General features: G+C 71.9%; 197 protein-coding genes, 1 tRNA gene and 1 pseudogene. 64 read left to right on the top strand and 135 right to left on the bottom strand.

From position 1 onward, the window contains the following. The first annotated feature begins 372 nt into the window (after nt 1-372). Nucleotides 373-810, top strand: coding sequence for an SPW repeat protein (locus tag ACIQPT_RS22795; RefSeq protein WP_401157867.1), 438 nt, complete (start codon nt 373-375; stop codon nt 808-810). A 127-nt stretch (nt 811-937) separates the two neighbouring features. On the opposite strand, the gene ACIQPT_RS22790 is transcribed toward ACIQPT_RS22795, so the two are convergent. The 12 genes from ACIQPT_RS22790 to ACIQPT_RS22735 all read right to left on the bottom strand — a co-directional run bounded on the left by ACIQPT_RS22790 (nt 938) and on the right by ACIQPT_RS22735 (nt 13,212). After that, nucleotides 938-3,778: a DEAD/DEAH box helicase gene (locus tag ACIQPT_RS22790; protein ID WP_401157866.1), complete on the bottom strand. Its 2,841-nt coding sequence runs from the start codon at nt 3,776-3,778 to the stop codon at nt 938-940. A 45-nt stretch (nt 3,779-3,823) separates the two neighbouring features. Beyond that, nucleotides 3,824-4,732, bottom strand: coding sequence for a diacylglycerol kinase (locus ACIQPT_RS22785; RefSeq protein ID WP_401157864.1), 909 nt, complete (start codon nt 4,730-4,732; stop codon nt 3,824-3,826). 18 nt (nt 4,733-4,750) lie between these two features. Beyond that, entirely contained in the window at nt 4,751-5,713 is a 963-nt protein-coding gene (tatC, locus tag ACIQPT_RS22780; protein WP_401157862.1) for a twin-arginine translocase subunit TatC, read from the bottom strand. Nucleotides 5,714-5,762: 49 nt separating this feature from the next. Further along, a complete protein-coding gene (gene tatA / locus ACIQPT_RS22775; RefSeq protein ID WP_401157860.1) occupies nt 5,763-6,059 on the bottom strand; it encodes a Sec-independent protein translocase subunit TatA in 297 nt (98 codons plus the stop codon). Nucleotides 6,060-6,277: 218 nt separating this feature from the next. Beyond that, complete coding sequence (locus ACIQPT_RS22770; protein ID WP_137232198.1) at nt 6,278-6,475, bottom strand: hypothetical protein; 198 nt, start codon at nt 6,473-6,475, stop codon at nt 6,278-6,280. Nucleotides 6,476-6,549: 74 nt separating this feature from the next. Then, a complete protein-coding gene (locus ACIQPT_RS22765; protein WP_401157858.1) occupies nt 6,550-6,882 on the bottom strand; it encodes a hypothetical protein in 333 nt (110 codons plus the stop codon). Between the two features lie 22 nt (nt 6,883-6,904). Beyond that, a complete protein-coding gene (locus tag ACIQPT_RS22760; protein WP_030583605.1) occupies nt 6,905-7,861 on the bottom strand; it encodes a YafY family protein in 957 nt (318 codons plus the stop codon). Between the two features lie 13 nt (nt 7,862-7,874). After that, nucleotides 7,875-8,828 (bottom strand): YafY family protein, encoded by a 954-nt coding sequence (locus ACIQPT_RS22755; RefSeq protein WP_103531952.1) that lies wholly within the window; start codon nt 8,826-8,828, stop codon nt 7,875-7,877. A 163-nt stretch (nt 8,829-8,991) separates the two neighbouring features. Continuing rightward, on the bottom strand, nt 8,992-9,363 hold the full coding sequence (locus tag ACIQPT_RS22750; RefSeq protein WP_401157855.1) for an FKBP-type peptidyl-prolyl cis-trans isomerase: 372 nt from the start codon (nt 9,361-9,363) through the stop codon (nt 8,992-8,994). Between the two features lie 64 nt (nt 9,364-9,427). After that, nucleotides 9,428-10,408 (bottom strand): FKBP-type peptidyl-prolyl cis-trans isomerase, encoded by a 981-nt coding sequence (locus ACIQPT_RS22745; protein ID WP_401157853.1) that lies wholly within the window; start codon nt 10,406-10,408, stop codon nt 9,428-9,430. 173 nt (nt 10,409-10,581) lie between these two features. Next, nucleotides 10,582-11,943 carry a Pup--protein ligase gene (gene pafA / locus ACIQPT_RS22740; protein WP_401157851.1) on the bottom strand — a complete coding sequence of 454 codons (1,362 nt, stop codon included), beginning with the start codon at nt 11,941-11,943 and terminating at the stop codon, nt 10,582-10,584. Between the two features lie 9 nt (nt 11,944-11,952). Next, a complete protein-coding gene (locus ACIQPT_RS22735; RefSeq protein ID WP_401157849.1) occupies nt 11,953-13,212 on the bottom strand; it encodes an MFS transporter in 1,260 nt (419 codons plus the stop codon). A 140-nt stretch (nt 13,213-13,352) separates the two neighbouring features. Here ACIQPT_RS22735 and ACIQPT_RS22730 point away from each other — a divergent pair, with 140 nt between their 5' ends. Further along, nucleotides 13,353-14,387: a LacI family DNA-binding transcriptional regulator gene (locus tag ACIQPT_RS22730; RefSeq protein WP_401157847.1), complete on the top strand. Its 1,035-nt coding sequence runs from the start codon at nt 13,353-13,355 to the stop codon at nt 14,385-14,387. 34 nt (nt 14,388-14,421) lie between these two features. Here ACIQPT_RS22730 and prcA read toward each other — a convergent pair whose 3' ends face one another. The 6 genes and pseudogenes from prcA to arc all read right to left on the bottom strand — a co-directional run bounded on the left by prcA (nt 14,422) and on the right by arc (nt 20,252). After that, the gene (gene prcA / locus ACIQPT_RS22725; protein ID WP_401157845.1) at nt 14,422-15,237 is read right to left on the bottom strand and encodes a proteasome subunit alpha; all 816 of its coding nucleotides are present in this window, start codon (nt 15,235-15,237) and stop codon (nt 14,422-14,424) included. A 58-nt stretch (nt 15,238-15,295) separates the two neighbouring features. Next, nucleotides 15,296-16,141: a proteasome subunit beta gene (gene prcB, locus ACIQPT_RS22720; RefSeq protein WP_401157843.1), complete on the bottom strand. Its 846-nt coding sequence runs from the start codon at nt 16,139-16,141 to the stop codon at nt 15,296-15,298. Further along, nucleotides 16,093-16,285: pseudogene (locus tag ACIQPT_RS22715) on the bottom strand (endonuclease domain-containing protein); the annotation flags it as partial. The gene prcB and the pseudogene ACIQPT_RS22715, both read right to left, overlap by 49 nt. A gap of 104 nt (nt 16,286-16,389) precedes the next feature. Next, nucleotides 16,390-16,608 (bottom strand): ubiquitin-like protein Pup, encoded by a 219-nt coding sequence (locus tag ACIQPT_RS22710; protein ID WP_003970166.1) that lies wholly within the window; start codon nt 16,606-16,608, stop codon nt 16,390-16,392. Between the two features lie 129 nt (nt 16,609-16,737). Next, nucleotides 16,738-18,249, bottom strand: a complete 1,512-nt coding sequence (dop, locus tag ACIQPT_RS22705; RefSeq protein ID WP_164614706.1) for a depupylase/deamidase Dop — start codon at nt 18,247-18,249, stop codon at nt 16,738-16,740. A 236-nt stretch (nt 18,250-18,485) separates the two neighbouring features. Next, the gene (gene arc, locus ACIQPT_RS22700) at nt 18,486-20,252 is read right to left on the bottom strand and encodes a proteasome ATPase (protein WP_401157839.1); all 1,767 of its coding nucleotides are present in this window, start codon (nt 20,250-20,252) and stop codon (nt 18,486-18,488) included. 240 nt (nt 20,253-20,492) lie between these two features. Between arc and ACIQPT_RS22695 the strand changes: the two genes are divergently transcribed. Further along, nucleotides 20,493-20,804: a ferredoxin gene (locus ACIQPT_RS22695; protein ID WP_401157837.1), complete on the top strand. Its 312-nt coding sequence runs from the start codon at nt 20,493-20,495 to the stop codon at nt 20,802-20,804. Between the two features lie 51 nt (nt 20,805-20,855). Here ACIQPT_RS22695 and ACIQPT_RS22690 read toward each other — a convergent pair whose 3' ends face one another. The 3 genes from ACIQPT_RS22690 to ACIQPT_RS22680 form a co-directional block, all read right to left on the bottom strand. Beyond that, the gene (locus ACIQPT_RS22690; protein WP_401157835.1) at nt 20,856-21,437 is read right to left on the bottom strand and encodes a hypothetical protein; all 582 of its coding nucleotides are present in this window, start codon (nt 21,435-21,437) and stop codon (nt 20,856-20,858) included. A gap of 200 nt (nt 21,438-21,637) precedes the next feature. Next, the gene (locus tag ACIQPT_RS22685) at nt 21,638-22,555 is read right to left on the bottom strand and encodes a tRNA (adenine-N1)-methyltransferase (RefSeq protein WP_015607518.1); all 918 of its coding nucleotides are present in this window, start codon (nt 22,553-22,555) and stop codon (nt 21,638-21,640) included. A 72-nt stretch (nt 22,556-22,627) separates the two neighbouring features. Then, nucleotides 22,628-23,878, bottom strand: coding sequence for a site-2 protease family protein (locus ACIQPT_RS22680; protein WP_401157834.1), 1,251 nt, complete (start codon nt 23,876-23,878; stop codon nt 22,628-22,630). Between the two features lie 177 nt (nt 23,879-24,055). Between ACIQPT_RS22680 and ACIQPT_RS22675 the strand changes: the two genes are divergently transcribed. Together ACIQPT_RS22675 and ACIQPT_RS22670 are read left to right on the top strand one after the other, a co-directional pair. Continuing rightward, nucleotides 24,056-24,901 carry a RecB family exonuclease gene (locus ACIQPT_RS22675; RefSeq protein WP_401157832.1) on the top strand — a complete coding sequence of 282 codons (846 nt, stop codon included), beginning with the start codon at nt 24,056-24,058 and terminating at the stop codon, nt 24,899-24,901. Nucleotides 24,902-24,910: 9 nt separating this feature from the next. Then, the gene (locus ACIQPT_RS22670) at nt 24,911-25,582 is read left to right on the top strand and encodes a response regulator transcription factor (RefSeq protein ID WP_003970158.1); all 672 of its coding nucleotides are present in this window, start codon (nt 24,911-24,913) and stop codon (nt 25,580-25,582) included. Nucleotides 25,583-25,708: 126 nt separating this feature from the next. On the opposite strand, the gene ACIQPT_RS22665 is transcribed toward ACIQPT_RS22670, so the two are convergent. The 3 genes from ACIQPT_RS22665 to metH form a co-directional block, all read right to left on the bottom strand. Next, nucleotides 25,709-27,307, bottom strand: coding sequence for an ABC transporter substrate-binding protein (locus ACIQPT_RS22665; protein WP_401157830.1), 1,599 nt, complete (start codon nt 27,305-27,307; stop codon nt 25,709-25,711). 322 nt (nt 27,308-27,629) lie between these two features. Beyond that, nucleotides 27,630-28,340: an HAD family hydrolase gene (locus ACIQPT_RS22660; RefSeq protein ID WP_401157828.1), complete on the bottom strand. Its 711-nt coding sequence runs from the start codon at nt 28,338-28,340 to the stop codon at nt 27,630-27,632. A gap of 143 nt (nt 28,341-28,483) precedes the next feature. Next, nucleotides 28,484-32,002 carry a methionine synthase gene (gene metH / locus ACIQPT_RS22655; protein WP_401157826.1) on the bottom strand — a complete coding sequence of 1,173 codons (3,519 nt, stop codon included), beginning with the start codon at nt 32,000-32,002 and terminating at the stop codon, nt 28,484-28,486. A gap of 240 nt (nt 32,003-32,242) precedes the next feature. Here metH and ACIQPT_RS22650 point away from each other — a divergent pair, with 240 nt between their 5' ends. The 6 genes from ACIQPT_RS22650 (at nt 32,243) to ACIQPT_RS22625 (ending at nt 39,702) form a co-directional block, all read left to right on the top strand. After that, nucleotides 32,243-33,007: an IclR family transcriptional regulator gene (locus tag ACIQPT_RS22650; RefSeq protein ID WP_401157824.1), complete on the top strand. Its 765-nt coding sequence runs from the start codon at nt 32,243-32,245 to the stop codon at nt 33,005-33,007. A 334-nt stretch (nt 33,008-33,341) separates the two neighbouring features. Further along, a complete protein-coding gene (locus ACIQPT_RS22645; RefSeq protein ID WP_401157823.1) occupies nt 33,342-34,133 on the top strand; it encodes an MIP/aquaporin family protein in 792 nt (263 codons plus the stop codon). Nucleotides 34,134-34,178: 45 nt separating this feature from the next. After that, complete coding sequence (gene glpK, locus ACIQPT_RS22640; RefSeq protein ID WP_401157822.1) at nt 34,179-35,723, top strand: glycerol kinase GlpK; 1,545 nt, start codon at nt 34,179-34,181, stop codon at nt 35,721-35,723. A 14-nt stretch (nt 35,724-35,737) separates the two neighbouring features. After that, nucleotides 35,738-37,348, top strand: coding sequence for an FAD-dependent oxidoreductase (locus ACIQPT_RS22635; RefSeq protein ID WP_401157820.1), 1,611 nt, complete (start codon nt 35,738-35,740; stop codon nt 37,346-37,348). Nucleotides 37,349-37,481: 133 nt separating this feature from the next. Then, nucleotides 37,482-38,540 (top strand): LLM class flavin-dependent oxidoreductase, encoded by a 1,059-nt coding sequence (locus ACIQPT_RS22630; RefSeq protein WP_401157818.1) that lies wholly within the window; start codon nt 37,482-37,484, stop codon nt 38,538-38,540. A gap of 100 nt (nt 38,541-38,640) precedes the next feature. Then, nucleotides 38,641-39,702 carry a PAC2 family protein gene (locus ACIQPT_RS22625; RefSeq protein WP_401157816.1) on the top strand — a complete coding sequence of 354 codons (1,062 nt, stop codon included), beginning with the start codon at nt 38,641-38,643 and terminating at the stop codon, nt 39,700-39,702. A gap of 102 nt (nt 39,703-39,804) precedes the next feature. Here ACIQPT_RS22625 and ACIQPT_RS22620 read toward each other — a convergent pair whose 3' ends face one another. From ACIQPT_RS22620 to ACIQPT_RS22600, 5 genes are all read right to left on the bottom strand, one after another. Then, complete coding sequence (locus tag ACIQPT_RS22620; protein WP_401157815.1) at nt 39,805-42,870, bottom strand: NPCBM/NEW2 domain-containing protein; 3,066 nt, start codon at nt 42,868-42,870, stop codon at nt 39,805-39,807. 113 nt (nt 42,871-42,983) lie between these two features. Next, nucleotides 42,984-44,213 carry a cysteine--1-D-myo-inosityl 2-amino-2-deoxy-alpha-D-glucopyranoside ligase gene (gene mshC, locus ACIQPT_RS22615; protein WP_401157814.1) on the bottom strand — a complete coding sequence of 410 codons (1,230 nt, stop codon included), beginning with the start codon at nt 44,211-44,213 and terminating at the stop codon, nt 42,984-42,986. A 113-nt stretch (nt 44,214-44,326) separates the two neighbouring features. Further along, nucleotides 44,327-45,166: an SCO1664 family protein gene (locus ACIQPT_RS22610; RefSeq protein WP_401157812.1), complete on the bottom strand. Its 840-nt coding sequence runs from the start codon at nt 45,164-45,166 to the stop codon at nt 44,327-44,329. Continuing rightward, a complete protein-coding gene (locus ACIQPT_RS22605; RefSeq protein ID WP_030085580.1) occupies nt 45,130-45,720 on the bottom strand; it encodes a DUF3090 domain-containing protein in 591 nt (196 codons plus the stop codon). Before ACIQPT_RS22605 ends, ACIQPT_RS22610 begins: the two co-directional genes overlap by 37 nt. 81 nt (nt 45,721-45,801) lie before the next feature. Continuing rightward, nucleotides 45,802-46,524 (bottom strand): histidine phosphatase family protein, encoded by a 723-nt coding sequence (locus ACIQPT_RS22600; protein ID WP_401157810.1) that lies wholly within the window; start codon nt 46,522-46,524, stop codon nt 45,802-45,804. A gap of 47 nt (nt 46,525-46,571) precedes the next feature. Between ACIQPT_RS22600 and corA the strand changes: the two genes are divergently transcribed. Beyond that, complete coding sequence (corA, locus tag ACIQPT_RS22595; RefSeq protein ID WP_401157808.1) at nt 46,572-47,564, top strand: magnesium/cobalt transporter CorA; 993 nt, start codon at nt 46,572-46,574, stop codon at nt 47,562-47,564. Nucleotides 47,565-47,593: 29 nt separating this feature from the next. Here the strand turns inward: corA and ACIQPT_RS22590 are convergent, their stop codons facing one another. After that, nucleotides 47,594-48,382, bottom strand: a complete 789-nt coding sequence (locus ACIQPT_RS22590) for a ferritin-like domain-containing protein (RefSeq protein WP_401157806.1) — start codon at nt 48,380-48,382, stop codon at nt 47,594-47,596. A 225-nt stretch (nt 48,383-48,607) separates the two neighbouring features. Next, nucleotides 48,608-49,657, bottom strand: a complete 1,050-nt coding sequence (locus tag ACIQPT_RS22585) for an LLM class F420-dependent oxidoreductase (RefSeq protein ID WP_097976827.1) — start codon at nt 49,655-49,657, stop codon at nt 48,608-48,610. 138 nt (nt 49,658-49,795) lie between these two features. Here ACIQPT_RS22585 and ACIQPT_RS22580 point away from each other — a divergent pair, with 138 nt between their 5' ends. Together ACIQPT_RS22580 and ACIQPT_RS22575 are read left to right on the top strand one after the other, a co-directional pair. Beyond that, nucleotides 49,796-50,779 (top strand): aldo/keto reductase, encoded by a 984-nt coding sequence (locus tag ACIQPT_RS22580; protein WP_401157805.1) that lies wholly within the window; start codon nt 49,796-49,798, stop codon nt 50,777-50,779. After that, on the top strand, nt 50,776-53,073 hold the full coding sequence (locus ACIQPT_RS22575; protein ID WP_401157804.1) for a helix-hairpin-helix domain-containing protein: 2,298 nt from the start codon (nt 50,776-50,778) through the stop codon (nt 53,071-53,073). The genes ACIQPT_RS22580 and ACIQPT_RS22575 overlap by 4 nt, the downstream gene beginning before the upstream one ends. 91 nt (nt 53,074-53,164) lie before the next feature. Here the strand turns inward: ACIQPT_RS22575 and ACIQPT_RS22570 are convergent, their stop codons facing one another. Continuing rightward, complete coding sequence (locus tag ACIQPT_RS22570) at nt 53,165-53,830, bottom strand: hypothetical protein (protein ID WP_401157803.1); 666 nt, start codon at nt 53,828-53,830, stop codon at nt 53,165-53,167. Between the two features lie 47 nt (nt 53,831-53,877). Here ACIQPT_RS22570 and ACIQPT_RS22565 point away from each other — a divergent pair, with 47 nt between their 5' ends. Continuing rightward, a complete protein-coding gene (locus tag ACIQPT_RS22565; RefSeq protein WP_003970138.1) occupies nt 53,878-54,066 on the top strand; it encodes a DUF5703 family protein in 189 nt (62 codons plus the stop codon). A gap of 71 nt (nt 54,067-54,137) precedes the next feature. Here ACIQPT_RS22565 and ACIQPT_RS22560 read toward each other — a convergent pair whose 3' ends face one another. The 3 genes from ACIQPT_RS22560 to ACIQPT_RS22550 all read right to left on the bottom strand — a co-directional run bounded on the left by ACIQPT_RS22560 (nt 54,138) and on the right by ACIQPT_RS22550 (nt 56,819). Then, nucleotides 54,138-54,959: a chaplin gene (locus tag ACIQPT_RS22560; RefSeq protein ID WP_401157801.1), complete on the bottom strand. Its 822-nt coding sequence runs from the start codon at nt 54,957-54,959 to the stop codon at nt 54,138-54,140. Nucleotides 54,960-55,098: 139 nt separating this feature from the next. Beyond that, complete coding sequence (chpH, locus tag ACIQPT_RS22555; protein WP_006123411.1) at nt 55,099-55,332, bottom strand: chaplin ChpH; 234 nt, start codon at nt 55,330-55,332, stop codon at nt 55,099-55,101. Nucleotides 55,333-55,484: 152 nt separating this feature from the next. Then, the gene (locus tag ACIQPT_RS22550; protein ID WP_401157799.1) at nt 55,485-56,819 is read right to left on the bottom strand and encodes a M20/M25/M40 family metallo-hydrolase; all 1,335 of its coding nucleotides are present in this window, start codon (nt 56,817-56,819) and stop codon (nt 55,485-55,487) included. 184 nt (nt 56,820-57,003) lie between these two features. Here ACIQPT_RS22550 and ACIQPT_RS22545 point away from each other — a divergent pair. Together ACIQPT_RS22545 and ACIQPT_RS22540 are read left to right on the top strand one after the other, a co-directional pair. Then, nucleotides 57,004-57,091 (top strand) — tRNA-Leu (locus ACIQPT_RS22545). A 62-nt stretch (nt 57,092-57,153) separates the two neighbouring features. After that, nucleotides 57,154-58,092 carry an RluA family pseudouridine synthase gene (locus ACIQPT_RS22540; RefSeq protein ID WP_401157798.1) on the top strand — a complete coding sequence of 313 codons (939 nt, stop codon included), beginning with the start codon at nt 57,154-57,156 and terminating at the stop codon, nt 58,090-58,092. A gap of 12 nt (nt 58,093-58,104) precedes the next feature. On the opposite strand, the gene ACIQPT_RS22535 is transcribed toward ACIQPT_RS22540, so the two are convergent. The 3 genes from ACIQPT_RS22535 to ACIQPT_RS22525 form a co-directional block, all read right to left on the bottom strand. Continuing rightward, complete coding sequence (locus tag ACIQPT_RS22535) at nt 58,105-58,734, bottom strand: MBL fold metallo-hydrolase (RefSeq protein ID WP_401157796.1); 630 nt, start codon at nt 58,732-58,734, stop codon at nt 58,105-58,107. Further along, on the bottom strand, nt 58,734-59,819 hold the full coding sequence (locus tag ACIQPT_RS22530) for an S-(hydroxymethyl)mycothiol dehydrogenase (protein ID WP_401157794.1): 1,086 nt from the start codon (nt 59,817-59,819) through the stop codon (nt 58,734-58,736). Before ACIQPT_RS22530 ends, ACIQPT_RS22535 begins: the two co-directional genes overlap by 1 nt. A gap of 70 nt (nt 59,820-59,889) precedes the next feature. Then, nucleotides 59,890-60,591 (bottom strand): FadR/GntR family transcriptional regulator, encoded by a 702-nt coding sequence (locus tag ACIQPT_RS22525; protein ID WP_401157793.1) that lies wholly within the window; start codon nt 60,589-60,591, stop codon nt 59,890-59,892. A gap of 131 nt (nt 60,592-60,722) precedes the next feature. Here ACIQPT_RS22525 and ACIQPT_RS22520 point away from each other — a divergent pair, with 131 nt between their 5' ends. Both ACIQPT_RS22520 and ACIQPT_RS22515 read left to right on the top strand, forming a co-directional pair. Further along, the gene (locus tag ACIQPT_RS22520; protein WP_401157791.1) at nt 60,723-61,232 is read left to right on the top strand and encodes a gluconokinase; all 510 of its coding nucleotides are present in this window, start codon (nt 60,723-60,725) and stop codon (nt 61,230-61,232) included. A gap of 11 nt (nt 61,233-61,243) precedes the next feature. Continuing rightward, on the top strand, nt 61,244-62,641 hold the full coding sequence (locus ACIQPT_RS22515; RefSeq protein ID WP_401157789.1) for a GntP family permease: 1,398 nt from the start codon (nt 61,244-61,246) through the stop codon (nt 62,639-62,641). A gap of 10 nt (nt 62,642-62,651) precedes the next feature. On the opposite strand, the gene ACIQPT_RS22510 is transcribed toward ACIQPT_RS22515, so the two are convergent. The 4 genes from ACIQPT_RS22510 to ACIQPT_RS22495 form a co-directional block, all read right to left on the bottom strand. Next, nucleotides 62,652-63,371: a cytochrome b/b6 domain-containing protein gene (locus tag ACIQPT_RS22510; protein ID WP_401157787.1), complete on the bottom strand. Its 720-nt coding sequence runs from the start codon at nt 63,369-63,371 to the stop codon at nt 62,652-62,654. Next, nucleotides 63,313-64,038, bottom strand: a complete 726-nt coding sequence (locus tag ACIQPT_RS22505; protein WP_401157785.1) for a molybdopterin-dependent oxidoreductase — start codon at nt 64,036-64,038, stop codon at nt 63,313-63,315. Before ACIQPT_RS22505 ends, ACIQPT_RS22510 begins: the two co-directional genes overlap by 59 nt. A gap of 110 nt (nt 64,039-64,148) precedes the next feature. After that, nucleotides 64,149-65,720: an APC family permease gene (locus ACIQPT_RS22500; RefSeq protein WP_401157783.1), complete on the bottom strand. Its 1,572-nt coding sequence runs from the start codon at nt 65,718-65,720 to the stop codon at nt 64,149-64,151. Nucleotides 65,721-65,807: 87 nt separating this feature from the next. Next, the gene (locus ACIQPT_RS22495) at nt 65,808-66,779 is read right to left on the bottom strand and encodes a hypothetical protein (RefSeq protein ID WP_401157781.1); all 972 of its coding nucleotides are present in this window, start codon (nt 66,777-66,779) and stop codon (nt 65,808-65,810) included. Nucleotides 66,780-66,982: 203 nt separating this feature from the next. Between ACIQPT_RS22495 and ACIQPT_RS22490 the strand changes: the two genes are divergently transcribed. Next, nucleotides 66,983-67,408 (top strand): ASCH domain-containing protein, encoded by a 426-nt coding sequence (locus ACIQPT_RS22490; RefSeq protein WP_401157779.1) that lies wholly within the window; start codon nt 66,983-66,985, stop codon nt 67,406-67,408. Between the two features lie 113 nt (nt 67,409-67,521). Here the strand turns inward: ACIQPT_RS22490 and ACIQPT_RS22485 are convergent, their stop codons facing one another. Beyond that, the gene (locus ACIQPT_RS22485) at nt 67,522-69,180 is read right to left on the bottom strand and encodes an FAD-binding dehydrogenase (protein ID WP_401157778.1); all 1,659 of its coding nucleotides are present in this window, start codon (nt 69,178-69,180) and stop codon (nt 67,522-67,524) included. Nucleotides 69,181-69,310: 130 nt separating this feature from the next. Here ACIQPT_RS22485 and ACIQPT_RS22480 point away from each other — a divergent pair, with 130 nt between their 5' ends. The 3 genes from ACIQPT_RS22480 to ACIQPT_RS22470 are packed head-to-tail and all read left to right on the top strand — an operon-like array spanning nt 69,311 to nt 70,545. After that, the gene (locus ACIQPT_RS22480; protein ID WP_401157776.1) at nt 69,311-69,820 is read left to right on the top strand and encodes an NUDIX domain-containing protein; all 510 of its coding nucleotides are present in this window, start codon (nt 69,311-69,313) and stop codon (nt 69,818-69,820) included. Between the two features lie 18 nt (nt 69,821-69,838). Then, a complete protein-coding gene (locus ACIQPT_RS22475) occupies nt 69,839-70,234 on the top strand; it encodes a YidH family protein (RefSeq protein ID WP_006123424.1) in 396 nt (131 codons plus the stop codon). Next, nucleotides 70,231-70,545, top strand: coding sequence for a DUF202 domain-containing protein (locus tag ACIQPT_RS22470; RefSeq protein ID WP_401157774.1), 315 nt, complete (start codon nt 70,231-70,233; stop codon nt 70,543-70,545). The genes ACIQPT_RS22475 and ACIQPT_RS22470 overlap by 4 nt, the downstream gene beginning before the upstream one ends. Nucleotides 70,546-70,603: 58 nt before the next feature. Here the strand turns inward: ACIQPT_RS22470 and ACIQPT_RS22465 are convergent, their stop codons facing one another. Beyond that, nucleotides 70,604-71,539 carry an NADP-dependent oxidoreductase gene (locus ACIQPT_RS22465; protein WP_401157772.1) on the bottom strand — a complete coding sequence of 312 codons (936 nt, stop codon included), beginning with the start codon at nt 71,537-71,539 and terminating at the stop codon, nt 70,604-70,606. 246 nt (nt 71,540-71,785) lie between these two features. Between ACIQPT_RS22465 and ACIQPT_RS22460 the strand changes: the two genes are divergently transcribed. After that, a complete protein-coding gene (locus ACIQPT_RS22460; protein ID WP_401157770.1) occupies nt 71,786-72,139 on the top strand; it encodes a winged helix-turn-helix transcriptional regulator in 354 nt (117 codons plus the stop codon). 25 nt (nt 72,140-72,164) lie between these two features. Here the strand turns inward: ACIQPT_RS22460 and ACIQPT_RS22455 are convergent, their stop codons facing one another. Next, nucleotides 72,165-73,457: a glucarate dehydratase family protein gene (locus tag ACIQPT_RS22455; RefSeq protein WP_401157768.1), complete on the bottom strand. Its 1,293-nt coding sequence runs from the start codon at nt 73,455-73,457 to the stop codon at nt 72,165-72,167. 143 nt (nt 73,458-73,600) lie between these two features. Between ACIQPT_RS22455 and ACIQPT_RS22450 the strand changes: the two genes are divergently transcribed. Together ACIQPT_RS22450 and ACIQPT_RS22445 are read left to right on the top strand one after the other, a co-directional pair. Continuing rightward, nucleotides 73,601-74,623: a phosphotransferase family protein gene (locus ACIQPT_RS22450; RefSeq protein ID WP_401157766.1), complete on the top strand. Its 1,023-nt coding sequence runs from the start codon at nt 73,601-73,603 to the stop codon at nt 74,621-74,623. A gap of 6 nt (nt 74,624-74,629) precedes the next feature. Further along, nucleotides 74,630-75,844 carry an acyl-CoA dehydrogenase family protein gene (locus ACIQPT_RS22445; RefSeq protein ID WP_401157765.1) on the top strand — a complete coding sequence of 405 codons (1,215 nt, stop codon included), beginning with the start codon at nt 74,630-74,632 and terminating at the stop codon, nt 75,842-75,844. Nucleotides 75,845-75,903: 59 nt separating this feature from the next. On the opposite strand, the gene ACIQPT_RS22440 is transcribed toward ACIQPT_RS22445, so the two are convergent. The 4 genes from ACIQPT_RS22440 to ACIQPT_RS22425 all read right to left on the bottom strand — a co-directional run bounded on the left by ACIQPT_RS22440 (nt 75,904) and on the right by ACIQPT_RS22425 (nt 80,716). Then, entirely contained in the window at nt 75,904-77,241 is a 1,338-nt protein-coding gene (locus ACIQPT_RS22440; protein WP_401157763.1) for a M28 family metallopeptidase, read from the bottom strand. Between the two features lie 298 nt (nt 77,242-77,539). Further along, nucleotides 77,540-78,133 (bottom strand): TetR/AcrR family transcriptional regulator, encoded by a 594-nt coding sequence (locus tag ACIQPT_RS22435; protein WP_401157762.1) that lies wholly within the window; start codon nt 78,131-78,133, stop codon nt 77,540-77,542. Between the two features lie 49 nt (nt 78,134-78,182). Next, entirely contained in the window at nt 78,183-79,949 is a 1,767-nt protein-coding gene (locus tag ACIQPT_RS22430) for a class I adenylate-forming enzyme family protein (RefSeq protein WP_401157760.1), read from the bottom strand. Then, nucleotides 79,946-80,716: an SDR family oxidoreductase gene (locus ACIQPT_RS22425; protein WP_401157758.1), complete on the bottom strand. Its 771-nt coding sequence runs from the start codon at nt 80,714-80,716 to the stop codon at nt 79,946-79,948. Before ACIQPT_RS22425 ends, ACIQPT_RS22430 begins: the two co-directional genes overlap by 4 nt. A 221-nt stretch (nt 80,717-80,937) precedes the next feature. Between ACIQPT_RS22425 and ACIQPT_RS22420 the strand changes: the two genes are divergently transcribed. Next, nucleotides 80,938-82,218 (top strand): exo-beta-N-acetylmuramidase NamZ domain-containing protein, encoded by a 1,281-nt coding sequence (locus ACIQPT_RS22420; protein ID WP_401157756.1) that lies wholly within the window; start codon nt 80,938-80,940, stop codon nt 82,216-82,218. A gap of 9 nt (nt 82,219-82,227) precedes the next feature. Here ACIQPT_RS22420 and ACIQPT_RS22415 read toward each other — a convergent pair whose 3' ends face one another. Further along, nucleotides 82,228-82,713, bottom strand: coding sequence for a GNAT family N-acetyltransferase (locus ACIQPT_RS22415; RefSeq protein ID WP_401157754.1), 486 nt, complete (start codon nt 82,711-82,713; stop codon nt 82,228-82,230). Between the two features lie 234 nt (nt 82,714-82,947). Between ACIQPT_RS22415 and ACIQPT_RS22410 the strand changes: the two genes are divergently transcribed. Then, nucleotides 82,948-83,565 (top strand): hypothetical protein, encoded by a 618-nt coding sequence (locus tag ACIQPT_RS22410; RefSeq protein WP_401157752.1) that lies wholly within the window; start codon nt 82,948-82,950, stop codon nt 83,563-83,565. Between the two features lie 23 nt (nt 83,566-83,588). Here the strand turns inward: ACIQPT_RS22410 and soxR are convergent, their stop codons facing one another. Continuing rightward, on the bottom strand, nt 83,589-84,158 hold the full coding sequence (soxR, locus tag ACIQPT_RS22405; protein ID WP_401157751.1) for a redox-sensitive transcriptional activator SoxR: 570 nt from the start codon (nt 84,156-84,158) through the stop codon (nt 83,589-83,591). A 113-nt stretch (nt 84,159-84,271) separates the two neighbouring features. Between soxR and ACIQPT_RS22400 the strand changes: the two genes are divergently transcribed. Beyond that, complete coding sequence (locus tag ACIQPT_RS22400) at nt 84,272-84,733, top strand: MaoC family dehydratase (protein WP_401157749.1); 462 nt, start codon at nt 84,272-84,274, stop codon at nt 84,731-84,733. Nucleotides 84,734-84,796: 63 nt separating this feature from the next. Here the strand turns inward: ACIQPT_RS22400 and urtE are convergent, their stop codons facing one another. Genes urtE through urtA form a run of 5 tightly spaced genes read right to left on the bottom strand, consistent with a single transcriptional unit; the run spans nt 84,797 to nt 89,562 of the window. Next, complete coding sequence (gene urtE, locus ACIQPT_RS22395) at nt 84,797-85,495, bottom strand: urea ABC transporter ATP-binding subunit UrtE (RefSeq protein ID WP_401157747.1); 699 nt, start codon at nt 85,493-85,495, stop codon at nt 84,797-84,799. A gap of 5 nt (nt 85,496-85,500) precedes the next feature. Further along, on the bottom strand, nt 85,501-86,292 hold the full coding sequence (gene urtD / locus ACIQPT_RS22390) for an urea ABC transporter ATP-binding protein UrtD (RefSeq protein WP_401157745.1): 792 nt from the start codon (nt 86,290-86,292) through the stop codon (nt 85,501-85,503). Next, nucleotides 86,289-87,437 carry an urea ABC transporter permease subunit UrtC gene (gene urtC, locus ACIQPT_RS22385; RefSeq protein WP_401157743.1) on the bottom strand — a complete coding sequence of 383 codons (1,149 nt, stop codon included), beginning with the start codon at nt 87,435-87,437 and terminating at the stop codon, nt 86,289-86,291. The genes urtD and urtC overlap by 4 nt, the downstream gene beginning before the upstream one ends. Next, nucleotides 87,434-88,318, bottom strand: coding sequence for an urea ABC transporter permease subunit UrtB (gene urtB / locus ACIQPT_RS22380; RefSeq protein WP_401157741.1), 885 nt, complete (start codon nt 88,316-88,318; stop codon nt 87,434-87,436). Before urtB ends, urtC begins: the two co-directional genes overlap by 4 nt. Then, nucleotides 88,315-89,562: an urea ABC transporter substrate-binding protein gene (gene urtA / locus ACIQPT_RS22375; RefSeq protein ID WP_401157739.1), complete on the bottom strand. Its 1,248-nt coding sequence runs from the start codon at nt 89,560-89,562 to the stop codon at nt 88,315-88,317. The genes urtB and urtA overlap by 4 nt, the downstream gene beginning before the upstream one ends. Nucleotides 89,563-89,962: 400 nt before the next feature. Between urtA and ACIQPT_RS22370 the strand changes: the two genes are divergently transcribed. Then, nucleotides 89,963-90,448, top strand: coding sequence for a MarR family winged helix-turn-helix transcriptional regulator (locus ACIQPT_RS22370; RefSeq protein ID WP_401157737.1), 486 nt, complete (start codon nt 89,963-89,965; stop codon nt 90,446-90,448). Here the strand turns inward: ACIQPT_RS22370 and ACIQPT_RS22365 are convergent. From ACIQPT_RS22365 to ACIQPT_RS22350, 4 genes are all read right to left on the bottom strand, one after another. Further along, nucleotides 90,405-91,523, bottom strand: coding sequence for a substrate-binding domain-containing protein (locus tag ACIQPT_RS22365; protein WP_401157736.1), 1,119 nt, complete (start codon nt 91,521-91,523; stop codon nt 90,405-90,407). The two genes, ACIQPT_RS22370 and ACIQPT_RS22365, sit on opposite strands and share 44 nt — an antisense overlap. Nucleotides 91,524-91,566: 43 nt before the next feature. Further along, entirely contained in the window at nt 91,567-92,196 is a 630-nt protein-coding gene (locus tag ACIQPT_RS22360) for a TetR/AcrR family transcriptional regulator (RefSeq protein WP_401157735.1), read from the bottom strand. Between the two features lie 87 nt (nt 92,197-92,283). Then, a complete protein-coding gene (locus tag ACIQPT_RS22355; protein ID WP_050359534.1) occupies nt 92,284-92,574 on the bottom strand; it encodes a YiaA/YiaB family inner membrane protein in 291 nt (96 codons plus the stop codon). 109 nt (nt 92,575-92,683) lie between these two features. Then, the gene (locus tag ACIQPT_RS22350; protein WP_401157733.1) at nt 92,684-93,835 is read right to left on the bottom strand and encodes an acyl-CoA dehydrogenase family protein; all 1,152 of its coding nucleotides are present in this window, start codon (nt 93,833-93,835) and stop codon (nt 92,684-92,686) included. Nucleotides 93,836-93,927: 92 nt separating this feature from the next. On the opposite strand from ACIQPT_RS22350, the gene ACIQPT_RS22345 reads away from it, so the two are divergent. From ACIQPT_RS22345 to ppk2, 4 genes are all read left to right on the top strand, one after another. Beyond that, nucleotides 93,928-94,617: a TetR/AcrR family transcriptional regulator gene (locus ACIQPT_RS22345; protein ID WP_401157731.1), complete on the top strand. Its 690-nt coding sequence runs from the start codon at nt 93,928-93,930 to the stop codon at nt 94,615-94,617. A gap of 14 nt (nt 94,618-94,631) precedes the next feature. Beyond that, a complete protein-coding gene (locus ACIQPT_RS22340; protein ID WP_401157729.1) occupies nt 94,632-95,378 on the top strand; it encodes an ArsR/SmtB family transcription factor in 747 nt (248 codons plus the stop codon). Between the two features lie 341 nt (nt 95,379-95,719). Continuing rightward, nucleotides 95,720-96,703: a DMT family transporter gene (locus ACIQPT_RS22335; RefSeq protein WP_401157727.1), complete on the top strand. Its 984-nt coding sequence runs from the start codon at nt 95,720-95,722 to the stop codon at nt 96,701-96,703. Then, a complete protein-coding gene (ppk2, locus tag ACIQPT_RS22330; protein ID WP_401157725.1) occupies nt 96,669-97,685 on the top strand; it encodes a polyphosphate kinase 2 in 1,017 nt (338 codons plus the stop codon). Before ACIQPT_RS22335 ends, ppk2 begins: the two co-directional genes overlap by 35 nt. On the opposite strand, the gene ACIQPT_RS22325 is transcribed toward ppk2, so the two are convergent. Both ACIQPT_RS22325 and ACIQPT_RS22320 read right to left on the bottom strand, forming a co-directional pair. Beyond that, nucleotides 97,682-98,761, bottom strand: coding sequence for a Zn-dependent alcohol dehydrogenase (locus ACIQPT_RS22325; RefSeq protein WP_401157723.1), 1,080 nt, complete (start codon nt 98,759-98,761; stop codon nt 97,682-97,684). The genes ppk2 and ACIQPT_RS22325 overlap by 4 nt on opposite strands. 50 nt (nt 98,762-98,811) lie before the next feature. Beyond that, on the bottom strand, nt 98,812-100,206 hold the full coding sequence (locus ACIQPT_RS22320; RefSeq protein WP_401157722.1) for an aldehyde dehydrogenase family protein: 1,395 nt from the start codon (nt 100,204-100,206) through the stop codon (nt 98,812-98,814). A gap of 294 nt (nt 100,207-100,500) precedes the next feature. Here ACIQPT_RS22320 and ACIQPT_RS22315 point away from each other — a divergent pair, with 294 nt between their 5' ends. Next, nucleotides 100,501-101,010: a DinB family protein gene (locus ACIQPT_RS22315; RefSeq protein ID WP_401157721.1), complete on the top strand. Its 510-nt coding sequence runs from the start codon at nt 100,501-100,503 to the stop codon at nt 101,008-101,010. A gap of 23 nt (nt 101,011-101,033) precedes the next feature. Here the strand turns inward: ACIQPT_RS22315 and ACIQPT_RS22310 are convergent, their stop codons facing one another. The 5 genes from ACIQPT_RS22310 to ACIQPT_RS22290 form a co-directional block, all read right to left on the bottom strand. Then, nucleotides 101,034-102,419: an ABC transporter ATP-binding protein gene (locus ACIQPT_RS22310; RefSeq protein ID WP_401157720.1), complete on the bottom strand. Its 1,386-nt coding sequence runs from the start codon at nt 102,417-102,419 to the stop codon at nt 101,034-101,036. A gap of 128 nt (nt 102,420-102,547) precedes the next feature. After that, a complete protein-coding gene (locus tag ACIQPT_RS22305) occupies nt 102,548-103,924 on the bottom strand; it encodes an MFS transporter (RefSeq protein ID WP_401157719.1) in 1,377 nt (458 codons plus the stop codon). After that, a complete protein-coding gene (locus ACIQPT_RS22300; protein ID WP_401157717.1) occupies nt 103,924-105,375 on the bottom strand; it encodes a CitMHS family transporter in 1,452 nt (483 codons plus the stop codon). The genes ACIQPT_RS22305 and ACIQPT_RS22300 overlap by 1 nt, the downstream gene beginning before the upstream one ends. Before the next feature lie 139 nt (nt 105,376-105,514). Next, a complete protein-coding gene (locus tag ACIQPT_RS22295) occupies nt 105,515-107,698 on the bottom strand; it encodes a molybdopterin-dependent oxidoreductase (RefSeq protein WP_401157715.1) in 2,184 nt (727 codons plus the stop codon). A 172-nt stretch (nt 107,699-107,870) separates the two neighbouring features. Next, complete coding sequence (locus tag ACIQPT_RS22290) at nt 107,871-108,497, bottom strand: TetR/AcrR family transcriptional regulator (protein ID WP_401157884.1); 627 nt, start codon at nt 108,495-108,497, stop codon at nt 107,871-107,873. A 252-nt stretch (nt 108,498-108,749) separates the two neighbouring features. On the opposite strand from ACIQPT_RS22290, the gene hmgA reads away from it, so the two are divergent. The 4 genes from hmgA (at nt 108,750) to ACIQPT_RS22270 (ending at nt 113,624) form a co-directional block, all read left to right on the top strand. Further along, nucleotides 108,750-110,069, top strand: coding sequence for a homogentisate 1,2-dioxygenase (gene hmgA, locus ACIQPT_RS22285; RefSeq protein WP_401157714.1), 1,320 nt, complete (start codon nt 108,750-108,752; stop codon nt 110,067-110,069). A gap of 36 nt (nt 110,070-110,105) precedes the next feature. Next, complete coding sequence (locus tag ACIQPT_RS22280) at nt 110,106-110,957, top strand: GntR family transcriptional regulator (RefSeq protein ID WP_401157713.1); 852 nt, start codon at nt 110,106-110,108, stop codon at nt 110,955-110,957. Between the two features lie 71 nt (nt 110,958-111,028). After that, nucleotides 111,029-112,357, top strand: coding sequence for a type ISP restriction/modification enzyme (locus ACIQPT_RS22275; protein WP_401157711.1), 1,329 nt, complete (start codon nt 111,029-111,031; stop codon nt 112,355-112,357). Between the two features lie 70 nt (nt 112,358-112,427). Next, nucleotides 112,428-113,624 carry a CaiB/BaiF CoA transferase family protein gene (locus ACIQPT_RS22270; RefSeq protein WP_401157709.1) on the top strand — a complete coding sequence of 399 codons (1,197 nt, stop codon included), beginning with the start codon at nt 112,428-112,430 and terminating at the stop codon, nt 113,622-113,624. Between the two features lie 51 nt (nt 113,625-113,675). On the opposite strand, the gene ACIQPT_RS22265 is transcribed toward ACIQPT_RS22270, so the two are convergent. Then, entirely contained in the window at nt 113,676-113,939 is a 264-nt protein-coding gene (locus tag ACIQPT_RS22265) for a hypothetical protein (protein WP_003970092.1), read from the bottom strand. Nucleotides 113,940-114,206: 267 nt separating this feature from the next. After that, nucleotides 114,207-115,010 carry an SGNH/GDSL hydrolase family protein gene (locus ACIQPT_RS22260; protein WP_401157707.1) on the bottom strand — a complete coding sequence of 268 codons (804 nt, stop codon included), beginning with the start codon at nt 115,008-115,010 and terminating at the stop codon, nt 114,207-114,209. A 234-nt stretch (nt 115,011-115,244) separates the two neighbouring features. Between ACIQPT_RS22260 and ACIQPT_RS22255 the strand changes: the two genes are divergently transcribed. Then, nucleotides 115,245-116,339, top strand: coding sequence for a DUF5925 domain-containing protein (locus ACIQPT_RS22255; RefSeq protein WP_401157705.1), 1,095 nt, complete (start codon nt 115,245-115,247; stop codon nt 116,337-116,339). Nucleotides 116,340-116,385: 46 nt separating this feature from the next. On the opposite strand, the gene ACIQPT_RS22250 is transcribed toward ACIQPT_RS22255, so the two are convergent. Beyond that, complete coding sequence (locus ACIQPT_RS22250; protein ID WP_401157703.1) at nt 116,386-116,760, bottom strand: GntR family transcriptional regulator; 375 nt, start codon at nt 116,758-116,760, stop codon at nt 116,386-116,388. Nucleotides 116,761-116,830: 70 nt separating this feature from the next. Between ACIQPT_RS22250 and ACIQPT_RS22245 the strand changes: the two genes are divergently transcribed. Then, a complete protein-coding gene (locus ACIQPT_RS22245; protein ID WP_401157701.1) occupies nt 116,831-117,751 on the top strand; it encodes a GNAT family N-acetyltransferase in 921 nt (306 codons plus the stop codon). Next, a complete protein-coding gene (locus tag ACIQPT_RS22240; RefSeq protein WP_401157699.1) occupies nt 117,732-118,274 on the top strand; it encodes a DUF402 domain-containing protein in 543 nt (180 codons plus the stop codon). Before ACIQPT_RS22245 ends, ACIQPT_RS22240 begins: the two co-directional genes overlap by 20 nt. Before the next feature lie 148 nt (nt 118,275-118,422). Here ACIQPT_RS22240 and ACIQPT_RS22235 read toward each other — a convergent pair whose 3' ends face one another. From ACIQPT_RS22235 to ACIQPT_RS22215, 5 genes are all read right to left on the bottom strand, one after another. After that, the gene (locus tag ACIQPT_RS22235) at nt 118,423-118,815 is read right to left on the bottom strand and encodes a hypothetical protein (RefSeq protein WP_401157698.1); all 393 of its coding nucleotides are present in this window, start codon (nt 118,813-118,815) and stop codon (nt 118,423-118,425) included. 89 nt (nt 118,816-118,904) lie between these two features. Beyond that, entirely contained in the window at nt 118,905-120,398 is a 1,494-nt protein-coding gene (locus ACIQPT_RS22230; RefSeq protein WP_401157696.1) for a trifunctional class I SAM-dependent methyltransferase/NUDIX hydrolase/VOC family protein, read from the bottom strand. Between the two features lie 13 nt (nt 120,399-120,411). Further along, a complete protein-coding gene (locus ACIQPT_RS22225) occupies nt 120,412-121,941 on the bottom strand; it encodes a tripartite tricarboxylate transporter permease (RefSeq protein WP_401157695.1) in 1,530 nt (509 codons plus the stop codon). A gap of 3 nt (nt 121,942-121,944) precedes the next feature. Beyond that, on the bottom strand, nt 121,945-122,541 hold the full coding sequence (locus ACIQPT_RS22220) for a tripartite tricarboxylate transporter TctB family protein (RefSeq protein ID WP_401157694.1): 597 nt from the start codon (nt 122,539-122,541) through the stop codon (nt 121,945-121,947). Beyond that, nucleotides 122,538-123,521 carry a Bug family tripartite tricarboxylate transporter substrate binding protein gene (locus ACIQPT_RS22215; RefSeq protein ID WP_401157692.1) on the bottom strand — a complete coding sequence of 328 codons (984 nt, stop codon included), beginning with the start codon at nt 123,519-123,521 and terminating at the stop codon, nt 122,538-122,540. The genes ACIQPT_RS22220 and ACIQPT_RS22215 overlap by 4 nt, the downstream gene beginning before the upstream one ends. Before the next feature lie 148 nt (nt 123,522-123,669). Between ACIQPT_RS22215 and ACIQPT_RS22210 the strand changes: the two genes are divergently transcribed. Next, nucleotides 123,670-124,323, top strand: coding sequence for a response regulator (locus ACIQPT_RS22210; RefSeq protein WP_401157883.1), 654 nt, complete (start codon nt 123,670-123,672; stop codon nt 124,321-124,323). A 49-nt stretch (nt 124,324-124,372) separates the two neighbouring features. Here ACIQPT_RS22210 and ACIQPT_RS22205 read toward each other — a convergent pair whose 3' ends face one another. Next, nucleotides 124,373-124,885, bottom strand: coding sequence for a hypothetical protein (locus ACIQPT_RS22205; protein WP_401157690.1), 513 nt, complete (start codon nt 124,883-124,885; stop codon nt 124,373-124,375). Between the two features lie 165 nt (nt 124,886-125,050). Between ACIQPT_RS22205 and ACIQPT_RS22200 the strand changes: the two genes are divergently transcribed. Beyond that, nucleotides 125,051-127,258: a hypothetical protein gene (locus ACIQPT_RS22200; RefSeq protein WP_401157689.1), complete on the top strand. Its 2,208-nt coding sequence runs from the start codon at nt 125,051-125,053 to the stop codon at nt 127,256-127,258. Between the two features lie 182 nt (nt 127,259-127,440). After that, on the top strand, nt 127,441-128,487 hold the full coding sequence (locus ACIQPT_RS22195; protein ID WP_401157687.1) for a lytic polysaccharide monooxygenase: 1,047 nt from the start codon (nt 127,441-127,443) through the stop codon (nt 128,485-128,487). Nucleotides 128,488-128,612: 125 nt separating this feature from the next. On the opposite strand, the gene ACIQPT_RS22190 is transcribed toward ACIQPT_RS22195, so the two are convergent. Further along, nucleotides 128,613-129,506: an esterase/lipase family protein gene (locus tag ACIQPT_RS22190; RefSeq protein ID WP_401157685.1), complete on the bottom strand. Its 894-nt coding sequence runs from the start codon at nt 129,504-129,506 to the stop codon at nt 128,613-128,615. Between the two features lie 256 nt (nt 129,507-129,762). Here ACIQPT_RS22190 and ACIQPT_RS22185 point away from each other — a divergent pair, with 256 nt between their 5' ends. From ACIQPT_RS22185 to ACIQPT_RS22175, 3 genes are all read left to right on the top strand, one after another. Beyond that, nucleotides 129,763-130,122: a hypothetical protein gene (locus tag ACIQPT_RS22185; protein ID WP_401157683.1), complete on the top strand. Its 360-nt coding sequence runs from the start codon at nt 129,763-129,765 to the stop codon at nt 130,120-130,122. 92 nt (nt 130,123-130,214) lie between these two features. Beyond that, on the top strand, nt 130,215-131,291 hold the full coding sequence (locus ACIQPT_RS22180; RefSeq protein ID WP_401157681.1) for a DUF3533 domain-containing protein: 1,077 nt from the start codon (nt 130,215-130,217) through the stop codon (nt 131,289-131,291). A 227-nt stretch (nt 131,292-131,518) separates the two neighbouring features. After that, nucleotides 131,519-132,016, top strand: a complete 498-nt coding sequence (locus ACIQPT_RS22175; RefSeq protein ID WP_401157679.1) for a phospholipase — start codon at nt 131,519-131,521, stop codon at nt 132,014-132,016. Nucleotides 132,017-132,096: 80 nt separating this feature from the next. Here the strand turns inward: ACIQPT_RS22175 and ACIQPT_RS22170 are convergent, their stop codons facing one another. After that, on the bottom strand, nt 132,097-133,275 hold the full coding sequence (locus ACIQPT_RS22170) for a S1 family peptidase (RefSeq protein WP_401157677.1): 1,179 nt from the start codon (nt 133,273-133,275) through the stop codon (nt 132,097-132,099). Between the two features lie 326 nt (nt 133,276-133,601). On the opposite strand from ACIQPT_RS22170, the gene ACIQPT_RS22165 reads away from it, so the two are divergent. Further along, nucleotides 133,602-134,513, top strand: a complete 912-nt coding sequence (locus ACIQPT_RS22165) for an alpha/beta fold hydrolase (protein WP_401157675.1) — start codon at nt 133,602-133,604, stop codon at nt 134,511-134,513. An 18-nt stretch (nt 134,514-134,531) separates the two neighbouring features. On the opposite strand, the gene fxsT is transcribed toward ACIQPT_RS22165, so the two are convergent. From fxsT to fxsA, 4 genes are all read right to left on the bottom strand, one after another. Continuing rightward, nucleotides 134,532-138,467, bottom strand: coding sequence for an FxSxx-COOH system tetratricopeptide repeat protein (gene fxsT / locus ACIQPT_RS22160; protein ID WP_401157673.1), 3,936 nt, complete (start codon nt 138,465-138,467; stop codon nt 134,532-134,534). After that, entirely contained in the window at nt 138,464-139,804 is a 1,341-nt protein-coding gene (gene fsxC / locus ACIQPT_RS22155; RefSeq protein WP_181009354.1) for an FxsC protein, read from the bottom strand. Before fsxC ends, fxsT begins: the two co-directional genes overlap by 4 nt. Before the next feature lie 74 nt (nt 139,805-139,878). Continuing rightward, on the bottom strand, nt 139,879-142,230 hold the full coding sequence (gene fxsBH, locus ACIQPT_RS22150; RefSeq protein ID WP_401157671.1) for a radical SAM/SPASM protein FxsBH, inactivated beta-hydroxylase extension form: 2,352 nt from the start codon (nt 142,228-142,230) through the stop codon (nt 139,879-139,881). A 31-nt stretch (nt 142,231-142,261) separates the two neighbouring features. Further along, nucleotides 142,262-142,426, bottom strand: coding sequence for an FxSxx-COOH cyclophane-containing RiPP peptide (gene fxsA, locus ACIQPT_RS22145; protein ID WP_401157670.1), 165 nt, complete (start codon nt 142,424-142,426; stop codon nt 142,262-142,264). Nucleotides 142,427-143,074: 648 nt separating this feature from the next. On the opposite strand from fxsA, the gene ACIQPT_RS22140 reads away from it, so the two are divergent. Further along, nucleotides 143,075-144,001, top strand: a complete 927-nt coding sequence (locus ACIQPT_RS22140; protein ID WP_401157668.1) for a DUF4231 domain-containing protein — start codon at nt 143,075-143,077, stop codon at nt 143,999-144,001. 24 nt (nt 144,002-144,025) lie between these two features. On the opposite strand, the gene ACIQPT_RS22135 is transcribed toward ACIQPT_RS22140, so the two are convergent. The 10 genes from ACIQPT_RS22135 to ACIQPT_RS22090 all read right to left on the bottom strand — a co-directional run bounded on the left by ACIQPT_RS22135 (nt 144,026) and on the right by ACIQPT_RS22090 (nt 154,636). Further along, entirely contained in the window at nt 144,026-144,505 is a 480-nt protein-coding gene (locus ACIQPT_RS22135; RefSeq protein WP_401157666.1) for a hypothetical protein, read from the bottom strand. 188 nt (nt 144,506-144,693) lie between these two features. After that, nucleotides 144,694-145,593, bottom strand: a complete 900-nt coding sequence (locus ACIQPT_RS22130) for a S1 family peptidase (protein WP_401157664.1) — start codon at nt 145,591-145,593, stop codon at nt 144,694-144,696. Between the two features lie 232 nt (nt 145,594-145,825). After that, nucleotides 145,826-146,644 (bottom strand): DUF1684 domain-containing protein, encoded by an 819-nt coding sequence (locus ACIQPT_RS22125; protein ID WP_401157662.1) that lies wholly within the window; start codon nt 146,642-146,644, stop codon nt 145,826-145,828. A 4-nt stretch (nt 146,645-146,648) separates the two neighbouring features. After that, nucleotides 146,649-147,929, bottom strand: a complete 1,281-nt coding sequence (locus ACIQPT_RS22120; RefSeq protein WP_401157881.1) for an NtaA/DmoA family FMN-dependent monooxygenase — start codon at nt 147,927-147,929, stop codon at nt 146,649-146,651. A gap of 14 nt (nt 147,930-147,943) precedes the next feature. After that, complete coding sequence (locus ACIQPT_RS22115; protein WP_401157660.1) at nt 147,944-149,020, bottom strand: LLM class flavin-dependent oxidoreductase; 1,077 nt, start codon at nt 149,018-149,020, stop codon at nt 147,944-147,946. 110 nt (nt 149,021-149,130) lie between these two features. Continuing rightward, nucleotides 149,131-150,105: an ABC transporter substrate-binding protein gene (locus ACIQPT_RS22110; protein WP_401157659.1), complete on the bottom strand. Its 975-nt coding sequence runs from the start codon at nt 150,103-150,105 to the stop codon at nt 149,131-149,133. Between the two features lie 39 nt (nt 150,106-150,144). Continuing rightward, nucleotides 150,145-150,897, bottom strand: a complete 753-nt coding sequence (locus ACIQPT_RS22105; protein ID WP_401157880.1) for an amino acid ABC transporter ATP-binding protein — start codon at nt 150,895-150,897, stop codon at nt 150,145-150,147. 17 nt (nt 150,898-150,914) lie between these two features. Next, nucleotides 150,915-151,844 carry an amino acid ABC transporter permease gene (locus ACIQPT_RS22100; RefSeq protein ID WP_401157657.1) on the bottom strand — a complete coding sequence of 310 codons (930 nt, stop codon included), beginning with the start codon at nt 151,842-151,844 and terminating at the stop codon, nt 150,915-150,917. A 57-nt stretch (nt 151,845-151,901) separates the two neighbouring features. Then, nucleotides 151,902-153,743 carry an FAD/NAD(P)-binding protein gene (locus ACIQPT_RS22095; RefSeq protein WP_401157655.1) on the bottom strand — a complete coding sequence of 614 codons (1,842 nt, stop codon included), beginning with the start codon at nt 153,741-153,743 and terminating at the stop codon, nt 151,902-151,904. After that, complete coding sequence (locus tag ACIQPT_RS22090; protein ID WP_401157653.1) at nt 153,740-154,636, bottom strand: amino acid ABC transporter permease; 897 nt, start codon at nt 154,634-154,636, stop codon at nt 153,740-153,742. The genes ACIQPT_RS22095 and ACIQPT_RS22090 overlap by 4 nt, the downstream gene beginning before the upstream one ends. Before the next feature lie 477 nt (nt 154,637-155,113). On the opposite strand from ACIQPT_RS22090, the gene ACIQPT_RS22085 reads away from it, so the two are divergent. Further along, complete coding sequence (locus ACIQPT_RS22085; RefSeq protein WP_401157652.1) at nt 155,114-156,052, top strand: ABC transporter substrate-binding protein; 939 nt, start codon at nt 155,114-155,116, stop codon at nt 156,050-156,052. A gap of 30 nt (nt 156,053-156,082) precedes the next feature. Here ACIQPT_RS22085 and ACIQPT_RS22080 read toward each other — a convergent pair whose 3' ends face one another. Beyond that, entirely contained in the window at nt 156,083-157,327 is a 1,245-nt protein-coding gene (locus ACIQPT_RS22080) for a DUF5685 family protein (RefSeq protein WP_401157650.1), read from the bottom strand. Between the two features lie 310 nt (nt 157,328-157,637). Between ACIQPT_RS22080 and ACIQPT_RS22075 the strand changes: the two genes are divergently transcribed. Next, nucleotides 157,638-158,081 (top strand): cell division protein SepF, encoded by a 444-nt coding sequence (locus tag ACIQPT_RS22075; RefSeq protein WP_401157648.1) that lies wholly within the window; start codon nt 157,638-157,640, stop codon nt 158,079-158,081. A 67-nt stretch (nt 158,082-158,148) separates the two neighbouring features. Here the strand turns inward: ACIQPT_RS22075 and ACIQPT_RS22070 are convergent, their stop codons facing one another. Together ACIQPT_RS22070 and ACIQPT_RS22065 are read right to left on the bottom strand one after the other, a co-directional pair. After that, nucleotides 158,149-159,369: an acyl-CoA dehydrogenase family protein gene (locus ACIQPT_RS22070; protein ID WP_401157647.1), complete on the bottom strand. Its 1,221-nt coding sequence runs from the start codon at nt 159,367-159,369 to the stop codon at nt 158,149-158,151. 102 nt (nt 159,370-159,471) lie between these two features. Beyond that, nucleotides 159,472-161,202 carry an MFS transporter gene (locus ACIQPT_RS22065; protein ID WP_401157645.1) on the bottom strand — a complete coding sequence of 577 codons (1,731 nt, stop codon included), beginning with the start codon at nt 161,200-161,202 and terminating at the stop codon, nt 159,472-159,474. A gap of 485 nt (nt 161,203-161,687) precedes the next feature. On the opposite strand from ACIQPT_RS22065, the gene ACIQPT_RS22060 reads away from it, so the two are divergent. Further along, nucleotides 161,688-162,719 carry a phosphatase PAP2 family protein gene (locus ACIQPT_RS22060; RefSeq protein WP_401157643.1) on the top strand — a complete coding sequence of 344 codons (1,032 nt, stop codon included), beginning with the start codon at nt 161,688-161,690 and terminating at the stop codon, nt 162,717-162,719. Nucleotides 162,720-162,803: 84 nt separating this feature from the next. Here the strand turns inward: ACIQPT_RS22060 and ACIQPT_RS22055 are convergent, their stop codons facing one another. The 3 genes from ACIQPT_RS22055 to ACIQPT_RS22045 form a co-directional block, all read right to left on the bottom strand. Continuing rightward, nucleotides 162,804-163,019: an I78 family peptidase inhibitor gene (locus ACIQPT_RS22055; RefSeq protein WP_401157641.1), complete on the bottom strand. Its 216-nt coding sequence runs from the start codon at nt 163,017-163,019 to the stop codon at nt 162,804-162,806. A 344-nt stretch (nt 163,020-163,363) separates the two neighbouring features. Continuing rightward, a complete protein-coding gene (locus tag ACIQPT_RS22050) occupies nt 163,364-164,329 on the bottom strand; it encodes a helix-turn-helix transcriptional regulator (protein WP_401157639.1) in 966 nt (321 codons plus the stop codon). A gap of 123 nt (nt 164,330-164,452) precedes the next feature. Next, nucleotides 164,453-165,736 carry a glycosyltransferase family 4 protein gene (locus tag ACIQPT_RS22045; protein ID WP_401157638.1) on the bottom strand — a complete coding sequence of 428 codons (1,284 nt, stop codon included), beginning with the start codon at nt 165,734-165,736 and terminating at the stop codon, nt 164,453-164,455. Nucleotides 165,737-166,231: 495 nt separating this feature from the next. Between ACIQPT_RS22045 and ACIQPT_RS22040 the strand changes: the two genes are divergently transcribed. Both ACIQPT_RS22040 and ACIQPT_RS22035 read left to right on the top strand, forming a co-directional pair. Continuing rightward, complete coding sequence (locus ACIQPT_RS22040; RefSeq protein WP_205081621.1) at nt 166,232-167,014, top strand: hypothetical protein; 783 nt, start codon at nt 166,232-166,234, stop codon at nt 167,012-167,014. A 137-nt stretch (nt 167,015-167,151) separates the two neighbouring features. Next, complete coding sequence (locus ACIQPT_RS22035) at nt 167,152-167,547, top strand: hypothetical protein (RefSeq protein WP_401157636.1); 396 nt, start codon at nt 167,152-167,154, stop codon at nt 167,545-167,547. Nucleotides 167,548-167,617: 70 nt separating this feature from the next. Here the strand turns inward: ACIQPT_RS22035 and der are convergent, their stop codons facing one another. The 5 genes from der to aroH all read right to left on the bottom strand — a co-directional run bounded on the left by der (nt 167,618) and on the right by aroH (nt 172,094). Beyond that, nucleotides 167,618-169,087: a ribosome biogenesis GTPase Der gene (gene der / locus ACIQPT_RS22030; protein WP_401157634.1), complete on the bottom strand. Its 1,470-nt coding sequence runs from the start codon at nt 169,085-169,087 to the stop codon at nt 167,618-167,620. Between the two features lie 68 nt (nt 169,088-169,155). Further along, entirely contained in the window at nt 169,156-169,812 is a 657-nt protein-coding gene (locus ACIQPT_RS22025; protein ID WP_401157632.1) for a lysophospholipid acyltransferase family protein, read from the bottom strand. Next, nucleotides 169,809-170,504, bottom strand: a complete 696-nt coding sequence (gene cmk / locus ACIQPT_RS22020; protein ID WP_401157630.1) for a (d)CMP kinase — start codon at nt 170,502-170,504, stop codon at nt 169,809-169,811. Before cmk ends, ACIQPT_RS22025 begins: the two co-directional genes overlap by 4 nt. A gap of 145 nt (nt 170,505-170,649) precedes the next feature. Continuing rightward, nucleotides 170,650-171,735, bottom strand: coding sequence for a prephenate dehydrogenase (locus ACIQPT_RS22015; RefSeq protein WP_401157628.1), 1,086 nt, complete (start codon nt 171,733-171,735; stop codon nt 170,650-170,652). Next, nucleotides 171,732-172,094 (bottom strand): chorismate mutase, encoded by a 363-nt coding sequence (aroH, locus tag ACIQPT_RS22010; protein ID WP_401157627.1) that lies wholly within the window; start codon nt 172,092-172,094, stop codon nt 171,732-171,734. The genes ACIQPT_RS22015 and aroH overlap by 4 nt, the downstream gene beginning before the upstream one ends. A 303-nt stretch (nt 172,095-172,397) precedes the next feature. On the opposite strand from aroH, the gene ACIQPT_RS22005 reads away from it, so the two are divergent. After that, nucleotides 172,398-172,850 carry a Rieske (2Fe-2S) protein gene (locus ACIQPT_RS22005; RefSeq protein ID WP_401157625.1) on the top strand — a complete coding sequence of 151 codons (453 nt, stop codon included), beginning with the start codon at nt 172,398-172,400 and terminating at the stop codon, nt 172,848-172,850. 55 nt (nt 172,851-172,905) lie between these two features. Next, nucleotides 172,906-173,634 carry a DNA polymerase beta superfamily protein gene (locus ACIQPT_RS22000; RefSeq protein WP_401157623.1) on the top strand — a complete coding sequence of 243 codons (729 nt, stop codon included), beginning with the start codon at nt 172,906-172,908 and terminating at the stop codon, nt 173,632-173,634. On the opposite strand, the gene ACIQPT_RS21995 is transcribed toward ACIQPT_RS22000, so the two are convergent. From ACIQPT_RS21995 to ACIQPT_RS21940, 12 genes are all read right to left on the bottom strand, one after another. Beyond that, entirely contained in the window at nt 173,631-174,428 is a 798-nt protein-coding gene (locus ACIQPT_RS21995) for a DNA polymerase beta superfamily protein (RefSeq protein ID WP_401157621.1), read from the bottom strand. The genes ACIQPT_RS22000 and ACIQPT_RS21995 overlap by 4 nt on opposite strands. A gap of 3 nt (nt 174,429-174,431) precedes the next feature. Then, entirely contained in the window at nt 174,432-175,457 is a 1,026-nt protein-coding gene (locus ACIQPT_RS21990; protein WP_401157620.1) for an ADP-ribosylglycohydrolase family protein, read from the bottom strand. Continuing rightward, nucleotides 175,454-176,230 (bottom strand): NUDIX hydrolase, encoded by a 777-nt coding sequence (locus ACIQPT_RS21985; RefSeq protein ID WP_401157878.1) that lies wholly within the window; start codon nt 176,228-176,230, stop codon nt 175,454-175,456. The genes ACIQPT_RS21990 and ACIQPT_RS21985 overlap by 4 nt, the downstream gene beginning before the upstream one ends. 175 nt (nt 176,231-176,405) lie before the next feature. Then, complete coding sequence (locus ACIQPT_RS21980) at nt 176,406-177,848, bottom strand: pseudouridine synthase (RefSeq protein WP_401157618.1); 1,443 nt, start codon at nt 177,846-177,848, stop codon at nt 176,406-176,408. Beyond that, nucleotides 177,848-178,513 (bottom strand): SMC-Scp complex subunit ScpB, encoded by a 666-nt coding sequence (scpB, locus tag ACIQPT_RS21975; RefSeq protein WP_401157616.1) that lies wholly within the window; start codon nt 178,511-178,513, stop codon nt 177,848-177,850. The genes ACIQPT_RS21980 and scpB overlap by 1 nt, the downstream gene beginning before the upstream one ends. Beyond that, nucleotides 178,510-179,511, bottom strand: a complete 1,002-nt coding sequence (locus ACIQPT_RS21970) for a segregation and condensation protein A (protein ID WP_401157614.1) — start codon at nt 179,509-179,511, stop codon at nt 178,510-178,512. Before ACIQPT_RS21970 ends, scpB begins: the two co-directional genes overlap by 4 nt. A 90-nt stretch (nt 179,512-179,601) precedes the next feature. Further along, on the bottom strand, nt 179,602-180,186 hold the full coding sequence (locus ACIQPT_RS21965) for a hypothetical protein (RefSeq protein ID WP_401157876.1): 585 nt from the start codon (nt 180,184-180,186) through the stop codon (nt 179,602-179,604). Continuing rightward, complete coding sequence (locus ACIQPT_RS21960) at nt 180,183-181,301, bottom strand: ParA family protein (RefSeq protein ID WP_003970030.1); 1,119 nt, start codon at nt 181,299-181,301, stop codon at nt 180,183-180,185. Before ACIQPT_RS21960 ends, ACIQPT_RS21965 begins: the two co-directional genes overlap by 4 nt. A gap of 368 nt (nt 181,302-181,669) precedes the next feature. Then, nucleotides 181,670-182,785 (bottom strand): alanine dehydrogenase, encoded by a 1,116-nt coding sequence (gene ald / locus ACIQPT_RS21955; RefSeq protein ID WP_401157874.1) that lies wholly within the window; start codon nt 182,783-182,785, stop codon nt 181,670-181,672. A gap of 144 nt (nt 182,786-182,929) precedes the next feature. After that, nucleotides 182,930-185,062, bottom strand: a complete 2,133-nt coding sequence (locus ACIQPT_RS21950; protein WP_401157613.1) for a tetratricopeptide repeat protein — start codon at nt 185,060-185,062, stop codon at nt 182,930-182,932. Between the two features lie 198 nt (nt 185,063-185,260). Then, on the bottom strand, nt 185,261-185,887 hold the full coding sequence (locus ACIQPT_RS21945) for an NUDIX domain-containing protein (RefSeq protein WP_401157611.1): 627 nt from the start codon (nt 185,885-185,887) through the stop codon (nt 185,261-185,263). Nucleotides 185,888-185,972: 85 nt separating this feature from the next. Continuing rightward, a complete protein-coding gene (locus ACIQPT_RS21940) occupies nt 185,973-187,628 on the bottom strand; it encodes a CTP synthase (protein WP_401157609.1) in 1,656 nt (551 codons plus the stop codon). 442 nt (nt 187,629-188,070) lie between these two features. Here ACIQPT_RS21940 and ACIQPT_RS21935 point away from each other — a divergent pair, with 442 nt between their 5' ends. Both ACIQPT_RS21935 and ACIQPT_RS21930 read left to right on the top strand, forming a co-directional pair. Further along, on the top strand, nt 188,071-189,873 hold the full coding sequence (locus ACIQPT_RS21935; protein ID WP_401157872.1) for a glycoside hydrolase family 15 protein: 1,803 nt from the start codon (nt 188,071-188,073) through the stop codon (nt 189,871-189,873). Nucleotides 189,874-189,963: 90 nt separating this feature from the next. Beyond that, a complete protein-coding gene (locus ACIQPT_RS21930) occupies nt 189,964-190,539 on the top strand; it encodes a GNAT family N-acetyltransferase (RefSeq protein ID WP_401157607.1) in 576 nt (191 codons plus the stop codon). A gap of 11 nt (nt 190,540-190,550) precedes the next feature. On the opposite strand, the gene ACIQPT_RS21925 is transcribed toward ACIQPT_RS21930, so the two are convergent. Next, complete coding sequence (locus ACIQPT_RS21925) at nt 190,551-191,357, bottom strand: aminotransferase class IV family protein (protein ID WP_401157605.1); 807 nt, start codon at nt 191,355-191,357, stop codon at nt 190,551-190,553. Nucleotides 191,358-191,415: 58 nt separating this feature from the next. On the opposite strand from ACIQPT_RS21925, the gene ACIQPT_RS21920 reads away from it, so the two are divergent. Next, the gene (locus ACIQPT_RS21920) at nt 191,416-191,841 is read left to right on the top strand and encodes a MerR family transcriptional regulator (protein ID WP_401157603.1); all 426 of its coding nucleotides are present in this window, start codon (nt 191,416-191,418) and stop codon (nt 191,839-191,841) included. Here ACIQPT_RS21920 and ACIQPT_RS21915 read toward each other — a convergent pair. The 9 genes from ACIQPT_RS21915 to ACIQPT_RS21875 all read right to left on the bottom strand — a co-directional run bounded on the left by ACIQPT_RS21915 (nt 191,760) and on the right by ACIQPT_RS21875 (nt 203,897). Next, entirely contained in the window at nt 191,760-194,078 is a 2,319-nt protein-coding gene (locus ACIQPT_RS21915) for an arylsulfatase (RefSeq protein ID WP_401157601.1), read from the bottom strand. The genes ACIQPT_RS21920 and ACIQPT_RS21915 overlap by 82 nt on opposite strands. Continuing rightward, nucleotides 194,075-195,901: a sulfatase gene (locus ACIQPT_RS21910; RefSeq protein ID WP_401157599.1), complete on the bottom strand. Its 1,827-nt coding sequence runs from the start codon at nt 195,899-195,901 to the stop codon at nt 194,075-194,077. Before ACIQPT_RS21910 ends, ACIQPT_RS21915 begins: the two co-directional genes overlap by 4 nt. Continuing rightward, nucleotides 195,898-196,731: a formylglycine-generating enzyme family protein gene (locus ACIQPT_RS21905; protein WP_401157870.1), complete on the bottom strand. Its 834-nt coding sequence runs from the start codon at nt 196,729-196,731 to the stop codon at nt 195,898-195,900. Before ACIQPT_RS21905 ends, ACIQPT_RS21910 begins: the two co-directional genes overlap by 4 nt. A gap of 104 nt (nt 196,732-196,835) precedes the next feature. Continuing rightward, the gene (locus ACIQPT_RS21900) at nt 196,836-198,710 is read right to left on the bottom strand and encodes a dipeptide ABC transporter ATP-binding protein (RefSeq protein WP_401157597.1); all 1,875 of its coding nucleotides are present in this window, start codon (nt 198,708-198,710) and stop codon (nt 196,836-196,838) included. Next, nucleotides 198,707-199,603: an ABC transporter permease gene (locus tag ACIQPT_RS21895; protein ID WP_401157596.1), complete on the bottom strand. Its 897-nt coding sequence runs from the start codon at nt 199,601-199,603 to the stop codon at nt 198,707-198,709. Before ACIQPT_RS21895 ends, ACIQPT_RS21900 begins: the two co-directional genes overlap by 4 nt. Nucleotides 199,604-199,608: 5 nt before the next feature. After that, on the bottom strand, nt 199,609-200,553 hold the full coding sequence (locus ACIQPT_RS21890; protein WP_401157594.1) for an ABC transporter permease: 945 nt from the start codon (nt 200,551-200,553) through the stop codon (nt 199,609-199,611). 1 nt (nt 200,554) lies between these two features. Then, on the bottom strand, nt 200,555-202,171 hold the full coding sequence (locus tag ACIQPT_RS21885; protein WP_401157592.1) for an ABC transporter substrate-binding protein: 1,617 nt from the start codon (nt 202,169-202,171) through the stop codon (nt 200,555-200,557). Between the two features lie 348 nt (nt 202,172-202,519). Next, nucleotides 202,520-202,591 (bottom strand): putative leader peptide, encoded by a 72-nt coding sequence (locus ACIQPT_RS21880; protein ID WP_350998870.1) that lies wholly within the window; start codon nt 202,589-202,591, stop codon nt 202,520-202,522. Between the two features lie 100 nt (nt 202,592-202,691). After that, the gene (locus ACIQPT_RS21875; protein WP_401157590.1) at nt 202,692-203,897 is read right to left on the bottom strand and encodes an ROK family protein; all 1,206 of its coding nucleotides are present in this window, start codon (nt 203,895-203,897) and stop codon (nt 202,692-202,694) included. Nucleotides 203,898-204,459: 562 nt separating this feature from the next. Here ACIQPT_RS21875 and ACIQPT_RS21870 point away from each other — a divergent pair. Together ACIQPT_RS21870 and ACIQPT_RS21865 are read left to right on the top strand one after the other, a co-directional pair. Next, a complete protein-coding gene (locus ACIQPT_RS21870) occupies nt 204,460-205,413 on the top strand; it encodes a TauD/TfdA dioxygenase family protein (protein WP_401157589.1) in 954 nt (317 codons plus the stop codon). 168 nt (nt 205,414-205,581) lie between these two features. After that, nucleotides 205,582-207,207 (top strand): PucR family transcriptional regulator, encoded by a 1,626-nt coding sequence (locus ACIQPT_RS21865; RefSeq protein ID WP_401157587.1) that lies wholly within the window; start codon nt 205,582-205,584, stop codon nt 207,205-207,207. A gap of 89 nt (nt 207,208-207,296) precedes the next feature. Here the strand turns inward: ACIQPT_RS21865 and ACIQPT_RS21860 are convergent, their stop codons facing one another. From ACIQPT_RS21860 to ACIQPT_RS21835, 6 genes are all read right to left on the bottom strand, one after another. Further along, nucleotides 207,297-208,403, bottom strand: a complete 1,107-nt coding sequence (locus tag ACIQPT_RS21860; protein WP_401157585.1) for a glycosyltransferase family 4 protein — start codon at nt 208,401-208,403, stop codon at nt 207,297-207,299. Between the two features lie 186 nt (nt 208,404-208,589). After that, the gene (locus tag ACIQPT_RS21855) at nt 208,590-209,435 is read right to left on the bottom strand and encodes a hypothetical protein (RefSeq protein WP_401157583.1); all 846 of its coding nucleotides are present in this window, start codon (nt 209,433-209,435) and stop codon (nt 208,590-208,592) included. Nucleotides 209,436-209,439: 4 nt separating this feature from the next. Further along, complete coding sequence (recN, locus tag ACIQPT_RS21850; RefSeq protein WP_401157581.1) at nt 209,440-211,185, bottom strand: DNA repair protein RecN; 1,746 nt, start codon at nt 211,183-211,185, stop codon at nt 209,440-209,442. A 104-nt stretch (nt 211,186-211,289) separates the two neighbouring features. Then, the gene (locus tag ACIQPT_RS21845) at nt 211,290-212,195 is read right to left on the bottom strand and encodes an NAD kinase (RefSeq protein ID WP_401157579.1); all 906 of its coding nucleotides are present in this window, start codon (nt 212,193-212,195) and stop codon (nt 211,290-211,292) included. 20 nt (nt 212,196-212,215) lie between these two features. Further along, nucleotides 212,216-213,031 carry a TlyA family RNA methyltransferase gene (locus ACIQPT_RS21840; RefSeq protein WP_401157578.1) on the bottom strand — a complete coding sequence of 272 codons (816 nt, stop codon included), beginning with the start codon at nt 213,029-213,031 and terminating at the stop codon, nt 212,216-212,218. A 7-nt stretch (nt 213,032-213,038) separates the two neighbouring features. Then, a complete protein-coding gene (locus ACIQPT_RS21835; RefSeq protein WP_401157576.1) occupies nt 213,039-213,392 on the bottom strand; it encodes a hypothetical protein in 354 nt (117 codons plus the stop codon). A gap of 42 nt (nt 213,393-213,434) precedes the next feature. Between ACIQPT_RS21835 and ACIQPT_RS21830 the strand changes: the two genes are divergently transcribed. Continuing rightward, on the top strand, nt 213,435-213,782 hold the full coding sequence (locus ACIQPT_RS21830) for an SCP2 sterol-binding domain-containing protein (RefSeq protein WP_401157574.1): 348 nt from the start codon (nt 213,435-213,437) through the stop codon (nt 213,780-213,782). Nucleotides 213,783-213,920: 138 nt separating this feature from the next. Here ACIQPT_RS21830 and ACIQPT_RS21825 read toward each other — a convergent pair whose 3' ends face one another. Then, nucleotides 213,921-214,727 carry an ABC transporter ATP-binding protein gene (locus ACIQPT_RS21825; protein WP_401157869.1) on the bottom strand — a complete coding sequence of 269 codons (807 nt, stop codon included), beginning with the start codon at nt 214,725-214,727 and terminating at the stop codon, nt 213,921-213,923. A 176-nt stretch (nt 214,728-214,903) separates the two neighbouring features. After that, nucleotides 214,904-215,935 (bottom strand): HAD-IIA family hydrolase, encoded by a 1,032-nt coding sequence (locus ACIQPT_RS21820; protein ID WP_401157571.1) that lies wholly within the window; start codon nt 215,933-215,935, stop codon nt 214,904-214,906. 70 nt (nt 215,936-216,005) lie between these two features. Here ACIQPT_RS21820 and ACIQPT_RS21815 point away from each other — a divergent pair, with 70 nt between their 5' ends. Continuing rightward, nucleotides 216,006-217,286, top strand: a complete 1,281-nt coding sequence (locus tag ACIQPT_RS21815) for a DUF1015 domain-containing protein (RefSeq protein WP_401157570.1) — start codon at nt 216,006-216,008, stop codon at nt 217,284-217,286. Nucleotides 217,287-217,352: 66 nt separating this feature from the next. Here the strand turns inward: ACIQPT_RS21815 and ACIQPT_RS21810 are convergent, their stop codons facing one another. Continuing rightward, on the bottom strand, nt 217,353-218,102 hold the full coding sequence (locus ACIQPT_RS21810; protein WP_401157568.1) for a tetratricopeptide repeat protein: 750 nt from the start codon (nt 218,100-218,102) through the stop codon (nt 217,353-217,355). Next, nucleotides 218,099-218,870, bottom strand: a 772-nt coding sequence (locus ACIQPT_RS21805) for a hypothetical protein (RefSeq protein ID WP_401157566.1), incomplete at its 5' end; no start/stop codon positions are given. The genes ACIQPT_RS21805 and ACIQPT_RS21810, both read right to left, overlap by 4 nt.

Below are 218,870 nucleotides of genomic sequence, written 5' to 3'. Positions count from 1 at the left end.
CGTCCGGCAGACCGCCCGCGGGCGGCCCGGAGTTGATGTACCGGCCCGCCGGGGGGGGGGGGCGGGGGCCCCCCCCCCCCCCCCCCCCCCCCCCCCGGGGGGGGGGGGGGGGCCCCCCCCCCCCCCCCCCCCCCCCGCCCCTCGTCGTGCGTGGGCGCTGCACTTCCAGCCCAACGGGCAGGCCGCGGAGGACCTCTTCGCTCTGGCCGCCCGGCTGGACGCCGAGGCCCCGGGTCTCCTGAGATTCCCCCTCGAAAATATCTCCCGAAATATACACATAAGCGCCAGATAAGAGCACCATAGAGGAAAGGGTGCCTGCCGCATCCATCCGCACGGCGGCGGGGCCCGCAGGAACGAAGGAGACGAAATCTCATGAGCAACGTCTCACACGCGAGGAGCGATATATCGGGCCACCCCGATGCCTCCGAAATGCGTGCGCGGTACGACCGCGTGATGGGCGGCCGTGATGTGGCGCTGGTAGACGCGCCGGTGTTCCTCGTCGGTCTCTACTGCGCCGTTTCCCCGTGGGTGCTCCACTTCACGGCCAGCCAGCCGGCCCTGGTGACGCACAACCTGGTGATGGGTATCGCCATCGCGGTCCTGGCCCTCGGCTTCACCGTGATGCCCGAGCGCATGGCCGGCCTGAGCTGGGCGCTCTGCGCGATCGGTGCGTGGATCATCGTGTCGAGCTGGGTGGTGGGCAGCAGCCCCGACGCAGGGATCGTGATCAACAACATCATCGTCGGCGGACTGGTGGTCCTCCTGGGCATGGTCTGCGCGGGAGCCGCGGCCAAGAGCCGCAGCACCTGACCACGACGACAACCCCCGAAACCCCCGACAAGCCCCGCCCCTCTTCCAGCCCCTCCGGCGGTCGCTTCCCAGCCCCTCCGGCGCTTGAGGAGCGGGGTCCGGGGCGGAGCCCCGAACTACAGCCCGGTCACCCGACCGAGCTGTAGGCCACCACCCCCCGCAACACCGCATCCACCGCCTTACGCGCGTTCTTCGCCACACCGGACGCCCCGGCCCCCGCATCCCGAGGAGCCGCCGCGGCCACCTGCCCCAGCACGTCGATCACCTGCTTGCACCACCGTACGAAGTCCCCCGCCGGCATCTCCGCCTCGCGCAGCACCTCGTCCAGCGTCCGGCCGGAGGCCCACATGTAGACCGCCCAGGCGAAGCCGAGATCGGGCTCGCGCTGCCCGACCCCCTCCGCCTGGTTGATCTTGAAGTCCTCCTCCAGGGCATCCAGCCGCCCCCAGATCCGCACCATCTCGCCCATGGCGACCTTCGCGGGACCGGACGGCAGCTTCGGCGCGACCGCGTCATCGGCCTGCCGTGCCTCGTACACCAGCGCCGAGACGCAAGCCGCCAGTTCAGCGGGGTTGAGCCCTTCCCAGACCCCCTCCCGCAGGCACTCACTGGCGAGCAGGTCCAACTCCCCGTACAACCGGGCCAGCCGCCGCCCGTTCGCGGTGACCTCGTTGCCCCGGAGGTAGTCCAGCTCGGTGAGGAGCGCGACGATCCGGTCGAAGGTCCGGGCGATCGTGTTCGTCCGGCCCTCGATCCGCTTCTCCAGCTGCCGGGTGTCCCGCTGCAGCCGGTGGTAGCGCTCGGCCCACCGCGCGTGGTCCTCCCGCTCGTCGCACCCGTGGCACGGGTGGGCGCGCAGCTCGGTCCGCAGCCGGGCGATCTCGCGGTCGTCGGCGGCCGGCGCCCGCCCCTTGCGGTGCCGGTCGGGCACGATGTGTCCGGCCTTGGACCGCAGCGCGGAGGCCAGATCGCGCCGGGACTGCGGTGAGCGCGGGTTGAACGACTTCGGGACCCGCATCCGGTCCAGCGCCTCCACGGGCACCGGGAAGTCCATCGAGGCCAACCGCTTGACCTGCCGCTCGGCGGTCAGCACCAGCGGACGCGGCCCGTCGTGGTGGTCGAACCCGCGGTGCCCGTTGGCCCGCCCCGCGGGCAGCCCGGGATCCAGCACCAGGGCGAGCCCCGCGAACTTCCCCGTGGGCACATGGATGACATCCCCCGGCTTCAGCTTCTCCAGCGAGGAGGCCGCCGCCGCCCGCCGCTGCGCCGCACCCTGCTTGGCCAGCTCCGTCTCGCGGTCCTTGAGGTCGCGGCGCAGCCGCGCGTACTCCTCGAAGTCGCCGAGGTGGCAGGTCATGCCCTCCTGGTAACCCTCGAGGCCCTCCTCGTTGCGCTGGACCTGCCGGGAGATCCCGACGACGGACTTGTCGGCCTGGAACTGGGCGAACGAGGTCTCCAGCAGTTCCCGGGACCTGTGCCGCCCGAACTGCTGCACCAGATTGACCGCCATGTTGTACGAGGGGCGGAAGCTGGAGCGCAGCGGATACGTACGCGTCCCGGCGAGGCCGGCCAGCGCCGTCGGGTCCATGCCGCGCTGCCACAGGACCACCGCATGGCCCTCGACGTCGATGCCGCGGCGTCCGGCCCGGCCGGTGAGCTGGGTGTACTCGCCGGGGGTGATGTCGGCGTGCTGCTCGCCGTTCCACTTGACGAGCTTCTCCAACACCACCGAGCGCGCGGGCATGTTGATGCCGAGCGCCAGGGTCTCGGTCGCGAAGACGGCCTTCACCAGACCCTTGACGAACAGCTCCTCGACGACCTCCTTGAAGGTCGGGAGCATGCCCGCGTGGTGTGCGGCGATGCCGCGCTCCAGGCCTTCGAGCCACTCGTAGTAGCCCAGGACGTGCAGGTCCTCGCCGGGGATGGACGCGGTCCGCTCCTCGACGATCTCCCGGACCAGCCGGCGCTTGTCCTCGTCGTTGAGGCGGAGTCCGGCGTACAGGCACTGCTGGACGGCGGCCTCGCAGCCGGCCCGGCTGAAGATGAAGGTGATGGCGGGCAGCAGGCCCTCGTTGTCCAGCCGGTCGATGACCTCGGGCCGGCCGGGCGTCCAGATCCGGCCGCGCTGACGCCTCTCGCGCTCGCGGTCGGCCTCGCGCACCATCTTGCCGCGGCGGCGGTCGCGCGGGTTGTAGACGTTCTGGCTCTCCTGCCGGGCGAGGCGGACCAGGTCCGGGTTGACCTCGCGCCGTCCGGCGCCCCGGCCTCCGTGGTCGGTGGCCTCCTCGAAGAGGTCGTACATCTTGCGGCCGGCCATCACGTGCTGCCAGAGCGGCACCGGGCGGTGCTCGGAGACGATCACCTCGGTGTCGCCGCGCACGGTGTCCAGCCAGTCGCCGAACTCCTCCGCGTTGGAGACGGTCGCCGACAGGGAGACCAGCGTCACCGACTCCGGGAGGTGAATGATCACTTCCTCCCACACCGCGCCCCGGAAACGGTCGGAGAGGTAGTGCACCTCGTCCATGACCACATAGCCGAGGCCGGAGAGCGACTGGGAGCCCGCGTACAGCATGTTCCGCAGGACCTCGGTGGTCATCACGACCACCGGCGCCTCGGAGTTGACGCTGTTGTCGCCGGTCAGCAGGCCGACCTTGTCCGCGCCGTACCGCTTGACCAGATCGGCGAACTTCTGGTTGGACAGTGCCTTGATCGGCGTGGTGTAGAAGCACTTGCGGCCCTGCTCCAGGGCCAGATGCACGGCGAACTCGCCGACGATCGTCTTGCCCGACCCGGTGGGGGCCGCGACCAGCACCCCCTTGCCCGCCTCAAGGGCCTGGCAGGCCTCGATCTGGAACGGGTCCAGGCCGAACTCGTACATCTCGCGGAAGGGCCCGAGGGCCGTCGCCATCTCGGCCGCGCGGGCGCGGGATGCCTCGTATCGCTCAGCTGGTGAGAGGTCCTCTGTCATCTTGCGTACGAGCCTACCCGCCACCTCCGACACTCAGCGCGATCTTTAAATGCCCTTGGTCTTTGACCCGGTGAGCACCCGTACGGCGCCCGGTACGCAGGTGGCGGTGAGCGGCAGCGCGCCCAGCGGTTCGCCGTCCGCGTACGCCGTGACCCCGGCCGCCGCCAGCTCGATCGAGGAGACCCGGTGCACGGTGACGGCGGGGTGGCCCAGGTGCGTGCCCCTGTAGACCTTCGGGAAGACCTTGAGGAGCGTGGTGCGGGTGCACTCCCCCACCACAGTCACGTCGAAGAGCCCGTCGTCCATCTCGGCGTCGGCACAGATCCGCATGCCCCCGCCGTACGTGGTCCCGTTGCCCACCGCGATGAGCGTGGCCTCGATCTCGGTGACCTCGCCCCCGTCGAGCCGGATCCGGTACGGGATCGGCCGGAAGGCGGCCAGTTCGGCGAGGATGGCGAGGTCGTACTTGAACCGTCCGCCGACGAAGCGCAGCCGGTTGCCGCGGTCGTTGACCCGGGAGTCGAACCCGGAGGCGAGGACGGAGCCGAACCAGCGGTCCCCGACCCGACCGAGGTCGATGTCGCGGTGGCCGCCCTCCTTGAGCGCCCGCGCGGCCAGCCGTCCGGCGGCGGCCGGGGCGCGGATCGGCAGGCCCAGCGCGCGGGCGACGTCGTTGCCGGTGCCGACGGCGACGACGCCCAGCGGCGTACTCGTCCCCGCGACGGCCTGGAGGGCGAGGGACATCAGCCCGTCCCCGCCCACGGCTATCAGCGCCCCGGTCCCCGCCGCGACGGCCTCGCGGGCCCGGCGCAGGGCGTCGTCGGCGTCCTCGCCCAGCACCGTACGGACGGAGAATCCGGCGTCCCGCAACGCGGAAGCGGCCGGCTGCGCGGCGTGCGCGCCCCGGCCGCGTCCTGCGGTGGGATTGACGAAGAGGGTGATCTCGCTGGTCACCCGCCGGACCTTACAAGGTCAGGTGATGTCGTCGTAACCGTTGAGCCGCTGCGATCCGGGACCGTCCGCCTCGCCGGATGCCTGCCCCGGAAGTGCGGGGCGGGAGGGGGCCGGCTCCACGCTCCCGACGGGCTCGGGCGTCAGATCGAGATCCGAGGCCTCGTCGTCGCTGAGCTCGGCGTCGGGGTTGCCGCGGTTGCGCCGCTTGTCGTTCAGCAGGGAGAAGCCGACGGCGATGAAGTAGAGGACAGCGAGCGGGCCAGCGAGAAGCAGCATGGAAACCGGTTCGCCACCGGGGGTCGCGATGGCCGCGAAGGCGGTGAGGCCCACGATCATTCCGCGCCACCAGCCGAGCATCCTCTTGCCGGAGACGACACCGGTCATATTGAGCGCGATGAGCAGCAGCGGCAGTTCGAAGGCGATACCGAAGACGATCACCATGCGGACCAGCAGATCCAGATAGCTGTCGAGCTCGATCTGGTTCTGCACGTTCTCGGGGCTGAACCCGAGCATGATCTCGGCGGTCTGCGGCAGGATCGCGTACGCGAGGTAGCCACCGGAGATGAAGAGGGGCGCGCCCACGACGGCGAAGGCGTAGGCGTAGCGCTTCTCGCCCTTGTGCAGCCCGGGGGCCACGAAGGCCCACAGCTGGTACAGCCAGACCGGGGTGGCCAGCAGGACACCGGACATCAGGGCGACCTTGAGGGCGTTGGTGAACGGCGCCAGCAGGGTGTTGGTCTTCAGCAGTGCGCAGGGCTTGCCGTTGACGGCGACGACCACGCCGTCCTTGCACCCGACGGATTCGAGAAGGGGGCGCAGAAGGAACTCGTAGATCTCCTTCTGGTAGAACGCCGCCACGATCATCACCACGACGATCGCCAGCACGGCCTTCAGCAGCCGGTTTCGCAGCTCACGCAGGTGATCGAGGAGAGGCATCCGCCCCTCGTCGTCCTTCTCCTGCTTGCGGGCAGACTTGAGCAACCCACTTCCCTCGTCTCGTGCGGCGGCTGTCGGCGGAGCGCGCCGGTTGTCAGCTCTGGGTGGTGGGCTTGGGCTCGCTGACCGGGCGGGAGCTGGTGACGTCTCCCGGAGCGGCCTGGATGGTGCGCGCGGTGGTGGACTGCGGGGGCGCCGGGTCCTCGACGGTCTCCGTCGTGGGCGTCGCGGTCGCCGCGTCGTCCTTCTTCATGGCCTTGGCCTCGCTCTTGAGGATGCGGGCCGACTTGCCGAGCGAGCGCGCCATGTCGGGAAGCTTCTTGGCACCGAAGAGCAGCAGGACGACAGCGATGATCAGAACGATCTCGAGGGGCTTCAGATTGCCGATCATGTGCGACTTCCTTCTCACTGAGGCGGCTGGAGGGTGGGCTCGCTACCCGTTCGACCGGGCCTACGTCCGATCGTTGCGCTTGGCAGCGATCGTAACCCGCGGGAGTAAACGCGAGGCAATGCCCGTGCGTACTCCGGCTTGCGGCCCGCACCTCCCTGCCTGGGCCGACCCATGCAGCGTACCCCCCGGTGCTGTCGAACATCAGGCCCCAGGGACCGTTATCGCAGGCCGTCGCCGGTGGCCGCGAGGCGGGTCGCGGCCCGTTCCAGGTCCTCCGACGCCCGGTTGATGCGCTCGGTGGTGACCGTGACCTGTCGGCCGAGACGCTGGGCCTCGACGAAGACCTTGATGCCGAGCACACCGAGCACGGCGATGCCCAGGAATCCGAGGGCGATGGCGAGCATGGGCCAGAACATTCGGCGGTGCCTCTTCTTCGTACGGGATTCCTGCGGGCTTCCTACGGGCGCTGTGGCCGGGATGGGCCGGGGCGCTACAGGGCGGTGTGCAGGCGCAGGGTCCGTACGCCGCCGCCGGTGAGCAGTTCGATGATGCGCTCCCCGGCCGGCTTGCGGACCGAGGCGCCGCACTCGGGGCAGGTGAAGGTGTAGAAGGTGGTGCGGCTGGTGGCGCCGATCGCCAGGCGCAGCGCGGCGGCGGCCAGCTCGAAGCGCCCGCGGCAGTCGGGGCAGGCGGCCCGGAAGCGTACGGCGGCGGGTACCGGCACGGGGACGGGTCCGGAGGCGGGACCGGTGCCGGTGCCGGGCAGGGGCGCCGGGCGGATCCCGGTGGTGACGGCGGCCGGGAACAGGAACGTCCGGTTCATCGTGTTCTCCCCTCCCCGGGTCTCAGACCGCGTCCTCGTAGGCGGCGAGCGCCTCCCGGGCGGCCGCGCGGGCGCTGTCCGCGAGCTCCGGCGGGGTGACGATGCGGCCGTCACCGCCGAGCCGCAGGGCGAGCCGGCGCAGCGAGGCCGGGTCCGGGGTGCGCAGGGTGATCCGCAGGCCGCCGTCGGGGAGTTCCTCGGCGGAGTCGTGCGGATAGTACTCGGCGACCCAGCGGCCGCCGGTGCCGACTTCGATCACGACTTCCGGGTCCTCGGCGGCGGGCTGGACCAGCCCCGCGGACAGGTCGCGCAGCTCCAGCTCGGGCGGGGCGGCGGGGGCGTCGAGGAGCCGGATCTCGGCGACCCGGTCCAGCCGGAAGGTCCGGCGGGCCTCGGAGAGCCGGCACCAGCCCTCCATATAGGTGTGGCCGACGGCGAAGAGCCGGATCGGGTCGACCTCGCGCTCGGTGAGTTCGTCGCGGGCGGGAGAGTAGTAGCGCAGCCAGAGCCGGCGGCGCTCCGAGATGGCCCGGTCGACGTCGGCGAAGACGCCGCCCTCGGCCTCGAAGGTCACCGAGAGCCGGGAGCTGGCCGCCCCGGACTCACCGGCGGCCGTCTCCAGCTTGGCGGTCGCGCGGACGAGGGCGAGCCGGTCGCTCTCGCGCAGTCCGGGCAGGGTGGCGACGGCGCGGGCGGCGACGAGCAGCGCGGTGGCCTCGTCGGCGGCGAGTCGGAGCGGCTCGGCGACGTCGTCCGGGTTGTGCCACCAGATGCGGTCGCCGTCGGTGTCGATGTCGAGGAGGTCGCCGCCGCGGAAGCTGGTGCCGCACATGGGCAGGACGTCGAGGTCCGAGATCAGCTCGTCCTCGGTGATCCCGAAGGCCCGTGCCACGTCCTGGACGTGGGCGCCGGGGCGCTCGCGCAGATACGTCACGAGGGACAGCATCCGGCGGGTCTGGTCGATCGCGTTCGTGGCCATCGTTTCCCTGCCCCTAGTCCTTGGCCACGGCGCGGAGCCGGTCCACCACATCGGCCCGCAGATCCGCGGGTTCCTCCACGACGACGTCCGGGCCGAACTCGACGAGCCAGGCGTCGAGGCCGTGCCCGTACGGGATCTCCAGCTCGTCCCAGCCGTCGCCGCGTTCCCGTACGGCGGTCGCGCGCGACCGCAGCGGGTAGCCGGCTCCGGCGCGCAGCCGGATCCGGGCGGTACGGGTCGCGGTCTCGCCGGCCCAGCTCTCGACGGTCTCGCGGACGGTGACCACGTCGGGCACCTCGGCGCTGAAGGCTCCGGCACGGGAGCGGACCTTGCCGGTGATGCGGGAGAGCCGGAAGACGCGTTCGGCGCCGCGCTCGCGGTCCCAGCCGGCCAGATACCAGTGGCCGCGCCAGCACTCGAGGGTCCAGGGTTCGACCTGGCGCTGCTCGGGGCGGGCGGAGTTGGCCTTGCGGTAGTCGAAGGTGACGGGGCGTCGGTCGCGACAGGCCAGCATGAGGGGCTCGAAGGCGGCCTCGTGGACGGGGATGCGGGGTTCGAGGGCGCTGTGGACCTCGTAGGCGTCCTCGGCCTCGGGCATGCCGGCGGCCCGCAGCTTCTGCAGGGCGCCGCTGGCGGCTCCGGCGAGGCGGGCCTGCTGCCAGACCTTGGCGGCGAGGCCGAGGGCGGCAGCCTCCTCGGCGTCCAGGGTGATGGGCGGCAGCCGGTTGCTGTCGCGGCGGGCCAGGTATCCGGTGTCGCCGTCGAGGTTCTCGACGGTCTCGATGACGAGGCCGAGCTCGCGCAGATCGTCCTTGTCGCGCTCGAACATCCGGTTGAAGGAGTCGTCGGAGCCTGCTTCGAGGTAGGCCTCGATGGATCCGCGGAGTTCGCGCTTGCTGAGCGGGCGCCGGGTCCCCAGCAGGCACAGCGCGAGGTTCATCAACCGCTCGGCCTTGGCAATCGCCATCGACGCCCTTTCTCTTGTTGCTCTACGACCGTCGACCGTACCGCCCCCGGGGTGTGGGGACCAAAGCCGGGCCGCGGTCCGCCGAGCGGTGGAGGGCGCCGCCGGACAGCGACGAGGGCCCCCGCCGTGCGGCGGGGGCCCTCATACGTACAACCGGAACGGATCAGACCGCGACGAGGTCGCAGACGAAGATCAGCGTCTCGCCCGGGGCGATCTTGCCGCCGGCGCCGCGGTCGCCGTAGGCGAGGTGCGCGGGGATGGTCAGCTGGCGACGGCCGCCGACCTTCATGCCCTGGACGCCCTTGTCCCAGCCGGAGATGACCTGACCGGCGCCGAGCTGGAACTGCAGCGGGGTGCCGCGGTTCCAGGAGGCGTCGAACTCCTCGCCGGTGGAGAAGGACACGCCCACGTAGTGGACGGAGACCTGCTGGCCGGCCTGGGCCACCTCGCCGTCGCCCTCCCAGATGTCCTTGATCTCCAGATCGGCCGGCGGCTCGCCGCCCGGGAAGTCGACCTCGGGCTTCTCGATGCTCACTGAACTGCTCCTAAAAGAATCTTGGGGACAAACCCCACAAGTCTCGCACGGGTCGCCCCGTCGCTCAGACAGTACCGAGGATGTCGACGACGAAGACCAGGTTGTTCTTGGCCAGCTGGTTCGAGGGGTCGGCGCCGTAGGCCTGGTTCGGCGGGATGGTCAGCAGGACCCGGTCGCCGACGTGCTTGCCGACGAGACCCTTGTCCCAGCCCTGGATGACACCGCCGACACCGATCGGGAAGGCGCTGGCGCCACCGTGGTCCCAGGAGGAGTCGAACTTCTCGCCGTCCTCCCACTTCACACCGGTGTACTGGACGACCAGGCCCTCACCGGCCTTGACCGCGGCACCGTCGCCCTTGATCAGCACCTGCTCCTGAAGGTCCTTCGGGGCCTTCTCACCCTTGGGAATGGTGATCGTCGCGGCCTTCTGCGACGCGGCCTTCACTTCGGGCGTCCCGGCCTTGCTCGCGGCCTGGTCCCCCTTGGCCTCGCCCTTCTTGTCGACCTTCTTGGCGTTGACGATGTCGACGACCCAGACCAGCGGGTCGGTGGGCTTGATCCCGGACTGCGGGTTCAGCTGCTCGCCGACGATCGCCTCGGCGGTGCCCTCGACCTGGACCCGGCTGCCGACCTTGCGGCCGGTCAGCGCGTCCGCGACCTTGGTCGGCAGCATCTGTCCCTGCTGGCCGACCTCCTGCACGACCTGGGCGCGGGGGGCCTTCGGGTCGGCGCCCTGCCGCTGGGCCCAGGTGGAGCCGAGGGCCTCGATGTTGCCGGCGAAGTCCAGGCGGACGATGTCGCCCTTCTTCACCTCGGCGCCGTCACCGGTCGAGACGTCGCCCACGACGACGTCGCCGGCCACCTTGGCGTCCTTGGGGATCTCGATCTTGGGCTCGGCACCGAACTTGCCGGACACCTCGGCGACGGGCCCCGACTTCTTCGGTGCGGCGTCGTCGTCGGAATCGGAACCACAGGCGGCGGTGAACAGCAGAGCGGGCACAACCAGTACGGCGGCGGCACGCCGGGCAGTTTTCGTGGGGATCATCAGTCCAACTCGCGTAGGGGGGTTCCGGGCACTCCCGCCACTCTACGACTTCGCCCCAGCGGCATCACGGGTACCGACACGGCTGTACGCCGGGGCTGGTCGGCCCCGGCGTACAATGTGTGCCATTTCCCACGGAACGGCTCCCACGGTCCGGCTCCCGCGGGCCGGCCCGGTCACATGCCCGCGATGAGCTTCTCCACCCTCTCGTCCACGGAACGGAACGGGTCCTTGCACAGCACCGTGCGCTGCGCCTGGTCGTTGAGCTTGAGGTGGACCCAGTCGACGGTGAAGTCCCTCCGCTGTTCCTGGGCCCTGCGGATGAAGTCGCCGCGCAGCCGCGCCCGGGTGGTCTGCGGGGGCACCGACTTGCCCTCGAAGATCTTCAGGTCGTTGCAGATGCGGGCGGTCTGCCCCTTGCGCTCCAGGAGGTAGAAGAGGCCTCGGCGGCGGTGGATGTCGTGGTAGGCGAGGTCTATCTGGGCGACCCGCGGGTTCGACATGGTCATGTTGTGCTTGGCCCGGTACCGCTCGATGAGCTTGTACTTCATGACCCAGTCGATCTCGGTGTCGATCCGGTCGAGGTCCTCGGCCTCGATCGCGTCCAGGGTGCGGCCCCACAGCTCCAGGACCTGCTCGACGGTGCCGGTGCGGATGCCCCGGCGCTCGACGAAGTCCACGGCCTTCTCGTAGTACTCCCGCTGGACCTCGATGGCCGAGGCCTCCCGGCCGCTGGCCAGGCGCACCTTGCGCTGTCCGGTGAGGTCGTGGCTGACCTCGCGGATCGCCCGGATCGGGTTCTCCAGGGTCAGGTCGCGCATCACGGTGCCCGCCTCGATCATGCGGAGCACCAGGTCGGTGGCGCCGACCTTGAGCAGCATGGTCGTCTCGGACATGTTCGAGTCACCGACGATGACGTGGAGGCGGCGGTACCGCTCGGCGTCGGCGTGAGGTTCGTCGCGGGTGTTGATGATCGGCCGGGAGCGGGTGGTCGCGGAGCTGACGCCCTCCCAGATGTGCTCGGCACGCTGGCTGACGCAGTAGACCGCGCCGCGCGGGGTCTGGAGCACCTTGCCCGCACCGCAGATCAGCTGCCTGGTGACGAGGAACGGAATGAGGATGTCCGCGAGCCGGGAGAATTCTCCGTGCCGGGCCACGAGGTAGTTCTCGTGGCAGCCGTAGGAGTTTCCCGCCGAGTCGGTGTTGTTCTTGAAGAGATAGACGTCGCCCGCGATTCCCTCCTCGTGCAGGCGGCGTTCGGCGTCGACGAGCAGGCCTTCGAGAATGCGCTCGCCCGCCTTGTCGTGCGTGACGAGTTCGGTCACGTTGTCGCATTCGGGGGTTGCATATTCCGGATGCGATCCCACGTCGAGGTAGAGGCGGGCGCCGTTCCGCAGAAAGACGTTGCTGCTGCGGCCCCATGACACAACACGGCGGAAGAGGTAGCGCGCCACTTCGTCAGGTGACAGTCGGCGCTGTCCCCTGAACGTGCACGTGACGCCGTACTCGTTCTCCAGCCCGAAAATGCGGCGGTCCATGACTGAACATTACGCCTTATGGCCTGAGCTGAAACCGGGTTCGACGGCACCGTTTCGATCATTTTCCGATCCCGTCACCACGGCGGGCGTACGGACGGGGGCCGCGAGGAGCCTTCCGGTGGCCAGCAGGACCACCAGGGCGGCCACTCCCCCGACCCCCGCGACGGCGAAGCCCCAGGCGGTCGAGCCGAGTTCGACGGCCGGTCCCGCGACGGCCGTACCGACGGCGGCGCCCACGCCGAACGTGGTGACGAGCCAGGAGAACGCCTCCGTCACCGTGCCGCGCGGGGCGTGCCGGTCGACCACGATGAAGGAGCAGGCGATGGCCGGTGCGAGGAACACTCCGGCGAGGGCGGCGAGGGCGGTCATGACGGGCACCGAGGGGGTGAGCGTCAGCGGCAGATAGCCCAGCGCCAGCAGTCCGACGATGACCCGCAGCCGCTTCTCGGGCACACCGGCCCACTGCCGGGCCCCGTAGGCCAGGCCGCCGATCAGCGCGCCGAGGCCGAGTGCGGCCATCAGCCAGCCGTACACCGACTCCCGGCCGTGGTCGTCGGCGTAGGCCACTCCGGCCACCGTGATGGAGCCGAGGGCGAGCCCGACGAAGAAGAACGCGCCGAGCAGGGCGAGGAGTCCGGGCGAGCGCAGCGCGCCGAGCCAGTGCGCCTCGCGGGGTGCGGAGCGCCAGGTGCGCGAGGGTTCGGAGAGGATGACCGAGAGCGCGCCGAGGACGCCGATGGCGTTGATGACGAGCAGGGCGGCGGCCGGGGACCAGAGCGAGACGAGCAGCGTCACCAGGAGCGGTCCGACGGTGAACATGATCTCCTGCGCCACGGCGTCCATGGCGTAGGCCCGGTGCACCTGGTCCTCGCCCTTGAGGACGCTGGGCCACAGGGCCCGCAGGCCGCCCTCCAGCGGCGGTGTGGCGACACCGGCGACGATGACGGCGAGGTAGGCCAGCGGGAGCGATCCGAGTCCGCTGAGGGCCAGCAGGGACATGCCGAGGGCGGAGACCACGGCGGCCGGGAGCTGGACGCGCGGCTGCCCGTACAGGTCCACCGCCCGGCCGAGCAGCGGCTGCCCGACGGCGGTGGCGAGGCCGTAGGCGGCGGCGAGCGCGCCGGCCAGGGTGTAGCTGCCGCCCTCCGCCCGGGTGAACAGCACGATCGCGATGTGCGCGGTGCCGTTGGGCAGCCGCCCCACCAGGGTGCCCGTCAGCAGCCGGGCGGCATGCCGCGCCCGGAGGATGTCCAGATATCCCGCGGCCATTCCCCGCCCCTCTCCGCTCCGGCCGGCCGACTGTGCCGCCGCCGAAGTGTTACGTATAACGTCGAGGTTCATACGTACCATGTGCGCAGTTCGCGGGTCCACCTCGCGGCGTTACGGAAACATCTCGCACGGAGGCACGAGTGACCAGCGCGCAGCAGCCCGTCCCCGCCCGGCCCACCAGCCGCGACGTGGCCCGCGCGGCGGGCGTCTCCCAGGCGACGGTCTCCCTGGTGCTCGGCGAGAAGTGGCCCGGCAGGGTGTCGGAGGCCACCGCCCAGCGGGTCCGGGACACCGCGGCGGAGATCGGCTACCGGCCCAATCTGGCGGCCCGCAGTCTGCGGCTCGGCCGCACCAGGACCGCCTTGCTGGTGGTGCCCGCGCTCACCAACGAGTTCTTCGCCCGGGTGTACGCCGGGGCGGCGGCGCTCGCCGCCGAGCACGACTTCGGCGTGGTGCTCTATCCCTCACCGGACGGCACGGGACCGGCCCGGGACCCGTTCGCCTCGGCCCGCGCGGCGCTCGACGGGGTCATCGCGTCCTCGATGGCCGCCGACGCGCTGGGGGCGTTGCACGGGGCGGATCTGCCGCTGGTGATGCTGGACAGCGATCCCTCGGGCACCGGGCCCGCCGCCCGGGTGAACCTCGACATCGCCGACGGGATGCGGCAGGTGACGGACCATCTGCTGGGGCTCGGCCACCGCCGTTTCCTGCATCTGGCGTCCGCTGTGGACACCTGGACGTTCGCGGTGCGGGCCGAGGCGCTGCACGACGCGTTGGGCGGCGTACCGGACGCGACGGTGCGTACCGTACGGGCCCCGCTGGACGTACGGGCGGGGCGCGAGGCCGCCGAACAGGCGTTGGCGGTCACCGGCGACCGGCCCACCGCGATCGTCTGCGACGACGACATCCTGGCCGCCGGCGCCTGCAAGGCGGCCCGCAGGCTGGGGCTGCGGGTGCCGGACGAACTGTCGGTCACCGGATTCGACGACCTGGCGCTGGCCACCGCGCTGGAGCCGGAGCTGACCACGGTGCGGCTGCCGGCGGAGCAGGTCGGGGAGCGGGGCATGGAGGCGCTGCTCGCGGTGCTGGACGGCCGCCCCGTCGAGCCGGGCGGTCTGCCGGTGGAGCTCGTCGTACGCGGCTCCACGGCGCCGCCGCCCGCGGCCCGGGCATGACGGTGCCCCGGGCCGGGCCCGGGGCACCGCTCGCCTACTTCTCCGTCTCCTCCGTGGAGTCGGGGGTGCTGCTGCCGGAGCTGTCGGAGCTGTCGGTCGAGTCGTTGTCCTCGATGTCGGACGGGGCGTCCGTCGGCGTGCTGCCGGCGGCTTCCGTGTCCAGCAGCCGGGCCAGCTGACGGCCGACGATCCGCTTGAACTTGCGCTGCTGGGGGCGGGTGCGGTCCAGCACCGCGACCTCGAGGCGCTCCGCGGGGATCTCCCGCTCGCCGCCGCCCGGCTCCCGCGAGAGCGCCTGGACGGCCAGTTTGAGCGCCTCGGCGAGCGTCATGCCGTCGCGGTGGCGCTGATCCAGGAAGCTGCTGATCTGTTCGGCGTTGCCGCCGACCGCGACCGAGCCGTGCTCGTCCACGATCGAACCGTCGTGCGGCAGCCGGTAGATCTGGTCGCCCTCGGCCTCACTGCCGACCTCGGCGACCACCAGCTCCACCTCGTACGGCTTCTCGGCCGCACTGGAGAAGATGGTGCCGAGCGTCTGGGCGTAGACGTTGGCCAGCCCACGGGCCGTCACATCGTCCCGGTCGTAGGTGTATCCGCGCAGATCGGCGTAGCGCACGCCGCCGATGCGGAGGTTCTCGTACTCGTTGTACTTGCCGGCGGCCGCGAAGCCGATCCGGTCATAGATCTCGCTGAACTTGTGCAGGGCACGGGACGGGTTCTCGCCGACGAACACAATGCCGTCGGCGTACTGCAGCACAACGAGGCTGCGACCACGGGCGATGCCCTTGCGGGCGTATTCCGCCCGGTCGGCCATGGCCTGCTGGGGTGAGACATAGAACGGCGTCGACACCGGCTATCCGTCCCTTTCTGTCAGTGACGAGTGCGTCTGGGGAGGCTCGGGGTCCGGATCAGAGCAGCGCGGCGCGCGGGCCGTCGGGCTGCTCGAGTCGGCGTTCCAGGATGGAGCGCGCGATCTCGGCGGACTCCTGGTCGGTCAGCCTCCGGAAACCCTCGTCGGTGATGACGGTGACGATCGGGTAGATGCGGCGGGCCACGTCCGGGCCGCCGGTCGCCGAGTCGTCGTCCGCCGCGTCGTACAGCGCCTGCACGACCAGGGTGAGGGCCTGCTCCTCCGTCAGGTCCTCGCGGTAGAGCTTCTTCATGGCGTTACGGGCGAAGATCGACCCGGAGCCGGTGGCGGCGTAGCCGGTCTCCTCGGAGCGGCCGCCGGTGACGTCGTAGGAGAAGATGCGGCCCTTCTCGCGGTCGACGTCGTAACCCGCGAACAGGGGCACCACGGCGAGGCCCTGCATGGCCATCGCGAGGTTGCTGCGGATCATGGTGGAGAGGCGGTTGGCCTTGCCCTCCAGCGAGAGCTGGGCGCCCTCGACCTTCTCGAAGTGCTCCAGCTCCAGCTGGAACAGCTTGACCATCTCCACGGCCAGTCCGGCGGTGCCGGCGATGCCCACCGCGGAGTACTCGTCGGCCGGGAAGACCTTCTCGATGTCGCGCTGCGCGATCATGTTGCCCATGGTGGCGCGCCGGTCCCCGGCCAGGACCACGCCACCGGGGAAGGACGCCGAGACGATGGTCGTCCCGTGCGGCGCCTCGATGGCCCCCTGGAGCGGCGGCAGGCTCCGGTTGCCCGGGAGCATCTCGGGCGACTGGTCGGACAGGAAGTCCATGAACGAGGACGAACCCGGCGTCAGGAAGGCAGCTGGTAGACGCCCGGTGCTACGAGTGTTGGCTTCCACGCGTTTCCCTCCAGGTATGCGATGGCCCTGCGCAAGAAAGTCAGGATCATCCCCCAACTTGCCGATGGCCGAATTGCAGTTGAAGCACGTACGTATGCCACGGACCCTACCCGCCCGGCGGGAGTGATCCACATGTTCGGCGGGGTTATCCGCACCGATCCGGCAGCTCGCCGATCGGGCCCGGTCGGCGAGCGGGGTGACGGCGGACGCCGCCACCCCGCTCCCTACCAAACGTTCACACTGGCGAACTACTGCCCACCCTTTTGAACAAATGACCTCACGAAGTCCTCGGCGTTCTCTTCGAGGACGTCGTCGATCTCGTCCAGAACCGAGTCGACATCGTCGCTCAGCTTCTCCTGGCGTTCCGCGAGGTCCTCGGACGCCTGCGCGTCCTGCGCCTGCTCCTCGACCTCCTCGGTGGAACGCGTCGCCTTCTGCTGTCCGCCGCCGGTGTCCTTGGTCGCCATGTAGCTCACCCCGCTCGGTTCGAAGCAATCGAAGCTCTTGATCAGACCCTACCCACGGGGTCCGACATTTGGCCCGGTAGTTGTTCAACGTCCGGGCCTCGGGTGATTGATTCCCAGCCCGGAGGCCTTTCAGCCGCCCGACAGCGTCCGGACCAGCTCCTCCGCCGTACGGCAGCGGTCCAGGAGGTCCTTCACGTGTTCCTTCGTCCCGCGCAGCGGCTCCAGGGTGGGCACCCGCTGCAGGGAGTCGCGGTCCGGCAGGTCGAAGATCACCGAGTCCCAGGAGGCCGCCGCCACGTCGTCGGCGTACTGCTCCAGGCAGCGGCCCCGGAAGTAGGCCCTGGTGTCCTCCGGAGGCTTCGTACGGGCCCTGGTGACGTCGTCCTCGTCCAGGAGGCGCTTCATCTTCCCGCGGGCCGCCAGACGGTTGTAGAGGCCCTTGTCGGGCCGTACGTCCGCGTACTGGAGGTCCACGAGATGCAGCCGGGGGGCGTCCCAGTCCAGCGCATCGCGGCGGCGGTAGCCCTCCATGAGCTCCCGCTTGGCGATCCAGTCCAGCTCGCCCGACAGACTCATCGGATCCGTCTCCAGCCGGTTGAGGGTGTCCTCCCAGCGGGTCAGGATGTCCTTGGTCTGCTCGTCGGCGTCCGCGCCGTACCGCTCGTCGACGTACTTGCGGGCCAGCTCGAAGTACTCCATCTGCAGCTGGACCGCGGTGAGTGTCCGGCCGCTGCGGAGCGTGATCAGCTGCCGCAGATCCGGGTCGTGGGAGACCTGGTGCAGGGTGCGCACGGGCTGGTCGACCGCGAGGTCGACGTTGATGAAGGCGTCCTCGATCATGGACAGCACCAGGGACGTGGTGCCGAGCTTGAGATAGGTGGAGATCTCCGAGAGGTTGGCATCGCCGATGATCACATGGAGCCGGCGGTACTTCTCGGCGTCGGAGTGGGGCTCGTCCCGGGTGTTGATGATGGGGCGCTTGAGCGTGGTCTCCAGGCCGACCTCGACCTCGAAGTAGTCGGCGCGCTGGCTGATCTGGAAGCCGTGCTCGTGTCCGTCCTGGCCGATGCCGACCCGGCCGGCGCCCGTGACGACCTGGCGCGAGACGAAGAACGGCGTCAGATGACGCACGATGTCCGAGAACGGCGTCTCCCGCTGCATGAGGTAGTTCTCGTGCGTGCCGTAGGAGGCGCCCTTGTTGTCGGTGTTGTTCTTGTAGAGGTGGATCGGCTGGGCGCCGGGGATGGCGGCCGCCCGCTCGGCGGCCTCCGCCATGATCCGCTCGCCTGCCTTGTCCCAGAGCACCGCGTCGAGCGGATTGGTGATCTCCGGGGAGCTGTATTCGGGGTGCGCGTGGTCGACGTAGAGCCGGGCACCGTTGGTGAGGATGACATTGGCCAGGCCGATGTCCTCGTCGGTGAGCTGGCTGGAGTCGGCGGTTTCACGGGCGAGGTCGAAGCCTCGCGCGTCACGCAGCGGGTTCTCCTCCTCGAAGTCCCAGCGGGCGCGTCGCGCCCGGTGCATCGCCGCCGCGTAGGCGTTCACGATCTGGGACGAGGTGAGCATGGCATTGGCGTTGGGGTGGCCGGGGACGGAGATCCCGTACTCCGTCTCGATGCCCATTACTCGCCGTACGGTCATGCGGCCCTCCTTGCCCGGCGTCGGTCCCGTCCGGGAGCGACGCTCAAGTACCGCTGCTGTGTCCGGTGCGTGTGCGGTGCCCGTCACCGCACTGCGCGACTCGGCGGTACCGCAGAGCCTAGAGCGCCTCTGCGCCGGTGGGGAGCTCCATTACGACATTGCTCCGGCATGGCCGGAACAGGGGAATGCAACCGGCTGCGGAGGCCCCTGAGGACTTCCGCAGCCGGGTCCGCGTATTACAGGTACTGGCCGGTATTGGCCACCGTATCGATGGAGCGTCCGGTGTCCGCGCCCTGCTTTCCGGTGACGAGTGTGCGGATGAAGACGATCCGCTCACCCTTCTTGCCGGAAATCCTGGCCCAGTCGTCCGGGTTGGTGGTGTTCGGCAGGTCCTCGTTCTCCTTGAACTCGTCCACGCAGGCCTGCAGGAGATGAGCGACCCGCAGTCCCTTCTGGCCCTGTTCCAGGAATGCCTTGATGGCCATTTTCTTTGCCCGGTCGACGATGTTCTGAATCATCGCGCCGGAGTTGAAGTCCTTGAAGTACAGGACTTCCTTGTCGCCGTTGGCGTACGTGACCTCGAGGAAGCGGTTCTCCTCGGACTCCGTGTACATCCGCTCCACGACGGACTGGATCATGGCGTGGGCGGCAGCCGGCCGGGAGCCGGTGTGCTCGGCCAGATCGTCCGCGTGCAGCGGAAGCCCCGGGGTCAGGTACTTCGCGAAGATGTCCTTCGCCGCCTCGGCGTCCGGACGCTCGATCTTGATCTTCACATCGAGACGGCCGGGGCGCAGGATGGCGGGGTCGATCATGTCTTCGCGGTTGGAGGCGCCGATGACGATGACGTTCTCCAGGCCTTCCACCCCGTCGATCTCGGCGAGCAGCTGCGGGACGATGGTGTTCTCCACGTCCGAGCTGACGCCGCTGCCGCGGGTGCGGAAGAGGGACTCCATCTCGTCGAAGAAGACGATGACGGGGGTACCCTCGCTCGCCTTCTCCCTCGCACGCTGGAAGACCAGGCGGATGTGCCGCTCGGTCTCGCCGACGTACTTGTTGAGGAGCTCGGGGCCCTTGATATTGAGGAAGTAGCTCTTCCCCGTGGGCTGCCCGGTGACCTCGGCGACCTTCTTGGCGAGCGAATTGGCGACGGCCTTGGCGATGAGCGTCTTGCCGCAGCCGGGCGGACCGTAGAGCAGGATGCCCTTCGGCGGCCGCAGCTCGTGCTCCTTGAAGAGGTCGGGGTGCAGATACGGAAGCTCGACCGCGTCGCGGATCAGCTCGATCTGGTCTCCCAGGCCGCCGATCTTGTCGTAGTCGATGTCCGGGACCTCTTCGAGGACGAGCTCCTCGACCTCGCTCTTGGGGACCACCTCGTAGACGTACCCGGACCTGGAGTCCAGGAGCAGGGCGTCGCCGGCGCGGATGGTGATGTCCAGCAGTGGCTCGGCCAGCCGCACCACCCTCTCCTCATCGGTGTGCCCGACCACCAGGGCGCGCTCGCCGTCCTCGAGGATCTCCTTGAGGGTGACGATGTCCCCGGCCCGCTCGTACTCCATGGCCTCGACCACGTTGAGCGCTTCGTTGAGCATGACCTCCTGGCCACGCCGTAGATCCTCGAGCTCGACACTGGGACTGACGTTCACCCGGAGCTTGCGGCCCCCGGTGAAGATGTCGCAGGTGCCGTCCTCGTTGGCCTGCAGGAAGACGCCGAAGCCGGCCGGCGGCTGTGCGAGCCGGTCGACCTCCTCCTTGAGGGCCACGATCTGGTCACGCGCCTCACGGAGCGTGTTGGCGAGCCGCTCGTTCTGTGCGGACACGCCTGCCAGGTTCGTCTGCAACTCGACGATCCGCTCTTCGAGAATCCTCGTATGACGCGGAGAGTCGGCGAGCTTACGTCGCAGGACGGCGATTTCCTGCTCGAGATAGGCAACCTGGCCGGCTGGGTCCTCTGACCCTCGCGCGGGCCGGATGCCGCGGTTGATGTCGTCGTCGTGGGCTGCCACGGTCCTCACCTCCTCCATGGGGAGCTGGACGCTTCCTGACCCTACCTGGGTGGGTGATGATTGAAACCCCTAGATCACAAAGACTGCGGGGTGTGTCCGATCTTCACCCTTGCGCTCTCCCTCACGTCAAGGGAATACCCACCCTGCGGCACCGGAAAGCCGCCGGTTGTATCGTCGAACTGTTCAACACCCGTCAGGGCTGGCTCCAATTGGTTCAGATACGCAGGAACGGCAGGACACATGACCGTGCAGCAGGACTCGCCGGGCGACAGTGACACGCAGGACCTGGAGGTCTGGATCGACCAGGACCTCTGTACGGGCGACGGCATCTGTGTGCAGTACGCCCCCGATGTCTTCGAGCTGGACATCGACGGCCTGGCGTATGTGAAGAGCGGCGACGACGAGCTCCTGCAGAACCCGGGGGCGACCACTCCGGTGCCGCTGCCGCTCCTCCAGGACGTCGTGGATTCGGCCAAGGAGTGCCCCGGGGACTGCATCCACGTGCGCCGCGTCAAGGACAACGTCGAGGTGTACGGGCCGGACGCCGACTAGCCGGCCGGGGCCACCGCCGCCCGGACATCCCCGGGGCTGCGCAGGCGGCGCTCAGACGCTTCGGGCGAGGTCCCCCGAGGTGCGGACGAAGGACTGTCCCTTCCACCGCCAGGAGGCCTGTTCCTCCTGGTCGGGGCAGCAGCGGGGGACGTCGAGCGAGGAGTAGCCGAGCAGGGTCGCCGAGACCACGCCGTCGCGTACGGCGAAGTCCCCGACCGATTTCTTGTCAGCGGGGTCCACCAGGGTCGCCACGACCCGGGGTGCGGCCCCGCTCGCCTGTGTCAGGACGTAGATGCCGCCCGGCGGGGTCCCCGATCCGGCGGCGCAGTGCACCACGGCGACGGTTTCCGGCCGCCCGTCGCCGTCGAGGTCCCCGGGGGCCTGTTTCGCGACGGTCGTCCCGGCGTCGCCGCACTCCAGCGGGAAGTCCACGCCGGCCGGGTCCGGGGCGGGCGCGGGAGCGCCGTGCTGCGTGGTGGTCCGCTGCTCGGGGGCCGTGGCGGTCGCGGTGGCCGTACGGGGCTGGAGCAGCCCGGCCAGCGCGACGACTCCCGCCATCGCCGCGGCCGTGGCGAGCCAGTGCACCGGCCTGGCGGCGGTGTGGGCGAGATCCGGGAGCGCGGGGGTCTGCACGCGGTATGTCTCCTGATGGTTCCTGGAAGCCCGGTGAGGGGGTGGGGAACACCCCTGAGGGGTGGCCAGCATCGTGCCACACCTCACACCGGGGCGGAACGGCGGGGTGTCGACGAAAAGGGGTCTCAACGAAAAGGCGCCGCCGTGCAGTTCCCCGGTCGGTCGGGGAACTGCACGGCGGCGCCGGTTCGTTGGGCGGGTCAGCCGCGGTCGGCGGCGGAGCCTCCGCGGCTCTGGCTGCCCGGTCCGTCGTAGTCCTCGCCGTAGGCGCCCTTGGACGGGCGGCGGCGGCGCAGCGGCGGCTCGACGCCGTCCGCGAGGCGGCGGGCGGTGACCAGGAAGCCGGTGTGGCCGATCATCCGGTGGTCGGGGCGGACGGCGAGGCCCTCCACGTGCCAGTTGCGGATCATCGACTCCCAGGGCTGCGGTTCGGCGAAGCAGCCGATCTCGCGGATGGACTCGACGGTGCGCGAGAGCTGGGTGGTGGTGGCGACGTAGGCGCAGAGGATGCCGCCGGGCACCAGGGCCTTGGAGACGGCCTCCAGGCACTCCCAGGGGGCGAGCATGTCCAGCACGACGCGGTCGACGTCGGTGTCGGAGAGGTTGTCCTGGAGGTCGCCGACGGTCAGCTGCCAGGCGGGGTGCGGCGAGCCGAAGTAGCGCTCGACGTTCTGCTGGGCGATCTCGGCGAAGTCCTCGCGGCGCTCGTAGGAGTGCAGCATGCCCTGCTCACCGATGGCGCGCAGCAGGAAGGTGGAGAGCGAACCGGATCCGACCCCGGCCTCCACGACGCGGGCGCCGGGGAAGATGTCGGCGAAGGCCAGGATCTGCCCCGCGTCCTTGGGGTAGACCACGGCGGCGCCGCGGGGCATGGACAGGACGTAGTCGGGGAGCAGGGGGCGCAGCGCGAGATAGGCGACGTTTCCCGTGGTGCGGACAACACTGCCCTCGGGAGCACCGATCAGCTCGTCGTGCGGGAAAGAACCCTTGTGGGTGTGGAAGTTCTTTCCGGCTTCGAGCGTGAAGGTGTAGTGGCGGCCCTTGGGGTCGGTGAGCTGTACCTGGTCCCCGACCTTGAAGGGCCCACGTCGGCGGGCGGCACCGGTCGGTTCAGACATGTGACCAGCCTACCGGTGATTCCCGGGCCGCCGACCGCCCGGGCCGCGGTGGTCGACGGCCCGGGACGGCCGTCAGGCCTCGGGGCGGGCCATGGCCTTGACGAAGGCGCGCTCCACGTCGGCGGTGGAGAGGACCCCGTAGATCTGGCCGGTCTCCTCGACGACGAGGTATTCGGTGGCGGGGGTGGCCTTGAGCCGGTCCAGGAGGGCTTCGCCGGCCAGTTCCGCGGGGACCTTCATGCCGTCGGTGAGGTCCTGGGCGAGGCCGCTGACGGCGACCCAGGGGCGGCGGTGTTCGGGGACGCCGACGATGGCGGCCTCGCGGACGACGCCCTTGGGGTTGCCCTGTCCGTCGACGACGACCAGGGCGCGGGCGCCCGCCTCGTTGGCCCGGCGCAGCGCTTCGGAGAGCGGGGTGGCGGACTCGACGGGGACGGCGCGGCGGGTCAGGGTGCGGGCCCTCAGGTCGGGCAGGTGCTCGCGGAGGCGGGCCATGCGCAGGCTGTTCCCGGCGCCGGTCCAGATGATGCCGGCGAGGATCGCGGCGAGCAGCGCGTCCATGACGGTCTCGACGCCGCCGATGTCCTGGGCGGAGCCGCCGAGCGCTCCGGTGTGGGTGAGCAGCGGCAGTCCGACGAGGACGACGACGGCGAGGCCGCGACCGACCCAGGCGGCGGCGATGGTGCCGCTCATGGGCTTGCCGGTGATCTTCCAGACGACGGCGCGGAGCATCCGGCCGCCGTCGAGCGGCAGACCGGGCAGCAGGTTGAAGGCGGCCACGATGAGGTTGGAGATCATCAGGCCCGCGAGCAGGACGCCGGGGACCGTGCCGGGCTCGACGAGCTGCATCGCGCCGTAGAAGACGCCGCCGAGGACCAGGGAGAGGAGCGGTCCGACGAAGGCGAGGACGAACTCGCGGCCGGGGGTCTCGCTCTCCTTCTCGATCTCCGAGACGCCGCCGAAGAACTGGAGCTGGATGCGGCGGACCGGGAGCTTGTAGCGCAGGGCGGCGACCGTGTGGGCCAGTTCGTGGACGAGCACGGAGGCGTAGAAGGCGATGGCGAAGAACAACGCGACGAGATAACGGGCGGCGCCGAGCTCGGGCAGCACGCGGTCGAGCTGGCCGCCGAACACCCAGGTGATCAGCGCGGCGACGACGAACCAGCTGGGGGCGACGTAGACGGGCACGCCGAAGGGCCGGCCCATGAGCAGCCCGCCGCCCGGTTCCGCGGGGCGTTTCGGCCGGCCGTTGTCGGGGTCCGTGCCGGGGGCCGTTCCCCCTGCGCCGGGCTGCGGCCGCCCGCTGTCGCCGCTCTCGTCCACGGGGTCCCTTCGGTTCGGTGAGTGGCCTTTGCCACGATCATGCAGTGTGCGAGGGTCTGCCGTCGATGGTATGCCGCTCGCTGTCAGTGGCGGGCCGTAGGGTCTGGAGACATGACTTCCGTGCCGCGGCCGCCTCAGCCGCCTTCGTCCCTGTCGCCGTCGCGGGCGAGCGATTTCATGCAGTGTCCCTTGCTCTACCGCTTCCGGGTCATCGACAAGCTGCCGGAGAAGCCCAGCGAGGCGGCTACCCGCGGCACGCTGGTCCATGCGGTGCTGGAGCGGCTCTTCGACGCCCCGGCGGCCGACCGTACGGCGCCGCGGGCGCGGGCGCTGATTCCCGGCCAGTGGGACCGGCTGCTGGAGTCGAAGCCGGAGCTGACCGAGCTGTTCGCCGGGGATGCCGGGGGCGAGCGCCTGACGCGCTGGCTGGGTGAGGCGGAGCGGCTGGTGGAGCGGTGGTTCTCGCTGGAGGACCCGACGCGTCTGGAGCCGGCGGAGCGCGAGCTGTTCGTCGAGACGGAGCTGGAGTCGGGGCTGCGGCTGCGCGGGGTGATCGACCGGGTGGACGTCGCGCCGAGCGGTGAGGTCCGGATCGTCGACTACAAGACGGGCAAGGCGCCGCGGCCGGAGTATTCCGAGGGGCCGCTGTTCCAGATGACGTTCTACGCGCTGGTGATCTGGCGGCTGAAGGGCGTCGTGCCGCGCCGCCTCCAGCTGGTCTATCTGGGCAGCGGGGACGTGCTGACGTACGACCCGGTGGTGGCGGACCTGGAGCGGGTGGAGCGCAAGCTGCTGGCGCTGTGGGACGCCATCGCGCTGGCGACGGAGTCCGGTGACTGGCGGCCCCGGCCGACGAAGCTGTGCGGCTGGTGCGACCACCAGGCGGTGTGTCCGGAATTCGGCGGGACTCCCCCGGTCTATCCGCTGTCGGTCCGCCCTGCGGGTTCGGGTGAGGATGGCCAAGGCAGAATGGGACCGGTCCAGGCCGAGGCCGGCCGAGCCGTGGCCCTTGAGGGCCCTTAAGGAGTTCCTGTGGCGATCCGCGTCCTTCTGGTCGATGACCAGCCTCTGCTGCGCACCGGTTTCCGGATGATTCTGGAGGCCGAAGGCGATCTGGCGGTGGTCGGTGAGGCCGGTGACGGTCTGCAGGCCATCGATCAGGTGCGGGCGCTGCAGCCCGATGTGGTGCTGATGGACATCCGGATGCCGCGGATGGACGGGGTGGAGGCGACCCGTCAGATCACCGGCCCCGGGAAGGACGGCCCGGCGAAGGTGCTGGTGCTGACCACCTTCGATCTCGACGAGTACGTGGTGGAGGCGCTGCGTGCGGGGGCGAGCGGCTTCCTGCTGAAGGACGCTCCGGCGGCGGAGCTGGTGCAGGCGATCCGGGTGGTGGCGGCGGGCGAGGCGATGCTCGCGCCGAGCATCACGCGCCGGCTGCTCGACAAGTACGCGGACCACCTGCCGTCCGGTGAGGATCCGGTGCCGGACGCCCTGCACACGCTGACGGACCGTGAGGTCGAGGTGCTGAAGCTGGTGGCGCGGGGGCTGTCCAACGCGGAGATCGCGGCGGATCTGTTCGTCAGCGAGACGACGGTCAAGACGCATGTGGGCCATGTGCTCACGAAGTTGGGCCTGCGCGACCGGGTGCAGGCCGCGGTGTACGCGTACGAGAGCGGGCTGGTGCGCCCCGGCGCGCAGTAGCGGCCCTGCCCGCCGCATACGACGAAGCCGTCCGGCCCGTCCCGTCCTGGTGGTTCAGGAGGGGCGGGCCGGACGGCTTTCCGGTCGGATCAGGCCCGATCAGGTCAGGTCCGGTCGGATCAGGTCTCAGACGCTGGGGCGGTTGAGCTCCCAGAGCTGGAGCTCGGAGGTGGAGCTGACGGAGCGCTCCACCCCGGCGATCCCGTCGCGGGAGGCGACGTACTGCTTGCCCTGCCAGATCGGGAGCACCGGCACATCGGTGGCGACGATGTCCTGGAGCTTCTCGTAGGTGGTGGCGGCGGCGGTGCGGTCGGCCTCGCGGCGGGACTGCGGGATGAGGACCTTCTGCGCCTCGCGCGAGCGGTAGGGCGAGTTGAGGAAGTTGTTCTCGTCCAGGAAGGGCGCGGTGTAGTTGTCCGGGTCCGGGAAGTCGGGGAACCAGCCCATGCCGTAGGCCGCGTAATCGCCGCGCTTCTGCTCGGGGCGGTACTTCGACCATTCCGTGCCCTTGACGGAGACGTCGAAGAGGCCGGAGCTGTTCAGCTGCTGCCGGATCGCCTTGAACTCCTCGGCGGTGGCCGCGCCGTAGTGGTCGTCGGTGTAGTGCAGGGTGAACTTCACCGGCGTCTTGATCCCGGCGTCGCGGAGGATGGCCGCGGCCTTGGCGGTGCTGGGCTCGCCGTACTTGTTGAAGAAGGCGTTGGTGTGCCCGGCGATGCTGGACGGGATCAGCGAGTAGAGCGGTTCGGCGGTGGTGCCGTACACCTTGCCCGCGATCTCGCCCCGGTCGATGATCTGCGCCATGGCCTGCCGGACGGACTTGTTGACCACGGGGTCCTTGGTGTTGAACCCGAGGTAGCTGATGGCCAGGCCGGGCATCTCGGTGAGCGCGACGCCCTCCTTCGGCTTCACGAGCATGTCGTGGGCCTGCTCGGGCGACATGGCCCGGGTCATCATGTGGATCTTCTTCTCGTCGAGCGCCTTGCCCATGGCCTCGGCGTCGGGGAAGAGGTCCATCTCGACCTTGTCGTTGAGCACCTTCAGCTCGCCCTTGTACGAGGGGTTCTTGGTGAAGGCGATCTTGACGACCCGGCCGTCCTCGACCTGCGGCTTCATGGTGTACGGGCCGGAGCCGTTCACCTGGAAGCCGGTGCGGGCCGCCTTGGCCGGGTACTCCGCCTTCGGGACGATGCCGGCGGCGGGGGTGGCGAGCTTGTACGGGAAGGTCGCGTCGGGCGTGTTCAGGTGGAAGATCACCTGGTCCTCGCCCTTGGTCTCGATCATGTCGATGTTGGCGAGCAGGCCGACCGGCCCGCTGTCCGAGTCGATGTCGATGACGCGCTGGATGGAGTGCTTCACGTCCTCGGCGGTGACGGGCGTCCCGTCGGCGAAGGTGAGGCCCGCCCGCAGGGTGCAGCGGTAGCTCTCGTTCGCGGTGTCGGTGAAGGCGCAGCTGCGGGCGGCCTCGGGCACCGGCTCGCCGCCGCCGTTGGGCACCGTGGTCAGGGTCTGCACGGTCTGCCGCAGGACGTTCCAGACGCCCGCTTCGTAGCCGATGGCCGGATCGAGCGGCGCGGGGTTCTCCTTGGAGGCCACGAGCTGGTCCGTGGTGCCGACGACGATGGCTCCCTTGCCACCGGCGCCGCTGTCCGTGCTGCCGCAGGCGGCCAGCACGGGGGCGAGCAGGCCGACGACGGCCGGCAGCACCAGGGTCTTGCGGTTCATCTGGACGTTCTCCCTCATCCCGGCAGGTGAGGAATCAAAGTTAGTAGCCGCCGGTGGCCCCTCCGACCGCCCGGAAGGCGGCTCACGCTCCCCCGGCGGCCGGAGGGGGCGACATACGAACACGATTACGGACAGCTCACCCGAACCCGGTGGACCACGGGAGGGTTTCGGGTGAGGAAGGTCACGCGTCCGCCCTCTTCACATATGCGCCTTGTGGCTGATCCTCGTCCATGGAACGTTGCCGGAACGCACACAGGCAGGAGCAGAAAATCCGCTGTTCGTCCACAACCGGACGCCGGGTTCCCTGGATCCTCGGTGGGTGTCAGCCCGTACCGCCCGCTCCGGTGATGAGCTTGCGCAGGAAGGCGAGGTCGACCTCTTCGAGGGAGCCGACGACCACGCGTCCGGCCGCGGGCGCGATGGGGGCGACGGACGGTACGGCGACGACCCGGCATCCGGCGGCCTCGGCGGCGGCCACACCGGTCGCGGTGTCCTCGATGACTGCGCAGCGCCAGGGGTCGGCGCCGAAGCCCGCGGCGGCGGTGAGGTAGGGCTCGGGGTGGGGCTTGGTGCGGGCGACCTCGTCCCCGGCGACCGTGAGCGCGAAGTGGTGGCGGCCCACCGATTCCAGCACCCGGTCGATGATCCGGCGGTGGGAGGCCGAGACGAGGGCGGTGGGCACCTCGTAGGCGGCCAGTTCGGCGAGCAGTCGCTCGGCCCCCGGCATCAGCGGCACGCCGCGCACGATGCGCTTCTCGAATCCGTCGTTGAGCAGCACGGTCAGCTCGTCCAGCCGGATGTCGGCGCCGGTGACGTCGATGAGGTAACCGGCGCTGCGGGTCATCGGACCGCCGACGACCACATCCCGCCAGGACTCGTCCAGCCGGTGCCCGAGGCCGGCGAAGACCTCCTTCTCGACGTCCCACCAGAAGCCCTCGGTATCGACCAGGGTTCCGTCCATGTCGAGAAGGACCGCCTGCAGGGCGGCGCCTTCGGCCGTGCGGGTCAAGGACGCGGGGACCGTACTGGTCATCCGGCACACCTTCCGTAAGGGACGAGAAGGCCGGCCGCCATTCCCGAAAGCGGGAGGGCGACCGGCCTGCACTGGACCGACCAGTGTACGACGTGTCCCGGCACGGCGCGCGAAGGGCGCGTGGCCGCGGGGCGAAGTCCGCCCTACCGGGCGTTGAAGTACTTCGCCTCGGGGTGGTGGATGACGATGGCGTCGGTGGACTGCTCCGGGTGGAGCTGGAACTCCTCGGAGAGGTGCACGCCGATCCGCTCCGGCTGCAGGAGATCGGCGATCTTCGCCCGGTCCTCCAGGTTCGGGCACGCCCCGTAACCGAGCGAGAACCGAGCGCCGCGGTACTTCAGCGCGAACATGTCCTCGACGTCCGCCGGGTCCTCCCCGCCGAAGCCGAGCTCACTGCGGACCCGGGCGTGCCAGTACTCGGCGAGCGCCTCGGCGAGCTGGACGGACAGGCCGTGCAGCTCCAGGTAGTCGCGGTAGGAGTTGGCGGCGAACAGCTCGGCGGTGGCTTCGCCGATCCGGGAGCCGACGGTGACGATCTGGAGGCCGATGACGTCCGTCTCGCCGGACTCCTCGGGACGGAAGAAGTCGGCGAGGCAGAGGCGGCGGCCGCGGCGCTGGCGCGGGAAGGTGAAGCGGGTGCGCTCGGAGCCGTCCTCGTGGAGGAGGACCAGGTCGTCGCCCTTGGAGACGCAGGGGAAGTAGCCGTAGACGACGGCGGCTTCCAGGAGGTTGTTGGACTGGAGGTGGTCGAGCCAGCCGCGCAGGTGCGGGCGTCCCTCGGTCTCCACCAGCTCCTCGTACGTCGGTCCGTCGCCGGTCCTGGCCTGCTTGAGGCCCCACTGGCCCTTGAACAGGGCGCCCTCGTCGAGCCAGGAGGCGTAGTCCTTGAGCGGGATGCCCTTGATGACGCGGGTGCCCCGGAACGGCGGCTCGGGGATGGGGTTGGTGGTGGAGACGTCCGAGCGCACCGAACCCTCGGGCTCCTCGACCTCCAGCACGGCGGTGTCGGTGGTCTTCTTCGGGACCCTGCGCTGCTTGAGCTCGGGCAGGACCGCGCCGGGCACACCGCGCTTGACGCCGATGAGCGCGTCCATGAGGCGCAGCCCCTCGAAGGCGTCGCGGGCGTAGCGGACCTCGCCCTCGTAGATCTCGTGCAGGTCCTGCTCGACGTAGGCCCTGGTCAGCGCGGCGCCGCCGAGGATGACGGGGAAGTCGGCGGCCATCTTGCGCTGGTTGAGCTCCTGGAGGTTCTCCTTCATGATCACGGTGGACTTCACCAGGAGACCCGACATGCCGATGACGTCGGCGCGGTGCTCCTCGGCGGCTTCCAGGATCGCGGAGACGGGCTGCTTGATGCCGAGGTTGACGACGTTGTAGCCGTTGTTGGAGAGGATGATGTCGACGAGGTTCTTGCCGATGTCGTGGACGTCGCCGCGGACGGTGGCGAGCACGATCGTGCCCTTGCCGTCGTCGTCGGTCTTCTCCATGTGCGGCTCCAGGTGGGCCACCGCGCTCTTCATGACCTCGGCGGACTGGAGGACGAACGGCAGCTGCATCTGGCCGGAGCCGAACAGCTCGCCGACCACCTTCATGCCTTCGAGCAGCGTGTTGTTGACGATGTCGAGGGCCGGGGTGCCCTGGAGAGCCTCGTCGAGGTCGGCCTCCAGTCCGTTCTTCTCGCCGTCGATGATGCGGCGCTGGAGGCGCTCGTCCAGCGGGAGGGCCATCAGCTCCTCGGCCTTGCCCGCCTTCATCGACTTCATGTTGACGCCCTCGAAGAGCTCCATGAGCTTCTGGAGGGGGTCGTAGCCTTCGGCGCGGCGGTCGTAGATCAGGTCGAGGGCGACCTTGACCTGCTCCTCCTCCAGCCGGGCGATCGGCAGGATCTTCGAGGCGTGCACGATTGCGGAGTCGAGGCCCGCCTTGACGCACTCGTCGAGGAAGACGGAGTTCAGCACGACGCGGGCGGCCGGGTTCAGGCCGAAGGAGATGTTGGAGAGGCCCAGTGTGGTCTGGACGTCCGGGTGGCGCTTCTTCAGCTCACGGATCGCCCCGATGGTGGCGATGCCGTCGCCGCGGGACTCCTCCTGGCCGGTGCAGATGGTGAAGGTCAGGGTGTCGATGAGGATGTCGGACTCGTGGATGCCCCAGTTGGTGGTGAGGTCCTCGATCAGCCGCTCGGCGATGGCGACCTTGTGCTCGATCGTGCGGGCCTGGCCCTCCTCGTCGATCGTCAGGGCGATCAGCGCGGCGCCGTGCTCGGAGGCCAGGGCGCTGACCTGCGCGAAGCGGGACTCGGGGCCGTCGCCGTCCTCGTAGTTCACCGAGTTCAGCACGGCCCGGCCGCCGAGCTTCTCCAGGCCGGCGCGCAGGACGGGCAGCTCGGTGGAGTCCAGCACGATCGGCAACGTGGACGCCGTCGCGAACCGACCGGCCAGCTCCGCCATGTCGGCGACGCCGTCGCGGCCCACGTAGTCGACGCAGAGGTCGAGCATGTGCGCGCCCTCACGGATCTGGTCGCGGGCCATCTCCACGCAGTCGTCCCAGCGGGCCTCCAGCATGGCCTCGCGGAACTTCTTGGAGCCGTTGGCGTTGGTGCGCTCGCCGATCGCCAGGTAGGCGGTGTCCTGGCGGAAGGGAATGGTCTGGTAGAGGGAGGCCGCGCCGGGCTCGGGACGGGGGTCCCGCTCGGTCGGCGTGAGGCCGCGGGCCCGCTCGACGACGGCCCGCAGGTGCTCGGGGGTCGTGCCGCAGCAGCCGCCGATGAGGGAGAGGCCGTAGTCCCGGACGAAGTTCTCCTGGGAGTCGGCGAGACCGTCGGGGCCGAGCGGGAAGTGCGCGCCGTCCTTGGTGAGGACGGGCAGACCGGCGTTGGGCATGCACATCAGGGGCGTACGGGAGTGGCGGGCGAGATAGCGCAGGTGCTCGCTCATCTCGTCCGGGCCGGTCGAGCAGTTCAGCCCGATCAGGTCGATGCCCAGCGGTTCCAGGGCGGTCAGCGCGGCGCCGATCTCGGAGCCCAGCAGCATGACGCCGGTCGTCTCGAAGGCGAGGGAGCAGATCAGGGGCACGTCGATGCCGAGGGCGTCCATCGCCCGGCGCGCGCCGATGATGCTGGACTTGGTCTGCAGCAGGTCCTGGGTGGTCTCGACGATCAGGGCGTCCGAGCCGCCCGCGAGGAGGCCCTCGGCGTTCTTCTGGTAGCCGTCGCGCAGGACGTCGTACGTGATGTGGCCCAGCGAGGGCAGCTTGGTGCCGGGGCCGATCGAGCCGAGGACCCAGCGCTGCCGGCCGTCCTTGGCGGCGAACTCGTCCGCGACCTCGCGGGCGATCCGGGCGCCCGACTCGGAGAGCTCGACGATCCGGTCGGCGATCTCGTACTCGTTGGCGGCGGAGTGGTTCGCGCCGAAGGTGTTGGTCTCGACGCAGTCGACACCGACCGCGAAATACTCCTCGTGGACCGAGCGCACGATGTCGGGCCGGGTGATGTTCAGGATCTCGTTGCAGCCTTCGAGGTTCTCGAAGTCCTCCAGCGTGGGGTCCTGTGCCTGGAGCATGGTGCCCATCGCCCCGTCGGCCACCACCACACGGGTGGCGAGTGCCTCTCGGAGCGCGTCTGCGCGGGTCCGGCTGTCGGCGGCGGATGTCGGCAACGAGGCCATGGATGATCTCCCAGGGATGCGACGGCTGTCGGCTTTGCGTCCTTCTTGGGGAAGGCGCACGTCGCCAGCGTAACCGGACGTCGACCGGCGCTGTCAGTACGTCCATGGGGCGGACTGCATGCTGTGCGGGGTGCGGGGCGTGCGGCGCGGTGGCGGAGACTTTCCCCCGGAGTCCGGCGAAGGTCGGCATCGACCGATAGTGTTCAGCATTGTCGAACCGAGGTGGAGGAGTACGGCGCGATGGCCAAGAACATCCAGTCGCTGGAGCGGGCGGCCGCGATGCTGCGTCTGCTGGCGGGCGGCGAGCGCCGGCTCGGGCTCTCCGACATCGCCTCCTCGCTGGGCCTGGCCAAGGGCACCGCGCACGGCATTCTGCGCACCCTCCAGCTGGAGGGCTTCGTCGAGCAGGACGCGGCGTCGGGGCGCTACCAGCTGGGCGCGGAGCTGCTGCGCCTGGGCAACAGCTATCTGGACGTCCACGAGCTGCGGGCGCGCGCCCTGGTCTGGACGGACGACCTGGCCCGCTCCAGCGGTGAGAGCGTCCACCTCGGAGTGCTGCACCAGCACGGCGTCCTGATCGTCCACCACGTCTTCCGGCCCGACGACAGCCGCCAGGTGCTGGAGGTCGGGGCCATGCAGCCGCTGCACTCCACGGCGCTGGGCAAGGTGCTCTCCGCGTACGACCCGGTGGCCCACAGCGAGGTCATGGAGGCGGAGCGCCGCTCCTTCACCGGGCGCACCGTCACCGCCGCCGACGAGTTCGAGGCGATGCTCGACCTGATCCGGGCCCAGGGCTGGGCCGCCGACGCCGAGGAGACCTGGGAGGGCGTGGCCGCCGTGGCCGCCCCGATCCACGACCGGCGCAGGATGCCGGTGGGCGCGGTGGCCGTGACGGGTGCGGTGGAGCGGGTGGCCCCGGGCGGCACGCTGCGCCCCGAGCTGATCGCGGCCGTACGGGACTGCGCCCGCGCGGTCTCCCGGGACCTGGGCGCCGGCCGCTTCTGACGGCCGGCGCGGCCCGCACGCCCCGTACCGGCGGCCGGGGCCCGGCAGGTCCGCGCCCGGTACGTCCGGACCGCGCGGTAACGATCGCGTCGCTCACCGAGTCGTGGGCCACAGAACCCTTGACGCTTCCTTCACTCGGGGGAAACACTGCCGTTCAACGGTCGGCATTGTCGAACGCCTAACGGCAATACGCGTTAGGGTGTGACAGTGCCAAGGGCCGGTCAAGCCCTTACAGGTGGGCTGCCCACGCTTCGTGGATACCCATCTGGGGCGCGGAACACCGGAGGGACCCGGTGATTCGCTCTCCCCTGGACGAAGGACAAAGGAGTCGCGGGTGTCCAGCTCCGACATTTTCATCGGCGAGACCATAGGTACCGCCATACTCATCCTGCTCGGCGGCGGTGTCTGTGCCGCCGTCACGCTGAAGAGCTCCAAGGCCCGGAACGCGGGCTGGCTGGCCATCACCTTCGGGTGGGGCTTCGCCGTGCTGACCGGCGCGTATCTCGCCGGCGGCGTATCGGGCGCCCACCTCAACCCCGCGGTCACGGTCGGCCTCGCCATCGAGGGCGGCACCGCGTGGGGCGATGTGCCCCTCTACCTCTTCTCGCAGCTGTGCGGCGCGATCATCGGCGCCCTGCTGGTCTTCGCGGTGTACTACGGGCAGTTCCACGCCCATCTCACCGACCCGGAGATCGTCGGCACCAAGTCCACCGACGAGGGCATGGTCGACCAGACCGCCGCCCCGAAGGCGGGCCCGGTGCTCGGGATCTTCTCCACCGGTCCGGAGATCCGCAACGGCGTGCAGAACGTCATCACCGAGGTCATCGCGACCACTGTGCTGGTCCTGGCGATCCTGACCCAGGGCCTCAACAACGAGGGCAACGGTCTCGGCGTGCTCGGCGCGCTGATCACCGCCCTGGTCGTCGTCAGCATCGGCCTCTCGCTCGGCGGCCCGACCGGCTACGCCATCAACCCGGTCCGCGACCTCGGTCCGCGCATCGTGCACTCCCTGCTGCCGCTGCCGAACAAGGGTGGTTCGGACTGGGGCTACGCGTGGGTACCCATCGTGGGTCCGCTCATCGGCGGCGCACTCGCCGGCGGGCTCTACAACGTCGCCTTCGCCTAGCCCGAGCCGCACCTCCACCACTTCACAGACTTCCGGGAGCACACCGTGACCGACGCACACACCACCGGCACCCACGGCACCGGGCCGTTCATCGCGGCCATCGACCAGGGCACCACCTCCAGCCGCTGCATCGTCTTCGACAAGGACGGCCGGATCGTCTCCGTCGACCAGAAGGAGCACGAGCAGATCTTCCCGAAGCCGGGCTGGGTCGAGCACGACGCGACCGAGATCTGGGAGAACGTCCAGGAGGTCGTCGCCGGGGCCATCGTCAAGGCCGGCATCACCTCCGCCGACGTCAAGGCGATCGGCATCACCAACCAGCGCGAGACCACGCTGATGTGGGACAAGAACACCGGTGAGCCGGTGCACAACGCGCTGGTCTGGCAGGACACCCGCACCGACGCGCTCTGCAAGGAGCTCGGCCGCAACGTGGGCCAGGACCGCTTCCGCCGCGAGACCGGGCTGCCGCTCGCCTCGTACTTCGCCGGGCCCAAGGTCCGCTGGCTGCTCGACAACGTCGAGGGGCTGCGCGAGCGCGCCGAGGCCGGCGACATCCTCTTCGGCACCATGGACTCCTGGGTCATCTGGAACCTCACCGGCGGCACCGACGGCGGTGTCCACGTCACCGACGTCACCAACGCCTCGCGCACCCTGCTGATGAACCTGCACACGATGGCGTGGGACGAGAAGATCCTCGCCTCCATCGGCATCCCGGCCGCGGTCCTCCCCGAGATCCGTTCCTCCGCCGAGGTCTACGGCCACGCCAAGGGCGGCATCCTCGACGGCATCCCGGTCGCCTCCGCGCTCGGCGACCAGCAGGCGGCTCTGTTCGGCCAGACCTGTTTCGCCGAGGGCGAGGCCAAGTCCACGTACGGCACCGGCACCTTCATGCTGATGAACACCGGCTCCACCCCGGTGAACTCGTACAACGGGCTGCTCACCACCGTCGGCTACCAGATCGGCGACAAGCCCCCGGTGTACGCGCTGGAGGGCTCCATCGCGGTCACCGGTTCGCTGGTGCAGTGGATGCGCGACCAGATGGGCCTGATCAAGTCGGCCGCCGAGATCGAGACGCTGGCCTCCTCGGTCGAGGACAACGGCGGCGCGTACTTCGTGCCCGCCTTCTCCGGTCTGTTCGCCCCCTACTGGCGTCCCGACGCCCGCGGTGTGATCACCGGTCTCACCCGTTACGTCACCAAGGCGCACATCGCCCGTGCCGTCCTGGAGGCCACCGCCTGGCAGACCCGCGAGATCAGCGACGCCATGACGAAGGACTCCGGCGTCGAGCTGGCCGCGCTCAAGGTCGACGGCGGCATGACGTCCAACAACCTGCTGATGCAGACGCTCGCCGACTTCCTGGACGCGCCCGTGGTGCGCCCCATGGTCGCCGAGACCACCTGCCTCGGCGCCGCCTACGCCGCCGGCCTGGCCGTCGGCTTCTGGCCGGACACCGACGCGCTGCGCGCCAACTGGCGCCGGGCCGCCGAGTGGACCCCCCGCATGGACGCGGACACCCGTGCCCGCGAGTACAAGAGCTGGCTCAAGGCCGTCGAACGGACCATGGGCTGGGTCGAGGACGAAGAAAGCTGACGAGGAGCATCACCATGACCACCCTGCAGAGCGTTCCCGCCCTCGGAACGCACCCGGCCTCCGGCTCGCTGCCGAGCCGCGCCGAGACCCGGGACCAGCTGTCCCGGGCCACGTACGACCTCCTGGTCATCGGCGGCGGCATCCTGGGCATCTCCACCGCCTGGCATGCCGCGCAGTCCGGGCTGCGGGTGGCACTGGTGGACGCCGGCGACTTCGCCGGCGCCACCTCCTCCGCCTCCTCCAAGCTCCTCCACGGCGGCCTGCGCTACCTCCAGACCGGTGCGGTCAAGCTCGTCGCGGAGAACCACTTCGAGCGCCGCGCGGTCTCCCGCGAGGTGGCCCCGCACCTGGCCAACCCGCTCACCTTCTACCTGCCGGTCTACAAGGGCGGCCCGCACGGCGCGGCCAAGCTCGGCGCGGGCGTCTTCGCCTACTCCGCGCTCTCCGCGTTCGGCGACGGCGTCGGCCATGTCATCTCCCCGGCCAAGGCGTCGCGCGACGTGCCCGAGCTGCGCACCGACAATCTGAAGGCCGTCGCGGTCTACGGCGACGACCAGATGAACGACGCCCGGATGGCGCTGATGACGGTCCGCGCGGCCACCGAGGCGGGCGCGGTCGTCCTGAACCACGCGGCCGTCACCGGGCTGCGCTTCACCCGGGGCCGGGTCACCGGCGCCGATCTGAAGGACAGCACGGACGGCACCGAGTTCGGCGTCACCGCCCGGCTCGTGCTCAACGCCACCGGCCCGTGGGTCGACCACCTGCGGAAGATGGAGGACCCGAACGCGGCCCCCTCCATCCGCCTCTCCAAGGGCGCGCACCTGGTCCTCAAGCGGACCCGGCCGTGGCGGGCGGCGCTGGCCACCCCGATCGACAAGTACCGCATCACGTTCGCCCTGCCGTGGGAGGACATGCTGCTCCTCGGCACGACGGACGAGGAGTACGAGGGTGACCCGGCGGACGTCTCGGTGACCGAGTCCGACACCGCGCAGATCCTCGACGAGGCGGCGTTCTCGATCAAGGACCAGCAGCTGTCGCGCGATCTGATCACGTACTCCTTCGCGGGTCTGCGGGTGCTGCCCGGCGGTCCCGGCGACACCTCCAAGGCCAAGCGCGAGACGGTCGTCACGGAGGGCCGCGGCGGGATGCTGTCGGTCGCCGGCGGCAAGTGGACGACCTTCCGCCACATCGGCCGCACCGTCATGAACAAGCTGGCCGCCCTGCCGGGGCACCCGCTGGCCGAGGACATGGAGCCGATGAACCGGCTGCCGAGGAAGCTGCCGCTGCCCGGTATCGCCAACCCGAACGCGGTCGCGCACCGGCTGCTGATCGACGGCGGCACGCCCGGCCCCCGGATGGCGCCGGACACCGCCCGGCACCTGGCCACGCACTACGGTTCGCTCGCCTTCGACATCGCCCGCCTGGCGAACGAGAGTCCGGAGCTGGCCGAGCGCGTCCACCCGGACGCCCCGGAGATCTGGGCCCAGGTCGCCTATGCCCGCGACCACGAGTGGGCCGAGACGGCGGACGACGTGCTGCGCCGCCGGACCACGCTGACGATCCGGGGCCTGGCGACGGACGACGTCCGCGACGGCGTCGAGAAGATGCTGGCCGACCGGGACTGACCACCCCCCACGGGTAGGGCGGACGGGGGCGGCTTCCTCGCGGGAGCCGCCCCCGTCGGCATGCGCGGGCCCCCGTCATCCGCGCCACACTCCCGCCATACGCGCGCAATGTGCCGCGAGCACAGTGGAGTTCATGAGATTCTCCGTGCTCTCCCTGATCGGCCACGACCCGCACCCGCTGACCGGTGACCTTCCCCCCGCCGCCGACCGGTTCGAGGAAGTGATCGATACCGCCGCGGTGGCGGAGCGGCTCGGCTTCGACGCGTACTCCGTCGGCGAACGGCACGCCGGGGCCTTCCTCTCCTCCAGCCCGAGCGTGGTACTGGGCGCGATCGCGGCCCGTACGCGCACCATCAGGCTGCTCACCGGGGTGACCGTCGTCGCGATCCTCGATCCGGTCCGGGTGGCGGAGGACTTCGCGACGCTCGACCAGATATCCCGGGGCCGTATCGAACTGGTCGTCGGAAAGGGCGCGGAGGCGGGCCACTTCGATCTGTTCGGGCTCGACGAGGAGCGGCAGTGGGACCTCCAGAAGGAGAAGTACGAGCTGCTGCGCCGGCTGTGGAGCGAGGAGGGCGTCGACTGGGAGGGCGAGTTCCGGCCGCCGCTGAAGAACGTGACGACGGTGCCACGCCCGTACGACGGGCCGCCGCGCGTCTGGCACGGTTCGGCGACCAGCCTCAACTCCCCCGAGCTGGCGGCCGAGCACGGCGATCCGCTGTTCACGGCGAACGCCATCCAGCCGCGTGAGGCGTACGCGAAGCTCATCGCGCACTACCGGGAGCGGTTCGAGGCGTACGGGCACGATCCGGCGGACGCCAAGGTGGCGGCGGGTTCGGGCGGGCTGCTCATCGCGGACAGTTCGCAGGCGGCCGTGGAGCGGTACAAGGAGCTGTACGAGGCGAAGGTGCGGCAGACCTTCAAGCCGCATCTCGCGGGCAAGGCCGGTTACAACACCCCGTTCCGCACGATCGAGGACGCGATCGAGGGCGGCCCGCAGCTGATCGGCAGTCCGCAGCAGATCATCGACAAGATCCTCGGCTGGCACGAGGTCTACCGCCACGACCTCCAGTCGATCACCGTGGACGGCTTCGGTCTCGGCCGGCCGGAGCAGTTGGAGACGCTCCAGCGGTTCGCGGAGGAGATCGCCCCGGTGGTGCGGCGTCAGGCGCCGTCCTCGCTCTGGGAGTGATCGAACAGTGTTCACCCGGCCGTGCAAGAGGGCTGCGGCCGGGGGCCCGGGAAGCCGTAAGGTTGCTCCGTACGTATGGAGACATCGGAAGGAGGCCCGGGTGATCGAGCTCGAGTCGGTGCCCGAGCTGATCGACCCGGTCATGGTGGCCGCGTTCGAAGGCTGGAACGACGCCGGGGACGCCGCCTCCACAGCGGTCGGTCATCTGGACCGGGAGTGGAAGGGCGAGGTGTTCGCGGCGCTGGACGCCGAGGACTACTACGACTTCCAGGTCAACCGGCCCACGGTGTGGCTGGACGGCAACACGCGGAAGATCACCTGGCCGACGACGCGGCTCTCCGTGGTGCGGGTGGGCGGGGACAAGCCCCGGGACCTGGTCCTGGTGCGCGGGATCGAACCGTCCATGCGCTGGCGGTCGTTCTGCAACGAGATCCTCGGCTTCGCCCATGAGCTGGGCGTCGAGATGGTCGTCATCCTGGGCGCGTTGCTCGGCGACACCCCGCACACCCGGCCGGTGCCGGTGAGCGGGGTCACCTCCGACGCGGATCTGGCGCGGACGATGGACCTGGAGGAGACGCGGTACGAGGGCCCCACGGGCATCGTCGGGGTCCTCCAGGAGGCGTGCACGCATGCCGGGGTGCCCGCGGTCAGCCTGTGGGCGGCGGTCCCGCATTATGTGTCGCAGCCGCCGAACCCGAAGGCGACGCTGGCCCTGCTGAACCGCCTGGAGGACCTGATCGGGCTGCGCATCCCGCTGGGCGAGCTGCCCGAGGACGCGCGGGCCTGGCAGCTCGGGGTGGACCAGCTGGCCTCGGAGGACAGCGAGGTCGCGGAGTACGTGCAGACGCTGGAGGAGGCGCGGGACACCGCGGAGCTTCCCGAGGCGTCCGGCGAGGCCATCGCCCGGGAGTTCGAGCGCTATCTGCGGCGGCGGGACGGTGGTCCCGGACCGGGGCCGGGCGGGCATGCGACGGAGACCGGCGACGTGTCGTATCTGCGTGACCCCTCCAGCGGGCGCACCCGCCCGCCGAAGCCGCCGCGTCCGGAGCCGGGGCGGGGGCCGGGGAAGACCGCCGACGACAAGGGCCCCAAGGGTCCTGACGAGGCGTCGGGGAACGACAGCCCCGACGAAGGCCCCGGGGAGACTCCCGAGGAGGACTGACCGCACAGCGGTACGGCAGCGGTACGGCAGCGGTATGAACGGCGGGGCGCCGCACGGGAGTTGATCCCGTGCGGCGCCCCTGTCGGTTCGTCGGGGTCCGGCTCAGGCGCAGTGGAACTTCGCCGCCGCCCAGTCGCCGTGGTCCCCGGTCTTGGACCCGTTGGTGTCGGTGACCTTGAGCCGCACCTGGCGTACGCCGTCGAGCTTCACGTCCACCGGCAGGGTCTCCGAGGCTCCGGTCAGTTCCGGTGAGGTCCACAGCACCTTGCCGTCGCCCTCCACGGAGAACGCGACCTCTCCGTAGCCGTCGATCTCGTCGTCGATCCCGACGTCGGCGGTGAACGCGGTGCACCGGCCGCCGAGGTGGAGCGCGATGTCGGAGTCGGCGTGGGTGCCGATGCCCTTCTCGTACGTCTTTCCCGCGAGGGTCAGCGTCTTCCCGTCGCTCGCGCCCGACTCCCCGTTGGAGCGGTCGCGTTCGGCCGGGCCGTAGCCGTTGGTCTCGGAGAGCCAGACGAGATCGCTCGCCCAGGCCTCGCCCTCCGGCGCCGGCGGCAGGACGGAGACGGCGAGCCGCTGCTGACTCGCCCGGGCGTCACCGCCGGCCCGGTAGCGGGCCAGGGCCGTCAGCGTGGTCTCCCGTACCTCGGCGTCCTTCGCCGGGGTGAGGGCCACCTCGACCCGTCGCGTTTCGCCCGCCGGGATCCGGCCCGAGACCTTCGCCGTGGTGGCCTTCCAGCCCCCGGGGAGCTGGAGGGAGACCGAGGTGTCGGTGAGGGCGGTGCTGCCCGCGGTCACGTCGACCAGGACCGTGCCGGGTGTTCCCGCTCCGACCTCCTGGCCCGCGGGGACGGTGAGGGTGGCGGCGGCCGAGGCCTTCTTGCCGCCGACCGCGCTGGTGCCCAGCAGCTTCACCGTGAACTTCTTCGCGGTGCTCAGGGGCGCGGTCTTCACGTGCACCACGCCGCCCCGGTCGTCGCGGTCGTACCACCAGCCCTGCCGTGCCTTGTCGTACGCGGCCTTCGAGGTCAGCTCGGGCAGCGTCCGGTCCAGCTTCACCGAGCGGGGCTCGGAGCCGGTGTGGACGGTGAACTCGTAGGGGCGGGCGGTCTGCTTGCCGGTGAAGCCGCCCCGGCTCTCGTTGATCGTGACGGAGACGTCGCCCGCGCCGTGCTGCGGGGCGCGGACGTCGGCGCGCTGGGTGGCGTACTTGCCGTCGCGGTGCTGCCGGGTGACGCCGTCGTCCTCGTACAGGGTGAAGGAGGTGTTCCCCTGCGGGTAGACGTCCCAGGCGAGCGGGGAGTCGGCGGTGCGGTCGCGGTAGGAGCGGATGCCCGGCCACATCGGGACGGCCGCGCCGGCCTTCACGAAGAGCGGCAGGGTGTCGAGCGGGGCGCTGTAGGTGTCGATGGCGGTGGGGCCCTCGTAGGTGCGGCCGCTCCAGTAGTCGATCCAGGTGCCCTGGGGGAGGTAGATGTCCTTGCGTTCAGTGCTGTCCTGGTAGACGGGCGCGACCAGGAAGTGCTCGCCGGAGAGGAACTCGTACTTCGCGGCCTCCGTGGACGCCTTCGGGTCGTCCGGGTATTCGAGGACCAGCGGGCGGACCATGCCGACCCCGGTCTTGGTGGCCTCGTGGGCGTAGGAGTACTGGTAGGGCAGCAGCGACTCCTTGAGCTTGAGGTAGTCGCGGTTGATGGAGGTGTACGGCTCCCCGTGGCGGAACGGCTGCTTGTCCATGGCGGCCCAGCCGTCCATGGTCATCGTCGTGCCGAGGAACATCTTCCACTGGAGGTCGCGGGTGTACGTCTTGGCGCTGCCGCCGAAGATACCGTCGACGTCACCGGTGGTGTAGGCGAGGCCGGACATGGTGGCGCCCGCGTAGGTGGGGATCTGCCAGCGGATGTACTCCCAGGTGCCGGACTGGTCGCCGGACCACTGGACTCCGCAGCGCTGCGCGCCCGCCCAGCTCTCCGGGGCCCAGGTGAAGCCGCGGGCGTCGCTGTTGTCCTCGATGCCCTTGTAGGCGTCCTTGCAGCCGTCGAGGGCGAACTTGTAGCCCTCGCCGACCCAGGCGACGTCCAGCTTGGCGACCCGCTGCCCGGCCTTCACCTGGGCGGCGAGGTTCTCGATGCCGTCCTCGGTCCACAGGCCGAGCTCCATGTTGCGGTCCTTCAGGCCCTGGGCGGTCTCCTCCAGGTCCTCGTAGCCGCAGCCGTAGCCGTCGTTGACGAGCATCCAGCCGTTCGGCATGTCGTTCTCGACGTAGCCGTCGGCGACCTTCAGCGAGTCCAGGGTGCGGCGCTCGCCCCGGTTGGCGTTGTGGAGGTAGCAGTCGGCGTCGCCGATCTCCATGCCGTAGACGGGCGGCAGGAACGGCTTGCCGGTGAGGTCGGTGTACTGCCCGATGACGTCCTTGGCCGCGTCGGCGCCCTCGCCCGCGAAGTAGTAGGCGTCGAAGCGCTGTTCCTTCGCACTGGTCGTCACCGGATCGGTGAACGCGTACGTATTGGGTGCGTAGGTGTTGCGGAAGACGCCGTAGCCGGCCGAGGAGAGGTAGAACGGGACGGAGTTGGGGTGGCCGCCGTCGTCCCAGTTGTAGTCGACGGCGACCTCGACGGTCTTGTCGCGGTGGGAGGTGTTGCCGCGGCCGTTCTGCATCCCGGCCCCGTAGAACTGTTCCCCGGCGCCCCGGGCGAGCGTCTGGACGGTCTGCTCACCGGTCCAGCTCAGGCCCTTCGCCTCGGACCAGATCAGGCTGCCGTCGGCCCGGTGCAGGGAGAAGCGCAGCGGCTTCTTGTAGGCCCGCAGGGTGACCTCGTCGGTTGACAGCTCGTAGCGGTCGCCGCGGTCCTTCCAGCGGGTGCGGGGCGGCTTGCCCTGCGGCAGGACGATGTCGTCGCCGGTGGGATCGGTGAACTTCCCGTCGGGGGCCAGCTCGATCCGGAAGGTCTCCTCCGAGACGAAGCTGACCTTGGCCTCGGCCTGTCCGGCGCTCAGCCGGTACACCGCCCCGTCCGCCCGGAATCCGGTCACGTCCCCGACCGTGGTGGTCTCCGTGCTCACCGGCGGGGCCTCGTCGGCGTGGGCCCCGCCGGGCCCGGAGAGGACCGCGAACAGTCCGAGCAACGCAGCAACTGCTGCCGCTCTCATGCGTGTTGATGTTTGCATAGTGAGCTTTTAGCGCAACTTCGAGCATGTGACCATGGACAAAAAGGAACCGGCCTCGAACTTCGTAGAGAAGTCCGAGACCGGTTCGAGCCATCGGGCGGGCGGGAAAACCCCTACAGCGCGACGCCGAGCAGGGCGTCGACGGTACGGGAGACGACGCCCGGCGCGCCTTCGTCCGTGCCGCCCTCCGCACCCTGGAGCACGGCCCAGCGGTCCACCGCGGCCAGCGCGGCGGGGCTGTCCAGGTCGTCCGCGAGGGCCTCGCGGACCTCCTCGACGAGCGCGTCGGCGGACGGCCCGTCGGGGCGCGAGACGGCGGCCCGCCAGCGCGCGAGGCGCTCGACGGCGTCGGCGAGCACCTGGTCGGTCCACTCCCAGTCGGAGCGGTAGTGGTGGGAGAGCAGGGCGAGCCGGATGGCCGCCGGGTCCACGCCGTCGCGGCGCACGGCCGAGACGAAGACCAGGTTGCCCCGGGACTTGGACATCTTCTCGCCGTCCAGGCCGACCATGCCGGCGTGGACGTACGCCTTGGCGAACGGGTGCTCGCCGGTCAGCGCCTGGGCGTGCGAGGCGCCCATCTCGTGGTGCGGGAAGGCGAGGTCGGAGCCGCCGCCCTGGATGTCGAAGCCCATGCCGAGGTGGTCGAGCGCGATGGCGACGCACTCGATGTGCCAGCCGGGGCGGCCCGCGCCGAGCGAGGCCCCGTCCCAGCTCGGCTCGCCCGGGCGGGCGGCCATCCAGAGCATCGGGTCGAGGGGGTTCTTCTTGCCGGGGCGCTCCGGGTCGCCGCCGCGCTCGGCGGAGAGCAGCCGCATCGCCTCGGCGTCGAGGCCGGAGACCTCGCCGAAGTGCGGGTCGGTGTCGACGGAGAAGTAGACGTCACCGTCCAGGTCGTAGGCGGCGCCCGCGTCCCGGAGGCGTTCGACGAGGGGCACGATGCCCGGTATCGCCTCGACCGCTCCGATGTAGTGCCGCGGGGGCAGCATCCGCAGGGCGGTCATGTCCTCGCGGAAGAGCGCCGTCTCGCGCTCCGCGAGCTCGGTCCAGTCCTGACCGTCGCGCACGGCCCGCTCCAGCAGCGGATCGTCCACGTCGGTCACGTTCTGGACATAGTGAACCTGCCGCTTGGTGTCGAGCCACACGCGCTGAACGAGGTCGAACGCGTTGTAGGTCGCCGCATGACCCATGTGGGTCGCGTCGTACGGCGTGATGCCGCAGACGTAGATGCGGGCGACGGGACCGGGGTCAAGGGTGATCCGTCCGCCGGTCGCGGTGTCGTGGATCCGAAGGTCGCGGCCCTTGCCAGGCAGGGCGGGGACCTCAGAAGCGGGCCAGGCATGCATGTCATGAGCGTAACCGGACGATGCTTCCGGATACGAACCGGCACCGGAAACCTGTCCGAAGAGGCCTTCTTGCGTCAAACCTCTGGCAGGCGGTAGGGGTCCTTGCCTCCGCGCTAGACCGGCGGCCAGGGGATGGGCGGCCACTGGCCGCTCGGCTGCGGGTGCACGGCGCTCTTGACCAGCCCGGCGACCCGCTCGCGCAGGGCCTCCAGCTCGGCCGGCGTGATGAGTTCGGCCATCCGGGTGGCGAGGACCGTGCCCGGTGCCAGCTCCGCGGCGAGCCGGGCCAGCACCTGGAGGGCTTCCTCGGTCAGCGGCTCGCCCGCCCAGCCCCAGAGCAGGGTCCGCAGCTTGTCGTCCGCGTTGAAGGTGACGCCGTGGTCGATGCCGAAGAGCCGTCCGCCGGGGGCGGGCAGCAGGTGCCCGCCCTTGCGGTCACCGTTGTTGATCACCGCGTCCAGCACGGCGAGCCGCCGCAGCCGGGCGTCGTCGGCGTGCACGAGGAGCGCGGTCCTCCCCTCCCCCACCTCCGCGAAGCCCACCGCTTTCCAGCCATCGCCCGGCTCCTCGCCCTCGACGAGCGCCAGCAGCTCGGGGGCGTCCTCACCGTCCCCGGGGCCGTCGATCCAGAGCTGGCACATGCCCTGCCCGTAGGGCCCCTCCCGCAGCACGGTCGGCGGCACGAGGTCCCAGCCGGTCGCCCGGGAGATCTCGTACGCGGCGACCTCCCGCTGGGCGAGGGTCCCGTCGGGGAAGTCCCAGAGCGGCTGCTCCCCCGCGACCGGCTTGTACGCGCAGGTGCGTTCCTCGCCCTCGTACGCCACCGTGCAGTGCAGCACGGCGTTGGACGCCCCGCCGACCTGCCCGAGGACGGTGATCGTGCCCTCGGTGAGCAGGGTGAGCAGCTCGGTGTCCGTCAGGCTCCGCGACGGTATCCGTTCTGGCGCGGGCATACGTGTCCTTCCGGATCGAGCGGCAGGCTGCACAGCGGGCACGGCGGGCGGCCGGCGTTGACGACGTCCAGGGCGCGCTTGGCGAAGGCCCGGGCCTGGGCGCCGCTGAGCCGGACGCGGAGCATCGGCGGGCCGTTCTCCTCGTCCTGGAGGAGCTTCTCCTCGGCCTCCGCGAGGTCGTCCTCGGAGTCGGCGTCCAGTTCGACGAGGGCCTGCGCCTCGACGATCATGCGCTGTTCCTCGCCGTCCCAGGCCAGGGCCATGGTGCCGACCCGGAACTCCTCCTCGACGGGAACGTCGAGGGGCGCGGTGTCGGAGACGTCGGTGGGGGCCACCGCGGGCACCGGGGAGTTGCCCCCGGTCCGGCGCACGACCTCGTCGAGCAGTTCGTCGATCCGCTCGGCGAGAGCGGCGACCTGGGTCTTCTCCAGGGCCACGCTGGTGACCCGGCCCTGGGAGGACGCCTGCAGGAAAAACGTACGGCGGCCAGGCAACCCGACCGTACCGGCCACGAATCGGTCCGGTGGGTCGTAGAGGAACACCTGACGGGACACGTCCTGCTCCCTTGAGCTTCGATGGTGGGGATGGTTCGTTGGGGCGGCGCTACGGCGCGTCCACCCTACTGCCCGGAGCGATCACGGCGCGCCCGCGCCGCCCCCGACCGCCGCGTCCGACGTGCCGTCAGCGGTGGGCGAGGCGGCGGCGTCCGCCCCGACGGACTGTTCGCGGGGTGCCAGGGAGTCGAGATTCCCGGTGTCGCCGAGCCTCAGGAGGAAGGGGCGCAGCCGTGTGTAGCGGATCGCGGTGACCGAGCAGGGGTCGACGTGGACGCGCTGGAAGAGGTCCAGGTGCATGCCGAGCGCGTCGGCGACGAGGGACTTGATGATGTCGCCGTGCGAGCACATGACGTAGGTGGCGTCCTCGCCGTGCTCCGCCTCGACGCGGTCGTTCCAGTCGCGTACGGCGTCGACGGCGCGGGCCTGCATCGCGCGCATGGACTCGCCGCCGGGGAAGGCGGCGGCGGAGGGATGCTGCTGGACCACCGACATCAGGGGCTCGTCGGCGAGTTCGGCCAGCTTCCGTCCCGACCAGTGGCCGTAGTCGCACTCGCTGATGCGGTCCTCGGTGTGCAGGGGCAGGCCGGGGCGGGCGTCGAGGAGCGGCTGGAGCGTCTGCCGGCAGCGCTCCAGGGGGCTGCTGACGGCGAGGACCGGGGCCAGGGCGGCGAGCCGGGAGGGGAGGGCCGCGGCCTGTTCGGCGCCGCGTTCGTCGAGGAGGACACCGGGGGTGCGGCCCGCGAGCACTCCGGCGGTGTTGGCGGTGGAGCGTCCGTGGCGTACGAGGATCAGCGTGGGCATACCCGCCAGCGTAGGCGGAGGTGCGTGGAGGCCGGTCAGGGGGAAGAATGCCCGCCGTGATCGTGGACTGTGCCATCTACCGGGACGGGCGCCGTACCGAACGGCCCGACGACTTCTCCGAGGCCCTGGACGAGGCGCGGGCCTCGTCGGACGCGTTCCTCTGGATCGGGCTGCACGAGCCGACGGAGCAGGAGTTCGAGCGCGTCCGTGAGGAGTTCGGGCTGCATCCGCTGGCCGTGGAGGACGCGCTGCGGGCGCACCAGCGGCCGAAGCTGGAGGTGTACGACGATTCGCTGTTCGCGGTGCTGAAGCCGGTCGTCTACGAGCCGGAGAGCGACACGGTCAGCGCCGACGAGCTGATGGTCTTCATAGGGGACTCGTTCGTGGTGACGGTCCGGCACGGCGAGGGCGCCCCGCTGGCGGCCGTGCGCCGCCGTCTGGAGGCCGAGCCCGAGGTGCTGAAGCACGGCCCGACAGCGGTGCTGTACGCGGTCAGCGACGCGGTCGTGGACCACTACATGGAGGTGGCGGCCGAGCTCCAGGTCGACCTGGAGGAGCTGGAGACGCAGGTCTTCGCCCCGAGCGGCGGCGACTCGAAGAACACCGCGGCCCGGATCTACACCTTCAAGCGGCAGGTGCTGGAGTTCCGCCGGGCGGCCGGTCCGCTGACGGCGCCGATGGCCCGGCTCGCGGGGGCGGGCGTGCCGTTCGTCCACGAGCACGCGCAGCCGTTCTTCCGGGACGTGGCCGACCATCTGACGCGCGCCAACGAGCAGGTGGAGGGGCTGGACCGGCTGCTCTCGGACATCCTGTCGGCGCATCTGGCGCAGATGGGCGTGCGGCAGAACGACGACATGCGCAAGATCTCCGCCTGGGCGGCGATGGCCGCCGTCCCGACGATGGTGGCGGGCGTCTACGGCATGAACTTCGACCACATGCCGGAGCTGCACTGGGTGTGGACCTACCCGGTGGTGGTCGCGCTGATGGTCTGCGCCGTGTTCGGCCTCCACCGGCTGTTCAAGCGGCGCGGCTGGCTCTGAGGGCCCGCGTTCCCGGGGGCCACGAGGCCTCAGGCGTATTCGCGTTCCGGTACGGCGGGGCTCCCCAGCGCGTCACGCCGCCGCGGCATCTCCAGGCTCACCATGCGCCGCCAGCCGAGCAGGCGCTCGTACGCGTACATCGCGTGGATGCCCGCGGCGAGGACGGCGGCCTTGGGGCGCGACCAACCGAGCACGCGCCCCATGTTGGCCATCACGGCGAGGCTGACGTCGCGGTAGACCCGGATCTCGGCCAGGGCGCACTCGCGCATGATCCGCTGGATGGTCCGGCCGTGGCCGGCGCGGGCGAGGCCGAGGAGTTCCTCGTGGCAGTAGGCGAGGTGGTTGTCCTCGTCGTTGGAGATCATCTTCACCGCGCGGCCGATGTCGGGGTGGTCGGCGAAGTAGCGGCGCAGCAGCCGCATCTGCTCGGAGGCGCGCTGCTCGGTGACGCGGCTGTGGGCCAGATAGGTGATGATGTCGCGCTCGGTAAGCCGCTCCTCGCCGCGCAGCCGGGAGTGCGCGAGGCCGATGCCCTGCTGTTCCAGGAGCATCGTGTAGTCGGTCTCCGGCGGGACCTCGACGGGCGGCAGTCCGCGCTTCTTCAGGAGGGCGTTGAAGATCCGGCCGTGCTTGTCCTCATCGGCGCCGTGCCGGACGATCTTGGGGGCCAGGTCGCGGCGGTTCTCCGGGACGAGGGCGGCGATGCGGGCGTTCTCCCAGCCGCCCTGGGCCTCGCCGCTCGCAGCGATGGAACAGAAGAGCCGGTAGGACTCGTCGTTGTCCAGAATCTCCTGGAACAGGGTCTGCGCTGAGAGCATGACGGCCACCTCCGTACCCGTTGCCCGCGGAGCCGAGGTCCGCGGAGCAGTAGTCCGCAGGGAGAGTCAAATGCGCCGCACGGCAGTCGGCAACCGGAGCTGCCACGGACAGCGCCCGCCGGGGCGGCGTAACCCCTGGGCGTGCGGCGCGTTGTTCCGGGTGACGGCCGTGGCGGGGAAGACCCCCGAGCCCCCACCACGGCCGTAGTGCTGTCCCGGGTTCCGTCAGGCGAGGCCGGAGCGCTCCAGGGCGTCCGTGCCGGCGCGGAGCGCGGTGAGCCGCTCCTCCAGGGTGAAGCCGGCCGGGGCGAGGTTGAGCGTGGTGACCCCGGCGGCGGCGTAGGCCTGCATCCGGTCGGCGATCCGCTCGACCGGGCCGAGCAGCGCGGTCTGGTCGATCAGCTGGTGCGGAACGGCCGCGGCGGCGCCCGCCTTGTCCCCGCCGAGGTACTTGTCCTGGATCTCGGCGGCCTCCTTCTCGTATCCCATGCGCTGGGCGAGCTGGTTGTAGAAGTTCTGCTTCCGGCTGCCCATGCCGCCGACGTACAGGGCGGTGTACGGACGGAACATGTCGGCGAGGCCGGTCACGTCGTCGCCGACGGCGAGCGGCAGTGTCGGGCTGACGTCGAAGCCCTCCATGGTCTTGCCGGCCTTCTCCCGGCCCGCGCGCAGCGGCTGGATCGCGGTCTCCTCCAGGTGCTCGGCGGAGGGGAAGATCAGCAGGGCGCCGTCGGCGATCTCGCCGGTCTGCTCCAGGTTCTTGGGGCCGATCGCGGCGATGTAGAGCGGGATGTGCTCGCGCTCGGGGTGCACGGTGAGCTTGATCGGCTTGCCCGGGCCGCCGGGGAGCGGCAGCGTCCAGTGCGCGCCCTCGTACGACACGCGCTCGCGGGTCATCGCCTTGCGGACGATCTCCACGTACTCGCGGGTGCGGGCCAGCGGCTTGTCGAACTTCACGCCGTACCAGCCCTCGGACACCTGCGGGCCCGAGACCCCGAGGCCGAGGCGGAAGCGGCCGCCGGAGAGCGAGTCGAGGGTGGCGGCGGTCATCGCCGTCATGGTGGGCTGACGGGCCGGGATCTGCATGATCGCGGAGCCGACGTCGATCGACTCGGTCTGGGCCGCGACCCAGGTCAGCACGGTCGGGGCGTCGGAGCCGTACGCCTCGGCCGCCCAGCAGACGTCGTAGCCGAGCCGGTCGGCCTCCTGCGCGACGGCGAGGTTGTCGCCGTCCATGCCGGCGCCCCAGTAACCGAGATTGATGCCGAGCCGCATAGCCGCTCCCCTTACTGATCAGTAACGTCCCTTTCTCCGGACTCTAGCGCGGGTGGCGGCGATCCGGCAGGCCCGGCGGACCTCCGGTTGTCCACAGGCCTCCACCCGGTGGGGCCCTGGCCAGTAATCTCAGCGCCCATGGAGCAGAGGCATCTCGGCCGTACCGGCCTTCGCGTGTCCCGGATCGGGCTCGGCACCCTCACCTGGGGCCGGGACACGGACGAGCACGACGCCGCCGACCAGCTCAAGGCCTTCTGGGACGCGGGCGGCACCCTGGTGGACACCGCCGATGTGTACGGGGGCGGCGAGGCCGAATATCTGCTCGGGCGGCTGGTCGGCAGCCTGGTCCCCCGTCAGGATCTGGTCATCGCCACGAAGGCGGGCAACGTCCCGGACCCCTACCGCCGCTTCAACGGCTCGCGCGGGCACCTCCTGGCCGCCCTGGACGCGTCCCTGGAGCGGCTCGGCACGGATTACGTGGATCTGTGGCAGGTCCACGCCTTCGATCCGGCCACCCCGCTGGAGGAGACGCTCCAGGCGGTGGACCTGGCCGTGTCCTCGGGCCGCGTCCGCTACGCGGGCGTGTCGAACTTCTGCGGCTGGCAGCTGGCGAAGGCCGCCACCTGGCAGCTCGCCGCGCCCGGGGTGCGCACCCGGCTGGCCAGTACGCAGATGGAGTACTCGCTGCTCCAGCGGGGCATCGAGCGCGAGGTGCTGCCCGCCGCGCTGGACCTCGGGATCGGGCTGCTGCCGTCCTCGCCGCTGGGGCGCGGTGTGCTCACCGGCAAGTACCGCCAGGGCACCCCGTCCGACTCCCGGGGCGCGTCCGAGCGGCTCGCCCCGTTCGTCGAGCCCTATCTCGACGACGCGGCGTCCCGGATCACCGACGCGGTGGCGACGGCGGCGGACGGCCTGGCGACGAGCCCGCTCCAGGTGGCGCTCGCCTGGGTCCGGGACCGGCCCGGGGTGGCCGCGCCGATCGTCGGTGCGCGCAACGCCGGTCAGCTCGCGGAGGCTTTGTCAGTGGAGGCGCTTAGTCTTCCCTACGAGATCTGCCAGGCGCTCGACGATGTGTCGGCGCCCGTGCACCGCTATCCCGATCAGGACTGGAGCACGCTGTGACTGCGCTTCCCGGGGAGACCCCCGGCACCGTCGGCACGGACACACCACAGGACGCCGTGTCCTCGCCGGACACCGAAGCGCCCGAGGCCGCCGAGCCGTCGGACACCCCGGCCGAGGCGGCCGAGGCGACTGCTGACGGAGCCGAGACGGCTGCCGACGGATCGGACGCCGATACCGATACCGATGCCACTGCTGCTGACAGCACAGCCGACGGGACTGCCGACAAGGCCGCCGACGCGGCACCCGCCGCCGAGCTCTCGGAGGCGCAGGCCGAGCTGGCCGCCCAGCGCGAGCTGCGGGAGCGGATCGAGAAGCGCAAGGCGGAGAAGGCCGCGCCCATCGCCGCCGGCACCGGTCTGAGCGGTACGGCCGCCGATCTGCTCGCGGCCGTCCGGGCCGTGGAGAGCGGCGAGAAGGCGGGGACCCAGTTCTTCGACTCCCCCGCCACCGCCCCGGCCGCCCGGCGTCCCGCTCCGGCGGCAGCCGCACAGCCGTTGCGGGCCGCCGTGCCCACCGCCGCCCCCGTGGCGCAGGCCGCCCCGCCGGAGGTCCTGGACGCGGTGCGCGCGGTGCTCGTGGAGGGCGGGGCCCCCGAGGCGCTGGCCCGCCCGGCCGTCGGGGTGCTGGGCGAGCAGGCGGCCGAGCTGCTGCGCACCGACCCCTGGCAGCTGCTGGCGGTGCCCGGGGTGCGGCCGGAGCAGGCCGACGGCTTCGCCCGGGCCCTGCTGGGCGCCGAGTGCGGTCCGGACGACGGGCGCCGGACGGCCGCCCTGGTCGGCTGGCTGCTGGAGCGTGCCGCGCTCCAGGGCCACACGGCGCTGGACACCGGGGCCGTACGGGCGGCGCTCGCCGAGCGTGCCGTGACCGACCCGGAGGCGGCGGTGCGGGACGCCGTCGAGGAAGGCGTCGCCCTGGTCTTCCAGGAAGGCGACGAGCCGGAGCCGGACGGCGAAGGGGATGAAGAAGGCGCGGCGGACGGGGCGGGCCTCGCGGAGGACGCCGACGCGCCCCGGGAGCCGGTCCAGGTGCTGCTGGGCCTGGACCGCTACGCCCTGGCCGAGGAGAGTCTCGCCGACGGCCTGGCCCGGCTGGTCAACGCCTGTGAGAAGGCCGACTGGGCGGAGGCGGCCGCCTCCGCACCGAGCCCGTCGGCCGCCGAGCTGATCCGTACGACCGCCGCCGCCGGGCTGGTCGCGCACAGCGGCGGTGAGGCGGCGCGGGCCGAGCCCGCCGCACTGATCGCGGCGGCGCGCGGCCTGGGCCTGCGGGCCCTGGGCGCGACCCACAGCGAGGACGGCCGCCACAGGCTCGCGGCGGCCACCGGCGATCCCGACACGGCGGTCACCCTGGCGGGCCTGCTGTCCGGCGCGCAGGGCCCCGGCCGGGACGAGGACGGGGCGCTGGCCCTGGACCTGCTGGTCGTGCTGGACGCCCCGCAGCTGGACGTGGAGGGTGCGGCGGTCCTGGTCGAGGCGCTGGCCGACGGCACCCGGCTGGTCCTGAGCGGCGACCCGGGCGTGCTGGGCTCGGCGGGCGCCGGCCGGGTGTTCGCCGATGTGCTGGCCGCCCGCGCCTGTCCGCAGGTCGTCTCCCGCACCCCGGACCCGGGACCGATCGGCGAGCTGGTCTCCGGCATCGGCATCGGCGAGCTGAACCAGGTCGACGCCCCGGGCAAGGAGGTGGTGATCGTCCCGGTCCGCGACGCGGGCGAGGCGGTCCACCGCACCGTGCAGCTGGTCGCCGACTCGGTGCCCCGGGCGTTCTCCATCCCCGCCGAGGAGACCCAGGTGATCACCGTGGGCCACGGCGGGGCCGCCGGGACCAGGGCGCTGAACGAGGCGCTGAAGCAGCGGCTCAACCCGGGCCCCGGCCGGTTCGGCGGCTTCGACCCGGGCGACCGGGTGGTCCATGTGCCGGCGCCCGGTCGTGCGGTGCCCGGGGTGGTGCGCTCGGCCGACGCCGAGGGGCTGCGGCTGGACTGCGGCGGCGTCCCCGTCCTCGTACCGCAGGAGCGGGTGGAGGCGTCGGTGCGGCACGGCTGGGCCCTCAGCGCCCATCAGGCGGCCGGGATGCGCTGGCCCGCCGCGGTCGTGGTGCTGCCGGGCGACGCCGCGCAGGGGCTCAGCCGGCCGTGGGTGTACACCGCGTTCGGCCGGGGCGAGCGGCATCTCTCCGTGGTCCACGGGGTGGACCAGGCGCTCCCGCACGCGGTGGCGCAGGTCCCGGCCCAGGAGCGGACGACCCGGCTGCGCCCCCTGCTGGAGGCGCTCCCGACGCCCGACGCGGCTCCGTAGAACGGATGAGGACAGCGGTGGGGCCCCGGTGCACGGTGCACCGGGGCCCCACCGTCACGTCCGGTGCGGGAGAAGAGTCGCGGGAGTGGGGTCAGAGGCCGCCCACCGCGGGCCCGGCGAAGTCCTCGTCCGACTCGTCCTCCTCGTCGAAGACCGCGCTGACGTCGAAGCGGCAGACCACCAGTTCGGGGTCGGCGTCCTCGAACGGGGCGCCCAGCCACTCCCCCGGCTCCGGCGGCGCTTCCCCGGCCGAGACCCACAGGGTGGAGTCGCCCTCCTCCAGACCGAACTCCTTGTGACGGGAGGCGATCTCGTCCGGTTCGTACTCGCCGAAGAGCACACCGAGCGCGGAGTGGACGCTGGTGCCGACCACCGGGGCCGCGTCCGGGCCGTCGTCCGGACCCGTGTCGAGGTCGGCGAGGCGCTGGGCCTGTGCGAGCAGCCGCGGGGGCTCCGCGACCACGTAGTCGCGCCGGATCAGGACGCTGAGCGCGCTGGGCTCCGCAGGGCCGGCGTAGGGCGGCAGGGAGTCGTCCGCGCCGGGGATCTCGAAGGGGGTGACTTCGTCGTAGCGGTCGTAGAGGAGCTCGTCGTAGACCTCGGCGGCAGCGGCAAGGGCGTTGAACGCGTCGTAGACGGCGGGGTCGTCGTCCCCGGTACGGCGTTCGACCGCGTCGAGGTGACGGTCGATCGCGGCTTTGACCGCTTCGGCGGCGGCACGTACCTCGGCAGCGGTGGGCTGCGCAGCATCAGACATAGTGCAGACGCTATCCGTACCGGGGCGCTGCCCGCACAATAGATGCGATGCCGGAATACGAATTCGTCGACGTGTACGTGCCGCGCGGGGTCTCCCGCAAGGAAGCGGCCCGACTCCTGACCGACCACGCCGAGTACGGACACTGGGAACTGGACCGCCTGACGCTCCGCAGGGACGGCAGCCGCAGGGTGCGGCTGCGCAGACGGATCATCCGTCAGCTACGGGCCACCTGGTGACAGGGAGCGGGCCCCGCGGTCGCGGGGCCCGCTCCTTTTGCGTGAGCTGTGCCGTGCGGTGCGCGCCCGGGTCAGGCGGCGCTGCGCGAGCGGCGGTAGAGAACCGATCCCGCACCGGCGAGCAGCAGGCCGGCACTGGCCGGGATGAGCAGTTCGAGCCCGCCCCCACCGGTCTGGGCGAGCTGCTCCCGCGGAATGTTCCGGGTCTCGGGAGCATTCGGCTCGGGCGGCTGGTCGACCGGCGGGGTGACCGGCGTCTCCGGTGTCTCCGGCGTGACCGGGGGAACCTCGGGCTCCTCGGGCGGCGGAGGCGGAAGCTCTGCGTCGTTGAAGCAGCTGTTGCCGAAGGCGGGGTTCAGCAGCCCGCCGATGGTGACGCTGTTCCCGCAGAGGTTCACGGGGATGTCGATCGGCGCCTGGATCGCGTTGCCGGAGAGGATGCCGGGCGAGCCCTGGGCGATCCCTTCGGCCGTGGCGCCGCCGCCCGGTGCCCGGTGACGGCCGGTACCGGGCTCGGAGGTCCGGTCCGAGGCGCCGGAGGTCCGGTCCGAGGCGGTGGTGTCGCCGGCCTGGGCGCCGTTACCGGAGCCCCCGGGGACCGAGCGGGTCTCCGGAGCGGCCGAGCGGTCACTGGAGCGGCCGGATTCTGCTGATCCGTTTCCGCAGTCGTTTCCGCCGGTGGGGTTGAGCAGTCCGCCGACGCTGACGGAGTTTCCGCAGACGTTGACCGGGATGTCGATCGGGACCTGGACCGAGTTGCCGGACAGCACGCCCGGCGAGCCGGACGCGGTGCCGGCCGCCCCGGAGTCGGCGTGGGCGTATCCACCGCTGAGCGCGAGCACTCCGCCCGCCGCCGCCATGGTGATCAGGCCTTTACGAGTGACCTGTCGCATAGGTTCGTTTCCTGCCTTCTGCCTTACGAAAAACCCCCGGACATGACCGTGCGGGAGCCGAATGCCGAACGGTCCCGGAGTGCATGGAGTGCACTCCGGGACCGGCCGAGCTCAAACCCTTACGGGTTGACGTTCAACGTCACGCGTTGACGCAGGTGTTGCCGAAGGCGGGGTTCAGCAGACCGATCACGGAGACCGTGTTGCCGCACACGTTGACCGGCACGTGGACCGGAACCTGGACGACGTTGCCGGAGAGCACGCCGGGGCTGCCGATGGCAGCACCCTGGGCGCCCGCGTCGGCGGAAGCCATGCCCGCACCCGCGAGAACGAGGCCACCCGTAGCAGCCGCAACTGCGACGACCTTCTTGATCATTATTCCTCCTAGTTGGAAATGCGGTCCCAGCCGCGGACCGCAAACCTTGTAACGAGGAGGGTGGGGCGGGGCTACGTGTGAACGGCTCGTTTCACTCGTTCGGACATGTCCGTACAGGTGGACGAATCAGTGGCGAATCGGTCATGGGGCGGTCAGGAGTGGTCGATGAACCGGTCGAGCACCCGCACGCCGAACTGCAGACCGTCGACCGGGACCCGCTCGTCGACGCCGTGGAACATCCCGGCGAAGTCCAGCTCCGGCGGCAGCTTCAGCGGGGCGAAGCCGAAGCCCCGGATGCCGAGGTCGTCGAAGGACTTGGCGTCGGTGCCGGCCGAGAGCATGTACGGCACGGCACGGGCGATCGGGTCCTCGGCGACCAGCGCGGTCTGCATGGCGTCGACCAGGGCGCCGTCGAACGTGGTCTCCAGGGCCTTGTCCGCGTGCACGTCCTCGCGCCGCACGTTGGGGCCGAGGATCCGGTCCAGGTCGGCCAGGAACTCCTCCTCGTACCCCGGCAGGTAGCGGCCGTCGACGTGGGCGGTCGCCTGGCCCGGGATGACGTTGACCTTGTAACCCGCGCCGAGCTGGGTGGGGTTGGCGGTGTTCTGGAGGGAGGCGCCGATGAGCTTGGCGATGCCGCCGAGCTTGGCGAGCGTCTCGTCCATGTTCTCCGGGTCCAGCTCGGTGCCCAGCGCGTCCGAGAGCTCGTCCAGGAAGTGCCGCAGCGTCTTGGTGACCCGCACCGGGAACTTGTGCCGGCCCAGCCGCCCGACCGCCTCGGACAGCTCGGTGATGGCGTTGTCCTTGTGGATCATCGAGCCGTGTCCGGCGGTGCCGTCCACGGTCAGCTTCATCCAGTGCATGCCCTTCTGGGCCGTCTCCACCAGATACAGCCGCAGGTTCTCGTTGACGGTGAAGGAGAAGCCGCCGACCTCGCTGATCGCCTCGGTCACGCCCTCGAAGAGCCCGGGGTGGTGGTCGACGAGGTAGCGCGCCCCGTACGTCCCGCCGGCCTCCTCGTCCGCGAGGAAGGCGAGCACGATGTCGCGCGGGGGCTTGCGGCCGGTGCGCATCCGCTCACGGACGACCGCGAGGGTCATCGCGTCCATGTCCTTCATGTCGACCGCGCCCCGACCCCAGACGCAGCCGTCCGCGATCTCGCCGGAGAACGGGTCGTGCGTCCAGTCCGCCGCGTTGGCCGGGACGACGTCGGTGTGCCCGTGGATGAGGAGCGCCGGACGGGAGGGGTCCTCGCCCTCGATCCGGGCGACGGTGGAGGCCCGCCCCTTGTGCGACTCGAAGATCTGCGGCTCCAGGCCGACCTCCGCGAGCTTCTCCGCGACGTACTCGGCCGCGAGCCGCTCGCCGGGGCCCGAGTGGTCGCCGTAGTTGCTGGTGTCGATCCGGATCAGGTCACGACAGAGGTCGACGACCTCCCTCTCGGCGTTGCCGCCGGTGACGGCCTTGCCCGTGCTGCTCTCGCTCACGCTGGTTCCTTCCACTGTCGCTGTGGTGCTCCTCCTCATCCTCCCGCGCCCACGGCGTACACCCAAGGCCGCGCACCCCCCGTCACGCACCGTTCACAGCGATCGGGGCGTGATCGAGCACCCCTGAATGTTTGCTATGGTTTTCCACGTCGGAACGGGCACGGGCCCGCGAGACAGACACCTTGTCCGGGTGGCGGAATGGCAGACGCGCTAGCTTGAGGTGCTAGTGCCCTTTATCGGGCGTGGGGGTTCAAGTCCCCCCTCGGACACCAGCAGGAGCCCCACTTCGGTGGGGCTCTTTTGCGTCACCGGCCCGCGACGGAGAGGTACGACCATGAGGGGCCGCAGGAAGCCGCCCGCCTCGCCGCTCCCCCAGCGGAACGGGATCGACGCGGTGCGGGTGCGGTTGCCGGAGGATCCGGACGGGGCCCGGACATCCGTCGGGGAGCATCTGGTCGCGCGCTTCGGCGGGGCGATCGGGGCGGGCCGGGTGGCGGAGATGCTGGCGGCCGGGCGGTTCGTGGGGGCCGACGGGGTCGCCGTGCGGGGCGATCAGCCGTACGCCGCCGGGCGGTATCTCTGGTTCCACCGGGACTTCGCGCCGGAGGAGCCGGTGCCGTTCCCGGTCGGGGTCGTCCACCGGGACGAGCGTCTCGTGGTCGCGGACAAGCCGCACTTCCTGGCGACCATGCCCCGGGGGCGGCACATCACCGAGACCGCGGTGGCCCGGCTGCGGCGGGAGCTGGACCTGCCGGCGCTGCAGCCCGCGCACCGGCTGGACCGGCTGACCGCGGGGCTCGTGCTGTTCGTGGTGCGGCCCGAGGACCGGGGCGCGTACCAGACGCTGTTCCGGGACCGGCTGGTGCGGAAGGAGTACGAGGCGGTGGCCCCGTACGACCCGGAGCTGGTCCTTCCGCGGACCGTACGGAGCCGGATCGTGAAGGAGCGCGGGGTGCTGGCCGCCCGGGAGGAGCCGGGTGAGGCGAACAGTGAGAGCCGGGTGGAGCTGGTGGAGCACCGGGGGCCGCTCGGGCGTTACCGGCTGCTGCCCGCTACCGGGCGGACGCATCAGCTGCGGGTCCATATGAACGCGCTGGGGCTGCCGATCGTCCAGGATCCGCTGTATCCGGTGGTGGAGGCGGAGGCTTCCGCAGATGACTTCTCGCGGCCGTTGCAACTGCTGGCGCGGGTGCTGGAGTTCACCGATCCGGTCGGCGGGGAGCCGCGCCGCTTCGTGAGCGGGCTGCGGCTCTCCGCCTGGCCGGAGGGGTGACGTAGGCGGCCCTCAGTGGCCGCGCTTGATCCAGTCGTCGAGCTGCGGGGCCTCCGCGCCGATGGTGGTGGGGTCGCCGTGGCCGGTGCGGACGGCCGTGTCGCCCGGGAGCGTCAGCAGCCGGTCGCGGATCGAGTCGATGATCGTGGGGAACGACGAGAAGGAGCGGCCGGTGGCGCCGGGGCCGCCCTGGAAGAGCGTGTCGCCGGTGAAGACCGTGGAGAGGCCGGGGGCGTACAGGCAGACCGCGCCGGGGGCGTGGCCCGGGGTGTGGAGCACCGTGAGGGTGGTGCCCGCCACCTCCAGCTCCTGGCCGTCGGTCAGTTCGGCGTCGGGGGCCCGGTCCGGGTGGGTCTGTCCCCACAGCTCCAGGTCGTCGGGGTGGAGGAGGATCGGGGCGCCGGTGGCCTCCGCGAGGGCGGGGGCGGCGTCGATGTGGTCGTTGTGCGCGTGGGTGCAGACGATGGCGCGCAGCGTCCGGCCGCCGAGCGCGGCCTCAATGGCGGTGGCGTCGTGGGCGGCGTCGATGACGATCGCCTCGGTGTCGTCGCCGACGATCCAGACGTTGTTGTCGACGTCCCACTCGCCGCCGTCGAGGGCGAAGGTGCCGGAGGTGACGAGGTGGTCGATACGGGCGGCCATCAGAAGACCACCACCGAGCGGAGGACGTCGCCGTCGTGCATCCGGGCGAAGGCCTGCTCGATGTCGCCGAGTCCGATGGTCTCGGTGACGAAGGCGGCGAGGTCGAGACGGCCCTGCTGGTGGAGGTCGACGAGCATCGGGAAGTCGCGGGAGGGCAGGCAGTCGCCGTACCAGGAGGACTTGAGCGAGCCGCCGCGGCCGAAGACGTCCAGGAGGGGCAGTTCGAGCTTCATGTCCGGGGTGGGGACGCCGACCAGGACGACCGTTCCGGCGAGGTCGCGGGCGTAGAAGGCCTGTTCGTAGGTCTCCGGGCGGCCGACGGCCTCGATGACGACGTCGGCTCCGTTGCCGTCGGTGAGGGCGCGGATGGCCTCGACCGGGTCGGTGGAGCGGGAGTTGACGGTGTGGGTGGCGCCCATCTTCTTCGCCGTCTCCAGCTTGCGGTCGTCGATGTCGACCGCGATGATCTTCGCCGCGCCGGCCAGCCGGGCTCCGGCGATCGCCGCGTCGCCGACGCCGCCGCAGCCGATGACGGCGACCGAGTCGCCGCGGCCGACCTGGCCGGTGTTGATGGCGGCGCCGATGCCCGCCATGACACCGCAGCCGAGCAGTCCGGCGACGGCCGGGGAGACCTCGGGGTCGACCTTGGTGCACTGGCCGGAGGCGACGAGGGTCTTCTCGGCGAAGGCGCCGATGCCGAGGGCGGGCGACAGCTCCGTGCCGTCGAGCAGCGTCATCTTCTGCTTGGCGTTGTGGGTGTCGAAGCAGTACCAGGGGCGGCCGCGCAGACAGGCGCGACACTGGCCGCACACCGCACGCCAGTTGAGGATGACGAAGTCGCCGGGGGCGACGTCCGTGACGCCCTCGCCGACCGACTCCACGACGCCCGCGGCCTCGTGGCCGAGGAGGAAGGGGAACTCGTCGTTGATGCCGCCCTGCTTGTAGTGCAGGTCGGTGTGGCAGACGCCGCATGCCTGGATCTTCACGACGGCCTCGCCGGGACCGGGGTCCGGGATCACGATCGTCTCGACCCTGACCGGCTCGTTCTTGCCCGGTGCGATGACCGCTTGCACCTGCTGTGCCATAACCGTGCTCTCCCTGCTCCCGCGCTTCGCGAAGATCGATCGCGGACCACCGTACGCCTTGGGAGACCCGCTACGGAGCGAGCACGTCCAGTTCGTGCAGGGCGCCGACGGCGATCTCCTTGGTGATCCGTTCGGCGGCCTCCGGGTCGCCCTCGCGGACCGCCTCGGCGAGCCGGACGTGCAGGGTGACGGCGGCCGGGTCGGGGTCCTCGAACATGACCTGGTGGTGGGTGCGGCCCGCGAGCACCTCGGCGACGACGTCCCCGAGCCGGGCGAACATCTCGTTGCCGGAGGCGTTGAGGACGATGCGATGGAAGGCGATGTCGTGTTCGAGGTAGCCCTCCAACTGCTGGCCGCGCGAGGTGGCGACCATGCCGAGGGCGCGTTCGGTGAGCTCGGCGCACTGTTCGGCGGTGGCGTGGCGGGCGGCGAGGCCCGCGGCGACGGGTTCGATCGCGGAGCGCAGCACGGTGAGGGAGCGCAGCTGGCGGGGGCGGTCGGCGCCGGCGAGGCGCCAGCGGATGACCTGGGGGTCGTAGACGTTCCAGGTCTCGGTGGGGCGGACGGTCACGCCGACGCGGCGGCGGGATTCGACCAGGTGCATCGATTCGAGGACCCGGACCACTTCGCGGATGACCGTACGGGAGACGTCGAAGCGCTGGGCGAGCTCGTCGGTGCGCAGGACGCTGCCGGGCGGGAAGTGACCGGAGCAGATCTCCAGACCCAGGGTGTCCAGCACATGTGTATGCAGTCCCTGGCTCTGTGTGGTCATGGGTCAAGCCTACGGGGCGACCCTCGGGAACAAAAAGTACGACGTTTATGTCACAGACTCTTGAATACGTCGTACCTAATAGGTTTCAGTAGCGCGACGGACCGATGTCGAAGAAGACAGCGAGGCACCCCATGAGCACCCCCCACGTCGTCGTGGTGATGGGCGTAGCAGGAACCGGCAAGACCACGATCGGTCCCCTGCTCGCCGCCGAACTCGGCGTTCCGTACGCCGAGGGCGACGACTTCCATCCCCCGGCGAACATCGCCAAGATGTCGGCCGGCACCCCCCTGGACGACGACGACCGGTGGCCCTGGCTCGACGCCATCGGCGCGTGGGCGCACGGGCGGGCGGGGTTCGGTGGGGTCGTCTCCAGCTCCGCGCTCAAGCGGGTCTACCGGGACCGGCTGCGGGACGGGGCGCCGGACGCCGTCTTCCTGCATCTGACCGGTGACCGGGCGCTGATCGAGGAGCGGATGGCGGACCGCAAGGGCCACTTCATGCCCACCGCGCTGCTCGACTCGCAGTTCGCGACGCTGCAGCCGCTCCAGGCCGACGAGGCCGGGGTGAGCGTCGACGTGTCCGGCACCCCCGAGGAAATCACCCAGCGAGCCGTCGCCGCGCTGCGCCGGCTCGATATCTAAGGACCATCACCGTGACCAGTCTCAGCGTCGAGATGCTGGCAGCGGACGCCGCCGAACCGATCACCTCGGCAGGCAACGCTCAGTTGGGCATCGCCGTCCTGGCGGGTATCGCCGTCATCGTTCTCCTCATCACCAAGCTCCGGATGCACGCGTTCCTGGCGCTGACCATCGGTTCGCTGGCGCTCGGCTCCTTCGCCGGGGCCGCCCCGGCCGACACGATCCTCAGCTTCACCAGCGGCCTCGGCTCCACCGTCTCGGGCGTGGGCGTCCTGATCGCGCTCGGCGCCATCCTCGGCAAGCTGCTCGCCGACTCGGGCGGGGCCGACCAGGTCGTCGACACCATCCTGGCGAGGGCCAGCGGCCGGGTGATGCCCTGGGCGATGGTCCTGATCGCCTCGATCATCGGGCTGCCGCTCTTCTTCGAGGTCGGGATCGTGCTGATGATCCCGGTCGTCCTGCTCGTCGCCAAGCGCGGCAACTACTCCCTGATGCGGATCGGCATCCCCGCGCTGGCCGGGCTCTCCGTGATGCACGGGCTGATCCCGCCGCACCCCGGCCCGCTGGTCGCGATCGACGCCCTGGACGCCAACCTCGGTGTGACGCTGGCGCTCGGTGTGCTGGTCGCCATCCCGACGGTGATCATCGCCGGTCCGGTGTTCTCCCGTTACGCCGCGCGCTGGGTGGACATCAAGCCGCCGGAGAACATGATTCCGCAGCGGCCCTCCGAGGACCTGGACCGCCGTCCGAGCTTCGGCGCGACCCTGGCGACCATCCTGCTGCCGGTCGTCCTGATGCTGCTGAACGCGCTCGTCGAGATCGTCGTCGACAACCCCGAGAACGGCCTCCACAAGGTCACCATGGTCATCGGCTCGCCGCTGATCGCCCTGCTCGCGGCCGTCCTCGTCGGGATGTTCACGCTCGGCCGGGCCGCCGGGTTCACCAAGGACCGGCTGGCCGGCACGGTGGAGAAGTCCCTCGCCCCGATCGCCGGAATCCTGCTGATCGTCGGCGCGGGCGGTGGCTTCAAGCAGACGCTGATCGACGCCGGGGTGGGCCAGATGATCCTGGAGTTCTCCGAGAACTGGTCGATCCCGGCCCTGCTGCTGGGCTGGCTGATCGCCGTGGCGATCCGCCTCGCCACCGGCTCGGCCACGGTCGCCACCATCTCGGCCGCCGGTCTGGTCGCCCCGCTGGCCGCCGACATGTCGACCTCGCACGCGGCCCTGCTGGTGCTGGCCGTCGGCGCCGGTTCGCTCTTCTTCAGCCATGTGAACGACGCCGGGTTCTGGCTGGTGAAGGAGTACTTCGGCATGGACGTCGGCCAGACGGTGAAGACCTGGTCGGTAATGGAGACGATCATCTCCGTGGTGGCCATGGCCTTCATCCTGCTGCTGTCGCTGTTGCTGTAGCGCGCGGCCGCTACGTTCCGGACTCCTCAGGGGGCCGGTCGCCCGCCCGGGAGGGTGAGGGGGACCGGCCCCCTTCCGGCTGCCACAGCCGGTGTTCGGTCCGCGCCCAGTGCGGGTCGACCGACCCGGTCCGCATGCCGCGCCGCGCCTCGGGATCGGCGTACGCCATCGCGAGGTGACCGGCCAGCACGATGCCGATGGCGAGGGCCAGCCAGTCATGGACGAAGGTGGCTCCCGTGCGTACCACCAGGGGCGCGAGCGAGGTGAACCACATCAGCAGCCCGGTGCCGAGCATCACCAGGAGCGCCCCGGCGATCCCTGACGCGTAGAGCTTCTGGCCCGCGTTGAACTTGCCCGCGGGCCGTGCCGAGGCCCGGTGGTCGCGGCGGCGCACCGCCCGCAGCCAGCGCCGGTCGTGCGGCCCGAACCGGTTGAGCCGGGTCAGGTCGACGCGCAGCTCGCGGGAGGCCAGACCGAGGAGCAGGGGTACGGGGACGAGCAGGCCCGACCACTCGTGGACGGTCACCACGAGCCGGCGGCGGCCGACGAGTTCGGCGAGCTGGGGCACGTACAGGCAGGCCGCGGTCGCCACGCAGAGGAGCACGAGCCAGGACGTCGCCCGGTGCACGCGGCGCTGCGCGGGGCCGAACCGGTGCACCCGGGGGGCCGGTTCAGACGGTGGGGGTGTCGTCGCGGCCGTTGGACCGTCCGACCCAGGCGTCGACGTCATAGCCGAGCTCCTCCCAGTAGCCGGGCCGGACCGCGTCGGTGACGGTGATCCCGGAGAGCCATTTCGCCGACTTGTAGAAGTACATCGGGGCGACGTACAGGCGGACGGGACCGCCGTGCGCGTGGGTCAGGCCCCGGTCCCGCATGCGCAGGGCGACCAGCACGTCGGGGCGGCGGGCCTGGTCGAGGGTGAGGCTCTCGCTGTACGCGCCGTCGAAGCAGGTGAAGTGGACGGCCTTCGCGCCGGGGCGCACCCCGGCCGCGTCGAGGATCTCGGAGAGCCTGACGCCCTCGAAGGGGGTGTCGGGGACGCGCCAGCCGGTGACGCACTGGACGTCCCGGACCAGCCGGGTCTGCGGCAGGGCCCGCAGATCGGCCAGCGTGTACGTGGCGGGGCGCGTGACGAGTCCGCCGACGGTGAGGCGGTAGTCGGCGGGCCCCTTCTTCGGTACGGAGGAGGCGACGGAGTAGTAGCGGAACCCGCCGCCGTTGGGCAGGAGCCCCGTCAGTCCGGTCGGGTCCTTGTCGGCGAGCGCGCCGAGGCCGCTCTCCAGGCCGCGTTGGAGCAGCGGCGCGCCCGCCACGGCGGCGGCGCCCAGTCCCAGCACGGACAGGATGAGGCGGCGGCCCACGGGGGCGCCTTCGGTGTCGGTCGGGCGGTTGTCCACCCGGCCATTCGAGCACCCGCACTCCCCTGTCACCAGGGAATGCGGGTGCCCGTCATCGTTCGGTAAGACCTCGCGGTTCGGTAGGGCCTCGCGGCGCCCTCGGGGAGCGGTCAGCGGCGGGCGGACTCGCTCTCGGCCGCCTTCTCCAGCTGGAACGCCTCGTTGCCGAGGCCGATCCGGGCGTGCACCTCGGGCTTGACCGAGCGCAGCACGGCCCCGTACACCAGGCCTCCGACGAGGGCGAGGACGATCACTCCGGGCAGCAGCCAGCTCAGGGACGAGTCGGGTCCTGAGCCGACGAGGACGTCGAAGTCGCGGACGGTGAAGACGGCGATCGACAGGAGCGCGAGTCCGGCGAGGGCGGAGGCGACCAGGCGCGGTGCCTGCGCGCGGCCCGCGCCGCGCTTGACGAAGAAGGCGATGACGGCGAAGGAGGCGGCGGCCATCAGCAGGATGACGCCGAGCGCCCCGACGTTGCCCATCCAGGTGAACAGTCGCAGGACGGGAACGGTGGGGTCGCCGACCGGGTTGTCGTCGGTGAAGGCGAAGGCCAGCACGATGACGACGGAGACGGCGGTCTGGAGCAGCGAGCCGGTGCCGGGGGCGCCGCTCGCCCGGTTGGTGCGGCCGAAGCGGGCGGGCAGCAGGCCCTCGCGGCCCATCGCGAACGCGTAGCGGGCCACCACGTTGTGGAAGCTGAGGAGCGCCGCGAACATCCCGGTGACGAAGAGGATGTGCAGGACGTCGGTGAAGGTGGAGCCGAGCCGCTCCTCGGTGAGGCCGAACAGCATGCCGGGGCCCTCCTTGAGGGAGGTGTCGGCGATGGAGCCGGGTCCGGCGGCGACGGTGAGCGCCCAGGAGCTGATCGCCAGGAACAGTGCGGCGTACCCCACCGCGAGGAACATCACCCGGGACACCACGATCTGCGGGCGGCTGGTCTCCTCCGCGTACACGGGGGCCTGCTCGAAGCCGACGAACGCGGCGATGCAGAAGCAGAGCGCGGTGCCGAGCCCGGCGCCGGTGAGGGTCTCGGGGTTGAAGGCGTGCAGCGACAGGCCCTCGGGGCCCGGCTTGCTCACGGCGGCGATGTCGAAGATCACGACGAGGGCGCACTCGATGACCAGCAGGACGCCGAGCACCTTGGCATTGAGGTCGATCTTCAGCCAGCCGAGGACGCCGACGACGGCCGCCGCGACCAGGGCCGGTATCCACCACCCCAGCTCGATGTCGAGGTACGTGGCGAAGATGCCGGAGACCTCGAAGCCGAGGATCCCGTAGATGCCGACCTGCATCGCGCTGTACGCCACCAGCGCCACGAGCGAGGCGCCGGCGCCGGCGGTCGGGCCGAGCCCGCGGGCGATGTACGCGTAGAACGCGCCGGCGTTGTGGACGTGCCGGCTCATCTCCGCGTAACCGACGCTGAACAGCATCAGGACGATGCCCAGGATGATGTAGAGCAGCGGCTGGCCGACGATGCCCATCACACCGAAGACCGTGGGCATCACCCCGGCGACCACCATCAGGGGGGCGCTGGCCGCGACCACGGACAGCAGGAGGCCGGGGGTGCCGAGCCGGTTCGCGCGCAGGGCGCGTTCCTCGCCCTTGTAGGTGTTGATCCCGCCGGTATCGGCCGTTCCCCTCGTGGTGCCGGTCTCACTGGAAAATGAACTGCCGGTCGACATGGCGGGGTTGGTCCTTTCTTCGTGGCGAGCGGGGTGGGGTGGTGCGGTGGTGTCCTTCGTGCTTCGGTTCGTGCTTCGGTTCGTGCTTCACGCGGTGCCGAGCGCGTAGGTGCGCGCGGCGGTGAACGCGGCGTGGGGCTCCCGGCCGGAGTACGACCAGGGCGCGGCGGTGGCGTACGGCCCGATCCGGTGGAAGAGGGCGGCGGCCTCGGCGGGCCGGCCCTCGCAGACCTTGGCGTGCGCCAGGAAGTTCAGGTCGAGGTGGTGGCGCGGGTGGTCGTCGCGCTCCCATTCCAGCCACCAGTCGAAGGCGGCCTTCATCACCTGGCGGGCCCGGCGTCCGGACCAGTGCTCGGAGGCCGCCGGGTCGTCGGGCTCGATGCCGGCGGCGACCAGGACGCGGTAGCGCTCGGCGTGGGCGACGACCGGGAGCACGGCCAGCGGGGAGTCGGCGGGGGCCAGTTCGGCGGCCCAGGCGGCGAAGTCGTACACCTCGTGGAGGGGGTCGTGGCCGTCGGCGGGGTTGCTCTCGGCCAGCAGGGCGGTCATCACGTGGTGGGCGTGGTGGTGGTCCGGATGGCGGGAGCGCACCTCCTCGAAGAGCCGGCCGGTCTCGTCCGATCCGTCGTCGCGGCCCCGGTCCAGGAGGAGCAGCGCGAGCCAGGGGGTGGGGTCGTCGGGGGTGAGGCGGGCGGCGGCCAGGCAGGCTTCCCGGGCGCGGGCGGCGTCGTTCGGCTTGGCCTTGGGCCGCAGGGCGCGGGCGACCCGGGCGCAGCCGAGCAGGGTGGCGGCATCCGCGCTCTCGGGTTCCACCAGCAGCCAGTCGCCGGCCCAGTCCACGGCGGACGAGGTCTCGGCGAGGGCCAGCAGGCGGTGGGCGCGGCGGTCCCAGTCCCGTCCGGTGTCCACCAGCAGGGTGCGCGCCTCGGACCATCTGCCCTGGGTGAACCGGCCGCGTGCGGCAATGAGTTCGTCGTCGTCGAGCGCTGGGTCGAAGACGTGGTCCGAGCGGCTGCCTCGACGGCGGGAGCGGCCCAGGGGCGGCGGAGGCGGGGGCATGCCGCAGGCTTCTTTCGATGCGGTGTGCGAGCAGATGATCGCGCACAGCAAAGCGGTAGGCAATGCTCCACGTCAAGGGGCGTTGTCCGGCAACTGCTCAGGCTTACCGGCCAGTTGGCTGGAACTGGTCGAACCCGTGGAGACATCGGCGCAGCGTGCGGACGGGGCGGGCGGGCCGGGGTGACGCCTGACACACTGGGCGCATGGAACCTCGCGAACCCCTCAGCCCCTTCCTCCTCGCCTTTCCCGGGCCGTTGCGCGATCAGCTGGTGGCGGCGGTCCTCTCCGGCGAGAAGGTGTCCACGACCGGGCTGCTGTGCGAATACGAGCTGGAGCAGGAGGAGTTGCCTCCGGTGGGCGAACGCTCCGCGCTGATCGACTCGGACGGCCGGGAGGTCGCGGTCATCGAGATGACCGAGGTACGGGTGCTGCCGCTGGGGGCCGTCGATCTGCAGCACGCGCTGGACGAGGGCGAGGGGTACGCCTCGGTGGCGGAGTGGCGGGCGGGGCACGAGGCGTTCTGGCACGGGGCGGAGATGCGGGAAGCGATGGGGGATCCGTCGTTCACGGTGCACGACGGGACGATGATTGTGGCTGAGCGGTTTCGGGTGGTCGAGCGGCTGATCTGACTTTCGGGGCTCTGCCCCGGGCCCCGCTCCTCAATCGCCGGAGGGGCTTGAAATGCCCGCCGGAGGGGCTTGAGGAGCGGCCGGAGGGGCTTGAAGGCCGGCCGGAGGGGCTGTCAGGCGACCGCTTCCGCCGCTGCCCTACCTGCCGCTCGGCCCGAGAAGATGCAGCCGCCGAGGAACGTGCCCTCCAGGGAGCGGTAGCCGTGGACTCCGCCGCCGCCGAAGCCCGCCGCCTCGCCCGCCGCGTACAGGCCCGGGAGCGGGGTGCCCTCGGCGGTCAGGACGCGGGAGGACAGGTCCGTCTCCAGGCCGCCCAGCGACTTGCGGGTGAGGATGTTGAGGCGGACGGCGATCAGCGGGCCCGCCGCCGGGTCCAGGATCCGGTGCGGCTTCGCGGTCCGGATGAGGCGGTCGCCCAGGTAGGCGCGGGCCCCGTGGATCGCGGTGACCTGGAGGTCCTTGGTGAAGGGGTTGGCGATCTCGCGGTCGCGGGCGGTGATCTCGCGGCGCAGCTCGGCCGCGTCGATCAGGCCGTCGCCCGTCACCGCGTTCATGCCCCGGACGAGTGCGTCGAGATCCTTCTCCACGACGAAGTCAGCGCCGTGGTCCATGAACGCCTTCACCGGTGCGGGCACGTCCGCGCGGGCCCGGCCGATCACGTCGCGGACCGACTTGCCGGTCAGGTCCGGGTTCTGCTCGGAGCCGGAGAGCGCGAACTCCTTGCCGATGATGCGCTGGTTGAGCACGAACCAGGTGTAGCCGTGGCCGGAGCCCATGATGTGTTCGAGGGTGCCGAGCGTGTCGAAGCCCGGGAAGAGCGGGACGGGCAGCCGCTTGCCGCGCGCGTCCAGCCAGAGGGACGAGGGGCCCGGCAGGATCCGGATGCCGTGCTTGGCCCAGATCGGGTTCCAGTTCTCGATGCCCTCGGTGTAGTGCCACATCCGGTCGCGGTTGATGTGGTGCGCGCCCGCCTTCTCGGCGATGCCGAGCATCAGCCCGTCGACGTGCGCGGGCACCCCGGACAGCATCTTCTCGGGCGGGGTGCCGAGGCGCTCGGGCCACTGGGAGCGGACCAGGTCGTGGTTGCCGCCGATGCCGCCGGAGGTGACGATCACCGCCTGGGCCTTCAGTTCGAAGGTGTCGGTGGTCTCCCGGCTGCTCGCGGTGCCGCGCTCGGCCGCGCTGGGCTCCAGGATCTCGCCGGTGACCGTGTCGAGCGCCCCGGCGGTGCGGGCGAGGCCGGTGACGCGGTGACGGAACCTCAGCTGGACGAGCCCCTTGGCGACGCCCTCGCGGACCCGGCGTTCGAAGGGGGCGACGACGCCGGGGCCGGTGCCCCAGGTGATGTGGAAGCGGGGTACGGAGTTGCCGTGGCCCGTCGCGTCGTAGCCGCCGCGTTCCGCCCAGCCGACGACCGGGAAGATGCGCAGCCCCTGCTGGTGCAGCCAGGAACGCTTCTCACCGGCGGCGAAGTCGACGTACGCCTCGGCCCACTTGCGCGGCCAGCGGTCCTCCGTCTCGCGGTCGAAGCCGGCCGTGCCGTACCAGTCCTGGAGGGCCAGCTCCCGGCTGTCCTTGATCCGCAGCCGGCGCTGTTCGGGCGAGTCGACGAAGAAGAGGCCTCCGAAGGACCAGTGCGCCTGGCCGCCGATGGACTGCTCGGGCTCCTGGTCGAGGACGATCACGGAACGGCCGGCGTCGACCAGTTCGGCGGTGGCCACGAGCCCGGCGAGTCCTGCCCCGATCACGATCACATCAGCGTCGTACGCCATGGGTTCCATCCTGTTCGGGTGGCTCAGGGGTGGCTTCGGAGGCGGGAGAAACGTTCAAGTTACCCGTGCGTCAGATCTTGGGTACCGGCCGGGGCCACGTCAACCGTCCGGGTGCGGTTGGATGAAACGTATGACGCCCTCTGACGAGATTCTGGACATCGTCGACGAGAACGACGAGGTCATCGGGCAGGCCCCGCGCGGCGAGGCGACCGCGCGGGGACTGCGCCACCGCTGCGTGTTCATCGAGGCGCGCGACGCCGAGGGGCGGATCTTCGTCCATCGGCGTACGCCCACGAAGCTGGTCTTCCCCTCGCACTACGACATGTTCGTCGGCGGGGTGGTGGGCGCGGGCGAGTCCTACGACGAGGCGGCGCTGCGCGAGGCGGAGGAGGAGCTGGGGGTCTCGGGGCTGCCGCAGCCCGAACCGCTGTTCCGGTTCCTGTACAGCGGCGCCGAGCACACCTGGTGGTCCGCCGTCTACCAGGTGCGGTGCGAGCTGCCGGTGGCCCCGCAGGTGGAGGAGGTCGCCTGGCACACGTTCCTGGACGAGAAGGAGCTGGAGGAGCGTCTCGGTGAGTGGCCGTGGGTGCCGGACGGGGTGGAGGCGTACCGGCGGCTGCAGCGGTTCCGGGCGCTCTGACCTCGTAAGGTGCCCTGTGTGAACAAGATCGCGCAGAGCGTACGGCTGTGGTTCGCGCCGCAGCGCATCCGGGAGGAGGGGGACACCCCCGACTACCGGTTCTCGCTGGCCAACGAGCGGACGTTCCTCGCCTGGATCCGGACGGCTCTGGCCCTGATCGGCGGGGGTTTCGCCGTCGATCAGTTCCTGCCGGAACTGGTGTGGGGCGTCCGGGCCGGGCTCGCGCTCGGGCTGCTGGCCGCCGGGGTGCTCTGTGCGCTGCGGGCGGTCAACCACTGGGTGCGGTGCGAGCGGGCGATGCGGCGGGGCGAGGACCTGCCGGTGTCCCGGTTCCCGACGCTGCTGAGTCTCGTGGTCGCCGTCGTCGCGGTGGCGATGGTGGTGGTGGTCCTCTTCGGCTGGGAGGGCGTGTGACGGCGGTGGTGGACCGGGATCCCGGGCTGCAGCCCGAGCGGACGCGGCTGGCCTGGCGGCGTACGACGCTGTCCGCCACGGTCGTCGCGCTGCTCGCGGGGCGGCAGGCGCTGCACAGCGGGGCGACACCGGCCGCGCTGATCGCGGTGGCGCTGAGCGCGGCGGCCTGGCTGGGGTTCCTGCTGGTGGCCCACCTCCGGATGGTGCGGATGGGGGTGGCACGGCCGGAGCCCCTCGCGCCGCGCGCCGCGCTGGCGGCGACGCTGTGCACGGTGGCGCTGGCGGTGTTCGCGGCGGCGATGCTGTTCTGAGCGCGGCGTGCGGGTGGACCGGGACGGCCGGCGCGCCTTGCCGGTGGAGCGGGACCGTTCAGGCGTCCCAGTCCACCGTCACCACGATCTTGCCGCGGGTCCGCCCCTCCTGGTTGAGCCGGTAGGCGTCGGCGGCCTGTTCCAGCGGGAACACCCGGTCCACGTGGACGGTGACGATGCCCCGCTCGGCCAGTTCCGCGACCTGGGCCAGGTCGTTCGCGTCGGGGCGCACGAAGGCGTAGCGGCCGCCGTAGGAGAAGACCTCGCTGTCCGCGATGGAGGCGAGCCGGCCGCCCGGGGCGAGGGTGTCGGCGGAGGCGCGCAGCGCGTCGCCGCCCACCGTGTCGAAGGAGGCGTCGAAGCCGTCCGGGACCAGTTCGCGCAGCCGGTCGACGAGGCCCTCGCCGTACTCCACGGGCTCCGCGCCGAGGCTGCGCAGGTGCTCGTGGTTGCGGGGGCTCGCGGTGCCGATCACCCGGCAGCCGGTGTGCCGGGCGATCTGGACGGCGAGCGATCCGACGCCGCCGGCCGCCGCGTGGACCAGGACGGTGTCGCCTTCGCGGACCTTCAGGGTGCGGTGCAGCACCTGGTACGCGGTCAGCCCGGCCAGCGGCAGTCCCGCGGCCTCCTCGAAGCTCAGGCTCAGGGGCTTGCGGGCGAGGGTGCGCACGGGGGCGGCGACGTACTCGGCGAACGTACCGCGCGAGAGGAAGTCCTCGCGTACGTAGCCGATGACCTCGTCGCCGACCGCGAACTCGTCGACGGCGACGCCCGGTTGCACGACGACCCCGGAGACGTCCCAGCCGGGGATCACCGGGAAGACGGCTTCGAGGCCCCCTTGGAGGTAGCCCTCGCGGGCCTTCCAGTCGACCGGGTTGACGGCGGCGGCCCGCACCTTCACCAGGACCGAGTCAGGGCCGACCTTGGGGTCGGGCCGCTCGCCGTACTCCATGACGTCGGCGGAGCCGTACGCGCTGTAGCTGATCGCCTTCATCCCTCGACCTTCCGTGCAGGTCAGGGTCGCCGCAACTCAGGGCCGCATCTCCGTGAGCGGCGGCAGCAGGTTCTTCCACCAGCGCCAGTGCCTCGGCGTCGTCGCCGCAGAGCGGGACGGTCGTCGGGGTGCGGCCTTCGGGCCTGGGTGCGGCCCAGAGGTGGGCCGGAAAGGCGGGCCGGTGGTTACCGTGCGGTGCCCGCCGGTCCGGCGGGAAGAGGTGCGGGAAGAGGTGGGGACGGGGACATGGAGCGGGTGCTCGCGGACTGCCGGGCCAGGCTCGGCTTCGATCTGCTGGCCAACACCTGGAACGCCGTGGTGATCTGCGCGCCGGCGCCGGAACCGCGCCGCTTCCGGGACCTGCGGGCCGGGATCGGCTCCATCAGCGCCAAGGTGCTGACCGAGACGCTGCGCAGGCTGGAGGCGTACGCGCTGGTCGAGCGCCGGGCGGCGGACGATTCCGGCACGCACGTCGCCTACGCGCTCACGCCGCTCGGCCGCACGCTGCTGGAGCCGATCGAGGCGCTGGGCCGTTGGTCGGCGCAGCACGGCGAGGCGTTCGCCGCCGCGCAGAAGTGGGACGAGGAGGAGCCGGCCTAGACGGTGTCACCCGTTGCCGGCGCCCTCACCAGCGCGGGATCGCCGGTGTCGTCCACTGCGGGTCGGCGGCGCGCATCGCCGCCGCGTCGTCGCGCTCGCGGTAGGTCCCGTCGTCCTCCAGCCAGCGCCGGTGCAGGGCGGCCAGCCGGTCGCGGTCCAGTTCGACGCCGAGGCCGGGGGCGTCGGAGACGGTCAGCCGGCCGTCGGTGAAGGTGTGGCGCTCGGTGATGACGTCCTCGGTCTGCCAGGGGTAGTGGCTGTCGCAGGCGTACGCGAGGTCGGGCACCGTGGCGGCGACGTGGGTCATCGCGGCGAGGCTGATGCCGAGGTGGGTGTTGGAGTGCATGGAGAGTCCGACGCCGAACGTGCGGCAGATGCCCGCCAGTTCCCGGGTGCGGTGCAGTCCGCCCCAGTAGTGGTGGTCGCTCAGGACGATCTGGACGGCGTCGCGGGCGAAGGCGTCGGGGAGCTCGGCGAGGGTGGTGACGCACATGTTGGTGGCGAGCGGGACGTCGGTGGAGGCGGCGACGGCGGCCATGCCGTCGGTGCCGCTGGTGGGGTCCTCCAGGTATTCGAGGACGTCCTTCAGTTGGCCGGCGACGTACAGCGAGGTGGGCACCGACCAGGCGCCGTTGGGGTCCAGGCGCAGCGGGCGGCCCGGGAACGCCTCGGCGAGGGCGCGGATCGCGGCGATCTCCCGGTCGGGCTCGAAGACACCGCCCTTGAGCTTGAAGGAGCCGAAGCCGTAGGTGTCGGCGAAGCGCCGGGCCTGGGCGACGACGCCGGCCGGGTCGAGCGCCGCACCCCAGTCGTCGGCCTCGCCGGGAACCGGGTGGGCGGCCCAGCGGTAGAAGAGGTACGCGCTGTACTCGACGGAGTCGCGGACCTTGCCGCCGAGCAGCGCGTGCACCGGAAGGCCCCGCGCCTTGCCCAGGGCGTCCAGGCAGGCGACCTCGAAGGCGGAGACGACCGAGAGCCGGATCTTCTCGGCGTTCCTGACTCCGCGCAGTCCCCCGGCGTCGACCCGGTCGTCGGCCGCGTGCGATGTGCCGCACACCTCCTCGGCCAGGGCGAACAGCCCGTTCAGATCGGTGACCGCCCGGCCGGGGAGCGCCTCGGCGAGGGAACGGGCGGGCTCCAGGTAGGCGCCGTCGCCGTACGTCTCCCCCACGCCGGTCGTTCCGCCCCGGGTGACGACCTCCACGATCAGGCGCGGGGTGTACGGCTGGTGGACGCCCTGGGTGTTCAGCAGGGGCGGGTCGGCCACGAGGATCGGGGTGAGCCGGACGTCTTCGATCACCAGATCATCTGTATGCATACATGAACTCTATTCAAGGATGGATATCACCACCAGGGTCGCGACGGACTTCCCGGCCGCCGGTTCCGGGGAGACACTGGACGACATACCGACTGGTCGGCATCATGGTTCCCGATCGTTCTGTCCCCCCGGAGGTGCGCACCATGAGCCCAGTCCCCCCACCAGGTCTCGACCCGGAGCTGCTGCGTGGCCATCTCGACCGCGAGCGGCCGGGGCTGGTGAGCGGACCCCTCGAAGCGCGGCTGATCGAGGGCGGCCGCTCGAACCTGACGTACGTCGTCGGCGACGGGACGGGACAGTGGGTGGTGCGCAGACCTCCGCTCGGCCATGTGCTGGCCACCGCGCACGACATGGCGCGCGAGCACCGCGTGATCAGCGGCCTGCACCCCACCCCCGTCCCCGTGCCGGAGCCGCTGCTGCTCTGCGAGGACGACACGGTGATCGGCTCGCCGTTCTATGTCATGGAGTACGTCGAGGGCACCCCGTACCGCACCGCCGAGCAGCTCGCCCCGCTGGGCCCCGAGCGCACCCGGGCGGCGGTCCTCGGGCTCGTCGACACCCTCGTCGACCTGCACGCCGTGGATCCCGAGGCGGTGGGACTCGGGGACTTCGGACGCCCTGACGGCTTCCTGGACCGGCAGCTGCGGCGCTGGGGCAAGCAGCTGGACGCCTCCCGCAACCGCGACCTGGCGGGCATCGACGAGCTGCACGCCTCCCTCGGCCGCGAGCTGCCCGCCTCCCCCGCGCCCACCGTCGTCCACGGCGACTACCGCCTGGACAACGTGCTGCTCGGCGACGACGACCGGATCAAGGCCGTCCTGGACTGGGAGATGTCCACGCTCGGCGATCCGCTGACCGACCTCGGGCTGCTCGTGATGTACAGCTCCGACCTCGGCCTGCCGAAGTCGCCGGTCTCCACCACCAGCGGCGCGCCCGGGCACCCGTCCCCCGCCGAGCTGATCGAGCGCTACGCGGCCCGTTCGGGCCGGGACGCCTCCGCCATCTCCTGGTACACCGCGTTCGCGTGGTTCAAGCTCGCCGTGATCCTGGAGGGCATCCACTACCGCTACACGCTCGGCCAGACCGTCGGCGCGGGCTTCGACCGGATCGGCGATCTCGTCCCGGTCTTCATCGAGCACGGCCTCACCACCCTCCAGGAAGGCTGAACCCCCATGGACTTCGCATTCGACGCCCGTACCGAGGAGCTGCGGAGCAGGCTGCTCGCGTTCATGGACGAGCACGTGTATCCGGCCGAGGAGGTCGCCGAGGAGCAGCGGGCGCGGCTCGCCTCGCCGTGGGACACCCCGGCGGTGGTGGATGAGCTGAAGGCCGAGGCGCGGCGGCAGGGGCTGTGGAACCTCTTCCTGCCCGACGCGGAGTACGGGGCCGGGCTGACGAACCTCCAGTACGCCCCGCTCGCGGAGATCACCGGACGCTCCCCGCATCTCGCGCCGACCGCGCTGAACTGCGCGGCCCCGGACACCGGGAACATGGAGGTGCTGTTCCAGTTCGCCACCGACGGGCAGAAGAAGCAGTGGCTGGAGCCGCTGCTCGCCGGGGAGATCCGCTCGGCGTTCGCGATGACGGAGCCGGACGTGGCGTCCTCGGACGCGACGAACATCGAGACCAGGATCGTCCGCGACGGCGATGACTATGTCATCAACGGGCGCAAGTGGTACATCTCCGGGGCGATGAACCCCGACTGCGCGGTCTTCATCGTGATGGGCAAGACCGATCCGGATGGCGAGGACATCCGCCGCCAGCAGTCGATGATCCTGGTCCCCCGCGACACCCCGGGCCTCGAAGTGCGGCGCGCCATGCAGGTGTACGGGTACGAGGACCACGCGCACGGCGGTCACGCCGAGGTGGTCTTCCACGACGTCCGGGTGCCCGCGGCGAACCTGATCGGCGAGGAGGGCGGCGGTTTCGCCATCGCGCAGGCGCGGCTGGGTCCGGGCCGGATCCACCACTGCATGCGGCTGATCGGGATGGCGGAGCGGGCCATCGAGCTGATGTGCCGGCGTGCGGTGGCCCGTACGGCGTTCGGCAAGCCACTCGCCCAGCAGGGCGTCGTGCAGAACTGGATCGCGGACGCCCGGGTCACGGTGGAGCAGTTGCGGCTGCTGGTGCTGAAGACGGCCTGGCTGATGGACACCGTGGGCAACAAGGGCGCGCACACCGAGATCCAGGCCATCAAGATCGCCACCCCGCGCGCGGTGGTGGACATCCTGGACTCCGCGGTGCAGCTGTACGGCGCGGGCGGGGTGAGCCAGGACTTCCCGCTGGCGGAGCTGTGGGCCTCGGCGCGGACGCTGCGGCTGGCGGACGGTCCGGACGAGGTGCACCAGCGGTCGCTGGCCCGGCGGGAGATCAAGCGGTACGTCTGACGGACGGCGTGTGGCCCCCGCGAGAACGGGGGCCACACGCGTACGCGTACGAACAGGACTCAGAAGGTGAGCTTCCAGCTGTCGATGTAGCCGGTGTCCTGACGGGCGATGTCCTGGACCCGGAGCTTCCAGGTGCCGTTGGCCACCTCACTGGAGGCGTTGACCGTGTACGTCGTGATGACGTTGTCGGCCGAGTCGCCGCTGCTGGAGTTCTTCAGCCGGTACGCGCTGCCGTCCGGCGCCAGCAGATCGACGACCAGGTCGCCGCGCCAGGTGTGCTTGATGTCGACGCCCACCTGAAGGGCGGCCGGGGCGTTGCCCGTCCGTCCGGTGACCGCGATCGACGAGGTCACCGGGGCTCCCGCGTCCGGGATGGCGACATCGTCGGCGTTGCTGAACACGCCCTCTCCGGTGGGCGGTTCGCCGCTGTCGGAGGACAGGGTCCAGATCGCGTGGGCGGCGGCGTCGCTGTTGCGGTCCAGGGCGGTGTCGTTGATGTTGCTCAGGTTGTCGCAGGACGAGTGGTAGCAGCGGTCGAAGGCCTGACCGGCCGTCCCGCCCCACTTCTGCGCCTGGGCGGCGGACTTGGTGTAGCCCGCGCCGGTGAAGAGCCCGCCGACGGGGACGCCGACGTTCTTGAACGGGGCGTGGTCGGAGCGGCCGTCGCCCTCGGTCTCGATCTCGGTGGGGATGTTCAGGCCCGCGAAGTAGTCCTTGAAGGTCTTCTCGATGACCGGGTCGTCGTCGTAGACGAAGTAGCCGGCGTTGGGCGAGCCGATCATGTCGAAGTTGAGATAGCCGGAGAGCTTCGAACGCTCGGCGGCCGGCAGGTTGTTGACGTAGTGCTTCGAGCCGATCAGGCCCAGCTCCTCCGCGCCCCACCAGGCGAACCGCAGGTGCTTGTCGGGCTGGTACCCGGCGCGGGAGACGGCGAGGGCGGTCTCCAGCACGGCGGCCGAGCCGGAGCCGTTGTCGTTGATCCCGGCGCCGGAGGAGACCGAGTCGAGGTGGGCCCCGGCCATCAGGACCTTGTTCGCGTCGCCGCCGGGCCAGTCGGCTATCAGGTTGTAGCCGGTGGCGCCGTTGGAGGTGAACTGCTGGAGCGTGGTGGTGAATCCGGCCGCGTCGAGCTCGGCCTTCACATGGTCGACGGACGCCTTGTAGCCGGGGCGGCCGTGGGCGCGGTTGCCGCCGTTGTTCGCGGCGATCGTCGAGAGCTGCGTGAGGTGGGCCTTGACGTTGGCCAGGGAGATGTCGGGCGCCGCCGCGGCGGCCGCCTCGGGGGTCGGCGCACCGGCGGCCTGAGCGCTGGGCGCGGCGGTCGCGAGGAGGGCCCCGAGGGCTACGGCGGCGACGGCCGCCGGGGATCTGCGCAGGGTGAAACGGTTCGGTCTCATTCACGGGCTCCGGATTCCGTTGGGGACTGACGGAACGTGCGGGGGGTACCCGGCCGCGCGGTGCCCGGCCGGGTCCTGGAGCTGGCTGTGCGCGATGCGAGACCGATGCTCAAGGAAGTGACCGTGCTCCGTCAAGAGCGGAAACCGGACAGAACCGTTCTATTAACGAACAGCTCCGTGCCCGTGAACCCTGGCGCCTCATCGGGAGGCAGGACATACGTCATACATCCAGACTCGCCCCGACCGGCGGAGCGGGCCAGTGGATCGCTCCGGCTCCGCCCCGCCCGTACCTCCGCGCCTACGGGCGCAGGGCCCGCAGCAGCAGGTCCGCGAGGTGGTCGGCGACCTCCTGGCGGCTGAGCGGGCCGTCCGGGCGGTACCAGGTGGAGAGGTGGTGGACCGAGCCGAAGTGGTAGTCGACGACCAGGTCGGCGGGGGTGGCGGTGGAGAACACGCCGCCGCGCTGGCCCTCCTCGATCAGGGCCCGGAAGCGCTCGTGGTAGCGGCGGCGCTCGACCCGCACCTGCTTGTTCTTCTCAGGGCTCAGGTGATGCATGGAGCGGAAGAAGATCGCCGCGTCGTCCAGGTTGTCGATGGTCGTGACGACGACGTCGGCCGCCGCGTCGCGCAGCCGCTGCTCGATGGGCGCCTCGGCGTCCGCGAAGGCGTCCAGGCGCTCCTGCTGGAGCCGCAGCACCCGGGCGTACACCTCCTGGAGCAGGTCCTCCTTGGAGCCGAAGTAGTGGTAGAGCGCCCCCTTGGTGACGCCCGCCGCCTCGACGATCTCCTGGACCGAGGTGCGGTCGTACCCGCGCTCGGCGAAGAGCCGGGTGGCGGCGGCCAGCAGCCTCTGGGGGACGGGCGTGCTGTTCTGATCCGTCGCCTTGGCCATGAGCCGCCACCTTCCTTTCGTACCGTTCGTGCGCTGTTTCGACGCCGTTCTAACGGGGGGAACGCAGTTCCCGCCTGAGGATCTTCCCACTCGCCGTCTTCGGCAGCTCGGTCAGGATCTCCACCTCGCGCGGATACTTGTACGCGGCGAGCCGTTCCTTGCAGTAAGCGCCCAGCTCGCCGGGCTCCACCGAGGCCCCCGGACGCAGGCTCACGTACGCCCGGACGCTCTCCCCCCGGTACGCGTCGGGCACGCCCACGACGGCCGCCTCGCGCACCGCCGGGTGGGTGTAGAGGACATCCTCCACCTCGCGGGGCCACACCTTGAACCCGGAGGCGTTGATCATGTCCTTCTTGCGGTCGACGACGTACAGCCAGCCCGCCGCGTCCATGAACCCGATGTCGCCGGTGCGCAGCTCGCCGTCCGGGAAAGCGGCGGCCGTGGCCTCGGGGAGGTTCCAGTAACCGGAGACGACCTGGGGGCCGCGCACCGCGATCTCGCCCTGCTCCCCGAAGGGCACCTCGCGCCCCTCCTCGTCGAGGATCCGCACGACGGTGTCGGGCCCGGGGACGCCGACGGAGAGGGTGCCCGAGACCGGGTCGACGGGGGCCTCGTGCTCGGGCGGGACCGAGGCGCAGGGGGCGGTGCACTCGGTGAGTCCGTAGCCGTTGCGGATGTACGGGCCGAAGCCCGCGCGGAACTTCTCCACCAGCGCGGGCGGCAGGGGCGCGCCGCCGGAGGAGATCACCCGGAACGAGGCGAAGTGGTCCGGGGTGACGTCCGGGTGCGCGGCCAGGGCCATGAACGCGGTGGAGGGGCCCACGGTGTAGGCGGGGCGGTGGGCGGCGAAGGCCTCCAGGACGACGCCCGCATCGAAGCGGTAGGCCAGGACGAGGGTGCCCGCGTTGGTGACGCAGGCGGCGAACTGGCAGACCATGCCGGTGATGTGGAAGAGCGGGGCGAGCGCGAAGTAGGCGGAGCCCTCGGCGATCGGATGGCCGGTGCGCTGGCGTTCGGCGTTGACCATGATGTTGCCGTGGGCGTTCATCGCGCCCTTGGGGGTGCCGCTGGTGCCGGAGGTGTAGCTGATCAGCGCCGTGTCGGCGGCCGTGAGCTCCCGGTCGGCCGGGGCGGGGTTCCCGGCGCGGGCGGCGGTCAGCAGGTCGTCCGCGAGGTCGTCGGGGCCGGGGGCGGGGAGCCGTTCGAAGCCGAGGACCCGGGGGTCGTTCACGCCCTGGAGGTCCAGCTCGCAGGCGGTGAGCACGATGGTGAGGTCCGGGGCGGCCGCGGCGGTGTCCCGCAGATACGCCTCCCACGCCCGGTCCGCGCAGATCAGCGCGGTGACCTGGGCGTCCTTGAGTACGTGGCCGACCTCGCCGGACTTGTACATCGGGTTGAGCGGGACGACGGTGGCCCCCGCCTTCCACGCGCCGAGGAGCGCGAGGACGAAGTGCGGGCTGTTCTGGAGCATGATCGCGACCCGGTCGCCCCGGCGCAGCCCCCGGGCGGCGAGGTGCCCGGCCACCGAGTCGGAGAGCTCGTCGGTCTCGCGGTAGCTCAGGCGGCCGTCGAAGTAGGCCAGGGCCGGGCGGTCCGGGGCCCGGTCCACGGCTGCCCGCCAGGCGTGCAGCACGGTCGCGGGCGGGGTGACGGGGGCCCGCTGGGCGTCACTGAGGAGGGCGAGCCACGGCTGGGCCGCGTAGAGGGAGCCGGTGGAGGCCGCGTCGTTCATGGAACCGGTGGAGGCCGCGTCGTTCGTCGAGCCGGTGGCGGCCGGGGTGGCAGGGGCCGAGGGTCCGGGGTTCAGGTCGCTCATGCGCCGCTCGCCTCCCACTTCTGCTGGAGGCGGTTCATATTGCCCATCCACCGGTCGGGATCGGCGGCGCGGGCCTGGTAGTAGCCGGCCACCTCGGGATGCGGCAGGACCAGGAAGCGGTCGTCCTCCATCGCCTCGAACAGCGCGTCGGCGACGGCGTCCGGCTCGATGGCGCCCGGGGCGAGGACCAGCTCACCGGCCGAACCCGCGGCGGTGAGCATGTCGGTGCGTACGCCCTGCGGGCAGATCGCGTGGACCTTCACGCCCCGGTGGCGGTAGGTGAGCGAGAGCCACTCGGCGAAGGCGACCGCCCCGTGCTTGGTGACGCTGTACGGGGCCGCGCCGATCATCGTCAGCAGCCCGGCGGCGGAGGCGGTGGTGACGAAACGGCCGCTGCCGCGCTCCAGCCACTCCGGAAGCAGTGCCTTGGCCGCGCGGACGTGGGCCATCACATTGACGTCCCAGGCGGCGGCCCAGACCTCCTCGTCGGCGAACACGTCGCCGGGCGAGGCCAGGCCCGCGTTGGCGCAGTACACGTCGACCGTGCCGTCCAGCGCCTCCCGGGCCGCGTCCACGATGCCCGAGGCGTCCCCGGCGACGGCGAAGCCGCCGATCTCCTTCGCGAGCGGCTCGATCCGGGCGAGGTCGAGGTCGTTGACGACGACCCGCGCTCCCCCGGCGGCGAACCTGCGGGCCAGAGCGGCTCCGATGCCCCCTCCGGCCCCTGTGACCACCACTCCGGCGCCCTGCACCGTACCCATCGCCATCCCGCCTTTCCTCTCCGGTCCCGTCCGGTCCCACCCGGCTGCACCGGCAGACTAACCGGTCGGTATGTGATCGGGGAAGGGTCGGGAACGGGCCGGACGGGGCCCTCGCGGATCGCCGGGACCGGCTGGGGGAATCGGCGCGGCCCAGGTCGTTCCGTGCGGCCCCGGCCCGCGCTAGCGTGCGTGGCCATGACAGTCGGCGCGATCATGGAGGTAGCAGAATGAGCCTGTCCCGACGTGGTGTGCTGGCCGCGGGAGGCGCTCTGGGAGCGCTCGCGGCGACGGCGGCCGGCACCGGTCCCGCCGCCGCCTCGACCGCCCCCGGACGCGGCTCCGGGCCCGGGCGCGGCCGGGTGCGTACCGGCTTCGACCGGCTGGCGGCCGACGGCTACCGGCTGCTGCGGGGCCAGAAGGTCGGCATCGTCACCAATCCGACCGGCGTCACCGCCGACGTCCGGCACATCGTCGATGTGATGCACCCGGACGCGCGGGTGAACCTGACCGCCGTGTTCGGCCCCGAGCACGGCTTCCGGGGCACCGCGCAGGCGGGCGGCTCCGAGGGGCGCTACGACGACCCGGCGACCGGGCTGCCGGTCTACGACACGTACCTCAAGAGCGGGCAGGACCTCGCGGACATCTTCACCGCCTCGGGCGTGGACACCGTCGTCTTCGACATCCAGGACGCGGGGGCCCGCTTCTACACGTACATCTGGACGCTGTACGACTGCATGGAGGCGGCCGCGCTCGCGGGCAAGCGCCTCGTCGTGCTGGACCGGCCGAACCCGGTGACCGGGCGGGCGGCGCTGGGGCCGGTGCTGGACCCGGCGTTCGCCACGTTCGTCGGCCGCCGGGAGATCGCGCAGGCGCACGGGATGACGGTGGCGGAGCTGGCCCTGTTCTTCAACGCCGAGTTCCTGCACGAGAATCCGGTGCGGCTGGACGTGGTGACGATGTCGGGGTGGCGACGCTCGGACTTCTTCGACGACACCGGGCTGCCGTGGGTGCCGCCGAGCCCGAACATGCCGACGCCCGAGACGGCTCTCGTCTACTCCGGCACCTGCCTCTTCGAGGGCACGAACCTCTCCGAGGGCCGGGGCACCACGCGCCCGTTCGAACTGCTCGGCGCGGAGGGCATCGACCACCGCTGGGCGGCCGCCGCGAACGCGCTGGAGCTGCCGGGGGTGGCCTTCCGCGAGGCGTACTTCGCCCCGGTGTTCTCCAAGTTCGAGGGGAAGACGGTGGGCGGGGTGCAGATCCACGTCCAGGACCGGGAGGTCTTCGACCCGGTCCGCACCGGGATCGCCCTGCTGGTGACGGCGAAGCAGACGTGGAGCGGCTTCGCCTGGCGGCCGGACAACTGGATCGACAAGCTCACCGGGAACACCCGGGTCCGCACGATGATCGACGCGGGCGCGGACACCGACGAGGTCGTACGGGCGTGGCAGCGGGACCTGTCGGCGTTCCGGGCGAAGCGGCGGAGGTATCTGCGGTACGAGGGATAGCGCCTCGGGTCAGGCTGCCGTGAGGTCCAGGTCGCCGAGGTATTCGCCGTCGTCGGTGAGGCCCCGCTTGCGGTAGCCGAGCCGGAGATAGAACTCCTCGGGGCCGCCCTCGCCGGGCTTCCAGGTCACGGTCCCGACCGTCCCGCCGCGCCGGCGGATCTCCTCGTTGACCGCTCCGACGGCGAACCGCCCGTAGCCCCGGCCCTGCTCACCGGCGGCGATGGCGAGCCGCCAGAGTCCGGAGCGGGGCGGGGCGTCCGGCACCGCTGCGTCGAAGTCGAACGGCAGGTCGAAGTACGCCATCACGAAGCCGACGGCGCGCCCACCGTCACAGATCAGCCGGGGCCAGGCGAGGTCGGGATGCACATAGGCCTCGGCCAGGGACTGCGCGACCGGGGCGACGAACCTGCGCTGCTCGGGTGCGACTTCCAGCCGACAGGCGTCGAGCACATTGTCGGCGGTGATCTTTTCCAGGCGCGGGCGAGCTGCTGTCATGGGGGAACCCAACCGCACGGGACCGTGCCGCCGCCATCGGTTTTCGCCACCCGTGCGAGGACCGCACGCCCTCGCACCACCCGCCCGTGCGCCGTTCCGCTTCCGCCCGTGACACCCGGTCCCACATGGGGCGTCTCGGCCAATGGACGGATTTCATCTTTCGATGGAGCCGAAACGGGCAGGCGTACGTCCATTCCTTGACGTCCAAGGACGAGCGACGGAGGTGGCGGTGTCATGGCCGGTTTCCGGAGTCTTGCGAGACAGGTCCGCGATCCGCTGGGTGATCTGGCCCTGCGGCGGTACTCACTGCGCAAGTGTTTGGAGAGGTTCGCCCCGTACGGACACCGGGCGACCTGGGACCATCTGTGCGCCCGGCACGGGATCGATCCCGAGGACCGGGCGCCCGATCCGGTGCGCCTGTTGGGCGCGCTGGACGAGCTGGAGGAGGCGCGGGCCGTCTGGCTCGCGTACGAGGCGGGGTTCGCCGAGCGGCGGCGGCGCGAGAAGCACGCGGGACTGCGGCGGCCCGGTGCGTTCGACGACTGGCACCGCCGGACCTGGGGCGGCCATGGGGTGGCCCGCTGCTCCGACCCGGGCGTCCATCCGACCGAGCCGCTCGCCGAGGTCCTGCGCCGGCTGATCGCGGCGCTCGGCTCCGGCCCCGGCTCCGCCTGCCCGGTCTGCGCGGGCACCGGCATCGAGTGGCGGCAGGAACGGGGCGACGAGCCGTGGGCGGGCCCGGTGTGCACGGGCTGCGGGATCGTGGTGCCGCAGCCGGCCCTCACCGACCGCACGCTGGCCAGGGCCCGGCTGCCACGGCACCGCCGGAGGCCGGCCGCGCAGGCGGCGTGAGGCCCCGGGCCCCGCGCGGGGGACTACGCGCACCCCGATGGCTCTATGCAGTCCGGTGACTGCTCGCGCTCGTCCGATGACCGCTTGCGCCCCGGCGACCGCTTGCGCTCGGGCGGCTGCTTGCGCTCCGGCGACTGCTTGCGCTCGGGCATCAGACGGGAACCGGTGATGCGCTCGCCGTTGATGTCGTCGGGGTTGGACAGCACGCAGGTCTCCAGTGACAGACAGCCGCATCCGATGCAGTCGGTCAGATGGTCGCGCAAGCGCTGCAACTGCCCGATGCGCTCGTCCAGTTCCTTGCGCCAGACCTCGGAGAGGCGGGCCCAGTCCTCGCGGTTGGGCGTGCGCTCCTCGGGCAGTTCGGCGAGCGCGTCCCGGATCGTGGCCAGCGGGATGCCGACGCGCTGGGCCGCCCGGACGAAGGCGACCCGGCGCAGCGCGTCCCGCGAGTAGCGGCGCTGATTGCCGCTGGTGCGGGTGGAGCTGATCAAGCCCTTGGACTCGTAGAAGTGCAGGGCCGAGACGGCGGCGCCGCTGCGCGCCGAGAGCTGGCCGACCGAGAGTTCGTGGAGTGTCTTCGGGATCTGTGGCACCCCTCAAACCTACTGCCATGTCGTTGACAGGAACGCGCCGCACAACGATGCTGAGCAAGCGCTTAGACATCGCGCCGGATGGTGCGTCGAGCCGGAAGGCAGGGACCGGGAACATGGCAGAGCCGAGGATCTTCACGTCCGCGCAGGAGCTGCGGGACGGGGTGGGCGAGCAGCTGGGACACAGCGACTGGCTGGAGATCGAGCAGAAGAGGATCGACCTGTTCGCCGATGCGACCGGCGACCACCAGTGGATCCACGTGGACCCGGAGCGGGCGAAGGACGGGCCGTTCGGCACGACCATCGCGCACGGCTATCTGACGCTCTCGCTGCTCCCCGCGCTGGTGCCGCAGGTGATGCGGGTCGAGGGCATGAAGATGGGCATCAACTACGGGACCAACAAGGTCCGCTTCCCCTCGACCGTCCCGGTCGGCTCACGGCTGCGGGCCACGGCGGTGCTTCGCAGCGTCGATGAGGTGGGCGGCGGCGTGCAGGTCACGGCGGTCGTCACGGTCGAGCGCGAGGGCAGCGAGAAGCCTGCGTGCGTGGCCGAGTCGGTGTCGCGCTACTACTTCTGACCCGCGCCGTACTTCTGACCCACGCAGTACTTCCGGCCCGCGCCGCGGAAGGTCCGGAGGCGCTCACACGCTCAGCGCCTCCCGGACCGTCTTCTCGGCACCCGTACCTCCCTCGCCCGACGATGTGACCCGGCCCGCCTCCAGGACGTAGTAGCGCTCCGCCGCCCGCATGGCGAAGCCGACGTGCTGTTCGACGAGGAGGACGCTGAGGCCGCCGCGCGCGGCCAGGGAGAGGATCGTGGCCTCGATCTCGGCGACGACGGAGGGCTGGATGCCCTCGGTCGGTTCGTCGAGGAGCAGGAGCCGGGGGCGGGTGACGAGGGCGCGGGCGATGGCGAGCTGCTGGCGTTGGCCGCCCGAGAGGAGGCCGGCGCGGCGGTGGGCGAGTTCGCGAAGGACCGGGAAGAGGTCGAGGGCCTCGGCGATGGCCTCACGGCCGCCTCCGCGCGGCGAGCCGTCGGCGACGAGCCGGAGGTTCTCGGCGGTGGTCAGGTGGGGGAAGGACTGCTGGCCCTGGGGGACGTACGCCATGCCGCGGGCCACGCGCTGATGCGGGGCCAGGCGGGTGATGTCCTCGCCGTCGAGGAGAACGGTCCCGTGCGATGGCCTGATGAGGCCCATGGCGGTGCGCAGGAGGGTGCTTTTCCCGGCGCCGTTGTGGCCGAGGACGGCGGCGACGCTGTCGTCCGGCACGGCCACGGTCACGTCGTGCAGAACGGTGGTGCGGTCGTAGCCGGCGCGGACTTCGTGGATCTCCAGCACGGCGGTCACACCTCTTCGCGGACGGGGACGGGGGCGGGAAGGGCAGCCGACGGCTCGGGTTCGGAGGCGCGGCCGAGGTAGACCTCCTGGACCTTGGGGTCGGCCTGGACCTGGGCGACCGTGCCCTCGCTGAGCACCTTGCCCGCGTGCAGGACGCTGACGCTGCGGGCGAAGGAGCGCATGAAGTCCATGTCGTGCTCGATGACGACGACGGTGCGGTCCTCGCTGATCCGCTGGAGCAGCTCCCCGGCGGACTCGCGCTCGTCGTGGCTCATCCCGGCGACGGGCTCGTCGAGCAGCAGCAGCTTCACGTCCTGGACGAGCAGCATGCCGATCTCCAGGCTCTGCTTCTGGCCGTGGGCCAGCACCCCGGCCGGGCGGTGGCGGAGCGCGGTCAGCCCGGTGATCTCCAGCGCCTTCCCCACTGAATCAGGGACGTGCTTACGCCGCCGGAGCAGGGTCAGCGCGCTGCGGCCGGCCCCGGCAGCGATGTCGAGGTTCTGCTCGACGGTCAGCTGCTCGAAGACCGTCGCTGTCTGGAAGGTGCGGCCGATGCCCCGGCGGGCGATGCGGTGCACGGGCTCGCCGATGATCTCCGCACCGCCGAAGCGGATCGATCCGCTCGCCCGGACCAGGCCGGTGACGGCGTCGACCAGCGTCGTCTTGCCCGCGCCGTTCGGTCCGATCAGGAAGCGCAGGTCTCCCGGGTGGATGTCCAGGTCGACGCCGTCGACGGCGGTGACGCCCCCGTCGAACGTCACCCGCAGGTCGCGGACGGTCAGTCCCTCGCCGCTCATGTGGTCACTCCCTTCGTCGTCCTGACTCCATCCACGTTCCGCCGCCTGCGCAGCACCGTCCGCAGCGAGGCCAGCCCGCCGGGCAGGAAGCCGACCGCGACGACGAACAGCAGGCCCTGGAGATACGTCCACCCGGCCGGCCACGCGTCCGAGAGCGTGCTCTGTGCCCAGGCCACCGCGACCGCCCCGAGCACCGCACCCACCAGGGACGCCCGCCCGCCGACGGCCGCGCCGATGACGAAGCCGATGGAGGGCACGACCCCGATCAGCGCCGGGGAGATGATTCCCACCGCCGGCACGAACAGCGCACCGGCCAGACCCGCCATGCCGGCCGCGACCACGTACGCCACCAGCTTGACGTTGGCCGGGTTGTAGCCGAGGAAGCGCACCCGTTCCTCGGAGTCCCGTACCGCGATGAGGAGTTCGCCGTAACGGCTGACGAACAGCTGCCGGGCGAGGGCCATGAGGAGCAGCAGGGCGATCGCGATGATGACGTACACCATCCGCTGGTTGACCGGGTCGTTCAGGTCGTAGCCGAAGAAGCCCTGGAAGTCTGTGAGGCCGTTGGTGCCGCCCGTGGTGGCCTGCTGGCCGACCAGCCAGATCGCCAGCGCGGCCGCCAGCGCCTGGCTGAGGATCGCGAAGTACGCGCCCTTCACCCGGCGGCGGAAGACGAGCACGCCGAGCAGGGCCGCGACGGCCATCGGCAGCAGCACCGTCATGGCGAGCGCGAACGCCGGGTTCGCGAACGGCTGCCACCACCAGGGCAGCCCGCCCTCGGTCCCGTACAGCTGCATGAAGTCCGGCAGCGGCTGCCCCGTCGCCGCCGCGTCGGCGAGCTTGAGGTGCATCGCCATGGCGTAACCGCCGAGGCCGAAGAAGACCCCTTGCCCGAGCACCAGCAGCCCGCCCCGGCCCCAGGCGAGGCTCACGCCGACCGCGACGATCCCGTAGCAGAGGTATTTGGCCAGCAGCCCGAGCCGGAAGTCCGACAGGGCCAGGGGGGCGACGCCCACCAGCAGCACCGCGCCGAGCAGGAACGCGGCGGGTATCCGGAAACGGCTCAGGAAGGGTGTCTCCGGCGGCCCGGCCGGGAGCTCGGTGGTGGCCGGGGCGGCCGTCGGAGGTGTGCTCGTCGTCGTCATACCAGGCTCCTGGTGCGCACGGTGTACAGGCCCTGCGGTCGCCACTGCAGGAAGGCGACGATCCCCACGAGGACCACCACCTTCGCCACGCTCACGGTCGTCGAGTATTCGAGGACCGACTGCAGCAGGCCGAGCACGAACGCGGTGATGACCGCGCCCCTGAGCCGTCCGATGCCGCCGACGACCACGACCAGGAAGGCGTCCACGATGTAGTTGGTCCCCGTCGTCGGGCCGATCGGGCCGATCAGCGTCAGCGCGACCCCCGCCATCCCCGCCAGACCGGAGCCGATGAAGAACGTCGTCCGGTCCACCCGCCCCGTCGCGATGCCGGACACCTCCGCGAGGTCCCGGTTCTGCACCACCGCCCGGATCCGGCGGCCCAGCGATGTGGCCCGCAGGATCGCCGCCAGGCCGCACACGCACAGCAGCGCGAACCCGAGGATGAACAGCCGGCTGTTGGCCAGGGTCACGCCCGCGACCGACACGCTCCCCGTCAGCAGGTCCGGCGCGGTCGTCTGGACGTTCGGCGCGCCGAAGACGTCCCGCGCCAGTTGCTGGAGCATCAGCGAGACACCCCAGGTCACCAACAGCGTGTCCAGCGGGCGCGTGTACAGCCGCCGGATGAGCAGCCACTCCAGGAGCGCGCCCATCGACCCGGCCACGAGGAACGCGACCGGCAGGGCGAGGAGGAGCGATACGCCGGCGTCGCCGATCGGCTTCTGCAGCACGTACGTCGTGTAGGCGCCGGCCATGATGAACTCGCCGTGGGCCATGTTGATGACGCCCATCTGACCGAAGGTGAGGGTCAGGCCGAGGGCGATGAGGAGGAGGACGGCGCCGATACTGACGCCGGTGAAGGACTGGTTGAGGATGACCGTCACAGGTCCGCCGCCCAGTCGTAGCCCTTCAGGTACGGGTCCGGCTTGATGGGCCCGCCCGAGTTCCAGACCTCCTCGATGAGCCCGCTCGCGCTGACCTTGCCGATGCGGGCGGTCTTGTGGACGTGCTGCGTCGCACCGTCGACCGTCACCTTGCCCTCCGGCGCGTCGAACTCGATCCCGTCGGAGGCCGCCTTCACCTTCTCGACGTCGAAGGACCCCGCCTTCTCGACCATCGCCTTCCACAGGTGGACGGAGATGTACGCCGCCTCCATCGGGTCGCTGGTGGGCTTGTCCTTGCCGTACGCCGCCTGATACGCGGCGACGAACTTCTCGTTCGCCGCACCGGGCGTGGTCTGGTAGTAGTTCCAGGCCGTCAACTGCCCTTCCAGGTACTGCGTTCCGATGCTCTTGACCTCCTCCTCCGCGATGGAGACGGAGAGCACCGGCAGGCTCTTCGCGGTCAGCCCCGCGGACTTGTACTCCTTGAAGAAGGCCACGTTGCTGTCGCCGTTCAGGGTGTTGAAGACCGCGTCGGCCCCCGCGCCCTTGACCTTGTTGACGATGGTGGCGAACTCCGTGGAGCCCAGCGGCGCGTAGTCCTCGCCGAGCACCTCCATGCCGTTCGCCTTCGCGTACGTCTTGATGATCTTGTTGGCGGTGCGCGGGAAGACATAGTCGCTGCCGACGAGGTAGAGCTTGGTGAGGCCCTGCTTCTTGAGGTAGTCGAGCGCGGGCACGATCTGCTGGTTGGTGGTGGCGCCCGAGTAGAAGATGTACGGGGACTGCTCCAGGCCTTCGTACTGCACGGGGTAGAACAGCAGCGACTTGTTCCGCTCGAAGACCGGCTTCACCGCCTTGCGGCTGGCCGACGTCCAGCAGCCGAAGGTCGCGACGACCTTGGAGTCCGTGATGAGCGCCTGCGCCTTCTCGGCGAAGGTCGGCCAGTCGGACGCCCCGTCCTGGCTGACCGGTTCGAGCTTCTTGCCGAGGACGCCGCCGGCGGCGTTGATCTCCTTGACCGCGAGCAGCAGCGCGTTGTGGACGGTCACCTCGCTGATCGCCATCGTGCCGGAGAGCGAGTTCAGCAGGCCGACCTTGACGGTGTCGCCGGAGGTGTCGGCCTTGGCCCCGGCGGCCTTCGACGTGTCGCTGCCGGTCTTCGCGCCGCAGGCGCTGAGCGCGGCGCCGGCGCCGAGAGCGGACATACCGGCCAGAAGACCGCGCCTGGTGATGAGCCCGGACATGGCACTACCTCCTTGCCCCGAAGGGCGGTGCGAGCGGATTCCTCCGAGCGAGGGGAGGACGGGGAGGGAAAAGGGAGGGGAGGGGAAAGGGAGGGCCCAGCCGTTCCGGGGTGGCCTCCGGGCTGGTCTCTGAAGTGGTCCACAGCCTGCGGCGGAACTGTTTCGGATGCGTTGCGGCGCAGTTGAAGAACAGTTTCCGGCGGAAGTAATCGCGTTTCGCACTCATGTGAGTCGGCGTCAACCGGCCCAGTGGTGAACGCATTCGCGATGCGGGAATTCATTACTTCCACCGGAAAGGATCAGAATCGGCATACGACCTGCCGGGAGCGCGGTGATCGGTTGTAGGCTCCGACGCACCCCCGCCGCGGGGGCCGTGCCGACGTGAGCCCCGAGGAGTGCGATGGCGAGGCAGCCCCAGGACCTGCTCCACCTGCTGACCCGGGCCGAGCGCCTCGCGGCGCGTCGTATCCAGTCCGTGCTCGACGCGTTCAGCTGCTCGGTCGACGCATGGCGGGTCCTCGACCTGCTCTCGGGCGACGAGGGCAGGAACATGACGGCCCTCGCCGAGGACGCCGCCCTGCCCGCGCCGACCCTCACCAAGATCGTGGACCAACTCGTCGACCAGAACCTGGTGTTCCGCCGCGTCGACCCCGCCGACCGCCGCCGGGTCCTCGCCCAGCTCACCCCCCGGGGCCTGCGGCGGCGCCGGGAGGTCTCCCGCGCGGTACGGGCGGAGTGGGGACCGTCGGTCCCCGGGCTCACGGAGGACGAGGAGGATCAGCTGCTGCCGCTGCTCGGCCGGCTGTCCGGCGCGCTGGCGAGCGGCGGCGGCAGGGAAGGGGCTACAACAACCGCTGGGGAGCATCCAGTTGGGCGAGGACGGTGAAGTCCAGACCGTCGGCCTCCGCCAGATAGATGCGCTGGCGCACATGCCGCCCGTCCAGGCCGAGCAGGCCGCGCGGGCCCTCGTACCGGACGTGCTCGGCGGCCGCGCCGATGGCGGACACGTCCAGGGTGCGGGCCCGCTCGATGAGTGCCGCGAGCAGCAGCACGCCTTCGTAGCAGGACTCGCCGAGGCTGCCGGGGACCGGTGCGTCCGCGCCGAAGCGGGCCGCGTATCGCCCGTGGAAATCCATGCTGTGCCCGTCCGCGAGCGAGGCGAAGAACCCGGCCGTGCTGTAGAGGTCGACGGTCGCCCCGGGGCCGCTGCCGAGGAGCATGCTCTCGTCCATCAGCGTGCTCAGCCGCAGAGAGCGGGCGTCTAGCCCGGCCGCCGCGAACGCCCGGTTGAACCGGACCGCGTCGCTGCCCACGAGCAGCACCAGCACGGCGTCGGCGTCCGTCCGCTCGATGCGGCGCAGGACATCGGCGAAGTCGTCCGTCCCCAGCGGCAGATACGCCTCCCCGCAGACCCGCCCCCGGGACTCCCGTGCGTACCGGTGGGCCGCCCGGGCGGTGCGGCGCGGCCAGATGTAGTCGTTGCCGACGACGAACCAGCGGCGCACGTCCCGGATCCGCGCGAGCATCCGCATCGCCGGGAGCAGTTGCCCCGCGGGGGTCTCGCTGGTCATGAAGACGCCCTCGGTCCGCTCACCGCCCTCGTACAGCGCCGTGTACACATACGGCACCCGGTGCGCCACCCGAGGGGCCACCGCCTGCCGCACCGAGCTGATGTGCCATCCGGTGACCCCCTGCACCGCCCCGGCCGCCACCAGCGCCTCGACCTCCGCGGCCACCCTCGACGGCTCGGCCCCGCCGTCCACCTCGATGAGCCGCAGCTCCCGCCCGAGAACTCCGCCCGCCGCGTTGACCTCCTCCACGGCCAGCCGCGCACACGCTTCGCACCCCGGCCCGAAGATCCCCGCCGGCCCCTGCATCGGATACACCAGCGCCACATTCAGCACCGACGCGTCCACCGTGAACCACTCGGGGGGACGGAGGTGGCTCGGAGGCGGCGACATGCGCCCATGATCGCCCCACCGTGCGGCTGGGCCAAGACATCCCTCAGGGCCGGGGCGGGGCTCCGACCATCCGCAGGACGAGGTCGGCGTACAGTTCGCCGACCTCGTCGGGCGTGCGGCTGCCCTGGGCGTTGAACCAGCGGGCCACGTCGATGCAGAGGGACAGCACGGCGAGCGTGGTGCCGGGGATGTCGGGGACGTCGAACTCGCCGTCCCGCACCCCTTCGCTGATGATCCGGCGCACCACCGCGTCGCTCCTGCGCCGCAGGGCGACGATCTCGGTGCGGTGCTCCTCGCCGAGTGCGTCGAGCTCGTACTGCACGACCCGGGCGGTGGTGTGCCGCTCCGCGTGCCAGCGGACGAAGGAGCGGACGGCCCCGGCGAGCCGTTCGGCTGCCGTGCCGTCCCGGTCCGCCTCGGCGTCGAGGACGTACAGCGCCCGCTCGTGGCCGATCTTGCTGATCCGGTGGAGCAGCTCTTCCTTGGTCTTGTAGTGGATGTAGAGCGCGGCCGGGCTCATCCCGGCCCGGCCGGCGATGTCACGCGTGGTGGTCGCGTGGTACCCGCGCTCGGCGAAGGCGTCCACGGCGGCGACGAGGAGCCGCCTGGCCGCCTCGGGAGTGACCTCGCCCCACGGCGTGTCCTCGTCGCTCGTCTCCTCCGCCGTACACATCGCCCAGGCCCCTCTCGGTCAGCAGGACGAACACCATACCCCGAACCTGAGCAAGCGCTTAGGGGAGTCTTATGGGGCGGTGCGGGTTCAGAGCTTCTGGAAGGGGTCGTGCTCGGCGAGGATCTTCTCCAGCCGGGCCTGGTCGACCCGGCTGACGATCTGCCCGGCCTCCTGGCGGTCCCGGATCACCTTGGCCAGCGTGAAGCAGGACGTGACGAGGTAGAGCACGCCGATGGCGAGGAAGCCGCGCACCCAGGCGTCGGCGTCGAGGAAGAAGATACCGAAGGCGACCGCGGCGATCGCCACCATGAAGGAGGCGACGGCCTGCATGTAGAAGGCCGCGGTGCTCTGCTGCTTGACCGATGTCGTGTCACTCATGGGTTCAGCATCCGCCGACGTGGCGCAGGCCACATCCGTGCCCGTACTCAGGCCCGTACTCAGACACCCGTACGAAGTCGAGTGCGCCGATCGAAGCCCCGGGCGCCGGTCAGAACGCGGAGACGCCCGTCAGCGCGCGGCCGATGATCAGCTTCTGGATCTGGCTGGTGCCCTCGTAGAGCGTCATCACGCGGGCGTCCCGCAGCAGCTTGCCGACCGGGTACTCGTCGATGTAGCCGTAGCCGCCGAAGACCTGGAGGGCGTTGTTGGCGCAGCGGACGGCGGCCTCGGAGGCGTACAGCTTGGCCGTGGAGGCGGCGGTGGCGAACTCCTGGCCCCGGTCGATCAGATCGGCGACCCGCCAGGTGAGCAGCCGGGCGGCGTCCACGTCCACGGCGATGTCGCTGAGCAGTTCCTGGACGAGCTGGTGGCGGGCGATGGGCTTTCCGAACTGCTCGCGCTCACCGGCGTAGCGCACGGCCGCGTCCAGGGCGGCCTGCGCGATGCCGACGCAGCCCGCCGCGACCGACATGCGCCCCTTGGCGAGGGCGGACATGGCGATGGAGAAGCCCTTGCCCTCGGGGCCGAGCAGGGCGGACGCCGGTATGCGGACGTCCTGGAGGACCAGTTCGGCGGTGGCCTGGCCGCGCAGGCCGAGCTTGCCGTGGATGGTGCGGCGGGTGAGGCCGGGGGTGTCGGTGGGGACGAGGAAGGCGGAGACGCCCCGGTGGCCGGGGGTGTCGTTCGTACGCGCGAAGAGCAGGACGACATCGGCCCAGGTGCCGTTGGTGATGAACATCTTGGTGCCGTTGACGACGTAGTCACCGCCGTCACGGACGGCCCTGGTGGCGAGGTTCCCGGCGTCCGAGCCGGTGCCGGGCTCGGTGAGGCCGAAGCAGCCGATCGCCTCGCCGGAGGTGAGCCGGGGCAGCCAGGACCGCTTCTGCTCCTCGTCGCCCCAGGAGGCGATGGTCTTGGCGACCAGGCCGAGCGATACGGAGACGATGCCGCGCACGGAGGAGTCGCCGCGCCCCAGCTCCTCGGTGACCAGGCAGTAGGAGAGGTGGTCACCGCCGGAGCCGCCGTACTCCTCGGGGACGGTGAGACCGAGGAAGCCGAGGGCGCCGAGCTTGCCGACGATCGACCTGTCGACATTCTCGGCGCGGTCCCACGCGACGACATGGGGAGCGACCTCGCGGGCGACGAAGTCCTCGGCCAGCTTCCGGACGGCTTCCTGCTCCTCGCTGAGCGTCAGGTCCATCGTGCGCCACCCACTGCCTCTCCTGAGCGCCGCTCGGGCGCACTTTAATTAGCACTGCTAGTTTCTGGTTCGCAGGCCCTACTATGAGCCGCATGGCCCGACCGCGCAAGCCCCTCCTCAGCAGAGACCGCATCGTCGAGGCGGCGAGCGCGCTCGTGGACTCCGAGGGGCTCGACGCCGTCTCCACACGCCGTCTGGCGGCCGTGCTGGGGGTCAGCGGGCCCTCGCTCTACAACCACTTCCGCAACAAGGAAGAAATCCTGGACGCCGTCGCCGACGCGGTCTCCGTACAGGTCGATCTGTCGATGTTCGAGGAGTCGGACCCGCGCGACTGGCGCGAGGCGCTGCACGACTGGGCGCTGTCGTACCGGGCCGCTCTCGCCGCGCACCCGCACATCGTCCCCGTGCTGGCCCGGGGGCCCGGCCGGCGGCCGGCGGGGCTGCGGGTGGCCGACGCGGTGTTCGGGGCGATGACCGGCGCGGGCTGGCCGCCCGCCCAGGCCACCCGGATCGGGGCGCTGATGCGCTACTTCATCACCGGTTCGGCGCTGGGGTCGTTCGCCGGGGGTTTCGTCGACGACGAGACCGCCTACGACCCCGCCGACTACCCGCACCTCGGCCAGGCCCACCTGCTGGCCGACCACCGCAGCCAGGTCGACGAAGGGGCCTTCGAGACCGGGCTGCGGGCGCTGCTGGACGGGCTGGCGCTCCAGTACGAGGAGTACGCGCGGCCGGTGGGCGAGGGTGCGGCGACGGTTCGGCGGGCGCCGAACCGTTCCTGACGCACCCTGGACGTATGGACCGTTCCCCGCGACAGCGCCCCCGGCCGCACGACGCGGCGGGCGCGCGGCTCGCCGCACTGGCCGCCCTCCTCGCGGACGAGACCCGCGCCTCCTTCTGCCTGGCCCTGCTCGACGGGCGGGCCTGGACCGCCGGTGAGCTGGCCCGGTACGCCTCCGTCGCCCCGTCCACCGCCAGCGAGCACCTGGGGCGGCTGGTCGCGGGCGGACTGCTGGCCGAGGAGCGGCAGGGGCGGCACCGGTACGTCCGGCTGGCCGACGAGCGGGTCGCGCACCTGGTGGAGGAGCTGGCCTCGCACGCGGTGCCCGACGCCCCGGAGCGGCCGCGTTCGCTGCGGGCGGCGAGCGTCAGCAGTGCGCTGGCCCGGGGCCGTACCTGTTACGACCATCTCGCCGGCCGGCTCGGCATCCGGATCACGGAGGCGATGACCGCCCGGGGGCTGCTGCGGCAGGACACCGGGGTCGCGCTGACGGATGCGGGCCTGGAGTGGTTCGGCGCGCTGGGCATCACCCTGGACCGGTCCGGACGACGCCCCCTGGCCCGGGTCTGCCTTGACTGGACGGAGCGGCGGCCGCATCTCGCGGGGGCGGCGGGGGCTGCGCTGTGCGCGCATGCGCTGGCGGCGGGGTGGTGCGAGCGGGTGGGGTCGGGGCGGGCGGTGCGGGTGACTCCGGCGGGGGTGGGGGCGCTGTCGGACCGACTGGGCCTTGCCCCGGCGTCGCTGGCCGCCGCCGACACCTGACCAGCCTGTCCGGCCCGCCCTCTCAGCCCGTCCGGCGCGCTTGCGGACGGAACCCGTGCCAACCCAGCCCGTCCGGCGTTTGAGGACGGAACCGTGGCGGTGGTTCGGGGCGACCCCTCCGTGTCCGGGAAAGCACGGGTGCCGCCCGCCCGAGCACCGGTTCCGTCCTCAATCGCCGGACGGGCTGAGGTGGCGCACGGTTCCGTCCTCAAGCGCCGGACGGGCTTGAAGGGGTGGCCGGGCTCCGGCCCGAGACGACCGACGGGCTGAGGGTGGCCGTCGATTGACGGGCATTGACAATTCGGTGGGGGCCGAAGCGTTCCAGGCCTACGGTCGTGGCCATGACGACGACCCCGACACCGCTCCCCGTCTCCCCACCGGCCCACAACTGGCGCGCCACCGCCGCCGCCTGCACCACCGTCGTGCTGTGGGCCTCCGCCTTCGTCTCCATCCGCAGTGCGGGCGAGTCCTACTCCCCCGGTGCGCTCGCCCTGGGCCGGCTCCTGGCGGGCACGCTCGTGCTCGGGGCGATCCTCCTCGTACGGCGGGAGGGGCTGCCCGGGCGCGGCGCCTGGCGCGGAATCATCACCTCCGGCGTGCTCTGGTTCGGGCTCTACATGGTGGCGCTCAACTGGGGCGAGCAGGAGGTCGACGCCGGGACCGCGGCGATGCTGGTGAACATCGGGCCGATCCTGATGGCCCTGATGGGCGCCCGCATGCTCGGCGAGGGACTGCCGCGCCGCCTGCTGCTGGGCATGGGCATCTCGTTCTCGGGCGCGGTCGTCGTCGGCCTCGCGATGTCCGGGCACGGCAGCTCCTCGGTGCTGGGCGTGGCACTGTGCCTGCTGGCCGCCGTGGCGTACGCGCTGGGCGTGGTCAGCCAGAAGCCGGCGCTCGCGTACGGCTCCTCGCTGCAGATCAACACCTTCGGCTGCATGATCGGCGCCGTCGCCTGCCTGCCGTTCACCGGGGTGCTGGTCTCCGAGGCGGCCGACGCCCCCATGTCCGCCACGCTGAACATGATCTATCTGGGCGTCTTCCCGACCGCGCTGGCCTTCACCACCTGGGGCTACGCCCTGGCCCGGACCACCGCGGGCCGGATGGGCGCCACGACGTACGCGGTCCCGGCGATCGTGGTCCTCATGGCGTGGCTGCTGCTGGACGAGGTGCCGACCCTGCTCGGGGTCCTCGGCGGGCTGCTCTGCCTGGTCGGGGTGGCGGTCTCCCGGAGCCGTCAGCAGACTGGGCCCACAGGCGGAAATCCCGCTGGGCCGGTGGAGGGAAACCGTCATGACACGGAGGACCGGAGCGCGGGGCGACCGTAAGAAGGCCGGGAAGGCCGAGCAGGCCGACCGCGAGGAAGCCGGGCAGGCGGCCCGTTTCGGCGGGCCGTATCTGGACGGGTTCGGCGTGGTCGACAGCGGGGACGACGATCCGGTCCTCGTCACGCCGGAAGGTCACGCACGCGACGCCTGGCGTGAGGACTACCCGTACGACCGCAAGCTGCGCCGCCGCGACTACGACAAGGCCAAGCGGGCGCTCCAGATCGAGCTGCTGAAGCTTCAGCACTGGGTGAAGGAGCGGGACGAGCGGCTGGTGATCCTCTTCGAGGGCCGGGACGCGGCGGGCAAGGGCGGCACGATCAAGCGGTTCACCGAGCATCTCAATCCGCGGGGCGCGCGGGTGGTGGCGCTGGAGAAGCCGACCGAGCGCGAGCGCACCCAGTGGTACTTCCAGCGCTACACGGCGCATCTGCCGAGCGCCGGGGAGATCGTGCTGTTCGACCGCTCCTGGTACAACCGGGCGGGCGTGGAACGGGTGATGGGGTTCTGTACGACCCGCGAGTACCTGGAGTTCATGCACCAGACGCCGGGGTTCGAGCGGATGCTCGCCCGGGACGGCATCCACCTGGTGAAGTTCTGGTTCTCCGTCTCCCGCAACGAGCAGCGCAACCGGTTCATGATCCGGCAGATCGACCCCGTACGGCGCTGGAAGCTGAGCCCGGTCGACCTGGCCTCGCTGGACAAGTGGGACGCGTACACGGAGGCGAAGGAGCTGATGCTCTTCCACACCGACACGGCGGACGCGCCGTGGACGGTGGTGAAGAGCAACGACAAGAAGCGGGCCCGGCTGGAGGCGATGCGGCACGTCCTGGACCGCTTCGACTACCCGGGCAAGGACGTGGACGTGGTCGGGAAGCCGGACCCGTTGATCGTGGGCCCGGCCTCCCGGCTGTTCGAGGAGGGCGAGATGGACGCCCGGCTGCTGGGGCCGGTCACCTCGACGTCCCGGACCACGGACTACTAGAAGACGACGAGCGCCCGGCCGCCCTTCCCCGCGATCATGTTGTCGAAGGCGGCGGGGATGCCGTCCAGGGCGATGCGCTCGGTGACCATCATCGACAGGTCGAAGCGGCCCGCGCGGATGTGGTCGGCGAGGGCGGGCAGATCGCGGGCCGGGTCGCTGTTGCCGTAGACGCAGCCCGTCAGGGACCGGCCCCAGTGGAAGATCTCCAGGGCGTTGAAGGTGACTTCCTGGTCCTTGCCGCCGATCCCGACGACCGTGGTGCGCCCGCCGCGCCGGGTGGACTCCCAGGCGGCCCGGATGGTCGCGGGGCGGCCGACGCACTCCACGGCCACGTCCGTGCCCTGGCCGCCGGTGAGCTTGCGGATCTCGCGCGGGGTGGTGGCGGAGGCGACGACGTAGTCGGTGGCCCCGGCCTGCCGGGCCAGCTCCTCCTTGGCCGGGGAGACGTCGACCGCGATGATCCGGGACGCGCCCGCGATCCGGGCGGCCTGGAGCACGGCGAGGCCGACGCCGCCGATCCCGAAGACCACGACGCTCTCGCCCGCACGGACCTTCGCGCTGTGGTGGATCGCCCCGTATCCGGTCAGGACCGCGCAGCCGAGGAGAGCCGCGTCGGTGAGCGGGATGCCGTCGGGGGCGGGGAGCACGCAGTTGGCGGCGACGACGGTCTCCTCCGCGAAGGCCGCGACATTGAGGCCGGGGTGGAGGTCGGTGCCGTCCGCCGTACGGGCGTGGAGGTTGGCGGTGCCCTTCAGGGCGTCGGCGCAGAGCCAGACCTCGCCGATCCCGCAGTGGAAGCAGGACCCGCAGGAGGGCGCCCAGTTGAGGACCACGCCGTCGCCGGGGGCGACATGGGTGACGCCCTCGCCGACCGCCAGGACCGTACCCGCTCCCTCGTGGCCGAGGACGGCGGGCACCGGGACCCGCATGGTCCCGTTGGACAGGGACAGGTCGGAGTGGCAGACCCCGGCGGCGGCGAGTGCGATACGGACCTGGCCGGGGCCGGGCTCCGGCAGGACGATGTCGGTGATCTCCAGCGGAGCTCCGACGGCGGGCAGTACGGCGGCGCGGACCACGAACAGGCTCCTTGGTTTCGTCTCGAAGGGGTACGGAAGGGGTACGGGGGTCAGAACTGGAGCGACTTCGTCTGGAGGTACTCCGCCAGACCGTGCGGCCCCAGCTCGCGCCCCACCCCCGACTGCTTGTAACCGCCGAACGGGGCCAGTGGGTTGAAGCGGCCGCCGTTGATGTCGACCTGCCCGGTGTCCATCCGGCGGGCGAAGGCCACCGCCTCCTCGTCGTCGGCCGCCCACACGGCCCCGGCGAGCCCGTACACGGTGTCGTTGGCGATCCGCAGGGCGTCGTCCACGTCCTCGTACCGCAGGATCGAGACCACCGGGCCGAAGATCTCCTCCTGGGCGATCGTCATGTCCGGGGTGACGTCGGCGAAGACGGTCGGGCTGACGTAGTAGCCGGTCTCCAGCGGCGCGTCCGGACCGCCCGCGACCAGCCGGGCGCCCTCCTCGACGCCCTTGGCGATGTAACCGCGCACCCGGGCCTGCTGCTTGGCGTTGACGAGCGGGCCGACCCGCTCCCCGGCCACGTACTTGGTGACGGCGTTCGCCGCGAGCTCCACGGCCTCGTCGTACCGCTCGGCGTCCACCAGCATGCGGGTCCACGCGCTGCACGTCTGGCCGGAGTTGGTCATCACGTTGGCGATACCGACGTTGACCGCCTTGGCGAGGTCCGCGCCGGGCAGGATCACGTTGGCGGACTTGCCGCCCAGCTCCAGGGCGACGCGCTTGACGGCGGCTCCGGCGGTGGCGCCGATCTGCTTGCCGACGGCCGTGGAGCCGGTGAAGGAGACCAGGTCGACGTCCTCGTGGGCGGCGAGCGCCTGTCCGGCGACCGGTCCGAGGCCGGTGACGAGGTTGAAGACCCCGGGCGGCAGACCGGCCGCCTCGGTGGCCTCCGCGAAGAGCTGGGCGGTGAGCGGGGTGTCCTCGGCGGGCTTGAGGACGACGGTGCAGCCCGCGGCGAGCGCGGGGGCGACCTTGGCGACGATCTGGTGGAGCGGGTAGTTCCAGGGGGTGATCGCGCCGACCACGCCGACCGGCTCCAGCAGCACGGTGGAGTTGCCGATCCGCTCCTCGAAGGCGTGGCGGGCGGCCAGTTCGGCGTACGAGGCGGCCACCAGCACGGGCACGCCCGCGTGGACCATCTGCGACAGCGGCAGCGGTGAGCCCAGCTCGGCCGTGATCGTCTCGGCCAGCTCGTCCTTGCGGGCGGCCAGCGCGTCGGCGAGCGCGGTGAGCCGGGCGGCGCGCTCGGCGGGCGGGGTCGCGGCCCACGCGGGGAAGGCGGCGCGCGCGGCCCGCACCGCCGCGTCGACGTCCTCGGCCGTCCCCGCCGGCACCTGGGCGATGACCTGCTCGTCGGCCGGGTTCACGACCGCGATCGTGTCCTGGCCGACGGCGGGCCGCCACGCACCGTCGATGTACATCTGGTCATGGGCCTTCATGGCTGTTTCCTCCCGGACGTGCTGTGCGGAGCCGTGCTGTGCGGAGCGCCGAAGCCGTGCGGCGCGGGGCACACGTCGCACCCGCCCAAACTAGCGCCGTTAGTTTTCTGACGCCAGGGAGCCTCCCGAGACGCCGGTCACGCCGGGCGCGCACGCCCCCGGCACACGTGCCCCTGCCCGGCGGACTTGCCGGAACGGCATGATCCCTTGCCCTGACGGCCGCCGCCGGGACAAGACTGGGGCGAGCCCGCGAACCCGGACCGCCGACCGCCGTCCGCACACCGAGGAGGCACCATGACCGCCGCGCCCCGTCCCCGCCGCCGTCCCCGTCGCCGGGACACCCCGCCGCCACGGACCGGGGGCAGCGAGATCGAGGTGCTGCGCGGCTTCCTCGACTACGTACGCACCTCGGTCGCCGCGAAGGTCGAGGACGCCCCGGAACCGGAGGTCCGCACCGCCGGGGTGCCCTCGGGCACGAATCTGCTCGGCCTGCTCCACCACCTGACCTTCGTCGAGCGGTCCACCTTCCTCGGGGAACGGGTCGCCGACTGGCCCGCGACCTTCCGTGCCGCTCCCGAGGACGGTGTGGCCGAGGTCGTCGCCCGCTACCGGAAGGCGGTCGCGGAGGCGAACGACGTACTCGACACCTGCGTCGACCTCGGCGCGCCCGCACCCCGCCCACGGCCGAACGGCCCTGCGCCCAGCGCCCGTTGGGCGCTCACACACATGATCGAGGAGACCGGCCGCCACGCCGGTCACGCGGATGTCATCCGCGAGCTGATCGACGGCTCGACCGGTCGCTGACCGGGTCGCTGACCGGGGGACCCTCAGCGCCGGGGCGTGTCGTCCAGCCCGGGCACGTCCCGGGGCAGCGGGCAGATGCGGCGGCCGTAGTGGTCGAAGACGTACAGATGGGCCAGGTCCACCAGCAGCGGCACCTGCCCCCCGGTCCGCAGCCGCATATCGGGTCCGGTGCGCACGACCAGGTCGCCGGAGGGGGTGGCGGGGTGGTCGGGACCCTGGATCTCGGTGGGGTCCTCGGCCGGTTCGTCGAGGGTGACGACCGGGCCGCTGACACGGCCGGCCGGCCGCCCCCTGAGCCGTTCCAGGACGCCGACCCCACCCATCCCACCGGCTCCACCGCCGCCGGCCGCTGCCCTGCGGCGGCGGGGCATCGGCCGGGGCCGGGCGGATTCGAGGTCCGGGACGACGGCGGGCCGCGAACCGGTCCTGAGGTGGACGAGCGCCTCGTGCCCCTGGTACTCGACGTGTTCGACGATGCCGCTGAGGGCGACCTCGCCGGGCCGGGCCTGGCTGGGCGGGGCGATCCGGACCGCCTCCGAGCGCAGCCCCACGATGATCCGCCGGCCCTGCTGGATCCGGAGCAACTGGTGGTCGGGGCTGAGGGGTTCGGGCAGGGCGAGCCGCTGGCGGCCGAGGTCGATCGACATCCGGCCCTCCAGCGGGGCGTGCACGACGGCCTGGAGGAGGTTGATGCGCGGGGTGCCGATGAAGGCGGCCACGAACACGTTGTCCGGCAGCGCGTACACCTCGCGGGGAGGGCTGACCTGCTGGAGAACCCCGCCGCGCATCACGGCCACCCGGTCGCCCAGCGACATCGCCTCGGCCTGATCATGCGTCACATAGACGGTGGTGACGCCCAGTTCCTTGGTGAGCAGGGCGATCTCGGCGCGCAGATGGCTGCGCAGCTTCGCGTCGAGGTTGGAGAGCGGCTCGTCCATCAGGAACACGGAGGGCCGGCGGGAGATGGCCCGGCCCATCGCGACGCGCTGGCGCTCGCCGCCGGAGAGCTGCGCCGGGTAGCGGTCGAGGACATGGCCGATCCCGAGCATCCGGGCGGTGGCCTCGACCCGCGCGGTGTTGTCCTCGCGGGGGTTCTCCAGCTTCAGCGGAAAGCCGATGTTGGCCCGGTTGGTCATGCTCGGGTAGAGGGCGAAGTTCTGGAACACCATGGCCATGCCGCGTTCGCGCGGCGGGGTGTGGTTGGCGTACTCCCCGTCGAGGAGCAGGTCGCCCTCGGTGATCTCCTCCAGGCCCGCGATCATGCGCAGCACGGTGGACTTGCCGCAGCCGGAGGGGCCGAGCAGCACGACGAACTCGCCCGGGTCGATGGAGAGCGTGAACCGGTCGACGGCCCGCCGGTCCCGGCCGTAGGTCTTGCTGACATGGTGCAGGGAGATCGCGCGCGTCATGAGGGTCCGCCCGGAAGAAGTGGTGGCATCGCGGTGGGGAGCGGCTATGTGGGGGAAGCTAGCCCACCGGGCGGGGTGTGGGAATGACTCGCGCGAAGGTTGGGGCGTACGGGTCCGGTGGGGCCCGGTCACCCGGGGTTTTCGGCCCCGTTCCGCACGATCGGCGGTACGGGTCCACTGCCCGGCCACGTGTCCTGCGGTACGGGTCCGCTGCCCGGCCGTGTGTCCTGCGGTACGGGGGCGGGCACCGTGCCCGGCGGCGCGAGGGCGGACTCCGTGTCCAGGGGTGCCGGTGCCGGTCCCGGTGCCGGTGCCGACTCCGTACGACCCTCGCCGCGCAGTCCCAGTCCCGCCGCTCCCACCAACAGCACGCCGAGCAGCGCGAACGGGGCCGCCACCCCCACCGCGCCCGCGATCAGGCCCGCCGCCGCGGGGGCGGCGACCTGGCCGAGCCGGTTGCCGGTCAGCCGGAGGGCGAGCGCGGTGGACCGGGCCCGGGCGGGGGCGGCCCGGACCACGGTGGTCATGGACAGCGGCTGGCCGACGCCGAGACAGAAGCCGAGCACGGCCAGCATGACGGCGAGGACCGGGACGGACACGGGGAGGGCGACGCCCGCGCAGAGCAGCCCGGCGAGCAGGCAGCTGGTGGTCAGCAGGGCCCTGCGGCCCAGCAGCCGCAGCAGCGGCGTCATCACCAGCCGGCAGGCGATCGTGGCGGCGGCCCGCAGGCTGAGCAGCAGTCCGACGGTGGCCGGCGCGATGGAGCGGTGCTCGCCGACGACCGGCAGATAGGCGGTGAGGATGTCGGTGGCGGACAGCACCGCCATGCTGATGAAGATGCCGGCCGGAACGCCGCGCGCGCCCAGGATCGCCCGTACCGGGACCTTGTGGCCGGGCTTGCCGCCGGAGCCGGTCGCCCGGCGGTGCTCGATGCGCCAGAGGGAGGTGAGGGCGACCGCGCAGACCCCCGCCGAGACGAGGAGCGCGAGGGCGCTCGTACGGCCCAGAGCACCGCTGTCGGCGGAGATCAGCGCACCGGCCGCGATCGGGCCGATGAGCTGGCCGAGCGAGGCCCCGATGGTGAAGTGCCCGAAGTTGCGGTCCTGTTCGTCGGGCGCGGACTGCCGGGCCACGATCGACTGCGCGCCGATCACGAAACACAGGTGACCGAGGCCCATCACCCCGCTCCAGGCGGCCATCGCGGGCAGCGTGGAGACGATGCCGCTGAGCGCGCAGCCGCCGGAGATCAGGAGCACGCCGAGCGGCAGCAGGGGCGCGCAGCGTCCGTGGTCGGTGCGGCGGCCGAGCGGCACGGCGGCGAACAGCGGGAGCAGGGCGTACACCCCGGCGATGACGCCGACGGCCGCCTCGTCCGCGCCCAGGGCGAGGGCCCGGTAGGAGACGGCGGGCCGCGCCATCGACACCGCCCCCTGCGCGAAGGCGAAGGCGATGACGAGGCGCAGCAGCCAGCCCCTGCCGGGCCCGGTCCGTGGTTCGGGTGTCATCACATGATGCCGAAGAGGATGCCCGCCCCGAGCACCACGAGCGAGGTGAGGACGGCCCACTTGACGGTGAAGCGGGTGTGGTCGCCGAACTCGACCTTCGCCATGCCGACGAGGACGTACACGGCGGGCACGAGGGGCGAGGACATGTGCAGGGCCTGGCCGGCCAGGGAGGCGCGGGCGATCTCCAGCGGCGAGACCCCGTGGGCCGCGCCCGCCTCGGCGAGGACGGGGAGGACGCCGAAGTAGAAGCCGTCGTTGGACATGAAGTAGGTGAGCGGCAGGCTGAGCAGGCCGGTGACGATGGCCATGTGCGGGCCCATCGCCTCGGGGACCGCGCCGACGACCCAGTCGGCCATGCTCTCGACCATGCCGGTGCCGGTGAGGACCCCGGTGAAGACGGCGGCGGCGAAGACCATGCCGGAGACGTTGAGGACGTTGTCGGCGTGCGCGGCGATCCGGGCCCGCTGGTCGGGCATGTGGGGGAAGTTGACGGTGAGCGCGAGGGCCGCGCCGAGCAGGAAGAGCACCGGGATCGGCATCAGTTCCATGATCATCGCTGTCAGCAGGGCGATGGTGAGTCCGGCGTTGAACCAGTAGAGCTTCGGACGGAGCGTGGACCGGTTCGGGTCGAGGCCCTGGAACGCGTCGTCGTCCCCGTCGGCCGGGTCGGCGTCGGCGCCGGTCCCCGTACCCGTACCGCCTGTGGAGGCGGATGCGGACGCGGAGCCGGCGGTGGTGGCCTTACGAAGGCGGTCCTCGCCGCCGGTGCCGGTGCCGGCGGACACGGTCTCCGGCTCCGGCTCCGGCTTCCGGGCGAGCGCCTCGTCGAGGGTCAGCATCCCCAGGCGCTTGCGCTCCCGGCGGCCCAGCACGTACGCCAGCACGAACACGGCGAGCAGCCCCATGGCCAGCGCAGGGATCATCGGTACGAAGATCTCGGAGGCGTCCAGCTTGAGGGCGGTGGCGGCGCGGGCGGTGGGGCCGCCCCAGGGGAGGGTGTTCATGACGCCGTTGGCGGTGGCCGCGACACCGGTCATGACGACCAGGCTCATCTTCAGGCGTTTGTAGAGGGGATACATCGCCGAGACGGTGATCATGAAGGTGGTGGAGCCGTCGCCGTCCAGCGAGACGATCGCGGCGAGCACCGCCGTACCGACGACGATGCGCATCGGGTCGGCCTGGCAGAACTTCAGGATGCCCCGGACGATCGGGTCGAACAGGCCGACGTCGATCATCACGCCGAAGTAGACGATGGCGAACATCAGCATGGCGGCGGTGGGCGCGAGGTTGCCGACGCCTTCGATGACGTAGTCGCCGAGCTGCGCTCCCTGTCCGACGGCGACACAGAACAGTGCGGGGATCAGTACCAGCGCCGCGATCGGCGACATCTTCTTCGTCATGATCAGGACCAGGAAGGTCGCGATCATGGCGAAGCCGAGGATTGTCAGCATGGGGGATACCTAACGTTCATCCTTGAACTCCCACCGGTCTCGGCGGTCGGTCCGGATGACGTTAGGGGCCCTCTCTCAGCGTTAACAAGATGTTGACGTGTGAGCAATACGAGCAAAACCCCAGGTCAACGCGGTGGTGTTAGTGAGCTGGGGTGACGGAGACCGGAATGGCGTTCAGGACCGCCGTGCCGGACAGCGGGTCCAGGAGTGTGCCATCGAGCAGCTGGTTCACATTTGCCCCCGGGTGGGCGGCGGCGACCTTCATGCGGGTGCCGGGGCGGCTGTGGCCCCACCCGTGCGGCAGGCTCACCACCCCGCTGCGCACGGTGTCGGTGATCTCGGCGGGGGCCTCGATCCCGCCGCCCGACGACTCGATCCGGGCGATGGCCCCGTCCACGAGCCCCAGGCGGGCCGCGTCATCGGGGTGGATCTGGAGGGTGCAGACGTTGGACCCGCCGGTGAGCGAACCGACGTTGTGCATCCAGCTGTTGTTGGAGCGCAGATGGCGGCGGCCGACGAGGACGAGCGGGGCGGGGCGGTCGCCCAGCGCCCGGCGCAGGCGCGGCAGATCGGCGGCGATCGGCTCCGGGAGCAGTTCGATGCGGCCGGAGCGGGTGCGCAGGACGTCGGGGACGCGGGGTTGCAGCGGGCCGAGGTCGATGCCGTGCGGGTGGGCGAGGAGCTGTTCCAGCGTCAGCCCGTACGGGCCGAGGCGCAGCATGAGGTCGAGGCGGCGTTCGGGGCCGCTGTCGCCGGTGAGTTCGGCGGCCCGCTCCTCCGGGGCCCCGGCCCGGGTGAGGGCGGTGCCGATGGCCAGGTCGTCGACGGCGGAGGGCGGCGCGCCGTGCATGCCGCTCACCGCGAGGATCAGCCGGGCGTGGATCTCGCTCTCGTCCATCCGCCCGTCCTCCAGGGGCACGGCGGCGCGGGTGTAGCGGACCTGGTTGTGGATGGCGAAGGTGTTGAACGCGAAGTCGAAGTGGGCGCTCTGGGAGGGCGGCGGCGGGGGCAGGACGACATTGGCGTGCCGGGAGGTCTCGTTGAGATACGGGTCGACGCTGACCATGAAGTCGAGTCCGTCGGCGAGGGCCGCGTCCAAGCGGTCGCCGTCGGGCGCGGAGAGCACGGGGTTGGCCGCGATGACCACCAGGGCGCGGATGCGGTCCTCGCCCGGGGTCTCGATCTCCTCGGCGAGGGCGGCGACGGGCAGTTCGCCCTTGGCCTCGGGGTGCCCGGAGACCCGGCTCGACCAGCGGCCGAGCGCGAAGCCCTTGCCGGGGGCGGCGGGCCGTGGGGCGCGTGCGGTGGCGGAGAGCGGGAAGAGCGCGCCGCCGGGCCGGTCGAGGTTGCCGGTGAGGATGTTGAGGACGTCCACCAGCCAGCTGGCCAGGGTGCCGTGCTCGACGGTGCAGCTGCCGATGCGCCCGTAGACGGCGGCGGTCGGGGCGGCGGCGAGTTCCCGGGCGATGGCGGTGATGGTGGTCGCGTCCACGTCGCAGGCGGCGGCGACGGCGTCCGGGGTGAAGTCCGCGAGGGCGGCGGCGAGTTCGTCGAGCCCTTCCAGATACTCGGCGAGCGGCCCGGGGTCGGCGAGCTTCTCGTCGATGAGGGTGTGCGCGAGGGCGGCCAGCAGCAGGGCGTCCGCGCCGGGCCGGATCGCGACGTGCCGGTCGGCGAGCCGGGCGGTGCGGGTGCGGCGCGGGTCGATGACGGTGAGGGTGCCGCCGCGCCTGCGCAGGGACTTGAGCCGGCCGGGGAAGTCCGGGGCGGTGCAGAGGCTGCCGTTGGACTCCAGCGGGTTGGCGCCGATCAGGAGGAGATGGTCGGTGCGGTCGAGGTCCGGTACGGGGATGGCGTGCGCGTCACCGAAGAGCAGACCGCTGGAGACGTGCTTGGGCATCTGGTCCAGGGTGCTCGCGGTGAACACGTTGCGGGTGCGCAGGGCGGCGAGCAGCAGGGGCGGGTAGAGGGAGCCCGCCATCGTGTGCGCGTTGGGGTTGCCGAGGACCACGCCGACGGCCTGGGGCCCGTACGCCTCCGTCAGGGCCGGTATCCGCGCGGCGATCAGGTCGAACGCCTCGCTCCAGCCGGCCTCGCGCAGCTCCCCGTCGTCGCCGCGCACGAGGGGGACGCGCAGCCGGTCGGGGTCGGCGTCGAGCCCTCCGAAGGATGCGCCCTTGGGGCAGATGAAGCCCTTGCTGAAGATGTCGTCGCGGTCTCCGCGCGCACCGGTGACGGTGGTCCCCTCGATGGTGAGGGTGAGGCCGCAGGTGGCCTCGCAGAGAGGGCAGATACGGGGCGCGGTGCGGGAGTCGTGGGACATGGGCCCTCCCCGGGCGGCGGCGGTGGCACGACGACGTCGGCAACATGGGCCGGGCGGGCGTGGAGCCCCGGCCCGGCCGAGCATACCGACCGGTACGCACGGTGGGGAGGTGTTGCGCGGAGGAGAAGACGGAGGAGAAGACGGACCGGGCCCCGGGACAGAGGGGCGCCGCTCAGTCGAGCGTCTGGGCGAGATAGGACCTGACCAGGGTCCGGGTCTCGGCGACGATGGCCGCGTCCCCCGACGGTTCCGTACGGAAGGCGAGCTGGAGCAGCGCGTCGGCGGCCTCGACGCTCACCAGGATGGCCCGGGACAGCCCTTCGTCGGGCCGGCGGCCGAGGTGGCCGGCGAGCAGGACGGAGAGCCGGTCCGCCAGCCGCCGGTTGGCGTCGTCCGCCGCGCCCTCGGCGGGGAACGGCGGCCCGAAGTCGACGAGGGCGAAGCCGGGGACGCTCCGCTTCATCGCCAGGTACTCGTCGAGCACCGCGTCGATGGCGGCGCGCCAGTCGGCGGCGGGCAGGTCCGCGAGCCGGGCGGCGATGCGCTCGGCGTAGACGTCCAGATTGCGCAGCGCGAGGGCGTCGACGAGCGCGCGCTTGTTGGAGAAGAACCGGTAGACGGAGCCGATGGGCACCTCGGCGCGCTCGGCGACGGCCCGGGTGGTGAGCTGCTCGTAGCCGGTCTCGTCGAGGAGCCCGGCGCAGGAGTCGAGTATCCGGGCCAGGCGGTCGGCGCTGCGCTGCTGCACGGGGGCGCGACGGAGGTTCGGGTTGGCAGGGGACTGAGGCACGGGCCCCATGATGCCGTGCCCGCCCCGCGCGGCGAACGGCAGCCGTACCCGGCGGACGACCGCGACGCCCGCCCATGAGGGGCCGCCCCCTCCGCCCGCACGCCCCCGCAGGGCGCGGCACACGCTCACGCAGGACGCGGCACACGCCACGAATGGCGCGATGTATGCCGTTGACGTGCCCCGCTCCTATTCCTACGGTAGTGCATAGGATTCGTCGTCCGGCGGATCCGAGGGCTTTCTTGGGCACACCGGGAGTGCGGGATGAGCGCGATCGACCAGGCGAGGAAGACGGCCGAAGGGCTGACGTATTCCTCGGGCTTCGGCAACGAGCACAGCTCGGAGGCGGTTCCCGGGGCGCTGCCGCACGGCCGCAACTCCCCCCAGCGCGCCCCGCTCGGGCTGTACGCGGAGCAGCTGAGCGGCTCCGCGTTCACCGAGCCGCGCGCGGACAACCGCCGTTCCTGGCTCTACCGGATCCGCCCCTCGGCCGCCCACCCGGCGTTCACCCGGACCGACAACGGGGGCCTGCGCTCGGCGCCCTTCACCGAGACCGTGCCGGACCCGAACCGGCTGCGCTGGAACCCGCTGCCCGACCCCGAGCCCGGCACGGACTTCCTGAGCGGCCTGTGGACGCTCGGCGGCAACGGCGACGCCGCCCAGCGCGCTGGGATGGCGATCCACCTGTACAACGCCGACACCTCCATGACGGACCGGGTGTTCAGCGACTCGGACGGCGAGCTGCTGATCGTTCCCGAGCGCGGGGGACTGCTGCTGCGCACCGAACTGGGCCTGCTGCGCGCCGAACCGGGCCATGTCGCGCTGATCCCGCGCGGGGTCCGCTTCCGGGTGGAGCTGCTGGAGGAGACCGCGCGCGGTTACGTCTGCGAGAACTACGGCCGCCCGTTCGCGCTGCCCGACCTGGGCCCGATCGGCGCCAACGGCCTGGCGAACGCCCGGGACTTCCTCGCCCCGGTCGCCGCGTACGAGGACCACGAGGGCCCGGTGGAGGTGGTCAACAAGTTCTGCGGGAACCTCTGGTCGGCGACGTACGACCACTCACCGCTCGATGTGGTGGCCTGGCACGGCAACCACACCCCGTACGTCTACGACCTGCGCCGGTTCAATGTGATCGGCACGATCAGCTACGACCACCCCGACCCGTCGATCTTCACGGTGCTGACCTCGCCGTCCGACACCCCGGGGCTGGCCGGAGTGGACTTCGTCGTCTTCGCGCCGCGCTGGCTGGTCGGCGAGGACACCTTCCGTCCGCCGTACTTCCACCGCAATGTGATGAGCGAGTACATGGGGCTGATCGACGGGGCGTACGACGCGAAGGCGGACGGCTTCGTTCCCGGCGGCGGCTCCCTGCACAACATGATGTCGGCGCACGGACCGGACCGGGAGACCTTCGACCGGGCGAGCGCGGCGGAGCTGAAGCCGCAGAAGATCGACGACGGTCTGGCCTTCATGTTCGAGACCCGCTGGCCGGTCACGGCGACCGCGCAGGCGGCCGCCGCCGACCATCTGCAGCGCGGCTACGACGACGTGTGGCAGGGTCTGAGCCGCAACTTCCGGCCGTAGACGGCGGAAGGCCGGAGGGGACGGGACGAGGACGACGTGACCGAGAGCCACGAACACGCCGGGGCCGGGGCGGACGGGGACGCCGGTGCGGACACCGGCGTGGACACCGGGGCCGGGGCGGACGGGGACGCCAAGGCGCCGCCCGCCTTCGCCCCCGACTCCCTCGTCCTGAACCGGAAGCTGCCGCTCTGGTACCAGGTCTCCCAGTCCCTGCGGGCCTCCGTACTGGGCCGCCCGCAGGACGCCTCCGCCCGGCTGCCCACCGAGGAGCAGCTCGCCGCGCACTACGGGGTCAGCGTGCTCACGATGCGCCAGGCGCTCAAGGAGCTGGAGACCGAGGGGCTGATCAGCCGGCACCGGCGGCGCGGCACGTTCATCGAGCCGCGCGCCCGGCGGGTCTCCCCGGTCCGGCTGCTGGGCTCGGTCGACGCGATCGTGGCCCAGCAGTCCGGGGAGGCGACGACCGTTCTCGGCCATGGCCCGACGGCGGTGCCCGGTGATCTCGCCGAGTTCTTCCCGGACTGCGCCGAGGTGACCTGTTACCGGCGGCTGCGCCGCGACGGCGAGAGCGACGAGCCCACCAACTGGGCGGAGAACGCGGTCCGCCCCGACATCGCCGCCCGGATCGACGTGGCCGACCTCGAACGCTGGCCGATGACCAAGGTCCTGCGGGACGTCGTCGGGGTGAAGATCTCCCGGATCACCGACACGGTGGAGGCCCGGCTCGCCGACCCGGTGACCGCCGAGCTGCTCCAGGTCCCGCTGCTCAGCCCGATCCTGCACTACACGGGCGTGACGTACGACGCGGAGGGGCACGTGGTGGACGTGGCCCGGATCCGCTACCGGGGCGACCGGTTCTCCTTCTCCGTGACGGTGGAGGCCACCTGACCCCGCCCCACGGGGACGCCGCCCGCCGTTACGATGCGAACGGGTCACGGCGGACAGGGGAGGACGGGCAGGTGACAGCGCACGGGACAGCGACGGCCGGCGGCGACGGGAACGTCCGGTCCTCGCCACCGGGGACGCCCGCGCCGTTGGACGGACCCGGGTCGCCGGACGGGCTCCTGTCGCTGGACGAGCTGATGCCGTGGTCCGTACGGCCGCTGAGAACCGGCCGCGCCTGGGTGAGCGGCCCCGACCCCGTGGTGCTCCGGGCCCGCTGGGAACGGCTGGCGGCCGCCGACGCCGCCGAGCAGGAGCGGCTGTTCGCGCCCACCCGTTCCCGTACGCCGCACACCTCGGTCGGGGCCCTGCCCGGCCGGTCCGCCGGGACGGGCCGCTTCGCCCGGGACCCGGGCCCCTGCCCCGACCCCGTACGGATCCTGCACGGCCCCTACGACGAACAGTGGCTGCTGCCCGACCATCGGCTGATCGACGCGGCCCGTCCGGAGCTGTGGCGGGTCGCCGACGGGCAGCAGCTCTTCGCGGTCGAGCACAGCTCCGCCCCCGAGGATGCCGGGCCCGCCCTGTCGGTGACCGCGCTGCTGCCCGACGGGCACTCCCCCGCCGGGCGGCCCGGCCGGATCAGGCCGCTCCACCGCAGGCCCGGCTCCACGGAGCCCAATCTGGCGCCGGGGCTCCTGGACCTGCTGCGCGGGCGGCTCGGCGGCGGGACGGCCCCGGACGCGTTCACCCCGGAAGCGGTGCTGGCCTGGATCCTGGCCGCCGCCCGGCCCACCCCCGCCGGCCTGCGGGTCCCGTTGCCGGCCGACGCGGAGGTGTGGTCGTCGGGGGTGGCGCTCGGCCGGGAGCTGCTGCGGATCCAGTCGCGCGGGGCCCGGGGCGGGGAGCGCCCCCGGCTGCCGGGCGGGCGCAGGCCCTATGTGCGGGCCGCGCTCCCGGCCCGGCCCTCGGAGCTGGTGTACGACGCCGAGGACGAGGCGCTGATCGTCGGCGACGGCCGGATCTCGCCGGTGCCCGCGGCGGCCTGGGAGTTCACGGTGGGAGGGGTGCGGGTGCTGGAGCTCTGGTTCGCGCGCCGGGCGGCGGCCGCGGCGGGCCGGGGACCGGACGGGGCGGCCCCGGAGGGTCTGGACGCGGTCGGTGCGCGCGGCTGGCCCCGGGAGTGGACCTCGGAGCTGCTCGAACTCATCACCGTACTCGCCCTGCTGGACGGCACGGCGGGGCCCCGTAAGGAGCTGCGGGCCGCCCTGGAGGCGGGGCCGCTGATCGGGCCCGCCGAGCTGCGGGCGGCGGGGGTGCTGCCGGTCCCGTCCTCGGCACGGCGTCCCGCATCGGTGCTCGGACACCAGGAGGAGGGCCCGGAGGGGCAGTTCGCGCTGCTGTAGCGGCGGCCCGTCCATGGCTCCGGGTGGGCCGGAGCTGGCGAAAGGACCGGTCAGAGGGTAAGCACGGGCCATGAACACCTCACCACTCCCCCTCGACGGCATCACCGTGGTGGCCGTCGAGCAGGCGGTCGCCGCCCCCTTCGCCACCCGGCAGCTCGCCGACCTCGGAGCCAGGGTCATCAAGGTGGAGCGCCCGGACGGCGGCGACTTCGCGCGCGGCTACGACACGGCGGCGCGCGGTCTCGCCTCGCACTTCGTCTGGTGCAACCGGGGCAAGGAGTCCCTCGCCGTCGATCTGAAGGACCCGCGGGGCCTTGCGGTGGTCCGTGAACTCGTCGCCGGCGCCGATGTGTTCGTACAGAACCTGGCCCAGGGTGCGGCGGCCCGGCTCGGGCTCGACGCCGCCACGCTCTGCGCGGCGCACCCGCGCCTGGTGGCGGTCGACATCTCCGGTTACGGGGCGGAGGGGCCGTACGCGCACAAGCGGGCCTACGACATGCTCGTGCAGTGCGAGGCCGGTCTGGTCTCGGTGACGGGGACGGCGGAGCAGCCGGTGAAGGCGGGCGTTCCCGCGGCGGACATCGCGGCGGCGATGTACGCGTTCTCCGGGGTGCTCGCGGCGCTGCTGCGGCGGGCCACCACCGGACGGGGCGGTCCGGTGGAGGTCTCCATGCTGGACGCGCTGGCCGAGTGGATGGGGCATCCGCTGCACCAGGGGATGCACGGCTCCGCTCCCCCGGCGCGTACCGGTCTCGCGCACTCGGTGATCGCGCCGTACGACGCCTTCCCCACGGCCGACGGCGAGCGGGTGCTGCTCTCCGTGCAGAACGACCGGGAGTGGCGGCGGCTGGCGGAACAGGTGCTCGGAAGGCCCGAGTTGGCGGACGACCCCGACTTCGCGACGAACGCGGCGCGCACCGCGAACCGGGAGCGGACCGATGCGGCGGTGGGCCGGGCGCTGGCCGGCCTGACGGGGCGGGAGGCGCTGGCCGGTCTGGAGGCGGCGGGCATCGCCTGTGCCCGGCTGAACACGGTGGCCGATGTGGCGGCGCATCCGCAGCTCGCGGCACGGGACCGGTGGCGGGAAGTGGAGTCACCGGTGGGGCCGTTGCGGGCGCTGCTGCCGCCGATCACGCTGCCGGGGAGTACGGAAGCGCGGATGGGTGCCGTACCGGCGCTGGGTGAGCACACCGATGCGCTGCTGCGAGCCCTGGGGATGACGGACGAGCAGGCATCGGTGCTGCGCCGGGACGGAGTGATCGCCTGAGCCGTCCCGGGAGCGGTGGGCCGGTCCGGACGGGCGATGCCGTGCCGTGGGTCAGCGGCGGCTGCCGAAGAGCGAGCGCCGCAGTCGCCGCAGCGGGGCGAAGAGCGACACGCGGGCGCTCCTGCTCCGGCGGGTGTGCGCGGCATCACGCGAGGTCAGCTCACGCATCAGCAGCGTCGCTTCCGCCGACTCGCGCTGCGGGACGACAGGGCCGCCGAGCACCGCGAGATGGCGGTCGAGGCGCGTACTGGTCGCACCGCTCCCGCATGTGATGGCAGGCACACGCGGCCTGCTTCGCACCGTTATCTGTTCCATGTCACTCCCCACCCGTACGAGGGCACCCGGTCCGGGCAGGTTAACCCTATCGCCCCGCGGTGACACCCGTGTATCCCGGCCAGAGGATTGCGCACACACATACGGAGGTTGACGGCCCGTTACCGAATCTGCGCGATTCCAGGGCGACTTGGGACAGTTCAGCTGGTTTGCCCCTTGCGTCACCCGCCGCTCGGCCGTGGAGCGGGAGACCTCGCAGGACGAGGTCTCCCGCGTGAGGGACGGCGGGCGGCGGAACGCTTTCCCGGGTCAGAGAGCGGAGTTGAGGACCGGGAGGTAGCCGCCCGACTGTCCGGCGGCGGTGGGGTGGTAGGACTCGCCGATGTTGAGCCAGTTCACGCTGTGCAGCCAGGCGTTGCCCGAGCAGATCTCGTGCCCGGCGAAGGTCGTCCTGACGTCGCCGAAGGTGAAGCCGTGGTCGGCCGCCCGCTTGGCGGTGGCCGTGTTGAGGTGGTCGGACGCCCCGTTGATGGCGGAGCGCTCCTTCTCGCTCAGACCGGCGATGCAGCCGCCGCCGAGCTGGTAGAAGCGGGGGTAGCCGAGGACGACGATCTGCGCGGAGGGGGCCTTGGAGCGGATGGCGGTGTACACGGAGTCGAGCCGGCCGGGCAGGGTGGAGTCGACGTAGGCGCGGGCGGTGGCGATGCGGCTGAGGCAGGTGGCCTCGGACTGGAGCACACAGGTCGTCATGACGTCGGCGAAGCCCGCGTCGTTGCCGCCGATGGAGATCGTGACGAGGTCGGTCGAGGCGTTCAGCCTGCCGAGCTGACTGCCCGTGACGTCTCCGGTCCTGGCCCCGGAGCAGGCGGCGAAGTCGAAGGTGGAGGGGGAGTTGGCGGCCGCCCAGAGAGCGGGGTAGGCGCGGCTGCTGCGCTTGCAGCTGGAGCCGTCGTAGCTGCCGGCTCCGACGCCGGAGGAGTACGAGTCGCCGAGGGCGACGTAGTCGACGGCGGCTGCGGAGGAGTCGGCGTTCGCGACCCCGGCACCGGTGAGGGCGAGGACGGCGCCGAGCAGGAGAGAGGACGAGAACGCCACGAGTCTGGACATTTTCATGGGACCTCCTTGAGCAGGGGGTATCTGCCTACTCCGTAGTAGCAGCCCCCTCACCGCACCGGAAGTGTCCATGCCAAAAATAGGGGTGGTGTGCTTCCGTCCGCCCCCTGGATTTCAACGGGCGCTCCTTGACGTCCTCCTGGCGCCCCGTCGGTTCCCGGGCGCCGTCCGCGTCCCGCACGGGCCTGCGAAACCCGGGTGCACGGGGTGTCCCCGTGCCGGATCATGGGCGCCATGCCTGACTCTCCCGAATCCGCTCTGCCGATCCGGCTCACCGTCGACGACAGCGATTCACCGTCCGACGTCGTGGACGCACTCTTCCTCGGCCGGTTCGCGACAGGCGAGCAGCCGTACTCGCACAGCTCCTCCCTCGACCGGGTCAAGGCCGGGGCGACCCTGCTGCCGCCGGACGCCACGGTGTTGCGGGCCGCCCGTGACGACGACCGCAGCGCGACGCTCGCGGAGGGCGAGGGCTGGACCCTGCTGGCCTCCCGGTGGAACCGGGGCGCGGACGTCACCGTCACCGCGACCAGCGCGGAGCTGGCGGAGCAGGTCCTCGGCCGGGCGACGGACGGGGCGCAGGACGAACCGGAGCCCCAGCCCGACAACGTGACCATGGGCTTCTGGTACGTCTCCCCGCGCCGCGGCCCGTACCGCACCACCCGCCGGATCACCGCCGGCAGCTGGGACGAGGTCCGCCCCAACTACACCGCTCCGGTGGCCGATGCCATGGGCCGGCTGATGAAGGTGACGCCGGACGACATCGCGGGCCGGCTGCTCCTGCTGCACGGCCCGCCCGGCACCGGCAAGACGTCCGCGCTGCGCACCCTGGCCCGGTCCTGGCGCGACTGGTGCCAGGTGGACTGCGTACTGGACCCCGAGCGGCTCTTCAACGACGTCGGCTATCTGATGGACATCGCGATCGGTGAGGACGACGGAACGGCGAAGGGGCGGTGGCGGCTGCTGCTCCTGGAGGACTGCGACGAGCTGATCCGCGGCGAGGCCAAGCACACGGCGGGCCAGGCCCTGTCCCGGCTGCTGAACCTGACGGACGGTCTGCTGGGCCAGGGGCGCAACGTGCTGGTGGGGGTCACCACCAACGAGGACCTGGAGCGGCTGCACCCGGCGGTCGTCCGGCCGGGCCGCTGCCTGGCCAGGATCGAGGTCGGCCCGTTGACCCGTCAGGAGTCGGTTGCCTGGCTGGGCACGGACGAAGGGGTGAGCCGGGAGGGCAATTCGCTGGCCGAGCTGTACGCGCTGCGCCGGGGCATCGGCCCCGCGTCGGTGCCGAAGCAGGACGCGGGGGCCGACGCGGGGCTGTATCTGTAACCGGTTCCGCGTTCGGGATCTGTAGCCGCTTTCGCGGTCGGGCGCCTCAGTCGCCGTACGCGGCGCGTACCGCGTCCTTGGCCAGCGACAGGGCCTGCTGCCGGGTGAGGCCGAGCCGCTCGGCGGTCTCCGCGTACAGCTGCGCGGCGGTCGCGGCCCGCTGTTCGGCCGCTCCCCCGGCGGCCGCGATGAACGTTCCGTTGCGCCCCCGGGTCTCGATCACCCCGTCCGCCTCCAGGGCCCGGTAGGCCTTGGCCACGGTGTTGGCGGCGAGGCCCAGCTCCTCGGCGAAGCCGCGTACGGTCGGGAGCCGGTGGCCGACGGGCAGCGCGCCGGAACGGGCCAGTTCGGAGAGCCGGTTGCGCAGTTGCTCGTACGGCGCGATGCCGGAGTCCGGGTCGAGGACGATCTTGTCAGTCACGGGCCGATTCTCCCCCACCGGCGGAAAAAGGGGAGGCGTTCGGGGCGCGGCTGCGCATACGGTCCACCGCATGACTGTGATCGTGCGCGATTTCCGGCCGTCCGACGCGGAGGCCTGGACCCACGCCCGCCGGGCCTCGGTCCCCTGGATGGTGGCCACCCCCGAACAGGTCGTCCACGACCTGGCCCACGCCCATCCGGACCGGCACTACCGGCTGCTGGTCGCCGAGGAGGACGGCGAGATCATCGGCACGGCGCAGGCGGGCATCGCCCACGACAGTCCGGAACCGGGGCAGGGGTTCTTCACACCGCAGACGCTTCCCGGCCGCACCCACCGCGGCGCGGGCTCGCTGCTGCTGCGCACGGCGGAGGAGCACCTGGCCCAGGCCGGGGCCACGGTCGTGTACGCGTGGGTCCTGGACAACCCGGAGAGCCTGGAGTTCGCCGGCAAACGGGGCTACCGGCCCAGCCGCTCCGCGCACTTCCAGCATCTCGACCTCGCGGGCGGGACCCTGCCGCCGCGTCAGGAGTCGCCCGCGGGCGTCGAGCTGCGGCCCGGGTCCGACTTCGCGGACGATCCCCGGCCGCTGTTCGAGGCGGATGTCGAGGTGACGGCCGACGAACCGGGCGACATCACCTCCGAGCTGGACGACTACGAGGACTGGCTGACGAACATCTGGCGGCACCCGGCCTTCGACCAGGGGCTCACCTCGGTGGCTCTGGTGGACGGGAAGGTGGCGGCGTTCAGCGCGGCGACCACCGACGGCGTACGGACGTATCTGAGCTCCATGACCGGCACCCTGCGGGAGTTCCGCGGTCGGGGCCTGGCGAAGCTGGCGAAGAACGACTCGCTGCACCGGGCGCGGGCGGCCGGCTACACGGACGCCTACACCTCCAACGACACCGGCAACGGCCCGATGCTGGCCGTCAACCAGTGGTTCGGCTACCAGATCTGCGCGACGGAGGTCCGCCATGTCCGCACCCTCCCCTGAGCCCCGGGCCCCTGAGCTCCGGGCCCCTGAGCCCCGCGCGGGCCGTACGAAGGGCCTGGTCGTCGCCCTGTCCAAGGCGGGCCGCACCAAGATCAGGTATCCGGCGGAGCTGGTCCGCGACGACGGTGTCCGCGTCACCGTCCGGGCGCCGTGGGCCGCGCCCGGGGTGCGGGACTTCGGCTTCGTCCGGTTCGAGCCGGGCGACGTGTTCACCGAGCACTACTGGCGGGACCGGTGGTTCGCGGTGAAGGAGGTCCGCACCGGCGACGGCCGGTTCAAGGGCTGGTACTGCGACATCACCCGGCCCGCCGTGCTGGCGGACGGGGTGCTGGCGGTCGAGGACCTGGATCTGGACCTGTGGGTGTCGGCCGACGGCACGTCGGTGCTGCGGCTGGACGAGGACGAGTTCGAGGAGAGCGGCCTGGCCGGGCGCGATCCGGCGGCGGCCGGGGCGGCGGTCTCGGCCCTGGACGAGCTGGAGCACCTGGCCAGGAGCGAGGGCCTGGCCGGTCTTCTCGCCTGACCGGGCGCGGTGGGCGTGCGCGGACCGCCTCACCGGGCGCGGGCTGCGTGCGCCGGGGCACGGCGGTCACCCCGCTCTTCTCGCCTGACCGGCGCGGTCGGCGTGCGCCGGTCGGTCCGGCAGCGCCCGAGCGCCGGTGGGACGGCTCTCAGCCCTGCGGCCGCGCGCCGGGCTCGTCACGGCCGGCCGGCCGGGCCAGCCGGGCCAGGACCTTGGCGTACACCATGGTCGCCGACGCGATGACGCTCGCCAGGACCGCCAGCCCGAGGATGCCCAGCAGCGCGGGCCACTGCCGCAGCTCGCTGTCGCAGTGGCCGTTTTCGGACAGCGGGCCGTTCAACGGGCCCCGGCACAGCGCTCGGTCCCCGTACTCCGGGCCGTAGTCGGCGAGCATCAGGAACGCGAACCATCCCCAGACCACCAGGGCCAGGAACATCCACGCGATCGACCAGGAGTCCATCCGGCGGGCGTCCCGCTGGGCCTGCTCCGGTGCGGCATTCGTGGGTGCGGGCGCGGGCGGCGCGGTCTCGTCGGCTGTCATTTCTCCCCCTTGACCTCGGTGAACGCACGCCAGTCCATCACGGCCGGCGCACCGGAAGCACGGTGGGCCCGTACGAACGGCCGGGCGGCTCAGGGCCGGGGCAGGGAGTCGGCGACCAGCTCCACCTCGTACCCCGCCGGGTCCTCCAGATAGGCGGCGTGGTGGCCGCCGCCGCCCGCGTACGGATGGCGGTCGGGGAACAGCAGCCGCCAGCCGTACGCCGGGGCCTCGGCCGTCAGCGCGTCGAGGGCGGCCCGGTCACCGATGTGGAACGCCAGGTGGTTGAGCCCGGGGCGGCGGCGGTCGTGGCCGCCCGCGACCAGGTCCGGCGACTGTTCGAGCACGACATACGCGTCGCCGCGCCGCCAACTGCGGCCGTGGGCCCAGTGCTGGTACGGGACATGGCCGAGCCGGCCCAGCAGCCAGCCCCAACTGCGCTCCGCCGCCGCGAGGTCCGCCACCCACAGCTCGATGTGGTGCACCCGGCCGGTGGTCTCCTCGGCGGCGGGCAGCGGGACGGCCCGGCCGACGCCGCCCGGGACGTACGCGATCGGCTCCCCGTCCCGATGCCAGTGGATCATGAAGTGCTCGCCCGAGCGATAACCGTCCAGGCCCGCCCGGCAGTACGCGACCATGTCGTCCGGCAGCGCGGCCAGCGGGAACCAGGCCAGCTCGGAGCACTTCTCCGGCTCCGCGTTGCGCGGCGGGCGGGCCGGGTCGTACTCCGCGACGAAGAACCAGCCCATGCGCGCCCCGCCGCCGGGGCCCCGGTGCTGCATCACGAGGGCCACCCGCAGCTCGTCGGGGTCCAGATCGAGGCCGATCTCCTCGGCGGCCTCCCGGATCATCGCCTCACGGACGTCCTCGCCGTCCTCCGCGTGGCCGGAGGGCATATGGAGCAGTCCGTCCGCATACCCGGTGTTGGAGCGGCGGGCCAGCAGGACGTCCGGGCCGCGCCGCAGGATCAGATGGACGTCGACGACCTCGGTGTGCCGATACGCCGGCATCGCTCGGGCGACCAGCGCATAGCGCTCGTCGTCGACCTTCTTGCCCCACAGCCGGCTGTCGGGGGCCAGGTCCTCGTGGTGGATGCGCTCGGTGTGCGCGGAGAGCAGGGCGGTGAGCGCCGTGGCGGACAGGCCGGCGCCGCCCCACACCCCTTCGACGAGGACGAGCCGCCCGCCCGGCTTCAGCAGGCCGAACCAGTGCGCCAGGGCCGCGGCCGGGTCGGGCAGCAGCCAGACGACGTGCCGGGCCACGACGGCGTCGAACGCCCGCTCCCCGACCGGGGGCCGGGCGGCGTCCCCGACGAGGACCTCCGCACCGGTCCCGGCGAGCTTGGCACGGGCCTGCTCCGCCATGCGGGGCGAGCGGTCGACGGCGGTGACGCGGTGTCCCTGGCCCGCGGCGAGCAGGGAGAGGCTGCCGGTGCCGCACCCCAGGTCCAGCACATCGCCGCGAGTGGCGGGCAGCCAGCTCTCCAGCCGCCCGGCCCAGGCGTCGCGCACGGCGGGGTCGAGGAGCCCGTGGTCGGGCTCCTCGTCGAAGGATCCGGCAGCCGCGTCCCAGTCGATCGTGGTCATGGCTTCGATGCTCTCAGCCGCCACTGACAGTGCGGGACTCCTCGGCCGTTTTCCGGCCACCGCGCAGCCGTACGATCAGCCGGCTGATCAGCGGCCAGGCCACGATCAGCACCACGATCGCGTAGACCGTGACGGAGAACGGGGTGTTGACCAGGCCGGACACGCTCCCGTCGCTGATCTGGAGCGCGCGGCGCAACTGCTGTTCGGCGGCCGGGCCGAGGATCACCCCGATGACGGCGGGCAGCACCGGCAGCCCGTAACGCCGCATCCCGAACCCGATCAGCCCGATGACCAGCAGGATCACCAGGTCCAGCGACTCCCCGCCGACCGCGTACGCGCCGACGGCGGCGAAGAAGAGGATGCCCGCGTACAGATAGGGGCGCGGGATCCGCAGGAGCTTCGCCCAGACGGGGGCGAGCGGCAGATTGAGGGCGAGCAGCAGCACCATGCCGACGAAGAGCGAGGCGATGAGCCCCCAGACCAGCTCCGGTTCACGTTCGAAGAGAAGCGGGCCCGGCTGGATTCCGTACTGCTGGAAGGCGGCCAGCATCACGGCGGCGACGGCGGTGGTGGGCAGCCCGAGGGTGAGCATCGAGACGAGGGTTCCGGCGGCGGAGGCGGAGGCGGCGGCCTCCGGTCCGGCGACGCCTTCGATGGCCCCCTTGCCGAACTGGTCGCGGTGCTTGGAGAGCCGCTTCTCGGTGACGTAACTGAGGAAGGTGGGGATCTCCGCGCCGCCCGCCGGGATCGCCCCGAAGGGGAAGCCGATGACGGGGCCGCGCAGCCAGGGCTTCCAGGTGCGCTTCAGGTCGGCGCGGCCGAGCCAGGGCCGGCCGACGGGGATCGGTTTGCCGGTGGAGCGGCGCAGATGGGCGGCGACCCAGAGGGCCTCGCCGATCGCGAAGAGCCCGACCGCGACGATCACCACGTCGACGCCGTCGGCCAGTTGGAGGGACCCGAAGGTCAGGCGCTGCTGGCCGGTCATCTGGTCGAGGCCGACCAGTCCGATGGTGAGGCCGATGAGGAGGGAGGCGATGCCACGGATGCGGGAGGCGCCGAGGACGGAGGTGACGGCGATGAAGGCCAGCACCATGATGGCGAAGTAGTCGGGGGCGCCGATGCCGATGGCGAGCGACGCGACGGTCGGGGCGAGGACGACCAGCAGGATCGTGCCGATCATGCCGCCCGCGAAGTGGCCGATCGCGGCGGCGGCCAGCGCCTGGGCGCCGCGTCCGCCCTTCGCCATCGGGTTGCCCTCGATCGCGGCGACCACGGCGGCGCTCTCCCCGGGGGTGTTGAGGAGGATCGAGGTGGTGGAGCCGCCGAACATCGCCCCGTAGTAGATCCCGGCGAACATGATGAACGCGCCGGTCGGGTCGAGTCCGTACGTCACCGGGAGCAGCAGCGCCACGGCCATCGCCGGGCCGATGCCGGGGAGCACGCCGATCGCGGTGCCGAGCAGGACGCCGATCGCGGCCCAGAGCAGGTTCATCGGGGTGAGCGCGGTACCGAAGCCGTCGATGAGGGAGTTGAGGGAATCCATCGGTCAGAGCACCCCCATCAGCGGGCCGCCCGGAAGGGGGACACCGAGCAGGTTGTCGAAGACGAAGTAGGTGGCCAGGGAGATGCCGGCGGCGATGAGCGGGTCGCGGCCGTGGTGCCGGCTGCCGAGTGCGTAGGCGGAGCCCCAGAAGAGCAGGGCTCCGGCGATCGGGAAGCCGAGGGGGCCGATCAGGACGGCGGTGGCGAGGAAGACGCCGGCGAGCAGGAGGACGGTGCGCCAGTCGGCCGGTTCGTCGAGGTCGACGTCCTCGCCGCCCTCGGCCTCGCCGCGTCCGCCGCGCAGCACGTCGCCGGCGAGCAGGACGGCGATGAGGAGGAACAGACCGCCGATGACGAAGGGGACGGTCCGGGGGCCGACGGGGCCGCGCTGGGCGATGTCGACGCTCATGGTGAAGGCGTCGGTGAGGACGAGCGTGCCCAGCGCGAACAGCAGGACGCAGACGCCGAGTTCGGAGTGCTCGCGCAGCCAGGAGAGGGTGGTGCTCTTCTCGTCCCGCGCGGCGTCGGCCTCGCCGCCCGGCCGCCCGGCGAGGTCGCTGGGGTCGGCGGACTCGGTGGGGTCAGTGGGTTCGGTGGTCACAGCCCCAGCTCCTTGAGGACGGTGGCGACCCGCTGGTCCTGCTCGTCGAGGAAGTCGCCGAAGGGTTCGCCGATGAGGAGGGCGTCGTCCCAGCCGTTCTTCCTCATCGACTCCTTCCACTGCTTCGAGCCGTGGAGTTCGCGGATCAGGCCGGTGAGCTTGTCGCGTTCGGCCGTCGAGAGGCCGGGCGGGGCGACGATGCCGCGCCAGTTGGTGAACTCGGTGTCGAGTCCGGCTTCGCGCAGGGTGGGGGCGTCGAGGCCCGGCACCCGCTTCGGGCCGGTCACGGCGAGCAGCCGCAGTTCGCCCGCCTCGATCTGGTCGCGGTACTCGCCGAGGCCGGAGACCCCGAAGCCGACCTTGTTTCCGAGGATGGAGGCGAGGAGTTCGCCACCGCCGTCGAACGGGACGTAGTTGACCGTCCTCGGGGCGATGCCGGCCGCCTGCGCCATGAGCATCGGGGCGAGGTGGTCCGGGCCGCCGGGCGAGGACCCGCCGCCGACCGGGACGCGGGCCGGGTCCTTCTTCCAGGCGGCGAGGAGGTCGGCGATGGTGCGGTACGGGGAGTCCTTGGAGACGACGACGATGTCCGGCTCCTCGGTGAGCCGGGCGATCGGGGTGGTGTCGGCCAGGGTGCTCGGCGACTTGTTGGTATGGACGGCTCCGACGACGCCGAGGCCCATGGAGAGCGCGAGCTTGCCGTTGCCGTGTTCGCCGACGAGCCGGGTCAGGCCGACCGTTCCGCCGGCGCCCGGCAGGTTGAACACCTCGATGTTGTGGGTGAGTCCGGCGTCCTCGGCGTTCTTGGCCATGGTGCGCGCGGTGATGTCGTAGCCGCCGCCGGGGGTGTTGGGGACCATGAAGCGGAGCCCGGGAATCTGGGTGCCGGCGTCCGAGCCGTCGTCGGTGGAGAGCAGGGGCGGCCCGACCACCACCAGCAACGCGGCCCCGAACAGGGCGAGGAGAGTGCGCAGTCGCACAGGTTCCGCCTTTCGCTGTGAAGTGGCCCACATGTTGCCTGCGCGTTAAGAGGCTGTCTCTCTTCCGGTATCAACGGACGTTGTGGTCGTTGCGGTCGCGGCCTAGCGTGGCGGCGTGACAACTGTGCTGGTGGTGGACGACGACTTCATGGTCGCGAAACTGCACAGCCGCTACGTGTCCGCAATGGACGGATTCACGGTCGCCGGGGTGGCGCACAACGGCGCCGACGCCCTGCGGGCGGCCGAGCGGCTGCGCCCCGATCTGGTGCTGCTGGACATCTACTTGCCCGATATGGACGGGATCGGGGTGTTGCGCGCGTTGCGCGCGGCGGAGGAGCGGGACGCCTCACGTCCCAGCACGGACGCCCTGTTCATCACGGCGGCCCGGGACGCGGGGGTGATCCGGGCGGCGCTGCGGGCAGGGGCCCTCCACTACCTGATCAAGCCGTTCAGCCGGTCGGCCCTCCAGGAGCAGATGCGCCATGTCGCCTCGCTGCGCACCCGCCTGGACGAGCTGGGCGAGGCCCGCCAGGAGGACGTCGACCAGATCTTCGGCACCCGCCCGCCCGGCTCGCGCGAGCTGCCGAAGGGTCTGGCCGCCCCCACGGCCGAGCTGGTGGAACGCACCCTGCGCGGCCGCCCCGAGGGCCTGTCGGCCACGGAGTGCGCCGAGGCGGGGGCCCTGTCCCGGGTGAGCGCGCGCCGCTACCTGGAGTACTTCGCCTCCACCGGCCGCGCCGAGGTGACCCTGCGCTACGGGGGAACGGGCCGCCCCGAACGCCGCTACCGCTGGACGGGCTGACGCCGCACGGCCTACCGCCGACAGCCGGACGGCCGCTCACCACGCGCCTTCAGGAGGCGCCTCCGGCGCTCCGCTCCTCCCAGGTGTCGCGCACGATCGCGTGGGCCCGCCGGAAACGGTGGTCGGGGTCCTCCACCAGGTCGACGGGGGCCTGGAGCGTCACGGCACGGCTGTCCTGGCGGATGAGCTGGATGAAGGTGCGGGCACTCGGCCCCCGGCCGGTCCGCACCGTGGTGACGGTCCGTATCTCCTCCCAGCGGCACACCTGCCGGGTGGGCCAGACCCCGGTGGTGACCCCGTCCTCGTCGATACGGGTCCCTCCGGCGGACCTGCGCCACGCGTGCACCGCCCCCGCCACGACCGGCAGACAGACGAGCGCCGCCGCCCACAGGGGCAGAGCGGCCTCCCTGCCCGCGCCCATGTACAGGGCGGCGAGGGCGTAGGTCGCCAGCCACCCCGCGGCGACCCACCGCCACAGCCGCCGCTGGGCGGGAAGCACGGCGTACTCCAACGGCAGGCCCTCGTCCCGCACCGGCTCGTCCTCACCCCATCGGTCGGCCATCGCCGTCCACCCTCCCCCGTCGGGCCGCTGCGCCCTTCACCGCGCGAAATCCTGCCAGATGGTCTCACCCCCCAGGGGCATGCCGGCCGGGGCCGGGGGGCTCAGGGAGCCACGGACGGTCGCCGATAGGCTGCTCGATCCGGACAGGGCGAGCGAGGGGGAGCAATGAACTCGGGTGAAGAGGAAGAAAGTTACGTCGCTGCGGGAGGCACGGCAGACCGGGAGGACCCGGGAGATCCCGGCGTCGCGGACGGCGCTCCCCGCCTCGTGGGCCGGTGGCTGCCCGCGGTGCTCGGCTGCGTCCTCGCCCTCGTCCTCCTCGCGGCCTTCCCGCCCTGGCCGGACGCGCTGATCGACGACCTGGGCAGCACCCCGTGGTGGGTCGCCGCTCCGGTGCTGGGTGCGGGGCTGGTGCTGCTCGTGGGCGCCGGTACCCGCCGCAGCGCCGTCTGGGCCCTGCTTCCCCTGGCCGCCGCCTCGGTGCTGGGCACCGTGGCGTTCCTCACCGCGTCCGATTCCGGCGGCGACGTACGCCCGGCCGCTCCCCTCGCGGCGGCTCTGGTCTGCGGCCTCGCGCTGGTGCTCTGCCTGCCGTTGGTCCGGCGGCGGCGTCCGTGGATCGGCCACGCCCGCTCACCGGAGCTGCTGCGCCTCCGGGTCCGTACGCTCACCGTGTGCGCGCTCGCCGGAGCGCTCGTCGGCGGATTGCTCGGCGCGGGCGCGGGCCTCGGTGCGGAGCGCATCCGGGAGGCGACCGCTGCCGAGGACGAGGAAGAACCGCTGGTCAACGCCACCTCCGAGCCGCTGGCGGCGGGGAAGAAGCCCTTCACCAGCACCATGGAGGTCGGTGGCTTCCGGATTCCCGGCGCGGAAGAGATCGAGGTGGGCAGGGTGGCCTGGCAGAAGAGCCTGTCCGGCCCGGCGGAACTGAGCGTGTGCCCGGAGCGGAGAGAGCCGAGCGCCTACGAAGACGTCAACGATCTCCCTCCCGACTGGCCGGTCCAGAGCACTCTGGTCACCGTCGAGAGGGCGGGCGGGGACGATGTGGTCATCGGCCTGGACGCCGCCGACGGCAGCGAACGCTGGCGCTACACCGTGCACGCGGAGGGCGACGTACGGCTGGGCCAGGTCGGCGTCGGTGAGCGATGTGACGTGCTGGTCGTCGTCGACCCGGACGTGATCGTCTCGCTCGACTCCGTCACGGGGCGGGTCCAGGGCATGAGCGAACTGGAGCAGCCTGGTGATTCCCTGGTGCCCCGGGAGACGTGGCGCTCCGGGTACGCCTGGCCCTGGCGCCTGATCCCCGCCGCGGCTCCCGCCCCGGACTCCCCCTCCCCCTCCCCTTCCACCGGCCCCGACGAGGACTCCGGGCGCGACGGGTTCCGCCCGGAGAAGGAAGGACAGCGGCTGCTGGCGCTCGGGAGCAGCCACAGCCGCTACCTCTGGGCGGCCGCACTGGACGAGGTCGCCTTCCTGAGCGGGCAGTACGGGCTGGCGGCGGTCCACCGTTCGGACGCCTCGCTCGCGGGCCACAGCACACAGTCCGATGCACTGCACGCGGGGGCGTGCCGGTACCTGGTGGACTACTCGCCGAAGAAGTGGGGCCCCTACCTCCTCCAGTCCGGCTGCAGTCAGCCCACGGTGTTCGAGCTGGCACAGCCCGCCCTGCTTCCCGACGGCGGTGCTCCCCTTCCGCTCACCCACCGGGCTCTGCCCTCGCTGGGGTGCGCGGGCAGGGCGGAGGAGCAGTACCAGCAGCCCGAGTTCAGCGCCCTGTGGAACGGGTTCTCCGATGCCTGGATCGTCGGGGAGTGCCGGAGGGAGGGCACGAAGGACAAGGGGAAGGCTCCGGTCCAGCAGCTGATCCAACTGCGGATGAGGGGAACGATGCCGGTGAAGCCTCCGGAGCCCGCCGTCACGCTGCCGGCCGGCGCCGGGATGATGCTCCCGAACGAGGGCGCGCCCTGGGGGGACGACTTTTTCTATCTGGAGAACGGCGAGCTGCGCGCCTTGTTCTACGAACGCGTCGACGATCCGGAGGGCAAGGCCGTGCGGTACGCCGCACCGGACGGCGAACCGCTGTCGGCGGTGGCCTTCCTCGACACGGAGGGACACGACGCCGCGAACGGCCTCGCCGTCACGGAGCGAGGGACCGTGGTCACCTTCACCCACGAGAAGCAGGAGAAGGCCGGGTCGAGCCGGTACGCCGCGAAGCACACCGGTCGCACCACGCTGGCCCGCGGCACCTGTGCGGGCACCCGGGACCTGCTGGTCGACACGGTCGGGGAGAGGGTGCTGGTGCTGTGCCGGAGTGCCAAGGGGACCGAGGTCACCACACTCACCGCCGGCCCCGGCTACGAGCCCGCCTCCTGACCCGGGGTGGCGGGTCGGCGCCCTCCCACCTGAGCACCCACTTAGCCGGACCTTAAAGGCGCCATAAGGATCGCCTCCACCCCGTCCCAGCAGGCCTTTTCGGGCTTTCGAACGGCTAGCTTTCTGATCGTCACCCCCCAACAGCTGTGCTGTAGCAGTGCCGTTCAGAAGGAGATCCATCCATGACCGTTCGTCGCAAGGCCGCCGGGATCCTCGCCCTCGGGTTCGCTCCGCTCGCACTGGCCGGGCTGACCGCCGCCCCCGCCGTCGCGCACGGTTCGCTCACCGACCCGGTGAGCCGGGTGTCCGCGTGCTTCGCGGAGGGTCCGGAGAGCCCGAAGTCGGCGGCGTGCCAGGCGGCGGTCGCGGCGGGCGGGACCCAGGCGCTGTACGACTGGAACGGGGTGAACATCGCCAACGCGGCGGGCAAGCACCGTGAGCTGATCCCGGACGGCAAGCTGTGCAGCGCGGCCAACGACAAGTTCAAGGGGCTCGACCTGCCGCGCGCCGACTGGCCGGCCACCGCGCTGTCGGCGGGCAAGCACACCTTCCGGTTCCGCGCGACGGCCCCGCACAAGGGGTCGTTCGAGCTGTACATGACGAAGCCCGGGTACGACGCCACGAAGCCGCTGGCCTGGTCGGACCTGGAGGCGAAGCCCTTCGCCGAGGCGACCGACCCGGTCCTGGAGAACGGCTCGTACGTCTTCGACGGGACGATCCCCGAGCGCTCCGGGCGGCAGCTGGTCTACACGGTCTGGCAGCGCTCCGACTCCCCCGAGGCGTTCTACGCCTGCTCCGACGTGACGTTCGGCGGCGCGTCGGCGGGCGGCGGCGGGGCGGAGAAGGAGGACGGGACGGGGCAGCAGGGTTCCGGCGGTGAGTCCGGCGCCGAGGCTCCGGCGGCCGCGCCCTCCGCGCCGTCCGAGGACGCGATCGCCGAGGGTTCGGAGAAGTCGTCGGTCGAGCACAACGGCCACGGCGACGACGACGCGAACACCGGGGCGAAGGTCAACGCCGCCGCTCCGGCCGCCCCCGAGGGCAAGGCCGAGGGCAACGCACCCGAGGTGAACGCTGCGAGCAAGGACGAGGTGCTGGCCGAGACGGGTGGTTCCGGCAGCAGCACGTACCTGGCGATCGGAGGCGCCGGGGTCCTCGCCGCCGGTGCGGCCGTGCTGTTCGCCTCGCAGCGCCGCCGGGCCGCCGCGTCGACGGGCCGCCGCGGCAACTGATCGCCGCAGCACCCCCCTTCGTACCCCTGCCGCGTCCCTCCGGGACGTCGGGCGCGGCAGGTCGTGACGGGCCGGGGTCCGCCGTCCCTCGGACGGCGGGCCCCGGCCCGTCGTTGCGCGTCGGGTCAGCCGATGACCGACAAGCAGGTGGTCGGGGTGGCGTTGGCCGGGTCGAGGGCGTTGGCCACTTCGTGGAAGGCGATGCGGTCGATGGTCCCGATCGCCACATGCTCGGAGAGGTCGACCGGGCAGAGGTCCTGGAGCAGCACATTGCGTACGTTCGGGCCGTCCAGGTACTGCGTGCGGTACGGGGTCACGACCTGGTCGTACTTGGTCGCGATGACGGTGTAGCGGACGCCGGGCACGGTGTCGCCGCCCGCCGTGAGCTTGGTGATGAAGGGCGATCCCGCGACCTGGTCGGCGAGTCCGGGTGTCTTGTCGCTGATGAACTTCTCGACGCCGGGGAAGAACGGCAGCAGCTTGGTGAGGCCGAGCAGCGTGGTGCCGTGGTTGTCCGGGGCGATGCCGACGAGGGCGTTGACCTTGTCGGCGCCGCCGAGGAACTTCAGGTAGTAGTTGGGCATCATGCCGCCCTGGGAGTGGCCGACGAGGTCGGCCTTCGGGGCTCCGGTGGCGTCGAGCACCTTGTCGACGAAGACGTCGAGCTGTTCGGCGGACTTGTCGATGGGGCCGAGTCCGTGGAAGAACGGCACGCCGGGGAGCTGGCCGTAGTCGAGGGAGAAGACGCAGTAGCCCCGGTTGACCAGGTAGGGGGCGAGGACCAGCCAGTTGTCGATCGAGTTCCCGAAGGTTCCGTGGACCAGGACGACGGGGCGGGGATGGGCGGCGGAGGGCTTGCAGGAGTAGTCGTTCCAGCCACGCGACGTGGCCGTGGCGGCGGCCGGGGTGGCCGCGTTCGCGGTCGCCGTGGGGGCGACGAGAACGGTGAGGGAGAGGAGCAGGGCAGCGAGCAGGCTGCGCGCGCGGGGAACGCGCGCAGCACGGATCCAGGGCAGCATCGTGTGGTCTCCTTGCGGCTCAAGGGAGGTGCGATGGCGGTGCGCCCTGTGGCCCGGACCACAAGCTGTACGTGCTCATGCCAAATTACGCACGAGTAAGGTGGAGAGGGAAGTTACGCGTCGGTAAAAACTGGCGCGGCCCCACCGCTGAACGGATAATGGGGGCGGGCGGCCGGTCCGAGCCCGAGTACCTCACGCATCCGCACCGAGTACCCGAACCGACGCGGCGGGCAGTGAACCCGTGTTCGATCGAGGCATGAGCACCACAACACCGCAGCCCGGACACTCGGCCAAGAAGTCCCCTACGCCCCGGAAGGCCCCCACCACGGACCGCGCGCGCTTCTGGTCCGGCCTGTGCGCCGGCCTCTTCGTACCCGCTGCGCTGTTCGCGGTACTGCTGACCCTCAGCAGTGATCGGGCGGGGCGTTGCCTGACGTACGGAGATCTGTGCGGCGATTCGCTGCCCGGATGGCTGTTCGGCTGGAGCCTCGCCCTGGCCGTCATCGCTTGTGTCGTCGCCCTGACGGCGACCGCCGTACGCGTGCGCCAGGCGGCTTTCGGCACCCAGCTCCTCGCGGAGTTCGTGGCACTGACGGTGATCCTCAGCTACACCTGACCCACGGACCGGCCCTGATCCCCCGAACACGCCCTACGCCGTTCGGCCCCGCCCCGCCTGCGCGAACGCCGCCCCGCCCGGACGGTGGGGGCATGACTTTCGTCGACGAGGTGAAGAACGCCGTCACCCCACGGGCCGCCCTGCTCGTCATCGGTGTGCTCGCGCTGCAACTGCTGTTCATCGCGTCCTACGTGGGAGCGCTGCACAAGCCGAAGCCGACGGATGTCGCCTTCGGGGTGGTGGCCCCGCAGCAGATGTCCCAGCAGCTCGTCGACCGGCTGGACGGCCTCCCCGGCGGACCGCTCGACCCCCGTACGGTGGGCAGCGCGGCCGAGGCGCGCGAGCAGATCATGAACCGGGACATCGACGGCGCCCTGATCGTCGCGGCGGAGGGCCGTACCGACACCCTGTTGGTCGCCTCCGGTGGCGGGACCGCTCTGGCCACCGCACTGGAGCGGATCCTCACCGAGGCCGAGGGCTCCCAGGAGCGGGCCGTGCGGACCGTGGACGTCGCCCCGGCGTCCGGCGAGGACTTCAACGGGCTCTCGTCCTTCTACCTGGTCGTCGGCTGGTGCGTGGGCGGCTATCTCTGCGCGTCGATCCTGGCGATCAGCGCCGGCGCCAAGCCCGCCAACCGGCAGCGCGCGGCGATCCGGACCGGGACCATGGCGCTGTACTCGATCGTCGGCGGCATCGGCGGTGCGATCGTCATCGGGCCGATCCTCGGTGCGCTGCCCGGCAGTTTCTGGGGGCTGGCCGGTCTCGGCGCCCTGGTCGTCTTCGCGGTCGGCATGACCACGCTCGCGCTGCAGGCCCTCACCGGCATCGTCGGCATCGGCCTGGCCGTCCTGATCATCGTCATCGCGGGCAACCCGAGCGCGGGCGGCGCCTTCCCGCTGCCGATGCTCCCGGACTTCTGGCGGGCGATCGGCCCGGCCCTTCCCCCGGGCGCCGGCACCTGGGCGGCCCGTTCGATCGCCTACTTCCGGGGCAACGCGGTCACCGGTCCGCTGCTGGTGCTCTCCGCCTGGGCGGTCGTCGGCACGGCGCTGACCCTGTTGCTGTCGATGCGGAAGCGGCCGGACGCGGACCCGGCGGACGGCACGGGCACAGCGGCACCCACGGCCGCGGCCCCGGCGCCCGGTACCGGCGGGTCGACCGCGGCCTGACGCCGGGCGGACCCTCGCCCACTCCCCTTCGTCCCCTTCCTCCCTGATGATCCGTCTGTGGGGCCGCCGTGATGGCGGCCCCATCTGACGTACTCCCCAATTCTTGATGTCCGGTCAGCGCGATGACTAGGCATGACAGGTGCATGACGACATGCTGGACCCACCTCGTACACCCGACGAGGAGCACGGCCCAGTACCACTCCTTTTCCCCCCCACGGAGGTCGCTCATGCGTCGTCGATTCACGGTTCCGCTCGCCGCCGTCGCCCTGTCGCTCCCGCTCGCCCTGATCACCGCCGGTTCCGCCTCGGCCGCCCCCGCCGACAAGCCCCAGGTGCTCAGCTCCTGGACCCAGACGAGCGCCTCCAGCTACAACGCCTGGAACGCCGCCCGCAACAACCAGGGCGCCTGGTCCGCGTACGGCTTCGACTGGTCGACGGACTACTGCAGCAGCTCCCCCGACAACCCGTTCGGCTTCCCGTTCCAGAACTCCTGCGCCCGCCACGACTTCGGCTACCGGAACCACAAGGCCGCCGGGATCTTCCCCGCCAACAAGGACCGCATCGACTCCGCCTTCTACGAGGACCTCAAGCGGGTGTGCGCCGGCTACTCGGGCGCGACCAAGACGTCCTGCAACGGCACGGCCTGGACCTACTACCAGGCCGTGAGTATCTTCGGCGTCGCCCCGGCCAAGGCGGAATCCCGCAATCTGCCCCGGGCCGCCTGAGCAGCGGGACGGCACTGAGCACGGGAAGGGCCCCCGGTGCGCCGGGGGCCCTTCTCTTCACGCCGTCGTGCGGTGGAGCGTCAGCCGATCTCGGCGCCGTAGGCGGCCAGCGCCTCCGGAACCGGCTGGAAGAAGGTCGTGCCGCCCGAGGAGCAGTTGCCGCTGCCGCCCGAGGTCAGACCGAGCGCGGTGTCGCCCGCGAAGAGGGCGCCGCCGCTGTCGCCCGGCTCGGCGCAGACCGTCGTCTGGATGAGGCCGTTGACGATGTCGCCGTTGCCGTAGTTGACCGTGGCGTCCAGCGCGGTGACCTCGCCCTCGTGCACCTGGGTGGTGGAGCCGCTGCGGGTGACCTGCTGGCCGACCGTCGCGTCGCCCGCCTGGGTGATCGCCTGGGTGGAGCCGTCGTACAGGTTGACCTCGCTCGGGTGCGCGATGTCCGACGTGTACTTGACCAGGCCGTAGTCGTTCTCCGGGAAGCTGGAGCCCTCGTTCGCCCCGATCTCCGCGCCGCCCTGGGTGTCCGACCAGCTGGTGACCGACTCGGTGCAGTGGCCGGCGGTCAGGAAGTACGGCTCGCCGTCCTTGACCACGTTGAAGCCCAGCGAGCAGCGGGAGCCGGAGCCCCAGATCGCGTCGCCGCCCGCGATCAGCGGCTTGAACTCGCCCGCCGCCTTGTTCAGTTCGGCCTTGCCGCCGAGACCCTCGACCACGGCCGAGAGCTTCTTCCAGGCCGCGCCGTCGACCGTGCTGTCGGCGGTGACGAGGACCTTGTTGCTCACCGGGTCGACGGCCCAGGAGGTGCCCGGGATGGTCGCCTTGTCGGTGAGGGTCTGCCGGGCCGACGTCAGCTCGGCGAGGGAGTTCTCCACGATTCTGGCCTTGCCGCCCGCCTGGCGGACCTGCTCGGCGCCTGCCTCGTCGACGACGTTCACGACGAGGGCCTTCGCCGTGCTGTCGTAGTACGAGCCGGCCGCGGCCGCGCCCAGGTCACGGTCCAGGGTGCCGGCGAGCTTTCCGGCCGCTGCCGCGTTGAGGGTCTTGGCCGTGAACTCCGGCACATCGTCACTGGCGTTCGCAGACTGGAACGTGAATCCCGCTGCGACGAGCGCGATGACAGCCGAGCCGGCCAGCGTCGCGCGCTTCCTGGATATGCGTCGATGCTTCAACTTCGACCTCCTGTGGGGCCGTGCACGGAGCAAGTGGGGTGCTCGTACACGGAGGATGGGGCGCCCACTATTCCTAGGCCGGGAAACGCACACAAGGCCGACTTCCAGACGTGCACACGACACAGACGCTTCGCACGCGCGGCGTTCACCTACCCCGGGTCACGCCACGTCGGTTCCGTTCGCGAACACCCGGTGCAACCGTCGTCGGCCCCTGAGTGAGGACTAGTCCTGTCCGGTATTCGCCCCTGCCGTTCCGGATGCTGTGCCCACCCGTCCGGATGCCGACGGAAATCGTCCGCCGGGAGCATCCCCGTACCTTCACAGTTGCTCACCGTCGAACCGCCCCCGTAACGCCTCTGATGGGTCATCATCGAATGGGCGGCACGCGCCGGCCGGATGACCGAGCGGAGGAGGCACGGGTGCGCAATCGGGTGCTCGCGGCGGACGGGCGGCATCTGATGGTGGAGCGGATGGGGGATCCACGGGGAAGACCGGTGTTCCTCCTCCACGGCACTCCGGGCAGCAGGCTCGGGCCCGCTCCCCGCGGCATGGTGCTGTACCAGCGCCATACGCAGCTGATCACCTACGACCGCCCGGGGTACGGCGGCAGCGACCGGCATGAGGGCCGCCGGATCAAGGACGTCGCCGAGGACATCCGGGCCATCGCCGACTCGCTGGGCCTGGAGCGGTTCGCCGTGGTGGGCCGATCCGGCGGGGCCCCGCACGCCCTGGCCTGCGCGGCGCTGATGCCGGAACGGATCACCCGGACCGCGGCCCTGGTCAGTCTCGCGCCCCCGGACGCGGCCGGTCTCGACTGGTTCGACGGGATGGCCGCGTCCAATGTGGACGCGTACTCCACGGCGGCCGCCGATCCGGACGGGTTCGCGGAGACCTTCACCCTCCGCTCGGACCAGATCCGGCGGGACCCGGTCCGGCTCCTGGACGATCTGCGCCGGGAGCTGACCGACTCCGACCGGATGGTGGTCAACGACGCGGGGATCCGGTCCATGCTGCTGCGCAACTACAGCGAGGGGCTGCGCACCTCGGCGCACGGCTGGATCGACGACGCCATCGCCTTCTGCAGCCCCTGGGGGTTCGATCCCGCCCGGATCACCGGCACGGTGCTGCTCTGGCACGGGGTGAAGGACGTCTTCGCCCCGGTCGGCCACTCCCGCTGGCTGGCCGGGCAGATCCCGGGCGCCACCGCCGTACTCGAACCGGAGGCAGCCCACTTCGACGCGTTCCCCCTGCTCCCCCGCGTCCTCGACTGGCTGCTGGACGAGCGGGCGCACCCGGACAGACCGCTGCCGACCGCCGTGCCGGGAGGGTGAGCCCTCCCGGCCGGACGGTCACACCGGCATCGGCTCCAGTTCCCGCCGGAACCGCTCCTGGGTACGGGCGACCCTGACCAGCGGATGATCGTCGCCGAGCTGGCGCGACAGCTCGGGGACGATCTCCGCCCGCAACTGCACCGCCTGGTCCTCCCGTCCCATGGCATCGAGCGTGACCGCCATGTTCGAGGTCATGGCCAGGGTCTCCGGGTGGTGCGCGCCGAGCGCCTCGCGCAGCTGCCCGGACAGCCGCTGCTCGGTCTCCAGCACGATGTCCAGCTCTCCCCGGTCCGCTGTCGCGCTGGCCAGGTTCATCACACAGAACAGGGTGTTGGGGTGCTCCCGGCCGAACGCCTCCCGCATGGTGGCGACGACCTGGTCCAGCACCCGCTCCGCCGCTTCCGGCTCCCCGGCCCCCGTCAGATAGACGCCGAGGTTGTTCTGCGCCGCCAGGGTGTACGGGTGCCTCTCGCCCGGCACCTTCATGTACTGGTCGACGACCTCCTGCGCGGTGTCCCTCGCCTCGGCGCTCTCGCCCGCCGCGAACAGGTCCGCGGCGAGGTTGAGGTCGCAGGCCAGCGACTCGGGGTTGGCGGTGGTGTACTTCGCCCGGTAGCGGGCGCGGGTCGCCACCGTGAGACGGCGGGCGTCCTCGAGCCGGCCCGCCCTGCGCAACGACACCGCGAGGCTCTTCGCGGCGCTCAGGGTGGCGGGGAAGCTGCGGCCCATCGTCTCCTTGAAGCTGTTGTACGTCGTGCTGAGCAGCCCCACCGAGTCCTCGTACCGCCCGACCTCCCGCAGGTCACGGGCGAGGTTCATGGCGGAGGACAGGCTGTAGGGGTGTTCCGGTCCGAGCACCTGGGAGCGGAGGTCGTAGACGTCCTGGTCGATCTCCCGGGCGCGGGCGTACTGGCCGACGCTGCGCAGGTTCAGGGCCAGGTTGTTGGCGGCGGCCAGGGTCCGGGGGTGGGAGTCGTGGAAGATCTGCCCGAACCCCTCGTGGGCCTCGGTCGCCATCTCGATCGCCCGGGCGTAGTCCCCCAGCAGACCGAGGTCGATGGCCAGGCTGCTGGTGGTCATGTACGTGTGCGGGTGCTCGGGTCCCAGCACCGCCCGCTGCCGTTCCAGGGTGAACTCGTCGAGCTCCTTCGCCTCCACGTAACGGCCGCGGGTGCGCAGGATGTTGGAGAGGTGGAAGCAGAGGTACAGGTACTGCAGGTCCCGCTCGCCCAGCTTCTCGTGCCAGATCTCCCGCAGCTCGTCGCCGAGCGCCCCCGCGGTCCTGACGTCGCCGCGCTTCCAGAGGTAGCGGACCCGGTCGATCAGGAGCCTGCGGGTCTCCGGCTCCTTGCAGTTGCGGGCGTCGGAGGGGCCGAGGTGCGGCCAGATCGTCGCGAAGCGCGGCCAGGTGTCCGGGTTGTCGATCGGCTCGTCGTCGTCGGGCCGGGCGCCCGCGAGGATGCGGTGGACGACGTGCCGGGCCTCGCGCTGCTCCTCCTCGCTGAGCTGCGCCTTGATCACGGCCTGGACGAGGCGGTGCACCTGGATGGAGTTGGAGACCTGGTCGACCTTGGCGAGGGCGAACCGGCCGATCTCCCGGATGACCCGGCCCAGCACCAGCTTCTCCTGGAGCGAGGAGTCGTACGGCTTCAGCGCGTCGATCATCTCCTTGCTGTAGAGGAGGTTCGCGGAGATCGGTTCCGGGGCGAAGAAGGCGCAGAGCTGGAGCAGCCGTACGGCGGCGGGCGAGCGCTCCTTGAGCCGGGCGATGGAGATGTTCCAGGTCGCGGCGACCGGTTCCGGGTAGCCGGCCGGCTGGTTGAGCGCGAGGACCTGGGGCGCCTGCCGGCCGAGCTGTTCGAGATAGGCGTCGATGGGGGTGGCGGTCTCCGCGATCCACGCGGCGGCCTGCTCGACGGCGAGCGGCAGGTCGCCCACGGCGGTCGCCACCTGGGCGGCGTCCTCGTTGCTCAACCCGGGGGCCCGGCGCTGGAGGTGCTCGATCGACTCCTCGCGGAGGAAGACGTCCACGGGCAGCGCGTCCCCGTGCTGGGACCAGCTCTGGTTGCGGGAGGTCACCAGGATGTGGCCGGAGCCGCCCTGCGGGAAGTAGCGGCGCAGTCGTTCGGGGTCGTCCGCGTTGTCGAAGACCAACAGCCAGCGGTCCGACGGGACGCCGCGCCGCAGCAGGTCGACGGCCTCCTGGGAGGCGGCGGCCATGTCGTCGCCGCCCTGGGCGCCGAGCCGGACGGCGAGTTCGGCGAGCGAGGCGACGACGTCGTCGGGCTGCTCGGACGATATCCACCACACCAGGTCGTAGTCGGCCATGAAGCGGTGCACGTACTCCAGGGCCACCTGGGTCTTGCCGACGCCCCCGAGCCCGTACAGGGTCTGCGGCTGCGGCAGGACGACGGCGAGGCCGCCGCCGAGCTGGTCGCGCATCCGCTCCAGGACGAGCGAGCGTCCGGTGAAGCCGGGGTTGCGGGGCGGCGCGTTCCAGATCCTCGGCACGGTGCCCGGGAAGCGGGGCCCGGGCGACACCCCGTCGGCCACCTGCACGGGGCGGTCCAGGGCCCGCATCACGGCGGTGGTGGCGTGCACCTCGTCGAGCCGGAAGAGGTCGACCGGGTTGCGGTCGATGTACGGGGCGCTCAGGCGTACGTCCCCGACCCGCAGGGGGACCAGCCGGCGGCGGCCGCTGCCGACGGCCTCGGCGGCGGTCCGTTCCCACAGGTCGACCGCGCGCTGGGACTTCAGGTAGGCGCTGGAGAGGAGGACGACGGTGCGGGCCGCGTTCTCCGTGGTGGTGTCGGGCTCCTCCTCCGGAGGGCGTTCGGCGGAGACGTCGCGCGGAACCACCCGGAAGCCGGCCCGGGTGAGGATCGACTCGAGCCAGTCGGCCCACATCCGGTTCTCCGCCACATAGCTGAGGTGGAGGTCGGCGGGCAGGGCGGGCCTGCGCCGGGTGAAGGCGTCGCGGATCCGCAGGCGGACCTCCTCGCCGACCGGGGGCATCGAGGTGATCTCCCGGCCGGTGATGACCGCGGTGAGCCGTTCGAAGGCGGAGAGCAGCGAGTTGCTGAGCCCGGCCTCGTCGCCGAAGGTGGAGAGCGTCTCCTCGTAGGCGTAGTACGGCCGGTAGGGGATCTCCACCGCGCCCCAGTAGGCGGTGAGTTCGTCGCCGGACAGGTCGCGGGGCAGCCGGTCGAACTTGAGCCGGGCCAGCGCCCGTCCGGCGTCCGCCTTCTCCTTCTCGCCCTCGTCGATGCGCATCGGGACGGGGTAGAGGGCGATGGGGCGGCCGGTGTTGCGCTCGGCGATCTGGCGGGCGACGGAGGCGGCGCCGTCGATGGACTGGTCGCTGAGGGTGAAGCAGTCGACGAGGACGTCCGGGAGGTGGACGGTGCAGATGTCGGCGATGTCGCTGAGGCCGGTCCTGCTGTCGATGAGGACGTAGTCGTAGTTGGCCTTCATGTCGTCGCGCAGCGCGTCGAAGAAGTGGCCGCCGCCGAACCGGTCGTAGAAGTTGTCCCAGTCGAAGGTCGAGACGGTGGCGGAGTACTCGCGGTTCTGCCGTCCGGCGGAGACGAAGTCGAGCGTGCCGCCCTGCGGGAACTCCCAGCCGAGCGACTCCGGCGTCAGCGACACGGCGTGCGGCTGGATGCGGGCGTAGTCGCGGTGCCAGTCCTCGGCGCGCTGGGCGGGGCTGGTCGCGGCCCAGGCGTACTCGGTGATCAGGTCGATCACGCCGGTGGTGGCGCCGAGCGTGGCCGGGTCGAGGAAGGGGTGGAAGAACCGGTGCAGCCCGGGGGCCTCCAGGTCCCAGTCGACGGCCAGGACCCGCTTGCCGTTGGCCGCGAGGATCCAGGCGGTGTTGGCGAGCGCCATGGTGCGCCCGGTACCGCCCTTGTACGAGTAGAAGGTGACGATGCGCCCGTCACGACCGGCACTCATAGGTCCTCCGCTTCCGTCGCAGGGTCGTGCGGGTCGGGTATGTAGCTCGTACTGCCCATGGGGCCGGTGAGCCGGGTCCGCTCGCCGGATCCGCCACCGGATCCGGGAGGGTAGGCCTTCGCGTGTTTGAGATACTGCTGGGCGGCCACTTCGACGACCTGGGGCAGGAGTTGGCCGAACGCCTCCATGGTGGGCACTCCTTTCGCCGCGGCACGGCAGAGGGCCCGGCCCTGGCCCATCTTGATCGGCATGGTCGCTTCGAGCTTCTCGATGAGCTCGGTCTCCGCCGCTCTGCTCTGGTGGTCGTCACGGCTCCACGGCACGACCATGGTCACCCAGGGGCGGTTCTCGGCGTCGAAGGCGGCGAGCCTGCGGCGGTGGTCCTCGTCCCTGAGGGCCCAGCGGTCGACGAGCAGGATCTCGGGGGTGCTGGGCGGGGCCTTGCCGTCGTGCCGGTCCTCGTCGAACGAGGTGATGACGGCCTGGTAGTTGAGCGAGCGGACCAGTTCCTCCGCCACATAGGCCAGCGGGCGGGCGGCGGCCGGGTAGTAGGGGTTCCAGTCCTGGGGGTGGTCGCCGTAGTGGTCGCTGTTGCGTCCCTCGGGCAGATCGTGGCGGGTGGGGGCCGCGATGGTGATCTGCATCGGCCGGGGAGCGCCGACCCCGCTGCTGGGCGAGCCGAAGGCGCTGGGCGCGAGACGGTAGTCGACGGGCCGGCCGGTGTCGATGCGGACCGAGTCGGCGACGCTGACGATGCGTTTGGCCAGTTCGTAGACGGCCCGTTCGTATTCCTCGGCGAAGAGGCGGAGCTTGATCAGGCCGTAGAGGCCGTCGCTGACGTACCGTTCCCCGAAGTCGCGGTGGTTGAACTGCAGTCGTTCGGCGGAGCCGGGCAGTTGGCTCGGCGGCACCGGCACCCAGAGCGCCGGGACGATGGCCTCGGCCGGCTGGTTGGAGCGGGCCCGGTGGTGGATGGCCCGCTGTTCGAAGGCGTACCACTCCTTGCCGCACATCTCGCTGGCGAAGTAGCGCGGCGAGAACAGCGGGACGAAGACCCGGCAGGTGGCCAGGACGTCACCGAGCCGTTCCGACCAGCCCTCGCCGGAACGTATCTCCCGGTCCATGAATCCCGCGGGCGCTCCCGCGGGTAAGTCGGTCATGGCCATCACATGGCCGCACAGATCCTGGAACAGCCGCTCGACCCACATATCGGGGTCCGTGCCGCCGCCGTACCCCGGCGTGTGGGCGTAACTCAGAAAGAAATACGGCCGATGGCCCACCGCTCGCTGTTGCGTCGATGCGTGCACACGACCCCCGTCCTGTGTGAGCACTCGCATCCCAGAAGGAGGAAGGGAGTGCAAGCGAACTCATCATTCCGGAGCGGACCGCTTTTCACCCCCCTGCCGTTCGGTCATTCGAACGTCACTTTCCGGTCAGACGCCAGGACGTTCGATGGGTGACCGGACGGCGGGGCGCTCCTGCCGCGATTCTTCCCGGCCGCACTCCGTGTTCCGCTGATCTCCTTGCGGACAGCGGTGATCAGCTGTTTTCCGTCGACCGTCACCTCCGCCGCGTTCTCGATCATGTCGAGGGCCTCGGGAACACCCGCGAGGAAGCGCGGATCGTAAAGCCCGAGCCCCGCCCGTTCGAATGTCTCCGCCAGCAGTCGGGAGAACGTCACGTGTTCGCTCCCCCAAGGCGTCCGATGTTCCCAGGTACCGTCCAAGGCGTAAAGATCCGTCACTTCACCGAGGGCCCGCAGTTTCGCCCGGCGGAATCCGCTCAGCAGGCCGAGTGCCAGCCGCTTCGCCTCCACCGACGGCCCGACGCCGAGCGCGCCGGGCCCGTGGTGCCCCGGCTCGGCCTCACCGGTGAACAGCGGGGTCAGCGTGGTGAGCGTCCGGGCGGCCTCGGCGGCCTGGTCGGGTACGGCGTCGGCCAGCAGCGCCCAGGCGTCGCCGACCCGGTGCGCCCAGGCGTCGGCCTTCTCCGCTTCCAGACGGTCGGTCGCGGGGGCGTCGAAGCAGTCGCGGAGGGGGTCGAGGTCGTCCAGCAGGAGTACGGGGGCGGGCGCCCGGCGCAGGACGTGTACGGGCAGCCAGTGCGGGCCCTCGGGCTCATCGGGTGCGATGCGCAGCTCCGTGCCGGGAGCGCCGGGCGCGGCGTCCTGCCGCCGGACGAGGAATCCGTCGCCCGTGGCACGCACCACGGCGGCACCCCGCTCCCCCGGGCCGCCGAGGAGCACGGTGCCGAGAGTGGGCAGGTACAGGCCTCCGTCGCGGTACGCCACCGGCACGGACAGGTCGAGTCCGGCGCGGACGGCGGCGGCTGCCACGGTCGCGGCGAGCCGTTCAGCGGCGGGTTCGGCCAGGCCGCGGCCGGCCTCGACGTCCGCCAGGGCGTCGATCAGCCACGTACGGCTGTAGGGGTGCGCGAGGACCGCGTCGAGCGCCTCGGCGCCCGGAGTGTCCGCCTCCACCGTCGCCGCGAGCCGCCAGGCACCGTCCCAGAGGGCCCCGCCCCGCCCGTCGAGGGTGTCGTGGAGAGCCGCGAGCAGGGTGCGGGTGAGGTCCTTGTGGGCGGCGAGCAGTTCCTCCGGGGCCCGGACGGCGGGCGATTCGGTGGCGGCGGCCGTGCGCTCCTCGATGCCCCGGATCAGGGCGGCCAGGTCGGCGCAGTAGACCGACGGGTTGTCGAAGCCGCTGTCGAGGCCTTCGGGGCCGCTGTCGGAGCGGTAGCGGTGGGTGTAGAGCCCGCCGCCGCACGACCGCACGACGGGGCAGCGGCGGCAGGTCTCGCTGACCCCGGCCAGGCCGAGCTGGCGCGCCCGGACGCCGGGGTGGGCCGCGACCTCGTCGAAGGTGTTGCGGAAGACGTCGAACCCGGTGGCGGCGGCGCCCTCGTAGGCGCTCTTGAGCGAGTCGACCTGTTCCAGCTTCCCGTCGGTCTCGATGACGACGAGGTCGGTGGGGGCGAGGCCCAGGGACTCGGTGAGGCTGGGGCCGCCGTTGAGGCTGGAGAGCACCGAGGCGAACATCCGGACGGGCATGGGGCGGCCCTGTTCCGTCCAGCGGTCGAAGACCGTCAGCAGCCAGTCGGCGTACGCGGTGGGCGAGCCGTCCGGCCGTGGGGGCGGGTCGTCCCAGGTGGCGTGCGGCAGCAGGAAGTCGACGAGCGGGGGTTCGAGTCCGGCGAGGGCGTCGTGCACGGCCACCGGGTCGTTGTGGATGTCGACCGTGCACAGCAGGCCGAGGTCCAGGTGGCGGTAGCGCTCCTCGCGGAGCAGTTCGACCGCGCGCATCACCATCGGGTGGCTGCTGCGTCCGTCGGCGAACCGGCGGTGGCGGTCGTTGGCCGCGCGGTCGCCGTCGAGCGAGATCCCGACGCGGACGTGGAACTCGTCGAAGAGGTCGAGGTAACGGGGGCTGAGCTGGACGCCGTTGGTGTGGATCCTGAGGTCCAGCTCAGCGATGCCGTTCAGGGCCGAGCCGAGCTCCTCGCAGACCCGTCGCAGTCGCGCGGGCCCTGCCAGGAGCGGTTCCCCGCCGTGCAGGATCACTGTGACGGAGGGAAGCGCATGAGCCGTCGCATGCTCGGCCAGGCGCCGGGCAGTCCAGGAAATCGCTTCGTCAGAGATGACCTTGGGGCGGGTCAGCCAGCTCTGATCTGCGTGTTCGTAGACATAACAGTGATCACAGGCAAGATCGCATCTGCTGTGCACTTTGAGCACGAATTCACGGAAGGGGACCAGGGGTCCTGTCATTCCGCCATTCTAGCCACCTTCTGACGCCAGCTCAGAGAGCCGAATTGAACGTGGAGATCCGGGTGGACCGGGCCGTTGTCGCACCGCAGACACGGCTGATCTTCCTGGCGGCCTCGGGGCTGCGGACGTCGGTCGCCGAGAGGGTCGCGCGGGTCTTCGCAGAGGCGAATGCGGGGGTGGTTCCGAAGGTCTTCACGGCCGTCCTAGGGGGATCCTGAAGGGGTCTGTTTCCGGACATTGAAACGCTGCCGGATTCCATGTCATCACACGGCCCGGCACGCGCACTTTACTACCGCTGAGGCCCTTTCACATGCCGACGGACCAGCCTTCGCACCGGCTCCGGAAAGTAGGAGCACACCTTCCGTGCGAGCGTCCGGGTGAGCGGGGGACGAACGGCGGAACCGGTGGGCCGGGGAGCCGGCTTCCCGGCCACCGACCTGTGCAGGTGAGGGGCTTTCCGGCGTCGGCGGAACCGCCTGCACAGGTGCCGGGCACGCGCATCGTGGCGAGTCCGGCAGGGCCCGGCCGACGCTCACCGGGGTGCCCCGGCAGGGACGGCGATTCACTCGTTCACCGGCTCCTCGCCGGGAACGTCGCGTTCCGCCCGGGAGCCGCCGCGGGCGGTCCGGGACGCGTTCGTGGCGATCGCCCACGACCCCCGTGCCCCGCGCCCGGACGTGGAGCGCCTCGGTGGGCACGGACGTGGCCGAACCCCGCCGTAACAGCCGTCCGAGGGGCCGGGGCGCTCTTGCCGCGTCCCGCCCTCCCCCCTACTCTCGTGGCCCCGGGCGGGGCAGGCGCGACGGTCGTCCGGGTCATACGACAACTGCAGACGGAGGCGACCATGACGGCGTTGCCCGAGCCGCTGAGATCCATGGTCTTCAGGAACGACGACCTGCCGGCCCTGTTCCACCACACGGACGCGGTCGCCGTGGCTCGCCAACGTGAGGCGGTGAACACCACCCGGGCGCAGTTGGCGCTGCTCGTGGCCGGCACGGTGCCCGCCGCGCTGCCCTGGCACGCCGAGGACGGTCCGGCGGCCCGGGCCCTGTACGGGGCCGCGGTGCTGGCCTATCTGGGGGTCCTCTTCGTGACCTTCCTCGCCTCCCAGCGCAAAGCAAAGTCGCATTGGCAACTCAACCGCTCCGCAGCGGAGTTCATCAAGTCCAACTGCTGGCGCTACTCGGTCCACGGCGCGCCGTTCGACAGCGCGTCCGAGCACCCGGAGGCGCTGTTCGCCAACCGCCTGGAGGACGGCCTTCAGGAGTTGCGGAAAGTGGGCTGGGCCGATCCGCGCGAGGAGCTGCCGGATTCCGGCGGCCTCATCACGGAGTCCATGCGTGCACTGCGGAACAAGGCCTACACGGTCCGCAAGGAAACGTACGTACGGGACCGGCTCATCGAACAGCGGCGCTGGTACCGCAGACGTCAGCAGGCCTCCCGGCGCGGGGCGCTCCTGTGGTCGGGCGCCATCGTCGCGCTGACGCTCCCGGCGCTGGCGCTGAGCGTGGCGCAGACCTTCGGGGTGGGCCGGTCGTTCGGCCTGACGGGGGCGCTGTCCGCGGCGGCCGCGGCCTGTCTCGCCTGGAACGAGACGCGCCGGCACCATCCGCTGATCTCGGCGCACTCGCTGGTGGAGAAGGACCTGGAGTCGATGCAGGCCGCCATGGAGACCACCCTCACCGAACGGCACTGGCCGGCGGCGGTGTTCGAGACCGAGCGGATCGTGTCGCCGGAGCACACCGACTGGCTGGTCAGGCATCGCGTGTGACCTTCTGCCGCACCCCGGCTCCGGTCAGCCGCGCCGCACCCCGTCGCGCCAGATCACGGTGACCGGGCGGCCCAGGGTGCGGGCGTACGTCACGATGTCGCCCGTGCCGCCGAGGCCCCGGGCCGGGAGGCCGTCCCAGACCGCGAGCAGCCGGTCGCAGTGGTCGGCGATGTAGGCGCCCGCCGCGTAGTAGGCCTCGTCGGTGGAGTGCGGGAAGTCGAGCCGGACCTCCTGCGCGGCGCGGGCCTTGAGCTTGCGGTAGCGGGCGAGGTCGACGGCGTTCTCGAAGCAGTCCTCGTAGTCGCCGCTGGGGATCACGGCGGTCAGTTCGGCGCCGCAGGTGAGGGCGAGGTCGGCGAAGAGCTGGTCGGCGCCGACCGCCAGGCTGGAGAGCGCCTGCGTCGCGCCGTCGAGGCCGCACAGCGCGGCCCGCAGCCCCGCGAGCACATGGGCCTCGGCCTCGGCGGGGATGGAGCGGTGACCGGTCACTCCGATGCGATTCACGGACCTGCTACCCCCTGATGCCAGCGGAGCGCACCCCGGGGGCGGGCCCGCCCCCGCCGCCCCGTCGCGACGACCCGTCGTGGCGACATCCTCTCAAGAGCCCCCGGCGAGCGGGAGCCCCCGTCCGGAATTCCGGACGGGGGCACGTATGTACGGACAGCTCCGTACCCGGCCCGGGGCGGGGCCGGTCAGTACACGCTGACGCCGTACGCGCTCAGCGCTTCGGTGACGGGCTGGAAGAAGGTCGTTCCGCCGGAGGAGCAGTTGCCGCTGCCGCCGGAGGTGAGACCGATCGCCCGGGTGCCGGAGTACAGCGGGCCGCCGGAGTCGCCGGGCTCGGCGCACACGTTGGTGCGGATCATGCCGTAGACGACGTCGCCGCCCCCGTAGTTGACGGTGGCGTTGAGCGCGGTGACGGAACCGCTGTGGGTGCCGGTGGTGGAGCCGCGGCGGGTGACGGCCATGCCGACGGTGGCGTTGGCGGCGCTGGTGATGTCCTGGCCGCCGACCGTGCCGTCCTTGGGGATGGTGGTGTTCGTGTAGCGCACGATCCCGTAGTCGTTGTTCGGGAAGCTGGATCCGGCGGTCGTGCCGAGCACGGTGGTGCGGGCCGAGTTGGCCCACCAGGTGGTGGCGCCCTGGGTGCAGTGACCGGCGGTCAGGAAGTAGTAGGTGCTGCCGCTGCGGACGTTGAAGCCGAGGGAGCAGCGTCCGGTGCTGGAGTAGATCGCGTCGCCGCCGGAGATCAGCTTGGTGAACTTTCCGGGGGTGCGCTCGATGCGCAGGGCGTCGGCGTTGGTGCCGGCCGACTTCTTGATCCGGTTGATCTCGGCCTGCGAGACCGTGCTGTCCACGGTGACGACGAGGCGCTTGGACTGCGGGTCGATGTTCCAGGCGGTGCCCGCGATGTCGGCGCCGAGCACGGCGTCGCTCGCCGCGGTCAGCTGGTTGGCGCTGAACGTACGGGGGGTTTCGGCGTTCGCGCTGGGGATGGCCATCGCCGCGACGGCGGCGAGCCCCGCGATTACGGCCGTGGTACGGACGCGTCTCGCCGCGTTGGAGCGGATGGTGGTGCGCTTGATCCTCACGTCGGGTTCCTCCGAGGGGAATCGGGGGCCCTCCTGTGGGGTGGCGGGCCCGTGAGGCGCAGTCGGGGGCCTGTCCGGATTCCGGATTTGCCGTGCCCCTGACAATCGCTGACCGGAGTATCGAGGGGCCCGGACGAGAGGCGCAAGAATGCCTTTCGGCCACCTGGATCACCCACGCGTCCGGCCCCGGGAGCCGTGGGACTGCCGGGGCCGGAGGGACCGCTTCCGCGGTTCAGGCGTCGATCCGGTTCCGCTCCCCCGCCGGGACCGCCACGGTGAGCGTATTGCCCGGGGGCGGGAAGGGGCAGATGAAGTGATCGGCGAAGGCGCACGGCGGCAGCAGCGCGCGGTTGAAGTCGACGTTCACACGGCCGTCGGCGGCGGGCGCGCCGGGCCGCAGGAAGCGGAAGCGGTAGCTACCGTTCCCGCTGGTCGCGTCGGCGAAGACGGCCCACAGCGACCCGTCGGGTTCGACCGCGACCTGGAGCGTGTGCTCCTCGCCGTCCACCGTGAAGGCGATCTCGCCGCCGAGGCCGAGGCCGCGCTCGACCCCGTCCGCGTTGGCCACCCGTACGGTCCGGTCGCTGTACGGACGGAAGGTCCCCGGCAGCGCCCAGCGGGGGTCGTACGGAGTGGCCTCGATGGTCGAGAAGGCGTGCCGGGCCGCCGATCCCGGGTCGAAGTCCCGTACCGCCCAGAGCCCTTCGCGGCGGAGCACCACCAGCCGCCGCTCCCCCTGCGCCACCCGGGCGTCGTCGATCGGTCCGCGGTCCGCGCCGAGCCGGATCTCGCCGGTCAGCGGCTTGCCGTCGACGACGATGCCGTCCTCGGCGGAAGCCGTCAGGACCACCTCGTCACCGTCCTCGCGCCAGCGCCCCGGGACGGCCGGAATTCGCCCTTCCGGGTAGTCGGAGAGCCAGTGGGTTCCGGTCAGGGAGAGCGGGCCGTACGGGGCGGCGACGGCGACGACACGCCCCTCGTGCCAGCGCTGCCACTCCTGCGCGGCGTCCGGCCCGCCGCCCTGCTCCTGCTGTGTCGCGTCCGTGCTCATGCGGTCAACCTTTCCATACCGGCTCCGGCAGGCCGAGGTGCGACCGCAGCGTGGAGCCGGTGTATTCGGAGCGGAACGCTCCGCTCTCCTGGAGGATCGGCACGACCCGGTCGACGAAGTCGTCCAGGCCGCCGGGGGTGAGATGGGGTACGAGGATGAAGCCGTCGGCGGCCCGTTCGTCGACGAACGCGGTCAGCTCCGCCGCGACGGTGCCGGGCGAGCCGATGAACGACTGCCGGGTGGTCGTCTCGATGACCGTCTGCCGCAGGGAGAGCCCCTTGGCCTCGGCGAGCGCGCGCCAGCGGGCGACGACAGCGAACGGATCGCCGTGCCGGACCCGGCCCTGGGTGATCTCGGAGTCGGGGACGGGGTCGATGTCAGGGAGCGGCCCGTCGGGGTCGTACGCGGAGAGGTCGGTGCCCCAGATCTGTTCGGCGGTGAGGATCGCGTTCTGCGGGGAGACCTGCTGCCGGCGGATCTCGGCGGCGTTCTCCTGGGCCTCGGCGTCGGTGTCGCCGGTCACCACGGTGACACCGGGCATGATCTTGAGACTCTCGGGCTCCCTGCCGTACGCCGCGAGCCGCGCCTTGACGTCGGCGTAGAAGGTGCGGCCCGCCTCCAGGGTGCCGTGCCGGGTGAAGATGATGTCGGCGGCCGAAGCGGCGAACTCCCGGCCCTCGTCGGAGTCCCCGGCCTGGATGACCACCGGGTGGCCCTGCGGCGAGCGCGGCACGGTGAACTCACCGGAGATCGTGAACTGCGGCCCCTCGTGCGTAAAGGGCCGCGAGGTGCCGTCGGGCGTCCAGGAGTCCCACAGTTCCCGGGCGGTGGCGACGAACTCGGCGGCCCGGGTGTACCGGTCGGCCCGGTCCAGATAGCCGCCCCGGCGGAAGTTCTCCCCGGTGAAGGCGTCGGACGAGGTCACCACGTTCCAGGCGGCGCGCCCCGCGCTGAGGTGGTCGAGGGTGGCGAGCCGGCGGGCCAGTTCGTAGGGCTCGTTGAAGGTGGCGTTGACGGTGGCGGCGAGACCGAGCTTCTCGGTGACGGCGGCCAGCGCGTTCAGCACGGTCAGCGATTCGGGCCGGCCGACCACGTCGAGATCGTGGACACGGCCGTTGTGCTCGCGCAGCCGCAGCCCCTCCGCGAGGAAGAAGAAGTCGAACTTCCCGCGCTCCGCCGTCCGGGCCAGCTGCTCGAAGGAGGAGAAGTCGATCTGGCTGCGGGAGCGCGGATCGGCCCACACGGTGGTGTTGTTGACGCCGGGGAAATGGGCGGCGAGGTGCATCGGACGGGCCACGGTCAGGCCTCCTTCGCTGTGGTCCCGGCGGCGGCGTACCGACTGGCGGGGCGCACGAGCCCGAGGTGTTCGCGCAGGGTGCCGCCGGGGTGGAAGGTGCGGAACAGGCTGCGGTGCTGGAGGAGGGCCACGGTGCCGTTGACGATCCTTTCGAGGTCGCGCTCGGGGGTGATGGGCGTGAGGTGGAAACCGTCGGCCGCGCCGGCCCGGTGCCACTGGGCGATGAGGTCGGCGAGGTCGACCGGGCCGCCCCGGAAGTAGGTGCCGCGCCCGGCGAGTTGCGGTCCGCTCTCCAGACCGGGTTCCGGCGCGGTCTCGACGTCGCCGAGGTCGACGGTGAGCGCGACCAGGATCCGCAGGGCCCGGGGGTCGCGCCCGTGGGCGGCGGCCTTGGCGCGCACCTCGTCGCGGACGGCGGCCGCCTGCTCGGGGGTGGTGGCCCGGATGTGGACGACGTCGGCGTGCCGGGCGGCCGCCTCGCGGGCCGGTGCGGTGGTGGCGTCGATGACGGTGACGGGGCGGCCCTGCGGCGGGCGCGGCACGATGGCCGGGCCCTTCACCCTGAAGGTGGAGCCCTCGAAGTCGACGTAATGCAGCTTGTCCCGGTCGATGAAGCGGCCGGTGGCGGTGTCCCGGATCTCGGCGTCGTCCTCCCAGCTGTCCCAGAGCCGCCCGGAGACGTCGGCCACCTCCCCGGCCTCCTGCCACAGCGCGGCGGGCGGCGCGGCGGGGCGTCTGCCGAAGAGCCTGGCCTCCGCCTCGGTGGTGGACACATCCGCGCTCCAGCCCGCGCGGCCCCGGCTCACCCAGTCCAGGGTGGCGACGGCCGAGGAGAGGTGGAAGGGCTCGGTGTGGGTGGTGGTGACGGTCGGGACGAGGCCGATGCGGTCGGTGGCGGGCGCGACGCGGGCGAGGACGGCGAGCGCGTCGAGCCCGGGGCGGGCGAACGAGTCGCCGAGGGTGACGTAGTCGAGCGCGCCGTCCTCGGCGAGCTGCGCCAGCCGGAGGTAGTGCCCGGCGTCGTAGTGCGGCGGGCCGCCGATCTCGGCGGCCAGGTGGAGGGATGTACGGGCGGACATGGCGGGGACCTCTCGGGTCGACGGTCGGTCGGGGGCCTCGCCGGGCCCGCGTCCGGGCCGCGCGCCGGACGGGACGCGCGGCCGGGACAGCGGGTCCGGCGGCCCCTGGGTCAGCTCTTGGTCCTGGGCAGACCGGGCGGGTTGATCTCCGACTTCTCCACGGCCTCGCCGCTGAGCCCCCAGCGCTTCAGGACCTTGGCGTACGAGCCGTCCTGGACGATGTGGTCGATCGCGGCGGCGTACGCCTCGACGAGGCCGCTGCCCTTCTTCGTGGTGGCGGCGATCTTGCCCTGGAGGTCGCCGCCGGCGCCGGAGAGCTGGCCGACGATCTCGGACTGGCCCGCCGTGGCGACGTGGTAGGCGGCGGTGGGGCTCGGGCCGAGATGGGCGTCGACCCGGCCGGACTGGAGGGCCAGGTAGTAGTCGGTGTCCTTCTGGAAGTACTTGATGTCCACGGGCTTGCGTCCGGCCTTGACGTTCTCCTCGTTCCACTCGACGAGGATCTTCTCCTGGTTGGTGCCGGAGGAGACCGAGATCGTCTTCCCCGCGACGTCGGCCGGCTCCTTCACCTTCCAGCCGGAGCCCTTCTTGGCCTCGAAGGCGATGTTGTCGAGCCGGTAGGTGGCGAAGTCGTACTTCTCCTTGCGCTCCTCGGTCACGGTGACGTTCGACAGGACGGCGTCGAACTTGGAGCTGTCCAGACCGACGAAGAGGTTCTCCCAGGACACCTCCTCGAACTGCGGCTTCAGGCCGAGGGTGTCGGCGACGAGGGTGGCGATGTCGATCTCGGAGCCGATCCGGGTCTTGTCGTCGGTGGCGTAGAAGCCGAGCGGCGGCGAGGCGTCCGCGCTGGCCCCGATCCTCAGCGTGCCGCGCTTGCGGATCGCTTCCGGTACGAGGTCGGCGGCGGCCGCCGCCTTCGTGCCTCTGATGCGGTCCTGGTCGGGTCCGATGTTGACCCCGGCGTCCTTGTGGCCCTTCGGGGCGGCCAGGTCGGTGGAGGGGTCGGAGGTGCCGCAGGCGGTGAGCAGACCGGTGGCGGTGAGGAGGGCGAGGGCGAGGGTGGTGCTGCGGCGGACGGACACGTACGTACTCCTTGCGAGGGCGAGAGACATGAGAGCGGGTCAGAGGACCTTGGAGAGGAAGGCGCGGGTGCGTTCCTGCGCGGGGCGGTCGAGGAGGTCGGCGGGCGGGCCCTGCTCGACGATGCGGCCCTCGTCCATGAAGACGACGGTGTCGGCGACCTCGCGGGCGAAGCCGATCTCGTGGGTGACGACGATCATCGTGGTGCCGCCGTGGGCCAGGTCCTTGATGACGTCGAGGACCTCGCCGACGAGTTCGGGGTCGAGCGCGGAGGTCGGCTCGTCGAAGAGCAGCAGACGCGGTTCGAGGGCCAGGGCGCGGGCGATGGCGACGCGCTGCTGCTGGCCGCCGGAGAGCTGTCCGGGGTAGGCGGCCGCCTTGTCGGCGAGGCCGACCCGGTCGAGGAGCTTCTCGGCCGCCGCGACGGCCTCCTTGCGGGGGCGGCGCAGCGCCGACACCGGCGCCTCGATGATGTTCTCCAGGACGGTGAGGTGCGGGAAGAGGTTGAAGTTCTGGAAGACGAAGCCGATCTTGGTGCGCTGGCGGAGCACCTCGCGCTCGCGCAGCTCGTAGAGCTTGTTGCCGTCCCTGCGGTAGCCGACCAGGGTGCCGTCCACGCTGATCCAGCCCTGGTCGACCTTCTCCAGGTGGTTGATGGTGCGCAGCAGGGTGGACTTGCCGGAGCCGGAGGGGCCGAGGATGACGGTCACCTCGCCGGGCCGGACCGACAGGTCGATGCCGCGCAGCACCTCCAGGGAGCCGAACTTCTTGTGGACGGAGCGGATTTCGACCATGGCATCGCTGGGTGCGCTCATCGCACGGCCCCCTTGGCGTAGTGACGTTCGACGTAGTGCTGGAGGACGGAGAGCACGGTGGTCAGCAGGATGTACCAGGCGGTGGCGACCATCAGCAGGGGCACCACCCGGCCGTTGCGGCCGTAGATCACCTGCACCTGGTAGAAGAGTTCGCCGATCGCCATGACGGAGACGATCGAGGTGCCCTTGAACAGCGAGATGATCTCGTTGGCGGCGTTGGGCAGGATGGAGCGCATCGCCTGCGGGAGGACGATCCGCCGCAACTGCCGGAACTTGGGGATGCCGAGGGCGGCGGCCGCCTCCAACTGGCCGCTGCCGACGGCCAGTACGCCGCCGCGCACGATCTCCGCCGCGTACGCCGCCTGGTGCAGGGCGAGGCCGAGGACGGCCGCGCTGGTCGCTCCGACGAGGTTCATCGTGTCGAAGGAGAAGAAGCCCGGCCCGAACGGGATGCCGAACTGCAACTCCTGGTAGAGGTAGGCGAGGTTGAACCAGAACAGCAGTTGCACGATGAGCGGGATCGAGCGGAACGCCCAGATGTAGGCGTACGCGACCGTTCTCAGGAACACGCTCTCCGACAGCCGCATGAAGGCCAGGACGATGCCGAGGGCGAAGCCGATCGCCGTTCCGTAGAAGGTCAGCTGGAGGGTGATCCAGACGGCCTTGAGGATGGTGGGCGCGGTGAAGAACTGCGCGAAGACGTCCCATTCCCAGCCGGGGTTGGTGATCAGTCCGTTGAGGAACTGCGCCAGGAGGACGGCCGTCGCGGCGATGGCGGCCCACCGCCAGGGGTGGCGCACGGGGACGACGGTCAGCGCTTCGTGGCCGGCGTCGGGCGCATCGGCTTTCGTGACGGGCGGGTCGACGGGTGGGTCGACGGGTGGGTCGACGGGTGGGTCGATGGGTGGATCGCTGGTCAGCGACATGGGAGGAGTCCTTGGGCGCTCGGGCGGCGGTGGTACGGAAAGGGGGGCGGGACCCGGTCAGGAGGCGAGAAGACCGCGACAGGAGAGGTCGCGCAGGAAGGCGAGCGCGGCACGGGCGGCGGCGTCGTTCTGCCGGAAGGCGGGGCCGCCGGTCCGGGGCCGGGTGAACGCGCCGCTGCTGCGGGCGGTGGTGAACGGGCCCAGTGCGAAGCGGCGCGGGTGCGGGCGGCCGTCGCGGTCCAGCACCCGGCTGTCGGCCGGGTCCACGGAGAGCAGGCCGGTCTCGGTGACGGCGGCCCCGTCGTCGCGCAGGGCGCGCAGCAGCGGGCTCGCGGTGTGCCGGAGCGAGGGGTCGGGGAGACGGGCCTCGACCAGGGCGCGGGCCTCGGTGTGCGCACCGGGGACGGTGGCGCCGGCAGCCCGGAAGAGGCCGCGTTCCTCGTCGGTCTCCACGGTGAGGTCGCCGCCGAGGAAGCGGACGACGCCGGCCCGGGAGAGGGCCAGGAGCTGCTGGAGCCGGGGACCGGGCGGGCCGGAGGCCAGGTAGCTGAAGAACCCGTGCCACCAGCCGCCGATGTCGCCGAGCCGGACGAGCTGGGCGTAGACGGAGAGCAGCCCGAGGAAGACCGCGAGATCCTCGCTGTGTTCCGGGTCGTGACGGCGGGTCAGGTCAGCGGTGATGTGATCGCGCAGGGCTTCCTGGAGAGCCTCGGGCGAGTCGAGGCGGACACCGTCGAGGGGCCGGTCGAGCGCGTCGAGGTCGAGCCGGTCGGCGGGGTCGGGCACGGCCTCGGCGACGAGCCCGGCCAGTTCGGGGCTGCCCGGCTCGGCGGCGGCGTACTTCTCGGCGAAGACCTCGTGGGCCAGGGCGGTGCGCTCGGGGTGGGCGGTGAACAGCCGGTGGTAGTGGGCGTGGCCCAGCTCCTTCGCGACGGCCGGCCAGACATCGCGCCGGAAGTCGAGCGGCCCGGGCCCGCTCAGCAGCCCCTCGGTCCACTCCGGCCCCAAGTGCTGGGGCAGCGGCGGGCGTTCACCGGTCCAGCCGTAGCCGATCTTCGCGTGGTACGGGACGCCGCGCCGCGATCCGACGTACAGCACGGGTTCACGGCCCGACGGCAGGTAGACACCGTTCTCGTGGCGTCCGCCGCGTCCTTCGGTGAGCAGGACCATCAGGTCGATGAAGGCGAGCCCGAAGCCCCGGACGATGACCGGCTCCCCGGGGCGCAGGGCCTCCAGGTCGCTGTCTGCGGTGAAGTCGGGCGGCAGGTGCACCAGATCGTGCCGGCGGGCGAAGGCGGCCAGTTCCTCCTGCTCGGGCTCCTTCTCGGCGTCCAGGTGGCCCACGGTCAGCACGACGAGGTCGGCGAGGAGGGGTTCGGCGCGGTCCTGGAGCCGGACGCGCTGGCGGCCGCCGCGCGCGCCGGTGACGGCGAGGGCGGTGGTGCGGTGTTCGTGCACGGTGATGCCGGGCGGCAGGGCGGCCAGGGCGCGGTCGTAGGTCCAGCGCAGATAGGCGCTCTGGAGGCGCCGGGTGGGAAAGTCCGTTCCGGCGAGGCCGTGTATCTCGGCCAGCACGGCGGGATCCGCGTCCGGGACGACGCGGCCCGCGCGGACGTCCTCGGCCCAGACGTCCAGGGCCGGGCCCGCCACGACGGGGCCGTCCAGTTCCACGGTCTCGTCGGTGAACATGGTGACGTCCTCGGCCATGGAGTTCATCCACAGCAGCGGTGACTGGTCGGGGCGCCAGATCCGGCCGCCGCCCGCCGGGTGGGGGTCGACCAGATGGATGTCCAGGCGTTGATCCCCGTACAGCTCAGCGGCGTTGGCGGCGATGCGCTCGATGACGCCGGTGCCGCGGGGGCCGCCGCCGATCACCACGACGCTGGGTGCGGAGCTCATCGCGCACCCGCCGTGCCACGGGCGTAGTACCGCTCGACATAGCGCTGGCCGATGCTGAGCAGCGTGGTGACGATCGCGTACCAGAGTGTGGCGACGAGGAGCAGCGGGATGACTTCGTAGGTGCGGTGGTAGACGAGCTGGACGGAGTAGAGCAGGTCCTGCACGGCGATGATGCTGACGATGGAGGTGCCCTTGAGGGTGCCGATCAGCATGTTCCCGGCCGGCGGCACGATGGAGCGCATCGCCTGCGGCAGCACGATGCGCCGGAACCGCCGCCAGGGGCCGAGGCCGAGGGACTGGGCGGCCTCGACCTGTCCGCGCTCGACGGAGAGGATGCCGCCACGCACCACCTCGGCGGCGTACGCGGCCTCGTGCAGGGTCAGCCCGATGACGGCGATGGTGACCGGGCCGAGGAGGCTGACCGTGGAGACGCCGAGGATCTGCGGGTACAGCGCGCCGATGTTGAACCAGAACAGCAGCTGGACCAGGATCGGCGTGGACCGGAAGAGCCAGACGTAGCCCCAGCCGACCGCCTGGAGCACGGGGTTGCCGGAGAGCCGCAGGACCGCGAGCAGGGCTCCCAGGACGAAGCCGAGGGCCACGACCACCGCGGTGAGCCAGAGCGTGAGCCAGAGTCCGCGCAGGACGGGGACGGTGGCGAAGTAGGAGAACACGACGTCCCACTGGAAGGCGTCGTTGCGGATGACGGAGTTCAGCGCCAGCGCGAGCAGCACGAGGACGACGACTGCCGCTGCCCAGCGGCCTGTTCGGCGTACGGGGACGATGCGCGGCACGACGTCGGCAGCGTCCTTGGCGAGCGTCGACGAAGAGGCGGAGGAAGAGGATGAAGAGGATGAAGACGAAGGGGGCAGCGAGACGGTCTGCGGGGGCATGCGGGAGCTCCGTGGATGCTCAGATCGAACACGGGGCGTGCCTTCACACCGGAAACCACACATGGGCCGGGCCCCTCAGCGCCGGTCCGTCTCCGAGATAAGCGGCGTGTGCGGGGAGTTGTCAAGCCTGTCCACACTGTGAGCCGTACATCTCACCTCGGTTGACGCGCACTCGGATGCCTGTTCCACTTGGCCCATGCATCCGCAGCAGTGGCTGGTCACCCGCTCCCACATCGACTTCGGTCGCGTGTGGTCCTCTTCCTGTTGAGCTGACCCTCTGCTGTCCGGCTTTTCCCGCTCACGCCCCTTTTTTCGGCGTTCGAGCCCCGTTCCTCGCGTGACTTCACCTTCACCACACCGCGCAGCCCTCCCCTCGCTCCGCTGAACACTTCTGCCGTCCCCCGCGTCGCCGTGGCCCCGTGCCGCCGTGTCCCGGGGGCGGCCGGCCTCCCCTGACGAACCCGGAGAAGCACAGCCATGTCCCGATCCCGACATACCGCCCTGTTCGCCCTGATCACCGTGGCCGCACTGACGCTCACCGCCTGCGCCGAGCCGACGGACGCGGCGGACGGCGGGTCCGGCAAGGGCGCCGCCAAGGGAAAGACCCCGACGACGGACGTGGTCTCGCAGGTCCGCAAGGACGAGGCCGCGGCGAAGCTGCTGCCCGCCGGGGTCCGCGAGGCGGGCACCCTGCGGATCGCCTCGTCCGTCGGCACCCCGCCCGGGGCCTTCTACGAGGAGGACGGCTCCACGCTTGCCGGTGCGGACATCGATTTCGCGGACGCGGCGGCCCGGGTGCTGGGGCTGGAGCTGAAGCGCGAGGTGGCGTCCTTCGAGGCGATCCTGCCGGCGCTCGGCAGCGGGAAGTACGACCTGGGCACGGGGAACTTCGGCGTCACCGACGAACGCCGCAGGACCATCGACTTCGTGACGTACATCAACGACGGGCAGGGCTTCGCGGTCCGGGACGACAGCGAACTGAAGAAGGTCACCGACCTCACCCAGCTGTGCGGCCTGACCGTGGGCACCGGGGCGGGCACCACCTTCGAGGTGACGCTCCAGGAGAATCTGCCCCGGTGCGCGGAGGCGGGCAAGAAGCCGTACAAGGTCAAGACCTACGCCGACCAGGCGGCCGTCTGGATCTCGCTCCAGCAGAACCGCTCCGATGTGGTGATGTCCACGATCAACGGGCTGCGCTACGCGGTGAGCCAGCAGGAGGGGCTGCGCTTCCTCAACGAGTTCAAGCGGCTCGACGTGGGCTTCGCCTTCAAGAAGGGCACCCCACTGGCCCCCGCCTTCCAGGCCGCGGTCAACCGGCTCAAGGAGGACGGGACCTACGACCGCATCCTGAAGAAGTGGGGCACCACCGAGTCCGGGATCGAGGCCTCCGAGATCTCGCCGCCCGAGCTGAAGTGACCTGACGCCGGCTCAGCGGCCCCCGCCGGATCAGCAGTCGCAGCCGCAGGAGTCGCCGCAACAGCAGCAGCCCTCGCCGCAATCGCCGCAGCAGCTGCACGCCTCGCAGCAGTCGCCGCAGTTGTTGCACGGCGCCTGCCGCGGCTCCCTGGTCCAGGGGTCCTCGAAGGTCCCGCAGCACATCTGGCAGGTGCAGGCCAGCCCGGCCCACACCAGGCATCCGGCGATCAGTCCGCGCCGGTCGCGGGGCGGGCGCGGCGGGGGCGGGGCGGCCGGACCGCCGGGCGGCGGACCGTACGGATGACCGGGCGTCGGACCGTACGGGTTCCCCGGCGGCGGCCCGAAGGAGCTGTCGGGCACCAGCAGCCCCTGCTGCCCCTGGTACTCCTGCTGTCCCTGGTGCTCCTGGTGCGAGCAGGCAGAGGTGCTGAACGCCCGGTCGACCGAGCGCCGCAGCTCATGGGCGAGCAGGACGTGGACGAGCTTGCCGTCGGTGAACTCCACCTCGCGCAGCGCCAGCCGTACGCCGTGCAGCGCGTCGTCGCAGAGCCGGCGCGCCTCGGACAGCGGGGTGCCGGTGGCGGTGAGCGGGTTCCAGGCGCCCGACGCGGCGTCAGCTTCCCGGTCCTCCACGGCATCCAGCAGATGCGCGAGCCGCCCGAAGAGCCGGCCGGCCTCCGCGAGCGGCGCGGCGTTCCGCGGCTTCCCGGCGAGTACGGCGGTGTGCGCGAAGGCGGCGGCGGTGGCCGTCTCGGTGGGTTCGGTGACCGTCAGCAGCGGGGTGCCGATCCCGGCGAGCGTCTCGATCCCGGTCTGCCGGTCGACCGCGTCGACCAGGAGGGCGGTGTCGAAGCCGAGGGCCGCTCCGGTCCGCGCTCCCGCCCGGTCCCACCCGGCGGCGACCCGGCGCGCGGCGGCGGCGACCGGGCGGCGGGCCAACAGCCCGTCCCGGTCGGCGACGTGGTCGCGGACCTTGGCCGAGGCGAGCACGAGCGAGACGGCCGCGGCGAGCCTGGCCCCCTCCCCCTTGGCGACCGGCGCGGTGCGCATGGCGCGCAGCGGGCAGGGGCCGGCGGTGCGGCGCCCCTCTGGCGTACGGCCCGCCTGAGCCTCCGTCAGGACCGAGACGATCAGACCGTCATAGTTCGTGACGATACGGGCGAACTGTCCGTGATCCGCCCTCAGGGCCAGGCAGAGGCCGCAGAGATGGGCCATCCACTCGACCTTGAGACCCTCGGAGAGCCGATGGGTACAGGGCCTGACGATTCCGAACACGACGATCCCCCGTGAGCCGTATCGCCGGTGCGCGCCGCTCGCTGCACCGGAGCGTCGTGCATCGTATCGAGCGCCCCGTTCACCCGTACGTCCCCCGGGTCACCCGTACGGCCCGGAGCATCATATTTTCCTTCCGCAAGCCCTCTTATGCAGGAGGAACCCTGACGAACCGCCACATCTTCTGCACCAGTACCGTCACGAATCACCTGCGCGCCGACTATCCACTTGGCGCGGTATCCGCATCATGGACGACCATAGGGATACGAAAGAGATGCGGAACGCCAAGGAACCGCGGTGAGAGGAGGCGTCCATGGGATCGGTGCGCAAGGCGAGTGCCTGGCTGGGCCTCGTAGAGGACAACGACGAGCGGTACTACGACGACGAGTACGCCGAGGGTGCGGAGACCGGCACGGGCAACCAGGCCTGGGTCACCGACCCCCGGGTGCAGGTGGCCGCGGAGGCGGCCGAGGAGCAGGACCGCCGGATCGCCACGGTGACCCCGGACAGCTTCCGGGACGCACGGGCCATCGGCGAGCTCTTCCGGGACGGCGTCCCGGTGATCGTCAACCTCACGGCCATGGACCCCGCCGACGCCAAGCGCGTGGTGGACTTCGCCGCCGGGCTGATCTTCGGTCTGCGCGGCTCGATCGACCGGGTGGCCACCCGGGTCTTCCTGCTGTCCCCCGCCGACACCCAGGTGGTGGCGGGCGAAGCCGCCGGCCGCAAGGCCGACGGCTTCTTCAACCAGAGCTGAGCAGGGCGCTCGCCGGACAGATCCGGTCAGCGCCTCCGGTCGGCGCGCCCCTCCGGACGTGCCGTGGTCACCGGAAGGCGTCGAGACCGGTGAGCGCCTTGCCCAGGACCAGCTGGTGCATCTCCACGGTTCCCTCGTAGGTGAGCACCGACTCCAGATTCGTGGCGTGCCGCATCACCGGGTACTCCAGCGAGATCCCGTTGGCCCCGAGGATCGTGCGCGAGGTGCGGCAGATCTCGATCGCCTCCCGCACGTTGTTGAGCTTGCCGAAGCTGACCTGCTCGGGGCGGAGCCGCCCCGCGTCCATGCGCCTCCCCAGATGGTGGGCGAGCAGGATGCCCTTGTGCAGTTCCAGGGCCATGTCCGCCAGCTTGGCCTGGGTGAGCTGGAAACCGCCGATCGGCCGGCCGAACTGTTCCCGGCTCCTCGCGTAGTCGAGGGCCGACTCGAAGCTGGCCCGCGCCGCGCCCATGGCGCCCCAGACGATGCCGTACCGCGCGTGGCTCAGACAGCTGAGCGGGCCGCGCAGCCCCTTCGCGTCCGGAAGCACCGCGTCGGCCGGCAGCCGCACCTCGTCCATGACCAGCTCGCTGGTGACCGAGGCGCGCAGCGACCACTTGTGGTGGATCTCGGGCGCCGAGAAGCCGGGGGCGTCGGTCGGCACGACGAAACCTCGGATGCCGCGCCCGTCCTCGCCCTCGTCGGTCTGCGCCCAGACGACGGCGACCCCGGCGACCGAGCCGTTGGTGATCCACATCTTGCGGCCGGTGAGGATCCAGTCCTCGCCGTCGCGCTTGGCGTACGTCCGCATCCCGGCCGGGTCGGAGCCGTGGTCGGGCTCGGTCAGGCCGAAGCAGCCGATGATCTCGCCGGCGGCCATGCCGGGCAGCCACCGCTGCTTCTGCTCTTCGGAGCCGAAGCGATGGATCGCGTACATCGCGAGCGACCCCTGTACGGAGACGAGCGAGCGGATCCCGGAGTCGGCGGCCTCCAGCTCCAGGCAGGCGAGCCCGTACTGGACGGCGCTCGCCCCGGCGCAGCCGTAGCCCTCCAGGGACATGCCGAGCGCACCCAGGGCGCCGAGCTCACGGGCCAGCTCGCGGATTCCGGGCAGCTCGCCCTTCTCGTACCATTCGGCGATGTGCGGCAGGACGCGGTCGGTGGCCCAGGTGCGGACGGTGTCGCGGATCGCGAGGTCGTCCGCGCCGAGCAGATCGTCGATGCCGAGGGGATCCGAGGCGTCGAACGGCGGGAGCTTCGACGGCTTCGGTGACTCGGTGCTGGACATGAGGGTGCCTCCGGCGGCTCGCACGGTGCTCGGAGGGACCGGGAGACGCCCGCCCTCCGAAAACTAGCAGTGGTAGTCAGGGCGTCGTGCTGACGTTACGGCTCAGTGTGCCGCTCGTCCAGAGCCGGTCGCCTCGGCCGGCTCGCGCCGCGCGGGCAGGATCGGGCGCGGGGCCGGGCGGTCCCGGCCGGGCGGGCGGGCAGCTTCGGGGACCCGGAATCCGGAGCCCTCGGGCTCGGCTGCCACGGGCTTGACGGCCTCGGGCTCGCTCCGGAGGCAGTGCTCCTTCGGCGGGCAGTCCATGACCTTCGGGAGCCGCAGGGCGGCCAGCGCCCCGAGCAGCAGCAGCCCCGCGCTGACGAAGAGCGTGATGTGGAGGCCGCCGATGAAGGCGTGCCGGGCGGTGGAGCGCAGCAGGTCGCCCATCGGGCCGCCGAGCTGCGCGGCCACCTGGTAGGCCTCGCCCAGCGAGTGGGAGGCCTCCGCCCCGGCGCGGGCGGGGACGCCCTTCTCGCGCAGAGAGGCTAGGCCGGGAGCGTAGGCGGCGTTCATGACGCTGCCGAGCAGGGCGATGCCGAGGCCCGCGCCCAGTTGGTAGGAGGTCTCGCCGATCGCCGCGGCGCCGCCCGCCCGCTCCGGCGGGGCGTCGCTGAGCATCGACTCGTACGCCCCGAAGAGCGTGGTCTGCAGTCCGAAGCCGAGCAGGACGAAGGCGCAGGTCAGCAGCGTGGGCCGGTCGTGCTGGCCCATCGAGGTGAGCAGCAGCACCGAGGACGCGGTGAGGACGAAGCCCCAGCCGACCATGCGGCGGGGGCCGATGCGGCGCAGGGTGTACGAACCGGTGGCGCCCGCGGCCATCGCCGCGAAGGTCAGCGGCAGCAGCCGCAGACCGGTCTCCAGCGGGCTGAGCCCCAGCACCAGCTGGAGGTACTGGACGGCGATCAGCTGGAGGCCGACCAGCGCCAGCATGGCGAGCACGATGCAGCCGACGGCGGTGGAGAAGGCCGGGCGGGCGAACATCGCGATGTCGATCAGGGGATGGCTGCGGCGCTTCTGCCGGCGCACGAAGAGGATCAGCAGCGCGAGTCCGAGGGCCAGCGGGCCCAGCGAGACCGGGTCCAGGAGCCCCGCGCCGCCGCCCAGACGCTTGACGCCGAGGACGACGCCGAGCACTCCGGCCGCGGCGGTCAGCGCGCCGAGCACGTCCCACGGGCCGTCGTCGCCGCCGCGCGACTCGGGCAGCAGCCAGCGGCCCAGCGGCAGGATCACGGCCATCAGCGGGATGTTGATCAGGAAGACCGAGCCCCACCAGAAGTGCTCGACGAGGAAGCCGCCGACGACCGGTCCGGTGGCGGCGCCGACCGCGGCGACCGCGGTCCACACACCGATGGCGAGCGCCCGCTCCCGGCGGTCGGGGAAGACCTGGCGCAGGATCGACAGCGTGGCGGGCATGATCATCGCGCCGCCGACGCCGAGGAGGGCCCGGGCCGCTATCAGGACGGCGGGGGTGTCGGCCGTGGCGGCGAGCGCGGAGGCGACGCCGAACAGCGCGTACCCGAGGAGCAGCACGCGCCGTCTGCCGATCCGGTCACCCAGCGTGCCGAAGAGGATGAGCAGCGAGGCGCAGACGAGGGGGTAGGCGTCGACGATCCAGAGGAGGGCCGTGCCGCTCGGGCGCAGATCCTCGGTGACGGCCGGAACGGCGACGTGGAGCACGGTCGCGTCGAGTGCGACGACCAGAAGACTGAGGCAGAGGACCACGAGGACGACCCAGCGGTTGGCGTCGTCGGCGGCTTTGCGCAGCCGGACCCCGGCCGTGGTCGTCCCGGACATCTGCGTACCTCCCGATGAGTCCCTCGCGCTCGGCGGACCGACGGTGACGTGGGGTGTACGTCCCTCGGGCCCGGCATCGACGGGCGAGTGATCCGTCAGCGTACGCGAGTTCGGTGTGGTCAGACGTGGTGCACGTCATACCCCGGTCCGCAGCACAGTGTGGCGTACGCCATCCCGGGCCCGGACCCCCGCCCCGACGGGGCTCCCGACCGGCGGTCGGAGCGGGGCGCGGCGCGACGGCGTGCGCCTCCCCCGAATGGCGGGATCAATTGCCGCGGATTCCGATGCGGCTCATTTCCGAGAGATCAAACACGCTTACGAACGGAACCGGCGGGCCAACCTTCGGGCTATTGGGCGCAAGATCACAGGGATTCTTCTCCGCACCCGGAAAAGAAGCCGTTCCGAGACAAAGTCCACATCACATCGTCATCACAAAGAGCCCGGATTGGCCTGCTTGCACGCTCACTCGCTGTAACGTCGATTGGGTGCGTACCGACATCTTTGCCCGGCTGGACCGGGAGCCGGAACCGCCGAAGATAGAGGCACCGCGGATGAGCCGTCACCGCATCGCCCTCTTCGGCGGGACGTTGGCGTTCTATCTCGCCATCGTCTGGGCGGTGCTGATCACGTCCTGGCTGGTGACCCTGGACTGGAAGGTCATGCTGTTCCGGCCCTACCAGCAGTGGCCCGAACTCCACGCCTTCCTGGACTACTACGTCGTGCTCGGCCAGCGCGGCCCCACGGCGGTGATGGTCGCCTGCTGGCTGGGCTGGCGCTCCTGGCGTCAGCACACGCTCCGGCCGCTCCTGGTCCTCGGCACGTCCCTGCTGCTGCTCAACGTGACGGTGGGCGCGGTCAAGCTGGGGCTCGGCCGGCTCGGCCCGCACTACGCGACCCAGATCGGCTCGGCCGAGATGTTCGCCGGCGGCGATATATTTCCTTCCGGGCACACCGCGAACGCCGTCGTGACCTGGGGAATCCTCGCCTATCTGGCCACCACGCCGCGCGCCAGGCGCTATCTGTCGGCGGTGTCCGCGACGGTCTCGCTGGGCGTCGGCCTCACCACCGTGTACATCGGTACGCACTGGCTCAGCGATGTCGTGCTGGGCTGGGCGGCCGGGCTGCTCATCCTGCTGGCGCTGCCCTGGTTCGAGCCGCTGATCGCCCGGACCGAGGCCTGGATCTTCGCGATGCGCGAGCGGTGGCGGGAGCGCCGCGGCGGCGCCCGTCCGGCGCCCGTGACCGGGGCCGGAACCGGGGCCGGGCCGCAGCCGGTGCTGCTGCCGCAGTCGATGGCGACCGACGGCCTCACCGCCGAGGCCGTGACCGCCCCGGCCGAGCCGGTGCTCCCGGCCGGGCATCCGGCGGGGAGCACCAGGGCGCGGGCCCACGGCGGGCACCCGGCGCGTCCGGGCGGGATGCCGGTCGCCCCGGCGGGCGTCCGCCGTCCGCCGCCGCACACCGAGCGGGGCCCGCGCGGCGCCGGCAGTCCGGCCCGCCCGATGTCCGGCGGCTGACACACCGCTCCCCCGTACGCCGATGGCCCCGACCGAGGTCGGGGCCATCGGCGTACGGGGGGGGATCCCGGTACGGCCGGCGGGTCAGCCCAGCCAGCAGCGCGTCACGGTGCCGTCCTCGACCTGGAAGTTGATGCGGCCCTGGCGGAACTCCATGGTGAGGAACGTGCCCGGGGGCACCGCCCTGACCGTGTCCCAGCCGCGGCTTCTGGCCTGTTGCTCGGCGGCGTCGGCGGCGAGGCCGACGTACGCGTCGGCGGCGTCGTCCGGCTGTGCTGGAGGGGTCGGTAGAGATGCCATGTCTTCACCGTAGGCGGCCCCGGACCGTGACGGAAGGCCGGGCCGGAAGGGCGTTCGACTGCATCTCCACATGCCGTGACGGTCACGCTTGTGTCACAGGATCCCCACACGCCTATACGCGGTTCCATTCACTCGAACGGACCGCCCGGAAGTATCTGCGCGTAATAACGAGAACCCTGTTCAGCGGCGTGAGGAGGCACCGGCGGCCTTCCGGAATCATGGGAGTGACCTGCCGCTTTTCCCGTCGTCGGGGAGTGGATCCCGAATGGCCGCGGCACCGGAATTTCCCGCCCCCGTAATCCGGTCTTTCCTTTCCGCACGTTTCCCTCACCGCGCCCGGAGTCTCACGGTCCGTCGAGCGCACGTGTGAGCCGGTCCCGGGCCTCCCGCAGGACATCGGACAGCTCGGGCGGCTCGATCACCTCGAAATCGATCCCCATCATCAGCACATGGATCACCAGCACGGTGAGATCCGGCGCGCCCGCGGTCAGCCGGCAGGTGTCCTCGTCCACGGCCTCCAGCACCCCGGCGGACGGCGACACCCGCCGGGCCGCCTCCGCCAGTGGGGCCTTCAGCAGGACCACGGCCCGGGCCGCGTACGCGGAGACCGCGACGCCCTGGGAGACGTACGCCGCCAGATCCTCGGCGGGCGGGGTGCGCGGGGCGAAACGGGGGCCGTGCGGCGGGGTCGGGGTGATCCGGTCCACCCGGAAGGTGCGCCAGTCCGCCCGCTCCAGGTCCCAGGCCACCAGATACCAGCGGCGTTCGGTGCAGACGAGCCGGTGCGGTTCGACCGTACGGCGCGAGAGCTCCCCGCCGTGGGTCCGGTAGGCGAACCGGAGCCGCTCGGTGTCCCGGCAGGCCCCGGCCAGCTCGGTGAGCAGACCGGGGTCGACCGCGGAGTCCTCCGGGCCGTGCAGCATCGGCACGGTGAACGCGCCCAGCGCGCTCACCCTTCGGCGCAGCCGGTTCGGCAACACCTGTTCGAGCTTGGCCAGTGCGCGTACGGAGGTCTCGCCGATGCCCTCGATGCCGTGTCCGGCCGCCGTGCGCAGGCCGACGGCGACCGCGACGGCCTCCTCGTCGTCCAGCAGCAGCGGCGGCAGCTCGGCGCCCGCCCCGAGCTGGTAGCCGCCGCCGGTGCCCCGGCTGGCGTTCACCGGGTAGCCGAGATCGCGCAGCTTGTCGACGTCCCGGCGCACGGTGCGCGGGGTGACGCCGAGCCGGTCGGCCAGATCGGCGCCGGACCAGTCCCGGTGGGCCTGCAGCAGTGAGAGCAGTCGCAGCAGTCGTGCCGAGGTCTCCAACATGCGGGCGAGTCTGCCAGGGGCAGCGGACAGCCTCTGTCCGCTACCCCCTCCGCTACCCCCTCCGCTACCCCTTCCGCTGTGCCGCCGGGGTCGGCGGCGCGGCCGGCCCGTGCGGCGGTGGGGTCACGCGGACTTCCCCTTGCGGATCACGTCGGCGGCCTTGTAGCGCAGGGCGTAGGCCCCGTCGAGGACACTGCCCCGGGTGCGGTGCAGCGCGGTGCGCAGGGCGCTGTGTCCGTGCCCCCGGGCGCCGCGGGCGACGAGTTCGGCGAACAGGCTCTCGTGGCGTTCGGCGATGCGCGCCGGTTCGAAGCGGGCCGAGGCGCTCAGCGCGGCCCCGCCCATCCGGTGGCGCAGTTCGTCGTCCTCGATCAGCTGGAGCAGGGCGGCGGCGATCGCGTCCGGGTCACCGACCGGCACCAGGCGCCCGTCGACGCCGTCCTCGATGATCTCGGCCGGTCCGTGCGGGCAGTCGGTGGCGACGACCGGCAGACCGCCGCGCATCGCCTCGACGATCGTCATGCCGAAGGACTCACGGTCCGAAGTGACGGCGGCGATCGACCCCTTGGGCCACTCGGCCTCCATCGGGTTGACCGAGCCCATCAGGAACACCTGCTTCTTCAGGCCGAGTTCGGCGATGAGCTTGCGCAGCGCCGACCGCTCGTTGCCGGTGGCGTCCCCGCCGCCGTAGATGCGCAGCCGCCAGTCCGGGCGGGCCGCGGAGACCTGGGCGAAGGCCCGCACCAGGAGGTCGTAACGCTTGATCCGGTGCAGCCGGCCCGCCGCGACGACCCACTTCAGGTCGCCGTCCGCGGGCGGACAGGCGGGCTCGGGAACGGCGTTGGGGATGGACTCGATCCGCAGGCCAGGCAGCTTCAGCCGACTGCGGTAGTCGTCCGCGTCGGCACGGGTGACGGTGGTCAGCGCGTCGAGCAGCGTGTACCGGTGGGCGATCTCGCGGCGCAGCCGGTAGCCGTGGCTGTCGAGCGTCAGGTGCTCCTGCCCGACGCGCACCGGTCCGCGGCGGGTCTGCCGGCTGAGGTGCACGTTGAGGCCGGGGCGGGTGCCGACGACGACGTCCGCCTCGACGGACTGGAGATGGGCGGCGATGCGGGCGTCGGTGAGCCTGCTGTACTGCTTGTGCCTGCTGTCCCCGCGCGGGAACACGACGGCGGGCCTGGCGTGTTCGGCGTCATCGCCCTCGTACGTCGCGCTCTTCTTCCGCAGGTCGACGAGGTGGCGCAGGCTCACGCCCTCGGGCGCTCCGAGGAGAGGGACGTCGTGGTGCCGGAAGACCGACACGATCTCGACGTCGTGCTGCTCGGCGAGCGTACGGGCGAGCGTGAACGTCGTCCGGATCGTCCCTCCGATTCCGTAGGCATTGTGCAGAAGAAAAGAAATATGCATGGTGTCGCTGTTTCCCCCTGTTGATCTGACCTGTCGATCTGACCTGCCAAGACTGCACTTCCGGTATATTTCTGCCCGAAATGCACCGGGAATCCCGGAGCGTCTGGAAAAGCACGCAAGAGATCCCGTTCCACTGACGGAACCGCCGCTGACCTGCGGGTTCCGGAATCCATGGATCCGGATGGCCGTGGGCCCCGAAGTGACCGGACCCGCCTCCGCGGGCCACCGGCGCGGTAAACCGATCGCCTACCCGCCATCCCTTGGCCAACGCTTTCCTTCGAGCTTGACGTAGGGAAAAGCCGATGGGTTGCCTGCGCCCGGGCAAAAGATTCCGGGCGGGCGCGACGGGCCGTGCGTCGACTCCTCGACGTACCGATGTGTCGACCTGTTCCCCACTTCCGTCCGCCCCGGTGCGTGACCCCGGCCACGGATCCCGCGTTGTCTCTTCATGAGCCGGGAACCACCCGGCCCACGCACCGAGTTCGAGGAGCCCCCGTGCCGCGCATGCTCGACGTCAGCCAGGACGTACGCGCCGAGATCGGCGACGACGAAGCCGACCGGCTGCTCGTCGGCGACAACGCCCCGGGCAGTTACGACTGCACCTCCTGCCGCACCCCCGGCGACTCCGACCAGGAACGCACCAGCACGGTGCTGTTCATCGGCGACGAGACCGCCGTCCTCGCGTTCGCCCACGCGACGTGCATCCCCTCGCAGGTCGTCAAGGTCGCGGAGGACCAGCTCCAGGGCGCGGTGCGCAGCATCACCGGCAGCGAGCAGAAGAACACGGAGGGGCTCATGCCCGAACAGGCCGTCCTCGGCATCACCAGCGGTCTCGTCCTCATCGAGGACGATCTCCGCCCGGCCCTGGTCGTCGAACCGACCGGCCCGGTCGCCCGGCCCGGAACCGACGGCAGCGGGGGCGACGAGTTCCTCCAGCTGCTGCTGGAGCAGGGCTTCCGCCCCGCCCCCGACATGAACCGGCTGCCGGAGGTCCTGCCCGGCTGGTCCGTGCTGCTGGCGGTGGGCCAGCTGCACGCCGTGCTGCAGCCGAGCGCCGGCGGCGGCAACCCGGTCGCCTGGTGGCAGGCCCACCAGCCGCTCCAGGTGACCGACGGCTGGCGGGCCGCGGTCAACAAGTCGCAGACCGTCCTCGTCTTCGCCGCCCCGGCCGGCACCATCGGCCAGCAGCCGCGCGAGGACCTGCTCCGGGACGCCCTGGAGAAGGCCGCGGTCAACGGGCTCCTGGTCGCCGCCTCGATGCCGCTGGCCGGGACCTGATCATGTCCGGCCGGCTCGGGCACCCCCGCCGAACAGCGTTTTCTCCGGCGGGGCCGCATCCGACGGGCGGTGAGGTCGTTGGCACCTACGTGCACTCATACGACTCCTCCCGCCAGCATCAGAGTCAGATCCCTGCCATGCGTCCTTCGCAGGATCCGTCGGGGGGCGTGTCCCCCACCCCGATCTACGACGCGCTGTACTCCGAGTACCGGCGCTCGTTCCGGGCGTTGCCGGGCGACCGGAGCGGCGAGGAGAATCTCGGGTTTCCGGCCTTCGGCGCCGGTCTCTTCGCCTCCAGGGCGCCGCTGAGCGGTCACCCCGCTTCCTCCGGGCACAGTGGCCACAGCAGCCACGGCAGTCACGGCGGGCACAACGGCCAGAGCGGGAGCAGCGGGCAGAGCGCAAGCAGTGGGAGCGGCGGAAGCAGCGGGCAGAGCCAGCACACCGGCAGCCTCGGCTCCTGGCAGCGGGTGGGCCGGCACGCGGGGCGGCCCCGGCCCGCGGCGCTGCCGCCGGGGTCGCGGGACTCCTGAGGTCACGACGGAAGCCACGAAGCCCCGGACGCTCTCGCGAGAGCGTCCGGGGCTTCGTCATGTGCCGGTGCTACTTGTTGCGGCCGCGCTTCTCGCGGACCCGGACGGAGATGTGGATCGGGGTGCCCTCGAAGCCGAACTCCTCGCGCAGCCGGCGCTCGACGAAGCGGCGGTAGCCGTGCTCCAGGAAGCCGGAGGCGAAGAGCACGAAGCGCGGGGGCTTGGTGCCCGCCTGGGTGCCGAAGAGGATGCGCGGCTGCTTGCCCCCGCGGATCGGGTGCGGGTGGGAGGCGACGATCTCACCGAGGAAGGCGTTGAGCCGGCCGGTGGGGACGCGGGTCTCCCAGCCCTCGATCGCGGTCTCGATCGCCGGGACCAGCTTCTCCATGTGCCGGCCGGTGAGGGCCGAGACATTGACGCGCGGGGCCCAGGAGATCTGCGCGAGCTCCGTCTCGATCTCGCGCTCGAGGTAGTAGCGGCGCTCCTCGTCGAGGGTGTCCCACTTGTTGAACGCGACGACCAGCGCGCGCCCGGCGTCCACGGCCATGGTGATGATGCGCTGGTCCTGGACGCTGATGGACTCGCTGGAGTCGATCAGGACGACGGCGACCTCGGCCTTCTCCACGGCGGCGGCCGTACGCAGCGAGGCGTAGTAGTCCGCGCCCTCCTGGAGGTGGACGCGGCGGCGGATGCCGGCCGTGTCGATGAACTTCCAGGTGATGCCGCCGAGCTTGATCAGCTCGTCGACCGGGTCACGGGTGGTGCCGGCCTGCTCGTTGACGACGACCCGGTCCTCGCCCGCGACCTTGTTCAGCAGGGAGGACTTGCCGACGTTCGGGCGGCCGATCAGGGCGATCCGACGGGGGCCGCCGAGCGCGGTGCCGAACTTCTGGGCCGGGGCGTCCGGCAGGGCCTCCAGGACCGCGTCCAGCATGTCGCCGGTGCCGCGGCCGTGCAGCGAGGAGACCGGGTAGGGCTCGCCGAGGCCCAGCGACCACAGGGCGCTGGCGTCCGCCTCGCCGCTCTGGCCGTCGACCTTGTTGGCGCAGAGGACGACGGGCTTGCCGGCCCGGCGCAGCAGCTTGACGACGGCCTCGTCGGTGTCGGTGGCGCCGACGGTCGAGTCGACGACGAAGACGACCGCGTCGGCCGTCTCGATGGCGTACTCGGCCTGGGCGGCGACGGAGGCGTCGAGGCCCAGCACGTCCTGCTCCCAGCCGCCGGTGTCGACGACCTTGAAGCGGCGTCCGGCCCATTCGGCCTCGTAGCTCACGCGGTCGCGGGTGACGCCGGGCTTGTCCTGCACGACGGCCTCGCGGCGGCCGATGATCCGGTTCACCAGGGTCGACTTGCCGACATTGGGGCGGCCGACGACGGCGAGCACGGGGAGCGGGCCGTGACCGGCCTCGTCGAGGGCGCCCTCGACCTCCTCGGGGTCGAAGCCTTCCTGCGCGGCGAGCTCCATGAACTCCGCGAACTCGGCATCGCCAAGTGCTCCGTGCTCGTGGCCCGAGCCGTCGGAGTGAATCTGGTCGTTCATGAAGTCCGTTCCTCTTTACATCATCATCGATGGACCGCGATCAGCGCGGTCCACTACTCAAGTCTCGCCTATCGCCCGGTGAGGCGCTTGGCACTTTCCAGGTGCGCGGTCAGCTTCGCCTGGATCCGCAGGGTCGCCTCGTCCAGCGCCTTGCGCGTACGCCGCCCGTCACCGGCGCTCGCGTCGAACGCGTCGCCGAAGACGACGTCGACCCGGCTGCGCAGCGGGGGCAGCCCCCGTATCAACCGTCCGCGGCGCTCGGTGCTTCCCAGGACGGCGACGGGGACGATGGGCGCCCCGCCCCGTACCGCGAAGTACGCGAGTCCGGCCCGCAGTGAGGCGAAGTCTCCTTCGCCCCGGCTGCCCTCGGGGAAGATCCCGAGGACGCCGCCGTCCTCCAGTACGCCGAGCGCGTGGGTGATGGCGGTGCGGTCGACGGTCGTACGGTCCACCTCGATCTGGCCGATCCCGTGCAGGAACGGGTCGAGGGGGCCGACGAACGCCTCTTTCTTGATCAGGAAGTGCACCGGCCGGGGTGCGGTTCCCATCAGCATCGGTCCGTCGATGTTGTGGGAGTGGTTCACCGCGAGTATGACGGGTCCGGCGGCGGGCACGCGCCACGCGCCGAGGACCCGGGGCTTGAACAGCCCGTACATCAGGCCGATGCCGATGGACCGCCCGACGGCCGCTCCGCGCAGCGTGGGCGCGCCTGTGGCATCGCTCACGCGGCGACCCGCTTCCCCTCGACGAGGGTGACGACGCACTCGATGACCTGCTGGAGGGTCAGCTCGGTGGTGTCCACCTCGACGGCGTCGTCCGCCTTGGCGAGCGGCGAGGTCTTGCGGCCGGAGTCGGCGGCGTCGCGCTTGATCAGGGCCTCACGGGTGGCGGTCAGGTCCGATCCCTTGACCTCGCCGCTGCGCCGGGCGGCGCGGGCCTCCGGGGAGGCGGTGAGGAAGATCTTGAGGTCGGCGTCGGGCAGCACGGTGGTGCCGATGTCCCGGCCCTCGACGACGATGCCGCCGGTCGCGGCCGCGGCGATGGAGCGCTGGAGCCCGGTGATGAGCGTGCGCACCTCGGGGACCGCGCTGACGGCGCTGACCTTGGAGGTGACCTCCTGGGTGCGGATCGGTCCGGAGGCGTCCTCGCCGTCGACGGTGATCGTCGGGGCGGCGGGGTCGGTGCCGGAGACGATCACGGGCTTGGCGGCGGCGGTGGCGATCTCCTCCGGGTTGCCCACGTCGATGCCGTTGTTCAGCATCCACCAGGTGATGGCCCGGTACTGCGCGCCCGTGTCCAGGTAGCTCAGGCCGAGCTTGGCGGCGACGGCCTTGGAGGTGCTCGACTTGCCGGTGCCCGAGGGCCCGTCGATGGCGACGATCACGGAGGGGCGTGCGGTTTCCACGGTGGTGGACACCTTCCTGGTACACGGGGCGGGGCGGACGGGCCTGGGGGCGGCCTCGTACCAGGTTACCGAGTACCGGGCGGGCCCTTGTACCCCGTACGGGGGAGGCGGGCCACCCGGGCGGGGGTGGCCCGCCTCCCCCGCCCTGTGCGTGGGGTCAGCCGCGGATCGACCAGCCGCGTTCCTGGAGGGCCGCGCCGAGGACCGGGGCGGCGCTGGGCTCGACCATGATCTGGACGAGGCCCGCCTGCTGGCCGGTGGCGTGCTCGATGCGGACGTCCTCGATGTTGACCCCGGCCCGGCCGGCGTCGGCGAAGATCGCGGCCAGCTCGCCCGGCTTGTCGCCGATGAGGACGGCCACGGTCTCGTAGGCGGCGGGGGCGGCGCCGTGCTTGCCGGGAACCCGGACGCGGCCCGCGTTGCCGCGGCGCAGGACGTCCTCGATGGCGTCGGTGCCCGCGCGCCGCTTCTCCTCGTCGGCGGAGTGCAGGCCGCGGAGCGCGGTCACGGTCTCCGCCAGGTCGGCGGCGACCCCGGCGAGGACGTCGGCGACCGGGCCGGGGTTGGCGGAGAGGATCTCCACCCACATCCGGGGGTCGGAGGCGGCGATCCGGGTGACGTCGCGGATGCCCTGGCCGCACAGGCGTACGGCGGTCTCGTCGGCCTCCTCCAGCCGGGCGGCGACCATCGAGGAGATCAGCTGCGGGGTGTGCGAGACCAGGGCGACGGCCCGGTCGTGGGCGTCGGCGTCCATGACGACGGGGACGGCCCGGCACAGGGCGACCAGCTCCAGCGCGAGGTTGAGCACCTCGGTGTCGGTCTCCCGGGTCGGGGTGAGGACCCAGGGGCGGCCCTCGAAGAGGTCGGCGGTCGCGGCGAGCGGGCCGGAGCGCTCCTTGCCGGCCATCGGGTGCGTACCGATGTACGGGGTGAGGTCGACGCCGAGCGCCTCCAGCTCGCGGCGCGGGCCGCCCTTGACGCTGGCGACGTCCAGGTAGCCCCGGGCCACCCCGTCGCGCATCGCGGTGGCGAGGACGGCGGCGGTGTGCGCGGGCGGCACGGCGACGATCGCCAGGTCGACACGGCCCTCCGCGGGCTCGTCCGTACCGGCGCCGATCGCGGCCGCGGTGCGGGCGGATCCGGGGTCGTGGTCGACGAGGTGGACGTGCACCCCCCGGCCGGCCAGCGCGAGGGCGGCGGAGGTGCCGACGAGCCCGGTTCCGATGACGAGGGCGGTTCTCACTGGGCGATGTCCTTGCGCAGGGTGGCGGTGGCACCGAGGTAGACGTGGCTGATCTCGGTGCGCGAGAGGTAGGTCTCGACGTGCACGAGGATACGGACGACCCGGGGCATGGCCCCGTCGATGTCCAGCTCCTGGGCACAGATCAGGGGTACGTCGACGATGCCGAGGCCGCGGGCGGCGGCGGCCGGGAAGTCGCTGTGCAGGTCGGGGGTGGCGGTGAACCAGATGCTGATGAGGTCGTCGGCGACGAGCTCGTTGCGTTCCAGGACGGCCGTCAGCAGCTCACCGACCCGTTGGTCCATGTGCCCGGCCTCGTCCCGGTCCAGCTGGACGGCGCCCCGGACCGCTCGTACCGCCACGTCGTACTCCTCGCTCGTCGCTGCTCGTCCGTGCCTCCGGGCCCGGCGCTCGGTGGCGCGGCCGGCTGCTCGCCTCAGCCTAGATCGGCCGGGGCGGGGCGCGATCACGGTGTTCCGTCCGTGAGACGGGCGGTGGCGTGCGTGGGCGGCCCGGAGTGCGGGTCGCCGGAGCCGTCAGAGCCGTCGGAGCCTCTGTCGCCACCCGGGCGGGCGCACGGTCCGCCCGGTTGCTTCGCCCGGAGGCCCGCCGCCGTCACCATGGCGGGCACCCACCGCACCACGCCCGCCACCGGAGGAGAGCCCATGAACGCACGCCCGAACGCAGGGCGAAGGACGGTGCTGGCCGCGGGAGCGGCGGGCGCCGCGGCCCTGGCCACCGGCTGCGGATCCTCCGACGGGGACGGCGGCGACGGCGGGGACGGCGGCGACGCGAGCCCGACGCCGACCGCGCCGGGGGACGCGTCGGGCGGTGTCGAACTGGCCAGGACCGAGGACATCCCGGTCGGCGGCGGCACCGTCTTCAAGGAGCGGAAGGTGGTGGTGACCCAGCCGGAGGAGGGCGACTTCAAGGCCTTCTCCGCCGTCTGCACCCATGCGAGCTGTCTCGTCTCGACGGTGCGCGACGGCACCATCAACTGCCCCTGTCACGGCAGCAGATACAGCATCACGAACGCGGCGGTGGAGGCCGGCCCGGCGACCCGGCCGCTGCCCGCCGAGCGGATCAGCGTCTCGGACGGCACGATCCGGCTGGGCTGAGGGCGGGCCGAAATATCCGGGGCGCGGCGGCCACCGCGCCCGTACCCTCGCGGGCATGATCACTCCTGCCGAAGACGCCGAGAACGCCGACGAGGACGACAAGGCTCTCGTACGCGACCACACGGTCTACGCGTGCGTGATGGGCTCGCGCGCCTTCGGACTGGCCACCGAGGACAGCGACACGGACCGGCGCGGTGTGTACCTCGCGCCCACCCCGCTGTTCTGGCGCTTCGAGAAGCCGCCGACGCATGTCGAGGGCCCCGCGCCCGAGCAGTTCTCCTGGGAGCTGGAACGCTTCTGCGAGCTGGCGCTGCGGGCCAACCCGAATGTGCTGGAGTGCCTGCATTCCCCGCTGGTGGAGTCCGTGGACGGCACCGGCCGCGAGCTGCTGGCACTGCGCGGGGCGTTCCTCTCCCGGCTCGCGCACGGCACGTTCGTCCGGTACGCGCTGGGCCAGCGGAAGAAGCTGGAGGCGGACCTGCGCGTGCACGGGGCACCGCGCTGGAAGCACGCGATGCATCTGCTGCGGCTGCTGACGAGCGGCCGGGACCTGCTGCGTACGGGTGAGCTGCGCATCGACGTCGGGGAGGCCCGGGAGGGACTGCTGGCGGTGAAGCGGGGCGAGGTGTCCTGGCCGGAGGTGGAGCGCCGGATGAACCGCCTCGGCGAGGAGAACGACGAGGCGGCGACCCGCTCCCCGCTGCCGCCGGAACCCGACCGGGCGGCCGTGGAGGACTTCCTCGTCCGGACCCGGCGGGCCTCGGCGGCGCGGGAGGCGCCTTAGCTGCCCTGGGAGATGTCCGCGAGCCTGGCCCGTACGACGAGGTGGTGGAGGTCCTCCAGGACCGTCACCGCGTCCGGCAGCCGGGAGCGGGTCCGCGCCTCGTCCAGGACGCGGTGCAGCTCCGTCACATCCCGGGTGAGGGTCTCCTCGTCCGGGCCCGTCGCCGCGCCGTGTTCGGCCTCGGCCTTGGCGGCGATCAGGTCCGGCAGATACGCGGGGGCGTCGGCCTGGGTGAGCAGGGTGGGGAGGTGGGCCAGCACCTCGCCGGTACGCATCAGACGGATGCCGGTGAGCAGCGCCCGGAAGGTGTAGAGCAGCGGCTTCAGCTCGCCGGTGTTCCCGTACAGCCGCCACTGCGTCGCCGCGAAGCCCCGGTAGTGGTGGGCGTGGTTGCGGGTGAGGACGCCCGGGGCGAGCGCGGTCAGCTCCGTGTGGAGCGTGCTCGTGTGCACCACCAGGGGGGACAGCAGCTGCTCCAGGACGTAGCCGTTGGGCCGGAGCATCAGGCGCACGAACTTGCGCAGGTCGTGGGTGACGAGGTCCAGCTCGACCCCGTCGCGCTCCCACATCCGGGTGCGGGTCTCCTCCGGCTCGTACAGCCCCACCAGGTCCTCGGCGGGCAGGACGTGGACCCCCCGCAGGTCCACGTCCGAGTCCCGGGAGGGGAAGCCGTACAGATGGGCGCCGGAGACCGTGGCGAAGGCCAGGGGGCCGGGGGCGTGCGTGAGATCCGGGCGCAGGTCGGTGAGCGGGAGTCCGGCCCGTGCCAGGGGATCGTCGGTGGCGGTGGTCATGGATCAAGCGTCCCAGAGCGCCGCGAGGGACAGCAGGTCGCTGCGGTACTCGATGCGCTCGGACCACTCCTTGGGCCAGGCCGCCGCGCCCAGGTGCGCCCCGGCCAGCGCCCCGGTGAGGCAGGCGATCGAGTCGGAGTCGCCCCGGGTGCAGGCGGCGCGGCGCAGGGCGGTGACGGGCTCCTCGGGGAAGAGCAGGAAGCAGTGCAGGGCGGTGGCGAGGGCTTCCTCGGCGATCCAGCCGTCCCCGGTCCGCTCGCACGGGTCGGTCTCCGGCGACGGGTCGCGCAGGGCGTCCTGGACGCGCCCCAGCGCGGTCAGGCACTCGTCCCAGCCGCGCTGGATGTACGCCTGCGGGGTGGCGTCGCCCGCGTGGCGCCAGAGGTCGCCGAGCCAGCGGGTGTGGTAGCGGCCCCGGTTGTCGTAGGCGTAGCTGCGCAGCCGGCCGATCAGGCCGAGGGGTTCGGCGCCCTGGGCGAGCAGGAACACCGCGCGGGCCAGCAGGTCGGAGGCGGCCAGGGCGGTGGGGTGGCCGTGGGTGAGGGCGGCCTGGAGCTGGGCGGCGCCGGCGCGCTGTTCCTCGCTGAGGCCGGGGACCAGGCCGACGGGGGCGACCCGCATGTTGGCGCCGCAGCCCTTGGAGTGCGTCTGGCTGGCCTCCTGCCAGATCCGGTTGAACTCGAGCAGGCGGCAGGCGGTGAGGCAGGTGTTGCCGGGGGCCCGGTTGTTGTCCGGCGAGTGGTACCAGGCGACGAACTCCTCGCGGACCGGGCCCACCAGCCGTTCGGGGGTGAGCAGTCCGCTGTCCGTGGCGGTGCGGATGGCGCGGCCCAGCGCGATCGTCATCTGGGTGTCGTCGGAGACGATGGCGGGCGTCAGGAGGGGAATCTGCCGCCAGGGGCCGAACTTGGCGAGGATCGAGGGCACGTCGTTGAACTCGGTGGGGAAGCCCAGGGCGTCGCCGAGCGCGAGCCCGGTCAGCACGCCGGTGGCCGCCTGCTTGGTGAGGGGCGGGGTGGCGATGGTCATCTGTCTCGTCCTTCCGGTGCGGAGTACGACGGGTCTGCGGGGGCGTCCGGCCGTGGCGGGCGCAGGAGCGGCGGGTGCAGGGCGGTGGCGTCGCCCGCCCGGTAGAGGGCGGCGGGTTTGCCCCGTCCGCCGGTGCGGCGCGGCGGGCCCTCGACGGCCTGGACGAAGCCGGGGGCGTTCAGGACCTTGCGCCGGAAGTTGGGGCGGTCGAGCTCGACGCCCCAGACGGTCTCGTAGACCTGCTGGAGCTCGCCGAGGGTGAACTCGGCGGGGCAGAACGCGGTGGCCAGGCAGCTGTATTCGAGCTTGGCGCCGATCCGGTCGTGGGCGTCGGCGAGGATCCGGTCGTGGTCGAAGGCGAGCGGTCCGGTGGTGCCCGCGTCCCACCAGCGGGCGCTCGCAGCGTCGCCGCCGCCGCGCGGTTCGGGCAGGTCGGGCAGGAGCGCGGCGTACGCGACGGAGACGACGCGCATCCTCGGGTCGCGGTCCGGGGCGGTGTAGGTGCGCAGTTGTTCGAGGTGGAGGGCGCCGACGGTGCCGGGGCCGAGGCCGGTCTCCTCGGCGAGTTCGCGGCGGGCGGCGTCCCCGGCGGACTCGCGGGGCAGCAGGAAGCCGCCGGGCAGCGCCCACCGGCCCCGGAAGGGCTCCTGGCCGCGTTCGACGAGCAGCACGTGCAGCTGGGCCTCGCGGACGGTGAAGACCGCGAGGTCGACGGTGACAGCGAACGGGGCGAACGCGTGCGGGTCGTAGCCCTCGGGTGCGGGGGCGCTGATCGTCGGCTCGGTGGGGTTCACGGGCTCGGTGGGGCTCACGCCCACCTCCTTCTTTATAGTCACTCTGACTATAAAGGGTCGGCGGGGGCGACAAAAGGCCCGCGGCCGGTTCTGTTCGAACTTTCCGAACAGATACCGGCCGCGGGCCTTCGTGGGGATGCGGGTGCGGGTGCGGCTAGAGGCCGACCTCGCGCATCAGCATGCCGACCTCGGTGTTGGTGAGGCGGCGCAGCCAGCCGGACTTCTGGTCGCCCAGCGGGATCGGCCCGAAGGACGTCCGTACGAGGCGCTCGACCGGGAAGCCGGCCTCGGCCAGCATCCGGCGCACGATGTGCTTGCGGCCCTCGTGGAGGGTCACCTCGACCAGGTAGTTCTTGCCGGTGTTCTCGACGACGCGGAAGTGGTCGGCGCGGGCGTAGCCGTCCTCCAGCTGGATGCCGTCCTTGAGCCGCTTGCCGAGGTCGCGCGGCAGGGGGCCCTGGATGGCGGCCAGGTAGGTCTTCTTCACGCCGTACTTCGGGTGCGTGAGGCGGTGGGCCAGCTCACCGTGGTTGGTGAGCATGATGATGCCCTCCGTCTCGGTGTCCAGCCGGCCGACGTGGAACAGCCGCGTCTCGCGGTTGGTCACGTAGTCGCCGAGGCACTGGCGGCCGTCCGGGTCCTCCATCGAGGAGACGACGCCCGCGGGCTTGTTCAGCGCGAAGAACAGGTAGGACTGGGCGGCGACCGTCAGGCCGTCGACCTTGATCTCGTCCTTGTGCACATCGACGCGCCTGCCCTGCTCGACGACGATCTCGCCGTTGACCTCGACACGGGACTGCTCGATCAGCTCCTCGCACGCGCGGCGCGAGCCCATGCCGGCCCGGGCGAGGACCTTCTGCAGCCGCTCGCCCTCCTCCTCGGCGCCCGGGTGGGTCTTGGGGAGGTTGATCTCGGGCTTGTTCGCGTACCGGTCGCGGTTGCGCTGCTCGATCTTGGCGTCCAGCTCACGGGGGCGCGAGGGGGCCGCGCGGCGGAAACCGCCGGTGCGGCCGCCGCCGCCCTGTGCGGGCTTCGGGCCGCCCTTGGCGCCGCCGCGGGCCGCCGAGCCGCGGCCCTTGCGGGGGCCTTCCTGCTCGCGGGCCTCGCGGGCGCCGGGGGCGTCGTTGCCCACGTCGTAGCGGCGCTCCTCGGGGCGGGGACGGCGGGGGCGCTGCTCCTCGTCCCGCCCGCCCTGGTAGCCGTCACGGCCGCCCTGATAGCCGTCGCGACCCCCCTGGTAGCCGTCACGGCCGCCCTGAGAGCCCGGACGCCCGCCCTGACCGCCGGGACGGCCGCCCTGGCTGCCGCCGCGTCCGCCCTGGCCGGAGGGCCGACCACCCTGACCGGAGGGACGGCCGCCCGAGGCTCCGGGCCGCCCGCCCTGGCCGCTGCCACCGCGTCCGCCGCCGCCCTGGCCACCGCCCTGGCCGCCGGGGCGTCCGCCCGGGCCGCCGCCCTGGCCCTGGCGGAAGGACCCGCCGCCGCTGCGGCCGCCGCTGCCCGCGCCGCCGCCGCTCCGGGGGTTCCGGTCGCCGCCGCCGCTGCTCCGGCCGCTCCCGCCGTTGCCGCTTCCGCTGTTCCTGCCACTGCTTCGCATCAAAATTCCGTCTTGTCGTCTGCGTGAGTATCCGGGGTGTCCGGTGCGTCCGGATCGAACGACGGCACACCCTCTAGCGTCTCAGCCTCGATCGCGTCCGCCTCCGGGAGGAAGGGCGCGAGCTCCGGGAGCTCGTCCAGGCCGCGCAGGCCCATTCGCTCCAGAAAGTAGTTCGTCGTCCTGTACAGGATCGCACCTGTTTCGGGTTCCGCGCCCGCCTCCGCCACCAGGCCCCTCTGGAGGAGGGTCCGCATGACGCCGTCGCAGTTCACTCCGCGCACCGCCGAGACCCGCGAGCGGCTCACCGGCTGCCGGTACGCGACCACCGCCAGCGTCTCCAGCGCGGCCTGGGTGAGCCGGGCGTGCTGGCCGTCCAGGACGAAGCCCTCCACGGCCGCCGCGTACTCGGGGCGGGTGTAGAACCGCCAGCCGCCCGCGACGAGCCGCAGGTCGAAGCCCCGGCGCTGCGCGGTGTACTCGTCGGCCAGCTCCCGCAGCGCGTCCGCCACGGCCCTGCGGGGCCGCTGGAGCACCTTGGCCAGGTGGTCGACGGTGGCGGGCTCGTCGACGACCATGAGGACCGCCTCCAGGGCGGGCTTCAGATCGAGCGCGGCGACCGCGCTCCCGTCGGTCCCGTCGGTGCCGTGCGTCGGCTGCTCGCTCATTCCCGTACGTCCTCCTCCTCGGCCGCTCCGGCGAGGTCCTGGTCGAACTCGTCCGTCACCACCGGCTCCGCGTCCGCCCCGCCGCACCAGGTCACCAGCAGGTCGCCCAGCGCCTCGTCCTGGTCGAGGGTGACGGCCTTCTCGCGGTACAGCTCCAGCAGGGCCAGGAAGCGGGCCACCACGGTCAGGGTGTCCGGCGCGTCCTCGGTCAGCACCTGGAAACTCACCGCCTCCCCCGCCTCGCGCAGCCGCTCCACCACCAGGCCCGCCTGCTCCCGGACGCTGACCAGCGGGGCGTGGATGTGGTCGACGTACACCTGCGGTCTGGGCTTCGGCTGCATCGCCTTGACCGCGAGCTTCGCGAAGCCCTCGGGCCCGATGCTGATGACCACTTCGGGCAGCAGCGCGGCGTGCTGGTCCTCCAGCCCGACGGTACGGGGGTACCGGCGGGCCTCCGACTCCAGGCGGCCCTGGAAGATCTCGGCGATCTGCTTGTACGCGCGGTACTGGAGCAGCCGCGCGAAGAGCAGGTCCCGCGCCTCCAGGAGCGCGAGGTCGGCCTCGTCCTCGACCTCGGCGACGGGCAGCAGCCGGGCGGCCTTGAGGTCGAGCAGCGTGGCGGCGACGACGAGGAACTCGGTGGTCTGGTCGAGGTCCCAGTCGGGGCCCATGGCCCGGATGTACGCCATGAACTCGTCGGTGACCTTCGAGAGGGCGACCTCGGTCACGTCCAGCTTGTGCTTGGAGATCAGCTGGAGGAGGAGGTCGAAGGGGCCCTCGAAGTTCACCAGCCGAACGGTGAACCGCTTGTCGTCCGGCTCCCGCTCCGCCGCCCGCTCCGGCACAGCCTCTTGTACGGGTACGGGATCCGGCTCTCGTACGGGTACGGGCTCGGGCTCCGGAGCCGTCTCCTCCGCCTCCACCGGCGGCGCCACCGCCCCCGGCCCCCGCCCCAGGGCACGGCGGCGCGGGGCGGCGGGGTCGTCGGGCGTGGGCATGGGGGTCCAGGGGTGGGGCGGCGGCACGGACGGGGCGCGCCGGTCGGCGGGCCCTTGCTCTGCCAGGGCAGGCTACCCGCGCCGTGCCGCTCAGCGGCCGCGCAGCCGCCGTACGAGGATGCTCGCGTCGCCCCGGGACTCCAGGTCGGCCAAGACCACCGCCACCGCCTCGCGGACGATGCGGCCGCGGTCGACGGCGAGGCCGTGTTCGCCGCGCAGGACGAGCCGGGCGTGTTCGAGGTCCATCAGCTCCTCGGCGGAGACGTAGACCGTGATCTTCTCGTCGTGGCGCTCCCGGCCGCTGGGGCGACGGTTCGCGCCGCGTCCGCCGCCTCCACCGCGCCTGCGCTGCTGCTGGACCGCCGGGGCCTGCTCGGCCGGGGCCGCGGAGGGCGCGGGGCGCTCGCCGGAGCCGGCCTTGGCGGACGCGGAACGCTCGCCCTCGCCGCCGCGCGAGTCGCCGCCGTCGGCGTCGGCCGCGGCGTGCTCCTCACGGTCGGCGGACGGGGTCTGGGCCTGGTTCTGGGCCTGGCCGGAGGGATCGCTCTCCCCGGCGGGTGCGGGCACCCGAGGCTCGCCGTTCGCCTTGCGCCGTCGCTCCGCCGGGGAGGACGACTGGAGGCCCATCCCGCCTCCGGTGGTACGGAACAGTTCGTCGGCCCCCGGCAGACTCACTCGGCGTGACACCGGGCGAGCACCTCCCTGGCGAGCTGGCGATAGGCGGCTGCGCCGACCGAGTTGGAGGCGTAGGTGGTGATGGGCTCACCGGCGACCGTGGTCTCCGGGAAGCGGACCGTGCGCCCGATGACCGTGTGGTAGACGTGCTCGTCGAAGGCCTCGACGACGCGCGCCAGGACCTCGCGGCTGTGCACCGTACGGGAGTCGTACATGGTGGCGAGGATGCCGTCGAGCTCCAGCTCCGGGTTGAGCCGCTCCTGGACCTTCTCGATGGTCTCGGTGAGCAGCGCCACCCCGCGCAGCGCGAAGAACTCGCACTCCAGCGGCACTATGACCTTGTGAGCGGCCGTCAGGGCGTTCACGGTGAGCAGGCCGAGCGAGGGCTGACAGTCGATCACGATGTAGTCGTAGTCGGCCATCAGCGGCTTCAGGGCGCGCTGGAGCGTGGACTCGCGGGCCACCTCGCTGACGAGCTGCACCTCGGCCGCGGAGAGGTCGATGTTGCTGGGCAGCAGGTCCATGTTGGGGACCGCGGTCTTGAGCAGGACGTCGTCGGCCGCCATGCCCCGCTCCATGAGCAGGTTGTAGACGGTGAGGTCCAGCTCCATCGGGTTGACCCCGAGGCCGACGGAGAGCGCGCCCTGCGGGTCGAAGTCGACGAGCAGGACCCGGCGTCCGTACTCCGCGAGCGCGGCGCCCAGGTTGATGGTCGACGTGGTCTTGCCGACGCCGCCCTTCTGGTTGCACATCGCGATGATCTTCGCGGGGCCGTGGTCGGTCAGGGGGCCCGGGATCGGGAAGTACGGCAGCGGCCGTCCGGTCGGGCCGATGCGCTCGCGGCGCTGACGCGCGGCGTCGGGCGCGAGGGTGGCCGCGTACTCCGGATCGGGCTCGTACTCGGCGTCGGGGTCGTAGAAGTGCCCCTCGGGCACCTCGGCGAAGTCGGCGAAGCGGTCGGTGTCCCGGCTGCTCTCGTTGCCGGCCGTGGCGTTCACGTGTAGGCCGTCCATCATCTGGGGGGCTGTCGTCATGTGCTGTTGGGTGGCGAAGGTGCGGACAGCGACGGAGCCGACAGCTTCGAGCCCGATCGGGCTCAGACCCCGTGCAGGCATCCCTGGTTGACCACCCCCGGGAGTAATTGTCGACTCATTCACAAGTCGTCTTACCTCCTTGGACGTGACCAGGAAACTTATCGATAGGTCAGCGTGGCACCATGCCGACGATTGGCGACTCTATGGCGTGTCACCGGTCCGCAGCAACACAATCCGCCGGACCCGGCCCGATGTGTCGGCAATCGAACGCCTCGCTGTCAAGGGTGCACAGCGACCAAGCCGCACATTTCACCTCAGCACGAAACGGGTAAAGGGTTACGTTCGGCGCGAGTTGCGCAAGGGCCCCACAGGGCCCGATACACGTCCGGCCGGACCTTGCTCGGCAAGGTCCGGCCGGAGTCCCGATGTTGACGGAGGAGGTTGACCCGTCAGCCGAGGAGCGCGCTCAGCTCGACGTGCGGAAGGTCGTGCGCCTCGGCCACCTCGCGGTAAACCACCTGGCCCTCATGGGTGTTGAGGCCCTTGGCGAGCGCGGCGTCGCGGCGCAGGGCGTCGGCCCAGCCACGGTTCGCGAGCTCCACGATGTAGGGCATCGTCGCGTTGGTGAGCGCGTAGGTGGAGGTGTGGGGCACCGCGCCGGGCATGTTGGCGACGCAGTAGAAGACCGAGTTGTGGACCTGGAAGGTCGGCTCGGCGTGGGTCGTCGGACGCGAGTCCTCGAAGCAGCCACCCTGATCGATTGCAATGTCGACAAGTACACTTCCGGGCTTCATCTTGGCGACGAGCTCGTTGGTGACCAGCTTCGGGGCCTTGGCTCCGGGGATCAGCACGGCGCCGATGACGAGGTCGGCCTCGACGACGGCCTTCTCCAGTTCGAAGGCGTTGGAGACGACGGTCTGCACCTTGGTGCCGAAGACCTTGTCGGCCTCGCGGAGCTTGTTGATGTCGCGGTCGAGCAGCGTGACGTGGAAGCCGAGGCCCACGGCGATCTGCGTGGCGTTCCAGCCGGAGACGCCGCCGCCGATGACGACGGCCTTGCCGGCCGCGGTGCCGGGGACGCCGCCGGGCAGCACGCCGCGGCCGCCGACGGAGCGCATCAGGTGGTACGCGCCGACCTGCGGGGCCAGCCGGCCCGCGACCTCGGACATCGGGGCGAGCAGCGGGAGGGCGCGGTTGGCGGTCTCGACCGTCTCGTAGGCGATGGCGGTGGTGCCGGAGGCCAGCAGCGCGTCGGTGCACTCGCGGGAGGCGGCGAGGTGCAGGTAGGTGAAGAGCGTCTGGTCCTTGCGGAGGCGGTGGTACTCCTCGGCGACCGGCTCCTTGACCTTCAGCAGCAGGTCGGCGGCGGCCCAGACCTCGTCCGCGGTGGCCAGGATCCGGGCGCCGGCGGCGATGTACTCCTCGTCCGGGATGGACGAGCCGACGCCGGCGTCGTGCTCGATGACGACCTGGTGGCCGTGGCGGACGAGCTCATGCACTCCGGCGGGGGTGATCGCCACCCGGAACTCGTTGTTCTTGACTTCGCGGGGGATGCCGACCTTCACGTCGATCACGGTCCTTGGCTCGGAGGGTCATCCGGGCACAGCGGTGCATACCCGGACATATACAGCATAAAGGGGAGACGCCACGGAGGAACGCGGCAGAGCCAGTCTAATGAAGGACTTCGCACTGTCTAGCCTTACAAAGCATTAACTTTCTGTCGAAGTACTACGGATTTCGTAGGCTGGAGCCTCCTCACCCAGCAATCTATCGGCCGCAGCCCGGTGCAGCCTGGCAGCCGCGGGGTCCCCGAGCCGGTCCAGCGTGTCGGCGAGACGCAGCTGCAGCGCCGCCTGAAGCCGCACGTCACCGGCGCGCCGGGCCAGGTCGACCGCCTCCCGGCAGGTCTGGAGCGAGTCCTGCGGCCGGCCCGCGTACTCCTGGACCCGGGCCGCCTCGCTCAGCGCCCGCGCCTGGGCCGCCGGATCGCCGAGCCTGCGGTGGCCCGCCGCGGCGGCGCGCCAGTTCCGCAGCGCCTCCCCGTAGCGCCCGGCGTACGTGTGGACCGCCCCGAGCCGCCCGTACAGCCGGGCCTCGTCCGCGCGCTCCCCCTGGGTCAGCCGCTGGGAGAGCGCCCGGCCGTACCAGTCGGCGGCCCGGTGGTAGTCCCCCAGCTCCTCGTACGCACCGGCTACGGATTCCATCGCGCGGCCGGTGGCGTACAGGTCCTTCGCGGCCTTTCCGGCGTCCAGCGCGGCCCGGTAGCGGGTCAGCGCGTCCCGGGTGCGGCCGGTGCGGGCGTCCAGATCGGCGAGGTTCAGCAGGGCGGCCGCCTGCTCGCGGGGCAGTTCGCGGCGGAGCGCCACGTCCAGGACGAGACCGTGCAGCCCGTACAGCTCGGGGGCGGCCTCCTCCGTCCCCCGGTGCGCGGCCAGGGCCCGCACCAGGGCGGCCACCAGCCGCCGCGCCAGGGTGTCGAGCTCGCCGTCCGCCACGGCGAGGCGGGCCGAGGCGAGCAGCGCGGGCTGGCGGACCCGCAGCCAGGCGCCCGCCTCCTCGGCGTTCGGGAAGCGCAGCGAACGGGGCAGCCCGGCGAGCTTGCCGCGGGCGGTGGAGCCCTCCGGTTCGGTGACCGCCCGGCAGGCCTGGAGCCGGCGCACGGTCCGCTCCAGCATCCGGGCGCGGGCCAGCTGGATCTCGCCGGGCCGGTCCCGGTCCTCCAGGAGCGCCCGCAGCAGCGGGGCGAGGCAGCCGGGCACCGCGTACTGGGGGTGGGCCGCGCCGTCCGTCCGCAGCAGCCCGAGCTTCACGAAGTCGTCGAGGGTGGAGCGGGCGGCGGAGACCGAGCAGCCGGCCAGCGCGGAGGCGGTGTGGGCGTCGGCGAGCCCGGCGGGGGCGAGGGCCAGCAGACGCAGTATCCGGGCGGCGGTCTGCGGCAGGGAGTCGTGGACGAGCCGGAACGCGCGGGCCAACGGCCGGGCGCCGGTGGGCTGCTGGTCGCCGGAGTCGGGCAGCTCGTGCAACTGCTTGGCGACGTCGGCGACCGAGGCCATGGGGTGGGTGGCGAGCAGGCCGCCCATCAGCGCGAGCGCCGCGGGCTGTCCCCCGCACACCTCGGACAGGGTCTCCGCGGTGCGGGGGTCGACGGTGATGCGGACCTGTCCGATGGCACGGGCGAGCAGCCGCACCGCCGCGCCCGCCTCCAGCCCGCCGAGCGTGCAGGGCCGCACGTCGGGGATGCCGGTGAGCGGGCCGGTCGCGGTGGCGAGGACCAGGCAGTCCGGGTTCTCCGGGAGCAGCGGGTCGACCTGCTCGGCATCGGCCGCGTCGTCGAGCACCAGGACGAGCCGGCGTACGGCGAGGGCCTCGCGGACCATCTCGGACAGCTCGTCCTGATCGGCGCCGGGCGGGACCGCCACGCCGAGGAGGCCGAGGATCTCGCCGGCGGTGCGTTCGGTGGGGACGCTCTCGCCGCCGGGGTCGGTGAGGCCGACCCGGAGCACCCCGTCGGGGTAGTCGCCGGAGCCCGTACCGGGAACGGACCAGGGGCCCGCGCCCGCGGCCGTCGCGGCGGCCCCGGCGGCGTCGGTTCCGGTGAGCGCCCCGGCCAGCTCCTCGGCGAGTGCGCTGCGGCCGGAGCCGGGGCGGCCGGCGATGAGCAGGACCCGGGCGCGGGGGGTCTTGCGGCCGGCCAGGGTGTCGAGACCGGCGCGCTCAATGTCCGCCCGCAGAGCCTTCAACTCGCGTTCGCGGCCGAAGAATCGGGGTGGGGCGGTGCCGGACGGCTCCTCGGTCCCCGGGGCCTTTGCCGGGCCGCTGGTGTCCACCGCCTGATCGGTCACGAGCCACGCTCCACTTCGCTGCACGCGGTGCCCGCCGGAACTCCGGTCGGGTGCGTTTCGAGCGTAGTTCAGCGGTGACGACGATCACTGCGGAGCGGGGCGGGGCCGGCCCCAACATCCCCCGATCGGATCAGCATTTCTTCATTTCGTACGACCGGGGGTGTGGGGCGGCAGACGGCCCGTCAGGCGGTTGGACCGTCAGGCCTCGAAGGGGCGGGCCGGCCAGGGCGCTTCGGCGGGGCGCAGCGAGTCGACGCCGTCGCCCGCGCGGACGGCGGTGAGCGCGAGCGCCCCGACGACCAGGCAGTTGTTGTGCACGTCCCCCGCGATCACCGAGCGGACCAGCTCGGGCAGCGGCACCCGGGCGTGCTCCATGTCGGCCTCCTCCTCGGAGACCGCGTACCGCTCGCCGTCCGCCTCGGAGAGGTCGCGGGCGAGGAAGACGCGCACGGCCTCGTCGCAGCCGCCGGGCGTGGTGTAGACGTCGGTCAGCACCCGCCAGTCCTCGGCCTTGACGTGCGCCTCCTCGTACAGCTCGCGCTGGGCGGCGTGCAGGGGGTTCTCGCCGGGGATGTCGAGCAGTCCGGCCGGGATCTCCCAGAGCCGGTGGCGTACCGGGTGGCGGTACTGCCGCAGCACGATCACCCGGTCGTCCTCGTCGATGGCGAGGACGGCGACGGAGCCGGGGTGGACCTGGTAGTCACGGCCGTGGACGGATCCGTCGGGCATCACCACCCGGTCGGTGCGGACGCTGGTCTTGTTGCCGGTGAAGGGGGTGACGGTCTCGGTGACCTGCCACTCCTCGGGCGTGTCCTGGATACCCATGTGCGTCCTCCCGCGTACAGAACGAAAAACCGGGGCACGGCGTCCGTGAAGGAGCCGTACCCCGGTCAACCGTAATGCCTCGGAACTACTCGCCCGCGCCGACCTTGCGCGCGACGGCGGCCTTCACCAGACCCGCGAAGAGCGGGTGCGGGCGGGTCGGGCGCGAGCGCAGCTCCGGGTGCGCCTGGGTGGCGACCAGGTAGGGGTGCGTCTCGCGCGGGTACTCGACGTACTCGACGAGCTTGTTGTCCGGGGAGGTGCCGGAGAAGACCAGTCCGGCCTTCTTCTCCAGCTCGGAGCGGTAGGCGTTGTTGACCTCGTAGCGGTGGCGGTGGCGCTCCTCCACGTACGGCTGGCCGTCGTAGGCCTCGCGGACGAGGGAGCCCTCGGCGAGCTTGGCCGGGTAGAGGCCGAGCCGCATGGTGCCGCCGAGGTCGCCGGCGCCCTCGACGAAGGCGAGCTGCTCCTCCATCGTCGAGATGACGGGGTGGGAGGTGGCGGCGTCGAACTCGGTGGAGTTGGCGTCGGGGATCTCGGCGAGCGAGCGGGCCGCCTCGATCACGATGCACTGGAGGCCGAGACAGAGGCCGAGCAGCGGCACCTTGTTCTCACGGGCGTAGCGGATGGCGCCGACCTTGCCGTCGACACCGCGCTCGCCGAAGCCGCCCGGGATGCAGATCGCGTCGACGTCGCCGAGGTGTTCGGCGGCGCCGGCCGCGGTGCGGCAGTCGTCGGAGGTGACCCACTTGACCTTGACCCGGGCCTTGTTCGCGAAGCCGCCGGCGCGGATCGCCTCGATGACCGAGAGATAGGCGTCGGGCAGGTCGATGTACTTGCCGACCAGCGCGACGGTGACCTCGTGGTCGGGGTTGTGGACCCGGTCCAGCAGGTCGTCCCAGGTGGTCCAGTCGACGTCCCGGAACGGCAGGTCGAGCTTGCGCACGACGTAGGCGTCCAGGCCCTCGGTGTGCAGCACCTTGGGGATGTCGTAGATCGACTTGGCGTCGATCGCGGCCACCACGGCGGCCTCGTCGACGTCGCACATCAGCGAGATCTTGCGCTTGATGGCGGTGGGGACCTCGCGGTCGGCGCGCAGCACGATGGCGTCCGGCTGGATACCGATGTTGCGCAGGGCGGCCACCGAGTGCTGGGTGGGCTTGGTCTTCAGCTCGCCGGAGGGGCCGATGTAGGGCAGCAGCGAGATGTGCACGACGAAGACGTTGTCCCGGCCGACCTCGTGGCGGACCTGGCGGACGGTCTCCAGGAACGGCAGCGACTCGATGTCGCCGACCGTGCCGCCGACCTCGGTGATGACGACGTCCACGTCGTCGGTGGCCATGCGGCGGATGCGGTGCTTGATCTCGTTGGTGATGTGCGGGATGACCTGGACGGTGTCGCCCAGATACTCGCCGCGCCGCTCCTTGGCGATGACCTGCGAGTAGACCTGGCCGGTCGTCACGTTGGCGGAGCCGTCGAGGTTGACGTCGAGGAAGCGCTCGTAGTGGCCGATGTCCAGGTCGGTCTCGGCGCCGTCGTCGGTGACGAACACCTCACCGTGCTGGAAGGGGTTCATCGTGCCGGGGTCGACGTTGAGATAGGGGTCGAGCTTCTGCATGGTGACCCGCAGGCCCCGTGCCTTGAGCAGGGCACCCAGGCTGGAGGCAGTCAGACCCTTGCCGAGGGAGGAGGCGACACCCCCGGTGACGAAGATGTGCTTGGTCGTCGTGGATGTGGGCTGCATAGCCAAAGGGGGCTCCCGTGGTCGCGATTCTGAGGTGCGTACCGGCAGCCGAACCGGAGATTCCGGGGGTGCCGTCGCTGCGGTTCGGGGGCCTCGTGCGCTGTCGCGAACGACCACCGGTCCACGGGCTACCAGGGTAACAGCGACGGCGGGAGGCTGCTTCCGGCCACACCCTGCACAGGGGCGTCACACCATCACCTCAGGCACTTCACGTCCCACCCGATCAGCTCAGAGATGTTGCGGGGACCGTCGCGCGGATCTTCGTGGTGCGTCGTATCCTGCTCAAACACTCGCTGCCGAGACGGCCGGGCGGCGGCACCACCCAGGCCGCCCACCGGTAAGGAACCCGTCGGATCTTCCCGGGTGAAAGACCCTACGACCCCCTTGACCCGCAGTAAGCGCCCTTCGACAGGGCGACATGGCCGTTCGACTGGAGACGCACGTGGCCGGGCGCATCGAGGATTACGCACTCATCGGAGACATGCAGACCGCAGCCCTGGTCTGCCGGGACGGCACAGCGGACTGGCTGTGCCTGCCCCGCTTCGACTCGCACGCCGTGTTCGCGGGCCTGTTGGGCACCGAGGAGCACGGCTTCTGGCGCCTGGGCCCCGCGAGAGCGGAAGGAACCGAACCGGCCTTCGCCGACCGGCGGCGCTATCGCGGTGACTCCCTCATCCTCGAATCGGAGTGGGACACGCCGCGCGGCACCGTACGAGTGACCGATTTCATGCCCCCGCGTGACGGCGCGCCGCAGCTCATCCGGATCGTGGAGGGCGTCAGCGGCCGCGTGCCGATGCGCTCCGAACTGCGGATGCGTTTCAGCTACGGCCGGGTGACGCCCTGGGTGCACAAGGTCGACAACCGCACGGTCGCCGTCGCCGGGCCGGACTCCGTCTGGCTGGACACCGAGGCGGACACCTACGGCAAGAACCTCACCACCTACTCCGACTTCACCGTCGGTCCGGGTGACCGGGTGGCGTTCACGATCAGCTGGCAGCCCTCGCACCACGAGCCGCCGGCCCTCCCCGACCCCGAGGGGTCCCTGGAGGCGACCGAGCTGTTCTGGCGCGAATGGGTCGATCAGTGTACGTACCACGGGCCCTATCGGGAGGCGGTCGTCCGCTCCCTGATCACCCTCAAGGCCCTCACGTACGCGCCGACCGGCGGCATCGTCGCGGCGCCGACCACGTCGCTGCCCGAGGAGATCGGGGGCGTACGGAACTGGGACTACCGCTACACCTGGCTGCGGGACGCCGCGATCACCCTCTCCTCGCTGCTGCGCACGGGGTACCGCGAGGAGGCCCGCGCCTGGCGTGAGTGGCTGCTGCGGGCGGTGGCGGGCGACCCGGAGAACCTCCAGATCATGTACGGCATCGCCGGGGAGCGTGAGCTCGGCGAGGCGGAGCTGGACTGGCTGCCCGGTTACGAGAACTCCGGCCCGGTCCGCGTCGGCAACGGCGCGGCGAACCAGCTCCAGCTGGACGTCTACGGCGAGGTCACCGAGGCGCTGCACCTGGCGCACATGACGGGCCTGACCCGCAACGACTACGCCATGGGCCTCCAGCTCAAGCTGATCGAGTATCTGGAGAAGCACTGGGAGGAGCCCGACGAGGGCATCTGGGAGGTGCGCGGGCCGCGCCGGCACTTCGTGCACTCCAAGGTGATGGCGTGGGTCGCGGTCGACCGGACGATCAAGCTGGTCGAGTCCGGTGACGTCGAGGGCCCGCTGGAGCGGTGGTACCAGCTGCGCGACGACATCCACCGGGATGTCTGCGAGCGCGGCTACGACAAGGAGCGCAACACCTTCACCCAGTCCTACGGGTCGAAGGAGCTGGACGCCTCCCTGCTGCTCATCCCGCAGATGGGTTTCCTGCCGCCGGACGACAAGCGGGTCATCGGCACGATCGAGGCGATCCAGCGGGAGCTGTCCACGGAGGACGGCTTCATCCTGCGCTACCCCACCGAGGGCGAGAACGCGGGCGTCGACGGTCTGGCGGGCGACGAGGGCGCGTTCCTGGCCTGCTCGTTCTGGATGGCCGACGACCTCGCGATGATCGGCCGGGTCGACGAGGCGCGCCAGCTGTTCGAGAAGCTGTTGTCACTCCGCAACGACCTGGGCCTGCTGGCGGAGGAGTGGGACTCCAACCTCCAGCGCCAGGTGGGGAACTTCCCGCAGGCGTTCAGCCATGTCCCGCTGATCGACACGGCGCTGCGGCTGACGGCGAGCGGCGCGTACGTGGGCTGAGCTCGCGCGGAGTCCCGGACCCCGCACCCCCGTCCCGGCGGACAGGGGTGCGGGGTCCGGTCGTGTTCCGGGCCGGTTAGGCTGCCGATCATGGAACCGGCCACGACCAGGGACACGACCGCCGGCCTCGTCGTCCTCGACGCCCGTCAGCTGGCCGCCGATCCGGATCTGGCGGCCGCGTTCGCGGCGTCGGCCCGCCGGATCCTGGCGGATCTGGTCGCCGGAGGCGCCGCGCTGGGCTGGGTCGAGCCGCCTTCGCGGGACGAGGTGGCGGAGCTTCTCGGCCGGGTCGCCGCCGAGGCGCGGGGATCGGACGCCGCGCTGCGGGCCGCGTACCTCGGCCGCCGCCTGGTCGGACTCGGTTACTGGCGCCGCTACGCGCGGCCGACGCACCGTCCGCACGCCGATCTGGAGAAGCTCGCGGTCGATGCCGCGGTCCACGGGCGTGGCGTCGGGCGGGCGCTGACCGCCGCGCTGATCGCCGACGCCCAGGAGGCGGGCATCGAGGTCCTCACGCTGGACGCGCGGGGCGACAACACCGGCGCGCTGAGCCTCTACCGGTCGCTGGGCTTCAGCGAATACGGCCGGCTGCCCGACTTCGTCGCCGTCGGCGAACACCGCTACGACAAGGTGTTCCAGATGCTGGACCTCCGCCGGCCGGCCTGACCGCTGCCGGCTCAGAGCGCGGCGAGCGGTTCCGCCTCGTACGCCCGGTGGAGCGCCTGGAGGAACCGGGGCGCGGCGGGCAGCTCGGTGGCGCCGATGCGGTGGACCGCCACGCCCGGCGTCCAGGAGTTCATGACGACCGCGCCGGCGAGGGCGGGCAGGTCGTCGGGGGTGATCGCGGCGGTCCGCTGCCGGACCCCGAGCCGGTCCAGCCGCCGGCGGACGATGCCCATCATGGTGCCGGTCAGGACGTGGGCCTCGGGCCACACCACCGCCTCGCCGTCCCAGAAGGCCAGGTTCCAGATCGTCGCCTCGCTGAAGCGGCCCTCCCGGTCCAGGAAGGCGGCGTCGTCGAAGCCGTCGGCGACGGCCTGCCGGAGGAGGTGGGTCTTGGCGATCTCGCCGACGTGCTTGACGTGCGGCAGGTACCGCTCGTGCTCGACCGCGGCGAGCGCCAGCGGGCCGCCGGGGCCGGTGGACGGCGGCCCGGTCCGTACCAGCAGTGCCAGGTCGCCGTCGGCCGCGGTGAACTCGCCGGCCGTGGAGAAGACCGTGGCCGTCAGCGAGAGGTCGGCCGGTCCGTCCCGGAGTGCGGTACGCAGGTGGGCGCGGACCAGGTCCTCGGGCAGGGACCGGCCGAACAGCTCGGCCGACGCGGTCCGCAGCCGCTCCAGGTGGAGGTCGAGGCCCCGGGCCCGGCCGCCGCGGATCTGTATCGCGGTGAAGTGGGCGTGGCCCGCGAAGGCGAGCGGCGCGAGGTCGTCGGTGGCCGCCGGACGGCCGTTCAGGTGCGTGATGTGCGGGGAAACTTCGTTCATGGTCCGGACGTTAAGGCTTGACACCGGTGACAAGGTCAAGCGGAGGGGTGGGGCAGGCATGCTGATCGGGGAGTTGTCGCGGCGGACGGGCGTCAGCGCGCGGTCGTTGCGGTACTACGAGGCGCAGGGGCTGCTGGAGGCCCGGCGCGGCGCGAACGGCTATCGCGCCTACGCCGAGGAGGCCGTGGTGACCGTCCAGCAGATCCGCTCGCTGCTGCGGGCGGGCCTGTCCACCGAGGTGATCCGCCAGGTGCTGCCGTGCGCCCGGGGCGACCGGCCCGGGTTCGACTGGTGCGCGGAGCTGCGGGAGATCCTCGGCGGGGAGCTGGCGGAGATGGACGACCGGATCGAGGCGCTGCGGCGCAGCCGGGGCACGCTCGCGGGGCTGCTGACCGGGCATCCTCACTCGAAGGCCGCCGCGGCCTCCTTGAGCGCGGCGGCCACCGCCTCGGGCGCGTCGGGGCCCGGCTCGCCAGGGGTGTAGGTGACCGAGCGCAGTGCGCCCTCGTAGCGGAAGGTCCGGTGGCGCTCGAACAGGGGCCAGGAGACCGGGGATTTGCGGTCGATCCCGATGCTGATGCCCTGGAACGGGGCCATGCCGATGAGCTGGTGGACGCTGGGCGGGGTGGCCCGCACCTCGCCGTCGACGCTGACGGTGAACGACCAGCGCAGCCCCTTCTCGGCCGTGGCGGCGAGGACGACGACGTGCTCCCCCGGCGTGAGCGGGCCCGCGTCGGTCTCGTGCAGGACGCCGTATTCGTTGTAGGCCAGGCGGAGCCGCCCGTCCTCGACGTACAGGCTGTAGCCGCCGCCCTGGTCGCCGTGGGAGACGAGCACCCCCTCCCCCGCCTCGTCGATGACGACGGTGATCTCGAAGGAGCGCAGGGAGACCAGCCGGGAGGACCGGTAGCGCTCCAGCTCCGGGGTGCCGGGCAGCAGGGTCAGTGGGCGGGTCAGGCGTTGTTCGGCGGGGTTGCGGCGGGCGAGGGCACCGCTGCCGTCGGGGAGCGGGAAGACCCCGTTGCGCCAGGCGGCCGCCTCCCAGGCCTCGGACAACTCCTTGACCAGGTCCGGGCGTTCGGCGGCGAGGTCGTGGATCTCGGTGGGGTCGGTGCGGATGTCGTACAGCGCCCACTCGGAGTCGTCGTAGGGCGTGCCGGGGCGGTGGAGGGTGACGAGCTTGTGGCCGCCCCGGTAGTAGCTGCGGTTGCCGGTCATCTCGCAGTACTGCTCGGGGTGGGTGGAGGCGTGGTCCGGGTCGGCGAGTACGGGAGCGAAGCTGATGCCGTCCGGTTCCTGGAGGGTGACACCGCGCCGCTCGGCCGGGCGGTCGAGTCCGGCGAGCCGCAGCAGGGTGGGGGCGATGTCGGTGACGTACTGGTACTGCGTGCGCGTCCCGGGGGCCAGCAGCTCCTCGCGGGCGCCCTTGGGCCAGGACAGGACGAACGGGACGCGGACCCCGCCGGCGTACGTGTGCCCCTTGTACAGCCGGAAGGGGGTGTTGGAGGCCATGCCCCAGCCGCGCGGGTAGTGGACCAGGCTGCGCGGGCCGCCGATCAGTTCGGGGTCGCGGTCGACGTCGGGGGTCCAGTCGCCGGGCAGGGCGGGGTGGTGGACGAAGCGGCTGAAGTAGGAGCGGGTGCCTTCCGCGCCGCCTTCGCCGGTGCCGCCGTTGTCGGAGGTGAAGACGATGATGGTGTTGTCGAGTTCGCCGAGCGCTTCGAGGGTGTCGGTGAGCCGGGCCAGGTTCTGGTCGATGTTGTCGACGAGTGCCGCGTAGACCTCCATGTAGCGGGCGTAGAGCTTCTGTTGCTCCGGGGTGAGGCTGTCCCAGGCGGGGACGTCGAGGCCGGCCTCGCTGTTGCGGTCGGGCAGTTCGGTGCCGGGCGGGAGCAGTCCGGCGGCGAGCTGGGCGGCGAAGCGGCGCTCGCGCAGGACGTCCCAGCCCTCGTCGTAGCGGCCCCGGTGGCGGGCGATGTCGGCCGGCTTGGCCTGGAGCGGGCCGTGGACGGCGTTGTGGGCGAGGTAGAGGAAGAACGGCTTGTCGGGGTCGTGGGCGCGCAGCGACTTCACCATGGAGATCGCCTGGTCGGTGATGTCGTCGGTGTAGTAGTAGTCGTCGGCGAAGTCGTCGATGTCCAGCGGGCTGTTGTCGCGGACGAGTTGGTGCGGGTGGAAGAGGCTGGTGAGGCCTTCGAGGACGCCGTAGTACTGGTCGAAGCCCTTGTTCAGCGGCCAGTTGTCGCGGTCGTCGGCGGCGTTGGAGGCGGAGTCGCGGACCAGGTGCCATTTGCCGACGGCGTAGGTGGCGTAGCCGTTGTCGTGGAGGAGCTCGGCGAGGGTGGGGATGTCGTCGGCGATCTCCATGCCGTAACCGGGGAAGCCGGGGTCGGAGTTGGCGACCATGGCGTAGCCGACGCGGTGCGGGTTGAGGCCGGTGAGCAGGGCGGCGCGGGCCGGGGAGCAGAGCGGCATGGTGTGGTAGTTGGTGAGCCGTACGCCGTTGTCGGCGAGCGCGTCGAGGGTCGGGGTGGCGATCTCGGAGCCGAAGGGGCCGATGTCGCTGTAGCCCATGTCGTCGACGAGGACGACGACGATGTTGGGGGCTTTCTCGCCTGCCGTGGTGCGCGGCGGCCAGGAGGGCTCCGATGCGGCGAAGGTGCGGCCGATCCGGCCGGGGAAGCCGTCGTAGGGGTCGCGTCGGGTGGGGTCGGTGGTCATCGGCGGGGCTCTCCGTCACGGCTGGGGTGGTGGTCGTCGGGCAGCGGGAACAGCCGGGCCAGTTCGTCGGCGACGGCGGCGAGTTGGGGGCGTGCGGGGTGGCCGGTGAAGGCGGCGATCTGGAGGAGGGTGGAGCCGCCGCGGACGGTCAGCAGCTCGGTGTCGAGCAGTCCGGGGACGATCCGGCGGACCGTGTCGGCCGCTGCCGGTTCGGCCAGCAGATCCGCCAGCGGTGTACGGAGGTTGAGCGCGCCCTCGGTGAACTCGTCCGAGCGGGCCGCGGGTTCGCGGGCCGCTTCCGACCGCTCCCGCTGGGCGGCGACGAGGAGGTGGGCCTCGGTCACCCGGTCCGGATCGTCCGGGACGCCGAGGCGGGCGTACTGGTCGGCGGGGGCGTCGTTCGCGCGCAGCCCTTCCACCAGCAGCCGGAGCATGCGCAGCTCGACCGCGTCGTCGACGATCGGCTTCTCCTGACGCGGGTCGGCCGCCAGGTCGAAGAGGAGGGTGCCGAAGCGCTGCGGGCCCAGGAGCGGGGAGGGGTGGGCAGGGATGCGGAGGGTGGGCACGCCCTTGGTGAACGCGAACGGTTCGGCCAGGGTCAGCCCGGTCAGCTCCTCGGGGGTGAAGCGGCCCCGGATGCGGGTGGGCATCAGGGTGTGCTCGTACAGCGGCTGGTTGGTGTCGTCGTGGCAGGCCCGCATGTAGACGTACCGGCCGTCGGTGACGTTCACATGGCCGCCGAACATGCCGAACAGCGCTGATTCTCTGGGCTGTTGCGCGTCGGCGGTCTCGCGCAGGGGCCGCCCCTGGACGTCCGGCGGGATATCGGCGCCGAAGAAGTCCAGCAGGGTCGGCGCGAGGTCGACGGTCTGGACGAGGGAGCCGTCGCGGGTGCCGTCCCGGTCCGGGCGGCGCGGGTCGTGGACGAAGAGCGGGGTGTGGACCAGCTCTTCGTACCAGGGGGTGACGACCTTGGCCCACCAGCCCTTCTCGCCGAGCAGATAGCCGTGGTCGGTGCAGACGATCAGCAGCGTGTCGTCCCACAGCCCGTGTTCGTCCATCGCGTCGAGGACCCGGCCGAGCGAGTGGTCGCACATGGAGAGCAGCGCCGCGTATTCGTAGCGGGCGTGGCTCTCCTGCTCCTCGGTCTCGGTGACCCGGTTGTAGTCGGGCCAGTCGAAGTGCGGGCCGTCGTAGTCGTGCGGGTAGAGGTCCTTGTAGTGGTCCTGGGTGAAGAAGGGTTCGTGCGGGTCGAAGGTCTCGATCTGGACGAACCAGTCGTCCTCGGTGTGGTTGGTCCGCAGGAATTCCAGTCCGGCGTCGAAGGTGAGGGTCTGCGGCTGCTTCGCCTCGGTGTCCAGGTGCTGCCGGTTGACCCAGTCCTGCCGCCAGAGGTCGTTGCGGGTGGCCCGGAGGTTCTCCGGGATCTCCGGGTCGGCGACCTGGCCCTTCCAGGCGTCGCCCTCCTGGCCCCGGAAGAACTCCCAGGAGTTGTAGCGGCCGTGGTAGGTGGCCCCGCCGTCCTCCCAGTAGTGCTGATGGTCGCTGACGAGGTGGGTGTAGACGCCGTGCCGCTTCAGGATCTCGGGCATCGAGTCGTCGAACGGCTCCAGCGGACCCCAGCCCCGGTGCAGGAAGTTGTGGCGTCCGGTGTGCAGTTCACGGCGGGCCGGCATACAGGGCATGGAGCCCGCGTAGCACCGGTCGTAGGTGACCGTACGGTCCGCCAGGCGGGCGAAGTTGGGGGCGTGGGTCCAGTCGGCCCCGTACGGCGACAGCAGATGCCGGTTGAGGCTGTCGAACATCACCATGACGGCCTTCACGCGGTGTTCCGTCCTTCCGCAGGATCAAGGGGCTTCAGGTCGCGGGCGCGGCGGAAGCCGCCGTGGCCGGTCGAGGAGTCGGGGGTGTTGTGGGAGCGGGCGGCGACCCGGTAGCGGTTGCAGTACGAGGCGTGGCAGAGGTAGGAGCCGCCCCGGATGACGCGTTCGCCGGGTCCGAAGGCGTCCGCGCACCACTCCCAGACGTTGCCGGAGGTGTTGTGGAGCCCGTGGCCGTTGGGTTCGTACGCGGTGACGGGCACGGTGCCGGTGCGGCCGCCGGGCCGGTCGGATCGGTGCGGGAAGCGGCCGCGCCAGGTGTTGCACATCTCGCGGCCTTCGGGGGTGAAGTCGTCGCCCCACGGATAGCGGGCGCCTTCCAGGCCGCCGCGCGCCGCGTACTCCCACTCCGCCTCGGTGGGCAGCCGGGTCCCGGTCCAGTCGCAGTAGGCCAGGGCGTCGTCGTACGAGATGTGGACGACCGGGTGGTCGGCCCGGTCCGTGACGTCGGAGCCGGGCCCTTCCGGCGCGTCCCAGGCCGCGCCCGCGACGCCGAGCCACCAGGGTGCGCCGGGCACCCGTCCGAGGATGTGGCGCTCGGCGGCCTTCGGGTGGACCAGCAGGTGAAAGACGTAACTGGTGCCGTGGCGTTCGGCGTCGGTGCGGTAGCCAGTGGCGGCCGCGAAAGCCGCCCAGTCGGCGTTGGTGACGGCGGTCGTGTCGATGGCGAAGGGGGCCACGGTGACGTCCCGCACCGGGCCTTCCCGGTCGGCGGGGTAGCCCTCGCCGAAGGCGTCGCCCATCCGGAAGGTGCCGCCGGGCAGTTCGGCCATCACGCCTCGGGTGGTGGCGACGGCGCGGCGTACCGCCGGGAGCGGCAGGACGTCGGTGGCGGACGCCCCTCCCGTACAGGCGCGTCCCGGGGCGCAGCAGGCGTTCACGCGAGCACCTCGGTCTTCCGGATCGCGGGCCGTACGGGTACGGGCTCGGGTGCCGCCGCCAACAGGGCCCGGGTGTACGGGTCCTGGGGGTGCTCGCAGACCTCGTCGGCGCTGCCGGTCTCCACGATCCGGCCCCGGTGCATGACCGCGATGCGGTGGCTGACCTGGCGGACGACGGCGAGGTCGTGGGCGATGAAGACCAGGGCCAGCCCCAGGTCCCGCTGGAGGTCGGTGAGGAGGCCGACGATCTGCGCCTGGACGGAGACGTCGAGCGCGGAGACGGGTTCGTCGCAGATGAGGACGGACGGGTCGGGGGCGAGCGCGCGGGCGATGCCGATGCGCTGGCGCTGCCCGCCGGAGAAGGAGCGCGGGTGCCGGTCGGCGACGGCCGGGTCGAGACCGGCGAGCGTGAGCAGTTCGGCGACCCGGGCCTCCCGCTCGTCCCGGTCGCCGAGGCCGAAGGCGATCAGCGGTTCGGCGACGATCTGCCCGACGGTCATGCGGGGGTTGAGGGAGGCGTAGGGGTCCTGGAACACCATCTGGACCTGTCGGCGCACCGCGTGCAGCGCGCGCCGCGAGGGCCGGGTGACGTCCTCGCCGCGCAGTCGCAACGTGCCCCCGTCCGAGGCGTGGGCGTGCGCCAGGACCCGGGCCAGGGTCGACTTGCCCGAGCCGGACTCCCCCACGATGCCCAGGGTCTCCCCCTCGGCCAGGGTCAGCGACACCCCGTCCAGCGCGGTGAATCCGGCCCCCCGGGTGCCGCGCGCCCGGTACGTCTTGACCAGCTTCTCCGCCTCCAGGACGACGGCCCCGGGCGCGGGCCGGTCGATGCGGGCGGGCGGCGGGGGCGCGGGCAGTGGTTCGGTGCGCCCGGCGGCGGGCAGGCAGGCGGCCCGTACGCCGTCGGTCAGCTCGACGAGCGGGGGCGTCCCCGTACGGCAGCGGTCCTCGACGAGCGTGCAGCGCGCGGCGAACGCGCAGCCGTCGCCGAGCAGCGCGAGGTCGGGCGGGGCGCCGGGGATGCCGGTGAGCCGGGTGCCGGAGGGGGCGGAGAGCCGGGGCACGGCGGCGAGGAGCCCGGCGGTGTACGGGTGGCGGGGGCGGGTGAGGACCTCGGCGGTGGGCCCGTCCTCCACGACGGTGCCGCCGTACATGACGAGGACGCGTGCGCAGGAGCGGGCGACGACGCCCATGTTGTGGGTGATGAGGACGAGTGCGGTGCCGGTCTCGCGGTTGAGGTCGGCGAGGAGGGTGAGGATCTGCTCCTGGACGGTGGCGTCGAGCGCGGTGGTCGGTTCGTCGGCCAGCAGGATGTCCGGTTCGCCGGCCAGGGCCATCGCGATGAGGATGCGCTGGCGCTGCCCGCCGGAGAACTGGTGCGGGTGGTCGTCGATACGCCGGTGGGGTTCGGGGATGCCGACCCGGTCGAGGAGGTCGACCGCGCGGGCCCGGCGGGCGGCCCGGTCGCGTTTGCCGTGGGCTCTCAGCACCTCGTCCAGGTGGCGGCCGACGGTGAGGACCGGGTTCAGGGCCGTCATCGGGTCCTGGAAGATCATGCCGATACGGGCGCCGCGCACCGCCCGCAGCTCCTCGTCGGTGGCGGCGGCGAGGTCCTGGCCGTCCAGGAGGACGGAGCCGGTGGCGAGACGGCCGGTGCCGGGCAGCATCCGGGTCAGGGCGAGCGCGGTGGTCGACTTGCCCGAGCCGGACTCCCCGACGACGGCGAGGGTCTCGCCCCGGCGCAGGGTGAAGGAAAGGCCGCGCACGGCGTGCAGGGGCGAGCCGTCGGAGCCGGTGAAGTCGACGCCGAGGTCGCGGACTTCGAGCAGATGGCGGGGCGGCCGCGAGGAAGTGGAGTCCGGTGCGGTCATCGGCGTATCTCCCGGTTGAGCGCCTCGGCGATGAGCGAGAGGCCGAGGACGAGCGCGGTCACGGTGATCAGCGGCCCGGCGGCGAAGTGCGGGGCCTGGTCGAGGTAGGGCATCGACTGGCTGAGGATGGAGCCGAGCGTCGGCTCCGGCGGCCGGACGCCCACGCCGAGGAAGCTCATCGCGCCCTCGATGAAGACGGCGACGGTCAGCGACACGGCGATCTGGACGATCAGCGGGTCGGCGGCGTTGGGCAGGATGTGCCGGACGAGCACCCGGGGGCCTGAACTGCCGCCGACCCGGGCGGCGGTGACGTACTCCCGCTCCCGCTGCACGAGGATCCCGCCGCGCAGCAGCCGCCCGAACGCCGGGATCTCGGCGAGCGCGATGACCAGGACGACGGGCAGCCGGCCGGGGCCCAGGATCGCGGTGACGGCGAGCGCGAGGATCAGGCCCGGGAAGGCCAGGATGAGGTCGAAGACCCGCTGGACGAGGGTGTCGGCGACCGGGTGCGCCGCCGCGGCCAGGGCGAACAGGCAGCCGAGTACCGCGCCGAGGGGGACGGCGATCGCGATGATCCCGAGGTCGGCGCGGATGCCGTACAGCACCCGGCTGAGCAGGTCGCGGCCGAGGTCGTCGGTGCCGAGCGGGTGGCCGGGGGTGCCGAGGGCGGCGAGGCTCTGGCCGCTCTGGTCGGTGGGCCCGTGCCCGGCGAGGAGCGGGGCGAGCAGTCCGGCGAGGACCACCACGCCGACGAGGACCAGGCCGGTGCGGGCCCGGGCGGTGGAGAGGGCGGCGCGGTAGGGGTGGCGGGGGCGTGCGGCCTTCCGCGGGCCGGCGGGCGGGGCCTCGGTGGTCGCCGGGGATACCGGGGCGAGGTCGGGGGTCGAGGTCATGGGGGTCACTCCCACCTGATCCGGGGGTCGAGCCAGGCGTACACGAGGTCGGTGAGCAGTTGGACGACGACGAAGACGGCGACCAGGAGGAGCAACAGGTCCTGGACGACGGGGTAGTCGCGGCGTTGGAGGCCCTGTTCGGCGAGCTGGCCGAGGCCCGGCCAGGCGAAGATCGCCTCGACCAGGACGGCTCCGCCGAGCAGGTGTCCGGTCTGCATGCCGAGCAGGGTGACGACGGGCGGGAGGGCGTTGGGCAGCGCGTGCCGCCACAGCAGCCGGCGCGGTGCGACTCCGGCGGCCGTGGCGGTGCGGATGTAGTCCTCGGCGAGCGCGCGTTCGATCCCGTCCTTGAGGTAGCGGCCGAGGACGGCGGCGCTGGGCAGGGCGAGGCAGAGCGCGGGCAGCAGCAGGTACTGCGCGGCGAGGTCGGGTGCGGTGAGGAAGGCCACCCGGCCGCCCGGCGGCAGGACGCCGAGGACCACGGCGAACAGCACCACGAGGAGCACGCCGCTGACGAACGGCGGCACGGCGAGCGCGGCGGTCGTGGTGACCCGGATCGCGCTGCGGATCCAGCCGCTGCGGGAGGTGGCCCCGAGGATGCCGAAGGCCGTACCGAGCACGATGACGAACAGCAGGGCGGCCACGGTCAGTTCGGCGGTCGCGCCGAGCCCGTCCCCGATCAGGTCGGAGACCTCGCCGCCGATCGCGTACGAGGGTCCGAGGTCGCCGGTGAGCAGGGAGCCGATCCAGTGGGCGTACTGGGAGAGGAGGGGCGCGTCGAGGCCGAGCCGGTCGCGGATCGCGGCGACGGTGGCCGGGGAGGCGTCGGGCCCGGCGAGGGAGGTCGCGGGGTCGCCGGGGACGAGCCGCAGGATCGTGAAGATCACGAAGGAGGCGGCGAACAGGACGAGGAGGGCGGAGGGCAGCCGCCTCAGCAGGTAGCTGCGCATGTCACACCAGGTAGGCGTCGTCGAGGTTGAGATAGGAGAACTTGTTCTGGGTGACGCCGTGCAGCCGGTCGGCGCCGACCTCGACCTGGCCGCGTACGACGAGGTCGATGATGAACGCCTCCTCCAGCAGGATGCCGGAGATCTTCTCGTGCAGGGCGTTGGCCTCGGCAACGCTCGACTCCGGCTTCGTCCAGGCCTCCTGGACGACCTTCGTGTACGCCGCGGAGCGGTACTTGGAGGTGTTCTTGGCCTCGTTGAACGGATAGGCGCTCACCGCGAGGGTGGAGGGCTGGACCTGGGCGAAGCCGTGGCCCATGGACCACAGCGCGGGCATCTGCTGTGAGATCAGCTTCTTCTGCGCGGTGGCCCCGTCGGTCGGCTCCAGCGTGACGTGGACGCCGATCTGCTTGAGGTCGTACTGGATGGACTCGGCGATGGCGGTCTCGCCGGGCAACGCGATGTGGAGCAGGGGCAGTTCGAGCTTGCGGTGACCGGCCGACCTCAGCAGCTCGCGGGCCTTGCCGGGGTTGTGGGTGTAGTGGGTGCGGTGGGCCTCGCTGTAGGCGGGCGAGGACTTGGGCCACGGGGCGGCCGAGGCGATTCCGTAGCCGCCGAGGGTCTGGGCGAGGAGCCGCTCGCGGTCGACGGCGAAGGCGAGGGCCTGGCGGACGGTCCGGTCGTCCAGCGGGGCGACGGTGGTGTTGACCCCGAGGTAGGCGGCGCCCGCTCCGGTGTCGTAGTCGGTGATCTTCAGCCGGGAGTCGCTCTTGACGACGCCGAGGCTCTTGCCGGGCACATGAAAGGAGAGGTGGGTCTGGCCGGAGCGCAGGGACGAGATCAGCGCGTCGGCCTGGGGTATGACGCGCAGTTCGACGCCGTCGAGGTAGGGGCGGTCCGGCTGCCAGTAGCGGTCGTTGCGGGTCAGGGTCAGGCCGGAGCCGGGGCTCCACTTCTTCAGCCTGAACGGCCCGGTGCCGATGAGCTTCTTTCCGGTGACGGCGTCCTCGACGGTCTTCTCATCAGTGATGATCATGAATTCGAAGAGGTCGAAGAGATTGTTCACCGGGTGGGCGAGCTTCAGGACCAGTTCGTGGTCGCCGCGCTTCTCGAAACCGGTGATCGCGGCGGCCGTACTGCGCAACTGGGCGGCCCGGACCGGGTTCTGGAGGTTCTTCACGGCGAAGATCACGTCGTCGGCGGTGAAGGCCCGGCCGTCGTGGAACGTGACGCCCTCGCGGAGGGTGAGCGTGATGCTGCGCCCGTCCTTCCCGTACGTCCAGGAGGTGGCGAGCTCCGGCTTCGGGGTGAGGTCGTCGTCGTAGCGGGTCAGGGTGTTGTAGATCAGCCGCTGCTGGAGCGACTGGCCGCTCTGCGCGAACAGCAGGGCGGGGGTGAAGTCGGCGTTGACGGCGACGCCGAGGATGCCGCCGCGCTTGGGCGCGCCGCCGGACTCCTTCGGGTCGGACGAGGCCTCGGAGACCGCCGAGCGGCAGCCCGCCAGGCCCAGTCCGAGCAGCAGGGAGCCGCCGCCGGCCGCGCGCAGGGCGGTGCGCCGGGAGGGCCCGGCGGGCGGGAGCGGGGACGGGGGCGAGGGCGGGGTGGGGTACAGCTCGGTCATCGGAGCCTGCCTGTGGCGGAGAGGGACGGAGGAAGGAAGGAAGGAAGGGCGGACGGAGTGAGTGAGGGAGGGAGGGAGGGAGGGAGGGAGGGACTGGACGTAATTAATTCCGCTGCGGGAGCAATTGAGACGGAGCGGTGCACACGCAGGAGCGCATGCGGGTGCGGAGGGCTCAGGCGCCCGTGCGGTCGGGGACGTACGGGGGCGGCGCGGGATCACACGGGAGCATGCCCGACGACGGACCTGCCGACAGATCTACGACGGAGAGCGCTCGGATCTCAGGTGCGCGGGAACGTGATACGGCGTCGAGAGCCGGACCGGGCACAGGGAACGCGCAGGGGTCCGGGGTCAGTTGTGGACGGCACAGACCGCGCTGGCCTGTCGACAGAGGTCGACGTGCCTGCGGGAGACGAGGCGCATGTCCGGGTTCACGGGAGCAATATGACAGCGGCCTCGCCGGGAGGTCAACCCGGTCTGTCCGGATCCTGGTACGAAAGCCCCTCCTGCCCGCTACACCCGACTACCGGTCGAAGGTCGTAAGCGGGCTCCTGAACAGGGGATTCAGCAGAATCGTGCCGCCCGCGACGGGCAGAACGGTCATTCCGGCATGCGGACTGACGATCCGTTCGGGGTCGCCGCAGACATGGGACAGGTCGACCGCGGCGCCCCGGATCTCCTCCAGATACTCCGGGTTGAGCAGGCTGGAGTGTTCGGTGACCACGACCAGATCCGGGTTGAGGACGTCGAGCAGCAGCGCGGTCGCCCGGCCCACCGCGCGGGCCCGCTCGCGCAGCAGCCGGTCGGCCCGCCGGTCACCGGCCGCCGCCGCGTCCACCAGCAGGAACACATCGGCTTCGGGCACGATCCCGCGCCGCACGGCGGTCCGGCCGACCGCCACGTTGGAGGCCGTCGCCTCCAGGCAGCCGGTGCGCCCGCAGGGGCAGCCGACCGTGGAGTCCGGCACCGGCAGATGGGCGACGTCCCCGGCGCCGGAACCCGGGCCCTGGTGGACCACCCCGGCGATGCCCAGGGCCGCGTCGACGACATTGCCGATGAAGAGGTGGACCAGGCTGCGGCGGGCGGCGGGGTGTCCGAAGAGGATCTCGGACTGGGCGATGGCGCGGGCGTGGTTGTCGATGCGGACGTCGATTCCGCCCAGGCCGCGGGAGAGTTCGGCGGCGAGCGGCCGCTGGTGCCAGCCCAGCGCGTCGTGCCGTACCGCCGTGCCGAGCGCGGGATCGACCCAGCCGCCGAGCGCCGCACCGACCCCCAGCAGCCGGCGGCCCCGGACGGCCTCGTCGAGGAAGGTCCGCAGCCCGGCGAGGACGCGGCCCGACAGTTCGCCGGGGTCGATGCCCTCGTGCGGGAAGGTGCGGCGGGCGAGCAGCCGGCCGCGCAGATCCAGCAGGCCGAACGTCGATCCGGGCACCCCGATGTGAACGCCGCCCGCCACCGGTCCCTCACCCTCCCCGGTGTGCAGGTCGACCGGGATCTGCGGTCTGCCGACGCCGCTGCTCTCCACCAGCTCGGGCAGTTCACGGACCAGGCCGAGGCGGACGAGATCGGTGCACTGGCGGGAGACGGCGGCGGGGCTGAGGCCGGAGAGGGCGGCGATCGATCTGCGGGCGACGGGCCCGTGGTCGAGCACCGCGCGCAGGACGGTCGCGGCATTGGCCTCGCGGCGGCCGTCGCCGGCGGTCCGGAAGAGCTGGGGGGCGGCGGTCATGGTGGCCTTCCTTCGGTCCTGCGCCACGGGGCGCTCGCAACGTTACGGCGGCGTGAAATCGCGCGGGGGCCCGCGCCCGGTCGGCGGACGGGGTACGGAACCTGTCCGGAATCATGGAGAAAACCGCAGGTCGGAGTCGTTCCGACGGTGCGCGCTCGGACGGGTTCCGGGCCGTGCGCAAGCGCCGATTCAACCACCGCCGGAACCGGCCCGGAACGCGGGCGGGTGCTTGACGTGCGGCGCGGGGCGCTGGAATTCTCCGGGGCATGTTCGCGACGGCCGTTTCCGACGCGCGGCCCGCCCACGCCGGCCGCACCGCAGCAGCGGCTGCGTGTCCGCGCCGCTGTACCGCCGGCTGATCTGCCGCACTGCCGCACTGCCGCTCCGCTCCACACGTTCGCGGCGCGCCGCACCGCACCGCACCGCTCCCGCTCTCACCTCTCCGTCCGTCCCACCGGATCTCCGTCCGTCCCACCGGACCCCTCCCGGTCGCCCCCTGCCTCAATTAATTCCGCTCCAAGATTAATCAATGGATGGTCTTGGTCCCCGAAAGGAACCCGCCATGTCCTCGGCAACCACCGCCCCCGCCTCCACCACCTCCACCGTCACCGTCCAGAAGGTCGGCGGCCGTCTCGGCGCCGTCATCTCCGGGGTCCGGCTCGGCGGCGACCTCGACGCCGCGACCGTCACGGAGATCCGGTCCGCGCTGCTGGCCAACAAGGTCGTCTTCTTCCGTGGCCAGGACCACCTGGACGAGGAGGGCCACGAGGCGTTCGGCCGGCTGCTCGGCGCTCCGGTCGCGCACCCCACCGTCCCGTCCGCCGACGGCCGTTACTCCCTCGGCATCGACTCCGACCACGGCGGCCGGGCCAACCAGTGGCACACCGACGTCACCTTCGTGCCCGCCTACCCGGCGTTCTCCATCCTGCGCGCCGTCACCGTCCCGCCCTACGGCGGCAACACCCTGTGGGCCAACACCGCCACCGCGTACGACGGGCTTCCCGAGCCGCTGCGCGTCCTCGCCGACTCGCTGCGGGCCGTGCACTCCAACGACTACGACTACGCGGCGCTGCGCCCGCAGGCCGTGCCGGAGGCGCTGAAGCAGTACAAGGAGGTGTTCACCTCGACGAAGTTCCTCACCGAGCACCCGGTGGTGCGGGTCCACCCGGAGACCGGCGAACGCGTCCTGCTGCTGGGCAACTTCGTCCAGCGGATCGCCGGGCTGACCGGCCAGGACTCCCGTACGCTCCTGAATCTCTTCCAGTCCCACATCGAGCGCCCCGAGAACACCGTGCGCTGGCAGTGGCAGGTCGGCGACGTCGCGATCTGGGACAACCGCGCCACCCAGCACTACGGCGTGGACGACTCCGACGCCCACGAGCGCAAGCTCCGCCGCGTCACGGTCGACGGGGACGTGCCCGTCGGCGTCGACGGCCGCTCCTCCACGCTGATCTCGCCCGAGGAGGTCCCCGACCCGGCGTTCGGCATCGCGTCCGGAGCGTCCACGGCGGCCTGACCACGACCTGACCACGACCTGACCACGGTCGTCACGCCTCCCCTGCCATGCGCACCCGGCCTCCCGGGCGGTAGCGTCCTGAACAGGACAGTCCGGATCAGGACAGTCCCGGATCAGGACGACCGCCCGGGAAGCGGGCTGGGCACCAGGGGAAAGCGGGCCGGGTACGTGGAGAGCCACAGCGGAATCACCGTGCAGCGGGCGCTGGAGCTGCCGGGGCTGCGCGCCGGGCTCCCGGAGGTGGTGGCCGGCGCCGACCGGCTGAACCGTACGGTGCGCTGGGTGCACGCGGGCGAGGTCCCGAACATCGCATCCCTCCTCAAGGGCGGCGAGCTGCTCCTGACCACGGGACTGGGCCTGGGCGCCCGCCCCGCCGAACAGCGCGCCTTCGTCCGCCGCCTCGCCGACCGGGGCATCGCGGCCCTGGTGGTGGAGCTCGGCCCGCGGTTCGGCCGGCTGCCCGCCTCCATCGTGGACGCCGCCCGCGCGGCCGGGCTCCCGCTGGTCCAGTTGCACCGCGAGGTGCCGTTCGTCGCGGTGACCGAGGAGGTGCACACCGAGATCGTCAACGGGCACTACGCGCTGCTCCAGCAGGCGGAGGAGGTGCACCGGCGCGCCACCCGGGCGCTGCTCGACGGGGGCGGGGTGCCGCAGGTCCTCGGGATACTCGCCGACTTCACCGCCAACCCGGTCTTCCTGGAGACGCCCGACGGCCAGCTCCTGTACGCGGCGTCCACCGGGACCGGCCCGGTGGGCGCGGACCCGCTCCAGGTCTGGGAGGGCATGCGCGGCGACCGGGCGGCCCGGGAGAGCCCGCCGACCGGTGCCGTGCTGGTGGACGTGCCCGGCGGCGGGCCCGAGACCGCTTCGGTACGGGCGCGGCTGGTGCTGCTCGCGGTGTCCGGGCCGCTGGCGACGGTGCACCGGATGGCGGCGGAGCGTGCGGCGGGGCTCCTCGCGGTCGTGCTGATGCAGGCCCGGCAGGAGGAGGAGCTGGCCGCCCGGGGCCGGGGCGACTTCCTCACCGATCTCGCGGAGGGCCGGATCGCCCCGGAGGACGCCCCCGCCCAGGCCCGGGTGCTCGGCTTCCGGCCCGGCGAGACCCCGCTCCTCCCGGTGGTGATGCGGCTGGCCCCCGAGCTGTCCCCGTCGGGCAACTGGGCGCTGCTGGCCCGTGCGGTCCTGGAGGAGCTGGCCTCGGTCGGGGTCCCGGTGCTGCTCGGTGTACGGCCCGTGGAGGGGCGGGTTCCGCTGCTGCTGGGGCTGCGCTCGGAGGGCGAGCGCACGGCGGTCGCGGACCGGGTGGCCGCCGCGCTGCGGGCGGGCGTGGAGCGGGCCGGTCTCGACCGGGCCGGTTCGCAGCCGCCGGTGGTCGTGGTCGGCGTCCCGGGCGGCTGGGCGGCGGCAGGTGCGGGGCTGCGGCACGCGTCGGAGACGGCGACGGCCGCGCAGGGCCTGGACGACCGGCCCTGGTACGACGCCCGGCGGCTCGACATCGACCTGCTGCTGTGGCGGCTGCGGGACCATCCGGACCTGGCGGCGTTCGTGAACCGGGCGATCGGCCCGCTGCGCGAACACGACCGCACCTCGCGCCCGCCGTTGCTGCCGACGCTCCAGGCGTATCTGGCGCACGCGGGCCGCAAGGCGGAGACCGCGCGCGAGCTGCACCTCAACCGCCAGACGCTCTACAACCGCCTCGCCCGGATCGGCGAGCTGCTGGGCACGGACCTGGACGACCCGCAGACGGTGCTGGCGCTGAGCCTGGCGCTGCGGGCCCGCCGCCACACGACCTGACCGGCCGGGGCGTACGCAACGGCTCAGCGCACCCGCCCCCAGTTCGGCCCGCCACTCCCGCCCGGCCGCATCCGCCCCACCGGGTCCGCTCAGCGCGTCCGCCCCGTCGCCAGGGGCTGCGCCAACTCGTCGTAGACGCTGAGCACATGGGCGATCGTGTCGTCCTCGGTGGGCCAGCCCGCCGCCTGCACCCGCCCGGCCTCGGCGAGCCGGGCGCGCGCCGCCGGGTCCCCGAGCAGCCGCACGACCGTACGGGCGAGGGCATCGACGTTGCCGTACGGCACCAACTCAGCCGCCCTGCCGACCAGTTCGGGCACACCGCCGACCGCGGTGGCGACGAGCGGCACCCCGGCCCGCAGCGCCTCCTGCGCCAGCAGGGAGCGGCCCTCCCACCGGCTCGGCAGCAGGACCAGATCGGCGGCGGCCAGCAACTCCCCCACACCGTCCCGGCGTCCGATGAGGGTGACGGGCAACTCCTCGTCCCTGATCCGCCGTTGCAGGGCGTCGCGGTCGCGTCCCTCCCCCGCGATGACGAGCAGCGGCACGGGGTCCAGAGCGCGCCAGACGCGGGCCGCGTCCAGCAGGGCGCCGAAGCCGTGATGCGGTACGAGACTGCCGACGGCCATCAGCAACGGCCGGTCCACCGCCCCCAGTTCGGCCCGCACCTTGCCGTCGTCGTCGGCGGTGACGTCGGCTGCCGGGCGCGCGGGCGGGACGGCGACGGGGGCGAGCCGGGCATCGCGCGCACCCCGCTCGCGGGCCCGGTCCACCAGGTCGGAGGAGGGGGCGAGGACCACGGCCGCGGCCCGTGCGGCGCGCCGTTCCAGCAGATGCAGGATCTGACGGCGGGCGCCTTCCGCGTACCGCCGCGTGTGCCAGGTCATCACCAGGGGCACGGCGCGCCCGCTGAGGGCGAGGGCGGTGCGGGCTGCCGCGTGGAGCCCGTGGGCGTGGACGACGTCCGCCCCCGTGCAGGCGGCCCGCAGCGCGGCGACGGCCGCCGGATCGCTGCGCCGGGGCACCGGAAGGAAGCGGGCTCCGGTCGCCGTGAAATCGTAGGCGCGGTCCACGGCGGGCGGGGCGCAGACGGTGACCTGCACGCCCCGCGCCACCAGCCCGGCGGCCAGCGAACCGACGTGCGCGCTGCTGCCCGCACTGCCGCCGCCCAGGACTTGGACCGTACGCAGCTGTGACACGTTGATTGGCTCCCCGGGGCTCCGGAGTCGGCGGTAAGTACAGCGCCAAGGATGCCAGTCCGTACGCACGTTCCGGGACCGCCGTAACGTTGCTGCCGCAGTCACGGCGACAACCGACCACACCGCACCACCCTCACGGGTGAATCCGGAGGCGCGCAGTTGCCTCCTAGCGGTCGCCCGCCGACTTCACCGACCCGCTCCCGCGTCCCCCGTCGCATGCCTCCGCATCCTCGGGACGCGCCGGGCGAGGCGGCTGACCCGGTCGCCGTCGGCCGCGGCCGCCACGACACCCGCGACCAGCGCCACCCGCCCGAGCCGTCCGGACCGTCCGGCGCAACGGGCGAGGGCCAACCCCAGGGCCGCGCCGAGCGCGTGCGCCCCGGTGTCCCCGAGCATGGCCCGTTCACCGAGGTCGGCAGGTGCGAGCACGCCCGCGACGGCGAGCGGCGCAACGGCCGTGGCACCGCCCGCCGCTCCCGCCGGCCTCGCCGCGCCCACCGCCCCCGCGGCTCCGAGAAGCGCTACGCAGCCGACAGCGGCCCCGGGCGTGACATCGACCAGGTTGACGAGATGGGCGGTGCCCGCGGCGACCACTCCGGTCAGCACGCCGTCCACGGCGCGCTCCTCGACGAGCAGCCCGGCGGCCAGCCCCGCGGCACCGATCCCGATGAGCTTCACGGCCCCGCTGGTCACCTCGCCCCGCCGCAGCGCACCCAGATGGGCACGGAACCCCCGGCGCGGGTCATCGGCGCCCATGAGGTCGTCGTACGCCCCACAGCCTCCGGCCGCCAGCACCGCGAGCACCCCGGCGAGGCGTTCCCGGGGCGGCCCGGGGGCGACGGCGAGTCCCGCGGCCGTACCGATGACGGCGGCCGGACCGGCGTACAGGGTGACGGTCCGTCCGGCGCGGTTGGTGCGCTGCAACGCCGCGTCGGTGCGGCGGCGCAGCAGCCCGTACACCCCGGCGGCCGCGCTCGCCGCCACCACCCCAGTGAGCGTCCGGCCCGCGGCCCCCGTAACCGCCCGGCTCATGCCCTCACCCGTCGGCGCGGGCCGTGGCCAGCAGCTCCTCGGCGTGGGCGCGGGCCGTCTCGGAGTCCTCCTGGCCCGCCAGCATCCGGGACAGCTCCCGCACCCGGTCCTCGCCCTCCAGGACGGTGACACCGCTGCGGGTCACCGAGCCGTCCACGGTCTTCTCGACCAGCAGTTGCCGGTCGGCGAAGGCCGCGACCTGCGGCAGGTGGGTCACGACCACGACCTGGGCCGACCGGGCGAGCTTGGCGAGCCGCCGCCCGACCTCGACCGCCGCCTTGCCGCCGACGCCCGCGTCGACCTCGTCGAAGAGATACGTCGGTACGGGGTCGGAGCCCGCGAAGACGACCTCGACCGCGAGCATTACCCGGGACAGCTCACCGCCCGACGCGCCCTTGGCGATCGGCCGGGGCTGGGCCCCGGGGTGCGGGGCGAGCAGCAGTTCCACCTCGTCGGCGCCCGAAGGGCCGTAGACGACACTCCGCCCGCCGATGTCGATGCCGGACGCCTCGTCGGCCGCCTCGGTCTGCCGGATGGCGAAGGAGACCCGGGCGTGCGGCATGGCCAGCGAGGCCAGCTCCTCGGTCACCGCCTCCGCGAACCGGGCGGCGGCCTCCGTACGCGCGTCGGTCAACGTCTGTCCGAGTACGGAGAGTTCGGCCCGCAGCCCGTCGCGCTCGGCGGTCAGTTCGCCGATCCGCTCGTCGTCGCCCTCCAGCTCGGTGAGCCGGCCGGCGCCCTCCTGGGCCCAGGCGAGGACCGCCGTGATGTCCGTGCCGTACTTGCGGGTCAGGGCGGTCAGGGCGGCCCGGCGCTCCTCCACGGCGGCCAGCCGCAGCGGATCGGCCTCCAACTGGTCGGCGTACCCGGCCAGCTCGCCCGACACATCGGCGATCAGGATCGAGATCTCCCCGATCCGGTCGGCCAGCGCGGCCAGCGCCGGGTCATGGGCCCGGACCCCGTCCAGCGCCTGCCCGGCGGCGGCGACCACGGTCGTGGCGTCGACACCCTCCGGATCCTCCGGGTTCCCCGCCAGCGCGGTGTGCGCGAGCGAGGCGGCGGAGGCGAGGGCCTCGGCGTGCCCGAGCCGCTCCGCCTCGGCGGCCAGCTCGACGTCCTCGCCCGGCAACGGCTCCACCGCCGCGACCTCGTTCAGGCCGAACCGCAGCAGATCCGCCTCCTGGGCCCGCTCCCGGGCCCGGGTGGTCAGCTCTTCGAGCTCGGTGGCGACGGCGCGCAGCCGCCGGTAGGCCGCCGCGTACTTGGCGTGCGGGACCTCCACCCCGTCCCCGGCGTACCGGTCCAGGGCCCCCCGCTGCCGCGCGGGCTTGAGCAGGCCCTGCTGGTCGGTCTGCCCGTGCACGGCGACGAGTTCGTCCGCCAGCTCGGTGAGAACCCCCACCGGCACGGATCTGCCGCCGAGATGGGCCCGTGAGCGCCCTTCCGCCGAAACGGTACGGCTGATGAGCAGCGCACCGTCGTCGAGCTCCGCCCCGGCCTCCTCGGCCCGCAGCGCCGCCGCGTCGCCCTCGGACACCGTGATCCGGCCCTCGACGACCGCGGCCTTGGCCCCGACCCGTACGAGAGCGGGATCCGCACGCCCGCCGAGCAGCAGCCCGAGGCTCGTGACGACCATGGTCTTGCCCGCGCCGGTCTCACCCGTCACCGCGGTGAAACCGGGTGACAGCTCCACCACCGCGTCGTCGATGACTCCGAGCGACCGTATCCGCATCTCCTCCAACACGGACATGACCTTACGAGGTCCCGGGCCGGACGCGCGACGGCCCCCGCTCCCGGATTCACTCTCCCGAGGGTCACGGGGGCCGCAGGACGCCATCGTGAGGGCGGCGACTGTCAGTGGGGCGCGCCCCGCCACCCCGACACGGGCAGCGCGAACTTCGCCACCAGCCGGTCGGTGAACGAGGCCTGGTGCAGCCGCGCCAGCCGTACGGGCACCGCACCGCGCCGCACCTCGACCCGTGCCCCGGCGGGCAGCTCCACGGTCCGCCGGCCGTCGCACCACAGCACCCCGTGCGGGGTGTGCGGCTGGACCTCGACCGCGAGAACGGACGTGGGAGAGGTCACCAGCGGCTTGGCGAACAGCGCGTGGGCGCTGATCGGGACCATCAGCAACGCCTCGACCTCGGGCCAGACGACGGGCCCGCCCGCCGAGAAGGCGTACGCGGTCGAACCGGTCGGGGTCGCGCAGACGATCCCGTCGCAGCCGAACCCGGTGACCGGACGGCCGTCGATCTCCAGGACGACTTCGAGCATCCGCTCGGGCGACACCTTCTGCACGGCCGCCTCGTTGAGCGCCCAGTCGGTGTGCACGATGTCGCCGTTGCTGTGGACGAGGACGTCGATCGTCATGCGCTCCTCGACCTCGTAGTCGCGGGTGACGACCCGGGAGACCACGTTGTCGAGATCGTCGCGCTCGGCCTCGGCGAGGAAGCCGACGCGTCCGAGGTTGACGCCGAGCATCGGCACCCCGGAGGCGCGGGAGAACTCCGCGCCGCGCAGCAGGGTGCCGTCACCGCCGAGGACGATCAGCAGCTCGCAGCCGTCCACGGCGGCGGGGCTGGTGTCCGTGACCGTCTCCACGGTGTCCGGCAGCGGCAGATCGGTCGCCTCCGTCGCCAGGACCCGTACACCGAGTCCGTTGCGCAGCAGGCCCTGCACGACGAGCTCCGCGCTGCGGATCGCGGCCGGGCGGCCGGTGTGCGCCAAGAGGAAGACGGTTCGTGCCGCATTCGTGGTCACATTCGTCGTCACATTCGTTGTCAACGAGGCCCCTCCGCCACTGCACGGTCGACATCCGCGGGATCCAGCTCAGGTGCGCCGGCCCGCAGCCACAGAAAGTACTCGACGTTCCCGGACGGGCCGGGCAGCGGACTGGCCGTCACCCCCCGCACCCCGAGCCCGAGCGCCCAGGCCCGCCGCGCCACTTCCCGTACGGCTTCGGCGCGCAGCTCCGGGCTCCGCACCACTCCGCCGCTGCCGAGCCGCTCCTTGCCCACCTCGAACTGCGGCTTGACCATGAGGACGAGGTCGGCGTCGGGCCCGGCGCACCGGGCGAGGGCGGGCAGCACGAGGCCCAGCGGAATGAAGGACAGATCCCCCACCACCAGGTCGACCGCCTCCCCGTCGATGTCCGCCAAGGTCAACTCCCGTACGTTGGTACGGTCCTTGACGACGACCCGTTCATCGGACTGCAGCGACCAGGCGAGCTGCCCGTACCCGACGTCCACGGCGACGACCTGCCGGGCCCCGGCCCGCAGCAGCACATCGGTGAACCCGCCGGTCGACGCCCCGGCGTCCAGCGCCCGCCGCCCCTCGACGGTCAGCCCGAGCGGCACGAAGGCGGCGAGCGCCCCGGCCAGCTTGTGACCGCCGCGCGAGACGTAGTCCGGGTCGCCGTCGTCCTGGGTGACGACGATCGCGGCGGCCGTCTCGACCTGGGTGGCGGGTTTGGTCGCGGTGGTACGGCCGACGGTGACGCGCCCGGCGGCGATCAGCTGGCTCGCGTGCTCGCGCGAGCGGGCGAGCTTGCGGCGTACCAGCTCGGCGTCGAGGCGGCGACGTGCCACTCCTGCCACGTTGGGTTCAGCTCCTGTTGTCGTGATGCGTGTGATGCGCGTTATGCGTGTGCTGCGAAGGCGTGGGTACGGGACCGGGTGCGGCGGCCGGACGGGTGTCCAGCGAGGTCAGCTCGGACCGCAGCCCACGGTGTACATCCTCGTACACCTCGATGTGCCCGTCCGCCGGGAGGTGGTCCGCATCGGCCAGACGCTCCAGCCGGGCGTCCACCGCGGCATGGCCGGTGGGGGTGCGCACGACCCCGAGGGGCCTGGGCTCGGCGGGCTCGAAGGAGGGCCCCGCGGCAGCCGACTCCTCGGTCACCGGCTCATCGGGCGTGCTCACGGGCGGTGTCCCCGCCTCCGGCGTCCAGTCGCTCATGCCGAAACGCTACATCGACGGGCCGGTGTACCGTCGAGCACGATGGCGACCATGGCGGAGTGCCGCAGCGCACTCGACAAACTTTCCGACAATCTCGCAGCCGCCGAGGGCGACGTACGCGGTGCCGCCGCGCTCGACCGCTCGCTGAGCTGTCACATCAAGGATCTCGACATCACGTTCACCGGCCGGCTGGCCGACGGTCGGATCAGCGTGCGGGACACGGTCGAGGGTCCGCCCCGGGAGAAGGCCGAGATCAGGCTCGCGATGACGGGCGACGACCTGGTGGCACTGGTGGACGGCGACCTGAACTTCGCGAAGGCGTGGGCCTCGGGCCGCGTCCGCCTGGAGGCAGGCTTCCGCGACCTCCTGAAACTGAAATCACTGCTGTAGCCCTACTCAAGCCATGCGGCGGCACATCAAGCCCGTCCTGCCGCACCTTCAAGGACACAGGGGCGGCACATCAAGCCCGTCCGGCGATTGAGGACAATGCGCCCACCGGGGCGCCACCCGCACTCACCCGGCCCACCCTCAGGCGGCTTGACGGACCTGCCGCGCCTTACGCGCCGCCGGAACAACAAGCGGCGTACCCGTCTCCGGATCATCGATCACCTGACACCGCATCCCGAACACCCGCTCCACCAGCTCCGCGTCGACGACCTCCGAAGGCGGCCCCTCCGCCACGATCGCCCCGTCCCGCATCGCGATGAGATGCGTGGCGTACCGCGCGGCGTGGTTCAGGTCGTGGAGCACGGCGACCAGCGTCCGCCCCTGCGTCTCGTGCAGCTCGGCGCACAGGTCGAGGACATCGATCTGGTGCTGGATGTCGAGATACGTCGTCGGCTCGTCGAGCAGCAGCAACGGCGTCTGCTGGGCCAGCGCCATGGCGATCCAGACCCGCTGACGCTGACCGCCGGACAGTTCGTCGACATAGCGGTCGGCCAGCTCGGCCACGCCGGTGGACTCCATGGACTCGTCGACCACCCGCTCGTCCTCCGGCGACCACTGCCGCAGCAGCCCCTGGTGGGGGTACCGGCCGCGGGCGACGAGGTCGGCGACGGTGATCCCGTCGGGGGCTATGGAGGACTGCGGCAGCAGCCCCAGCGTCCGGGCGACCTTCTTCGCCGGCAGCTGGTGAATGGTCTGCCCGTCCAGCAGCACCTGCCCGGCGCTCGGCTTCAGCAACCGGGCCAGCGCCCGCAGCAGGGTCGACTTGCCGCAGGCGTTGGGACCGACGATCACGGTGAAGGAGTTGTCGGGAATCTCCACCGAGAGGTTCTCGGTGATGACCCGCTGGTCGTAACCGAGGGTCACCGATTCTGCGGTGAGGCGCTGCATGGTCGTACTCCCGGAGTCGGCGAGGTGGAGCGGCACGGCGCGGGGCACGGGCAGACCACCGAGCAGCACCAGGTTAGGTTAGCCTATCTTCCTCTTCGCGCCACTGGCCCCGGGCCGCCGCCCCACGCCCTCAACACCCTCACGGGCCAAGGACGTCGGGCGGCGACGGGACCGTTTCAGAGCCCGAGCCCGGCGAGGGCCTTCCCCGCCTTGAGCTCGCACACACCCGCACCGGCGGAGGTCCAGGCGGCCGCGCAGAGCGCCCGCAGCCCGTCGAGCGCGCCGCCCTCGCCCTCCAGGGTCAGCGCGTCCCCGCGCACGGCGGCCGTCCAGCCCCCGCACCGGTACGCGTCACCGGCCGGTGTGACCTCGGGCTGCCCGGTCAGCAGCCCCCGCAGGTCCCGGTCCACATAGGTCGGCCGGTGCTGCGGCGGCGCGGCGAGAAGCTGCGCCGCGTCGGTCACCCCGGTCAGCACCAGCAGGGAGTCCACGCCCCCGTTGAACGCGCCCTCGATGTCCGTGTCCAGCCGGTCCCCGACGACGATCGGCCGCTTCGCCCCGGTCCGCAGCACGGTCTCGCGGTGCATCGGAGGCAACGGCTTCCCGGCGACCTGCGGCTCGGCGCCGGTGGCGATCCGTACGACCTCGACCGCGGCCCCGTTGCCGGGCGCGATGCCCCGGGCGCCGGGGATGGTCAGGTCGGTGTTGGACGCGAACCACGGCAGCCCGCGCCGGATCGCGTAACTCGCCTCGGCGAACCGCCCCCACGTCATGTCCGGCCCGCCGTACCCCTGGACGACGGCCACCGGGCCGTCGTCGGCCGACTCCACGGGCACCAGCCCGCGCTCGCGCAGCGCGACCCGCAACCCCTCGCCCCCGATCAGCAGCACCCGGGCTCCCGGCGGCAGTTGACCGGCGGCGAGCCGGGCGACGGCCTGGGCGGAGGTGATCACGTCGGAGGGGTCGGCGGGCACCCCGAGCTCCGTCAGGTGCTCGGCCACCGCGTCCGGCGTCCGCAGCGCGTTGTTGGTGACGTACGCGAGGTGCATGCCCCCGGCCCGTGCCTCGGCCAGCGACTCCACGGCGTGACCGATGGCCTCGCCGCCCGCGTACACGACCCCGTCGAGGTCGAGGAGCGCCGTGTCGTACGCCTCGCTCAGCGCCGTGCTGCTTCCCGCCGGCCGGACCCGGTCCTGCTGGTGGCTCATATGACTCGCTCCTCTTCCAGGCTTCCGCCCCGATCATCGCGTATGCCCTCTGCACACATACGATGCCCTGATGAACACTTCAGGTCCCGTCGGCCAGGGGCTGCGGCTTATCCCGTTCCGCGGACTGCGTTACGTCCCCGAGCGGGTCGGCAGCCTTGCCGCCGTGACATCGCCCCCGTACGACGTGGTCGTCCGGCCCGACGGGCTGCACCACCTGGAGTCGGCGGATCCGCACAACATCGTGCGCCTCATCCTCCCCCAGGCCGACACGGCCCGGGACCGGCACCGGCAGGCGGCCGCCACACTGGACCGCTGGCAGGCCGAGGGGATCATCGCCCCGGACCCGGACCCGGTGCTGTACGTCTACGAGCAGCGGAACGACGAGATCCTCCAGCGGGGCCTGATCGGCGCCCTGGCCCTCTCCCCCGCCGCCGAGGGCATCGTGCTGCCCCACGAGGACGTCATGGACGACGTCGTCGCGGACCGCGCGGAGCTGATGCGTACGACAGAGGCCCATCTGGAACCGCTGCTGCTGACCTACCGCGGCGAGGAGGGCCCGCCGGCCGGGGCGGCAGCGGTGATCGAGCGCACCGTCCTGCGGGAACCGCTGCTCGCCACCACGACGGAGGACGGCTTCCGGCACCGGCTCTGGGCCGTGACGGACCCGGCCGAACGGAGCGAGATCGAGACAGACCTCGCCCGGCACCAGGCTCTCATCGCGGACGGCCACCACCGCTGGGCCACCTACCTCCGGCTCCAGCGGGAACAGACCGCCCCCGGGCCATGGGACTACGGCCTCGTCCTCCTCGTCGACACGGCCCGGCACCCGCTCCAGGTCCGCTCCATCCACAGGCTCCTGCGCGGGCTGCCGGTCTCCCGGGCCATCAAGGCGCTGACCGGTCTCTTCCGGGTCCAGCCGGTCGAAGGGCCCCTCGCGAAGGCCCTCGAAGCGCTGGACGAAGCGGCGGCCGGGGGCAACGCGTTCCTCCTCGCCGGCGACGGCGGCTTCCACCTGGTGGACCGCCCCGACCCGGCCCTGCTGGCCCGCACCGTCCGGACGGACCGCCCCGACGCCTGGCGCACCCTGGACGCGACGGTCCTGCACTCCGCGCTGCTCGACGACGTGTGGCGGATCCCCGACGCGCCCGAGCACATCGGCTACATCCACGACACCGAGGCCGCCGTCGAACAGGCGGAACGCCTCGACGCCACGGCGGTCCTGATGCATCCCGTACGCGAAGAGGTCGTCCGGGACCTGGCCCGGCAGGGTGTCACGATGCCCCGCAAGTCGACGTCGTTCGGCCCGAAGCCGGCCACGGGCCTGGTCATGCGGAGCCTCACCCTCGACTGAGGGTCGATGGGAACAAAGAAGGGGCGGCACTCCGATGACCGGAGTGCCGCCCCTCTTCGTCAGCGACTAGCCCTTGACGGCCCCGTCCGCAGAACCGTCCTGGTCGTCATCCACGTCCCCGTCCGCATCCTCGTCCGCGCCGACGGCCTCACGCGCGTCGTCGCGGTCCGCGGGAGACTCCTCGTCGTCCTCGTCGTCGCCGAGGACGTCGACGAACTCGACGCCGTCGAGCGCGGCGAGCCGGTCCGACGCGTCGGTGGAACCGTCCTTGTCGGCCTCCAGCGCCTTCCCGAACCATTCCCGCGCCTCGTCCTCGCGGCCCGCCTCCAGCAGGGCGTCCGCGTACGCGTAGCGAAGTCGCGGCGTCCACGGCTGCACGGAGTTGGACGCGAGCTCGGGGCTCTGGAGCGTCACGATGGCGGCGTCGATCTGACCCATGTCCCGGCGTGCCCCGGCGGCCACCAGCCGCATCTCGACCTGCCCGGCCTTGTCCAGCTTCTGCACCTCGGGCTCACCGGCCATGGCCATCGCCCGCTCGGGCCGTCCGAGTCCGCGCTCGCAGTCCGCCATGACGGGCCACAGGTCCACGGACCCGGTCATCCGCCGGGCCGCCCGGAACTCGGCGAGCGCCTCGGCGTACTTCTGCGTGGCGTACGCCGCGAACCCGGCCGCCTCACGCACAGCAGCGACACGGGACGCGAGCCGGAGGGCGATACGGGCGTACGCGTACGCCTCCTCGGGCTCCTCGTCGATCAGCCGGGCCACCATGACGAGGTTGCGCGCGACGTCCTCGGCCAGGGTCTTCGGCAGACTCATGAGCTCCTGGCGTACGTCCTTGTCGATCTCGTCGCCCGTGACGTCGTCCGGAATCGGCAGCCGCTTGATCGGCTCGCGGTCGCGGTCGCCGCCCCGGTCGTCGCGTCCCCGGAAACCACCACGGTCCCGGTCGTCGCGCTGGCCGCCACGGTATCCGCCCCGGTCCCGGTCGCCGCCGCGGTCGTCGCGGCGGAACCCACCACCGGAACCGCCACCACGGTTGTCGTCACGGCGGAACCCACCGCCGGAGGGCCGGTCGTCATCACGACGGGGGCCACGGGGACGGTCGTCACGGCGCTCGAAACCACCGCTGGGACGGCCACCACGGTCATCACGCTGCTGACCACCCCGGTACCCACCACGGTCATCATCACGACGCGGCCCACGATCACGATCCCGATCACGGTCATCGCGACGGAACCCACCACCGGAGCCACCGGAAGGCCGGTTGTCATCGCGACGGAAGCCACCGCCGGAGCCGCCGGAGGGCCGGTTGTCGTCACGGCGGAAGCCTCCGCCGGAGGGCCGGTCGTCATCACGACGCGGGCCACGATCACGATCCCGATCACGGTCGTCACGGCGGAAGCCGCCACCGGAGCCACCGGACGGCCGGTTGTCATCACGACGGGGACCACGGGGTCGGTCATCACGCCGTTCGAAACCACCACCGCGGTTGTCATCGCGACGGAAGCCACCGCCGGAGCCGCCGGAGGGCCGGTTGTCGTCACGGCGGAAGCCTCCGCCGGAGGGCCGGTCGTCATCACGACG

Source organism: Streptomyces sp. NPDC091289 (assembly GCF_044757365.1).
In the GTDB taxonomy this organism is placed as follows: domain Bacteria; phylum Actinomycetota; class Actinomycetes; order Streptomycetales; family Streptomycetaceae; genus Streptomyces.
The sequence above is the reverse complement of the archived record's forward strand: the minus strand, read 5'-3'. Positions and strand labels throughout refer to the sequence as shown.

Excerpts from the sequence above, each read along its gene's own strand:
- ACIQPT_RS22180 (WP_401157681.1), top strand. The coding sequence starts at position 130,215 with ATGACTTTCGTCGACGAGGTGAAGAACGCCGTCACCCCACGGGCCGCC.
- ACIQPT_RS22050 (WP_401157639.1), bottom strand. The coding sequence starts at position 164,329 with ATGTTGGAGACCTCGGCACGACTGCTGCGACTGCTCTCACTGCTGCAG.
- ACIQPT_RS22345 (WP_401157731.1), top strand. The coding sequence starts at position 93,928 with ATGGCCCGACCGCGCAAGCCCCTCCTCAGCAGAGACCGCATCGTCGAG.
- ACIQPT_RS22630 (WP_401157818.1), top strand. The coding sequence starts at position 37,482 with ATGAGATTCTCCGTGCTCTCCCTGATCGGCCACGACCCGCACCCGCTG.
- ACIQPT_RS22520 (WP_401157791.1), top strand. The coding sequence starts at position 60,723 with ATGAGCACCCCCCACGTCGTCGTGGTGATGGGCGTAGCAGGAACCGGC.
- ACIQPT_RS21835 (WP_401157576.1), bottom strand. The coding sequence starts at position 213,392 with ATGAGCGACTGGACGCCGGAGGCGGGGACACCGCCCGTGAGCACGCCC.
- ACIQPT_RS22185 (WP_401157683.1), top strand. The coding sequence starts at position 129,763 with ATGAGCACCACAACACCGCAGCCCGGACACTCGGCCAAGAAGTCCCCT.
- ACIQPT_RS22315 (WP_401157721.1), top strand. The coding sequence starts at position 100,501 with ATGACCGCCGCGCCCCGTCCCCGCCGCCGTCCCCGTCGCCGGGACACC.
- ACIQPT_RS22270 (WP_401157709.1), top strand. The coding sequence starts at position 112,428 with ATGAACACCTCACCACTCCCCCTCGACGGCATCACCGTGGTGGCCGTC.
- pafA (WP_401157851.1), bottom strand. The coding sequence starts at position 11,943 with ATGGACCGCCGCATTTTCGGGCTGGAGAACGAGTACGGCGTCACGTGC.
- ACIQPT_RS22565 (WP_003970138.1), top strand. The coding sequence starts at position 53,878 with ATGCCGGAATACGAATTCGTCGACGTGTACGTGCCGCGCGGGGTCTCC.
- ACIQPT_RS22225 (WP_401157695.1), bottom strand. The coding sequence starts at position 121,941 with ATGGATTCCCTCAACTCCCTCATCGACGGCTTCGGTACCGCGCTCACC.
- ACIQPT_RS22455 (WP_401157768.1), bottom strand. The coding sequence starts at position 73,457 with ATGCATACAGATGATCTGGTGATCGAAGACGTCCGGCTCACCCCGATC.
- ACIQPT_RS22600 (WP_401157810.1), bottom strand. The coding sequence starts at position 46,524 with ATGCCCACGCTGATCCTCGTACGCCACGGACGCTCCACCGCCAACACC.
- ACIQPT_RS22770 (WP_137232198.1), bottom strand. The coding sequence starts at position 6,475 with ATGTTCTGGCCCATGCTCGCCATCGCCCTCGGATTCCTGGGCATCGCC.
- ACIQPT_RS22260 (WP_401157707.1), bottom strand. The coding sequence starts at position 115,010 with ATGAAAATGTCCAGACTCGTGGCGTTCTCGTCCTCTCTCCTGCTCGGC.
- ACIQPT_RS22045 (WP_401157638.1), bottom strand. The coding sequence starts at position 165,736 with ATGCATATTTCTTTTCTTCTGCACAATGCCTACGGAATCGGAGGGACG.
- dop (WP_164614706.1), bottom strand. The coding sequence starts at position 18,249 with ATGACCGTACGGCGAGTAATGGGCATCGAGACGGAGTACGGGATCTCC.
- ACIQPT_RS21940 (WP_401157609.1), bottom strand. The coding sequence starts at position 187,628 with ATGCAGCCCACATCCACGACGACCAAGCACATCTTCGTCACCGGGGGT.
- ACIQPT_RS22255 (WP_401157705.1), top strand. The coding sequence starts at position 115,245 with ATGCCTGACTCTCCCGAATCCGCTCTGCCGATCCGGCTCACCGTCGAC.
- ACIQPT_RS22665 (WP_401157830.1), bottom strand. The coding sequence starts at position 27,307 with ATGAACCGCAAGACCCTGGTGCTGCCGGCCGTCGTCGGCCTGCTCGCC.
- ACIQPT_RS22490 (WP_401157779.1), top strand. The coding sequence starts at position 66,983 with ATGGAACCTCGCGAACCCCTCAGCCCCTTCCTCCTCGCCTTTCCCGGG.
- ACIQPT_RS22560 (WP_401157801.1), bottom strand. The coding sequence starts at position 54,959 with ATGCGACAGGTCACTCGTAAAGGCCTGATCACCATGGCGGCGGCGGGC.
- ACIQPT_RS22400 (WP_401157749.1), top strand. The coding sequence starts at position 84,272 with ATGGCAGAGCCGAGGATCTTCACGTCCGCGCAGGAGCTGCGGGACGGG.
- ACIQPT_RS22365 (WP_401157736.1), bottom strand. The coding sequence starts at position 91,523 with ATGTCGCCGCCTCCGAGCCACCTCCGTCCCCCCGAGTGGTTCACGGTG.
- ACIQPT_RS22450 (WP_401157766.1), top strand. The coding sequence starts at position 73,601 with ATGAGCCCAGTCCCCCCACCAGGTCTCGACCCGGAGCTGCTGCGTGGC.
- ACIQPT_RS22370 (WP_401157737.1), top strand. The coding sequence starts at position 89,963 with ATGGCGAGGCAGCCCCAGGACCTGCTCCACCTGCTGACCCGGGCCGAG.
- ACIQPT_RS22620 (WP_401157815.1), bottom strand. The coding sequence starts at position 42,870 with ATGCAAACATCAACACGCATGAGAGCGGCAGCAGTTGCTGCGTTGCTC.
- ACIQPT_RS21945 (WP_401157611.1), bottom strand. The coding sequence starts at position 185,887 with ATGGGTATCCAGGACACGCCCGAGGAGTGGCAGGTCACCGAGACCGTC.
- ACIQPT_RS22735 (WP_401157849.1), bottom strand. The coding sequence starts at position 13,212 with ATGGCCGCGGGATATCTGGACATCCTCCGGGCGCGGCATGCCGCCCGG.
- ACIQPT_RS22795 (WP_401157867.1), top strand. The coding sequence starts at position 373 with ATGAGCAACGTCTCACACGCGAGGAGCGATATATCGGGCCACCCCGAT.
- ACIQPT_RS21825 (WP_401157869.1), bottom strand. The coding sequence starts at position 214,727 with ATGCAGCGCCTCACCGCAGAATCGGTGACCCTCGGTTACGACCAGCGG.
- ACIQPT_RS22790 (WP_401157866.1), bottom strand. The coding sequence starts at position 3,778 with ATGACAGAGGACCTCTCACCAGCTGAGCGATACGAGGCATCCCGCGCC.
- ACIQPT_RS22430 (WP_401157760.1), bottom strand. The coding sequence starts at position 79,949 with ATGAGCGACCTGAACCCCGGACCCTCGGCCCCTGCCACCCCGGCCGCC.
- ACIQPT_RS22415 (WP_401157754.1), bottom strand. The coding sequence starts at position 82,713 with ATGACAGCAGCTCGCCCGCGCCTGGAAAAGATCACCGCCGACAATGTG.
- urtC (WP_401157743.1), bottom strand. The coding sequence starts at position 87,437 with ATGACGACGACGAGCACACCTCCGACGGCCGCCCCGGCCACCACCGAG.
- ACIQPT_RS22510 (WP_401157787.1), bottom strand. The coding sequence starts at position 63,371 with ATGACGTCGACGCCTGGGTCGGACGGTCCAACGGCCGCGACGACACCC.
- ACIQPT_RS22710 (WP_003970166.1), bottom strand. The coding sequence starts at position 16,608 with ATGGCGACCAAGGACACCGGCGGCGGACAGCAGAAGGCGACGCGTTCC.
- ACIQPT_RS21990 (WP_401157620.1), bottom strand. The coding sequence starts at position 175,457 with ATGACCATCGCCACCCCGCCCCTCACCAAGCAGGCGGCCACCGGCGTG.
- ACIQPT_RS22090 (WP_401157653.1), bottom strand. The coding sequence starts at position 154,636 with ATGCCCCCGCAGACCGTCTCGCTGCCCCCTTCGTCTTCATCCTCTTCA.
- ACIQPT_RS21960 (WP_003970030.1), bottom strand. The coding sequence starts at position 181,301 with ATGCCTGCACGGGGTCTGAGCCCGATCGGGCTCGAAGCTGTCGGCTCC.
- ACIQPT_RS21830 (WP_401157574.1), top strand. The coding sequence starts at position 213,435 with ATGGCGACCATGGCGGAGTGCCGCAGCGCACTCGACAAACTTTCCGAC.
- recN (WP_401157581.1), bottom strand. The coding sequence starts at position 211,185 with ATGTCCGTGTTGGAGGAGATGCGGATACGGTCGCTCGGAGTCATCGAC.
- ACIQPT_RS21920 (WP_401157603.1), top strand. The coding sequence starts at position 191,416 with ATGCTGATCGGGGAGTTGTCGCGGCGGACGGGCGTCAGCGCGCGGTCG.
- ACIQPT_RS22535 (WP_401157796.1), bottom strand. The coding sequence starts at position 58,734 with ATGGCCGCCCGTATCGACCACCTCGTCACCTCCGGCACCTTCGCCCTC.
- ACIQPT_RS22440 (WP_401157763.1), bottom strand. The coding sequence starts at position 77,241 with ATGAGACCGAACCGTTTCACCCTGCGCAGATCCCCGGCGGCCGTCGCC.
- ACIQPT_RS21815 (WP_401157570.1), top strand. The coding sequence starts at position 216,006 with ATGAACACTTCAGGTCCCGTCGGCCAGGGGCTGCGGCTTATCCCGTTC.
- urtA (WP_401157739.1), bottom strand. The coding sequence starts at position 89,562 with ATGTCCGGGCTCATCACCAGGCGCGGTCTTCTGGCCGGTATGTCCGCT.
- ACIQPT_RS21905 (WP_401157870.1), bottom strand. The coding sequence starts at position 196,731 with ATGGCCGAACTGCCCGGCGGCACCTTCCGGATGGGCGACGCCTTCGGC.
- tatA (WP_401157860.1), bottom strand. The coding sequence starts at position 6,059 with ATGATCGGCAATCTGAAGCCCCTCGAGATCGTTCTGATCATCGCTGTC.
- fxsBH (WP_401157671.1), bottom strand. The coding sequence starts at position 142,230 with ATGACAGGACCCCTGGTCCCCTTCCGTGAATTCGTGCTCAAAGTGCAC.
- ACIQPT_RS22200 (WP_401157689.1), top strand. The coding sequence starts at position 125,051 with ATGAACTCGGGTGAAGAGGAAGAAAGTTACGTCGCTGCGGGAGGCACG.
- ACIQPT_RS21885 (WP_401157592.1), bottom strand. The coding sequence starts at position 202,171 with ATGACCGAGCTGTACCCCACCCCGCCCTCGCCCCCGTCCCCGCTCCCG.
- ACIQPT_RS22195 (WP_401157687.1), top strand. The coding sequence starts at position 127,441 with ATGACCGTTCGTCGCAAGGCCGCCGGGATCCTCGCCCTCGGGTTCGCT.
- ACIQPT_RS22300 (WP_401157717.1), bottom strand. The coding sequence starts at position 105,375 with ATGCTGACAATCCTCGGCTTCGCCATGATCGCGACCTTCCTGGTCCTG.
- ACIQPT_RS22765 (WP_401157858.1), bottom strand. The coding sequence starts at position 6,882 with ATGAACCGGACGTTCCTGTTCCCGGCCGCCGTCACCACCGGGATCCGC.
- ACIQPT_RS22695 (WP_401157837.1), top strand. The coding sequence starts at position 20,493 with ATGACCGTGCAGCAGGACTCGCCGGGCGACAGTGACACGCAGGACCTG.
- ACIQPT_RS21930 (WP_401157607.1), top strand. The coding sequence starts at position 189,964 with ATGGAACCGGCCACGACCAGGGACACGACCGCCGGCCTCGTCGTCCTC.
- ACIQPT_RS22540 (WP_401157798.1), top strand. The coding sequence starts at position 57,154 with ATGAGGGGCCGCAGGAAGCCGCCCGCCTCGCCGCTCCCCCAGCGGAAC.
- hmgA (WP_401157714.1), top strand. The coding sequence starts at position 108,750 with ATGAGCGCGATCGACCAGGCGAGGAAGACGGCCGAAGGGCTGACGTAT.
- ACIQPT_RS22500 (WP_401157783.1), bottom strand. The coding sequence starts at position 65,720 with ATGTCGACCGGCAGTTCATTTTCCAGTGAGACCGGCACCACGAGGGGA.
- ACIQPT_RS21995 (WP_401157621.1), bottom strand. The coding sequence starts at position 174,428 with ATGACCACCGCCACCGACGATCCCCTGGCACGGGCCGGACTCCCGCTC.
- chpH (WP_006123411.1), bottom strand. The coding sequence starts at position 55,332 with ATGATCAAGAAGGTCGTCGCAGTTGCGGCTGCTACGGGTGGCCTCGTT.
- ACIQPT_RS22610 (WP_401157812.1), bottom strand. The coding sequence starts at position 45,166 with ATGCCCGCGCCAGAACGGATACCGTCGCGGAGCCTGACGGACACCGAG.
- ACIQPT_RS22410 (WP_401157752.1), top strand. The coding sequence starts at position 82,948 with ATGGCCGGTTTCCGGAGTCTTGCGAGACAGGTCCGCGATCCGCTGGGT.
- mshC (WP_401157814.1), bottom strand. The coding sequence starts at position 44,213 with ATGCATGCCTGGCCCGCTTCTGAGGTCCCCGCCCTGCCTGGCAAGGGC.
- ACIQPT_RS22350 (WP_401157733.1), bottom strand. The coding sequence starts at position 93,835 with ATGGACCTGACGCTCAGCGAGGAGCAGGAAGCCGTCCGGAAGCTGGCC.
- ACIQPT_RS22105 (WP_401157880.1), bottom strand. The coding sequence starts at position 150,897 with ATGGTCGAAATCCGCTCCGTCCACAAGAAGTTCGGCTCCCTGGAGGTG.
- ACIQPT_RS22570 (WP_401157803.1), bottom strand. The coding sequence starts at position 53,830 with ATGTCTGATGCTGCGCAGCCCACCGCTGCCGAGGTACGTGCCGCCGCC.
- ACIQPT_RS21900 (WP_401157597.1), bottom strand. The coding sequence starts at position 198,710 with ATGACCGCACCGGACTCCACTTCCTCGCGGCCGCCCCGCCATCTGCTC.
- ACIQPT_RS22265 (WP_003970092.1), bottom strand. The coding sequence starts at position 113,939 with ATGGAACAGATAACGGTGCGAAGCAGGCCGCGTGTGCCTGCCATCACA.
- ACIQPT_RS22305 (WP_401157719.1), bottom strand. The coding sequence starts at position 103,924 with ATGACACCCGAACCACGGACCGGGCCCGGCAGGGGCTGGCTGCTGCGC.
- ACIQPT_RS21980 (WP_401157618.1), bottom strand. The coding sequence starts at position 177,848 with ATGCGAAGCAGTGGCAGGAACAGCGGAAGCGGCAACGGCGGGAGCGGC.
- ACIQPT_RS22465 (WP_401157772.1), bottom strand. The coding sequence starts at position 71,539 with ATGAAGGCGATCAGCTACAGCGCGTACGGCTCCGCCGACGTCATGGAG.
- ppk2 (WP_401157725.1), top strand. The coding sequence starts at position 96,669 with ATGACACGGAGGACCGGAGCGCGGGGCGACCGTAAGAAGGCCGGGAAG.
- ACIQPT_RS22480 (WP_401157776.1), top strand. The coding sequence starts at position 69,311 with ATGACGCCCTCTGACGAGATTCTGGACATCGTCGACGAGAACGACGAG.
- urtD (WP_401157745.1), bottom strand. The coding sequence starts at position 86,292 with ATGAGCGGCGAGGGACTGACCGTCCGCGACCTGCGGGTGACGTTCGAC.
- ACIQPT_RS22070 (WP_401157647.1), bottom strand. The coding sequence starts at position 159,369 with ATGTCCAGCACCGAGTCACCGAAGCCGTCGAAGCTCCCGCCGTTCGAC.
- ACIQPT_RS22000 (WP_401157623.1), top strand. The coding sequence starts at position 172,906 with ATGATCACTCCTGCCGAAGACGCCGAGAACGCCGACGAGGACGACAAG.
- ACIQPT_RS22435 (WP_401157762.1), bottom strand. The coding sequence starts at position 78,133 with ATGGCCAAGGCGACGGATCAGAACAGCACGCCCGTCCCCCAGAGGCTG.
- ACIQPT_RS22115 (WP_401157660.1), bottom strand. The coding sequence starts at position 149,020 with ATGTCCGCCCGTACATCCCTCCACCTGGCCGCCGAGATCGGCGGCCCG.
- fxsT (WP_401157673.1), bottom strand. The coding sequence starts at position 138,467 with ATGAGTGCCGGTCGTGACGGGCGCATCGTCACCTTCTACTCGTACAAG.
- ACIQPT_RS22035 (WP_401157636.1), top strand. The coding sequence starts at position 167,152 with ATGCGTCCTTCGCAGGATCCGTCGGGGGGCGTGTCCCCCACCCCGATC.
- ACIQPT_RS22295 (WP_401157715.1), bottom strand. The coding sequence starts at position 107,698 with ATGTCCCACGACTCCCGCACCGCGCCCCGTATCTGCCCTCTCTGCGAG.
- ACIQPT_RS21895 (WP_401157596.1), bottom strand. The coding sequence starts at position 199,603 with ATGACCTCGACCCCCGACCTCGCCCCGGTATCCCCGGCGACCACCGAG.
- ACIQPT_RS22660 (WP_401157828.1), bottom strand. The coding sequence starts at position 28,340 with ATGACCAGTACGGTCCCCGCGTCCTTGACCCGCACGGCCGAAGGCGCC.
- ACIQPT_RS22125 (WP_401157662.1), bottom strand. The coding sequence starts at position 146,644 with ATGAGCACGGACGCGACACAGCAGGAGCAGGGCGGCGGGCCGGACGCC.
- der (WP_401157634.1), bottom strand. The coding sequence starts at position 169,087 with ATGAACGACCAGATTCACTCCGACGGCTCGGGCCACGAGCACGGAGCA.
- ACIQPT_RS22240 (WP_401157699.1), top strand. The coding sequence starts at position 117,732 with ATGTCCGCACCCTCCCCTGAGCCCCGGGCCCCTGAGCTCCGGGCCCCT.
- ACIQPT_RS22525 (WP_401157793.1), bottom strand. The coding sequence starts at position 60,591 with ATGACCACACAGAGCCAGGGACTGCATACACATGTGCTGGACACCCTG.
- ACIQPT_RS22745 (WP_401157853.1), bottom strand. The coding sequence starts at position 10,408 with ATGATCCCCACGAAAACTGCCCGGCGTGCCGCCGCCGTACTGGTTGTG.
- ACIQPT_RS22590 (WP_401157806.1), bottom strand. The coding sequence starts at position 48,382 with ATGCTCTCAGCGCAGACCCTGTTCCAGGAGATTCTGGACAACGACGAG.
- ACIQPT_RS21915 (WP_401157601.1), bottom strand. The coding sequence starts at position 194,078 with ATGACCACCGACCCCACCCGACGCGACCCCTACGACGGCTTCCCCGGC.
- ACIQPT_RS22685 (WP_015607518.1), bottom strand. The coding sequence starts at position 22,555 with ATGTCTGAACCGACCGGTGCCGCCCGCCGACGTGGGCCCTTCAAGGTC.
- scpB (WP_401157616.1), bottom strand. The coding sequence starts at position 178,513 with ATGAGCGAGCAGCCGACGCACGGCACCGACGGGACCGACGGGAGCGCG.
- ACIQPT_RS21925 (WP_401157605.1), bottom strand. The coding sequence starts at position 191,357 with ATGAACGAAGTTTCCCCGCACATCACGCACCTGAACGGCCGTCCGGCG.
- ACIQPT_RS21870 (WP_401157589.1), top strand. The coding sequence starts at position 204,460 with ATGTCCTCGGCAACCACCGCCCCCGCCTCCACCACCTCCACCGTCACC.
- ACIQPT_RS22005 (WP_401157625.1), top strand. The coding sequence starts at position 172,398 with ATGAACGCACGCCCGAACGCAGGGCGAAGGACGGTGCTGGCCGCGGGA.
- ACIQPT_RS22310 (WP_401157720.1), bottom strand. The coding sequence starts at position 102,419 with ATGACGCGCGCGATCTCCCTGCACCATGTCAGCAAGACCTACGGCCGG.
- ACIQPT_RS22420 (WP_401157756.1), top strand. The coding sequence starts at position 80,938 with ATGAGCCTGTCCCGACGTGGTGTGCTGGCCGCGGGAGGCGCTCTGGGA.
- ACIQPT_RS22355 (WP_050359534.1), bottom strand. The coding sequence starts at position 92,574 with ATGAGTGACACGACATCGGTCAAGCAGCAGAGCACCGCGGCCTTCTAC.
- ACIQPT_RS22495 (WP_401157781.1), bottom strand. The coding sequence starts at position 66,779 with ATGCCCCCGCCTCCGCCGCCCCTGGGCCGCTCCCGCCGTCGAGGCAGC.
- ACIQPT_RS21890 (WP_401157594.1), bottom strand. The coding sequence starts at position 200,553 with ATGCGCAGCTACCTGCTGAGGCGGCTGCCCTCCGCCCTCCTCGTCCTG.
- ACIQPT_RS21810 (WP_401157568.1), bottom strand. The coding sequence starts at position 218,102 with ATGAGTCTGCCGAAGACCCTGGCCGAGGACGTCGCGCGCAACCTCGTC.
- ACIQPT_RS22755 (WP_103531952.1), bottom strand. The coding sequence starts at position 8,828 with ATGGCGATTGCCAAGGCCGAGCGGTTGATGAACCTCGCGCTGTGCCTG.
- ACIQPT_RS22140 (WP_401157668.1), top strand. The coding sequence starts at position 143,075 with ATGACGGCGTTGCCCGAGCCGCTGAGATCCATGGTCTTCAGGAACGAC.
- ACIQPT_RS22320 (WP_401157722.1), bottom strand. The coding sequence starts at position 100,206 with ATGAAGGCCCATGACCAGATGTACATCGACGGTGCGTGGCGGCCCGCC.
- ACIQPT_RS22245 (WP_401157701.1), top strand. The coding sequence starts at position 116,831 with ATGACTGTGATCGTGCGCGATTTCCGGCCGTCCGACGCGGAGGCCTGG.
- corA (WP_401157808.1), top strand. The coding sequence starts at position 46,572 with ATGCCCGCCGTGATCGTGGACTGTGCCATCTACCGGGACGGGCGCCGT.
- ACIQPT_RS22205 (WP_401157690.1), bottom strand. The coding sequence starts at position 124,885 with ATGGCCGACCGATGGGGTGAGGACGAGCCGGTGCGGGACGAGGGCCTG.
- metH (WP_401157826.1), bottom strand. The coding sequence starts at position 32,002 with ATGGCCTCGTTGCCGACATCCGCCGCCGACAGCCGGACCCGCGCAGAC.
- ACIQPT_RS22075 (WP_401157648.1), top strand. The coding sequence starts at position 157,638 with ATGGGATCGGTGCGCAAGGCGAGTGCCTGGCTGGGCCTCGTAGAGGAC.
- ACIQPT_RS22190 (WP_401157685.1), bottom strand. The coding sequence starts at position 129,506 with ATGCTGCCCTGGATCCGTGCTGCGCGCGTTCCCCGCGCGCGCAGCCTG.
- ACIQPT_RS21855 (WP_401157583.1), bottom strand. The coding sequence starts at position 209,435 with ATGAGCCGGGCGGTTACGGGGGCCGCGGGCCGGACGCTCACTGGGGTG.
- ACIQPT_RS22360 (WP_401157735.1), bottom strand. The coding sequence starts at position 92,196 with ATGTGTACGGCGGAGGAGACGAGCGACGAGGACACGCCGTGGGGCGAG.
- ACIQPT_RS22635 (WP_401157820.1), top strand. The coding sequence starts at position 35,738 with ATGACCACCCTGCAGAGCGTTCCCGCCCTCGGAACGCACCCGGCCTCC.
- ACIQPT_RS22580 (WP_401157805.1), top strand. The coding sequence starts at position 49,796 with ATGGAGCAGAGGCATCTCGGCCGTACCGGCCTTCGCGTGTCCCGGATC.
- ACIQPT_RS22530 (WP_401157794.1), bottom strand. The coding sequence starts at position 59,819 with ATGGCACAGCAGGTGCAAGCGGTCATCGCACCGGGCAAGAACGAGCCG.
- ACIQPT_RS22445 (WP_401157765.1), top strand. The coding sequence starts at position 74,630 with ATGGACTTCGCATTCGACGCCCGTACCGAGGAGCTGCGGAGCAGGCTG.
- ACIQPT_RS22485 (WP_401157778.1), bottom strand. The coding sequence starts at position 69,180 with ATGGCGTACGACGCTGATGTGATCGTGATCGGGGCAGGACTCGCCGGG.
- ACIQPT_RS22055 (WP_401157641.1), bottom strand. The coding sequence starts at position 163,019 with ATGGCATCTCTACCGACCCCTCCAGCACAGCCGGACGACGCCGCCGAC.
- ACIQPT_RS21970 (WP_401157614.1), bottom strand. The coding sequence starts at position 179,511 with ATGCCCACGCCCGACGACCCCGCCGCCCCGCGCCGCCGTGCCCTGGGG.
- ACIQPT_RS22650 (WP_401157824.1), top strand. The coding sequence starts at position 32,243 with ATGGCCAAGAACATCCAGTCGCTGGAGCGGGCGGCCGCGATGCTGCGT.
- ACIQPT_RS22230 (WP_401157696.1), bottom strand. The coding sequence starts at position 120,398 with ATGACCACGATCGACTGGGACGCGGCTGCCGGATCCTTCGACGAGGAG.
- ACIQPT_RS22675 (WP_401157832.1), top strand. The coding sequence starts at position 24,056 with ATGCAGTGTCCCTTGCTCTACCGCTTCCGGGTCATCGACAAGCTGCCG.
- ACIQPT_RS22100 (WP_401157657.1), bottom strand. The coding sequence starts at position 151,844 with ATGTCGCTGACCAGCGATCCACCCATCGACCCACCCGTCGACCCACCC.
- ACIQPT_RS22175 (WP_401157679.1), top strand. The coding sequence starts at position 131,519 with ATGCGTCGTCGATTCACGGTTCCGCTCGCCGCCGTCGCCCTGTCGCTC.
- ACIQPT_RS22120 (WP_401157881.1), bottom strand. The coding sequence starts at position 147,929 with ATGCACCTCGCCGCCCATTTCCCCGGCGTCAACAACACCACCGTGTGG.
- ACIQPT_RS22095 (WP_401157655.1), bottom strand. The coding sequence starts at position 153,743 with ATGAGCTCCGCACCCAGCGTCGTGGTGATCGGCGGCGGCCCCCGCGGC.
- ACIQPT_RS22585 (WP_097976827.1), bottom strand. The coding sequence starts at position 49,657 with ATGCGGCTCGGCATCAATCTCGGTTACTGGGGCGCCGGCATGGACGGC.
- ACIQPT_RS21875 (WP_401157590.1), bottom strand. The coding sequence starts at position 203,897 with ATGACCGCCGCCCCCCAGCTCTTCCGGACCGCCGGCGACGGCCGCCGC.
- ACIQPT_RS22760 (WP_030583605.1), bottom strand. The coding sequence starts at position 7,861 with ATGGCCACGAACGCGATCGACCAGACCCGCCGGATGCTGTCCCTCGTG.
- ACIQPT_RS21820 (WP_401157571.1), bottom strand. The coding sequence starts at position 215,935 with ATGAGCCACCAGCAGGACCGGGTCCGGCCGGCGGGAAGCAGCACGGCG.
- fsxC (WP_181009354.1), bottom strand. The coding sequence starts at position 139,804 with ATGCGAGTGCTCACACAGGACGGGGGTCGTGTGCACGCATCGACGCAA.
- ACIQPT_RS22065 (WP_401157645.1), bottom strand. The coding sequence starts at position 161,202 with ATGTCCGGGACGACCACGGCCGGGGTCCGGCTGCGCAAAGCCGCCGAC.
- ACIQPT_RS22235 (WP_401157698.1), bottom strand. The coding sequence starts at position 118,815 with ATGACAGCCGACGAGACCGCGCCGCCCGCGCCCGCACCCACGAATGCC.
- ACIQPT_RS22085 (WP_401157652.1), top strand. The coding sequence starts at position 155,114 with ATGTCCCGATCCCGACATACCGCCCTGTTCGCCCTGATCACCGTGGCC.
- ACIQPT_RS22425 (WP_401157758.1), bottom strand. The coding sequence starts at position 80,716 with ATGGCGATGGGTACGGTGCAGGGCGCCGGAGTGGTGGTCACAGGGGCC.
- ACIQPT_RS22335 (WP_401157727.1), top strand. The coding sequence starts at position 95,720 with ATGACGACGACCCCGACACCGCTCCCCGTCTCCCCACCGGCCCACAAC.
- ACIQPT_RS22340 (WP_401157729.1), top strand. The coding sequence starts at position 94,632 with ATGGACCGTTCCCCGCGACAGCGCCCCCGGCCGCACGACGCGGCGGGC.
- ACIQPT_RS22290 (WP_401157884.1), bottom strand. The coding sequence starts at position 108,497 with ATGGGGCCCGTGCCTCAGTCCCCTGCCAACCCGAACCTCCGTCGCGCC.
- ACIQPT_RS22210 (WP_401157883.1), top strand. The coding sequence starts at position 123,670 with ATGGTCGCGAAACTGCACAGCCGCTACGTGTCCGCAATGGACGGATTC.
- ACIQPT_RS22460 (WP_401157770.1), top strand. The coding sequence starts at position 71,786 with ATGGAGCGGGTGCTCGCGGACTGCCGGGCCAGGCTCGGCTTCGATCTG.